Source organism: Staphylococcus sp. GDY8P120P (assembly GCF_017892065.1).
Lineage (GTDB): Bacteria > Bacillota > Bacilli > Staphylococcales > Staphylococcaceae > Staphylococcus > Staphylococcus nepalensis.
Genome location: NZ_JAESKI010000002.1, coordinates 57,672 through 288,357, shown reverse-complemented (window position 1 = coordinate 288,357; position 230,686 = coordinate 57,672). Strand labels below are relative to the sequence as shown.

At 32.1% G+C, this 230,686-nt stretch carries 233 protein-coding genes, 1 tRNA gene, 1 other RNA gene, 1 pseudogene and 1 riboswitch (2 of these 237 only partly in view); of the genes and pseudogenes, 69 read left to right on the top strand and 167 right to left on the bottom strand.

The window, feature by feature from the left end; translation table 11 throughout:
• The 5 genes from sufB to sufC all read right to left on the bottom strand — a co-directional run.
• Nucleotides 1-180, bottom strand: partial view of a Fe-S cluster assembly protein SufB gene (gene sufB / locus KA900_RS01785; RefSeq protein ID WP_096810600.1) — the beginning only. The gene continues 1,218 nt to the left of window position 1, outside the view; the window shows 180 of its 1,398 coding nt (coding positions 1-180); it begins with the start codon at nucleotides 178-180; its stop codon lies off the left edge, out of view.
• Nucleotides 181-318: 138 nt separating this feature from the next.
• Nucleotides 319-768 (bottom strand): Fe-S cluster assembly sulfur transfer protein SufU, encoded by a 450-nt coding sequence (gene sufU, locus KA900_RS01780; RefSeq protein WP_096810601.1) that lies wholly within the window; start codon nucleotides 766-768, stop codon nucleotides 319-321.
• Entirely contained in the window at nucleotides 758-1,996 is a 1,239-nt protein-coding gene (locus tag KA900_RS01775; RefSeq protein WP_242692894.1) for a cysteine desulfurase, read from the bottom strand. The genes sufU and KA900_RS01775 overlap by 11 nt, the downstream gene beginning before the upstream one ends.
• Nucleotides 1,997-2,169: 173 nt before the next feature.
• Nucleotides 2,170-3,477 (bottom strand): Fe-S cluster assembly protein SufD, encoded by a 1,308-nt coding sequence (sufD, locus tag KA900_RS01770; RefSeq protein WP_115342335.1) that lies wholly within the window; start codon nucleotides 3,475-3,477, stop codon nucleotides 2,170-2,172.
• Between the two features lie 98 nt (nucleotides 3,478-3,575).
• Nucleotides 3,576-4,337 carry a Fe-S cluster assembly ATPase SufC gene (gene sufC, locus KA900_RS01765; protein WP_096810604.1) on the bottom strand — a complete coding sequence of 254 codons (762 nt, stop codon included), beginning with the start codon at nucleotides 4,335-4,337 and terminating at the stop codon, nucleotides 3,576-3,578.
• A 366-nt stretch (nucleotides 4,338-4,703) separates the two neighbouring features.
• Here sufC and popT point away from each other — a divergent pair, with 366 nt between their 5' ends.
• Complete coding sequence (popT, locus tag KA900_RS01760) at nucleotides 4,704-5,555, top strand: polyprenyl-phosphate transporter PopT (RefSeq protein ID WP_107644244.1); 852 nt, start codon at nucleotides 4,704-4,706, stop codon at nucleotides 5,553-5,555.
• Between the two features lie 372 nt (nucleotides 5,556-5,927).
• Nucleotides 5,928-6,956, top strand: a complete 1,029-nt coding sequence (locus KA900_RS01755; RefSeq protein ID WP_096810606.1) for a hemolysin family protein — start codon at nucleotides 5,928-5,930, stop codon at nucleotides 6,954-6,956.
• A 704-nt stretch (nucleotides 6,957-7,660) separates the two neighbouring features.
• Here the strand turns inward: KA900_RS01755 and KA900_RS01750 are convergent.
• From KA900_RS01750 to KA900_RS01720, 7 genes are all read right to left on the bottom strand, one after another.
• On the bottom strand, nucleotides 7,661-8,476 hold the full coding sequence (locus KA900_RS01750) for a MetQ/NlpA family ABC transporter substrate-binding protein (RefSeq protein ID WP_096810607.1): 816 nt from the start codon (nucleotides 8,474-8,476) through the stop codon (nucleotides 7,661-7,663).
• A 19-nt stretch (nucleotides 8,477-8,495) separates the two neighbouring features.
• The gene (locus tag KA900_RS01745; protein ID WP_096810608.1) at nucleotides 8,496-9,191 is read right to left on the bottom strand and encodes a methionine ABC transporter permease; all 696 of its coding nucleotides are present in this window, start codon (nucleotides 9,189-9,191) and stop codon (nucleotides 8,496-8,498) included.
• Nucleotides 9,184-10,209: a methionine ABC transporter ATP-binding protein gene (locus KA900_RS01740; RefSeq protein ID WP_119488027.1), complete on the bottom strand. Its 1,026-nt coding sequence runs from the start codon at nucleotides 10,207-10,209 to the stop codon at nucleotides 9,184-9,186. Before KA900_RS01740 ends, KA900_RS01745 begins: the two co-directional genes overlap by 8 nt.
• Nucleotides 10,210-10,292: 83 nt before the next feature.
• A riboswitch (SAM riboswitch) is annotated at nucleotides 10,293-10,398 on the bottom strand.
• Between the two features lie 53 nt (nucleotides 10,399-10,451).
• The gene (locus tag KA900_RS01735) at nucleotides 10,452-10,751 is read right to left on the bottom strand and encodes a thioredoxin family protein (RefSeq protein WP_103373565.1); all 300 of its coding nucleotides are present in this window, start codon (nucleotides 10,749-10,751) and stop codon (nucleotides 10,452-10,454) included.
• Nucleotides 10,748-11,140 (bottom strand): toprim domain-containing protein, encoded by a 393-nt coding sequence (locus KA900_RS01730; RefSeq protein ID WP_096823905.1) that lies wholly within the window; start codon nucleotides 11,138-11,140, stop codon nucleotides 10,748-10,750. Before KA900_RS01730 ends, KA900_RS01735 begins: the two co-directional genes overlap by 4 nt.
• Before the next feature lie 280 nt (nucleotides 11,141-11,420).
• Nucleotides 11,421-11,801, bottom strand: a complete 381-nt coding sequence (gcvH, locus tag KA900_RS01725; protein ID WP_096810612.1) for a glycine cleavage system protein GcvH — start codon at nucleotides 11,799-11,801, stop codon at nucleotides 11,421-11,423.
• A 180-nt stretch (nucleotides 11,802-11,981) separates the two neighbouring features.
• The gene (locus tag KA900_RS01720) at nucleotides 11,982-12,335 is read right to left on the bottom strand and encodes an arsenate reductase family protein (RefSeq protein ID WP_119488026.1); all 354 of its coding nucleotides are present in this window, start codon (nucleotides 12,333-12,335) and stop codon (nucleotides 11,982-11,984) included.
• A 142-nt stretch (nucleotides 12,336-12,477) separates the two neighbouring features.
• Here KA900_RS01720 and KA900_RS01715 point away from each other — a divergent pair, with 142 nt between their 5' ends.
• Nucleotides 12,478-12,798 carry a thioredoxin family protein gene (locus KA900_RS01715; RefSeq protein ID WP_115342337.1) on the top strand — a complete coding sequence of 107 codons (321 nt, stop codon included), beginning with the start codon at nucleotides 12,478-12,480 and terminating at the stop codon, nucleotides 12,796-12,798.
• A 256-nt stretch (nucleotides 12,799-13,054) separates the two neighbouring features.
• Here the strand turns inward: KA900_RS01715 and KA900_RS01710 are convergent, their stop codons facing one another.
• A complete protein-coding gene (locus KA900_RS01710; protein WP_103373566.1) occupies nucleotides 13,055-13,600 on the bottom strand; it encodes a nitroreductase family protein in 546 nt (181 codons plus the stop codon).
• Between the two features lie 66 nt (nucleotides 13,601-13,666).
• A complete protein-coding gene (aroD, locus tag KA900_RS01705; RefSeq protein WP_119488025.1) occupies nucleotides 13,667-14,386 on the bottom strand; it encodes a type I 3-dehydroquinate dehydratase in 720 nt (239 codons plus the stop codon).
• Between the two features lie 175 nt (nucleotides 14,387-14,561).
• Here aroD and KA900_RS01700 point away from each other — a divergent pair, with 175 nt between their 5' ends.
• The 4 genes from KA900_RS01700 to KA900_RS01685 all read left to right on the top strand — a co-directional run bounded on the left by KA900_RS01700 (nucleotide 14,562) and on the right by KA900_RS01685 (nucleotide 17,019).
• Nucleotides 14,562-14,987, top strand: a complete 426-nt coding sequence (locus tag KA900_RS01700) for an organic hydroperoxide resistance protein (protein ID WP_096810617.1) — start codon at nucleotides 14,562-14,564, stop codon at nucleotides 14,985-14,987.
• Between the two features lie 475 nt (nucleotides 14,988-15,462).
• The gene (locus KA900_RS01695; RefSeq protein ID WP_210139211.1) at nucleotides 15,463-15,999 is read left to right on the top strand and encodes a GNAT family N-acetyltransferase; all 537 of its coding nucleotides are present in this window, start codon (nucleotides 15,463-15,465) and stop codon (nucleotides 15,997-15,999) included.
• Between the two features lie 196 nt (nucleotides 16,000-16,195).
• Nucleotides 16,196-16,462, top strand: coding sequence for a hypothetical protein (locus KA900_RS01690; RefSeq protein ID WP_096810619.1), 267 nt, complete (start codon nucleotides 16,196-16,198; stop codon nucleotides 16,460-16,462).
• Between the two features lie 323 nt (nucleotides 16,463-16,785).
• The gene (locus KA900_RS01685) at nucleotides 16,786-17,019 is read left to right on the top strand and encodes a hypothetical protein (protein WP_096810620.1); all 234 of its coding nucleotides are present in this window, start codon (nucleotides 16,786-16,788) and stop codon (nucleotides 17,017-17,019) included.
• Nucleotides 17,020-17,030: 11 nt separating this feature from the next.
• Here KA900_RS01685 and KA900_RS01680 read toward each other — a convergent pair whose 3' ends face one another.
• The 3 genes from KA900_RS01680 to KA900_RS01670 form a co-directional block, all read right to left on the bottom strand.
• Entirely contained in the window at nucleotides 17,031-17,246 is a 216-nt protein-coding gene (locus KA900_RS01680; protein ID WP_096810621.1) for a sterile alpha motif-like domain-containing protein, read from the bottom strand.
• Between the two features lie 585 nt (nucleotides 17,247-17,831).
• Complete coding sequence (locus tag KA900_RS01675; RefSeq protein ID WP_096810622.1) at nucleotides 17,832-18,038, bottom strand: TM2 domain-containing protein; 207 nt, start codon at nucleotides 18,036-18,038, stop codon at nucleotides 17,832-17,834.
• Nucleotides 18,039-18,204: 166 nt separating this feature from the next.
• Nucleotides 18,205-18,696, bottom strand: coding sequence for a hypothetical protein (locus KA900_RS01670; RefSeq protein ID WP_107644544.1), 492 nt, complete (start codon nucleotides 18,694-18,696; stop codon nucleotides 18,205-18,207).
• A gap of 227 nt (nucleotides 18,697-18,923) precedes the next feature.
• On the opposite strand from KA900_RS01670, the gene tsaT reads away from it, so the two are divergent.
• A complete protein-coding gene (gene tsaT, locus KA900_RS01665; protein ID WP_096810624.1) occupies nucleotides 18,924-19,106 on the top strand; it encodes a type II toxin-antitoxin system toxin TsaT in 183 nt (60 codons plus the stop codon).
• Nucleotides 19,107-19,316: 210 nt separating this feature from the next.
• On the opposite strand, the gene KA900_RS01660 is transcribed toward tsaT, so the two are convergent.
• Entirely contained in the window at nucleotides 19,317-19,526 is a 210-nt protein-coding gene (locus KA900_RS01660) for a hypothetical protein (protein WP_096810625.1), read from the bottom strand.
• A gap of 174 nt (nucleotides 19,527-19,700) precedes the next feature.
• Here KA900_RS01660 and KA900_RS01655 point away from each other — a divergent pair, with 174 nt between their 5' ends.
• From KA900_RS01655 to KA900_RS01645, 4 genes are all read left to right on the top strand, one after another.
• Nucleotides 19,701-19,949, top strand: a complete 249-nt coding sequence (locus KA900_RS01655; protein WP_103373759.1) for a hypothetical protein — start codon at nucleotides 19,701-19,703, stop codon at nucleotides 19,947-19,949.
• A 125-nt stretch (nucleotides 19,950-20,074) separates the two neighbouring features.
• Nucleotides 20,075-20,209 (top strand): hypothetical protein, encoded by a 135-nt coding sequence (locus KA900_RS14870; RefSeq protein ID WP_255201748.1) that lies wholly within the window; start codon nucleotides 20,075-20,077, stop codon nucleotides 20,207-20,209.
• Nucleotides 20,210-20,506: 297 nt separating this feature from the next.
• Nucleotides 20,507-21,469 carry an arsenic resistance protein gene (locus KA900_RS01650; RefSeq protein ID WP_210139210.1) on the top strand — a complete coding sequence of 321 codons (963 nt, stop codon included), beginning with the start codon at nucleotides 20,507-20,509 and terminating at the stop codon, nucleotides 21,467-21,469.
• 168 nt (nucleotides 21,470-21,637) lie between these two features.
• Complete coding sequence (locus tag KA900_RS01645; RefSeq protein WP_170006885.1) at nucleotides 21,638-21,814, top strand: hypothetical protein; 177 nt, start codon at nucleotides 21,638-21,640, stop codon at nucleotides 21,812-21,814.
• Nucleotides 21,815-21,927: 113 nt separating this feature from the next.
• Here the strand turns inward: KA900_RS01645 and KA900_RS01640 are convergent, their stop codons facing one another.
• A complete protein-coding gene (locus KA900_RS01640; protein WP_232164691.1) occupies nucleotides 21,928-22,167 on the bottom strand; it encodes a hypothetical protein in 240 nt (79 codons plus the stop codon).
• Between the two features lie 412 nt (nucleotides 22,168-22,579).
• On the opposite strand from KA900_RS01640, the gene vraX reads away from it, so the two are divergent.
• Nucleotides 22,580-22,744 carry a C1q-binding complement inhibitor VraX gene (gene vraX / locus KA900_RS01635; protein WP_158266109.1) on the top strand — a complete coding sequence of 55 codons (165 nt, stop codon included), beginning with the start codon at nucleotides 22,580-22,582 and terminating at the stop codon, nucleotides 22,742-22,744.
• A gap of 381 nt (nucleotides 22,745-23,125) precedes the next feature.
• Here the strand turns inward: vraX and KA900_RS01630 are convergent, their stop codons facing one another.
• On the bottom strand, nucleotides 23,126-23,560 hold the full coding sequence (locus KA900_RS01630; RefSeq protein WP_210139209.1) for a GNAT family N-acetyltransferase: 435 nt from the start codon (nucleotides 23,558-23,560) through the stop codon (nucleotides 23,126-23,128).
• A 318-nt stretch (nucleotides 23,561-23,878) separates the two neighbouring features.
• Nucleotides 23,879-24,265, bottom strand: coding sequence for a VOC family protein (locus KA900_RS01625; protein WP_210139208.1), 387 nt, complete (start codon nucleotides 24,263-24,265; stop codon nucleotides 23,879-23,881).
• A 234-nt stretch (nucleotides 24,266-24,499) separates the two neighbouring features.
• Between KA900_RS01625 and KA900_RS01620 the strand changes: the two genes are divergently transcribed.
• On the top strand, nucleotides 24,500-24,700 hold the full coding sequence (locus tag KA900_RS01620; RefSeq protein WP_096810631.1) for a helix-turn-helix domain-containing protein: 201 nt from the start codon (nucleotides 24,500-24,502) through the stop codon (nucleotides 24,698-24,700).
• 250 nt (nucleotides 24,701-24,950) lie between these two features.
• On the opposite strand, the gene KA900_RS01615 is transcribed toward KA900_RS01620, so the two are convergent.
• Together KA900_RS01615 and KA900_RS01610 are read right to left on the bottom strand one after the other, a co-directional pair.
• Nucleotides 24,951-25,133 carry a hypothetical protein gene (locus KA900_RS01615; RefSeq protein ID WP_096810632.1) on the bottom strand — a complete coding sequence of 61 codons (183 nt, stop codon included), beginning with the start codon at nucleotides 25,131-25,133 and terminating at the stop codon, nucleotides 24,951-24,953.
• A gap of 132 nt (nucleotides 25,134-25,265) precedes the next feature.
• On the bottom strand, nucleotides 25,266-26,081 hold the full coding sequence (locus KA900_RS01610) for an alpha/beta hydrolase (RefSeq protein ID WP_107644577.1): 816 nt from the start codon (nucleotides 26,079-26,081) through the stop codon (nucleotides 25,266-25,268).
• 337 nt (nucleotides 26,082-26,418) lie between these two features.
• On the opposite strand from KA900_RS01610, the gene KA900_RS01605 reads away from it, so the two are divergent.
• The 3 genes from KA900_RS01605 to KA900_RS01595 all read left to right on the top strand — a co-directional run bounded on the left by KA900_RS01605 (nucleotide 26,419) and on the right by KA900_RS01595 (nucleotide 28,742).
• On the top strand, nucleotides 26,419-26,691 hold the full coding sequence (locus KA900_RS01605; protein WP_096810635.1) for a hypothetical protein: 273 nt from the start codon (nucleotides 26,419-26,421) through the stop codon (nucleotides 26,689-26,691).
• A 177-nt stretch (nucleotides 26,692-26,868) separates the two neighbouring features.
• Nucleotides 26,869-27,060: a hypothetical protein gene (locus KA900_RS01600; protein ID WP_096810636.1), complete on the top strand. Its 192-nt coding sequence runs from the start codon at nucleotides 26,869-26,871 to the stop codon at nucleotides 27,058-27,060.
• A gap of 251 nt (nucleotides 27,061-27,311) precedes the next feature.
• Nucleotides 27,312-28,742 carry a YfcC family protein gene (locus tag KA900_RS01595; protein ID WP_245339140.1) on the top strand — a complete coding sequence of 477 codons (1,431 nt, stop codon included), beginning with the start codon at nucleotides 27,312-27,314 and terminating at the stop codon, nucleotides 28,740-28,742.
• Between the two features lie 391 nt (nucleotides 28,743-29,133).
• On the opposite strand, the gene KA900_RS01590 is transcribed toward KA900_RS01595, so the two are convergent.
• The 6 genes from KA900_RS01590 to KA900_RS01565 form a co-directional block, all read right to left on the bottom strand.
• Nucleotides 29,134-29,892, bottom strand: coding sequence for a GolD/DthD family dehydrogenase (locus tag KA900_RS01590; protein WP_115342343.1), 759 nt, complete (start codon nucleotides 29,890-29,892; stop codon nucleotides 29,134-29,136).
• 1,212 nt (nucleotides 29,893-31,104) lie between these two features.
• A complete protein-coding gene (locus KA900_RS01585) occupies nucleotides 31,105-31,575 on the bottom strand; it encodes a GNAT family N-acetyltransferase (RefSeq protein ID WP_096810638.1) in 471 nt (156 codons plus the stop codon).
• A gap of 231 nt (nucleotides 31,576-31,806) precedes the next feature.
• Nucleotides 31,807-33,879 (bottom strand): heavy metal translocating P-type ATPase, encoded by a 2,073-nt coding sequence (locus KA900_RS01580; protein ID WP_210139207.1) that lies wholly within the window; start codon nucleotides 33,877-33,879, stop codon nucleotides 31,807-31,809.
• Nucleotides 33,880-34,181: 302 nt separating this feature from the next.
• Complete coding sequence (locus KA900_RS01575; protein ID WP_210139206.1) at nucleotides 34,182-34,979, bottom strand: glycerophosphodiester phosphodiesterase family protein; 798 nt, start codon at nucleotides 34,977-34,979, stop codon at nucleotides 34,182-34,184.
• A gap of 289 nt (nucleotides 34,980-35,268) precedes the next feature.
• On the bottom strand, nucleotides 35,269-35,682 hold the full coding sequence (locus tag KA900_RS01570; protein ID WP_096810641.1) for a hypothetical protein: 414 nt from the start codon (nucleotides 35,680-35,682) through the stop codon (nucleotides 35,269-35,271).
• Nucleotides 35,683-36,156: 474 nt separating this feature from the next.
• A complete protein-coding gene (locus tag KA900_RS01565; protein WP_096810642.1) occupies nucleotides 36,157-36,837 on the bottom strand; it encodes an alpha/beta hydrolase family protein in 681 nt (226 codons plus the stop codon).
• Between the two features lie 554 nt (nucleotides 36,838-37,391).
• Between KA900_RS01565 and KA900_RS01560 the strand changes: the two genes are divergently transcribed.
• Both KA900_RS01560 and KA900_RS14735 read left to right on the top strand, forming a co-directional pair.
• A complete protein-coding gene (locus KA900_RS01560; protein WP_199194476.1) occupies nucleotides 37,392-37,985 on the top strand; it encodes an NUDIX hydrolase N-terminal domain-containing protein in 594 nt (197 codons plus the stop codon).
• 290 nt (nucleotides 37,986-38,275) lie between these two features.
• Complete coding sequence (locus KA900_RS14735) at nucleotides 38,276-38,713, top strand: LysE family translocator (RefSeq protein WP_315969031.1); 438 nt, start codon at nucleotides 38,276-38,278, stop codon at nucleotides 38,711-38,713.
• Nucleotides 38,714-38,949: 236 nt separating this feature from the next.
• On the opposite strand, the gene KA900_RS01550 is transcribed toward KA900_RS14735, so the two are convergent.
• Both KA900_RS01550 and KA900_RS01545 read right to left on the bottom strand, forming a co-directional pair.
• A complete protein-coding gene (locus KA900_RS01550; protein ID WP_103373740.1) occupies nucleotides 38,950-39,549 on the bottom strand; it encodes a short chain dehydrogenase in 600 nt (199 codons plus the stop codon).
• A 530-nt stretch (nucleotides 39,550-40,079) separates the two neighbouring features.
• The gene (locus KA900_RS01545; protein WP_096810646.1) at nucleotides 40,080-40,286 is read right to left on the bottom strand and encodes a hypothetical protein; all 207 of its coding nucleotides are present in this window, start codon (nucleotides 40,284-40,286) and stop codon (nucleotides 40,080-40,082) included.
• Nucleotides 40,287-40,868: 582 nt separating this feature from the next.
• On the opposite strand from KA900_RS01545, the gene KA900_RS01540 reads away from it, so the two are divergent.
• Entirely contained in the window at nucleotides 40,869-41,231 is a 363-nt protein-coding gene (locus KA900_RS01540) for a hypothetical protein (protein WP_210139205.1), read from the top strand.
• 546 nt (nucleotides 41,232-41,777) lie between these two features.
• Here the strand turns inward: KA900_RS01540 and KA900_RS01535 are convergent.
• Nucleotides 41,778-42,308: a hypothetical protein gene (locus KA900_RS01535; protein WP_096810648.1), complete on the bottom strand. Its 531-nt coding sequence runs from the start codon at nucleotides 42,306-42,308 to the stop codon at nucleotides 41,778-41,780.
• Between the two features lie 252 nt (nucleotides 42,309-42,560).
• Here KA900_RS01535 and KA900_RS01530 point away from each other — a divergent pair, with 252 nt between their 5' ends.
• A complete protein-coding gene (locus KA900_RS01530) occupies nucleotides 42,561-43,520 on the top strand; it encodes a thermonuclease family protein (protein WP_207572448.1) in 960 nt (319 codons plus the stop codon).
• A 361-nt stretch (nucleotides 43,521-43,881) separates the two neighbouring features.
• Here the strand turns inward: KA900_RS01530 and KA900_RS01525 are convergent, their stop codons facing one another.
• Nucleotides 43,882-44,352, bottom strand: a complete 471-nt coding sequence (locus KA900_RS01525; RefSeq protein WP_107643938.1) for a DinB family protein — start codon at nucleotides 44,350-44,352, stop codon at nucleotides 43,882-43,884.
• A gap of 677 nt (nucleotides 44,353-45,029) precedes the next feature.
• The gene (locus KA900_RS01520; RefSeq protein WP_210139204.1) at nucleotides 45,030-45,794 is read right to left on the bottom strand and encodes a hypothetical protein; all 765 of its coding nucleotides are present in this window, start codon (nucleotides 45,792-45,794) and stop codon (nucleotides 45,030-45,032) included.
• A 401-nt stretch (nucleotides 45,795-46,195) separates the two neighbouring features.
• Here KA900_RS01520 and KA900_RS01515 point away from each other — a divergent pair, with 401 nt between their 5' ends.
• Nucleotides 46,196-47,362 carry a hypothetical protein gene (locus tag KA900_RS01515; protein ID WP_204178013.1) on the top strand — a complete coding sequence of 389 codons (1,167 nt, stop codon included), beginning with the start codon at nucleotides 46,196-46,198 and terminating at the stop codon, nucleotides 47,360-47,362.
• 36 nt (nucleotides 47,363-47,398) lie between these two features.
• Nucleotides 47,399-47,926, top strand: a complete 528-nt coding sequence (locus KA900_RS01510; RefSeq protein WP_210122503.1) for a hypothetical protein — start codon at nucleotides 47,399-47,401, stop codon at nucleotides 47,924-47,926.
• Nucleotides 47,927-48,108: 182 nt separating this feature from the next.
• On the opposite strand, the gene KA900_RS01505 is transcribed toward KA900_RS01510, so the two are convergent.
• The 17 genes from KA900_RS01505 to KA900_RS01425 form a co-directional block, all read right to left on the bottom strand.
• Nucleotides 48,109-48,501, bottom strand: a complete 393-nt coding sequence (locus KA900_RS01505; protein WP_210139203.1) for a YolD-like family protein — start codon at nucleotides 48,499-48,501, stop codon at nucleotides 48,109-48,111.
• Nucleotides 48,502-48,643: 142 nt separating this feature from the next.
• Complete coding sequence (locus KA900_RS01500; RefSeq protein WP_210139202.1) at nucleotides 48,644-49,042, bottom strand: hypothetical protein; 399 nt, start codon at nucleotides 49,040-49,042, stop codon at nucleotides 48,644-48,646.
• Entirely contained in the window at nucleotides 49,023-49,280 is a 258-nt protein-coding gene (locus KA900_RS01495; protein WP_210139201.1) for a hypothetical protein, read from the bottom strand. Before KA900_RS01495 ends, KA900_RS01500 begins: the two co-directional genes overlap by 20 nt.
• Nucleotides 49,281-49,491: 211 nt before the next feature.
• Nucleotides 49,492-49,827 (bottom strand): sigma factor-like helix-turn-helix DNA-binding protein, encoded by a 336-nt coding sequence (locus KA900_RS01490; protein ID WP_210139200.1) that lies wholly within the window; start codon nucleotides 49,825-49,827, stop codon nucleotides 49,492-49,494.
• On the bottom strand, nucleotides 49,824-50,138 hold the full coding sequence (locus KA900_RS01485; protein WP_210139199.1) for a hypothetical protein: 315 nt from the start codon (nucleotides 50,136-50,138) through the stop codon (nucleotides 49,824-49,826). Before KA900_RS01485 ends, KA900_RS01490 begins: the two co-directional genes overlap by 4 nt.
• Nucleotides 50,135-50,671, bottom strand: coding sequence for a pathogenicity island protein (locus KA900_RS01480; protein WP_145373099.1), 537 nt, complete (start codon nucleotides 50,669-50,671; stop codon nucleotides 50,135-50,137). The genes KA900_RS01485 and KA900_RS01480 overlap by 4 nt, the downstream gene beginning before the upstream one ends.
• Before the next feature lie 26 nt (nucleotides 50,672-50,697).
• Nucleotides 50,698-51,207 (bottom strand): phage terminase small subunit P27 family, encoded by a 510-nt coding sequence (locus KA900_RS01475; RefSeq protein ID WP_069805117.1) that lies wholly within the window; start codon nucleotides 51,205-51,207, stop codon nucleotides 50,698-50,700.
• Between the two features lie 1,368 nt (nucleotides 51,208-52,575).
• The gene (locus KA900_RS01470; RefSeq protein WP_210139198.1) at nucleotides 52,576-53,031 is read right to left on the bottom strand and encodes a hypothetical protein; all 456 of its coding nucleotides are present in this window, start codon (nucleotides 53,029-53,031) and stop codon (nucleotides 52,576-52,578) included.
• A 12-nt stretch (nucleotides 53,032-53,043) separates the two neighbouring features.
• The gene (locus KA900_RS01465; protein ID WP_210139197.1) at nucleotides 53,044-53,682 is read right to left on the bottom strand and encodes a hypothetical protein; all 639 of its coding nucleotides are present in this window, start codon (nucleotides 53,680-53,682) and stop codon (nucleotides 53,044-53,046) included.
• A gap of 181 nt (nucleotides 53,683-53,863) precedes the next feature.
• Nucleotides 53,864-54,316: a hypothetical protein gene (locus tag KA900_RS01460; RefSeq protein ID WP_245339139.1), complete on the bottom strand. Its 453-nt coding sequence runs from the start codon at nucleotides 54,314-54,316 to the stop codon at nucleotides 53,864-53,866.
• 5 nt (nucleotides 54,317-54,321) lie between these two features.
• On the bottom strand, nucleotides 54,322-54,597 hold the full coding sequence (locus KA900_RS01455) for a pathogenicity island protein (RefSeq protein WP_210139195.1): 276 nt from the start codon (nucleotides 54,595-54,597) through the stop codon (nucleotides 54,322-54,324).
• A complete protein-coding gene (locus KA900_RS01450) occupies nucleotides 54,584-55,387 on the bottom strand; it encodes a bifunctional DNA primase/polymerase (RefSeq protein WP_210139194.1) in 804 nt (267 codons plus the stop codon). The genes KA900_RS01455 and KA900_RS01450 overlap by 14 nt, the downstream gene beginning before the upstream one ends.
• A gap of 165 nt (nucleotides 55,388-55,552) precedes the next feature.
• Nucleotides 55,553-57,169: a phage resistance protein gene (locus tag KA900_RS01445; protein ID WP_210139193.1), complete on the bottom strand. Its 1,617-nt coding sequence runs from the start codon at nucleotides 57,167-57,169 to the stop codon at nucleotides 55,553-55,555.
• A 58-nt stretch (nucleotides 57,170-57,227) separates the two neighbouring features.
• The gene (locus KA900_RS01440; protein ID WP_107636885.1) at nucleotides 57,228-57,542 is read right to left on the bottom strand and encodes a hypothetical protein; all 315 of its coding nucleotides are present in this window, start codon (nucleotides 57,540-57,542) and stop codon (nucleotides 57,228-57,230) included.
• 1 nt (nucleotide 57,543) lies between these two features.
• Nucleotides 57,544-57,723 carry a hypothetical protein gene (locus KA900_RS01435; protein ID WP_207573010.1) on the bottom strand — a complete coding sequence of 60 codons (180 nt, stop codon included), beginning with the start codon at nucleotides 57,721-57,723 and terminating at the stop codon, nucleotides 57,544-57,546.
• Nucleotides 57,724-57,737: 14 nt separating this feature from the next.
• Complete coding sequence (locus KA900_RS01430) at nucleotides 57,738-57,956, bottom strand: helix-turn-helix transcriptional regulator (protein WP_210139192.1); 219 nt, start codon at nucleotides 57,954-57,956, stop codon at nucleotides 57,738-57,740.
• The gene (locus tag KA900_RS01425; protein WP_186330654.1) at nucleotides 57,953-58,174 is read right to left on the bottom strand and encodes a helix-turn-helix domain-containing protein; all 222 of its coding nucleotides are present in this window, start codon (nucleotides 58,172-58,174) and stop codon (nucleotides 57,953-57,955) included. The genes KA900_RS01430 and KA900_RS01425 overlap by 4 nt, the downstream gene beginning before the upstream one ends.
• A 150-nt stretch (nucleotides 58,175-58,324) precedes the next feature.
• On the opposite strand from KA900_RS01425, the gene KA900_RS01420 reads away from it, so the two are divergent.
• From KA900_RS01420 to KA900_RS01410, 3 genes are read left to right on the top strand one after another with little or no spacing between them, the layout of a single operon-like run.
• Complete coding sequence (locus tag KA900_RS01420) at nucleotides 58,325-58,987, top strand: helix-turn-helix domain-containing protein (protein WP_210139191.1); 663 nt, start codon at nucleotides 58,325-58,327, stop codon at nucleotides 58,985-58,987.
• 15 nt (nucleotides 58,988-59,002) lie between these two features.
• On the top strand, nucleotides 59,003-60,109 hold the full coding sequence (locus KA900_RS01415; RefSeq protein ID WP_210139190.1) for a site-specific integrase: 1,107 nt from the start codon (nucleotides 59,003-59,005) through the stop codon (nucleotides 60,107-60,109).
• Nucleotides 60,110-60,117: 8 nt separating this feature from the next.
• Complete coding sequence (locus KA900_RS01410) at nucleotides 60,118-60,777, top strand: hypothetical protein (RefSeq protein ID WP_002476194.1); 660 nt, start codon at nucleotides 60,118-60,120, stop codon at nucleotides 60,775-60,777.
• A gap of 93 nt (nucleotides 60,778-60,870) precedes the next feature.
• Here KA900_RS01410 and ssrA read toward each other — a convergent pair.
• The 12 genes from ssrA to KA900_RS01350 all read right to left on the bottom strand — a co-directional run bounded on the left by ssrA (nucleotide 60,871) and on the right by KA900_RS01350 (nucleotide 73,760).
• Nucleotides 60,871-61,230: a transfer-messenger RNA gene (ssrA, locus tag KA900_RS01405) on the bottom strand.
• 101 nt (nucleotides 61,231-61,331) lie between these two features.
• Entirely contained in the window at nucleotides 61,332-61,796 is a 465-nt protein-coding gene (gene smpB, locus KA900_RS01400) for an SsrA-binding protein SmpB (RefSeq protein ID WP_096810651.1), read from the bottom strand.
• A gap of 22 nt (nucleotides 61,797-61,818) precedes the next feature.
• On the bottom strand, nucleotides 61,819-64,191 hold the full coding sequence (gene rnr / locus KA900_RS01395; protein ID WP_210139189.1) for a ribonuclease R: 2,373 nt from the start codon (nucleotides 64,189-64,191) through the stop codon (nucleotides 61,819-61,821).
• Nucleotides 64,192-64,226: 35 nt separating this feature from the next.
• Nucleotides 64,227-64,967 (bottom strand): alpha/beta hydrolase, encoded by a 741-nt coding sequence (locus KA900_RS01390; protein ID WP_096810653.1) that lies wholly within the window; start codon nucleotides 64,965-64,967, stop codon nucleotides 64,227-64,229.
• Nucleotides 64,968-65,102: 135 nt separating this feature from the next.
• Nucleotides 65,103-65,336, bottom strand: coding sequence for a preprotein translocase subunit SecG (gene secG / locus KA900_RS01385; RefSeq protein ID WP_019469442.1), 234 nt, complete (start codon nucleotides 65,334-65,336; stop codon nucleotides 65,103-65,105).
• 68 nt (nucleotides 65,337-65,404) lie between these two features.
• The gene (locus KA900_RS01380; protein ID WP_096810654.1) at nucleotides 65,405-65,866 is read right to left on the bottom strand and encodes a hypothetical protein; all 462 of its coding nucleotides are present in this window, start codon (nucleotides 65,864-65,866) and stop codon (nucleotides 65,405-65,407) included.
• A gap of 646 nt (nucleotides 65,867-66,512) precedes the next feature.
• Nucleotides 66,513-67,817: a surface-displayed alpha-enolase gene (gene eno, locus KA900_RS01375; protein WP_096810655.1), complete on the bottom strand. Its 1,305-nt coding sequence runs from the start codon at nucleotides 67,815-67,817 to the stop codon at nucleotides 66,513-66,515.
• A 194-nt stretch (nucleotides 67,818-68,011) separates the two neighbouring features.
• Entirely contained in the window at nucleotides 68,012-69,529 is a 1,518-nt protein-coding gene (gene gpmI, locus KA900_RS01370) for a 2,3-bisphosphoglycerate-independent phosphoglycerate mutase (protein ID WP_096810656.1), read from the bottom strand.
• 1 nt (nucleotide 69,530) lies between these two features.
• Complete coding sequence (tpiA, locus tag KA900_RS01365; protein WP_115342349.1) at nucleotides 69,531-70,292, bottom strand: triose-phosphate isomerase; 762 nt, start codon at nucleotides 70,290-70,292, stop codon at nucleotides 69,531-69,533.
• 70 nt (nucleotides 70,293-70,362) lie between these two features.
• Nucleotides 70,363-71,553 (bottom strand): phosphoglycerate kinase, encoded by a 1,191-nt coding sequence (locus KA900_RS01360; protein ID WP_103372936.1) that lies wholly within the window; start codon nucleotides 71,551-71,553, stop codon nucleotides 70,363-70,365.
• 131 nt (nucleotides 71,554-71,684) lie between these two features.
• Complete coding sequence (gene gap / locus KA900_RS01355) at nucleotides 71,685-72,692, bottom strand: type I glyceraldehyde-3-phosphate dehydrogenase (protein WP_096810659.1); 1,008 nt, start codon at nucleotides 72,690-72,692, stop codon at nucleotides 71,685-71,687.
• A 39-nt stretch (nucleotides 72,693-72,731) separates the two neighbouring features.
• Nucleotides 72,732-73,760: a sugar-binding transcriptional regulator gene (locus KA900_RS01350; RefSeq protein WP_096810660.1), complete on the bottom strand. Its 1,029-nt coding sequence runs from the start codon at nucleotides 73,758-73,760 to the stop codon at nucleotides 72,732-72,734.
• 365 nt (nucleotides 73,761-74,125) lie between these two features.
• Between KA900_RS01350 and KA900_RS01345 the strand changes: the two genes are divergently transcribed.
• Nucleotides 74,126-74,353 (top strand): hypothetical protein, encoded by a 228-nt coding sequence (locus KA900_RS01345; protein ID WP_096810661.1) that lies wholly within the window; start codon nucleotides 74,126-74,128, stop codon nucleotides 74,351-74,353.
• Nucleotides 74,354-74,601: 248 nt separating this feature from the next.
• On the opposite strand, the gene KA900_RS01340 is transcribed toward KA900_RS01345, so the two are convergent.
• Complete coding sequence (locus KA900_RS01340; protein WP_210139188.1) at nucleotides 74,602-75,279, bottom strand: DUF4887 domain-containing protein; 678 nt, start codon at nucleotides 75,277-75,279, stop codon at nucleotides 74,602-74,604.
• Nucleotides 75,280-75,555: 276 nt separating this feature from the next.
• Here KA900_RS01340 and KA900_RS01335 point away from each other — a divergent pair, with 276 nt between their 5' ends.
• Nucleotides 75,556-75,747, top strand: coding sequence for a hypothetical protein (locus tag KA900_RS01335; protein ID WP_096810663.1), 192 nt, complete (start codon nucleotides 75,556-75,558; stop codon nucleotides 75,745-75,747).
• A gap of 368 nt (nucleotides 75,748-76,115) precedes the next feature.
• Nucleotides 76,116-77,012: a TIGR01777 family oxidoreductase gene (locus KA900_RS01330; protein WP_210139187.1), complete on the top strand. Its 897-nt coding sequence runs from the start codon at nucleotides 76,116-76,118 to the stop codon at nucleotides 77,010-77,012.
• A 509-nt stretch (nucleotides 77,013-77,521) separates the two neighbouring features.
• Here KA900_RS01330 and clpP read toward each other — a convergent pair.
• On the bottom strand, nucleotides 77,522-78,106 hold the full coding sequence (gene clpP / locus KA900_RS01325) for an ATP-dependent Clp endopeptidase proteolytic subunit ClpP (protein WP_096810665.1): 585 nt from the start codon (nucleotides 78,104-78,106) through the stop codon (nucleotides 77,522-77,524).
• A 151-nt stretch (nucleotides 78,107-78,257) separates the two neighbouring features.
• Here clpP and KA900_RS01320 point away from each other — a divergent pair.
• Nucleotides 78,258-78,329 (top strand) — tRNA-Arg (locus KA900_RS01320).
• Nucleotides 78,330-78,614: 285 nt separating this feature from the next.
• Here KA900_RS01320 and KA900_RS01315 read toward each other — a convergent pair.
• From KA900_RS01315 to fakB1, 21 genes and pseudogenes are all read right to left on the bottom strand, one after another.
• On the bottom strand, nucleotides 78,615-78,833 hold the full coding sequence (locus KA900_RS01315; protein ID WP_096810666.1) for a hypothetical protein: 219 nt from the start codon (nucleotides 78,831-78,833) through the stop codon (nucleotides 78,615-78,617).
• 138 nt (nucleotides 78,834-78,971) lie between these two features.
• A complete protein-coding gene (locus tag KA900_RS01310; RefSeq protein WP_096810667.1) occupies nucleotides 78,972-79,817 on the bottom strand; it encodes a YitT family protein in 846 nt (281 codons plus the stop codon).
• Nucleotides 79,818-80,296: 479 nt separating this feature from the next.
• Nucleotides 80,297-81,241 carry a DNA-binding protein WhiA gene (gene whiA, locus KA900_RS01305; RefSeq protein ID WP_096810668.1) on the bottom strand — a complete coding sequence of 315 codons (945 nt, stop codon included), beginning with the start codon at nucleotides 81,239-81,241 and terminating at the stop codon, nucleotides 80,297-80,299.
• A gap of 47 nt (nucleotides 81,242-81,288) precedes the next feature.
• Entirely contained in the window at nucleotides 81,289-82,269 is a 981-nt protein-coding gene (locus KA900_RS01300; RefSeq protein ID WP_210139186.1) for a gluconeogenesis factor YvcK family protein, read from the bottom strand.
• Entirely contained in the window at nucleotides 82,256-83,182 is a 927-nt protein-coding gene (gene rapZ / locus KA900_RS01295) for an RNase adapter RapZ (protein ID WP_096810670.1), read from the bottom strand. The genes KA900_RS01300 and rapZ overlap by 14 nt, the downstream gene beginning before the upstream one ends.
• Nucleotides 83,183-83,556: 374 nt before the next feature.
• Entirely contained in the window at nucleotides 83,557-84,501 is a 945-nt protein-coding gene (gene trxB, locus KA900_RS01290) for a thioredoxin-disulfide reductase (protein ID WP_096810671.1), read from the bottom strand.
• A gap of 65 nt (nucleotides 84,502-84,566) precedes the next feature.
• Complete coding sequence (locus KA900_RS01285) at nucleotides 84,567-86,015, bottom strand: tetratricopeptide repeat protein (RefSeq protein WP_210139185.1); 1,449 nt, start codon at nucleotides 86,013-86,015, stop codon at nucleotides 84,567-84,569.
• Between the two features lie 25 nt (nucleotides 86,016-86,040).
• Nucleotides 86,041-86,514, bottom strand: coding sequence for an acyltransferase (locus KA900_RS01280; RefSeq protein ID WP_103373506.1), 474 nt, complete (start codon nucleotides 86,512-86,514; stop codon nucleotides 86,041-86,043).
• Between the two features lie 9 nt (nucleotides 86,515-86,523).
• Nucleotides 86,524-87,357 (bottom strand): prolipoprotein diacylglyceryl transferase, encoded by an 834-nt coding sequence (gene lgt / locus KA900_RS01275; RefSeq protein ID WP_174221771.1) that lies wholly within the window; start codon nucleotides 87,355-87,357, stop codon nucleotides 86,524-86,526.
• Nucleotides 87,357-88,295 carry an HPr(Ser) kinase/phosphatase gene (hprK, locus tag KA900_RS01270; protein ID WP_096810675.1) on the bottom strand — a complete coding sequence of 313 codons (939 nt, stop codon included), beginning with the start codon at nucleotides 88,293-88,295 and terminating at the stop codon, nucleotides 87,357-87,359. Before hprK ends, lgt begins: the two co-directional genes overlap by 1 nt.
• 291 nt (nucleotides 88,296-88,586) lie before the next feature.
• Nucleotides 88,587-91,424, bottom strand: coding sequence for an excinuclease ABC subunit UvrA (uvrA, locus tag KA900_RS01265; RefSeq protein WP_096810676.1), 2,838 nt, complete (start codon nucleotides 91,422-91,424; stop codon nucleotides 88,587-88,589).
• 5 nt (nucleotides 91,425-91,429) lie between these two features.
• A complete protein-coding gene (gene uvrB, locus KA900_RS01260) occupies nucleotides 91,430-93,415 on the bottom strand; it encodes an excinuclease ABC subunit UvrB (RefSeq protein WP_210139273.1) in 1,986 nt (661 codons plus the stop codon).
• 311 nt (nucleotides 93,416-93,726) lie between these two features.
• Nucleotides 93,727-93,957, bottom strand: a complete 231-nt coding sequence (locus KA900_RS01255; protein WP_096810678.1) for a CsbA family protein — start codon at nucleotides 93,955-93,957, stop codon at nucleotides 93,727-93,729.
• Nucleotides 93,958-93,962: 5 nt separating this feature from the next.
• A complete protein-coding gene (locus KA900_RS01250; RefSeq protein WP_096810679.1) occupies nucleotides 93,963-94,604 on the bottom strand; it encodes a YfbR-like 5'-deoxynucleotidase in 642 nt (213 codons plus the stop codon).
• 643 nt (nucleotides 94,605-95,247) lie between these two features.
• Complete coding sequence (locus tag KA900_RS01245) at nucleotides 95,248-96,183, bottom strand: COG3942 and LysM peptidoglycan-binding domain-containing protein (protein ID WP_210139184.1); 936 nt, start codon at nucleotides 96,181-96,183, stop codon at nucleotides 95,248-95,250.
• 588 nt (nucleotides 96,184-96,771) lie between these two features.
• Nucleotides 96,772-97,876 (bottom strand): peptide chain release factor 2 gene (prfB, locus tag KA900_RS01240; protein ID WP_119487895.1). Its coding sequence is split into 2 segments (ribosomal slippage): nucleotides 96,772-97,803 and nucleotides 97,805-97,876, totalling 1,104 coding nucleotides; the frame shifts between segments, so codons are not numbered across the junction.
• Between the two features lie 248 nt (nucleotides 97,877-98,124).
• Nucleotides 98,125-100,656, bottom strand: coding sequence for a preprotein translocase subunit SecA (secA, locus tag KA900_RS01235; protein ID WP_103373010.1), 2,532 nt, complete (start codon nucleotides 100,654-100,656; stop codon nucleotides 98,125-98,127).
• A gap of 280 nt (nucleotides 100,657-100,936) precedes the next feature.
• Nucleotides 100,937-101,503 carry a ribosome hibernation-promoting factor, HPF/YfiA family gene (gene hpf, locus KA900_RS01230; protein WP_096810683.1) on the bottom strand — a complete coding sequence of 189 codons (567 nt, stop codon included), beginning with the start codon at nucleotides 101,501-101,503 and terminating at the stop codon, nucleotides 100,937-100,939.
• 66 nt (nucleotides 101,504-101,569) lie between these two features.
• A pseudogene (locus tag KA900_RS01225) lies at nucleotides 101,570-102,228 on the bottom strand (ComF family protein).
• 11 nt (nucleotides 102,229-102,239) lie between these two features.
• Complete coding sequence (locus KA900_RS01220) at nucleotides 102,240-103,310, bottom strand: DEAD/DEAH box helicase family protein (RefSeq protein WP_229719079.1); 1,071 nt, start codon at nucleotides 103,308-103,310, stop codon at nucleotides 102,240-102,242.
• 316 nt (nucleotides 103,311-103,626) lie between these two features.
• Nucleotides 103,627-104,490 (bottom strand): fatty acid kinase binding subunit FakB1, encoded by an 864-nt coding sequence (gene fakB1 / locus KA900_RS01215; RefSeq protein ID WP_096810685.1) that lies wholly within the window; start codon nucleotides 104,488-104,490, stop codon nucleotides 103,627-103,629.
• Nucleotides 104,491-104,633: 143 nt separating this feature from the next.
• Between fakB1 and KA900_RS01210 the strand changes: the two genes are divergently transcribed.
• Nucleotides 104,634-105,275, top strand: coding sequence for a YigZ family protein (locus KA900_RS01210; RefSeq protein WP_096810686.1), 642 nt, complete (start codon nucleotides 104,634-104,636; stop codon nucleotides 105,273-105,275).
• A gap of 111 nt (nucleotides 105,276-105,386) precedes the next feature.
• Here the strand turns inward: KA900_RS01210 and KA900_RS01205 are convergent, their stop codons facing one another.
• Nucleotides 105,387-106,442: a glycosyltransferase family 4 protein gene (locus KA900_RS01205; RefSeq protein ID WP_096810687.1), complete on the bottom strand. Its 1,056-nt coding sequence runs from the start codon at nucleotides 106,440-106,442 to the stop codon at nucleotides 105,387-105,389.
• Nucleotides 106,443-106,838: 396 nt separating this feature from the next.
• On the opposite strand from KA900_RS01205, the gene gdpS reads away from it, so the two are divergent.
• The 4 genes from gdpS to pepT all read left to right on the top strand — a co-directional run bounded on the left by gdpS (nucleotide 106,839) and on the right by pepT (nucleotide 110,832).
• Nucleotides 106,839-107,909, top strand: a complete 1,071-nt coding sequence (gdpS, locus tag KA900_RS01200) for a GGDEF domain-containing protein GdpS (RefSeq protein WP_096810688.1) — start codon at nucleotides 106,839-106,841, stop codon at nucleotides 107,907-107,909.
• A gap of 402 nt (nucleotides 107,910-108,311) precedes the next feature.
• Nucleotides 108,312-109,073: a threonine/serine exporter family protein gene (locus KA900_RS01195; RefSeq protein WP_096810689.1), complete on the top strand. Its 762-nt coding sequence runs from the start codon at nucleotides 108,312-108,314 to the stop codon at nucleotides 109,071-109,073.
• Between the two features lie 13 nt (nucleotides 109,074-109,086).
• The gene (locus KA900_RS01190) at nucleotides 109,087-109,587 is read left to right on the top strand and encodes a threonine/serine exporter family protein (RefSeq protein ID WP_096810690.1); all 501 of its coding nucleotides are present in this window, start codon (nucleotides 109,087-109,089) and stop codon (nucleotides 109,585-109,587) included.
• Between the two features lie 12 nt (nucleotides 109,588-109,599).
• Nucleotides 109,600-110,832 (top strand): peptidase T, encoded by a 1,233-nt coding sequence (pepT, locus tag KA900_RS01185; protein ID WP_103373377.1) that lies wholly within the window; start codon nucleotides 109,600-109,602, stop codon nucleotides 110,830-110,832.
• Nucleotides 110,833-111,177: 345 nt separating this feature from the next.
• On the opposite strand, the gene KA900_RS01180 is transcribed toward pepT, so the two are convergent.
• From KA900_RS01180 to KA900_RS01165, 4 genes are all read right to left on the bottom strand, one after another.
• Complete coding sequence (locus tag KA900_RS01180) at nucleotides 111,178-111,318, bottom strand: hypothetical protein (RefSeq protein WP_157772556.1); 141 nt, start codon at nucleotides 111,316-111,318, stop codon at nucleotides 111,178-111,180.
• Nucleotides 111,319-111,937: 619 nt separating this feature from the next.
• A complete protein-coding gene (locus KA900_RS01175) occupies nucleotides 111,938-113,062 on the bottom strand; it encodes a glycerate kinase (RefSeq protein WP_119487896.1) in 1,125 nt (374 codons plus the stop codon).
• Nucleotides 113,063-113,679: 617 nt separating this feature from the next.
• Nucleotides 113,680-114,000 (bottom strand): bacillithiol system redox-active protein YtxJ, encoded by a 321-nt coding sequence (gene ytxJ, locus KA900_RS01170; RefSeq protein ID WP_096810693.1) that lies wholly within the window; start codon nucleotides 113,998-114,000, stop codon nucleotides 113,680-113,682.
• A 150-nt stretch (nucleotides 114,001-114,150) separates the two neighbouring features.
• Nucleotides 114,151-115,041, bottom strand: a complete 891-nt coding sequence (locus KA900_RS01165) for an EMYY motif lipoprotein (protein WP_103373376.1) — start codon at nucleotides 115,039-115,041, stop codon at nucleotides 114,151-114,153.
• Between the two features lie 127 nt (nucleotides 115,042-115,168).
• On the opposite strand from KA900_RS01165, the gene KA900_RS01160 reads away from it, so the two are divergent.
• The 3 genes from KA900_RS01160 (at nucleotide 115,169) to KA900_RS01150 (ending at nucleotide 117,101) form a co-directional block, all read left to right on the top strand.
• A complete protein-coding gene (locus tag KA900_RS01160) occupies nucleotides 115,169-115,558 on the top strand; it encodes a GrpB family protein (RefSeq protein ID WP_170006914.1) in 390 nt (129 codons plus the stop codon).
• 291 nt (nucleotides 115,559-115,849) lie between these two features.
• Nucleotides 115,850-116,770 (top strand): UDP-N-acetylmuramate dehydrogenase, encoded by a 921-nt coding sequence (murB, locus tag KA900_RS01155; RefSeq protein ID WP_103373375.1) that lies wholly within the window; start codon nucleotides 115,850-115,852, stop codon nucleotides 116,768-116,770.
• Between the two features lie 16 nt (nucleotides 116,771-116,786).
• Nucleotides 116,787-117,101, top strand: a complete 315-nt coding sequence (locus tag KA900_RS01150; protein ID WP_096811237.1) for a CHY zinc finger protein — start codon at nucleotides 116,787-116,789, stop codon at nucleotides 117,099-117,101.
• A 265-nt stretch (nucleotides 117,102-117,366) separates the two neighbouring features.
• On the opposite strand, the gene KA900_RS01145 is transcribed toward KA900_RS01150, so the two are convergent.
• The 8 genes from KA900_RS01145 to nrdI form a co-directional block, all read right to left on the bottom strand.
• On the bottom strand, nucleotides 117,367-117,690 hold the full coding sequence (locus tag KA900_RS01145) for a PH domain-containing protein (protein ID WP_096810696.1): 324 nt from the start codon (nucleotides 117,688-117,690) through the stop codon (nucleotides 117,367-117,369).
• 375 nt (nucleotides 117,691-118,065) lie between these two features.
• Entirely contained in the window at nucleotides 118,066-119,115 is a 1,050-nt protein-coding gene (locus KA900_RS01140) for a ferrated catecholamine ABC transporter substrate-binding lipoprotein SstD (protein ID WP_096810697.1), read from the bottom strand.
• Nucleotides 119,116-119,223: 108 nt separating this feature from the next.
• A complete protein-coding gene (locus KA900_RS01135) occupies nucleotides 119,224-120,024 on the bottom strand; it encodes an iron ABC transporter ATP-binding protein (RefSeq protein ID WP_096810698.1) in 801 nt (266 codons plus the stop codon).
• A complete protein-coding gene (locus tag KA900_RS01130; protein ID WP_096810699.1) occupies nucleotides 120,021-120,980 on the bottom strand; it encodes an iron chelate uptake ABC transporter family permease subunit in 960 nt (319 codons plus the stop codon). The genes KA900_RS01135 and KA900_RS01130 overlap by 4 nt, the downstream gene beginning before the upstream one ends.
• Nucleotides 120,970-121,938: an ABC transporter permease gene (locus KA900_RS01125; protein WP_096810700.1), complete on the bottom strand. Its 969-nt coding sequence runs from the start codon at nucleotides 121,936-121,938 to the stop codon at nucleotides 120,970-120,972. Before KA900_RS01125 ends, KA900_RS01130 begins: the two co-directional genes overlap by 11 nt.
• Before the next feature lie 237 nt (nucleotides 121,939-122,175).
• Nucleotides 122,176-123,144 carry a class 1b ribonucleoside-diphosphate reductase subunit beta gene (gene nrdF / locus KA900_RS01120; RefSeq protein WP_096810701.1) on the bottom strand — a complete coding sequence of 323 codons (969 nt, stop codon included), beginning with the start codon at nucleotides 123,142-123,144 and terminating at the stop codon, nucleotides 122,176-122,178.
• A gap of 237 nt (nucleotides 123,145-123,381) precedes the next feature.
• Nucleotides 123,382-125,487 (bottom strand): class 1b ribonucleoside-diphosphate reductase subunit alpha, encoded by a 2,106-nt coding sequence (gene nrdE / locus KA900_RS01115; RefSeq protein ID WP_103373371.1) that lies wholly within the window; start codon nucleotides 125,485-125,487, stop codon nucleotides 123,382-123,384.
• On the bottom strand, nucleotides 125,450-125,848 hold the full coding sequence (nrdI, locus tag KA900_RS01110) for a class Ib ribonucleoside-diphosphate reductase assembly flavoprotein NrdI (RefSeq protein WP_096810703.1): 399 nt from the start codon (nucleotides 125,846-125,848) through the stop codon (nucleotides 125,450-125,452). The genes nrdE and nrdI overlap by 38 nt, the downstream gene beginning before the upstream one ends.
• 704 nt (nucleotides 125,849-126,552) lie before the next feature.
• Here nrdI and KA900_RS01105 point away from each other — a divergent pair.
• The 5 genes from KA900_RS01105 (at nucleotide 126,553) to KA900_RS01085 (ending at nucleotide 132,773) form a co-directional block, all read left to right on the top strand.
• Complete coding sequence (locus KA900_RS01105) at nucleotides 126,553-127,440, top strand: DMT family transporter (protein ID WP_096810704.1); 888 nt, start codon at nucleotides 126,553-126,555, stop codon at nucleotides 127,438-127,440.
• Nucleotides 127,441-127,453: 13 nt separating this feature from the next.
• Nucleotides 127,454-127,954, top strand: a complete 501-nt coding sequence (gene queF, locus KA900_RS01100) for a preQ(1) synthase (protein ID WP_096810705.1) — start codon at nucleotides 127,454-127,456, stop codon at nucleotides 127,952-127,954.
• A gap of 416 nt (nucleotides 127,955-128,370) precedes the next feature.
• Complete coding sequence (locus KA900_RS01095; protein ID WP_096810706.1) at nucleotides 128,371-129,885, top strand: peptide MFS transporter; 1,515 nt, start codon at nucleotides 128,371-128,373, stop codon at nucleotides 129,883-129,885.
• 300 nt (nucleotides 129,886-130,185) lie between these two features.
• On the top strand, nucleotides 130,186-131,694 hold the full coding sequence (locus KA900_RS01090) for a peptide MFS transporter (RefSeq protein WP_096810707.1): 1,509 nt from the start codon (nucleotides 130,186-130,188) through the stop codon (nucleotides 131,692-131,694).
• A 137-nt stretch (nucleotides 131,695-131,831) separates the two neighbouring features.
• Nucleotides 131,832-132,773: a diacylglycerol/lipid kinase family protein gene (locus tag KA900_RS01085; RefSeq protein ID WP_096810708.1), complete on the top strand. Its 942-nt coding sequence runs from the start codon at nucleotides 131,832-131,834 to the stop codon at nucleotides 132,771-132,773.
• Between the two features lie 190 nt (nucleotides 132,774-132,963).
• Here the strand turns inward: KA900_RS01085 and KA900_RS01080 are convergent, their stop codons facing one another.
• The 6 genes from KA900_RS01080 to KA900_RS01055 form a co-directional block, all read right to left on the bottom strand.
• Nucleotides 132,964-133,512 carry a 5' nucleotidase, NT5C type gene (locus tag KA900_RS01080; protein WP_096810709.1) on the bottom strand — a complete coding sequence of 183 codons (549 nt, stop codon included), beginning with the start codon at nucleotides 133,510-133,512 and terminating at the stop codon, nucleotides 132,964-132,966.
• A 228-nt stretch (nucleotides 133,513-133,740) separates the two neighbouring features.
• Entirely contained in the window at nucleotides 133,741-134,796 is a 1,056-nt protein-coding gene (gene hisC, locus KA900_RS01075) for a histidinol-phosphate transaminase (protein WP_096810710.1), read from the bottom strand.
• A gap of 193 nt (nucleotides 134,797-134,989) precedes the next feature.
• Complete coding sequence (locus KA900_RS01070; RefSeq protein ID WP_096810711.1) at nucleotides 134,990-136,504, bottom strand: ABC transporter permease/substrate-binding protein; 1,515 nt, start codon at nucleotides 136,502-136,504, stop codon at nucleotides 134,990-134,992.
• Nucleotides 136,501-137,463: an ABC transporter ATP-binding protein gene (locus tag KA900_RS01065; RefSeq protein ID WP_096810712.1), complete on the bottom strand. Its 963-nt coding sequence runs from the start codon at nucleotides 137,461-137,463 to the stop codon at nucleotides 136,501-136,503. The genes KA900_RS01070 and KA900_RS01065 overlap by 4 nt, the downstream gene beginning before the upstream one ends.
• Nucleotides 137,464-137,753: 290 nt before the next feature.
• Nucleotides 137,754-139,532: a DNA helicase RecQ gene (gene recQ / locus KA900_RS01060; RefSeq protein WP_119488013.1), complete on the bottom strand. Its 1,779-nt coding sequence runs from the start codon at nucleotides 139,530-139,532 to the stop codon at nucleotides 137,754-137,756.
• Nucleotides 139,533-139,545: 13 nt separating this feature from the next.
• Nucleotides 139,546-141,426 (bottom strand): ABC-F family ATP-binding cassette domain-containing protein, encoded by a 1,881-nt coding sequence (locus KA900_RS01055; RefSeq protein ID WP_103372534.1) that lies wholly within the window; start codon nucleotides 141,424-141,426, stop codon nucleotides 139,546-139,548.
• Nucleotides 141,427-141,538: 112 nt separating this feature from the next.
• Here KA900_RS01055 and KA900_RS01050 point away from each other — a divergent pair, with 112 nt between their 5' ends.
• Nucleotides 141,539-142,357 carry a ZIP family metal transporter gene (locus KA900_RS01050; RefSeq protein ID WP_103372535.1) on the top strand — a complete coding sequence of 273 codons (819 nt, stop codon included), beginning with the start codon at nucleotides 141,539-141,541 and terminating at the stop codon, nucleotides 142,355-142,357.
• A gap of 462 nt (nucleotides 142,358-142,819) precedes the next feature.
• Here KA900_RS01050 and ltaS read toward each other — a convergent pair whose 3' ends face one another.
• The 7 genes from ltaS to KA900_RS01015 all read right to left on the bottom strand — a co-directional run bounded on the left by ltaS (nucleotide 142,820) and on the right by KA900_RS01015 (nucleotide 150,165).
• A complete protein-coding gene (ltaS, locus tag KA900_RS01045; protein ID WP_096810716.1) occupies nucleotides 142,820-144,760 on the bottom strand; it encodes a polyglycerol-phosphate lipoteichoic acid synthase LtaS in 1,941 nt (646 codons plus the stop codon).
• A 955-nt stretch (nucleotides 144,761-145,715) separates the two neighbouring features.
• Nucleotides 145,716-146,720: a 5-oxoprolinase subunit C family protein gene (locus tag KA900_RS01040; RefSeq protein ID WP_103373317.1), complete on the bottom strand. Its 1,005-nt coding sequence runs from the start codon at nucleotides 146,718-146,720 to the stop codon at nucleotides 145,716-145,718.
• Complete coding sequence (locus KA900_RS01035) at nucleotides 146,708-147,415, bottom strand: 5-oxoprolinase subunit B family protein (RefSeq protein WP_096810718.1); 708 nt, start codon at nucleotides 147,413-147,415, stop codon at nucleotides 146,708-146,710. Before KA900_RS01035 ends, KA900_RS01040 begins: the two co-directional genes overlap by 13 nt.
• Entirely contained in the window at nucleotides 147,412-147,591 is a 180-nt protein-coding gene (locus KA900_RS01030) for a hypothetical protein (RefSeq protein ID WP_157772557.1), read from the bottom strand. The genes KA900_RS01035 and KA900_RS01030 overlap by 4 nt, the downstream gene beginning before the upstream one ends.
• A 249-nt stretch (nucleotides 147,592-147,840) precedes the next feature.
• Nucleotides 147,841-148,449, bottom strand: coding sequence for an aminotransferase class IV (locus tag KA900_RS01025; protein WP_119488012.1), 609 nt, complete (start codon nucleotides 148,447-148,449; stop codon nucleotides 147,841-147,843).
• The gene (locus KA900_RS01020) at nucleotides 148,449-149,588 is read right to left on the bottom strand and encodes a chorismate-binding protein (protein WP_103373315.1); all 1,140 of its coding nucleotides are present in this window, start codon (nucleotides 149,586-149,588) and stop codon (nucleotides 148,449-148,451) included. The genes KA900_RS01025 and KA900_RS01020 overlap by 1 nt, the downstream gene beginning before the upstream one ends.
• Nucleotides 149,572-150,165: an anthranilate synthase component II gene (locus KA900_RS01015; protein ID WP_103373314.1), complete on the bottom strand. Its 594-nt coding sequence runs from the start codon at nucleotides 150,163-150,165 to the stop codon at nucleotides 149,572-149,574. Before KA900_RS01015 ends, KA900_RS01020 begins: the two co-directional genes overlap by 17 nt.
• Before the next feature lie 246 nt (nucleotides 150,166-150,411).
• On the opposite strand from KA900_RS01015, the gene queC reads away from it, so the two are divergent.
• The 5 genes from queC (at nucleotide 150,412) to KA900_RS00990 (ending at nucleotide 153,373) form a co-directional block, all read left to right on the top strand.
• Nucleotides 150,412-151,083 carry a 7-cyano-7-deazaguanine synthase QueC gene (gene queC / locus KA900_RS01010; protein ID WP_115342360.1) on the top strand — a complete coding sequence of 224 codons (672 nt, stop codon included), beginning with the start codon at nucleotides 150,412-150,414 and terminating at the stop codon, nucleotides 151,081-151,083.
• Between the two features lies 1 nt (nucleotide 151,084).
• A complete protein-coding gene (queD, locus tag KA900_RS01005; protein WP_096810724.1) occupies nucleotides 151,085-151,510 on the top strand; it encodes a 6-carboxytetrahydropterin synthase QueD in 426 nt (141 codons plus the stop codon).
• On the top strand, nucleotides 151,503-152,219 hold the full coding sequence (queE, locus tag KA900_RS01000) for a 7-carboxy-7-deazaguanine synthase QueE (RefSeq protein ID WP_210139183.1): 717 nt from the start codon (nucleotides 151,503-151,505) through the stop codon (nucleotides 152,217-152,219). The genes queD and queE overlap by 8 nt, the downstream gene beginning before the upstream one ends.
• Nucleotides 152,220-152,463: 244 nt before the next feature.
• Nucleotides 152,464-153,057 carry a hypothetical protein gene (locus KA900_RS00995; RefSeq protein ID WP_210139182.1) on the top strand — a complete coding sequence of 198 codons (594 nt, stop codon included), beginning with the start codon at nucleotides 152,464-152,466 and terminating at the stop codon, nucleotides 153,055-153,057.
• 61 nt (nucleotides 153,058-153,118) lie between these two features.
• Nucleotides 153,119-153,373: a GlsB/YeaQ/YmgE family stress response membrane protein gene (locus tag KA900_RS00990; RefSeq protein ID WP_096810727.1), complete on the top strand. Its 255-nt coding sequence runs from the start codon at nucleotides 153,119-153,121 to the stop codon at nucleotides 153,371-153,373.
• Nucleotides 153,374-153,431: 58 nt separating this feature from the next.
• On the opposite strand, the gene KA900_RS00985 is transcribed toward KA900_RS00990, so the two are convergent.
• From KA900_RS00985 to norA, 11 genes are all read right to left on the bottom strand, one after another.
• On the bottom strand, nucleotides 153,432-154,523 hold the full coding sequence (locus tag KA900_RS00985) for a glycosyltransferase family 2 protein (RefSeq protein ID WP_103373651.1): 1,092 nt from the start codon (nucleotides 154,521-154,523) through the stop codon (nucleotides 153,432-153,434).
• A 518-nt stretch (nucleotides 154,524-155,041) separates the two neighbouring features.
• Nucleotides 155,042-155,881 carry an aldo/keto reductase gene (locus KA900_RS00980; RefSeq protein ID WP_103373652.1) on the bottom strand — a complete coding sequence of 280 codons (840 nt, stop codon included), beginning with the start codon at nucleotides 155,879-155,881 and terminating at the stop codon, nucleotides 155,042-155,044.
• A gap of 362 nt (nucleotides 155,882-156,243) precedes the next feature.
• Entirely contained in the window at nucleotides 156,244-157,596 is a 1,353-nt protein-coding gene (locus tag KA900_RS00975; protein WP_103373439.1) for a hemolysin family protein, read from the bottom strand.
• 308 nt (nucleotides 157,597-157,904) lie between these two features.
• Entirely contained in the window at nucleotides 157,905-159,062 is a 1,158-nt protein-coding gene (gene nagA, locus KA900_RS00970) for an N-acetylglucosamine-6-phosphate deacetylase (protein ID WP_210139181.1), read from the bottom strand.
• A gap of 185 nt (nucleotides 159,063-159,247) precedes the next feature.
• Complete coding sequence (locus KA900_RS00965) at nucleotides 159,248-161,194, bottom strand: PTS fructose transporter subunit IIABC (RefSeq protein ID WP_107644059.1); 1,947 nt, start codon at nucleotides 161,192-161,194, stop codon at nucleotides 159,248-159,250.
• Nucleotide 161,195: 1 nt separating this feature from the next.
• Nucleotides 161,196-162,119 carry a 1-phosphofructokinase gene (gene pfkB / locus KA900_RS00960; RefSeq protein ID WP_096810733.1) on the bottom strand — a complete coding sequence of 308 codons (924 nt, stop codon included), beginning with the start codon at nucleotides 162,117-162,119 and terminating at the stop codon, nucleotides 161,196-161,198.
• Nucleotides 162,116-162,874 (bottom strand): DeoR/GlpR family DNA-binding transcription regulator, encoded by a 759-nt coding sequence (locus tag KA900_RS00955; RefSeq protein ID WP_096810734.1) that lies wholly within the window; start codon nucleotides 162,872-162,874, stop codon nucleotides 162,116-162,118. The genes pfkB and KA900_RS00955 overlap by 4 nt, the downstream gene beginning before the upstream one ends.
• Before the next feature lie 307 nt (nucleotides 162,875-163,181).
• Nucleotides 163,182-163,661, bottom strand: coding sequence for a Cys-tRNA(Pro) deacylase (ybaK, locus tag KA900_RS00950; RefSeq protein ID WP_103373443.1), 480 nt, complete (start codon nucleotides 163,659-163,661; stop codon nucleotides 163,182-163,184).
• A gap of 78 nt (nucleotides 163,662-163,739) precedes the next feature.
• Nucleotides 163,740-164,612, bottom strand: a complete 873-nt coding sequence (gene galU / locus KA900_RS00945) for a UTP--glucose-1-phosphate uridylyltransferase GalU (RefSeq protein ID WP_119488176.1) — start codon at nucleotides 164,610-164,612, stop codon at nucleotides 163,740-163,742.
• Nucleotides 164,613-164,782: 170 nt separating this feature from the next.
• Nucleotides 164,783-165,514: a hypothetical protein gene (locus KA900_RS00940; protein ID WP_096810736.1), complete on the bottom strand. Its 732-nt coding sequence runs from the start codon at nucleotides 165,512-165,514 to the stop codon at nucleotides 164,783-164,785.
• 427 nt (nucleotides 165,515-165,941) lie between these two features.
• Nucleotides 165,942-167,102: a multidrug efflux MFS transporter NorA gene (norA, locus tag KA900_RS00935; RefSeq protein ID WP_096810737.1), complete on the bottom strand. Its 1,161-nt coding sequence runs from the start codon at nucleotides 167,100-167,102 to the stop codon at nucleotides 165,942-165,944.
• A 206-nt stretch (nucleotides 167,103-167,308) separates the two neighbouring features.
• Here norA and KA900_RS00930 point away from each other — a divergent pair, with 206 nt between their 5' ends.
• From KA900_RS00930 to KA900_RS14730, 3 genes are all read left to right on the top strand, one after another.
• The gene (locus KA900_RS00930; RefSeq protein ID WP_096810738.1) at nucleotides 167,309-167,728 is read left to right on the top strand and encodes a PPC domain-containing DNA-binding protein; all 420 of its coding nucleotides are present in this window, start codon (nucleotides 167,309-167,311) and stop codon (nucleotides 167,726-167,728) included.
• Between the two features lie 484 nt (nucleotides 167,729-168,212).
• Complete coding sequence (locus KA900_RS00925) at nucleotides 168,213-168,830, top strand: DUF1361 domain-containing protein (protein WP_096810739.1); 618 nt, start codon at nucleotides 168,213-168,215, stop codon at nucleotides 168,828-168,830.
• Nucleotides 168,827-169,102 carry a hypothetical protein gene (locus KA900_RS14730; RefSeq protein WP_096810740.1) on the top strand — a complete coding sequence of 92 codons (276 nt, stop codon included), beginning with the start codon at nucleotides 168,827-168,829 and terminating at the stop codon, nucleotides 169,100-169,102. The genes KA900_RS00925 and KA900_RS14730 overlap by 4 nt, the downstream gene beginning before the upstream one ends.
• Before the next feature lie 138 nt (nucleotides 169,103-169,240).
• On the opposite strand, the gene mdh is transcribed toward KA900_RS14730, so the two are convergent.
• From mdh to KA900_RS00900, 5 genes are all read right to left on the bottom strand, one after another.
• The gene (gene mdh, locus KA900_RS00920; protein WP_096810741.1) at nucleotides 169,241-170,179 is read right to left on the bottom strand and encodes a malate dehydrogenase; all 939 of its coding nucleotides are present in this window, start codon (nucleotides 170,177-170,179) and stop codon (nucleotides 169,241-169,243) included.
• A 108-nt stretch (nucleotides 170,180-170,287) separates the two neighbouring features.
• Nucleotides 170,288-170,905, bottom strand: coding sequence for a DedA family protein (locus tag KA900_RS00915; protein ID WP_096810742.1), 618 nt, complete (start codon nucleotides 170,903-170,905; stop codon nucleotides 170,288-170,290).
• Between the two features lie 41 nt (nucleotides 170,906-170,946).
• Nucleotides 170,947-171,246: a hypothetical protein gene (locus tag KA900_RS00910; RefSeq protein ID WP_096810743.1), complete on the bottom strand. Its 300-nt coding sequence runs from the start codon at nucleotides 171,244-171,246 to the stop codon at nucleotides 170,947-170,949.
• Nucleotides 171,247-171,271: 25 nt separating this feature from the next.
• Complete coding sequence (locus KA900_RS00905) at nucleotides 171,272-172,180, bottom strand: aldo/keto reductase (protein WP_096810744.1); 909 nt, start codon at nucleotides 172,178-172,180, stop codon at nucleotides 171,272-171,274.
• 38 nt (nucleotides 172,181-172,218) lie between these two features.
• Nucleotides 172,219-173,145, bottom strand: a complete 927-nt coding sequence (locus tag KA900_RS00900) for a CobW family GTP-binding protein (protein ID WP_107644057.1) — start codon at nucleotides 173,143-173,145, stop codon at nucleotides 172,219-172,221.
• 225 nt (nucleotides 173,146-173,370) lie between these two features.
• Between KA900_RS00900 and mgrA the strand changes: the two genes are divergently transcribed.
• Nucleotides 173,371-173,814 carry a global transcriptional regulator MgrA gene (gene mgrA, locus KA900_RS00895; protein WP_096810746.1) on the top strand — a complete coding sequence of 148 codons (444 nt, stop codon included), beginning with the start codon at nucleotides 173,371-173,373 and terminating at the stop codon, nucleotides 173,812-173,814.
• A gap of 268 nt (nucleotides 173,815-174,082) precedes the next feature.
• Here mgrA and cydC read toward each other — a convergent pair whose 3' ends face one another.
• Together cydC and KA900_RS00885 are read right to left on the bottom strand one after the other, a co-directional pair.
• On the bottom strand, nucleotides 174,083-175,759 hold the full coding sequence (gene cydC / locus KA900_RS00890) for a thiol reductant ABC exporter subunit CydC (RefSeq protein ID WP_103372723.1): 1,677 nt from the start codon (nucleotides 175,757-175,759) through the stop codon (nucleotides 174,083-174,085).
• Nucleotides 175,759-177,384 carry an ABC transporter ATP-binding protein/permease gene (locus KA900_RS00885; RefSeq protein ID WP_096810748.1) on the bottom strand — a complete coding sequence of 542 codons (1,626 nt, stop codon included), beginning with the start codon at nucleotides 177,382-177,384 and terminating at the stop codon, nucleotides 175,759-175,761. Before KA900_RS00885 ends, cydC begins: the two co-directional genes overlap by 1 nt.
• A 380-nt stretch (nucleotides 177,385-177,764) precedes the next feature.
• Between KA900_RS00885 and KA900_RS00880 the strand changes: the two genes are divergently transcribed.
• The 4 genes from KA900_RS00880 to KA900_RS00865 all read left to right on the top strand — a co-directional run bounded on the left by KA900_RS00880 (nucleotide 177,765) and on the right by KA900_RS00865 (nucleotide 180,568).
• Nucleotides 177,765-178,640, top strand: coding sequence for an undecaprenyl-diphosphate phosphatase (locus KA900_RS00880; protein WP_096810749.1), 876 nt, complete (start codon nucleotides 177,765-177,767; stop codon nucleotides 178,638-178,640).
• A 186-nt stretch (nucleotides 178,641-178,826) separates the two neighbouring features.
• Nucleotides 178,827-179,528 (top strand): hypothetical protein, encoded by a 702-nt coding sequence (locus tag KA900_RS00875; protein WP_103373337.1) that lies wholly within the window; start codon nucleotides 178,827-178,829, stop codon nucleotides 179,526-179,528.
• Nucleotides 179,529-179,533: 5 nt separating this feature from the next.
• Nucleotides 179,534-179,998, top strand: a complete 465-nt coding sequence (locus KA900_RS00870) for a YaiI/YqxD family protein (RefSeq protein WP_096810751.1) — start codon at nucleotides 179,534-179,536, stop codon at nucleotides 179,996-179,998.
• Nucleotides 179,999-180,001: 3 nt separating this feature from the next.
• Nucleotides 180,002-180,568: an LOG family protein gene (locus KA900_RS00865; RefSeq protein ID WP_096810752.1), complete on the top strand. Its 567-nt coding sequence runs from the start codon at nucleotides 180,002-180,004 to the stop codon at nucleotides 180,566-180,568.
• 104 nt (nucleotides 180,569-180,672) lie between these two features.
• On the opposite strand, the gene KA900_RS00860 is transcribed toward KA900_RS00865, so the two are convergent.
• A complete protein-coding gene (locus KA900_RS00860; protein WP_119488127.1) occupies nucleotides 180,673-181,293 on the bottom strand; it encodes a LysE/ArgO family amino acid transporter in 621 nt (206 codons plus the stop codon).
• Between the two features lie 320 nt (nucleotides 181,294-181,613).
• On the opposite strand from KA900_RS00860, the gene KA900_RS00855 reads away from it, so the two are divergent.
• Nucleotides 181,614-183,044: an aminotransferase-like domain-containing protein gene (locus KA900_RS00855; protein ID WP_107644260.1), complete on the top strand. Its 1,431-nt coding sequence runs from the start codon at nucleotides 181,614-181,616 to the stop codon at nucleotides 183,042-183,044.
• 73 nt (nucleotides 183,045-183,117) lie between these two features.
• Here KA900_RS00855 and KA900_RS00850 read toward each other — a convergent pair whose 3' ends face one another.
• The 4 genes from KA900_RS00850 to KA900_RS00835 form a co-directional block, all read right to left on the bottom strand.
• Nucleotides 183,118-183,687 (bottom strand): GNAT family N-acetyltransferase, encoded by a 570-nt coding sequence (locus tag KA900_RS00850; RefSeq protein ID WP_096810755.1) that lies wholly within the window; start codon nucleotides 183,685-183,687, stop codon nucleotides 183,118-183,120.
• A 94-nt stretch (nucleotides 183,688-183,781) separates the two neighbouring features.
• Nucleotides 183,782-184,078 carry a hypothetical protein gene (locus KA900_RS00845; protein WP_096810756.1) on the bottom strand — a complete coding sequence of 99 codons (297 nt, stop codon included), beginning with the start codon at nucleotides 184,076-184,078 and terminating at the stop codon, nucleotides 183,782-183,784.
• A 245-nt stretch (nucleotides 184,079-184,323) separates the two neighbouring features.
• Nucleotides 184,324-184,536, bottom strand: a complete 213-nt coding sequence (locus KA900_RS00840) for an SA0632 family lipoprotein (protein WP_096810757.1) — start codon at nucleotides 184,534-184,536, stop codon at nucleotides 184,324-184,326.
• Between the two features lie 42 nt (nucleotides 184,537-184,578).
• Entirely contained in the window at nucleotides 184,579-185,049 is a 471-nt protein-coding gene (locus tag KA900_RS00835) for a GNAT family N-acetyltransferase (RefSeq protein ID WP_096810758.1), read from the bottom strand.
• A 97-nt stretch (nucleotides 185,050-185,146) separates the two neighbouring features.
• Here KA900_RS00835 and KA900_RS00830 point away from each other — a divergent pair, with 97 nt between their 5' ends.
• The gene (locus KA900_RS00830; RefSeq protein ID WP_115342529.1) at nucleotides 185,147-185,830 is read left to right on the top strand and encodes a DUF1129 family protein; all 684 of its coding nucleotides are present in this window, start codon (nucleotides 185,147-185,149) and stop codon (nucleotides 185,828-185,830) included.
• Nucleotides 185,831-185,969: 139 nt separating this feature from the next.
• Here KA900_RS00830 and KA900_RS00825 read toward each other — a convergent pair whose 3' ends face one another.
• The 5 genes from KA900_RS00825 to KA900_RS00805 form a co-directional block, all read right to left on the bottom strand.
• Nucleotides 185,970-187,133 carry an MFS transporter gene (locus KA900_RS00825; RefSeq protein WP_096810759.1) on the bottom strand — a complete coding sequence of 388 codons (1,164 nt, stop codon included), beginning with the start codon at nucleotides 187,131-187,133 and terminating at the stop codon, nucleotides 185,970-185,972.
• Between the two features lie 265 nt (nucleotides 187,134-187,398).
• Nucleotides 187,399-187,887: a DUF456 domain-containing protein gene (locus tag KA900_RS00820; RefSeq protein ID WP_096810760.1), complete on the bottom strand. Its 489-nt coding sequence runs from the start codon at nucleotides 187,885-187,887 to the stop codon at nucleotides 187,399-187,401.
• Between the two features lie 6 nt (nucleotides 187,888-187,893).
• The gene (locus tag KA900_RS00815) at nucleotides 187,894-189,102 is read right to left on the bottom strand and encodes a sugar efflux transporter (protein WP_096823929.1); all 1,209 of its coding nucleotides are present in this window, start codon (nucleotides 189,100-189,102) and stop codon (nucleotides 187,894-187,896) included.
• A gap of 88 nt (nucleotides 189,103-189,190) precedes the next feature.
• Nucleotides 189,191-190,045 carry a LysR family transcriptional regulator gene (locus KA900_RS00810; protein ID WP_096810762.1) on the bottom strand — a complete coding sequence of 285 codons (855 nt, stop codon included), beginning with the start codon at nucleotides 190,043-190,045 and terminating at the stop codon, nucleotides 189,191-189,193.
• Between the two features lie 176 nt (nucleotides 190,046-190,221).
• Entirely contained in the window at nucleotides 190,222-190,941 is a 720-nt protein-coding gene (locus tag KA900_RS00805; protein ID WP_119488124.1) for a ribonuclease FAU-1 family protein, read from the bottom strand.
• Nucleotides 190,942-191,150: 209 nt separating this feature from the next.
• Between KA900_RS00805 and KA900_RS00800 the strand changes: the two genes are divergently transcribed.
• Entirely contained in the window at nucleotides 191,151-192,263 is a 1,113-nt protein-coding gene (locus KA900_RS00800) for a 5-methyltetrahydropteroyltriglutamate--homocysteine S-methyltransferase (protein WP_103373332.1), read from the top strand.
• A 70-nt stretch (nucleotides 192,264-192,333) separates the two neighbouring features.
• Here the strand turns inward: KA900_RS00800 and KA900_RS00795 are convergent, their stop codons facing one another.
• The 3 genes from KA900_RS00795 to KA900_RS00785 all read right to left on the bottom strand — a co-directional run bounded on the left by KA900_RS00795 (nucleotide 192,334) and on the right by KA900_RS00785 (nucleotide 194,909).
• Complete coding sequence (locus KA900_RS00795) at nucleotides 192,334-192,837, bottom strand: cupin domain-containing protein (protein WP_096810765.1); 504 nt, start codon at nucleotides 192,835-192,837, stop codon at nucleotides 192,334-192,336.
• A gap of 1 nt (nucleotide 192,838) precedes the next feature.
• Complete coding sequence (locus KA900_RS00790) at nucleotides 192,839-193,555, bottom strand: YebC/PmpR family DNA-binding transcriptional regulator (RefSeq protein WP_103373331.1); 717 nt, start codon at nucleotides 193,553-193,555, stop codon at nucleotides 192,839-192,841.
• 691 nt (nucleotides 193,556-194,246) lie between these two features.
• Nucleotides 194,247-194,909: a Bax inhibitor-1/YccA family protein gene (locus KA900_RS00785; protein ID WP_096810767.1), complete on the bottom strand. Its 663-nt coding sequence runs from the start codon at nucleotides 194,907-194,909 to the stop codon at nucleotides 194,247-194,249.
• A gap of 453 nt (nucleotides 194,910-195,362) precedes the next feature.
• Between KA900_RS00785 and KA900_RS00780 the strand changes: the two genes are divergently transcribed.
• Entirely contained in the window at nucleotides 195,363-196,172 is an 810-nt protein-coding gene (locus tag KA900_RS00780; protein ID WP_096810768.1) for a CHAP domain-containing protein, read from the top strand.
• A gap of 274 nt (nucleotides 196,173-196,446) precedes the next feature.
• Here KA900_RS00780 and KA900_RS00775 read toward each other — a convergent pair whose 3' ends face one another.
• The 5 genes from KA900_RS00775 to KA900_RS00755 all read right to left on the bottom strand — a co-directional run bounded on the left by KA900_RS00775 (nucleotide 196,447) and on the right by KA900_RS00755 (nucleotide 201,427).
• Nucleotides 196,447-197,454, bottom strand: a complete 1,008-nt coding sequence (locus KA900_RS00775) for an inorganic phosphate transporter (protein ID WP_096810769.1) — start codon at nucleotides 197,452-197,454, stop codon at nucleotides 196,447-196,449.
• Between the two features lie 13 nt (nucleotides 197,455-197,467).
• Entirely contained in the window at nucleotides 197,468-198,085 is a 618-nt protein-coding gene (locus KA900_RS00770) for a DUF47 domain-containing protein (RefSeq protein ID WP_096810770.1), read from the bottom strand.
• Between the two features lie 718 nt (nucleotides 198,086-198,803).
• Nucleotides 198,804-199,829 carry a sensor histidine kinase gene (locus KA900_RS00765; protein ID WP_096810771.1) on the bottom strand — a complete coding sequence of 342 codons (1,026 nt, stop codon included), beginning with the start codon at nucleotides 199,827-199,829 and terminating at the stop codon, nucleotides 198,804-198,806.
• Complete coding sequence (locus KA900_RS00760) at nucleotides 199,822-200,496, bottom strand: response regulator transcription factor (RefSeq protein ID WP_096810772.1); 675 nt, start codon at nucleotides 200,494-200,496, stop codon at nucleotides 199,822-199,824. The genes KA900_RS00765 and KA900_RS00760 overlap by 8 nt, the downstream gene beginning before the upstream one ends.
• Nucleotides 200,497-200,509: 13 nt before the next feature.
• Nucleotides 200,510-201,427, bottom strand: a complete 918-nt coding sequence (locus KA900_RS00755; RefSeq protein ID WP_096810773.1) for a Rossmann-fold NAD(P)-binding domain-containing protein — start codon at nucleotides 201,425-201,427, stop codon at nucleotides 200,510-200,512.
• Nucleotides 201,428-201,546: 119 nt separating this feature from the next.
• Here KA900_RS00755 and KA900_RS00750 point away from each other — a divergent pair, with 119 nt between their 5' ends.
• The 3 genes from KA900_RS00750 to KA900_RS00740 all read left to right on the top strand — a co-directional run bounded on the left by KA900_RS00750 (nucleotide 201,547) and on the right by KA900_RS00740 (nucleotide 205,092).
• A complete protein-coding gene (locus KA900_RS00750; RefSeq protein ID WP_096810774.1) occupies nucleotides 201,547-202,053 on the top strand; it encodes a GNAT family N-acetyltransferase in 507 nt (168 codons plus the stop codon).
• Nucleotides 202,054-202,896: 843 nt separating this feature from the next.
• Nucleotides 202,897-203,133 carry a hypothetical protein gene (locus KA900_RS00745; protein ID WP_001159903.1) on the top strand — a complete coding sequence of 79 codons (237 nt, stop codon included), beginning with the start codon at nucleotides 202,897-202,899 and terminating at the stop codon, nucleotides 203,131-203,133.
• A gap of 6 nt (nucleotides 203,134-203,139) precedes the next feature.
• Nucleotides 203,140-205,092: a hypothetical protein gene (locus tag KA900_RS00740; protein WP_000163792.1), complete on the top strand. Its 1,953-nt coding sequence runs from the start codon at nucleotides 203,140-203,142 to the stop codon at nucleotides 205,090-205,092.
• Between the two features lie 71 nt (nucleotides 205,093-205,163).
• Here KA900_RS00740 and dfrG read toward each other — a convergent pair whose 3' ends face one another.
• The 13 genes from dfrG to KA900_RS00675 all read right to left on the bottom strand — a co-directional run bounded on the left by dfrG (nucleotide 205,164) and on the right by KA900_RS00675 (nucleotide 219,671).
• Nucleotides 205,164-205,661, bottom strand: coding sequence for a trimethoprim-resistant dihydrofolate reductase DfrG (gene dfrG, locus KA900_RS00735; protein ID WP_000868795.1), 498 nt, complete (start codon nucleotides 205,659-205,661; stop codon nucleotides 205,164-205,166).
• Nucleotides 205,662-205,994: 333 nt separating this feature from the next.
• Nucleotides 205,995-207,026: an alpha/beta hydrolase gene (locus KA900_RS00730; protein WP_103373388.1), complete on the bottom strand. Its 1,032-nt coding sequence runs from the start codon at nucleotides 207,024-207,026 to the stop codon at nucleotides 205,995-205,997.
• A 147-nt stretch (nucleotides 207,027-207,173) separates the two neighbouring features.
• Nucleotides 207,174-208,241: a YkvI family membrane protein gene (locus KA900_RS00725; protein ID WP_103373389.1), complete on the bottom strand. Its 1,068-nt coding sequence runs from the start codon at nucleotides 208,239-208,241 to the stop codon at nucleotides 207,174-207,176.
• A 464-nt stretch (nucleotides 208,242-208,705) separates the two neighbouring features.
• Complete coding sequence (locus KA900_RS00720) at nucleotides 208,706-209,206, bottom strand: hypothetical protein (RefSeq protein WP_096810781.1); 501 nt, start codon at nucleotides 209,204-209,206, stop codon at nucleotides 208,706-208,708.
• A 176-nt stretch (nucleotides 209,207-209,382) separates the two neighbouring features.
• A complete protein-coding gene (dhaM, locus tag KA900_RS00715) occupies nucleotides 209,383-209,748 on the bottom strand; it encodes a dihydroxyacetone kinase phosphoryl donor subunit DhaM (protein WP_096810782.1) in 366 nt (121 codons plus the stop codon).
• Nucleotides 209,749-209,750: 2 nt separating this feature from the next.
• On the bottom strand, nucleotides 209,751-210,326 hold the full coding sequence (gene dhaL / locus KA900_RS00710; protein ID WP_096810783.1) for a dihydroxyacetone kinase subunit DhaL: 576 nt from the start codon (nucleotides 210,324-210,326) through the stop codon (nucleotides 209,751-209,753).
• Nucleotides 210,327-210,359: 33 nt separating this feature from the next.
• Nucleotides 210,360-211,328, bottom strand: a complete 969-nt coding sequence (gene dhaK, locus KA900_RS00705; protein ID WP_107644425.1) for a dihydroxyacetone kinase subunit DhaK — start codon at nucleotides 211,326-211,328, stop codon at nucleotides 210,360-210,362.
• 223 nt (nucleotides 211,329-211,551) lie between these two features.
• Complete coding sequence (locus KA900_RS00700) at nucleotides 211,552-212,568, bottom strand: FecCD family ABC transporter permease (protein ID WP_096810785.1); 1,017 nt, start codon at nucleotides 212,566-212,568, stop codon at nucleotides 211,552-211,554.
• Nucleotides 212,565-213,566, bottom strand: a complete 1,002-nt coding sequence (locus tag KA900_RS00695; RefSeq protein WP_210139272.1) for a FecCD family ABC transporter permease — start codon at nucleotides 213,564-213,566, stop codon at nucleotides 212,565-212,567. The genes KA900_RS00700 and KA900_RS00695 overlap by 4 nt, the downstream gene beginning before the upstream one ends.
• 8 nt (nucleotides 213,567-213,574) lie before the next feature.
• Nucleotides 213,575-214,378: an ABC transporter ATP-binding protein gene (locus KA900_RS00690; protein ID WP_103373610.1), complete on the bottom strand. Its 804-nt coding sequence runs from the start codon at nucleotides 214,376-214,378 to the stop codon at nucleotides 213,575-213,577.
• 393 nt (nucleotides 214,379-214,771) lie between these two features.
• Entirely contained in the window at nucleotides 214,772-215,608 is an 837-nt protein-coding gene (locus tag KA900_RS00685; RefSeq protein ID WP_103372939.1) for a YitT family protein, read from the bottom strand.
• Between the two features lie 753 nt (nucleotides 215,609-216,361).
• Nucleotides 216,362-217,591 (bottom strand): NupC/NupG family nucleoside CNT transporter, encoded by a 1,230-nt coding sequence (locus KA900_RS00680; RefSeq protein ID WP_096810789.1) that lies wholly within the window; start codon nucleotides 217,589-217,591, stop codon nucleotides 216,362-216,364.
• 361 nt (nucleotides 217,592-217,952) lie between these two features.
• Nucleotides 217,953-219,671: an ABC transporter ATP-binding protein gene (locus tag KA900_RS00675; protein WP_103372940.1), complete on the bottom strand. Its 1,719-nt coding sequence runs from the start codon at nucleotides 219,669-219,671 to the stop codon at nucleotides 217,953-217,955.
• A gap of 241 nt (nucleotides 219,672-219,912) precedes the next feature.
• Between KA900_RS00675 and pbp4 the strand changes: the two genes are divergently transcribed.
• Complete coding sequence (gene pbp4, locus KA900_RS00670; protein ID WP_210139180.1) at nucleotides 219,913-221,205, top strand: penicillin-binding protein PBP4; 1,293 nt, start codon at nucleotides 219,913-219,915, stop codon at nucleotides 221,203-221,205.
• Between the two features lie 317 nt (nucleotides 221,206-221,522).
• Here pbp4 and tagD read toward each other — a convergent pair whose 3' ends face one another.
• The 4 genes from tagD to KA900_RS00650 all read right to left on the bottom strand — a co-directional run bounded on the left by tagD (nucleotide 221,523) and on the right by KA900_RS00650 (nucleotide 225,098).
• Nucleotides 221,523-221,921 (bottom strand): glycerol-3-phosphate cytidylyltransferase, encoded by a 399-nt coding sequence (gene tagD / locus KA900_RS00665; RefSeq protein WP_096810792.1) that lies wholly within the window; start codon nucleotides 221,919-221,921, stop codon nucleotides 221,523-221,525.
• Between the two features lie 90 nt (nucleotides 221,922-222,011).
• A complete protein-coding gene (locus KA900_RS00660; RefSeq protein ID WP_210139179.1) occupies nucleotides 222,012-223,070 on the bottom strand; it encodes a glycosyltransferase family 2 protein in 1,059 nt (352 codons plus the stop codon).
• Nucleotides 223,067-224,158 (bottom strand): teichoic acid glycerol-phosphate primase TarB, encoded by a 1,092-nt coding sequence (gene tarB, locus KA900_RS00655; RefSeq protein WP_210139178.1) that lies wholly within the window; start codon nucleotides 224,156-224,158, stop codon nucleotides 223,067-223,069. The genes KA900_RS00660 and tarB overlap by 4 nt, the downstream gene beginning before the upstream one ends.
• A gap of 139 nt (nucleotides 224,159-224,297) precedes the next feature.
• Nucleotides 224,298-225,098, bottom strand: coding sequence for an ABC transporter permease (locus KA900_RS00650; RefSeq protein ID WP_096810795.1), 801 nt, complete (start codon nucleotides 225,096-225,098; stop codon nucleotides 224,298-224,300).
• Nucleotides 225,099-225,459: 361 nt separating this feature from the next.
• Here KA900_RS00650 and tagH point away from each other — a divergent pair, with 361 nt between their 5' ends.
• On the top strand, nucleotides 225,460-226,254 hold the full coding sequence (gene tagH / locus KA900_RS00645) for a teichoic acids export ABC transporter ATP-binding subunit TagH (RefSeq protein WP_096810796.1): 795 nt from the start codon (nucleotides 225,460-225,462) through the stop codon (nucleotides 226,252-226,254).
• A gap of 417 nt (nucleotides 226,255-226,671) precedes the next feature.
• On the opposite strand, the gene tarA is transcribed toward tagH, so the two are convergent.
• Complete coding sequence (gene tarA, locus KA900_RS00640) at nucleotides 226,672-227,418, bottom strand: N-acetylglucosaminyldiphosphoundecaprenol N-acetyl-beta-D-mannosaminyltransferase TarA (protein ID WP_096810797.1); 747 nt, start codon at nucleotides 227,416-227,418, stop codon at nucleotides 226,672-226,674.
• A gap of 234 nt (nucleotides 227,419-227,652) precedes the next feature.
• On the opposite strand from tarA, the gene KA900_RS00635 reads away from it, so the two are divergent.
• Entirely contained in the window at nucleotides 227,653-228,402 is a 750-nt protein-coding gene (locus KA900_RS00635) for a M50 family metallopeptidase (protein WP_210139177.1), read from the top strand.
• A gap of 566 nt (nucleotides 228,403-228,968) precedes the next feature.
• On the opposite strand, the gene KA900_RS00630 is transcribed toward KA900_RS00635, so the two are convergent.
• The gene (locus KA900_RS00630) at nucleotides 228,969-229,613 is read right to left on the bottom strand and encodes a metal-dependent transcriptional regulator (protein WP_210139176.1); all 645 of its coding nucleotides are present in this window, start codon (nucleotides 229,611-229,613) and stop codon (nucleotides 228,969-228,971) included.
• 120 nt (nucleotides 229,614-229,733) lie between these two features.
• Between KA900_RS00630 and KA900_RS00625 the strand changes: the two genes are divergently transcribed.
• Together KA900_RS00625 and KA900_RS00620 are read left to right on the top strand one after the other, a co-directional pair.
• Complete coding sequence (locus KA900_RS00625; RefSeq protein WP_119487934.1) at nucleotides 229,734-230,465, top strand: metal ABC transporter ATP-binding protein; 732 nt, start codon at nucleotides 229,734-229,736, stop codon at nucleotides 230,463-230,465.
• A gap of 21 nt (nucleotides 230,466-230,486) precedes the next feature.
• Nucleotides 230,487-230,686, top strand: the 5' portion of a protein-coding gene (locus KA900_RS00620) for a metal ABC transporter permease (RefSeq protein WP_096810801.1). 631 nt of this gene lie beyond the right edge of the window; the window shows 200 of its 831 coding nt (coding positions 1-200); the start codon lies at nucleotides 230,487-230,489; the stop codon falls past the right edge of the window.

The following is a 230,686-nucleotide window of genomic DNA, read 5'->3' as shown; positions in this document are numbered from 1 at the left end:
TTTATAGAATTGTTTTAATGCTTTCAATCTATAGTTAAGCATCCATTCTGGCTCTTCTTTCATATTTGAAATCTCACGGACGATATTTTCTGTTAAACCGCGTTCTGATCTAAAAATGGAAACATCTTCGTCATGGAAACCATATTGATAATTTCCCACATCAGGTGCTTTTTTAGCCATTTAAATCACTCCTTTTATATATTAAAACGACTCACGTTCAAGGCAAACTCGTTTATACTTTAATCATGTTCAATCATAATCTTGTTGTTATATCTAGTGTGAATGGAAATTTACACAATGTCAACGTATCAAGATCGATTAATCTTCTGTGTTGCCTTCTTTTTCAACTGTGCCTTTTTCTAAAGCTTTCCATGCCAAAGTAGCACACTTAATTCTAGCTGGGAATTGAGAAACGCCTTGCAACGCCTCAATATCTCCCATTTCTTCGCTAATTTCATAATCTTCGCCGAGCATCATTTTAGTGAATTCTTGACTCATTTGCATTGCTTCAGCCAAGGAATGCCCTTTAACAGCTTCTGTCATCATTGAAGCACTAGACATTGAAATTGAACAACCTTCACCATCAAATTTCGCATCTTTAATGAAGCCATCTTCTATATCAAACGTAAGATGGATACGATCCCCACAAGTCGGATTGTTCATATCAACTGTCATAGCACCACTATCTAAATTTCCTTTGTTTCTCGGATTTTTATAATGATCCATAATTACTGAACGATACAACTGATTTAAATTATTAAAATTCATATGAGAAAAACTCCTTCGTTTGCTTCAAGGACTCAACTAACTGATCAATATCTTCTTTAGTATTATAAATGTAGAAACTAGCACGTGCAGTTGATGATTGATTTAACCATCTCATCAGTGGTTGCGCACAATGATGGCCTGCTCTAACTGCTACACCTTCAGTATCTACTGCAGTTGCAACATCATGCGCATGAACATCAGTCATGTTGAAAGTAATAACACCTGCGCGTCTATCTTTAGGCGGGCCGTATATTTCAACACCCTCAATTTCAGACATTTTATCGTAAGCATACGCCGTCAATTCATGTTCATGTGCTTGTATCGCATCAAAGCCTAAATTTTGAATATAGCGAATCGCTTCTGCTAAGCCTATTGCTTGAGCAATTAACGGTGTACCTGCCTCAAACTTAGTTGGCAAATCTGCCCATGAAGCATCATATTTTTCAACAAAATCTATCATATCTCCGCCAAATTCTACTGGTTCCATCTCATTCAGCAGTGCGCGTTTGCCATACAATACGCCAATGCCGGTAGGCCCTAACATTTTATGGCCACTAAAACTATAAAAATCAACATCTAGCGATTGCATATCTAAATCTATGTGTGGCGCACCTTGCGCACCATCCACGCTAATGATTGCTCCGTGTTCATGCGCTATTTCAGCGATTGCCTTAATATCGTTAATTGTACCAAGCACATTTGACACATGCGTAATTGCTACTATTTTAGTATTATCATTGATTGTCGCTTTTACATCTTCAATTGCTAGTTCACCATCTTCAGTCAATGGAATGAATTTCAAAGATGCCTGCTTACGTTTAGCTAATTGTTGCCATGGAACAATATTAGCATGGTGTTCCATTTCAGTGACTACAATTTCATCACCTTCATTAATATTTGCATCTCCATAGCTACGTGCGATCATATTAATTGAGGCGGTTGTACCGCGTGTGAAAATGATTTCTTCAAAATATTTAGCATTGATGAAACGTCTCACTGTTTCACGTGCATTTTCATAACCATCTGTTGCTAGTGATCCAAGCGTATGCACACCACGGTGGACATTAGAGTTGTAACGTTTATAGTAATCATCTATAACGTCAATCACTTGAATTGGTGTTTGACTGGTTGCAGTTGTATCTAAATAAGCAAGGCGATTATTATTAACTTCTTGGTTAAGGATAGGGAAGTCTTTTATAATTTCGTTAACATTTAGTGATTCGGTCAAATTATTCACAGACCTTTCTTATTTAAAAATCAATAATGAAACCATAGCAAATACTAAGAAAATAACAGTACGTCTCAAATTAAGTCAGTACATGTAACACGTCATTTGTATTAATGACCGACCATGTTCTCTTAATGTGCGTTTGCTGTGGTTTCGATCCTATTTAACATTCATTATTTATTAACTTTTAATTCAATTACTTCACGCAATTTACGTTGAACATCTTCAATTGGTAATTCTCTTACAACAGGGTCTAAGAAACCATGGATAACTAAACGTTCGGCTTCTTGACGTGAAATACCACGACTCATTAGGTAGTATAGTTGCTCTGGATCCACACGGCCTACTGAGGCAGCATGACCTGCTTCCACATCATCTTCATCGATTAGTAGAATTGGGTTAGCATCTCCGCGGGCTTTTTCAGATAACATAAGCACACGTGATTCTTGGTTAGCCATTGATTTAGTACCACCATGTTTGATGTAACCAATACCGTTAAATACCGTTTGTGCACCTTCCAACATGACACCATGTTTTAAGATATAACCATTTGTTTCTTTGCCGTACTGAACAATTTTAGAAGTTAAGTTAATTTTTTGTGAGCCAGTACCAATAACTACTGATTTTAATTCACTTTCAGAACGGTCACCAATTAAATTAGTTGTATTATCAATAACTTGGCTACCTTCATTCATTAAACCTAACGCCCAATTAATTGTTGCATCTGCTTCAGTAACGCCACGACGGATGATATGGCCAGTAAAGCCTTTATCTAAATAATCCACTGAACCATATGTGATTTTTGAATTAGCGCCAGCAGTAACTTCTGAAACAATATTAAGTTGGTTACCTTCTCCACTAGCAATTGATAAATAGTTTTCTACATAAGTCACTTCAGCACTTTCTTCTGCAGCAATGATAACATGGTTAAATAAACTTGTATTTTCATCATCGTGTAATACTACGTATTGTATTGGATGTTCAACTACTACATTTTTAGGTACATATACAAATACGCCACCATTTAAGAGTGCAGTGTGTAATGCAGTTAATCTATGTTCATCAACTGTCACAGTTTCATTCATAAAATATGCTTTTACTAAATCTGGATGATTTACTAAAGCTTCTGATAGCCCTTCGACAATAACACCGTCATTTTGAGCTGAATCCGAAACTTTTGTAAAAGCTAATGTATTATTATGTTGAATAATTAAATTCTCAGTGTTTTCAACATCAATAATCTCTCTAACTTCATGTGGTAATTCCTCTAATGATTCATAAATATTACCTGTTGTTTCATGTTTTTTAAACGAATCGAAATCCCATCTAGTAATTTTTGTTTTATCTGGTTTTGGCATTTCTAAAGTTTCAGTTAATTTCAACGCTTCTTTACGTAATTCAGTTAGCCAAGAAGGTTCGTTATGGGCTTGTGAATATTCAACAAGTTGCGCTTCAGAAATGTTTAAAGTTTCAGTCGTCATACTTTTTTCCTCCCATTTGATGATTGTATGATTTAATTCATTGGTATAAATCAAAACCTAACTATTCATCTATATTAATGTTTTATATGAATTTAGACTTATTCTGCCGCGTTAAACTCTTCTTTAACCCATTCATAACCTTCTTCTTCAAGACGTTTTGCTAATTCAGGGCCACCTGAAGTCACAATTTTACCGCCATACATAACGTGTACGTGATCTGGTGTAATGTAATTTAATAGACGTTGATAGTGAGTAATAATTAATGAACCAAATGTTTCTCCACGCATTTGGTTAATACCTTTTGATACAACTTTTAATGCATCAATATCAAGCCCAGAGTCAATTTCGTCTAAGATAGCAAATTTTGGTTCTAACATCATTAACTGAAGAATTTCATTACGTTTTTTCTCCCCGCCTGAGAAACCTTCATTTAAATAACGTTGCGCCATATCTTGATCAATATCTAAAAAGTCCATTTCTTTATCTAACTTTTTAATAAATTGCATTAAGTTAATTTCTTCGCCTTCTTCACGTTTTGCATTAATAGCAGAACGCATAAAGTCAGCATTCGTTACACCAGTAATTTCTGATGGATATTGCATAGCTAGGAAAAGGCCTGCTTTTGCACGATCGTCAACGTCTAATTCTAAAACGTTAACACCATCTAAAAGTACTTCGCCTTGTGTTACTTCAAAACTTGGATGTCCCATAATTGCAGATGAAAGCGTTGATTTACCTGTACCGTTAGGTCCCATTACTGCATGTATTTCTCCTGTGTTAATTGTTAAATTAACACCTTTAAGAATCTCTTTATCTTCAATAGACACATGTAGGTCTTTAATTTCTAATGTTGATGGCATACATATTCCCTCCGTATTATATGATATGTTTTTCCTATCTAGTTTATAATAATTTTAATCTACAGTCAAAAGACTGATCCCTTGTTACATCATCTAATTATAACGTAATTGTCTTGGAATATAAACCTTTTCAAGTGCTAAATTAAAATTGTTATCAAAACACAATTATTTTTGATAACGCTATTATATATCGATTAACTGATAATATAAGATATGATGTTCTCAACTCAATTTTACGTCAACAATGATATTTTTCTCAAAGTGTATTCTATAATCATTAATTCGTCTTTACTTTTGTTTTTAATATAGTTCTACGTAAAATTATGCTATTATTTTTATTATATTTTAGATAGAAAGGGTTTTGATATGTCACAGTTTAAATGGTCAAATCTTTGGAAAGGATTTGCGATGGGTACTACTGATTTAGTGCCTGGTGTTAGTGGCGGTACAATCGCTTTATTGCTAGGTATCTATGATGATTTTATACAATCTGTTAGTGGGATATTTTCAAAAAGAATTTGGAAAAGTTTACAATTTCTGATTCCAATCGGCCTTGGTATGGTAATCGCCATAGGTTTATTGAGTAAAGTAATTAACTATCTCTTAAGTGAACACACAGTACCGACGATGTTCTTTTTTGTAGGATTAATCGCAGGTATTATCCCCTATTTACTTAAAACCGCAAGAGTCAAAGAAACATTTAATATATCCCATTACTTAATTATGTTACTAGGCATTGTCATTATTGTAGTTATTACCTTATTAAATAATGGAGATAAACACGCAGGAGAAACGCTTGAATTATCAACTGGTCTTATTATTAAATATTTTATTGCAGGTGTTTGTGCTTCTAGTGCTATGTTACTCCCTGGGATTTCAGGTTCCTTTATGCTATTAGTGTTTGGCGTTTATGGTACCGTGATGTTTTCAATTTCAGAATTTATGTCTTTAAACTTCAACGCTATACCTATTCTATTAACAGTAGGCTTGGGTATTATTTTTGGTTTCTTATTTTCAAGTAAACTGATTCAATATCTCTTAAATTATTATACTTACTTAACTTATGCGCTTATTATTGGCTTTGTAGTCGGATCGCTTTATGCTGTTTTCCCTGGTTTGCCAAGCGGTGCCGTTACATGGGGTGTTTCTATTATTTTGGTTGTGTTAGGCTACCTCATAAGCTATAGGTTGGGACGTATTACAAGCGACGATTTTTAATCAACCTACGTTATTGATTGATTAAATTCTTTTGTAATAATCATGACAATTTGATTATTTCTATTTATATAAATACTTATAAAAAAGGATGGTTAAATTCAAAATGTTCAATACAAACATTTCTGAAAACGAGCTATCCTTTTTTGTATATTAAGTAATGACCGTTCATTTAAGTGTTATTATAGATTGTTTTAAGCGCGTGTAATAATTTAATCCCCCATTTTTAAATGTAACTATTTTATTAAATGGACAAAACATTATTAATCTTAAATTTCACACCTTTTTAGTGGCAATACCTTTACACTTTATATATAATTTTACTTCAACCCTTTTTTGGGTTAAATTCAAAATAACGGAGGAATTAATTAATTTTTGGGAACTTTTTTTAGTTTACTTACTTTTATTATTTTACTAGCACTAACAGCTTTCTTTGTGGCTACAGAATTTGCCATTGTTAAAGTGCGCACATCCCGGATTCATTCTTTAGCAAACAACAATAACAAAAATGCCATAGCTGCACAAAAAGTTGTTACACATTTAGATGAATACCTAGCAGCTTGTCAATTAGGGATTACAATTACGGCCTTAGGTATCGGGATGGTCGGTGAATCAACATTTGAATTTCTGCTGCACCCACTTTTTAGTAGTATTGGACTTTCTGAAACAATGATTCATATATTAACTTTAATAAGCGCTTTTGTGATAGCTACGTATTTACATGTGGTTATAGGAGAAATGGCTCCAAAAACGATAGCGCTACAAAAAGCAGAAAACATTACACTTATGATAGCCAAACCAATTATTATGTTTTATAAATTATTTTATCCTTTTATCTATATTCTTAACGGGTCAGCTAGGTTCGTATTAAAACTATTTGGCATGCAGCCTTCAAAAGAAAGCGAGTTATATCATTCAGAAGAAGAATTGAAAATGCTAATTAAAGAAAGTCATGAAGGTGGCGAAATTTCAGAAAATGAATTAACACATATTAATCGTGCTTTTGCATTTGATGAAATGCTTATCAAAGATGGTTATATCCCATGGGAAAAAATGGCTGTAATCAATGTTGAAAGTGACGTCAATGAAATTAAATCATATGTTCAATCAGCTTCCTATTCCAGATTCCCAGTTTATGAAAATACAAAAAATAATATTATCGGATATATTCATGCTAAAGATTTGTTAACTAACAATTTAGGCTCACTTTTAGAAATAACAAGCCATATTTTAAAATTTAACCACAATAGCAAATATCATGATGTATTAGAACAAATGAAAGCTAATCAAATCCACATAGCACTCATTTTAGATGATAAGCAACGTACTATAGGGATGATTACGATGGAAAACATTCTTGAAAATATTGTTGGTGATATTAAAGATGAATACGATAAAATTTAAATGTTTAAAGAACGTGCCCATTTTTTAATATCTAAAGTTTAAAGTAAAACCAACAAAAATAAAGCCCGGATTGGTAATGACTTGTCTCTATAATCACTTAAGTGATTTAAATTCAAATCCATACCCTATCCGAGCTTTTTTACATTCATATAAATACATCGATCGCGTAATGATGTATGAATGAATTTATATTGACATATCTCATACTGTTGTGAGATATGAGGATTTCAAAGTTCTCCCTATTGCTGTTTGGATGAATTTAATCACAATAAATAAGTGCAATTAATACTTTGTTGTATTTACACTTTAAAGCAACTCATTCAAACATGTAATTAATTTTACGTCATATAGTTGGACGTTTCAAATAAATACTTTCATTTTATATAGTGCATAACTATAAATCTCAAGACTATTTACATTATAGAAAAGAGTTTGTTTTAGCATTCTACCCAAGTTTCAATCTATCTCTTGTTTGTTTCCTATCATTTTGATTGCCGGAGACATTAACTTCTTAAAATATACTATTTTATAACTACCTACTTCAAATCAATATCAATTGATATCTAAACACATACATACTGCCTTACAATAATCAAAAATAGAGCCGTAGCTTTATATATAAATTGAAAATAAATACATCTTTTTTCGCAAACAAAGACCCCCCTTTAGCCATTACAGCTAAAGAGGGAATAAAACGCTTGATATTATTTTGCTGGTACAACAGCACCATCATATTTTTCATTAATGTAATCTTTGATTTCTTTAGATTGTAGTGCTTCCATTAAAGCTTTGATTTTTTTATCATCTTTATGACCTTCCTTAACACCAATCAAATTAGCGTAAGGATTATCTTTTGCTTTTTCTAACACAATTGAATCATCTTTAGGACTTAATTTTTGATCAATTGCAAAGTTTGAATTAATAATGACTGCATCAGCGTCTTCATTTTGATAAATTTTAGGTAAGTACTCTGCTGATTGTTTATTATTAAATTTGATATCTTTTTTATTTTCTACAATATCGTCAAATTTAGCATCTTCTGTTTTAACACCATCTTTAATTTTAATTAATCCGGCATCAGAGAAGAATTTTAAGAAACGGCCCTCTTCAGCTGGATTATTTGAAACGTACACAGTGGCACCTTTTGGCAAATCTTTTAAATCCTTATATTTCTTAGAATAAACAGCCATTGGCTCTAAATGAACGTTACCAGCAGATTCAATTTTATATCCTTTATCTTTCTTTTCAGTGTCCAAATAAGGTGTGTGCTGGAAGAAGTTAGCATCTAACTCACCTTTATCCAATAATTTATTTGGCGTCGTATAATCGTTAATTGTTTTGATTTTTAAGTCATAACCTTTATCTTCTAAGATGGGTTTAGCTTGTTCTAAAAGTTCAGCATGTGGTGCAGGAGAAGCACCAACCGTTATTGTTTTATCATCGCCTCCGCCTCCATTACCACAAGCTGCTAATACTAATGTGAGTGCTAATACTAATGCTAAACTAAATAATTTCTTCATATAAATGCCCCCTTTAAACTTAGCGTTTATCTATTTTGTTAGTCATTTTATCTCCAATAAATTGAATGATAAATACTATAATTAGAATTAAAATTGTCGAAACAAAAATGACATCATTTTGATTTCTTGTAAATCCGGTTAAGTAAGCTAAATTACCTAAACCACCAGCCCCAATGACGCCAGCTACTGCAGTAGAACCTACTAAAGCAATAGCAGTCACAGTAATACCAGAAATTAATGCTGGCATCGCTTCTGGTAAAAGTACTTTTCTAACTACTGTCCAAGTTGTGGCTCCCATTGACCAAGCTGCTTCAATAACACCTTTATCAATTTCTTTAAAAGCAATTTCTACTAATCTTGCATAGAAAGGTGCAGCACTGATAATTAATGCTGGTAAAGCACCTGTTGGGCCACTAATAGTTCCTAATAGTAAACTTGTAAATGGTATCAATAATAAAATTAAGATAATAAATGGTATCGCTCTGAATAAATTAACGATGAATGATACAACACTGTAAAAAATTCTAGCTACAGGTGATTTACTTTTAGCAGACAAGAATAAAAGAACGCCTAGTATCAAACCTAAAACAAATGCAAACACTGTAGCTATCAGTGTCATATAAATCGTTTCATATGTAGCTATCCAAACTTCATCCCAACTTACATTAGGCATTGTAATCATTTCCTGTAGAATCTCGCTAAATGAATTACCCATGCTTTAACACCTCCACAGAAACATGTTGCGCCTCTAAATCATTTTTGAACTTTTCAAATTTTTCAGAATCTACGTCTAATAAATGTAAGACTAAAAAGCCTAGTGAACCATCTTTGGTATGTTTAATATTTGCTTCAAGTATATTGACATCAATATTATGTGTCTTTGTTATGTATGACACGATAGGCTCAGTCGTATTATTTCCAGTAAAGTTCAAACGTACTACTGATGAACTTTCATCCATATCAACTAATTCAAACAGTGATTCATCAAATTCATCATTTAAGTCTTCTTTAACAAACCGTTTTGTTACTTCATGTTGAGGTTTTTCAAAGACAGTCGAAACTTGACCTTGCTCAATGACACGGCCGTTTTCCATCACTGCCACTTCATCACATATACGTCTTATCACTTGCATTTCATGGGTGATAATAACAATTGTTAAATTTCTTTCTTCTTTAATTTTTAATAATAATTCTAAAATCTCATCAGTTGTTTGAGGATCTAATGCACTTGTAGCTTCATCACAAAGTAAAACATTAGGTTCATTTGCTAAAGCGCGGGCGATACCTACACGTTGCTTCTGTCCCCCTGACAATTCTGAGGGATAGGCATTTTCTCTACCTTTTAGTCCTACAAGCTCTACTAACTCCAATGCACGTCGTTTCGCTTCACTACGCGATACGCCTGCGATTTCTAATGGAAAAGTAATATTATTCAAAACATTACGTGACCACAATAGATTAAAATGTTGAAAAATCATACTCACTTTTTGACGTTTTTTTCTTAATTCTGATTTCGATAATTTCCCAATTGTATCTCCACCAATTACAACGTCACCTGAAGTCGGTTGTTCAAGGTTGTTTAAAAGTCTAATCAAAGTACTTTTACCTGCACCCGAAAAGCCAACTACACCGAAAATTGAGCCTGATTGAATACTTAAATCAACATGATCTACAGCTAACACATCGTGTTTTTTCGTTTTATATCTTTTAACGATTTGATTTAATTCAATCATTGTTGTTGCCTCCTTGTATTGCTCATTCAATTAAAAAAATGCTTTCTCTTATTGTCGAAGAATAGAGAAAGCATAACCCGCTTCTCTCATCTTCTAAAGTTTGATAACTTTATGTGAATTGGCACCATTTCTATTAAAGACGGTTGCCGGGCTTCGTAGGGCACATCCCTCCACCTCTCGTGATAAGAGTTCATTATTTAATTATCCATAATCCTACCATTGCACTATAGTTTCGTCAATGATTATTTTAAATTTTCTAACAAATAAGGGACCGATTGAAACGCATAAATCCTTTTTTGTTCTTCCCCTTTAGACATAAGCATAAGAATAGGAACTGATTGTATTTCATATGCTTGACTAAAGTCAGGATGCAAATTTAAATCTAACTTAGTAATTGGTAATTCTAACATTTCATTAGCAATATCTAACATTCGTTCTGACACCTTACATGTGCCACATGTCGGTGTGTAACCAAATATAAGATATTTATCTTTATCTACGTGTTCTTGTACATCAACACGTGGTTCACGCTTTACATTCATGTTAATAAACTAACCCTTTCAGCAATATAATCTAACTTTGCTTTCGCAACTTTTTCTTCATCTTTAACTAAAAATCCATGTTTTGCTAACACTTTGGATAAATATGGCTTAGGACATCTCGCAACCTCACCGTATTGTTTATCTATGTGAATATGTTTACTTTCACTTAAATATTTTTTAAACCATTTACGTATCTTTTCACCTTCATTATCTGCGTCTGCAAGAATATAGACTTGCTTATCATATAATGATTCGATCATCTCATCTAACTTATCAACACTCATTGTGCCGTTAGTACAAATGATTTCGATTGGCTGATCAATAACTTGCTTTACCCGTTTTTTGTCTGATTTTCCTTCGACAATAATAACTTGGTTTAGTATCGTCATGACATCCACCCTCTAATGTGATAGTAAATTCATTTATATTTAGTTCTACACCCTATTTAGCTAGCATAAACATTCATAATCGTTTCTTACATTATCTTATTATTGAACCTTTCATTTGTCATCTTATACGTTCTATAGCAATCAAAATAACTTGTAGCCACTTTTTAAATAAATACATCAAAATAAATGGATTGTTTTGAATAATAAATAATAATTTTTTCTGAATTTGGGTAAAATAAAAACTCCATGATAAGAGATATCGTGGAGTTTAATCGCAATGTTATTCACCAATCATTTCTGAATATTGATCAGCTGACATTAATTCGTCTAATTGACTTTCATCATTTAATTCGACTTTAACCATCCATGCTTTTTCGTATGGTGATTCATTAACAAATTCAGGACTATCTTCTAATTCATCATTTGTTTCTACAACTTTACCTGAAACAGGTGCATAAAGTTCAGAAACTGTTTTAACTGATTCAACACTACCGAAAGATTCGCCCTCCTCGATATCATCATCAGTTTCAGGTAATTCAACGAATACGATATCTCCTAATTCACTTTGTGCATATTCAGTAATACCAATAGTTACTGTATTTCCTTCAATTTTTACCCATTCGTGTTCTTTAGAATATTTTAATTCACTTGGTACTGCCACGAGAATCCCCTCCTAAATGTTTTTACATATTAATGATGCCATATGAAAGGCTTACAATCAACTATTTAAGCGCTTTTATAAGGCAACTCGTATTTTTTATCGCAGTAAATAAAACAATCTCAATAAATGTTTATCTATTTTTTAAATAGCATAAAATTATATTTCAAGGATAATATGTGTTTATATCCAAGTTGTTTTATATTGATCTTCTTTAAAGCCTACAGTTGCTTTGTTCCCTAATACAGCTAAGGGTCTTTTTACTAACATACCGTTAGAAGATAATAAATCTAATTTTTCCTCATCAGATAGATCTTTAAGTTTATCTTTAAGACCTAATTCTCGATATTTGGCACCGTGTGTATTAAAAAGTTTGTTGATATCAATGCCGGTAGCATCAATAATTTCTTTAAACTCTTTTTTAGTAGGTGTATGCTGCACAATATCAATGGGTTCATAACTGACCCCATATTCTTGTAAAAATTTGGCAGCTTTTTTACAAGTCGTACAATTAGGATACTGGTAAAATTTTATCATTATTCTGTACCTCCTATGTATAGTTAACACTAATATAACAAAATTATGACAAAAACGCTCTAATTATTAAGCTGATTTTTTTAATAACAGGAAATTGTCCGTTATAATGTTATTATTAATATCTTTAAAAAGGAGCATAATTATGGAACCAATTAGTACTAACGACCAATTTAAAACTACGATACAAAGTGACAACCCAGTCATTGTTAAATTCGAAGCGGGATGGTGCCCGGATTGTAAAGCAATGGACATGTGGATTGATCCAATTGTAGAAAAATACAACAATTATAACTGGTATACAGTAAACCGTGATGAATTAGAAGATGCTGCTGCAGATAACGATGTTATGGGCATCCCTAGCCTTTTAGTTTTCAAAAATGGGGAAAAATTAGCGCACTTACATTCAGCTAATGCTAAATCGCCAGAACAAGTTGAATCATTCTTAGCTGAAACTTTTGAATAAGCAATGATTTAAGGCGATGTCAGATTTAGATTCCCATCAATTAATAGATTAAACTTATCATTTAAGATAAGTAACTAAATACTTAACGCTAGCACCGTAAACCCGATATTGTTTTAGTCATACTTAATAGGACAGCATAAATTAGCAACTTCTACTTTATGTTGTCTTATTTTTTGTATAAAAATAAAGGAGCAGAACAGAAACCAAGTTTTTCTGTCTGCCCCGTGGTAAACACATAGTTTATTGATTAGTCAGTTTAAAATGTTTCAATGGTTTGGCTCTGTTGACGTTCTCTATGTGGCATTTTTTCTAAATCTTTAAGATCAGTTAAATATAATAGACCTACCAATTGCTCATCATCTTGTACACCGAAAATGCTGCGTATTTCAGGATTGAATATATATGCTGGTGTCTTCCAGCAAGTGCCTATGCCAGCTTCATATAGTAATAACATTAGGTTTTGTGCAAATGCACCAAAAGCCATATGGTTCTCTAAATTTTCTTTTTGTCTTGGGTCTTCTTTCACGATTAAAGCAAGCATTCCACCGAGATTTGTTGCCACTTTATAATGGTCTTCTTGCTTTTTCTTTATATTGGGGAAAGCAATCTCAGTTAATTGTTTACTCATATCTCCCAATCTATTTTTAGCGATATGAACCACTCTCCATGGTGCTCTCAAACCATGATTTGGTGCATCTGTAGCACGTTGTATTGCTTCATATAGAGCATGATCATCTATATTCATATCTCTTCTAAATGCTTTTATACTTCTACGTTGTGCTATAGCATCTTGTAGTTCCATCTGATATCGTCCTTTCATTATTGATAACTATTTTCAATTATAATCTACGAACGATTCGTTTTCAAACTACTCGTACATTTTTAATTGACACTTCAACGTTTCAACATGAATTTGTCCAGGCGCTTTTGGTTGGTCTAAACAACCATATGACACCGCGCCACCAAATAAGCCTTGCGCTGTTCTTGATATCATACCTAATTTGGACATTGCAATGCCGATGACTTGTTGTGGCACTGAGTCTACTGTTTCCGATAAAGTTGACAACAGGTTCAACACATCTTGCTTGCCATGTGGCATAACCGCTACTTTTAAATAATCTGGATTCATTTGATGCATTTTATAATACAAATGTTTTAGTGATTCCAATGAAGGTGTTTTTTGAAAATCGTGATAAGACAATATACTTTCAACGTCATTTTTACGCGCCAAATCGATTAAGTTACGCATATATTGAAGTTTTTGATTTTTTTCAAATTCAACATCTATCATATCCACATGGTCTAAAATTATAATTTCTTTTAATAATGCTACATACGCATCTAATGATAAATCTCCTTTGCCTCCTTGTGATTGTTTACGATAAGTAACTAGGAATTTTTTATTTAAATTTAAATTATATAATTTATCTATAACTTTAGCTATCTGTTTTACGTTTGGTGTAAGCCATTGATCAATTCTCACTTCTATAATATCGAAAGATGCTTGATATTTAATTAAATCATTGATGATACATTGTGGTATATCATTTTCAGGTTCTATTGTTACCGCAATTTTGACTTCAGACATTTAAAAACTTCCTTTTTTAGTGATAATTAAAATTATTGTATAACAATACTCAGTAGTAACACAATCTTAAGCATGGTTCGCTTAAATAAATCACACAAATCATTTTGATTTATATATGATTTAAATTTTATTTTACGGGTATAACCTATATAGAAGTAATTTAGGAGGTAATATAATGGCAGTAAACTATGAAACAAAAGCAACTAATACAGGTGGCCGTAACGGTCACGTTCAAACAGATGATAAAGCAATTGATGTAGCAGTTATTCCTCCAGCACAAGCTGATGCTGAAAAAGGAACAAACCCTGAACAGTTATTCGCAGCAGGTTATGCGTCATGCTTTAATGGGGCATTTGATTTAATTCTCAAACAAAATAAGGTGAGAGATGCTGAACCTGAAGTCACTTTAACAGTTCGTTTAGAAGACGATCCAAATGCAGAAAGCCCTCAATTAAGCGTATCTATTGATGCGAAAGTCAAAAACGTATTATCTCAAGAAGATGCTGAAAAATACTTACAGGATGCACATGAATTCTGTCCATATTCAAAAGCAACTCGTGGCAACATTGACGTAGATTTAAACGTACAAGTTGTTGAATAAAAAATAATTATATCCCCCAAATTCTGTTTAGAATTTGGGGGTTTTATTTATTTAAGATTGCAAAATGCTTAAGTCATGATGTCTTTTGAATACTTCGCTTTCTAATTTACAAATCGTCTTCATCTTTACAATTAATACAAATATAGACCATCAATACAACAAAAGAAATCAGGATAAGCAATACTAGAGAAACAATAATAGTTATTAAAGCCCCCACTTACCATGCCTCCACTCAAAATGTATAACTCACTATATTATACCATATTTATCATATGCATTTCTTTTTATTAAAAATAAAATTAATTACAATTATATTCTTAATGATCATACATTTTTTAGTTTATAAATTAAAAATGAAGTAATATCTTAGAAAAATATTAAATATAGTGTTGCTCAATTATTCTTTTTCCCTTAATATTATATTTAATATAGCAGGAAAATTTATAAAAAAAGTATACTTTTTAGGAGGCTTTCAATGTCAAACATACGTTATTTATCAATCGATGACTTAGTAGACTATAAAAAATTATTATTACATGGCATTCATGAAGACCTCGATGTATTTGCTTGGAAATTGCAAAATGAGCGGTGCTTAGCTGAGCTAAATATAGAAAATTTACTTACTTCTGACCCAAACGATAAAGTGGTCATTGGTGCTTTCCAAGAAAGCATATTAATTGGCTCTGTCACACTTATATTTAACCAAACTTATAGTTTGGCACATAAAGCAGTTATTGAAAATATGTGTGTAATGGGTGATAGTCATACATTCAGAGAACAAATTGCTAATCAATTAATGAAATACGTTTTCCAAATTTGTAATGATAAAAATATTGAAATTTTAATGACTTCTCTTATTTCTAACAATATTAGTGGAAAAGTATTTTTAAGTAACTTGAATTTTGAAGTGCTTGCTCTTGAAAAGTATGCTAGAAAATATGGTGAAGATTACGTCGATGAGCATTGGTTAAGTTATTATTTCAACGGTGAAGAGATGAGATTGTTTGATTAAAACTATACTTAATTCTTCTGGTTGTTACAGTTATGATTGCCTCTCTTTTTGTATCATTTATTTAATTAGTAACAGTAAATATAAGTCTGTAGTTAAAAATCACTTGCAATTAAATTGCTAAGCAAATATTATTTTATTAAGTTATTTTTTATCACATTGTGTTTATAAAAGTTTATCTTAGAGAGGGCTGAACAATTTGAAATATACTACAACTTTATTATCTCTGTTCTTGTCATTAGTTACATTACTGACTCCATTATTAGCCGTTAATAAAGTTTTAGAAGGAGAATTACAATTATTAGCTGCTATCCTATTCATTTTAGGTGTGTTTTTAATTAATTTATACGCATGTTTACGTGGCGACCGTATTGCTAATATCTTTGCTATGTTGGTAACTTTATTTTCTTTTGTGCTATTAAGTTATCCATATTGGAAAGTATACGTATTCAATTTTTTCTCATGAAAAATCTAATGATACATAGCGACTTTAGACCAAAAAACAGTTAATTACTATATATTTTAGTAATTAGCTGTTTTTAGTTTTACAAAATTTTAAAATGTAAAAAGTAAGTTAATTACAAAAGGGGGTTAAAAATCAAAGATATAGAAAATGTTATATCTTATGCAATTACAATTTTTTTATGGGTTTATGCACTGGAATCATGATTGCTGTCAATTCCTTTGAGTCGCTTATTAATACGACAATATTTTTCAGATTTACCGTTTTATTTTATTTGGAGTTGGGTAAAACTTACCGTTGGATTTACAATGTTAAGGAGTGTTTTTATGAATCAGCTCAATGAGTGTAAATATATTAATCCTTCAAAAATTTCTCTTGATTGGGAGTGTTTTGTACTCAGTAAAAGTGATATGGAATTGGACGGATTGCCTACCGAATTGATTAATACATGGATGGCACAAAATATTATAAAGCCTTTTTCTATAAGGCATAATGAAGTCAACTTTCGCACTGAAGATATTAAATGGGCTTTAGAAATTCAAAATTGGTACTATGAATAACTGATATAAACTTAATTAACATCTAAATTATTATGATATAAACTTAATGCTCTTTTAGCAGACGTCATAACTTCATTATATGTGTAATTCATTTTGAAGTATGCATATATTTCATGGTAACTCGTTGCATGTTTTGGGAAGTGCTTATCTCTGTTTATAAAATGGGCAAGTTGACCGAGCGGCGTATCATCATTTACAAAGTCAATTATAAAATCATAGAATGTCATCAGCATAACCTCGATTACCTATATTTTAATCGTTACATGTTGTACCATTTTGTGTCTTTTTACCATCATATCAAATAATAATTATTTGTCTATTACATTACATTTTAAATTTTAAAATTAGTCAAATTAATTATTGTTCTCAGGGTATTTGATTTAAATTGTAAATATTGCAAAATTTATGAAATGTACTGTCGAAATAAAAATGGATTTAATAATTATAAGTTTTAACTTTATTAAGCACATTATACTTTCAAAGCTAAAAACAGGTTGAGATACATTAATATCTCAACCTGTTTTTAATTTGGTAATAGCCCACCAGCAAAAAGTAATTGCATTATATTTTCAAATAACTACTTTTTCATTCATCACCTTTTAAAGTATTGTCTCTCAATTTATCGCATTAGTGGCTACTTATAAATGAATGAGTGTTAACCCGTGTTATCTCATTCCCTATTCGCTATCACAAAAAAGAGAGCCTATTGGACCTCAAATTGTTGTAAAAAATAAGTTCTAAACACACTGGGACAGTATAACTTAACCAAAAACTAAGATTTTTATCCTGTTCCTATCTTTAGCTATTATTTTTTATACTAAAACGTTACCATTTTGATCTGCAGGTTTAAATAAAGTAATAACCGCACCAATAATTGCTAAAATTTGTGGGATGCCTGTCCAACAAAATACAAGGAATAAAAGACCCATTCCAGTTTTTCTCGCATAAAATTTGTGGATTCCAAAACTACCTAAAAACACTGCTAAAACAATATAAATCACTTTATTCACTTCATTCATAGCATGTATCTCCTTACATATTTGATTTTATTTCATTATACATCGATACAGTGATAAAAATCTAAAATTTTAATACATATTATTTTCATTATGTCTTAAAAAAGGCACTGCTTTTAAAAGTAATCACTTACTATATTTTAACATTTCTTATTTTATACCAAAATTGCTACAAATTACTATATTTCACTTCAAAAAAGGATTTTTCAACTTTCAATAATTCAGTATACTCTTCTGGCATAATTTCGTCACTTAGTTCAATTAATTTATTCAAAATAATTCCAATAAACTTGCCATTTTGTTCTTTATCGCTAAAATATGTTTTAGCTTTTTCAATCATTGGATTTTCTTCTAATAATATGAGTGCCCTTCCATATGCTTTATCTTTTTTCCCACGCTGGAACGCCGATTCCAAATAATTAATAATTTCATCTAATGTGTTAAATGATTCAAATGCTGTTTTGATATGCGCGTCTAATTTACTCGCAATTTCTTTTAATCTTTTATCTTCTTGTTCAATCTTGGGCATTAAGTCATTTCTTACTTCTTTTTTTAAATTTATTATCAATTGTTCTGTTTCTTGAAAATCTGTGCGCTTACTTGCTTTCAAATCTTTGACCGCTTTTTTGGCATTTTCAAAATCTTCTGTTATATTGCTCATAAAAATTCCCCCATTTGTATTCTATCTATAATGTAACTAATAGTCTTTTTCCTTAAATAAATATTTAAAACAAAAGCATAAAGAAAAATTACACTATGGCATATCATTAATAAATGATAAGATAAAATTAATATTAATCTAATTAACTCATCTGTTAATTTTCAAAATATTATTTGAACAACTTATATCCTAGCGTAAAATTAAAACGATAAAGGAGGTGCAGCACTTTGAGTCTACATTTCATGATAATATTTTGGCTCTCATTATTCTTTTTAATTGCTGGCATTATTTCTCTAGTTATTTATAAAGTAAGAGGGACTCAAGAAACAAAAGAATCCCTGCTTGGATTAACTGTTATCTTAATTATTTTTGGTGTTGTTGGTGTACTATTTTCTATTATTTTTAGTTAAAAATTATGCTACTAGCACATAAACTGGCAGCTTAACTTCAAATACGAGTCAAACAGTAGATGACTGAATTGAAAATGCAATCAAACAAGCCTTTTCCAATCCTAATCATCGTCACTTAAGTTTGTTAAATACGTTGAGTTTTTCAATTATCTTTTTAAATTTTTGCAAAAATTTAAAATAACGCTTAATTTTTTTAAAATAGCAGTATATTTAGTTTGTAATAAAATGGTAAATTGCCAACAAAATGATAATCAAAATAAAAAAGTAGATAAAACGTTTTACTGCTCTTATTTTTTCATGACGTACTTCATCTTTAGAATGATTGATATTTTCATGTAATCGCGTATTTATAAATAAAAATGGCATTGTTGCTAAAAAAGCAAAAATTAATGCTAAAATGATAGATAATATAATATTCATTTTCCCACCTCAAATTTTGAATATGCTTACAACACTTATTCCCTTTCATATGCAATTAATTCAAAAATTTAGTTTAGAAGTGTAGTTTCAAAATTTATAGACTTCACTAAAGTTTTAATGAATTGAGCCAGATCTGTACACTATTAATTTGACGCTAACAAAGGAGTGATTATTATGAAACTCACTTATTTACCGAAATGGCAACTAATAAATCAAAGTCAAAAACAATTTATGATTCAAGAAGATACAAAATCAATTTCCCTAGTAAGCCCTATTAATGAATATGCAATGGGTATTTTGAGCCAGGTTTTCTTCACTATAGAAAACGGTGTTGTTGTAAATATTAATATTGAAAATAATAGTAATGAGCTTAAAATAGAAGTTGATGAAGAAGCCTTAACTATTTATATCATTGATTTTTAATTCAATTTATTCACATTGATTATAGGTATTTAATTCATTTAGTTAAATTCCGGGTATTATCATTATATAATCAAAGTTCTGGTATTTTTTCATGAACTTTAAATTCATATAGGTGAGTGATTATTATGAAGTTTTTTAAAAATTTATTATTAATTGTATCTGGCGTTTTAGTCATTCGTGCATTGCTTTTAAGTATCGATAGTACAAACGAAGAGAAAATAGAGAATAAAGTGAGCGTTCAAGATAAAAAAAGAACATAGTTTTTTTAATCATTTTCTTATAATTCAAAATGATTCAAAGATAGTAGACATCTGATATGTAAACGTAAAATTCCACTTCTTAAGAACTATTTTTAAAAGTGTTACTTCTTAATTTATTGAGTTAGTAATACGTATAAACGAGCTTAAGCCTTTATATTTTCCCTAGCTACCCTTACCTGGGCAGAACAATGGAATCATTTGATAAAATATGATTTCAGTTCTGCTCTTTTTATATAATTTTTCAAATTTTATTATTATTAAATACTAATATAATACATAGTTTATAGAGAGGTCACTATGCAACACATCAAATCATTTATTGAAAATTATCAAATATATATATATTTTACAGCGGTTATAGGCGGTGTACTCACTGGTTTAATTTCATATTCCTTTGCTAACTTTTTAGAATCTATTGTTTCCGTGTGTATAGGCATACTCATGTTTAGTATGTTTTCTCAAATTCCATTTTTCAAAATTAAACAAAACTTTTTAAATGTAAGGTTTATAATTGCGTTATTAATTTCAAATTTCATTGTTATCCCGTTATTTGTTTTTTATTTAGTACAATTATTTAATATCTCAAATATTCCCGTCATTATCGGATTATATCTTGTACTTTTAACCCCCTGTATTGATTACGTTATCGTTTTTACTGCTTTAGGTAAAGGAAATGAGCACTTTATGCTATTTGCCACACCACTTCTGTTTATATTTCAAATTTTATTATTACCTATATATTTCACTTTATTTTTAGATATAGATATTTTTTCACATATGACCATTGTTCCATTTATAAAAGCATTTTCTATGTTTATCATATTGCCTTTGATATTCGCGCTGTTATTACAATTTTTTAGCAGCAAATCTAAAACTAGCAATCAAATATTACAATTAACAGCTTGGCTTCCTGAAATATTCATGTCATTCGTTCTATTTTCTGTAGTAGGATCACAAATAAATAAAATAATACACAACTTAAATATTGTATTAATAGTAGTACCGATTTATATTTGCTTTTTGACCATTTCTCCTTTTATAGGCGCTCTTTGTGGCAAACTATTTAAATTAGAAGCTGAAGCAAAAAGAACATTAGCATTTAGTTCAAGTACGAGGAACGCACTTGTCGTTCTACCTTTAGCTTTAGTTTTACCAAAAGACTGGGTAACAATTACTACAACAGTTGTTATTACACAAACATTATGTGAATTATTGGGAGAAATTATTTTCATAAAAGCGATACCTAAATTGATTAGATAATACTTTTAACTATTTAAAAGAAGCTAATTATTATTCATTTCACTTTAAATATATTAAAATAATGCTTAATTAACATTTTACACTTTAGTTAATTTGAATAACTTGCTTAATGCTATATAGCTATCTCAGGAACAGTTGTTAGGGTAATTTAATAATGAGGTGATTAAGATGCAAATTTTGAGAAGTGTATCTGAAAATAATCGAACAACATATCACATTAAAACAGATTTAGGTTTAATTATAAAAGTGACGGCTGGCAATGATTTAACACCAAAAGAAGTAAAAAAACTGTTGATAAATGTAGCAAAAGACATGGATAACAAGCTAAAAAGTAATATTGAGTAAGTTATTTCTTTATGATTTTTGAAAGGAAAACATTTTAAGTGCGTATAAAAAGGAGCGAAAACACGAAATCATTTAATTAATTGTGATTTCTTTTTCGCTCCTTTTTATATTTATTAATTTATAACTACGATAATAAAACCAATGAATAGTACTAGCATTGATAATCTTGGTCTACTTTTACCAAATAAACCACTTAATAATACAAATGCTAAACCAACAATTAATAATTGATTATTAAATGTTGTTATTCCCATTAAGTCACCAATCATCATGATAACACCGTATATGATAACGATGATTATTACTAAACTACATAAAATTGATAATACATTAAGCAATTTCACAATATACATCCTTTATAAAAAATTATTTACACTATATGCAGTATAAAACAAAAACGCCGCTTCGAAAAGCGGCGCCAATCTCAAAAATATATTCCACACTAAAGTTTGGAGGACTTTTTGTGCTTAGTATTTTATACCCCTCATTATAAATTAAAAACATAAAAAACTAAATTTTCTAAAAAAATCGCTAAATTAATGTTTAAGGTTTACAGTGTATTAATTTACATATGATTAAGCAAAATAATCAAATAAATTTAATCTTACCATTGGAAAAGAATTAAATAAAAAGTTATCCTATAGTTAAAGTATTAATAACTACAGTTATAAAATGCGACTTTATTCTTCTTTAAAAATAATATTTCTACGCATGTATTATTTTATATAATAGAAAACTTGTTTTTATAAAAAAAAGGGTGATGAGATGAAAATATTGCGTAAAGTTTATAAGGATGAAGAACCTATTTATCATGTCAAAACTGACAAGGGTTCTGTAATTAGAATTAAAGGGTCTGACGAGTTAACGGATGCTGAAACTCAAGAACTATTAACTCTAGTTGCTCAAGATATTGATAAAATGAAAAAATAAATAACCTTCCGTTTATATAATTAGGATGACTATTCAATAAGGGGTTAAATAGTATCAAATTCTTTTTAATTTATCGATTTTAGTAACACAGGCCAATATCATCCATAATATTGAAATATATAAATATTAAAAATATTAGCCAGTTGTTTTATAAAAGTTGAAGTGCAAACTGTCTCAATATGAAATATGTTGTTTGCATTCATCGATTAGACTCAAATTGTTTATATTCAATTTCACAGAACCAATTTTACATTTATAACGAAGTTGTTCTTATTTATGCAAGGGCTTAAGCTCTTGCATTTTTAATTAGGATTAATACTGGATAGCAAAAGATTATTTTAGAAAAAAGCATTTTTGCCCTCGCTTATACCATTGTTATTTCTAAATGTACATCATAAACTCAATATGCGGGATACCATCTTCCATATATGTTTTTGAATTTGCTTGAAACCCAAAGGATTCATAAAATGTTTTCAAATGAGCTTGTCCTGTTATTTTTAAAAATTTATGGTGGTATTGTTTTTTTATAATGTCAATCGTACATTGTACAATTTCGCGACCATAACCTTTTTTTCTATAATTTTGAGTTACTAGCACCCTACCAAAACTAATACCATTTTCAGAAGTGACAATGCGGGTATATGCTATAATATTGTTTTCATCATATAATATAACATGTTGAGCATTTCTATCTTTATCGTCTATTTCTTGATAAATACATTTTTGCTCTACAACAAAAATTTTCACTCTTTCTTTTAATATTTCTAATAATTCAATATTCGATAGTTCCTCAGTATACTTTACTTCTAACCTCACCTTACTCATTCCTTTGATTTAATATGTAAAAAGAGACCCAAAATATACTTAATATCTTGGGCATGGATATCATATTGACAGTAGATGACTGGGATATAAATTTTATTGAGTTAGCGGCATTTGTGTATGAGCCTTAACTCTTGTATTCCTTCTTTCTAGTTTGCAAAATTTATAAATAACCCAATGCATATATAGTACGCTTTACCTAGCCTCTTTTTCTAGTCATGTTTACCGCGTCAGATACCGAAATCATAAAAAATATAATCTCTTTCTCATTCTCTTATCTTACGTTTAGTAAAGTTGTAATTCACATTTAAGTTATTGCTCGATTAATTGAATTAAATTGCCACATGTATCTTCAATGACTGCCAGTTTAATCCCTTCAACTTCTTTTGGCTTTGTTTTAAATTTAACATTTAAATTGGATAATGATTGATAAGACTGATCTAAATTGGAAACGCCAAACATAGTCAATGGGATACCCGAATTAAACAAATCATTTTGATATGTTTTAGCTATCGGATTATCATTGGGTTCTAAGACAATTTCAACTGGATTGTCAGAATTATTTTCTTTTACTGTTAACCATCTAAACCCTCCACCTATATCCATATCATGCACAAGTTCAAATCCTAACTTCTCTGTATAAAATCGTTTCGCTTTTTCTTGATTATCTACAAAAATACTCATTGCAATAATTTTCAATTCGTTTTTCCTCCATTTATGTTTTAGTTTCTTCTAATATCTATACCCTCATATTATACTTTTCATTATAAATAATTAAATAACAGTTAGTGTTTTATTCAAAACACTAATATTGTCCAAAACTTTAATTATTATATATTAAAAATTAGTAATAACTTAATTTGAAGATATAGATTATCTGTACTAAAATATTAATTGTAAGTTATTTATAGAAATTTTAGGAGGGATTTGGGTTTGAAAACTTTAACTGAGCTTCGTGAAAAAAAACAGTTAAGTTTGTCTAAATTAGCAATTAATTTAAACAAAAACTATGAGAAAGACTACAGAATTTGCCAAATTTGGGATTGGGAACATGATTACAGAGTACCTTCAGAAAAAGATACGAAAATTTTAGCCGACTATTTCCAAGTACCTAAAAAAACCTTTAATTCATAATTATATGAATTNNAATTCATATAATTATGAATTAGATAAACTGAAATAGAAACGTATTTTTAAAATTAAAGAGAACGGGACAAAATCTATTTTTTTAAATCAGACACTGTAGTTCTGTATTATCAATAGTAACTGAAATCGAAAATTTTTAACGTAATCTAATTTTCAATTTACACAGCTATTGCTAACATTATATAAAAATAACCTGGGCCATTGAATTATGGTTCAGGTTATTTTTAAATGGTGGTTGTTATTTTTTAAAAACAATTGTTATAAAATAGTCTACGCCTTCAACGGTGTTTGTAACGGAAGGAGTAACTGATACAAGTTCCCAATGTTGCTTGTCATTAATTTCTTGCAAAAATACATTCACACGATCATCAAACGCTTCAAAACTCTCTTCATATTGCATATGCAATGTTTTAATCATCATACAAATTCCTCCTTCCGTTAATGTGACCTAATTAATCTTTTTTATTGTAAAACCTTAAAAAGCTCAAAACAAATATTTTTTAATTGAATATGACTTAATAAACAATATTATTGTAAATATACCTTAAAAATTTTAATACCTCTGTATTTCTCTATTTAACCAGTCTACAATTTCCCTAAAAATGCTCTCATTATAACTAGATTCATTAAAAATCTCGTGCTGCAAATCATCATATATGTGTATCGATTTATGTTCAGATCCGATTTCATCAAATAATTGAATTGAATCTTTATAACTCACTAAACCGTCTTCTTTACCATGTAAAATCAGTATAGGATCAACAAATTGTTGTGCGTTATTTTTTAAGTGTTCTACGCCTTCTATCAATGTGATTAATAACCCATTTGATATCTGTTTCGCATTTAAGTCATCTAAGGCATATTTTTTAACGATTGTCTCATCTGAACAAAGACCATCACTTAGAACATTCTCAATATAACTATGCATATCAGCACTTTTATCTATTTTGCCAAATGTTTCTTTATTATATCTTGTTAAAGCGCCAGAAGTTACGATACCATCAACTTTACCCGGATACTGTGTTCCAAATAAAGTGACTGTATAGCCTCCCATACTATGTCCAATCAAATATAACTCACCGTCAAATTGAGACTTAACTTTATTAATAATTGCTGTTAAATCATCAACTATTTCATTAGCAGTGCTATAAAAGGTTTGTTGCCCTTCTGAACGACCATGACCCCTTTGGTCATATCGAATGACATTAAAGCCATTATGATTTAAATAATTCGTCAACTCATCATAACGATCCAAATGCTCTGCCACCCCATGAACAATAATGATATTCCCCTTGGCACTGTTAACCTCATTTACTTTTGTATAAAGATTCGTACCATCTTTTGATGTTATATATTTTATATAGTTCAAATCTTTCACCTCATTTTTTATTGTTGATCTATTTTATTTACACAAATAACCATAACAAACAATTGATAAACATTTATTAAGGATGAAATCATGATTATAAAGACCCACCGTATATTTATATAAATAAACGTTTTATAAACACACATTTTGAGTTAATAACTTTCTCTTAAGTATATTAAACGTAATTTTTACATAAAGACAAATATATAGATGCTTTAACTTTGGACCATCTATAAACTAATAACGTAATGGATTTTATAATTTTCACTTTTCCTTCAACCTTTTATCAACTTTTAAATCTCAGTTAATGATATGCTTATATTGGAGCGTGATATTGATGGCAAAGTATATTTTGTCCTATAATTTAAATTCCATTTCGTATGGTTATGAAAAATTACCTGCAAAATTAAATAGTGTCGGTAAATCATTGTATATTTATAGAGGGCTTTGGCTCTTAAAAAGTGATTTAGATCAAGCCACTATTTACGAAAGTATTAAAAGTTCATTCAATTCAAATGATGATTTTTTAATATTTGAAATTGAGCAAAGCCCTTTAGGGACTTTAAGTGAACAAAAATATGATGAAATATTAAATTTACTTAATGATTAAACACATTCTATAATTTGAGTGTGTTTTTTATATATTATTTAAGTTAATTTTCAAAATGTGTTATACTCTTTAATACTTAAAAGATTTATGTATAGTACAATTATATAAATGGTCGGTTTTTCATTTTTATTTTCAATTTCATAATTTAAAACAATGACCATTGTTAAGGGGATATTTATGAAAATTATTAATTTGGAGATTAGCAACTATAATATAACTTATACTGTCGAAACTAAAAAAGGTAATGTTTTTACACATGCGCTACCTAAAGATGTCACTACGCATAACGTTCAGCGTTATTTAAATTTATTATGTAATAACGTAGATAAATCAAAATATAGTGCCAAAATACCAAGAGATTTTAACTGAATTTTTATTAGCCATACCAAATAACTATTATACTCCACACGCGTTCTAGCAAATGTTGATTCTATTTCATTCGCTAGAATTTTTATATACCTGCCTTTTCTTAAAATACTCAAATCAATTATACTTACGCGTATTATAAAATTATTACTAGAATACATCTTGTTCTGTAAATTTTCTGAAATCTTTCTTTCTACTTCTTATAAAATTATGATATATTAACATTATTTATATTATTTAAAAGGGGTGGGAATTTGAAATTTTCAAATAACAAAGGAAAAGAAACAAACAAAAACAGAAAAAAGCTTGGTATGCCGCATATTTACGTTATTTTATTTATATTTGGCGTATTAGCAACAATATCAACCTATCTTATTCCATCAGGCGAATTTGATCGAATTAAAGGACCTGAGGGTAGAGAAATGGTAGATGCTGATTCATTTCATTATATAACAGCTGCGCCAGTTAATATCGTGGATTTTATTTCAATTATTCCCAGAGGTTTGATTGAAGCTGGGGAAATTGTATTCTTTACATTAATTATTGGTGGTATGTTTATGGTATTAAGACGTACCGGTATTATTGAAATTGGTGTTGATAAACTGGCACGTCGATTTTTGAACCACAGTATTTTTATTATTCCAGTACTTACTACTGTATTTGCAATTATCGCTACTTTGATTGGAACGGCTGAGCTTTCACTCGTATACATACCAGTTATCATTCCTTTAATCATCGCGTTAGGTTATGACTCAATTACTGCTACTGCTATCGCATTATGTGGGACCGTTGTCGGTTTTACAGTAGGAGTATTAAATCCAATTAATACTGGACTAGCTCAAAAATTATCAGGTATTCCTGTTTTCTCAGGCATTGGACTACGTCTAATTATATTTATAATTGTACTGTTCGTTACGATTTTATTTATTATGCGTTATGCTAAAAAGGTAAAACAAACGCCCGATATGAGTTTAGTTTACCAAGAAGATACAGAAAAAAGAGAAACTTATAAAGACATTACTAAACAAAAACCATTAGTTGCTTCCAAACGTCAAAAAGTGGGCATCGCTGTCGTATTAGCCTTTTTTGTTATACTTGTGTATGGAGTGACAACGCAAGGTTGGTTTATGGTTGAAATGTCCGGATTATTTATCATTATGGGTATCGTCGTTGGTTTAATTACGGGGTTAAATACACGTGATATTTGCGAAGCATTCAATGATGGTTTCAAAGACGTTTTAATGGGCGCAATCATCGTTGGACTAGCGCGTTCGATCGCAGTGGTGCTTGAAGATGGCAAAATCATGGATAGTATTGTTCATGGATTAGGATCAGTTATTGATGGTGCAACGCCAACTGTTGCAGTAATCGGTATGTACATCGTTCAAGTGTTAATTAACTTCATCATATCTTCAGGAAGCGGACAAGCACTAGTCACTATGCCTATTATGGCTCCATTAGCAGATATGTTAGGTGTTACTAGACAAACAGCAGTCTTAGCTTTCCAACTGGGTGATGGTTTCACTCATGTATTCTACCCGACAAGTGGTTATTTCATGGCTGCATTAGCAATTGGCGGTGTTTCATACACTAAATGGATTAGATTCTTTTTCCCTCTTTTTATTATATGGGGGCTTATATCAATCATTTCACTAATCGTAGCACAGTTAATTGGCTGGTCATAAAAGTTAAATCCAAATATATCAAAAAAGCTATGAAAAACCTATCATGATAGGTTTTTCATAGCTTTTTTATCGTTATATAGAGCAACATTTTTTATAAGCAATTAGAGATTCATCTCGATTTTTGCATCGTAGTTTGATATAAATGTATTTTCATCTTAATTATTAAATGTTTGAGGACCTATTCAAAATGATAGTATTGATATACTTTCTTTATAGTAGTCACATAAAAAAGAAAATTTTAAAAGAAGACGTTTTATAGCTGAAAATTAGAAAACCATTATAAAGCCCATTAGATTTTTGTTTTCGCCCAACTTTTTATATAGCTTTTATTTAACGGATTTTGAACTAATATCGTTAGATAGTAACATATTCTTTACTTAAAAACAGCTCGTTATTTAATCGTGTTTCCGCCATCAATAACAATTGTTTCACCAGTAATAAAATCCGTTGCATCACTAGCTAAAAATAAAGCAATTGCAGCGACTTCTTCTGGCTCTCCAAAGCGTCCTAAAGGAATACCCGCTAAAGCATCTTCCCTTGCTTTACCTACCCATGCTTTATCTGATAGTTCAGTAGCAACTATCGTTGGAGCGATAGCATTTACATTTATATCGTATTTAGCCCATTCAAATGCTAAACTTTTTGTCATGTTTGTAATACCTGCTTTAGTGACACCGTAAGCAGTATGTCGATCTAACGCAATAATTGCATTTTGACTTGCCATATTTATAATTTTCCCGCCGTCTCCTTGTTTTATAAAAACATTTCCGACTTTTTGAGCCATTTTAAATGAAGCTGTTAAATTCAAATCTATTTGTTTTTGCCAAATATCATCTGGCATGTTTTCAGCATAATCTAACAATGCTACACCTGCAGAATTGACTAAAATATCTATTCTTTTAAATCTCTTAATAATTTGCGATATAGCACTATCAATATCTACTTCTTTTGTAATATCGCATTGTATACCTAAGATGTTATCGCTATTCAGTTTTTGGACATCTTTTTTGATATCTAAAACTGCTACTACTGCTCCTTTTTCTATGTAAAAATCAGTAATGGCTTTACCTATACCACTATTTCCACCAGTCACAACAGCGACTTTACCTGGGATATTAAAATTTTTATCAAACCCTTTAAATTTTTTCATATTTCTATTACCCCTTTCTTATCTAAATTATACGATTGTTATATAGCGCTTTCAAAATCATTGTATAATTTATTGTTTCAAGTTCAAAATAATATAACTGAAGTATATTGCATAATTTTAATATAATTAATGTATTACAATAATTATAGAATATAAATATTGAGTATTTTTTATGAAAAAGCTTTTTGCCTTCTTAGCCAATTTTCTTAGTATTAACAGTTTGCCGTAACGTTGTAGAGGAAGAAAGTAATATAACAGCGCCTTATCATCAGCTGAACTCTAGACTAAAAATGCCAGCGACGTAGGTTATTATGATGGGGACGATGCTGAAGAAGTTTATAATGAAACAAAACCACGAAAAGCAGATATTGAATCTAGTAAAAATAATCAATATAAAGGTAAGTTGATCTTACTTGTATTAAATATGGCTACTTGAAATTTAATATTTAGCAACAAAATATTACTTCTATCCTATATTTTAACAGATAATAATACAACTGAATTTGAGGCGCACTACTACTTTTTCAATTAACCAATATACTTTTCAAAAAAGACAGTCGTTTGATTGACTGTCTTTTTCATTAATTATTTATTCATGTTTATAATAAACCCTTTTTGCGTTTACGAAAATCTAGCTGTAAATAATCATACATTATTTTAAATAGCTTAATATATATATTAACCAAATTACAATTTTAAAAATAATGAAGATATATATAATGGTAATAATTAGAGATACTAAAAATTGTAAGATTATATTACTAACTTTAAATAGCATAATCGCTAAAAAGGCGAGAGTTATTATGATTGCAACACTCATTTTTCCACCTCTCAGAGCGATCAACTCTGATTTTCCAATAAAATATATCGATCAAAACCCACTCTATTTAATAGTTATCAAGTACATTTATAACTCTATACTATTCACTATTACAATTATTATAACACGAAACATACGTTCCGTTTCATTTATTAAATATATTATAATAATAAATTATTTCAAAATTACTTTTTATTGATAAAATTACTTCAACAAAAATAATTTGAGGTTTGATATCACTGAGTCCATCTATATAAGGTACCTTAAGTTATGTAATGATAAACAACGTAAAAATTTAATCTCTTAATACTCTCTGTTTATGATAACAGTGATGAAGCAAACAAATATGCTGGCAGTTATTCATATCATCTGTCTTACTTAGAATTTATCATCTATCCTTCATCCAATACCTTTTCCATTCGATAATTTGTAACTTGAAATCCCATTTTATTATATAAAGATACTGCTCTTTGGTTATGGCCAAACACATGTAGCCCAATACTTTGTACTTTTCTCTCTTTACAGTAATTTTCTATACCCAGCATCGCCGCTTCGCCTAGCCCCTCTCCTCTAAATTTTTCATCGATATGTATATCATAAATAAAACTTTTATTATTATCTCCAGAAAAATGCAACCAACAATACCCAATATTTTCATTTGAATTAAAAATGGAAAATAAATATTCGCCATCTGTTGCTAATCCATTTGGTAGTAGATTTTCAAAAGCCTTACGAGCTCTAGCAATTGCGCCTTCTTTTTTCCAATTACCACTTTTAATATGTTCGTTAGCATACTCATATATACTGTTTTCATAAAAGTTATCATAATCCAATTGAGTCATACGCTCTAAACTTATTGTCATTTAATAATTCCCCCTTTAAATTAGGAACAGTTTAGCACAAATTATTTTACAAATACTAATAAAAAAATGAGCGAGACAGAAATCTTTTGCTTAAAAACTTCATTGTCTCGCTCCCACAAATATGCATAGAGATAAATGGGTTTTGGCGATTATTTTCTGTTGTTCTACTTTAAAACGTGTTAATGGACTCAACGGGTTTAACATCTCATTTAATAATCAATAATTTATAAATCACTTTAATTTTAATGTGATAGCATTTATAGCCACAATAATGGTACTTAGTGACATCAATACTGCTCCGACAGCAGGTGACAATATTAGTCCAATAGATGCTAATACACCAGCTGCAAGCGGCACAGCAACAATATTATAACCTGCTCCCCACCATAAATTTTGAACCATTTTTCTCATGGTGTTTTTAGAAAGTGATAAGAAGTGAATAATATCTGAAGGTGAACTTTTAACAAGAATAACGTCACCTGATTCAACAGCTACATCTGTACCTGCACCTATTGCCATACCGATGTCTGCTCTAATTAAACTAGGTGCATCGTTGATACCGTCTCCAACCATCATTATCTTATTCCCTTTATTTTGATAATCTTGAATTATTTTTTCTTTGTCTTCAGGTAATAACTGCGCATGTACATCTTTTATACCTAGCTCATTTGCTACTGTCTTCGCTACTTCACTGTTATCCCCTGTCAACATCACAGGCGTTATATTTCTTGATAACAAATCTGAAACCATTTGTTTAGAACTTTCTTTAATTTTATCTCCTTGAGCTATAATGCCTATCACTTTATCATTATGAATTAAATAACTCACTGAGTTACCTTGTTGAGCAAGTTTTTGAAATTGGTTTTCATCATATTTAAAATTATTTTTCTCCAAGTAGCTAACATTAGTTATTTGATATTTCTGATTTTCTATAGTTCCTTCTAGACCCACGCCTGGTATATTATTAACCGCTTCAGGATTAATAATATCTATATTTTTACTTTTAGCAAACTCTGTAATACCTATAGCAAGTAGATGATTTGAATTGCTTTCTAATGATGCAAATAAAGATAATACTTGATTATCACTCTTTTGTTCTAAATAACTCTCATAGTGATTAACTGAAAAGTTACCTTCTGTTAATGTACCTGTTTTATCCATCAGAATATAGTCAATATATTGCGCTAATTCTACTGATTCTCTATTTTTAATTATTAATCCATTATGTGCAGCTATAGACGTTGAACGTGCTGTTACCAATGGTATAGCTAATCCTAAAGCATGCGGACATGCAATCACTAATACGGTTACTAATCTTTCTAGTGAAAAATCAATATTATTATATATTAGCATCCATATGATAAAAGATACTACCCCAATACTTACCGCAAAATAGAATAAATAACCCGCTACTTTATCCGATAATAACTCCGCATCGGATTTATCATTTTGGGCTTGATTTACAAGTTCCATCACTTGAGATAAGTAGCCATTTTGTCCCGTTGCAGTTACTTGAACTTGTATAGTTCCTGAACCATTAATAGAACCGCCTATAACCTCATCATTTTGAGCCTTAGTAACTTTTTTAGATTCCCCTGTTACTAATGATTCATCTATAGACGTACTACCTCGAACAATCGTGCCGTCTGCTGGTATACTCTCTCCAGCTTTCACTTCTACAATATCATTCATTGCTATTTCTGATAGTTGTACTTCTTCTTTATGATCAGAATCTATGATTTTAACTGCTGTGTTAGGTAATAATTCAGCCATTTTTTTCAGTGCATTGCCTGCATTGCCAACCGCATTCATTTCTATCCAATGACCTAATAACATAATTAAAATTAATGTAGCTAATTCCCAAAAGAAATCCATGGTATGGGCAGATGCATTGCTAAAATGATTCATATAAAATGCATACAAACTGTAAATATAAGCGACTGAAATACCTAATGCGACAAGCGTCATCATACCAGGTTTTTTAGAAACAAGTTCATCTTTCGCTCCTATTAAAAAAGGCTTACCTCCATAAAAGAATAAAAATGTGGCGAGAACTAATACAATCCAATCAGATCCATTAAATGAAAATTGAAATGGTAATTTTATTCCCATCATTGGTGATAAAATAATTATCGGTATTGCGAAGAACAGTGACACAAAAAATTTACGTTTAAAATTGCCATGGTGATGCGAATGAGCGTCATGGTTATGCGCTTCATGATTTTCGTGGCTGTGTGTGTGAGATGCTTCGTGCGTCTCATGATTATGAACGTTATGTGAGCCGTGATTTTTTAGGTTTGTCATTTTACAACCTCCTTGTCTTGTTTATATTGTTCTCTTAACATAAACAAGCATAACATATACCCCGTCTAGGTATAATAATTTTGCTTTGTTTTTATATAAGTAAAAAACGGAACTGAAATCAAATTAATGACTTGTCTTGATTTCAGTCCCGTTTTATGAAAGATAACTATTTGTTTAACATAATTAATATTAATTTGCTTAAAAATTTATTTTCACTATGGTTTCGCTATAAGGTAGCTTACTCTGTTGGTATAACACGACATATTTTGGAGGAACTTAAAAACATATCGTACTGTGTATTTCTATGGATTATTATTAAAACCACCGTCTACTCCCATTTTTTTCATTTTAAGTGCCTCATTTTTGTTGTTCAAAGTAAAAACATGTACCTTCAATCCATTGTTATGAGCGCGTTTAACAATATTTTTTGTAACAGCTTTTTGATTAACCCCAATACCATAAGCAAAATTTGCTAACCGTTCTAATTCTGCATTAGTTAAATTTGAAATGTCTTTATCATCTATAAGCTTTATTAATGGAATATCCTCGTTTAAATTATGTATATTTTGTAAACTCATTTCTGAAAATGATTGTATAATTACCTTTCCTTTTTTTAAATTTTTATCACTTAATAAATGTTCACTCTCTAAATCTTTCATTAAAATTTCATCCATAAATGGGTATATATCAGGATGTTTCGTTTCAATATAAAAATTAGTTTTATCCTTATACTCTTTTAGTATTTCAGATAATTCAGGTACTAACTCATGTTTAAATTTCGAATCAAAATGTGAACCAGCATCTAACGCTTTGATTTCTGATAGTGATAAATCATTTACCAAACCATTGCCATTCGTAGTCCTATTTACTTCTTTATCATGCATAGCAATTAATTTATTATCTTTTGTCATTTGTAAATCTAGCTCAATGTAATCCGCTTTTTGTGTAATAGCTTTATCATAAGCAGTAAACGTGTGCTCAGGAGCCGATCCACTTGCGCCTCTATGTGCAATGTTTAAATATTTTTTACTTAAAACATTATCAGAACAAGCAGATAATAATATGATACTTAATAAACTAACAAACATTAACTTTTTCAATTTTATACCTACCTAGATTTATTATATACACAATCTATTTTAGCACATTTGATTAAGTTAAATATTTTAGTTTTTTAATACAGTAATTTTTTTACTTAGATTCATGTTAAGCATTAAAAAGATAGAAAGCGAAGATTACTAAGCAACAAGTATGTGAAGTTTACATTCATATTTATACTATAAGGATCCCTCTTGAATTTAGCTAATTTAAAAAGACAACTTCTGAAATCTATATGTTTTTGTTTTAATCCTATCGATTTTATGGTTAACAGTTATTTTTGTTGAAATCTTATTGCATATAAAAACGCTTCTGAAAGGCTACAAGAGATTCTATAACAAAATTACAATCTTTATCCTTAAAATGTAAAGCTGCTTCGTGCTTTATAGGTAATCTGATTTTTAGTAAATTAACATTTTCTTTAAAATACGGTTCTATTCCACCAATTTTTTTAATATCGTAATTTAAACAATCTGGTATTGTTAAAATGTCACTTCCTATAATATATGCACAAAACAATTGGTAAAATGCATCTTCATCGATAGAATCTAAATAAAGTAACTCTTTTCTCTTATCTCTCGGGTGCTTAAATAAGTTATAAAAGAACTTAGAAATAATATTTCTATCTTTGTAATGTTTTAATGATTTTGAACTTTCATTTGACAATAGTTTTAAATATTCATTTATGTTTTGATTTAAATCCAAATATACCACCTCTTTAAAACACTTTCTTATACATACCCTATATTTAATGTTCTAATATATTAGTTTATGTAAGTCACTCTGTCTTTAATATGAGTTACATCACGTACGATATATCATTCGTTTTTTGCGATAAAATTTGTATTCTAAACATATATTTAATTCTGTTATTATAATATTTAATGCTGAGACATAAATGCCTCAGCATCATATAGCCAGATGATCTTGACAATGTTTAAATGATTACTATTCAGTAACCGAAAGCTGTTACCTTACATATCAACGTACAAATAATTTATATATATCATTAAAATGACGATTGGTTAACGCATCGCACATATTAAAATTCAGTCATGAAAAGCTAATTATAATATAATACTTCATAATGAAATGATTAATATAACAAATTAGATGTAAATACAAAAATTAATTCAATAATCTTTTCATAGTGATTAAAAATATATTGTTATGACCTCTTTAGTCCTGGTTCAGCCAACCCAATATATACTGAAAACAATAGTTTTTGGGATCAATACATGCTTTATGACTTAAAAATGGAAAAGAAAATAAATATATAGTACTTTGCTTGTATTTGTTTACAAAGTTTAAAGTCGTATCTATTAATACCGATTGATCATTTAACCCATGCACAATTAAAATTTTTGAATTGTAGCCATCTTTATGAATAGGAGAAGCTTTTTCTAAGTTAGCGTCATTTGTATTTCCAAAATATTCAACGACTGCATTATCTCCAAGCCCTTTTGATTTTGTAAATAACACATCTGTAACTGGCGCTAAAGCAATCACTCTATCTACACTGTTTTCGTTTAACAAGGCCAATTGCCCACCTACTGAATGACCTAATAAGATAATCTCATCTTTTGATTTATAATAATCCGTCTCTTTAAACGTTTTGATTGCTTGTTTAATATCTTCAAAGGGTATCGGCCATCTATGCTCGCCTCTACAATATTCAATATTAACCACATTAAACCCTTCATTTAAAAACGTTTCAACTAAAGGTTCCATTAGCTTTTTGCTAAATTTTTGTCTCCAATACCCTCCATGAATAAGTAATATCCATTGCCCATTACTATTTTCTTTTTGATATACTTCAAAAAAATTTTCTTCATGATCCGAATACATTATTTTTTCCATTTAAAAACCACCCCTATGTTCTAAATACAATACACAACATGTCTTTATTTAATTTTTTCATACCAAAACGCCTTGTAGTTTTTAATATCCATTTACCTATAACCAAATCACTGAACTTGTAAACAATTGATATAAGTGCTTTTTTAATTAAAACTTGTAGAATAATTACTATTATTTAAAAACCGCCTTATATGATTTTAATTATAAAAACTAAGCATTAATTTTTCATTTTTTAGTATCTACTTTAAAGGAAGCATATTCATTTATATCTTAAATTTTTAAATATCAGTCATGTGTTTTTTTAATGTCTAATGCAATTTGAATTTGGTTTTCTCTTTCTGTAACGGCTGAATCTATATCGCCTTCATTCACTAAATTAATTACTTTAATAGCATATCTGAGGATACTATAGCATGACCACGCATAGCTCTGTTGAAGTAGCACATAAAAAAACGCGAGATGCAAATTTACTTACCTCTGATTTTAAGTTCATGTCATTAGAAATGCTTGAGATTTTTTAGTAAAGTTGGAAGAAATATATTGGAGTGATTAATGTGGGCGAAAAAGAATTTTTCCAAAGATTATTAGCTATTTCTAACGAAGGTTTAAATTATTCTAAAGATCCATATGACATTGAGCGATACAATAACCTATTTGATATAACGCAAAAATTTATAAATACGCATTTAACACAAAAACCTATAAATTTTCACAAAGAGCAAGGTTATCCAACACCCAAAATCGACGTGAGAGCGTTGATCCTAGACCATAACGATCATATTTTATTAGTGGAAGACTCTAAAACTAAATTATGGGCACTACCAGGCGGATTTGCAGAAATAGGCATATCACCAGTTGAAAATATAATTAAAGAGGTTAAAGAAGAAACAGGATTAAATACTACTGTCAAAAATCTCATCGCTGTTTACGATACAAACAAATCGAATCCAGAGAACGCCTTAGCGCAATATTACAAACTAATATATTACTGTAAAAAATTAAGTGGCAATTTAACGACTAGTATTGAAACTAGTTCAGTAGCTTTCTTTGACTTAAAAAGGCTACCGGTGCTATCAACTAAAAGAAATACTGAACAACAAATCATTGATTGTTTTAATAACAAAAATGGAAAAACCATTATTGAATAATATGAACTTCCTCTACTAATTCGTGGTATTTTTGTTTATTTCTTTTATCCTATAATTAGTAGAGAAAACATCATTAATCTTTTAATATTCAAACAAGGGGTTATATATAGAAAATTGGATTAATTTTATAGTGATGTCTTTATTGATTCTCATCGCACCAGGCCAAAGCTTTTTGCTGTTATAAAAAACAGCATACACGTTGGAATCAAAAGTGGCATTTTCACAACTTTAAGGATAGCAAACGCCTATTTAATTTACGCAATTTTAGCCACTTTAGGCCTTATTTTTATATTAGTAAGTTCCCATACTGTTTTTTAGCAATCAAAGTATTAGGTGCTCTATATATTGTTTATTTAAGTCTTAACAATATAATTAATGCGCATAAATTCAACTATCAAAGGATTGATTCTGTAAATACGAAAAAAATAAATTTGTTTAACGCTTATAAAGAAGGATTTACTACTATGATTTTAAATCCAAAGGCTATTTTATTTTATATTAGTATCTTATCCCAATTTATAAACCATCAGAACAATGAAAGTGTACAAGGCGCAATACTTTCAGGATTGTTTATTGTAACTGTAATAACGTGGTTTAGTTTGTGTACTTTTATATTTAATTATGTAAAAGCAATTTTTCAAAAACCTAAATTTAAAATGGTTTTTGACTACATTATTAGTATTACCTTAATTGCGCTATCAGTTAAAATTTTGACCACAAAACAATGATATATTTGTAACGTAAATTTTTAATCCATTAAACTGAGATATAAACTAGTGTCTCAGTTTTTTGATCTTACTTCGAGATATTAATCAATATCTTTCATTCTGAACCATCACTAAATCTTATCAAATTCACAATTATTTTCTATGTTATGATTCATTTTAAATTATAGAATATCATATTAAAACAACCACCCTAGTGAGTGGTTGTGACAGTAAATTTTAAATTATATACAATAAAGTTAATAAATTTCATAACTTTGTCCCGTTTGAATGCCTTCGACGCTTTTTATATATTCTAATGCAACTCTTTTTAATGGCACTGGTTTAAAACCGGGAAAATACGCCTTCAATTGATCTGGAGACTCTTCAAAAACATTTGGACTAACTGTATTAATACGAATTCCTCTCGGTGCTTCTGCAGCTGCTGATTTAGCAAAGGCCTTTACACCACCATTTGCTAAAGCAGATGATGCGCCTTCAAAAATAGGGCAATCCATAATGACACCTGTTGTTAATGTAAAACTGCCACCATCATTAATATACTCCATCCCTAATAAAACCAAATTAACTTGTCCTTTCAACTTACTATCGATGCTTATATCATTTAATTCTGGTGTCATTTCATTTAATGGGCCAAAATGTGCAGCTCCTGTGGCACTTATAACAGCATCAACCTTGCCTACTTCTTTATACATTTGCTTAATGCTTTCAGTATCAGTAATATCTACTTCAACGTCCGCGTTATGTCTAGATGCACCAATGACTTTATGCTTTTTTTCTAACTCCTTTTTTAGAACAGAACCTAATAAACCTGTATATCCTATTAATAATATTTTCAAACCCACCACCCCTTTACTTAAAGTTAACAACCGGAAAAGAAAAAGTAAATTTATTTATTTCAGAATATTGGAATAATTTAAAACTCAAAAATTTATGCAATTTGTAACCAAAAGATATATATAGTCAATAAAATAAATAACCACTCCGAAGAGTGGTTGCACAAAATTTGTTTGGGTAAATGTCTGAAGTTTACCTGTATATAGATTATCATATCATTTGTATTTACTGTATAAGGGTATTCCCTAATATTAATATATCTTTGAGCCACTACCAATTGATATGTGGGACGCCTATGAGTTTAGCGCATTAAAGCTTTCTAATGGGATGGTAAAGATTAAAAAGGCTTTATAAACATTCAAATAATATTATTTAAAAAAAGCACTGTATTGCACATGAATAACGAGTTACATATTTAAGTAATTAAGGCTTATTACATTATGTGATTTATATTATCGAAGATGCTTTATAATTCGAAGATTTCATTTATTTAAAAACAATAATCAACACGTAATATTTCTAATCGTTTTAACTACTTAGTTATAATTTGCAAACAGCTCGGATGTATGAAATAAGTTATTTCTCCAATATTTATTTTTATACTACGTTGTTCGAAAATAGTATTTTTATTTTCAATCAACCATTCTATTGGTGAGTCATAAATATCATTTATAACTACGTCTTTCATATTTGTAAGATCAGTCCAAGTGCCAATTAAATTTGCATAAATATGAGTCATATCAACACTCCTTTTCTTCATACCTTATTATTAATTTCTAGAAATATAGTAAATTTTAACATATCGTATATTTCCTCTCCACTATGCGTGTATATTGGACGGTTAAAACAGTTTTCATCCATTACACAAAAATATACAAATTTCTTATAATAATAAGATGTTTGCACACATTTATTTTTAATATAGTGCAATTAAATTATAACAATAGTTTTTTAGGAGGAGCTAAATGAAGAAAGCCTTTTTTTATTAATATCAAATTTCTTAATTTTATCCGCATGTAGTAATAGTGAAGATAGTAAATCGAGTGATAATAAAGAAACTGAATCATCATCTAAAGACACGAAAAAAAATTATACTAAAGACGACGATACACAATCTGATATTGATAAAAATACTAGCGAAAATAAGACAGGTGCTAGCAATACTCAAGCAGCTGATACTGTAAACAAGCAAGATGAAACTTCTGAAGAACGTCCACACATACAAAATAAAGATAACATACAAGAAAAGAATCCTAATACAAATGCTGAAGACCAAACACAACAAGGCAATAGACCCTTCGGCGTTATCCCGCCAAAAGGTATGACAAGCGAAGAATATCAACTTCTAGAAAATAATATACCTAAAGCCAACAATGTCTCAAATGAAGAATATGAACAGCTATTAAATGAACAAGTACAAAAGATAGCAAATGAAAATAACCATTCAATAGAAACACCAATGGGCACATTTACGCCAAATAATCAAAATGAAAATCCAGGGCAAAATCAAAAAATAGATTTAAATTCAATGCCTGCCGGAGATTTTTCAACTGAAGGTATGTCTGAAGAAGCACAAAATGAAATAGATAAGCTTACAAGACAAAAAGATTTTGAAGGTTTATCACAAGAAAAACATAACGATAGCTTATCAGAAATTATGAATGATGAAATAAATAAAAATTAAACACCTTCAACTGTATCTTTTTTCGATAAAATGATCATGCTAAAATTTTATTTTTATTGTATCGAAGCAAATATAAACGTTTAATTAAATATCTATTTTGATATTTAAACAAATACAAAAGAGGTGTTTTATGAGATTTAAAAAGAGCTTGAAATATTCACTTGTCTTTTTTTAATTATTACTTTTTTAACAATTATTTTCAGACCAGCTGAAACAGAAATCAGCGAAATAATTCACGCGCCCTTTCTCAAAATATTTATTTTAATTAGTAACAAATTTATAAAAACATTAACTATCAGTTTACCTGCAACAATCGTAATATTTTTTGTATATTATTTTTATATTTTAAAATAACAATAATGTTACCCTTTTGTTTTATTTATTTTGTTATCATTAATCTTTTAGCTCATCTTAATTGATGGGCTTATTTTTTATGTAATATCCTCCAAATTATGTTTGCTTAATCCAGTTTCTTAAATATAAATGAATACTATTTCACACATTTTCACTTTATAAAAAACCCTACCTTAACAGGTAGAGTTAAAATTAATCTTCTATAAATTGAAGTTCATATATTGTCTTGTTTTTATACATATTAAATTCGTCCAACTTGCCATTCAATGTCAGTGTATGTTGTTTTCTACTGACATTATGACGGTAAGATATTCTAATATTTATATTAGACTCATATCCATTATTTTGGATTGTGCTTTCAAATTCTTCAAATACTTCTTTGTTTACAGGTAAAAGATAACTTTCTTTACTTGGTAACATATTTACATATTTTTCTTGTATAACTTTTTCACCATCTAATAAAATCTCAATTTTTATCTTTTTAGCAGCACCGCCGCCCAAGTTATATAATTTTAAATAATCTTCATGATCAGTAATGTCAGTTGACATATTTTTCATGGTAAGCTCGTCTTCTTCATTTAGTTCAAGCAATACTTGGTTAAAACCTAAAGCTGGAATAAAGCCGATTTTCATTTGGTACAGTTGCAAAGTGACTGAAACAAAATAGAATAATGCCATTATAAATGTGCCTATAGAACCTATTGCTGAAATTAAATTTATCATAGAATTTCCCCTTTTATATTTTCAGGAGACAGTAGTAGGACTGTAAATATAACACATATCTATAAAAATATCGCCTCTAAAAGTTAAAAACGATTGATTAATTGATGAACACTTTACAATAATAATATACATACCATAATTCTAATTGACTATAAATAATTAACATTTCAAATAATATTATAATTATTCTTACTAATTATTTTTTAGTATAGTACAATAATTTTATACAAATATAATTTAGAGGAGACACATATGAAAAAATTACTATTTTTATTATTAGCAAGTTTTTTGGTTTTATCTGCATGTGGTGATAACGAACAAAGTAAATCAGAAGATAAGAAGGAAAACCAATCATCATCAAAAGAAGCTGAAAAAGGAGAGAATAAAGAAGAAAACAAACAAAAAGAAATTACTAAAAAAGAAAACTCTAAAGAATCTGAAGATAAAACAACTTTAAAATCTTCAAATGATGAAGATCAATCTGAAACGAAAAATGATCAACAGAAAAGTGAAGACAAAAAAGAAAACAAACCTAAACCGGGCACTACGGATAAGATACCAGTTGAATTAGCCTCTACTGTTGATGGTGATACTGCTAAATTTATATATGAAGAAACCAAAGCATCTTTTAGATTTTTACTAATTGACACACCTGAAACTAAACACCCAAGCGTAGGCAAGCAACCATTTGGCCAAGAAGCCTCAGATAGAACCGCAGAGTTACTAAATAATGCTGAAAAAATAGAAGTAGAATTTGATGTTGGAGAAAAGCAAGATAAATACGGAAGAAATTTAGCTTACATATATGTAGATGGAGACATGTTAAATAATATATTAGTAAGAGAAGGTTTAGCAAAAGTAGCTTACGTTTACCCTCCAAATACTAGATATTTGACAGAGTTAGAAAATTCACAAGAACAAGCAAAATCAGAAAAAATAGGCATTTGGAGTTTAAATTCTGCATTTGAAGAACAAAACAATACTCAAAATCAAGCAAAGACAGAAAACAATTCTAATTCCGACCCTACTTCAAGTAATAATTTTAATGACGACACCGAAGATAATACCAATTCAACAACTGAAAATACTACAACTTTCCCAAATTGTACAGCGCTACGTCAGGTTTATCCAGAAGGCGTTCCACAAGATCATCCTGCATATGAGTCAAAACACGATAGAGATAAAGATGGCTATGCATGTGAAGTGAGTTAATTTTCAAAGGGCATCGTGATGATGTCCTATTTTTTATCTGTTTCAGAATTGCAAAAATTAGACTTTTTATTAAAAATGATAAATAGGTGTAATGAAAGTTAGGCGTTTAAATTTATTTTAGATTTGAGCAAGGCGTCTATAAGAACTGATGAGCATCGATGAAAAGATTGAATTTGATTTTATAAATAGCGTACGTGAAGATTGATTATAGAATTAACACCAAGCGTTAACCTTATCATAATCACGCACAGATTAGACCATTTTTATTGATGAAGTAAATTCACAATATAGTCATTTGTACCTGAATATGCAAAAAATTATAAAATGTTTATAGCCACTGCCTAATGTTGGGCAGTGGTTTTTAATTTAATTTATTAATCATAGATTTTAATAATACAATTTGACCAAAGTGTCGATTAGTATGAATAATAGCAAAATGTATAGATTGATTAAAATTTTCCATATAAACGTCTACATCTTTAAGTACAATTGGTTCATTTCTATCTTTCTTTAATTGTTTTTCTAAAGCATTAAGAATTCTATCAAGTTGTTCATCTAATAATTTTTTTAGTTCGGTAAAAGAAGGTTCATAACCATCAAAATCTTTTGGTGATGTTCCCCACAAAAAATATTTTGCAGGCGTTTGATCTAAAACATTTTCCCCATTAATAGTTTCAAATACTAAAAAATCATTCAATAAAATTAAATGACCTAATTGCCATTTGATATTATTATTAGCAACGTTTGGTTGATAAGTAGCTATTTCCTCATCTATGTCTCTTATATGCTTTTTTAATAAATTATATGAAGCTTGGATTTGCTCTTTAATCATTTTTTATAACTCCTCATTTGAAATATTTGATATTAAATCCATTCTAGGGTTAAAACAATATCATTTATGTTTATTTATCACAAAGTAATAACTACAAATTTGTAACGTACTTTTTTATAAGCAAGGCAAATCTGTGTTAATACCATGGCAATAAAAAAACTCTCAACCACTTGGGCTGAGAGCTCTGTAATGGAGACGGCGGGAGTTCATTAAAGCGTTTATGTATACATTTAAAATTCGCTATAAGCATTGTCGTATCAATGTTTACATTGCCTTACTAGGTTAGTGTAAAATGTTAAAATTGCAAAAACAACATATTTTTGGGGCAACATATACGCATTCATTCCGTATGCGTGAGATGCCTATTTTTTGTTAGGTTTGAAATGCAATTCACATGACTTACAGTATAATGAATGCCCAAATTTGATAAACAAAAATATGAAGAATAGTATAACAAGAGTTAGAATAATAAAAGCCATTATAGAACTAACTGGATCTTTTACAAACCCTCCCGAAGTTACCATTCCAAATGCACATATCATAGTAAATATAATGCCAATTAAAACCAAACACCCTTAACATCCACTAGTTCGTTCAACAACATCTCCTGAACCACACAAGAGCTATGTTCTTGATATGTTTTGTATTCTAACTCCCTTAATTAGTCCTCCAAAAATTTAATCCTCTAACTGATTTAACAAATCATTAATATCTTTATTTGATACTTCATCGTTCAATGTATAATGCAAATAAAAACAATGCATAATAACCTTTTTTGAATTAGTATTTATAATTAAATATTCCTCATTATTTTCTACACTTTTATATTCTTCTATCTTTTTCAGTAATTGCTTAAGCTTAAACAATAGGTTTATATAGTAAGTTTTATCTTTCACTTCATTCTTTTGAACCATTAAATTTGAAAAATAACTTGCCTGACTTTCTAATAAAATAATATAATTTTTCACACTTTCAAATTCTTCCTTAAATTCAATTTTATTTTTTAACTTCTCCGTTTCTAAATCATTAAATACTTTTTCGAATGTGCTAGTTGTTATTGATTTATTGTCGTATTCTTTTAATCTATTTTTGGCTTTTTGTGTATCAAATCCTTTATACTTGAATATTTTATAGAACATTTTTAAAAGGCTATCAGCATTAAATAATAAGTTAACTTGTAAATCTAATATTCTCTCTATTTTTTTATTATGACGATCTTTTTCAATGGATTTCAGTGTGAATAATCCTGCAATTAATGCACCTAATAAAGAACCACCAAATGTTGTCAGTAATCCAAATAGTGAAATAGACAAATTCAAACTATCTTTTGTTTCACTATTTAACGAAGCATTAAAAACTGTTGCCACACCAAATATAAAAAACAAGAAGAATACTATTCCTAAAATTGAACCTACCATAATAATAAATTTTTTATCTTTCATAATATCCTCCTAATGATTTCAATTAGTTTAATTATTATCTAAAAATCAATCTAATACAAGCTGAGTTTTATATTAAATTTACTACTTAAGGTTTACTTGCTATTAGTCATTTCAGACTAACAGCTGTTACTCAATTTTAAGTAATAGCTTTTATCACAAAATGTCAACCACTCAATATACATTTAATGACTTAATGTGAAATTCTGACATTCACTCTGTGCTGCATCGAGAAATGAATTAACGTATAGTTGTTCGTTTGATGTTCTATAATTGCTTTTGATTTCAAATGAACTATAAGTTTTTTATTACTAAATAATTTTAACCATAACTTTTTGTTATCACTATTTATTTTTAAGTGTATTACAATTAACTTATTAAATTATCTTTAAGGAGATGTATAAATGAAAAAAATTTTATTTTTATTATTATCAAGTTTCTTAGTATTAGCTGCATGTGGGAATGATAGTAATTCAGAATCAACTAGTAGCAAACAAGAAACTTCAAATTTATCCGCCGAAAAACAAGAAGAAAAGTACAAAAAAGAAACCAAGAAATTAGGTGAAATATTAGCTGAAGCAGGTAAAGGAATAAATGAAGGCATATCGGATGATATTAGTGACGATGACAGTGAGATTAATGAAAAGGATATTAAAGCACTTCAAAAAGAGATTAAAAAATATCGTGATAACACAAAGCATTTAGATAAAGTGAATAAAGAAATTGGAGATTATGCATATAAAACAGCAGATTCTATGATGATTTATGCAGAACGTACTTCTGAGCTAGAAAAATTCAAAAAAAATAACCCTGAATTAGAAGATGCTTATGATTTAGCGAATGCTGATGCTGTTTATTCATTATTAACTGTATTTGAAAGCATTCAAATGGATTATGAAGATTTCGATATAGATTACAAAAAAGAGTATTTAGGTGCTAAAGGTAATGAAGGTGTTACTGATATTCTATCTCTTCAACAAGAAGTAGACATAACTCAGTTAGCTGATGGTTTGGGTGTAGGTATTTCTGAATTCAAAGATAACTTAAATAGTAGCCAAACTAAAGAATTATCAAATAAGGATTATAGAAAAAAAGTTAATAAGAATCTAGTACATGAAGAACCTGATATGTCTAAAAGGCAATATAATGCTATAGTCAAAGATTTTAATGAAAAAGCTCCTAGATTTCTACATTATGATGAAGTGAACAAGATGGTATCAACTACTGAATACAATTATATGATTGATTTAAGAAACGGAGTAGTTGGTGCTGAGACAGATTCAGAAATAGATGATACTGATCTTTCTAGTGAATCTGATTCGATTGAAGAACCTAGTGATGATTCAAATAGTGAAGAAAAAGTTACTAGAAATAATGTAATAGATTATGTAGAAGAGTATGAAGGTGAACCTCTTGATACTGAAATCTATACTTATAAGGAACCCGAAAAAACTGAAGATGACGAATGGGGGTTCTCTTTTACAGATAAACATGGTGAATTAGCTGGCTCATATATTGTTGATGAAAATGGAAATGTTACAAAATATGATGAGAATGGAGAGCAAGAGTAACTATTAATGCAAAATTTATAATTTGGAGTGAAATAAATGAAAAAGGTTTTATTTTTATTATTAGCAAGCTTTTTAGTTTTGACTGCATGTGGAAATAAAGAGGAAAGTAAGTCGGAAGATAAGAAAGAATCTAAATCATCAAGTAAAGATAGTAAGAAAAATGATGAACAAAAAAATAAAAAAGACAAAAAGCCTTTAAGTGATACAGAGAAATTAAAAAAGAACATTGAAAAAGAGTCAGTTACACTTAAAGAATTAGATTTTGTTAATGAAAATGATGAAATACACATCACTATTGAAGTGCCATCTGCCATGTCCAAAAAATCTACAGTACAAGCCATGAAAGCAAATACAGCTGACACATTATATGCAGTTAAAAAAACAAAATTAGATTTTTCTACAGTTGATGTATATGTTTCTCCACCAGATGAAAAACAATATGCAATGACTTCCAGATGGACTTATGATGCTATAAAAGAAATTGATAAAGATAGCGTTTACACTTTACCAGATGAAATGGAAGAAAAGGCTGACGGATTTATGCTTAATTCATATTTCAGATAACTTTATAGAATCGTCCTACTCCCTATATATTTTATCTTTAAGGAACGAAAACAACTTATAAAATTTGTTAAAGTAATGTTTATGATGACACACTATGGTTATATAACAAATAGCCACTACTTAACTACCTTTATATTGATTTATGAGTATATCTCTGAGACCTGCACTAAGTACAGTGCAGGTTATTTTATGTCTACAATATTCATCAAGCTAATTTTTCTTAACTCATCTTCTACATGGATGTATAAGCATTCCTCTAAGTCACCCACCTTGTGAATGATACCCTCTACATTTTCAATGTAACCATCTTTATAATAGCTGACTGTAAGTGATGGATCATGAAACATCTTATATACTAATGTATCATTTAACTCGTTTAATTGATCTTCACTTAATATAGGTCTCTCAATTTTATTTTGGTCTAGTATGTATTGCTCTAACCTCTCATACTGTTCAGGCATAGTCTTGAATGGTTGCCATTTAACCATGCCACGTCCTTGTGGTATGCGTGGATTAAGATATTCACGTGGTATTTTACGATAGTCTGTTTCATTTTTATATTTATCTGGCATCATAGTATCACCTCAATAAATATAATAGAACATATGTTCGTGTATGTAAATAAAAAATAACCACACCATTTAAGATGTGGTTTAATCTCATCCACCAAGATGACTACTTTATTATAACATAAAAACACCCACCAGTTGGTGAGTGTTAGAAAAAGATAGCTAATATTATTGACACTATTATAGATATTCCACTTAAAATAGATGGGATAGCAATACCTTTTTTAAACCTAGAATCAGTAATTTTTTCTTTATTAATTTCATCTTTAAGTGCTAGAGTTGCATTTTTTATTTCTGTTGTTAAAACTTCTTTTGTATTTACTATACTCTGATCTACATTATTAAATCTTGTATCTATATGATTTTTAAATTCTTTGAATTCATTGCTAGTAACATAATCATTATTCATAATATCACCGCCATAATAGTCGCCAGATGCAACTTCTTTTCTACTTTGCCGCACAAACCTTTCTGTTGTAAATATTATACCATGTTTTGTTTTAGTATTGTTAGTAAAATCTATTACGTTAGTTTTTGCTGTTGTCATTGGCTAACTCATTATCAAAGTTTTCATTATAAAATTTTATTAAACCATCCATACCATCTCTTAACGCTAACATAGCTTTAGAATTTACAACAATAGTTTGACTAGCATCTTTCACACCTGGTATTCTTCTTTCAAAAGTTAAAACAAGTTCATCTTCGTTAATATTAAAACTCATTGAATTTGCGTAAAATACATCTTCCGAAATAATTTCATTTTGCTCAACTTCTCTGTATTCCATTTTCTTTTCTCCTTTTTTTAATATAATTAAGTATATATTACACAACTTATTTAAAAATGAATAGACAGAACATAAAAGCGAACATAAAAAATAACCACCCAGTGACATGTGTGGGTAGTGGATATAAAAAAATTTGAGAAAGGCCTTATACATGTAAATAAATTATAACATAAAAAAATAGGGCAAGCACCTAAGTGCCTACCCTTATTTATCATCCCAACTTATCTAATACATTATCCAATATTTGCCTAACTCTTTCTGCAGATACTTCAAATATACGGCCTATTTCTTGATAAGTCTTGCCTTCTGCTAAAAGCCAAAATATGCAAAACTCCTTATCTGTGGCCACTTGTTCCACTAACATTTCTAGCTCATTATAAAATATGCTATCTTCAATATGATTATCGTCTATAGGGACTGTTTCCACTTGATTATTCACACTAAAGAAGTCATCCAACGTTGTATCTTCATCACACTCATTATGATTATTCGTCGTCTTGTAGTAATTCAGTATAAACGCCTTAACTGTCTTTTTATCATACTTCATACATAATCTACTGCCTTTGCCACACGCTTTAATATAACTTCTTTCGTATGTCTTAACGTCAATTCACTTATACCTATCACATCAGCTATAACGTTGTCTGTATAGTTTTTATCGTCCCACCATGACAATTTAATAATCTGTTGCACTTTTACTTGGCTATTGTTGTATACCTCTGTAATACCCTTCACAATCGATTCTAGGTTCATATATTGAAGTTCGTCCATATTGTGAGATTCATTCTTATAAGTGTCTACCATTATGTGATAATTGCGCATGTAACGTTCTAATATAGGATAGTCTACATCAGTCATATTACTAACTCCTCATGTTCTTGATTTAATGAAGCTTTTGTTTCAGTTAAAAAGTTTTGATATATGACTTCACTTTCTTTTTGACGCTGTTTATTGCGTTCTACACGCTTATGATGATGGACTTTATACAAATCTTCCTGTAGCTTATCAATCGTCTTGTGTGGCTTCTCACTGCCATTTGATTGGAAATATCTCATGACTTCTTTTTGCTCTCTAGGTGTGTATCTATGAATGATTTTCTTTAACAGATTCAGTTTCTTAGTGCTATTACGTTTAAAGCGATCGAGTTCATCTTTTTGTTCTATGATCCACAATACTAATTTCTCTAAAGGATAAGACACAGTGGTCACACCCTCTACTTCATCGCAGCACATATGGCTCATATTTAAGTCATACATGGTATTAATCTGTTCTTGTATGGTACGAATCTTACTGTTAATCATCATTGGGGAGTATTGTGTTAAAAGCTCGTATTCGGTAATCTTAGGTTCTTCATAATACCAAAGCACATTTTTACTTCTTTTTAAAATCATTGCAGGCCTCCCTAGCACTTTATTATTTAATCGTTATTATCCATACCAAACTCTTCATATACCGATTGTGGTTTTTTACCATCTTCAAAAAATTCACTGAATGGATCATATTGTTGCTTAGGTTTCGGTTCCATGATTTTAAGCCGAGATTCAACTGTAAGTCCTAACTTAGGCGCAATACTATTTAACTGTGATAATGCATCACGTTTGATTGTATGATTAGGATTAAGTTTTGACCCTCTTTCAGTCACAACTACCGAATCTTCATTTTCTAATCGTTTATTGGCGTTGATGTAATCAGAATAGGCTTGACAATACGTTGATACTAACGCCAAATCTAAGCTCGCTACAGGCAACTCATTAAGTAGTGGATAAATTCTGTACCATTCCTTTGTAGCTTCTGAATCAAGCCAATCAGGTGCTTCTGGTGCTAATTTAGTAAGATTATTCATTGCTTCTTCAGTAGCTTTTCTTTGGTCTTGTACATCTTTTGTACGGTATGCTTTCTGTTGTGATAATAATTTTCTTTGTGACATCCATATCATCTCCTATTAGTATTATATGTATTGAAACAATAATTCATATTAAGCTCTGACAAACGTCTTATAGTGCATTGAAAGGCTTAATAGTCGGATATTAGGCCATAAACGGCTTAAATTAGGCTATTTTATCTATTGATATTGTGAATTTTTACACAATTTTAGCTTTTCATTTCAAGATTCGGTTACGGATAAGGCGGGCTCGTTTAATTCGTTTTCAAAAAGGCTGGGCGCAAATTCAACGCCCCCCTTTAAAATTAGAAATTATTTTTTTCAAATTTCATTTTCTTTTTTATAATCTCCAGTATTATTTTCACTGCCCGATTAAATTATCTATCCCATTAAATTTATTCATAGTATTTAATTCACACTTACTTTATTCAATTATATTTATCGCTAAAAACTTCGCTCTTAATCTATCTATTTAAGCAGCTTTCACGCACTATATATCAGCTTGTAATACTTAATATATAATCATCTATACATGCCCTCTATCGCTCTCTAAATGGCTACAAACACCATTGTATATAAGCAAACCATTCACGCTTAGTCATAACGATTAGTAACTCGTTTGTGCTTCTCATATTGTTGTTACTTATCATCTAATCTAATAACAATAATTAATATTTATTTTTATTATTTGAAATCAGAATATTAATTTAGTTTTCGATTTGCTTTTTAAATTTATTCTCACAAACATTTTTGTAATTCAAATCTCAATTTACTTTTGTCTTTAACATTTACTTTTTGATTTGATGAATGAACTTCACAAATGAATTGAATCAACATATAGAAATCATTAATCTTCTGAAGTTAATCAACAATGAAACTAAACAGAAGAACATCAACAAACAATTAATGTTAATTAAATAAGAACAAATGATTTAAGTTAATTGATTGAATCAATTTAAATTACATTTTGTTTCTTCTCTTTTATTATCAATGAACAATCACAACAAACAAATGAAACTCTTTACACAATGAGTTTGATCACTTAATGTAATGACCTTATAAACTCTGTGTTCAATAGTCTGACCTTTAACATAGGTTGCTTATTCAATGTATCCTTTATTGTGTAGTCCCTCTGCAACTATACCTTTAATATATTGGCATCTCCTTATATATCAGCCACATTCATTCTACCCATACTTTCATCACACCCACTACTTATAAGAAAAGACCACCACCAATTAATAGTGATGGCCTAAACCAACGTACAGAAGAACTAGGAACAAATGAAAATAACAAGGAGTTAAATGCCCAATGGCTAATTTAGACTTTAATACTGAGCGCTCAACATTAAAGATTTAGTATATCTTTAATATCTATATTATACCATGAACGCTGTCATAATACCACTTTACATTACCTAGTATTAATAGAAATTGCTTTTATTTTACCAATCTTTTCAATGAGCTTATTCATCGATGTAACTTCATCTGTATAGATTTGTACACTCTTAACTTTGTTATGCTGCACTAACTTTATAAATTCTTGCATAATTGGTTTGTCATCCACTTCTATAGACAGTCCATACAGTCCTTTATTAACTACCACTGTTAAATTGCCACGATGTATCGATGCTAGGATATTACTATCCTTATTGTTGTCTAACATCACACATAGCTTGTCATTGTCTTTTAATGCTTGAAATACATTGTTATCTAACTCATATGGTTTAAATGTCTGATAGTTAGGATCTACTGTTTTGGTCGTTCCCATTTCTACAGGTTTATCAGTTATAAGTGCTTGTACTGTAATTCGATTCTTTTGCTTATTATATTTAACGTTATTATCTGATTGTTTGATTGTTGTTAGCATATACTCACATCCTTACCATTGTTTCTTGCCATAATGATATTGTTGGAACTCATCACGAGAAACGGCATCTAATGCTTGTTCGACTTTCCATGCATAACCACGTGGCGTTGTTTGTTCATTGTATTTATCACCATCACCTAAATTAATTTCGTGGGCTAACATTTGGCCTTTATACTGGTTGTGAATGTTACCAGGATTATTTTTCTCTTGCTTAACATAACGTTCACGAGATATACGACGACCAGCCTCATTTTTATTCTCAATCATTTTACGATACACTTTCACAACATCTTGCAGTTTATCCTGCATCTCTTTCGCTAGTTTTTGATGTTCATCCTTAAATCCTGTCATTTCTTTGTTGTATGCCTTGTAGAACTGGTCAAATTCTTCTTCAGTTACTTTATAATCTGATGAGTTAAGTTGTTCGTCGACTTCGATTAATTCTTGTTCTAAATCTGATTGTAGAATTTTTAATTTTGTTGCTTCTGCAAATTCATCATTATTTTGATAATGTGTAATTTTACTATTAAGCTGTTTAATACGATTTGTTAGCTGTTGGTACTTCTGCTTAACCTCTTTTGCCTTAACACCCTTATCATAAATTTGATTATCAAAGATATTGATTGTATTGTCTTGTACTGTTTTTACCATAATTAAATGCCTTCTTTCTTTTTTGATTTATTATTCGCTTTATTGTACTAAAGTCTTTCTTATTTCTAGCATATTGCCTTACCAGTGAATCAATATACCTAACAGATACATTGTTCACATGGGTAGGTAAACGCGCTAGAATCTGATGTGCTATCCGTTTGTGATTCATGGAAACACTCCCTTAAATTATTTTCTGTGTATTACCTTTAATATGGTGTGTCGGCATAACATAGTGACTATTTCTATCAATTTCTAACATACGTTTACCATCTCTGTATTTCTGCCAATATTTAGCATCTGCAGTGAGTTTATTAATTTCATCTAGTAAATAATTAATCGCTAAATGATCACCACGTAAATATATTGTCATATGCCCTACACTGTTATAGTTGAGTTTCAAATTGTACCCTCTTAACCACAAGAAAATTGATTCAGTATTTAACCTTGATTGCAGCGTTGCCTGTCCTAAACTCGACAAACACCAATCACATGTTATAAAGTCTATTTCTAAATAGTGATACTTGCCCTGTGTTTTATAAATGTGACAAATGGGTTTGTTAGCAATTTCTAAATTCTTAATGTCATTAAAGTGGAGTTTCTTATTATTTAATTTGAATGATTTCTTATAGCTCATTTTCTTCATCCTCTATTCTTTTTAATATATCCCAAGTAATCTTTAGTACGTGCCATTACTAATTCAAAACCACCATGAGCAATCAATTTATAACTGGTACGTCTATTAGTATTAGGTACATAACTTTCACGCCATACCACCCATTTTTTATCAATGTATTCAACATAGACTGCCGATATTTTACTTATTGAACAAAAATACATTTCTTCTGGTATGCCAACAATTAACCCTATTTTTTCAGCTTGTTTATCATAATTTATTTCAATATTAGTAGCCTGCACTTCTTACAGTAGCCTCCCAACTTCTCTCATCGAAAACGTCACCATTTTTATTATCCCCAATCAATATACGCAACGGTTCAATGTCGATGTTACATTGCTTCGCATAACTTGCTGCTTTATATAAATCATCATTCCTATATTCGCTTTCACCATTTACAATACGTTGATATGCTTGTTTACCTAATCCACCTTTGCCAGCACCTAAATGGTCAAAACTGTGGTCTGATAGCACTTGTTTCATAGAATATGGCTCTAACACTTGTTGGGTATAATTACCACGTTTAGAAAAAATGCGATTTTCAAATTCTCCATTATATTCTGTTACATCTTTTTTATTGTGTTTATAAATTCCTTTTTTTGTTTGACTATTTGCTAACACAAAATAGTTGTTATCATGTGCCTTTATATCTACTGATGGTAAGTAGTCTATTTTTTGACCGTATTCAACGTCATCACGTTTCTTGAATATTATGTGCTTTCCATCACTAGGCGTTGTTTGTACCAATGTATTTTGTGCATTGGCAACAATCTCTTTATAAAAAGGAATCATCTTTAAACTTTCAAAACCGTTTTTATCTTTACTATGATCTACATCAATATCGATACACCACACGCCACGTGTAAGCACACCCAGTACATGCGTTTGATGATACAAACTTGAATGATATTCAATGAAATCATCGGTAACATCTATATCTGCAAAAGTAACACTAGGTTTTTTATGCTGATTCAAAGGTATAACTTGAATATTCTTTTTTAATAAATATTTTGCTACATGATAACCTGTCATTGAATGCCTCCTTTACTAACCCTTGTAACGCTTATTTTTTCTATAGTAGTAAACCATATTTGTATTTATAAAAAACGCTATAGAAATTAGAGTTAAAAGAGTTAGTGGCTGTTATTACAACGTTTCAAGAGTTATGATAAGAGTTAGCAAGAGTTATACTAACTCTTAATCTTCGGAAATTAATTCTAGTGCCATATTAAATAATTCTGCATTCCCAACATTATGCACTCTAGTATTAACACCATCTATCCATTTTTGATTATTTATACTAACCCCAATCTTTTTCATATCACCCTTAGCTTGCTTGTATCGTAAACTGTTATAATCTTGTTCAATTAGCTTTTGTAACGTTTCATCCCCAGCAAATATAAAATTTTGCCTAGATAATGCTTTCAATAAAGAAACTTGAGTTTCCGTCAATTCATCTTCGCTAAAATAATGTTTAAGTGTTACATCATTAAAATTAAATTCTCGACCAATTACTTTCAGATACTCTAAGCTTGTAATCAAGAATGAAACTGCGGCTGCTACTGATTTTTTACCATTCGGTTGCACAAAATCCCAATAAGGCTTAAATATTTGATAACGTTCTTCGTCTGTTTCGTTAAGGGGTCTATCTTTAAGTGAAATCTTAATTGTACGTGTCGTATTCGCTGTAATCTCCCCTGTGTCCACACTTTCATTTGTATCAAGAATTAATACTGCGTTATTTTTAAATGTGAATGCATTTCTGCCTATCCCACGACCAGAAATAACTTCACCAGTAGCAATTTTTCTCAATATGCGCATCATTACTTTTGTGATTTCACCAGTTTCATTCGCATGTGCAATATCTGCACCGTAAAAATTCATCCATTCATTAGATGCTTCAAATCCACCTGAAATTAAACTGTCAAAATTCACTTTATTAACTTGTAAAAGTGCATCAAATGTAGTCATTATCAACCCTTTACCAGAACGGCCAAAATCTTTCATAAGGAACCATTTTTCAGCTTGTATAAGATTCATCTTGCGATACATTGTGTAAGCGTGCATTAACATTAAATTATTTTTACTTTTATCATTTTCTGTAACTAGATCATAGAATTTTTTAGGTGTATTTGTATCAATCGCTGATGCATTAACATCATATTTTTTAGCGTATAATTCATCTGAATTGAGTGATTTTTTCTTAAACTCTAAGTTTCTGCAATCGTATATCCAATCATTACCAGCAATGGTATATGGAAGGATATTGTAACCATGTTCTACATTTAAGTGTTCACGGTACATTTCAAGCATCACTTCCAAAAAGTCGTTTATCTGATGCTTATTATCGACCGGATAATTTAGTGCAAAATTCGTATCGTCTATCACTTCATACGTGTTACTTTTTACTATTAAAAATGCATCTAATTCATCTGAATAAATCACTTTATCTGATATGAGATCAGCTATAAATCTTGCGTAATTGTTGAATACATCTGCTTTAAATGTAGATTTCTTTTCTTCTTCACCGTTATCATTTTCAGTAGTTTTTGTGTAAATCGTTCCATAAATAACTCCAATTTCTTTAGGAATTATGATATAATCTAAAGTAAGATTATTAATGTAATCGCCTATATCACTTTTTTCACGATGATATAAATTCCCTTTATTATTAAAGATTTGTTTATCACTAGAGATAGAAGCGAAATTGATTCGCTTACTAATCTCCTTGATTCTGGATAAACTCGTTGTATTGATATAATCTAAATTTGAATGAAACTCAAAATGTTTTTTATATAGTGTTGTTTCGTCCATACAACCATCCTTTCATTTATGTTATATTCTTGTTAGGTATTTAACTAAATATCTGTGTTTAAGCGTTATCTGTTGAGTTTGCCGACTGTACAGATGCGCTTTTTTCTTGCTCATTTTTAACAATCATTACTATTTCATCATTCATACGTTCATTATCTTCTCTAACACTTTTTAAAATTGATAACGCAACATAATGTGACTTCCAAGCATTATTAATTTCTTGTTGTAACCTAAATTCATTGTTTTTGATTGCCCATTCTCTAGTTTGTTCTACTGCTTCAATCTCTGTTGCAAGATAATCCATACACGATTGAATCTTATTTCCTAAATCTGCATATTCTACTGTTTCTTCTAATTTTTTTGAATAATTCATTTTATTTTTCCTCCAATAATTGTTTTCTAATTTTTCTATCGTTAAACCATTCTGTTATTGCCCACGATGTAATAGCTAGTGGACTATATATAGCTAGGCTATTAAAAATATCTTCCGTCACATAACCTACTGCAAATGATGTCAATGAGCTTGCTGTAATAAGTGTTCCGAATAATTTCATATTGTATTCACCTCCTATTGTCCTACTGAAATTGAATTACTGAATAAATCATCGATTGGCATTTCATATAATTCAGATAAAATTTTCGCTTCTGGTAGTGTGAACGGACTTTTGCCAATCTCTTTTATTTGATAGCGCTGTGGTGAAATACTAAGTTTCTTCGCAATTGCTTTCTGCGTGTGACCATGTTCCTTACGTGTGATGTACAAAATGGGATATGCTAAATTTGTCATTTTGTTTCCTCCTTAATTTCAAAATCAAACAAATATTCCATACTTACACTTAGATTTTCCGATATTTTTTTTGCCATCTTAGGACTTGGAGTAGCTTTGTTATTAACGATCAAACTTAGATATGAAAGTGAAATGCCACTAATTTTAGAAAAACTTCTTAAACTGTGCCCCCTTTTTGCAATTAAATATCTCAATTCAGGTATATTAGTTTTTGTCATAATTTCCCCTCACTTTTTGTTACTTATTTAAGTAACATTTATTTGGTATACATTTAATATAAACTAATTTAAGTTACATTACAAGCACAAATTTCAAAATGTTATCTATTTTTGTTACATTTATGATAAAATCATTTTGAGGTGATTTATATGAATCAAGATGGAACATTAGGTAAAGCAATAAGGAATGCTAGAAAAAGTTATCCACTTACACTTGAAGAATTAGGTGAAAAGGTAGGTGTGACTCATGCATTCTTGTCACGTGTAGAAAACAACAAAGTTATCCCAAATGATGAGTTGCTCATAAAAATAGCTAATGTATTAGATTTCAATGATAGTCAAGATTTTTTAAATGAATTCAGAATATTAGCAGGTAGTTATGAAAATATAGAAGAAAATACATCATTTTTTAATGATTTGAAATCTAGTGGTAGATTAGAAATTAATACATTTAATAACAAAAAGAAAATTGTTGATAAACCATTTTACAAATTAAATTATCTGTTTGAAACTGAAAACAAAATTTTTTATGATATTAAAACTTCTATTTTTGGTGAGAAAGTTGCAACTGTAGAATTACCACATGATGTATTACATCAAATATATAAAATGATAAATTTAGAAATTATCAAAACAATTAAAAACAACCCTAGTCTTTTAAAAAGTATTCAAAATCCAGAAGTTATTGAAGAGTATCAAAGTGAAAGAATAGAAAAAAAATCTCAATTCATTGAATATATGAAGTACCTAAATAAAACAGATTCTATAGAAAATTTTATTCGTGAAATATATGATGACGAATATTTAACCTAATCGAGGTGAAACATCATGCAACATGACTTAAAACTATCACACAACATCTATAAAGATGCTAAACGTGGTACATATTACTTCCGTATCAAATACTATGAAAAAACTGGTGAGCGAAAAGAAATTAAGCGTACTGGTTATAAGCAACGTAAGGAAGCTGTGAAGGCTTGTAATGCTTATATGGATGAATTAGAGGGTATTGGCAAAATTAATCAATTGCCTTTTGATAAGCTAGTGGAAGAATATATTGAATGGTATTCTGCACGTCGTAAGGCATCAAGTTTGAAATCACTTAAAACACATGCAAATAATCATTTAGTACCTTATTTTAAATCAATGGACGTATTCAACATGACTACACAAGATGTGATGAAGTTTCAGAATAAGAAAATGAAGGAAGCACATTCAGGGGAATATTTGAAGAAAATGCATGTATTCTTGGTGTCTATATTGAACCATGCTATGAAGTATCATGATCTAAAACAAAATGTTGCATCATTAGTAGGTAATTTTGAAATTGAGACGCAAAAACGCTTAAATTACTGGACGTTAGAACAATTCAATCAATTTCACAATATGCTGCCTAATTTGCAACAAAAAGTATTTTTCAAGCTATTATTCATGAGTGGCGCACGTAAGGGAGAGATTAGAGCGCTCACATGGGACGATGTAAACTTTGAGGATGATTATATCCATATAAACAAAACGGACTATCACGGTGAAGTGACAGCCCCTAAAACGAAAGCGTCCACACGTGATATATACTTACCTGCTCACATGATGGACGACTTACAAGAATATTTAATTTGGTATAAAGATAATAATATTTATAAATCTAATTATGTACTATTTGGCACATTTTTTAAAGCATTTAGTGAAAGTGCTATTGATAGATGGTTTACTGGTACACTTAAAAAACTTGATGAAACATTGCCTGACGGTGAAACGTTCCCACGTATTGTTATTCATGAATTAAGGCATTCTCACGCATCTATGTTAGTCAATCATGGTGCTAGTCCTATGATAATTGCACAGCGATTAGGCCATTCATCTACAGAAGAAGTTACATCACGTTATGGGCATTTGTACCCGTCCACTCAAAAAGAAATTATAAAATATTTATGAGGTGATTTATGAAAAAAATTCCGTATAAATACTGGATAATAATTGTAGTATTCTTTGGTTCACTTGCATTTTCTAAAAACTTCAGATCATATATTGTCAGTCATCATATTGATTTGTTAAAAATTATAACACCTATGTTAATTGCTTATTTAGTGTATAAATACACAACAGATAATCATAAGAGAACCTTATTAAATGAATTAGATTCCAAATCAGAATGGAGAAAGACCTTATTTACTATTGCAGGTAAAAAGAAAATAAAAATCAAAGACGTTTATCAATTAAGAGCAAGTTTAAGGTTTACACATAAAAATGAAAGCGAATATCTAAATAATGACTATTTTGATAATATGAATATACTTATTATAAAATATTGCGAGAAAATAATTAATAAAGATTTAATATTAAAAGATGACTTAATATTAAATAATAATTCACAAGAAACTATTAGACTATTTTGCAGATACATGTTAGCTGATCATTGGGAAAAAAATCAAAATAAAGATTTTAAATTTAATAATCCTGAAAAAGAAATTGAACTATGTAACTACACACTTAATAAATTTTTATTAATAAATTCCATATCGTTTAATGATAAAAATACTAAAAATAACTTCTTCAATTTATTTAATGATGTCAAAATATATATTAAGACAATGACACCCTAAATAAGGGTGTCTTTTTATGTGCTGGGGCATATCTGGGGCAATATTGGGGCAACAAAAATAAAAAGCCCACAACCACATGGGTTGCAGGCTTAATAATGGAGACGGCGGGATTCGAACCCGCGTCCAGAGGTCCTGATACTAATCTTTCTACGTGTGTAGTCTATCAAGGCATTTCGCACAATGTTAGGTGATAGACAGCCGACATTGTGCTAGCTTGGTTAATCTCTTCTAGGCAGACTTCAAGCGGCAGTGCCTAGCGTATCCTATTAAAGTTGAATCGCGTTAACTGCACATAGGAAATGCAGTTAGGCGATGCAGAGTGCTATTACGCAGCTACTGCGAAATTATTGTTTGATTTGTCAGTTAATTTTTAACTGTGTGTGTTGGTGCGGAGACAACCCTCCGACACGCTTAACCAGCTCGGGGACCCCTGTCGAATCCAAAAACGTCCCCCTAATAATATAATGTACTTTCTGCAGACTTTAAACTATACATCTTTTTCAGAAAGCACATATTATATTACCAAAGATCGGTGTCTTTGGCAATATTTTCGCTTAATAACGCGCTTTAAGTGCTCTATCTACATCACGTTTCATTGCTTTTTCTTTCAATGCTTGACGTTTATCATGTCTTTTCTTACCTCTTGCAACGCCAAGTAAGACTTTACATTGACCGTGTTTTAAATAGAGTTTTAAAGGGATAATTGAGTAACCAATTTCTCTTGTACGTTCGCCTAATTTCAATATTTCACGTTTGTGTAATAGGAGTTTACGTGAACGACGAGGGTCATGGTTAAATCGATTACCTTCTTCATATGGAGCAATGTGCATATTGTTTAAAAATATTTCGCCACGATTTACTTGCGCATAGCTATCTTTAAGGTTTGCACTGCCACGACGAATGGACTTGATTTCCGTCCCTTTTAACACAATGCCCGCTTCAACCGTATCTTCAATATTAAAATCATGTCTTGCTTTACGATTTTCAGCTAACGTTCCTGGTGATTTTTTCTTTGGCATTGAGTTTCACCTCTTTGTTGAATTATTTTTTCTTCTTACGAGCTTTATTTTTAACCTTTTTATCTTTATAAAATGGTTTATGTTTTGTATTGCCACTAGCTTGTTTGTTTTTATTTCGCTGATTTTTACCTTTACGTTGTTTTTTCTTACCTTTTTTATCGTCATTGGATTTATCTAGTGACTTACCAAGTGGTTTAGCTTGGATTGTCTTACCACGTGAAGGTCGTTGGCTACGTTCTTTTCTAGGTAACGGCATACCGACGATTTGAAAATCAATCATGCGTTCATCTACATCGACATTAACTACTTTAATATTAACGGGATCGCCAATGCGGAATACTTTAGCTTGTCGTTCACCTATCATTGCCATTTGACGTTCATCGAAGTTATAGTAGTCATCCGTCATGTCTGATACGTGTACCATGCCCTCAATGGTGTTTGGCAATTCAATAAACATACCAAAATTAGCTACAGAACTAATGATACCTTCATATTCTTCTCCAATATGTTGAACCATGTATTCTGCTTTCTTCAATTCATCTGTGTCACGTTCCGCTTCAATCGCTCTACGTTCTCTTTGAGATGTGTGGTCTGCGATTTCTGGTAGCAGTTCTTCCCATTTATTAAGTTCTTTATCATCCATCGTTTTATCAACAAGATATTTACGGATGAGTCTATGAACTATTAAATCTGGGTATCTACGTATAGGCGATGTAAAGTGTGTATAGTGCTCGGCAGATAAGCCAAAATGCCCTAAATTGACATCATCATAACGTGCTTGTTGCATTGACCGTAACATCATAGTAGAAATGACCATTTGTTCCGGTTGACCTTCTACTTCTTGTTGGATTTTTTGTAAAGTAGATGGGTGAATTTCTTCGCCAGTACCTTTGATCATTATTCCAAAATTAGTAATAAAATCAAAGAATTGACGTAGACGTTCTGATTTAGGTTGTTCGTGTACACGGTATATGAACGGTACATCTAAACGATCAAAATGTTCTGCTATTGTTTCATTGGCAGCTAACATAAATGATTCAATAAGACGTTCGCCTTCGCCACGTTCTCTTAATTCAACATCAGTAGGTATACCTTCTTCATTTACAAGTACTTTTGCTTCACTGATATCGAAATCTATTTCACCGCGGCGTTTTCTCATATTGATTAAGCGTTCAGATAAATCTTTTGCTAAATCAAGCATTGGTGTCACTTCGTTATATTTATCGCGCGTCTCTTTATTTTGATCTGTAATAATTTCGTTTACTTCATCGTAAGTCATACGATAATTTGAGTGAATGACACTATCAAAGATTTCATGATTAACGACATCGCCACGTTCATCTAACTCCATCTGGCAACTTAATGTTAATCTATCTACATTTGGATTTAATGAACAGATGCCGTTACTGAGTCGATGTGGAATCATAGGGATTACGCGATCCACTAAATAAACACTCGTTGCACGATCGTATGCTTCTTCATTTAGCGCTGAGCCTTCTGTTACATAGTAACTGACATCTGCAATGCTGACTGTTAATTGTGTATGACCGTTCTCTAGTTTTTTCACACTAATTGCATCGTCCAAGTCTTTAGCATCTGCACCGTCAATCGTAATCGTTAGTTCATCTCTTAAATCACGACGGCCTTCTATTTCAGATGGTTTAATCTCATCTGGTACTGCTTCAGCTTCTTCTAACACTTTATCTGGAAATTCAATTTCGATACCATGTTGATAGATGATAGATAAAATATCTACGCCTGGATCGTTTTTATGGCCTAAAATAGCTGAAACTTGTCCTTCTGGATTATCTGTGCCATCTGCATATTTAGTAATCTGTACTAATACTTTATGTCCATCTACAGCGCCTAGGTTATGACCTTTCGGAATAAATACATCTTGCATGATACGTTTATCGTCGGGTAGTACAAAACCAAAGTGTCTTGCTTCACTATACGTACCTACGACTTGAGTGACGGAGTGTTTCTCAATTGATTTAACTTCTCCTTCAAGTTTACCTTTATATTCACCCTTAGAGTGTTGTAATTCGACAAGTACAGTGTCACCATCCATTGCACGATTAATCTTAGTTGGTGGGATAAAGATATCATCTGTATCACCATCTTCTGGACGTAAAAACGCAAAGCCCTTTTTATTTTGGCTTAATGTTCCTCTAATTAATTCGGATTGTTTTGATTTTTTAGATCCCTTACGTTGGTACCTATCTGTCTTTGTACGTTGAATTAACCCGGTTTGTTCTAATTCAACGAGCACCTTGATTAAGTCTCTAAATGAGTCGGCACTGTTTAAACCTAATGCATCTTGAAAATCAGATACAGACATGGGTTCATAATCTGGTTGTTTGATAATTTCTTCAATGGATTGCTTTAAATTCATTATGCCCCTCCTTTCTATAATTAAATACTATAAATTTATTTTGACCAATCTAATGATTCTAAATATTGGTATATATCTTCAAAAACTGTTTCTTTTTCTTTATCTATTGTGATGACATGTCCTGAATTCGCATACCATTTAATATCTTTCTCATCTGATTCGCTCTCATTGTATATAATGTTTGCAGAATCGGTATTAATCATTTGATCTTGTTCACCTTGTATAACGAGTAAAGGATCCATCACTTCGTCTACTTGGTCTCTTACACTTTGAATTTGTTCTTGTAAATCTTTTAAAGTGTCTGTGGGGTGAAATACATCCATTTCTTTTTCAATTGTAGCTTCATCTTTTCCCTCGTATTTTTTAAAATTACGGGCATACTCTAAAACACCATCAAACATTGCGCCTTCTGTCTTGATATGCATAGGCGTACACATTGTTATAATACCCTTTACATCTCTGTCTAAGCTTATTTTTAACGCATAGCAACCGCCTAGAGATAAACCTGCTACAACGATTTCATCATATCCTTTATCCACAAGAAATTGGTACCCGTCTATCGCATCTTTATACCACGCAAATGGACTTGATTGCAATATTTCTTCGGGTGGTGCAGCATGACCATCATATTGTGGTGCGTAAGATGTATAACCTTTTTTCTGTAAGAATCTACCTAATTGTCTTACATCTGAAGAATTTCCTGTAAAACCGTGTAAAAGTAATACAGCACGATTGCCTTCTTCAAAAAAGAATGGCTCTGGTAATTTAATTTGCATCGTGGTTCAACCCTTTCGTCCTAGCAATTGATTTAATATGAATCATACTCAAAATATATTCCCTAAATTTAATCATTTAAAAAGTCGGATAATACTATTATAAATAAAAAAGCCCGACTTTAACATTGTCGGACCTTATAAACCAAAATAACTTATGCCTAACATTAACAAGAAGAAAATGACAGACAATACAATTGTTAATCTATGCAAGAATAAATCAACGCCACGTTGTTTTTGTTTACCAAATAACTGTTCGGCGCCACCGCTTATCGCACCTGATAGTCCATTACTTTTACCTTCTTGGAGTAATACAACAGTCACTAATGCAATACAATCTAATATTAAAATGATCATGAAAAATGTATGCATAAAAATTGTCCTCCATTCATTATATACGCACCGCATTATATCACACGTTTAACTTGTTTAGCAAACTTCTATCTATTAAAAGTACTTTTACGCTTGATAGACACGACTAACATGTAAACTGCTAAGACGAATGACATAATCAATACTATTGTTAACGGTAAGATATTCACCATTGATTTGACATCTAATATTGCTTCGAAAACTGCGTTGATATTAACTAAGTTATATAGAATTTGTGAAGCGAATACTGCAAACATAAACCACCACAAGTATGTATGCCTGTTCCAAATTGCAATAACCCCCGTTAAATTGGCTATTACATACATAACACCTGTAAATTGAAAACTGTTTTTTATAACACCAATAGCATTTTCGGAAGGTTTTTGTTTACTATTTATTAACAGTTGCTTCACTACACTATCGTCTAAAATGAGAAATAAATGTATTGCATAAAGAATCGCAATGATTAATGAACTGTAAGCAATCAAATGACCAGTTCTAACTTCTTTTGTTTCAGGTTTTGCATTCATAATCAGTCCATGCTCCTTCTATAATTTACACTACTAATTATATCAGTTTCACTAACAAAGATGAACAAATTAAGTAAATAAGTAAACTAAAATCATATGCACTCGTAATATTTTTTACTTTGGATACCACATAAAACTGAGGATACAAACATTCATCCACTTATATCTATAAACTGTATGCACAAAAGGGAACGGGACTTTAAATTACTGCCACATTAATGATTATTGGCAGGGACAATTAATTTCCTCCCTACTCAAACTTTTCTCTTATGCAATAACTTGACTATTGCGTAAGCTCTACTACGAAGGGGACAGAAATCTAATTTATTAAAAAAGATTTCGTCTCCCATCCCGGCAAAGATGACTAGATTGAAAGGGATAAAGGATTTATTTGAGCTAAAACTCATACATAAATATCATTAACTCAATAAATTGAGCAAGTTCTTTCATTGGTTACAATAGCCTTGCTATTGCATAAGTCCTACTAAGCTCAATTTTCAATTGAGCAAGTTCTTTCGCTGTTTACAATAGCTTTGCCATTGCATAAGCCCCACTAACTCAATAATTTGAGAAGTGAGGCTTTTAAAAAACACGCAAGTCAAATGACTTGCGTGTTAGCGCGTGAACTCTTTATTTAAGATAAATATTATTTATCTAAGTTGTAAAATGATTTGATACCGTCAAATTTGCCTGTTTCGAATAATTCATCTTCAATACGTAATAATTGATTGTATTTAGCAATACGATCTGTTCTTGATAATGAACCAGTTTTGATTTGACCAGCATTTGTAGCCACTGCAATATCAGAGATTGTAGTATCTTCAGTTTCACCAGAACGGTGGGATACAACTGCTGTATAACCAGCTTTTTGAGCCATTTCAATAGCATCAAATGTCTCAGTTAATGTACCAATTTGGTTAACTTTGATTAAGATAGAGTTACCGATACCTTTTTCAATACCTTCTGATAATTTAACAGTGTTTGTAACGAATAAATCGTCACCGACTAATTGAACTTTATCACCGATACGATCAGTTAATACTTTCCAACCATCCCAGTCATTTTCATCCATACCATCTTCAATTGAGATGATTGGATATTTGTTAACTAATTCTTCTAAGTAGTCAACTTGTTGTTCTGCAGTAAGTTTAGAACCATTTTCACCTTCAAATTTAGCGTAGTTGTAAACGCCGTCTTCAAAGAATTCTGATGAAGCACAGTCAAAACCTAAGAATACATCTTTACCAGGCTCTAAGCCAACTGCTTTAATCGCTTCTAAAATAGTTTCTACAGCATCTTCAGTGCCTTCAAATTTAGGAGCGAAACCACCTTCGTCGCCTACTGCTGTTTCTAAACCACGGTTTTTAAGGATTGATTTTAAGTTGTGGAAGATTTCTGCTCCCCAACGCAATGATTCTTTAAATGTTTCAGCACCAACTGGCAAGATCATAAACTCTTGGAATGCGATTGGCGCATCAGAGTGAGAACCACCATTTACAATGTTCATCATTGGAACTGGTAATTGTTTACCGTTGAATCCACCTAAATATTTATAAAGTGGTTGGCCTAATAAATCAGCTGCTGCACGAGCTACTGCAATAGAAACACCAAGAATAGCGTTCGCACCTAATTTACCTTTGTTTTCAGTGCCATCTAATTGAATCATCATTTTATCAATAGAAACTTGTTCTAATACTGAAAACTCACCTTCAACTAATTCTGGTGCAATAATTTCGTTAACATTTTCAACTGCTTTAGTTACACCTTTACCTAAATAACGTGATTTGTCTCCGTCACGTAATTCTACCGCTTCGTGTTCACCAGTAGACGCACCTGATGGTACAAGTGTACGACCAAATGCGCCACTTTCAGTTAATACTTCTACTTCAACTGTTGGGTTACCACGTGAGTCAAGGACTTCGCGAGCGTAAACATCTGTAATAATTGGCATGTTTGTAATCTCCTTTTTAATAAGTAGTTTAGAAATATTAAATTTCATCTTCATTATAGCCATAAATGCTATAAATACAAATAATTTAATTATTTTCCTTTAATTTTGCGTGCCATACGTTTTACAAACATTTTATAACATATGACACGTTGTTATACTTTTTACTAAGCAATCATTTAAATTTTCGCATTGTATTAATGTTTAATTAATGATTCACCAGTCATGTCTTCGGGCTGTTTTACGTTTAACAAATCTAATAATGTTGGTGCTAAATCACCAAGACGTCCTGTTTCGCGTAAATCCGCGCCTTCTTTAGTAACAATAACTGGTACTGGGTTCGTTGTATGTGTTGTCATTGGTTGTTCATCGTCAGTCAACACCATATCTGAGTTGCCATGGTCAGCTGTAACAATCGCATGACCGCCCATATCAATGATTTTGTCTACAACTTCACCTAGACATTCATCAACTGCTTCAATCGCTTTAATTGTTGGTTCAAGCATACCGCTATGACCAACCATATCAGGATTAGCAAAGTTTAATAGGATTAAATCTAAATCACCTTTATCTAACTCTTCAATAAGTGCGTCTTTGACTTCATAAGCACTCATTTCTGGTTTAAGGTCATAAGTTGCAACTTTAGGTGAATCAATTAAACGACGACGTTCACCTTCAAATTCATCATTGCGACCCCCGCTCATGAAATAAGTTACATGTGGGAATTTTTCTGTCTCAGCAATACGTAATTGTTTGAGACCATTATCTTGTGCAACTTCACCAATTGTATTAGTTAAATCGACTTTTTCAAATACAATTTCTGCGTCAACATTATCGTTGTATTTTGTAAACGTTGCATAGAATAAGTCATTTACTTGCTCGACTTTAAAGCCTTCAAATGCTTTATCTGTAAAGATTTCAGACAATTGTCCAGCTCTGTCAGGACGGAAATTATAAAAGATAACTGCGTCTCCATCGTTTACACCGTTATTTTGGTCTTTAACAATGAATGGTTCAACAAATTCATCAGTTAAGTCTTTAGCATAGTTTGCTTCCACGCCAGCTTTAGCTGAATCAAATGTTTCTCCGCCAAAGTTACGAATTGCATTATAAGCTTTTTCTTCTCTATCCCAACGTTTATCACGGTCCATTGCATAATAGCGTCCAGATACAGAAGCGAATTGACCGATGCCTAGTTCATTAAATTTAGTTTCTGTTTCTTCGATATATTTTAATGCTGATTTTTGATCTACATCGCGTCCATCTAAGAATGCGTGAACATAAACTTTTTCGACACCTTGCTTTTTAGCTAATTCAAGTAAAGCGAATAAATGTTTATAATGACTGTGTACGCCACCATCTGATAATAAACCAAAGATATGGAGCGCTGAATCATTACTTTTTGTGTGTTGAATGGCATTGTTTAATACATCGTTTTCAAAGAAGTCGCCATCTTCAATAGATTTATTGATGCGTGTTAAACTTTGATAAACAATTCGTCCAGCGCCGATATTCATATGTCCAACTTCTGAATTACCCATTTGACCTTCAGGGAGTCCAACATCCAAACCACTTGCTTCAATTTGTGTTGTTGGATACTTACTATAATAACGGTCAAAGTTAGGTTTATTAGCTAGTTTTACAGCATTACCGTGTTCGCTTGCTCTGTTTGCAAAACCATCTAAAATAATTAATGCAGTTGGTTGTTTAGCCATATTATTTTGCACCTTCTAACAATTGTACAAAATCATCCACTTTAAGTGACGCGCCGCCTACTAATGCGCCATCAATGTCTGATTCTGCCATGTATTCTTTAATGTTGTTAGGTTTTACGCTACCGCCATATTGAATACGTGTTGCATCGGCAACTGCTTGGCCTGATAAGTCAGCAATTGTTTCTCTTACAAATGCACACATTTCGTTTGCGTCTGTTGCAGTAGAAGATTTACCAGTACCGATTGCCCAAATCGGTTCATAAGCAATTACAACTTGTTTTAATTGTTCATCTGATAAGCCTTCAACTGCTTTTTTCACTTGATTGCTGACAATTTCGTTAGCTTTTCCACTTTCGCGTTCTTCATCAGTTTCACCAACACAAATAATTGGTGTCATACCATGATTGAATACAGCATGTGCTTTTTTATTAATATCTTCGTCAGTTTCGTGGAAAATTTCACGACGTTCTGAGTGTCCAATGACCACATATTTTACACCTAAGTCAGCTAATGCTACTGGTGATGTTTCACCAGTGAAAGCACCATTTTCTTCATAGAATGCGTTTTGCGCACCAATTTGTAAACCTTGTGCTTTTCCTTCATTAACCAATGTAACTAAAGCGTCTAATTGAATTGTTGGAGCACAAATTACTGATTCTACCTCTTTTGTATCTGGTAATGCTGGTAATTCGTTAATAAAATCTTTAGCTTCTTGAACTGTTTTATTCATTTTCCAGTTACCCGCAATAATTGGTTTTCTCATTATATACACTCCTATTAGTAAATTATGATTAATTTCTGTTTAACCATGTCTAGCTTTTTTAATCAAACGATTATTTATTAGCAATCGCAACGACACCTGGTAATTCTTTACCTTCAAGATATTCTAATGATGCGCCACCGCCTGTTGAAATGTGACTGAAATCATCAGCGTATCCTAGCGAAATAGCTGCTGCAGCTGAGTCGCCACCACCGATGATTGTGTTCGCATCTTTCATTTCAGCGATTGCTTCACAAACACCAATTGTACCTTTAGCAAAGTTACTAAATTCAAATACACCCATAGGTCCATTCCACACCACTGTATGCGCACCTTGTAATTGTTCTTTGAATAGTTCCACTGTTTTTGGACCTACATCCATTGCTTCTTGATCTGCAGGGATATCATCTACAGAAACTTCTGTAATTACCGCGTCATTTGAAAATTCTTTCGCCACTTTACAATCAACAGGTAAAACAATTTGATCACCAGATTTTTCTAGTAATTCTTTAGCAAAGTCAACTTTATCTTCTTCTAATAATGATAAACCAATTTCTTTACCTTGTGCTTTAAAGAATGTGTATGACATACCGCCACCGATAAGTACTTTGTCTGCAATTTTCAATAAGTTAGTAATGACGCCAATTTTATCTGAAACTTTAGCGCCACCAAGAATTGCAACTACAGGTTTATCAGGGTTTTCTACGACGCCACCTATATATCTAATTTCTTTCTCCATTAAGTAACCTGCAACAGTTTCTAAGTGAGCTGCAATGCCTACGTTAGAAGCATGTTCACGATGTGCAGTTCCAAATGCATCATTTACGAACACATCGCCAAGTGATGCCCAATATTTACCTAATTCAGGGTCATTTTTAGATTCTTTTTTACCATCTAAATCTTCAAAACGTGTATTTTCTACTAAAAGTACGTCACCTTCATTTAAACCTTTAATAGATTGTTCTAGTTGCTCGCCGCGTGTTTCAGGAACAAATACAACGTCTTTATTTAGTTTTTCAGATAATGCATTAGCTACTGGTTTTAAAGTCAATTCTGCTTTATCACTTTCTTCTTTAACTTTACCTAAATGAGAGAATAATACGACTTTCCCACCTTGTTCAACAATATATTTAATTGTTGGTAAAGCTTGGACAATGCGATTGTCGTCAGTAATTTCTCCATCTTTCATCGGTACGTTAAAATCCGCACGGACAAGTACAGTTTTACCTTTTAACTCTAAGTCAGATACAATTTTTTTTGCCATAAAATCTTCCTCCTTTAAATGAATGAATAAAGTAAAAATAAGCGGAGAAGCGTTGAGCTCCCCGCTTACTCCTAAGCTTATTAATTCAATTTAACAATGCTAATGCTTGCTAAATTTAAGTTAACGTCACCTTATTTAGCGTGGCTAGCTAAATAGTCTAGTGTACGAACTAATTGTGAAGTGTATGACATTTCGTTATCGTACCAAGCTGCTACTTTAACTAATTGGCGGTCGCCAACTGTCATAACACGAGTTTGTGTCGCATCGAATAATGAGCCATAAGTCATGCCGATTACATCAGAAGAAACGATTTCGTCTTCAGTGTAGCCGAATGATTCGTTTGATGCATTTTTCATTGCCTTATTTACGTCTTCGATGTTTACATTTTGTTCTAATACAACTGTTAATTCAGTTAATGAACCAGTTGCAACTGGAACACGTTGCGCTCCACCGTCTAATTTACCATCAATTTCAGGGATTACTAGGCCGATAGCTTTAGCAGCACCTGTTGAGTTAGGGATGATGTTTTCAGCAGCTGCACGTGCACGACGTTTGTCACCTTTTCTATGAGGCGCATCTTGTGTACTTTGGTCACCAGTGTATGCGTGGATTGTAGTCATGAAGCCTTCGATTAAACCGAATTCATCATTTAACACTTTAGCAACTGGAGCTAATGAGTTAGTAGTACATGAAGCACCTGAAACAACTTCTTCAGAACCATCTAAAGTATCGTGGTTAGTGTTGTATACGATTGTTTTCAAGTCACCTTTAGCTGGTGCAGAGATTAATACTTTTTTAGCACCTGCGTTGATGTGCGCTTCTGCTTTTTCTTTTTCTGTGAATAAACCAGTACATTCTAATACTACATCGATATCTAAGTCTCCCCAAGGTAGTTTACTTGGATCTGGTTCTGAGAATGATTTAACTTCTAATCCGTTAACGCGGAAACCGTCTTCTTCAACTTCAACTTCTCCTGTGAAGCGACCTTGTGTAGTGTCATATTTTAATAAATGAGCTAACATTTCATCATCTGTTAAGTCGTTTACTGCTACAACATCGATTCCTTCTACGTCTTGAATTCTTCTGAATGCTAGACGACCAATTCTACCAAAACCATTAATTGCTACTTTAACTGCCATTATAATGGCCTCCTTTAAAATGATATTTAAAAAGTGGAATCACTTTTTATTACTATTGTTAACGATAACGCTTGCCGCACCCTCATCTGTAATTAACACAGTATTTTTAGGCGCAATCGAGAGGTAAGCTTTAATAGCTTCTCCTTTTGATTTACCCCCAGCTACGGCAAAGATAAACTTTTTCGAAACAAGATCTTCTAATTGAAGTCCAATCGTTTTAACTTTGTGAACGATTTGCCCTTGTTCGTCGAAATAATATCCAAATGCTTCTCCCGAGGCATTGTGATGTTGAAGTTTTTCAATAACTTCACTAGGTGATTGACGTCTTCGCGCCATCTTCAGCGCATCACCAATGCCGTGGATTGTAATATTAGCTTCTCTAATTTTCTCTAAGGTGTGTATGACTGATGGTTCTAACATAAGTGTGTTATAAGTGGTTTCACTTACATTATCTGGAACGTATAGCGTTGTATAATCGCCATCAGTCTGCTGCGCCATACTTGCTGCAATAGTATTCGCTTGGTATACAACATTTTCACCAAGGCCACCTCGTGCAGGTACAAAAAATACATCATAAGGTTGATGATGCATGGCTTCACTTACGTACGCCATTGTAGAACCGCCTGTTACTGCAACAGTTGCGTGGTCATACAATACGTCTTCAACGAGTTGTCCAGCCTGTTTCGACAGTTCAATTTTAACTGCTTTGTCAGTATCTGAATCACCTGGAATAACATAGACATCTTTGATGCCGTATTTTTCCTTGATAACTTGTGCAAGTTGATGATCGTCTGAGTAAACATTAAAATAACTGTTTAATTGACGGATGGTCGCTTCGCCAGCATCCGTTATTTCCATACCTGTAGGTTTGACTTTAATTAGTTCCTGTTTCTTCAATACATCAGTCTCAGAACGAAGTACCCTCTCAGTTAAGTTCATATATTCGCTTAAACTACGTCTACCTACGGGTTGATATTGAGCAATAGTAGTGAGAATCGAAAAACGACGATACATTTTTTCAACAAGTTCTGGCACTAATTTTTGTTGAATCTTTATCAAGTCTTTCACTACTATCCTCCTCCGTTTCTATATTCAAGGGTCAGGTTCTAACCATAGATTGACTTTTTACGTCCCTGGTGGGACAAAAAAATATAACCTCTTATATTTGCAATAATACTACTATATATTTAAAAAAGCAAGAGAAATACTTATCCATTAATAGAAGCTAATCTAAGTTGTCTTATTTCTCTTTATATACTATAAATTACCCTTTAAGGTTTTCATTAATCATTTTCTCATTATTATTTTAAATATAATATAAAAGCTATCAGATTAAGTAATTTCATTTACGATGTGGGTTTCATTGAATCAGTCCCTTAATACGATTAAAATAAATATAAAAATAGTTCATATTTTAGAAGGGAGGGATGCACGTGGCTAATGATAAACATCCGGAAGTGATAGATCCAGACGATAAGCGCTATAAAGATGACGACTATTTTAAACAAAACAAAAACCCATCCCATAAAAATCGTTATCAATCATTTAACTATAATAGACAAGTAGGCTGTCACCTAGGACCATTTGGTTGCCTTGGGGGTTGTGTTTCACTCATACTTTTATTTTCATTAATTTCATATTTAGTTAGTTTATTATTCTAAAACATGAAGTTGTACATATAAATTCAATACGTTTTCATTTCTAAAATATGAACTGATTACATCAACCAACTGTGTGCTTAAATACTGCTAACTCAATCATTTGAGAGGTGTTGGTGCTTTGCATTTATTACCCAAGTCGCATAAAAAAGGCTGAAACATCATTATGTTACAGCCTTGAATATTGTATTAACAGTAGTGGACTGGAATAAAAATATAAAGCACTTCTTTCAAAGTAACATGCTTCAATTTTAATCATCCTCTGATGATTGTGAACTATCTTCTGAATTTGAATTATTATTTTCGGTAGAGCGTTGTTCTGTATTTTCTTGAGCACTTCGTTGTTGTGTAGAAGGTTCGCTTGTTTTTTCTTCTATTGACGGTTGAGAGGTTTGTTCCTCTGTTGATGGCTCAGATGTTCGTTCTTCTGTTGTTTTCTCTTCTGTTGACGGTTCATTTGTTTTCTCTTCTGTTGATCGTTCTTCTGTTGTTTTTTCTTCAGTAGATTGTTCTTCCGTCGTACTTGGTTCTTTTGTTTTTTCAGGTGAGTTGTCCTCTTCAGTCGTTCTTCTTTCTTGTGTTTGGTATTGTTGCGTCTGTTGGGTTTGAGGAACTTGCTGTGTTTGTTGTGTTTGTTGTGTTTGTTGTGTTTGTTGGGATTGCTGTGTCTGTTGTGTTTCTTCAGTTGATTCTTCTGTTTGCTTATCCTTTTGTTCTTTCGTTTTCTCTTTTTTCTTGTCTTTTTCTTCTTGCTTTTGATCTGCTAAACGTTCATTGGCTTTATTCGAATGGTCTACAAAGGCAAAAATTGCGAAAATCAAACCGCCTATGAGTAATAGGACAATGACGCCGCTTATAATTTTTGCAAGACCACTCATTTTTTTCTTGTCTTTTTCATCAAAATCATTATTTTGATTATGTTTAGGCATATGCTCCCCTCACTTCAGCTTATATCAACTCATTATTTTATAATGGCTTTTAATTTTATATCAGAACTATATTTTACACCATTTCTTTTATTAAACAACCATATTAACTCCATTTTAATACGGTTGTTACTTTGTCGGCATAACTATAGTAAACTATATATAATGTGCTTTATATTATGTGCTTTAATTTAATAGTAATCTAATTTGAACTGGTGGTTCAACACTTTTATTAAATTATTTTACTATACCCTAATCATAACAGGATGTGACTAGATTATGAATAAACAAGACTTATTTAATAATATTAACCAAGACCACCAGTCGAAACCCAAAGGCTTACGTCATATGATGACCGAAAATGATTATGACGATTCTAAATTGCAAATAAGGGCACGTTACAAATTTTTCATATTAACTGTTTTCTTACTTTTTATTGCTTTTGGCATTATTAAACTATTTATTTTATAATATGAAGTGATTCACTTGTATGTGAATACTTCCAATAAGATGATTCATTATCCATCTGATTATTTAATTTTACAAGTATAAATTAAATAGGCCTACACGCTACGCGCATAGGCCTCTACTAAAGGGAGTCAAAATTTTACCTTCGCTAGTATATTATGGGGTATACTCGAAATAATTAAGAGATGATTAATTAATATCGAAGGTACCTTTATTATAACGACATATCATTTGATTTTAAATACATCTATAAGGAAGTAAATGAAATATTCTTGAACAAAATTCGAATAAATTTTGTCTTTCAAATCTAAAAGATTGATCTACTTTTAATGTTAGCAATGCTTAACATTACAATTCTATGAGGTGATAAAATGAAACACTATCTAATAACAGGCGGTACAGGTCTAGTAGGCACTCAACTCGTTAACGCTATTAAACAAAGCAACTCACATATAACCATTTTAACAAGACAATCACTTTCAACATCACATCCTAAAATCACATATGTAAATTGGTCGGAACCGAATTGGGAAGATAAAATTCCAGATATTGATATTGTAATCAATTTAGCTGGTGCGAGTTTAAATAAACGATGGACTGCTTCACACAAACAAAACATTATGTTAAGCCGCTTACAAGCTACTCAAGCATTGTTCGACCTCTTTAAAAACAGACAACAAAAACCATCTATATTCTTTAACGCGAGTGCGGTTGGTTATTATAGACCTGACTTAACACGTACTTACACTGAATTATATCAAACACTCCCATTTGATTTCTTATCAGAAGTCGTTTATCAATGGGAACGACTTGCATGTCAATTCGAAACATTAGGTACACGCGTGATTATTGGCAGATTTGGTATGGTTCTATCAAGTGAAGGGGGTGCTTTGCCACTAATGAAGTTACCCTATGACTTAAATGTAGGTGGAAAAATTGGGACAGGCAGACAATGGTATTCTTGGATTCACATAGAAGATTTAACAAGAGGTATATTATATACGATAAACAACGATAAAGCGTCTGGTGTATATAATTTTACATCACCTATGGCAGAGCATCAGAACATGTTCGGTTACACGTTAGCAAGAGAAGTACATCGACCACATTATACTTGGGTGCCGTCGTTAGCTCTTAGATTAGTCTTAGGAGAAATGTCTACGGTTATTCTCGATACTCAAAAAGTACTACCTAATAAATTACAAGCGATAGACTTTAAATTTAAATATCCAAACCTAAAACTTGCACTTGAAAACTTAGTCCAGTAGGAAGGTAAAAAGTAACTATGAAACATGATCGTTTTTCGCAAATTTTATTATTTATTGCAGGTCTATTACTCATATTGAATAGTGTCTTTGCATTGGAACAATCATTAATAATAATTATAATTTCAATTACTTTGTTCATTTTAGGTTTGTTAACACTGGTTATTGCTTTAATATTATTTTGTAAAAACAAACTGTGTCACCCGAAACAATGTTAGGAAGTGGGATAGAAAGAACACGTGTCGGAAATAATTTTTGTCACTTCCTCCTTGGTTAAGAAGATTAAGTAAAAAACATAAAAATTGAAATGCTTTTGATTCTATACTGTTACTGTCTAAATAATATTCAAAGCCGAGATATTGTTCATGCCCAATCTCTTCCAAAATTGATTATGTTTTAAAAAAGACGAGTCACGTATGGCTAATCCACTACTATTGTTAAACATACATAGGAAAGGATTAGCGCAACAATGTGACTCGTCTTTTTCACTCATTTATTTATAAAATAAATTATTATGATTCTGGTATCATTACTTGATCAATTAAGCCATATTCTTTAGCTTCTTCAGCTGATAAGAAATTATCACGGTCAGTATCTTTTTCAATTTGTTCAATTGATTGACCAGTACGTTCAGCTAAAATTTTATTTAATTTAGCACGTGTTTTTAAAATATGGTTAGCGGCAATTTCAATTTCAGTTGCTTGACCTTGGGCACCGCCTAGTGGTTGGTGAATCATTACTTCAGCATTCGGTAACGCGAAACGTTTACCTTTCGCGCCTGCGGAAAGTAAGAATGAACCCATTGACGCTGCCATACCAATACAAATCGTTTGTACATCTGGTTTAATGTGTTGGATTGTATCATAAATCGCAAATCCGGCAGTTACACTACCACCTGGAGAATTGATATAAAGATAAATATCTTTTTCAGCATCTTGCGCTTGTAAGAATAATAATTGTGATACGATAGAGTTAGCTACATTATCGTCGATTTGTGAACCTAACATAATAATACGGTCTTTTAATAAACGTGAGTAAATGTCATAAGCACGTTCCCCACGGTTTGTAGTTTCAATTACTGTAGGTATTAAATTCATTAATATTGCCTCCTTATTTCTAACTGATAAATTTATTTTAACCTAAAAGTCAAATATGGTCAAAAAATAACGCTTGGATTTTCAACAAACCTAAAATATTATTGTTGACCATTCCTCATTTGATTTGTACACTAATATTATTGTTATTTATCCCCTCGTAGTGTAATGGATAACACATAAGATTCCGGTTCTTAGGATAGGGGTTCGATTCCCTTCGAGGGGACTTAAGTATAGGCTATTTAATATTACCGATATCACAATGGATTATAATACTGTGATACCGGTAATATTATGCTTTTCATTATCATACGTTTTAGCTGCGCATCTTCGTAAAATTCTTAACTTATTATACAAATAAACGATTCTTTTAACTCCACAGCCACTCCTATTGCTTAGCAGATAATATATTTTATAGCTTTAGAAAACTTGGAAATAGTGGATAGAATCATATTTTATGGTATGAATTATTTTAAATTACATCATTCTTTTTTATTTTGGTTTGGCCAATTTAATCAGCTTTCCTCACAATTTCTACTTTTATTGACATGATATTATTAACATTAATATATCTATCACTATCTTTTAAATAAAAATAATGATGTCTTTTAATTGCTGTTTCAAATCTTTTTAAAGCTAGTGCCGGGTCTATTTCCCATACATTCTCTACATATTCACAGAAGGCATTACCATCGTTAGCTTCGATTATAAATTTAAAAATATCATTCATCCATAGTCATCCTATATAATCATTATAAATATAATTATCCAACTAATTACGCCTTGATGCAATACAGACGCTCTTGTCAAATAGAAAAATCACTTTATGTTGCATTGCTGAACAAATGAATACAAAAATTTCACCTTTTTATTTCACGTTAATAAATGTACTACCTAAAACATCTCGCACATCGTGGATAACGAGAAAGGCGTTTTCGTCTTCTTCGTGTACGAGTTTTTTCACTCTCGTTACTTGAGACTGGGGTACAACTACATATAGCATGGTTGTATCTGTCTTAGCATAGCCACCTTTCCCGGTTAAGAGCGTTGATCCTCGACCAGTAAAGGTATTAATTTTATCACTGATTACTTCATTCTTACTAGAAATAATTGTCACGCCTTTTTTAGGGTTGAAACCTTCAATTATAAATGACGTTGCGCGCTCAGTGATGAACAGCATAATAATTGTAAATAACACGTGTTTCAATGGCAACACCATTAAAAATGATAAAACAACGATGGCATCTAATATAAAAATACCTTGTGATGTTTTCATTTCTGTGTATTTACTAATGATTTTAGCAATTACAGATGTGCCTCCAAGTGTACTACCTGTTGAGATAACTAAACCAGCACCAATACCGATGATGGCACCACCAAAGACCGAGTTAATAACAAAATTATCGATACCGAGATTAATATTTTCAGTTAAATGTAAAAAGAAAGACAATGCAGTATTTGAAACCACTGTATAAATAGCAACCATTTTACTTAAAAATTTCCAACCAATAAAAACGACAATAGTATTTATTATTAATGACGTCCACGCAGGGGATAAACCAAAGGCATACAGTAAGGAAAGTGATATACCTACCGTACCACCATCACCTAAATCTGATCCAAGTAGGAAGCAGTTTACACCTATCGCATTAATAAATGTCCCCAGCAAGCATAAGATAATATTTTTGTAGTGTTTTTTGATAAATGCTGACATTCATTCACCCCTAATCTCTTCGAAAATAAATTACTATTTAAATATAGTATGGATTATATTAAAAAGAGAGCGGAATAGAAATCTTTTATCCAAAAAAGATAACATTATCCCGCCCCTGGCACTATTAGCTAGAAAAACACACAAATTAAAACGCTTGCCTAAGAACTGCTCATTTTCTTATGCATCTTATATGAGATGGGCGCATGCATAAGTATCACTAACTCAATAAAATGGCAAAGTGGTACTTTATAGAACCAATCGTTTTTTAAGTTAAATATGCGTGTATCGTCATTCCAGATAATTACTACCAAAGTGTATATGAAGCTTACATATTAATCTACATGAAAGCTTTATTCACACAAAAACTAATTCAATTATTATAATATTAATGTGTTATATTTATCAATGCTATTTTTGCAATTTCTAAAATTGATGTATTCCACTCATGGTAAATTCTGTCGTCACGCATAGTCAAAATGTTATAATTCTATCGTTTCACCACTACGTATTTTATCGGCAATTTCATTTAGTTTTCTTAAACGATGATTTACACCAGATTTTGAAATGGCGCCTGACGACATCATTTCACCTAATTCTTTAAGCGAAATTTCTTGATGCTCTATTCTTAACTTAGCTATTTCACGTAGTCTATCAGGTAGGTTATCTAAACCGATTTCTTGATCTATTAATTGAATACTTTCTACTTGTTTCATTGCCGCACTAACTGTTTTATTTAGGTTAGCAGTCTCACAGTTGACCAACCTATTAACAGAATTTCTCATATCTCTAACAATGCGTACATCTTCAAATTTCAGTAAGGCTTGATAACCGCCAATGAGACTTAAGAAATCTGAAATTTTTTCAGCTTCTTTTAAATAAGCTATACTACCTTTTTTACGTTCTAAGTGTTTCGCGTTGAGTTCATATGCATTCATTAGATTCGTAATACCTTCTGAATGATCCTCATATAATGAAAATATTTCCAAATGATAAGAAGAAGTCTCGGGGTTATTAACGGAACCACCAGCCAAAAACGCCCCGCGCAGATAGCTTCTTTTCATTTCATCCTCGCGAATCATAGAAGCGTCGATTTCATGTGTAAAAACTCCATTTTTCAGGATACCTAGCTCATCTAATATTTCTTTAGCACGCGCTTTAATTCTACAAATATAAATATTATTCTTTTTTAATTTCATTTTCTTTCTTACAAGTAGCTCCACTTCAACATTAAACACTTTTTTTATTAACGAGTATATACGTCTTGCTGTTGTAGCATTTTCAGTTTGCACATTAATAACAAATTGTTGGTTGGAAAGACTGAGTGCACCATTCATACGTATGAGCGCACTGAGCTCTGCTTTTGCATTTGTTTCATCTACTTCGATTCTAGTGAGTTCATTTTTCATTTCCGATGCAAAGCTCATACTGCTTCAGTCCCTTCTTATCTAAGTTTAACGCTTAGGTTATCTTTTTATCGCTTAAATTCTATTGTATCCGTCTCTCTCATTGCAATCTCATAAATCATTTTAGACAAGACTTCGGTATTATGTCTAACATAGTTTTCTTGGGATACTTCTACTAAATTAGGATGTGTAAAAACTTTTATATTGTGTGCTTCCATATCACTCATATTACATTTAACTGGTTCAGCACCATCTTCTTTATATCGTTTTAGGACATCAGCAGTAAAATTCTGTGTACTACATATGGCATAATTAATACAATTACGCCCCATGTGATTATGTATTGCATTAACATGATCTACCGCAGTGTAACGGTTAGTCTCACCTGGTTGGGTCATGACGTTAGATACATATAATTGAGGTGCATTACATTTTAATAACGATTCGGCGATACCTTTTACGCATAAATTAGAAATCACGCTTGTATATAATGAACCAGGTCCTAGTACGATTAAATCTGCTTCTTCGATTGCTTCAACAGCTTCTTCCATAGGTTCTACATCTTCTGGTTCTAAGAATACACGCTTAATTTTCTTATTCATTTTAGGTATATTGGATTCGCCGTAAACCATTTCACCATCTTCCATCACAGCATTTAAACTTACACTCGAATTTGTAGATGGTATAACACGGCCTCTAATATTTAAAATTTTACTTAATTCTTTTACTGCATGTCCAAAATCGTCATTCATATTCGTTAGTGCAGCAATTAACAAATTGCCTAATGAATGTCCTTCAACTTGATTTTCTTTAAAACGATATTGGAACAATCTTTCAATTGTTGTTTCAGAGTCACTTAATGCTGAAATTACGTTTCGTATATCTCCTGGCGCAGGTATATCCATTTCACTTCTGATTTTCCCGGTACTACCACCATCATCAGCAACAGTGACAATAGCCGTAATATCAATTGGAAAATCTTTTAATCCACGTGCTAAAACAGATAAACCTGTACCGCCACCAATAAGTACAAGTTTAATTCTCTTCATTTTTTTGCTTCACGCCACTTTCAATATGAGCATCTCGATGACGCACATATACATTATAGTCAAAATTTTCATTTAGTTCTGTGCTAATCCGTTTAGCTAAAGCTACAGAACGGTGTTGGCCACCAGTACAACCAATAGCAATCACAAGTTGTGATTTACCTTCTTTTTTATAACCTGGTATCATAAATTTCAATAAATCCATTAATTTTTCATAAAAAATATTTGTCGTTTTCCACTTCATAACATAATTATACACCGCTTCATCGTCACCTGTTAATGGTCTTAATTCATCCACATAATGCGGATTGGGTAAAAACCTTACGTCAAACAATAAGTCTGCATCCATTGGGATACCGTGTTTAAAGCCAAAACTCGTCACATTGATATTAAACGTTTGGTAGTTACTTTGATTAAAATAGTCTCCAATACGCTTTCGAAGCTCTTTGGGTTTCATTGATGACGTATCAATTGTGTAATTGGCTAGGCTTTGAATCTCAGTTAATAAATTACGTTCTTCCTCAATTGCTTCAAGCAACGATCGCTGTCCTTGTTCATTTAATGGATGTGCACGTCTTGTTTCTTTATAACGAGAAATTAATTTTTCATTGGATGCTTCTAAAAACATCATATCAACAATAATATCTGAATTGCTTTTTATTTGATCTATTTCTTTAATTAGGGATTTAAAAAGTTCCTTTCCTCTTAAATCAATGGCAATAGCTACCTTTTGCAACGAAGGATTTCCTTGCCCCATCAATTCTACAAATTTCGGTAATAATATCGGTGGCAAATTATCTACACAAAAATAACCAATATCTTCTAAACTTTGAATTACTACAGACTTACCCGCACCTGACAAACCAGTTACCACTAATAATTCACTTTTAGTTACTTCCTTTTCTTCTCGTTGCATTGCTTTACACCATCCAAAAATTATTTTTAAATATTCCAATTTGTCGTTTATTTGCTTTAAATCAAAAAGTTAACTTTTTATTATGGTCATTTATGATCACTATGCTATCATATTATATTTTACATGAAAAAGGACTTCGGTAGTAGTTTTATCACTTAGCAAACAAATTTTACTATTAATCGTTGATTTAATCACGAATTGATAACAAAAAATAATGTGAATTAAATAAGCTTATAGCATTTTATTATCATTTTTCTATGTAAAAAAGCTAGAACGCCTCAACTTACATGAATAATGTAAGTCAGGCATTCTAGCTATGTCAGTACCTATAGATAAAGTAATCTCTCATCACTCTAAAAGCGTGTGCTTTAAAGTTATGCTTCTATAGCGTCTTTAAGTTCTTCAATATATGAAATTGCACTTTGTGCAGCAATACTTCCATCGCCTGTTGCAGTTACGATTTGACGTAAGCCTTTCGCACGCACATCGCCTGCAGCATAAACACCAGGTATTTTAGTACTCATATCTTCATTTGTTACAATATAGCCTACTTCATTTGTAATACCTAAATTTTCAAACGGAGTTGTTAATGGTTTCATACCGATATATACGAATACCCCGTCAGCATCGAATGTTTGCTCAGCGCCATCTTTAGTTGATTCCAATGTTACTGAGCCTACTTTACCATCTTTTTCATTAATTGTTTTAAGTGTATGACTCCAAATAAAATCGATTTTATCATTTTTAAAAGCGCGATCTTGTAATATTTTTTGAGCACGTAATTCATCTCTACGGTGAACAATCGTTACACTGTCAGCGAATTTTGTAAGGAATGTACCTTCTTCAACTGCAGAGTCTCCGCCTCCGATAACAAATAATTTTTTGTTTTTGAAGAATGCACCATCACATACAGCACAATAACTCACGCCACGGCCACCTAGTTCTTGTTCACCAGGTACACCGATTTTTTTATATTCTGCACCAGTTGAAATAATTACTGCGCGCGCCGTAACTTCACTGTTACCAAGGTTAATAACTTTATATGAACCTTTATCTTCGATTGATTTGATATCGCCATATTGATATTTTGCGCCAAATTTTTTCGCATGTTCGAACATTTTAGTTGATAAATCAGGCCCAGTTATCATTTCAAAACCAGGAAAGTTCTCAACTTCTTCTGTATTTGCCATTTGTCCACCTGGCATACCGCGTTCGATCATTACTGTACTTAAATTTGCACGCGATGCATAAACGGCAGCAGTCATGCCAGCTGGCCCTGCACCTACAATTGCAACATCAAAATCCACTGTTTCAGCCATTTAAATTGCCTCCTATTTATTAATTCATTATATGCATTATATACGTTTTCTTGCATTTTATAAAATTATATGCTTATCAAATAATCAATCGTCTTATTCAAACGATATGTTGTTATGTCAAACCACTCAACGACTTGTTGTTTCGTAATTTTCATATCCATACTCCGATAATACATATACACGAAAGCAGCAACATAATCATCTACGTGCGTTAAATCTGCTTTTTCAGCAATAATTGCTTCTGCTTTATCAATCCATACAATAAATAATTCTGAGTTGTTTTTCAAATAATCGATATTATATAACATTAACATGCCTCTATGAATAAAATCTAACTTATTGAGTTGTAATCCTTGGATTAGATAAGTTAAATATAATTTCTCATAATCATTCATACCTTCTAGCACAGCCCATATGTCTTGCGTTAATAAAACTTCTCGACCTTTTAATTGATTTAATAAGAAAATGCCATATAACCTATGGTGGCTATCATCACTTAACAGTAACGGTAATACTTGGTGATTAAAATAATCTTTACTTTCCTCAATTACCCATGGGGCGTAACCTACATCAACTTGCGAAATTTCTTGTAATCTAGACCAAAAATATTTGCTATCTTCAATATGATTTAAATGGAAATGATTATGGCTTAGGGCATTATACATTTGGATTGAAAGAAACTTACCTTTTCTATATAGAGGTTGTAATAAATTTTGCGAAGCTTCATATTGCTTTAAATAACAAAGTACAATACCTAGTTTAAAGGATTCGTCGTCATTCATCGGTATGACTTTACTTAAGATATTTAAATAGCGCTGATATTTTTCTTTATCATTTGTGTTATATAATAATAATGTATAATGACAAAGTGCATGTACATCTGTATTGTCTTCATTAAGCAGGCGTTCGAACATGACTTTGGCAGTATCATATTCGTTTAAATATAGGTAACACATTGCAAGCAGATTTCTGACAACACGATGATCTTGAATCTCTCCATTTTGGTTCAGAATAAAATTGCGTGCTTCAGGTAATCTACCTTGTGAAAATAAATATTGAAAAATGAGCTGAATAGCGAATAGTTGACACTCGGTCTCAATCTTTTCCTCAGAATTATAAGAGACCTCAAACATGTCTTCTAATTCTTCTCTATAGTCTTCATCTTCTGCTAAAATCACGTAATTCATCCCAAATAAAAACGCTTTGTTTGCTTCGTTTAATGTGATGTTTAATTGACTAAGTTGATAATAACTATCGATTACAGATGTTTGTTTAGCAATCATTTCATAAAAAATATGTTCTGCTCTGTTATGATAACCAAGATGTGCTAAGCATTCTGAAAATTTCACTTTAATTTCAAAATTATCAAATTCTTGGGGTGACATTTCAAGCACTTTTTCATAATATTCTGCAGCCTTTTTATAATCTTGTTGTTGAAATTTTTGATCAGCTAATTTTTTATAAAAAGGACTGTCTAGTTTCATTGATATAACTTTATTGTTTTTTTGCGCCATCCATGCTCACCTCCTGTATCACTAATTATTTAAATTGCATCGGATTGCCAAATGCTAATGTATCATTTGGAACGTCTTTAGACACCACTGTACCCGCTCCAACTTTTACATTATCTCCTATTTTAACGCCAGGTAATATTGTAACATTCGCACCAATTAACGTGTTATTTCCTATATAGACACGCCCTGTTCTAAATTCATCTACTAAAAATTCATGTGTCAAAATTGTCGTATTATATCCTATCACACAATTTTCACCAATTGTTATATATTCAGGGTGTAGTAAATCTGGCACCACTTTAAAAGCAAATGACGTATGACTACCTATATTCATATTTAATAGTTTATGGTAAATCCAATGTTTTAATTTAACATTTGGTAAATAGCGACAAACCTCTATAATGCATGTTTGTTTAAACATTTTAAAACCGTTTATATAACGATACATATACCATAGAGGATTTTTACCGTTTACCTTCGTCTTTTTTAAGTCACGCATTATATTCTATCACTTCACCTTTTGATTTGGCCATGTTAAAGGCCCCACATCTTTATATCTTGGTGCGTTATATTTCACTCTTCTTATAATCATAAGTATGACACCTGCAATAATAAGTACGATAGACATCACTTGCGCTACACGGATATCACTCGTAAGCATTAAACTATCTGTACGCATACCTTCTACGAAAAATCTGCCAATAGAATACCAAATAAGGTATAGTGCAAATGTATCACCTATACGTAAATGTTTTCTCAGCAAGATCAATACGACAAATCCTAAAATATCCCATACAGATTCATATAAAAAGGTTGGTTGATAATATTGGCCTTCTATATACATATTATTAATAATGAAATCTGGAATGTGAAGATTTTCTAAAACTGTTTTAGAAACTGGGCCACCATGGGCTTCATGATTCATAAAGTTACCCCATCTTCCGATACCCTGTCCTAAAATTAAACTCGGTGCGACTACATCACCAATCTGGAATGGGTTGATATTTTTTTGCTTACAGACGATGATGCCGGTAATAAAACCGCCGATAAGACCGCCATGTATTGCAATACCCCCATACCAAATCATTGGTATTTCTATTAGGTTTTGTGCATAGTATGGCCATTGAAAAATGACGAAATAAATTCTAGCCACGATAAAGCCAAATATGGCACTCCAGAAGATAATGTCTACTAAAGTATCTTTATCAAATCCTATGCGTTTAATGCTTTCTTGTGCAATAAAATAACCCATTAATATGCCAACAGCAATAATAATGCCATACCAATGTACCGATATAGGCCCTAGTTCAAATGCAATTGGGTCGATGTAATTCAGTACCATTATTCATTCTCCTTGTTATTACTACCGTTACGTAATATTTCAGCATTTAAGCGATCATTGAATTCTTCAGCGGTATTAATGCCCATAATATTAAGACGATAATTCATCGCCGCAACTTCTATGATGACTGCTACGTTACGCCCAGGTCTTACTGGAATTGTTTTTTTAGTAATTTCAGTATCTAAAATACGTAAAGTTTCTTCGTTTAACCCTACACGATCATATAGTTTATCTTTATGCCAATTTTCTAAATGAATATTTAGGCGTAAACGTTTTTCAGTTAAAATAGAACCCGCTCCAAATAATGTCATCACGTTAATAATACCTAAACCTCTAATTTCTAGTAAATGCTCAATGAGTTTAGGTGGTCGACCTATTAATTCATCCTTACTAATTTCTCTAATTTCTACATTATCATCTGCTACAAGTCGATGCCCGCGCTTTATTAATTCAAGCGCTGTTTCACTTTTCCCTATGCCTGAATCACCAGTAATGAGTACACCAACGCCGTATACGTCTACAAGTACACCATGTAGAGATGTTGTGCGTGCTAATTCATGTTCTAAAAATGTAGTTAAACGACTCATCAATTGAGTCGTTGCAACTGTTGATGTAATCAATGGTGTATCAAACTCTTTCGCTGATGCCACCAATTCTTCAGGCGGTTCTAAATCTCTTGTCACGATAATCGCTGGTGTTTCTGGGCGACATAATTTTCTCATTCTACCTTTGCGTTCTTCGTCTGGAAGTAAATTATAAAATGATAATTCTGTTGTTCCTAGTAATTGAATACGGTCAGAGGCATAATGCGAAAAATAACCCGCCATTTCTAATCCTGGTCTTGAAATATCTGTATTTTTTATTTGTTTATTTAAACCCGGTTCCCCTGCAATAAGTTCAAGGTCAAAGCGTTCAATTAAACTCTTGGTTGTTAACATAAGTTCACCTCTATTAATATTTCTCCTGAATTTTCATATGTCATTATCATATCAAAAAGGAATGATAATCTATATAAAAAAGGATAAAAGTATAAAATTAAATTCCCATCCTTAATATCATACCTTATATTATTTATTAACGATATTACTAACTTTTATTTTATTTACGATACACTTAGCATTTGACATAGATTATTCAATTTTACGGATAAAAAAACTACTCTGTACATCCGGTTATGCCAGTTGTATAGAGTAGTTCCATCTCATTTATGAGAAATGATTATTTATTTCTTATTGATGCACTGTATCTCGCTCTAAGATTGGTTTTAAATATTGACCAGTATAACTTTCTTTCACTTCTGCAATAGCTTCTGGTGTACCAGTTGCCACAATAGTACCGCCGCCATCGCCGCCTTCTGGCCCTAAATCAATAATGTGATCTGCCATCTTAATAACATCTAAATTGTGTTCAATCACAACGACAGTATCCCCATTTTCTACTAATTTATTTAACACTTTTAATAAACGACTAATATCATCCGCATGTAAACCAGTGGTTGGTTCATCCAAAATATATATCGAACGACCTGTAGAGCGTTTGTGCAACTCTGAAGCAAGTTTAACACGTTGCGCTTCTCCGCCAGATAAAGTAGTCGCTGGTTGACCTAAAGTAATATAGCCTAAACCAACATCTACTAATGTTTTCAATTTACGGTAAATTTTCGGAACATTTTCAAAAAAGTTTGTCGCTTCTTCCGCAGTCATTGCTAAAACGTCTGCAATATTTTTACCTTTATAAGTCACTTCAAGCGTTTCTCGGTTGTATCTTGAACCGCCACAAACTTCACAAGGTACATACACATCTGGTAAAAAGTGCATTTCTATTTTAATAATGCCATCACCTTTACACGCTTCACAACGTCCGCCCTTAACATTAAAGCTAAAGCGGCCTTTAGAATAACCTCTTACTTTTGCTTCGTTCGTTTGGGCAAAAATATCTCTGATGTTATCAAATACACCTGTATAGGTCGCTGGATTTGAACGTGGCGTTCTTCCAATAGGTGATTGGTCTATATCAATAATTCTATCAAGTTGATCGATACCTTGAATTTCATCATAATCACCAGGTTTAACTTTAGATTTATTAATTTGTTTAGCCAAAGATTTATATAGTATTTCATTGACTAAAGTACTCTTACCAGATCCAGAAACCCCTGTAACAAGCGTCATAGTTGAAAGTGGGAAGTCCACATCGACACTTTTTAAGTTATTACTACGCGCTCCTTTAATGCTGACCGCTCTATCTGTAACTTCACGGCGTGATTCCGGGACTTCTATTTTCTTTTTACCACTTAAATATTGACCCGTTAATGACTTAGCATTTTTCATAACTTGTTTAGGTGTTCCACTAGCAACAATTTCTCCACCATGGTCTCCAGCGCCTGGACCAACATCCACTAAATAATCTGCAGCACGCATGGTATCATCATCATGTTCGACTACGATTAACGTGTTACCTAAATCACGCATTTCTTTCAATGTATTGATTAAACGATCGTTATCGCGCTGATGTAAACCAATAGATGGTTCGTCCAACACATAAAGAACACCAGAGAGCCTCGAACCAATCTGTGTTGCTAAACGAATACGTTGTGCTTCCCCACCTGATAAAGAGCCTGAAGCACGGTTTAATGTTAAATACTCTAACCCTACATTATATAAAAATTCTAGCCTAGAATTAATTTCTTTCAATATTTGATTGGCAATTTTTCTATCTTGTTCTGATAATGAAATATGTTCATAATTATATAATGCATCCTTAATAGAACGTTCTACAACCTCGCCAATGTTTTTACCATCTACGTATACAGATAATGCCTCGCGGCTTAACCTTTTACCATGACAAGTTTCACATGTAAGTTCTGTCATATATTTACTCATCATTTCTCTTACTAGTTCTGAAGGGGAATCATGATAGCGTCTATTAATGTTATTTATAACGCCTTCAAAAACCATTGTACGTTTTCTGGTTTGACCGTTACGTTGTTTAAAAGTGAATTCAATTTCTTTATCTTTTGAACCATAAAGTATAATGTCCTTTTGACGCTCTGTTAGTTTTTCAAAAGGTTTATCCATGTTAATTTTATATACTTCGCATACACGATTCAACAATGTTGGATAAAAATCTGAACTCGATGACTCCCAAGCGACAATTGCGCCTTCATTCAACGTCTTATGGTTATCAGGTATGACTAAATCTAAATCCACCATAAGTTTTTGTCCTAACCCATCACAAGTCGGACAAGCACCGAACGGGCTATTAAAACTAAACATACGTGGTTCTAGCTCTCCTATTGAGAATCCACAGATAGGGCAAGCATGATTTTCGGAAAATTTTAATGCTTCTCCACCAATGATATCTACAATTAAGTTACCTTCTGCTAGTTGCAAAGCAGTTTCGATAGAGTCAGCTAAGCGTGTTTCAATGCCTTCTTTTATAACAAGACGGTCTACCACAACTTCTATCGTATGATTTTTATTTTTATCGAGGTTTGGCACCTCATTAACATCTGTAATTTCACCATCAACGCGTACACGAACATAACCTTTTTTACTAATATCATCAATTAATTTCTCATGAGCGCCTTTTCGATGTGACACTATTGGTGCAAGTAACTGTATCTTAGTACGTGCTTCCAGTTGCAATACTTGGTCTACCATTTGTTGTACTGTTTGTGATTCTATTTCAATACCATGATTAGGACAAAATGGTTTCCCAATACGTGCATATAATAAGCGAATATAATCATAAATCTCTGTAACTGTCGCAACAGTAGATCTCGGATTCTTGCTCGTTGTCTTTTGGTCAATTGAAATAGCAGGCGATAAACCTTCTATCGTATCAACATCTGGTTTATCCATTTGTCCTAAAAATTGTCTTGCATATGCACTTAAGGATTCAACATATCTGCGTTGCCCTTCTGCATATATTGTATCGAAAGCAAGCGATGATTTACCTGAGCCTGATAAACCTGTCATTACAATAAGTTTATCCTTAGGTATTTCTATATCTACATCTTTTAAATTATGGGCACGTGCCCCTTTAACTACAATGGATGGTTGTTTCATATTTGTCACCCTTCTGCTTTTAATTCAAATAACATATCTCTGAGTTCAGTTGCTTTTTCAAAGTCTAGATCTTTAGCTGCTTGTTTCATTTCTTTTTCTATATTAGCAATTGTTTTTTCACGTTCTTTTTTCGTCATTTTCTTAGGTACTTCTGTACGTTGTTGTTCATTGGTTTCATCAGTTTCAACTGTAGCACTAATCACGTCATGTATTTTCTTGTTAATTGTAGTAGGCGTAATGTTATATTTCTCGTTATATTCTTTTTGGATGGAACGACGCCGTTCTGTCTCATCTAGCGCATAACGCATAGAATCAGTAATTTTATCACCGTACATAATAACTTCCCCACCACTATTACGCGCGGCACGCCCTATCGTTTGGACGAGTGATCGTTGTGAACGCAAGAAACCTTCCTTATCCGCGTCTAATATCACAACAAGAGATACTTCTGGTATATCAATACCCTCTCTTAATAAGTTAATACCCACAATAACATCATATGTGCCTACACGTAGGTCGCGAATAATTTCAATACGCTCTAATGTCTTGATTTCTGAATGTAAGTAATTGACTTTGATACCAGCTTCTTTCATATAAGTGGTCAAGTCTTCACTCATTTTCTTAGTCAGTGTTGTAACTAAAACACGTTCATTGCGATCGATACGTTCTTGAATTTCTCCAAGCAAGTCATCAATTTGATTCTCCGTTGGTCTTACTTCTATCTGAGGATCTAATAACCCGGTAGGACGTATGATTTGTTCGACCATTTCATCGGTATGTTCTAATTCATATGGCCCTGGCGTCGCAGAAACGTATACAAGTTGTTTTGTTTTATCTTCAAACTCTTCAAACTTTAATGGTCTATTGTCTAAAGCGCTAGGAAGCCTGAAACCATGATCAACTAAAACTTGCTTACGCGCACGGTCACCGTTATACATACCTCTAATTTGTGGCAACGTTACGTGTGATTCGTCTATCATAACAAGCCAATCGTCGTCAAAGTAATCTAGTAACGTATATGGTGTAGACCCCATCGGCCTTAAAGTCAAGTGTACTGAATAATTTTCAATACCTGAACAAAATCCCATTTCTCTCATCATTTCTAAATCATAGTTTGTTCTTTGTTCAAGACGCTGCGCTTCTAACAACTTATTTTCTGCACGAAGCTCTGCCAAACGTGCCTCGAGTTCATTTTCAATGCGCTGAATAGCTGATTTCATTTTCTCTTCACGTGTAACGAAGTGGGAGGCTGGGAAGATTGCAAAGTGTTCTCGGTCTCTCAATACTTCACCTGTTAAATAATTCACTTCGCGTATACGATCAATTTCATCACCGAAAAATTCAACGCGAATACACATTTCTTCACGAGAAGCTGGGAAGATTTCTACAACGTCACCTCTAACACGAAATGTACCACGTCTAAAATCAATGTCGTTTCTAGTATATTGTACATCTACAAGTTTTTTCAGCAATTCACTTCTATCCATTTCCATACCTACGCGTACACTTACTACTAAGTCACGGTATTCTTCCGGGTTCCCCAAGCCATAAATACAACTGACACTAGCAATAATGATTACATCATCTCTTTCAAACAATGCACTCGTAGCAGAATGGCGCAATTGGTCAATTTCATCATTGATTGACGCATCTTTTTCTATGAAAGTATCTGTCGATGGGACATAAGCTTCTGGTTGGTAATAATCATAATAACTGACAAAATATTCCACTCTATTTTCAGGAAAAAATTCTTTAAATTCACTATATAATTGACCAGCTAAAGTTTTATTATGGGCAATGATTAAGGTTGGTTTGCCAACTTGTTGAATCACATTACTCATCGTAAATGTTTTACCTGTACCTGTAGCACCAAGTAATGTCTGATGCCTTTTTCCTTCATTCACGCCATCTACGATTTTTTGTATTGCTGCTGGTTGATCCCCTTTAGGATCAAAATCTGATTTCAATTTAAATGGGTAGTGTTCCATAATAACACATGCCTCCTATTGTATTTCTATCGTACGAACATAACTTAACTAGCTAATTAATCACTCGACTAATTTATTTTTGGCGTATCTAGATTTTATTAAAATATACTCTTAACATTTTATATTTTAACAGATGCACAGATTCAAATACAAACATTTGTTCGTAGTTTCATATTACTTTATTCCTAAATAAAAACAAACATAGTAAACCACCATGTTTGTCTAAGTTACTATTTTTAATTCTAGAAAATGAAGTTAAATCATTATATACCGTTCCTAATATCGTATCAATTAAGTTGCTTAATACCTATTATTCAATCATCATCTTTTTTATGTAGCTCGAGTTGATCAATAATCAAGTAACCAGTTAATAATGAAGCTACATCTATAAAAATTATCCATTCATCATGGAAAAAGCCCTTTTCAATTGAAGTCCCTATTAAAATTAAAGTTAAAATAGTTCCTACCCATTTACTTCTTGTCAATACGCTAAAAAGCACTACAAGTATACAGGGAAAAAAGGATGCAAGTATATACCAAATCATTTATGTCACCCATTCCTATTATTTAAAATAGACATCGTCGTTTCTCGTAGTTCAGATTTAGGTATAAATTTCTCTGTTAGCATTTCTGGGATAATATTTTCTATAAAATCTTGTACTGAGTTTAAATGGTCAAACTGCATGATTGTTTCGAGAGACATTTCATATATCTCAAAAAATAAAGGTTCAGGATTACGTTTTTGTATTTCACCAAATGTTTCATATAATAAATCAATTTTATCAGCAACAGATAGAATTTGACCTTCTAGCGAATCATCTTTGCCTTCTTGAAGACGTTTACGATATATCGCTTGATATTGCTCTGGTATTTCTTCACTGATAAAATGATCAACCATTTCTTCTTCTACTTGAGAGAATAATTTTTTCAATTCACCACTAGCATATTTGACAGGCGTTTTAATATCTCCTGTGAAAATCTCAGCGAAATCATGGTTTAAGGCTTTTTCGTATAAACTTTTCCAATCTACTTCATTGCCGTGGTATTCTTCGACTGTACCTAAATATTGAGCAATTTTAGTTACCTTAAAGGAATGGGCAGCAACATTATGCTCAAAATATTTAAACTTTCCTGGCAATCTAATTAATTTTTCTAAATCTGATAAGCGTTTAAAATATTGATGTATTCCCATGATAGCGCCTCCTCATTTATTTAATGATTGATTATACTTGGTTTTATAATATCATTCAACAAGTAAAATGTCTTTTTAATATGGTTGATTGTCAATAATTAATACTAATTTAAAGATATAATCAAGTATACGCTTGTTTCAAGTTTTATCTGTTTTGATATTTTCAAAATACCACAAAAGTAGTTTAGAGATGTTATACGTTAAAAGTGGCATTATCTTACTATATAATAAATGATTTTATACAACATGTTTAATATAAATACATTTTCGCATCCATTTATTTAAGGACGTCATCATAACTAAGAGGCCGTGACATAAATAATGTCTCGACCTCAAATATGGTATCGTCAGCATATGGCTAAAATGAAAATAACTTAAGTTTAATTTCTAAAGCATTATTGCTTATAAAGCGTTGCTTCTAAAGTACTACTTTTAAAGACATACTTATGCATGAGCTGAGCTCATGTAATACACTGAAACTAGCTAGTAGGAAAACTATAGCCCATGTATCACACTTGTTTCTAGTCATCTTTGCTAGGATGGGTAGCAACGTGATTTTAGAAAATACGTTTTCTGGGCCATATCATCGTTTCATATATAAATGCTTATTGTTCCTACTGAAATGGAATCTATTTTATGGTAGTTAATGAATGTAATTATATTGTCCTGTATTATGAATCGTTCTATAAGATTTTTGGCCAAAGCCGTTCCAATTCATTTCTGACACTAAAATGGATCCGTCCGTATTTTGACGTTCAACATCGCCTACGTGACCATAATTTCCGGCACTGCTTTGAATGATAGCACCTACTTCTGGTGTGGAATTAACCACGTAACCATTTTGACGTGCTGCTGACGCCCAGTTATTTGCATTGCCCCATAGGCTACCCACTGATTTGCCAAGTTGTTGGCGTCTATCAAATGCATAATACGTACACTGACCCCAATCATAGTAATTCTGTCCATTGGCTACAGTTTGAGACGGTTGATAATAACTATCATGATGACCAACGTCGTTTACTTCATTATTTGAAGCCACGGCATTTGAATATGACCAAGTCTGTTGATATACAGGCGTTGAATGATTGGATAACGATGTAAAATGATGTGTATTTGAAGCTGTTGATTCATTTATACTCGCAATACCAGACTCATTATTTTCATTGTTCGCACGTTGTGCATACATACTTGTTATTTGATTATTTAAATGCGATGAGCCCTTTTGCGACACAGCAATTAATTGTCCAGGATAAATGATTTCATTTAAATATGGATTTAATTGGTAAATTTCATCCAAAGTTAATTTATACTTATTCGCAATATCTTGTAGCGTGTCTCCTTCTTTAACTTCTACAATATCTGTATCTGGAAGTACTAATGTTTGGCCAACTTGAACTATTTGTACGTTCTCCAAGTGATTTAATGATTGTATTGTGTTTGTCGTTGTTGCAAACGCGCGCGCAATATCTGACAAGTTAGCCTCTTCTTTTACTGTATGAGTTTGATCAGCCGATGCTAATCCATTTATTCCTAAAAACAAAGCTGCTGATGTTACAGAAAATGTTAAGCCTTTCTTCATTATAAGTTTCAATCCTTTGCTGTCTAAATTTAATCAATCATAATATAGCATAAGCACTTAAGATTTAGGTGAATGTTATAGTTTTGTAATACAATAGATAATTATTAAAATATCTTTTAAAGTATAACGAATAAAAATCTTTCTATCTCTTGATACTGCCCCCCTTATGTAAGAGGGCTGTTTTATATAAAAAAACGACTGTAACATTTTAGTTTGCGTTTTACATATAACTTAAAATATTTTAAATTTTTGATAAAAATAACACTAAACGCTATATACTTACTTAAAATGATTGATTACATCAACAACAACTTTAGGTGAATATTTAAAAAGAAAGATAATGAAATAGTAGCTTATTAAAAACAGGAGTGAGTTAGAAATCAAATAAACTAAATTGGTTTCTTATACTCGCTCCCGTCATAAAAATATAATGCGGTTAAGGTAACAACAAGCAAACTTAACTTCAAAAAATATATTGGTAGATAACTGAGGTAGTACATGCATTTATAGTTAACTGTTTTCTGGTCAGTCGTCAGAAAGTTTCCAACCTACTCAAGCTTTACTATTTTCAGTATAATACTCTTCTAATTAATCCATTTGGCTTCGTAAATACGCTTCAATAAATGGACCTAAATCACCGTCCATGACTGCGTCTACTTTTCCTGTTTCTTCATTCGTTCTATGGTCTTTAACCATTGCATAAGGATGGAATACATACGATCTAATTTGACTGCCCCATCCGATTTCTTTTTGTTCACCACGAATTGCAGCCATCTCTTGTTCTTGCTCTTCTATTTTTAATTGATACAATTTCGCCTTCAATGTTTTCATTGCTGCTTCTCTATTTTTGATTTGTGAACGTTCGTTTTGGTTATTCACAACGATACCTGTTGGATGGTGTGTAATTCTAATCGCTGATTCCGTTTTGTTGATATGTTGGCCACCTGCACCTGAAGCTCTAAATGTATCAACCGTAATATCGTCAGCATTGATTTCCACTTCTATTTCAGTGTTATTAAATTGAGGTATTACATCACATGATGCAAAGGAGGTATGTCTACGCCCAGATGAATCAAATGGTGAAATACGAACGAGTCTGTGCACGCCTTTTTCCGCTTTTAGATAACCATACGCATTATGACCTTTCACAATCATAGTCACACTTTTAACACCCGCTTCATCGCCTGGTAAATAATCTGCAATTTCAACTTTAAATCCTTTTTGTTCGCAATAACGTTGATACATTCTTAAAAGCATATTCGTCCAATCTTGTGATTCTGTGCCACCTGCACCTGGATGTAATTCAATGATTGCATCATTTGTATCATAAGGACCATCTAATAATAATTGCAATTCAAATTGATTTAGTTCTTTTTCAAAGTTGTTGACGTTTTCTTCTAACTCATTTTTCATAGAAGCGTCATCTTCTTCTAATAATAATTCTCTTGTTGTTTCCATATCTTCAATACTCGCTTCTAAACTTCTATAAGCATTGACAACTTGTTTTAAGGTATTATTTTTATCAATGATTTCTTGTGCTTTGTCTTGATTGTCCCAAAATGTAGGATCCGTCATCATTTCTTCGTATTCTTGTATATTCGTCTCTTTTTCTTCTAAGTCAAAGAGACCCCCTAAGCTGTTCTAATTTTTCCTTGTAAGCATCTAAGTTACGCTTCATTTCAGATAATTCCATTATGCATCTCTCCCGTTTTGTACGAATGAATATTTTCATTTCTATATTTATCACTATACTATCATACTTATTTTACAAAATTTAGAATAGTCATTTCAAATCAAGCATAGAAACAATACACTTGAACCTCACAAAAAAGCACCCTTTACAGATAGGCTAAAGCGTCTAATTGTAAAAGGTGCGTAGTATTCATGGTTTTATTAGTATCTATTCAACTGTCACAACAATATGCTGATTTTAAAGTATGACTAAGCACCATGACAGTTTTTGTATTTCTTACCACTGCCACAAGGACATGGGTCATTTCTGCCTATATGTTCATCTTTGACATATGGTTCCGCTTTGGCTTTTTCTTTTCCATCTTCTGCTGAAACATGTTCAGCTTTACCAAAATCAGTTGTCTTATCACGTTCTACATCATCTTCCACGGAAATAACTGATTTTAAGATATACTTGCTTACATCTTCCTCGATGTTCTGCATCATTGTATCAAATAGTTGGTGACCTTCATTTTGATAGTCACGTAATGGGTTTTGTTGGCCATAAGAACGCAAATGAATACCTTGACGCAATTGATCCATTGTATCTATATGATCTGTCCAATGTGTATCAATAGAACGAAGTAAAATCATACGTTCAAACTCATCAAATTGAGAGCCGATTTTCTCTTTTTGGTTTTTTAACGCAACCTCTATTTTAGACCATACAATATCAAAAATATCTTCATTATCTTTACCTTTAATCTCTTCTTCTTTTAATTCGCCTTCATTTAAGAACACGTCACCAATATAATTGATAAATGGCTCATAATCAGGCTCATCTTCTTCTTCACTTACATAATATTGAACGCTTCTTTCTAAAGTTGAACGAAGCATCGTATTAATTAATTCCCCGCTCTCATCACTATCAATGATATTATTACGCTCACTGTATATAATTTCACGTTGTTTGCGTAAGACATCGTCATATTCAAGCACACGTTTACGGGCGTCGAAGTTATTACCTTCAACACGTTTTTGTGCTGATTCAACGGCACGTGATACCATTTTAGATTCAATCGGTGTCGAATCATCCATACCTAAACGGTTCATCATATTTTGTAATCGTTCAGAACCAAAGCGCACCATTAATTCATCTTGTAGCGATAAATAGAAGCGGCTGTCACCTCTGTCACCTTGACGTCCTGAACGACCACGCAATTGATCATCAATACGACGTGATTCATGACGTTCTGTACCAATAACTGCTAATCCGCCAATTTCTTCTACGCCTTCACCTAGTTTAATATCTGTACCACGGCCTGCCATGTTTGTAGCAATCGTTACAGCACCGCGCTGCCCTGCACTCGCAATAATATCGGCTTCACGTTCGTGATTTTTCGCATTTAACACATCATGACGTACGCCATGCTTTTTCAATAAATTAGAAATATATTCACTTGTTTCAACTGCTACTGTACCTAGTAAGACAGGTTGACCTTGTTTATGTTTTTGAATCACATCTTCAACTACTGCGTCAAATTTACCTTTTTGGCTAATATAAATTAAATCTGGTTTGTCTATACGTTGAACAGGTCTATTGGTAGGAATTTGGGTTACTGTCATATTATAAATATTTCTAAACTCTTCTTCCTCTGTTTTAGCAGTACCTGTCATACCAGACAATTTATTGTACATTCTAAAGTAATTTTGGAAGGTAATAGATGCCATTGTTTTTGATTCATTTTGAATCTTTACGCCCTCTTTAGCTTCAATTGCTTGGTGCAAGCCTTCTGAAAAACGACGCCCTGGCATCGTACGACCTGTAAATTGGTCAACAATTAACACTTCACCGTTATTTACCATATAGTCTACGTCTCTTTGTAATGTCACATGAGCACGTAATGCTGTATTGATATGACTAATAATATCAACATTTTTCACATCGTACAGATTATCTATTTTAAACATACGTTCTGCTTTATCAATACCTTGTTCTGTTAATTGAACTGCTTTTGTTTTTTCATCATAATTATAGTCATCTTCATTTTTAAGCATTTTGGCAAAAACATTTGCTTGTGTATAAAGTGAAGTTGATTTTTCTGCTTCCCCTGAAATGATCAGCGGCGTACGCGCTTCGTCAATTAAAATAGAGTCAACCTCATCAATAATCGCAAAATTAAGTGGTCGCATTACGCGTTCTTCTGCGTAGTTCACCATATTATCACGTAAATAATCAAAGCCTAATTCGTTATTTGTACTATACGTAATATCGCAAGCGTAGGCTTCTCTTTTTTCAGCAGTTGTCTTGCTATTTAAATTCAAACCGACACTTAATCCAAGGAACTCGTATAGTTCTGCCATTTCTTCACTTTGTACACTAGATAAATATTCATTGACCGTGATTACATGTACACCACGTCCAGTCAGAGCATTTAAATACACAGGCATGGTTGCTGTTAATGTTTTACCTTCACCAGTTCTCATTTCAGAAATGTCGCCACCGTGAATAGCGATACCGCCCATAACCTGTACTCTATATGGCGTCATATTGAACACACGTTTCGAACCTTCTCTAACTAATGCAAATGCTTCTGGTAAAATATCATCTAACATTTTATTTTGTTTTTTAATATCTTCTTCTTCTTGCAATTGTTCTTGGAATGATTTTGTTTTTGCTTTAATTTCTTCATCAGTTAATATCGACATATCCTCTTCTAATGCAAGGACTTTGTCGGCTAATTTACCAAGGCGTTTTATTTCTCTTTTATTGCCATCTGCAATTTTTGATAAAAAACCCATTTTGTTCGCTCCTTTAGCTTTATAACTCTTTGTTTACAACAATTTATAATATCATTTATTAGCTTAAATTTACACTTATTACATTTATTGTTTTACTATTTCCGCTGCTACTTTACTTACAGTAGATTGAATATTTTACAATTCATTAGATAGAATATACATAAACCTACTGTCTTACTTTCAAATTATTACATAATAACACAGCAAAAAATGAGCGTCCATGATTTCACTCAATCATGAACGCTACAGTTTTACATATTATGGCGCTAATGCAACTGAATTATTCAGTTGTTTCAATCAGTCCATACTTTCCATCTTTTCTTTTATATACGATACTAGTACCATCTGTTTCACGGTCCGTGAATATGAAGAAATCATGGCCTAATAAATCCATTTGTAACACTGCTTCTTCTGAATCCATGGGTTTTAAACTGAAATTTTTTGAACGAATAATTTCGATTTCACTATCATTGTCATCGTTTTGAAGATTTTCTGCTTCTTTTTCTTCGGGCAATGATGCAAATGCTTCTTGTTCGTCATTTTTTCTATTTTTACGATTTACGCGTGTTTTGTATTTTCTAACTTGTCTTTCTAATTTGCTGTTAATTAAGTCAATACCCGCATATAAATCATCATGACGCTCTTCCGCTCTTAGTGTAACATTCTTCAATGGAATAGTTACTTCTATTTTAGTAGTTGAGTTTTGGTATGTTTTCACTTTAACGTGTGCGGTTGCATTGGGCACATTGTTAAAATAACGTTCTAATTTACCAATTTTTTCCTCAATATAGTTGCGAATCGCATCAGTAATAGTGAGGTTCTCTCCGTGAATTTCAAATCTGATCATAGTAATCGACTCCTTTAAAACCTCTATATTGGTAATAGTGCTTATCTATATAATACCACGAATCACCTAACGTGCAAACGTAAACACATCGAATTTTCTGATTTTTCTATCAAATAATAGTTGTGCGGCATGATGAGCCGTTAAACCCGTGGTATAGATATCATCTACCAACAAAATATTTTTTTCTTTTAAATCAACCATTGAGATAATTTCAAATGGATTCGCTAATTGTGCACGCATTGGCTTACTTAACTTTGATTGTTTAGGACGTGATTGCATACGAAGCAAGCAATGATAGTTAACTTGTTTTAAATCTAAAACAAATCGGACGGGGTTAAATGTTCTTTCTTGATCTTTATAAACGGAAGAAGGTATAGGCACTACATAGTCATACTTTTGATGAGGTAATCTTATTTTTTCTACTAATATCTCAGCAATTGCAACGTCTTTCATAAATTTGTATTGATGTATCATTTCTTTTACAATGCCATCATATTGGTATGCGCAGTACAATTTATCCATTAAATTAAATTTTCGGACAAGAATGCACAATCTAGACATATTGTTTCTGCGACGTTTAATTGCTTCAAACACTTTTGACAACGACCATCTATCTCTAATTTCATTTCGTCCCACTGTTCGTTACATACAGTACATAGTTTTGATGCTTTCTTATAAAATGTGGTAGCGTTCAAGGATTCAAACAAACGTGTTTGGCATTGCATGCATGTCTTTTTCAATCAATCCACCCTCTTTTTTGTGCGAGTTTGTTCATTTTCTTTATACTATGCCTGGCTTGTAACATCGGTAGTGTAATACCTTCATGCATACACAATACAAGACCTGTGGGTGCTTCGGCTTTTCTCCCTACTCTACCAGCAATTTGGACGATAGCATTGGCTTCGAACAAATGACTATTTAAAATCAAGACATCTAAATAGGCCATGGTAAATCCTCTTTCTAAAATAGTCGTCGTAAATACAATTTGGTGGTCGCCTCGTCTCAAACGCTCTATTTTATCAAATCGTAACGCGTCATCACTATATACATAAGTTAATGAAGGCACCTCATTTTTATATAGATGAAATAAACGTTTCATCACATCAATATTATTAAAAAAGACTAAAGTGTAGCGCTGTTGTTCGATTTGTTGTTGCAAGTACTTTAATAATTTATATTGCTTTTTATGGGGATTTATTTTTAAAAATTGGAAGCGAGGTACTGGTAAAGGATATCTGTGGAAACGGGCAGGTAATGCTATAACTTCTAAGTGTTTAATTTGTCTCATTAAAACACGTGGAGGCGTAGCCGTCATCAATATATGACAGTGTTTAAACTTTGAGGCATGTACTAATGTCTGCATTAAGGTAGGATCTACAGATAAAGGAAACGCGTCGACTTCATCGACTATAATTAAATCGAAATGTTGTTTAAAGCGGTAAAGTTGATGTACTGTAGCAATAACAAAATGACCGTCAAATTGTTGTTGTGAAGATTGATGTAAAACGTCGATATCTTCATCAACAAAAGCTTTCTTAATTCTCATACTTACTTCTATCACTACATCGACCCGTGGAGATACAATAGCAATATTAAGCCCTTCATTTCTCGCATATTTAATGCCTTCAAATATCATTTCTGTCTTACCCGCGCCTGTGACTGCATGGAGTAATAATGAACGTAAATGCGCAATGGCTGTTACTATTTTTTTAGAAGCAAACTGTTGTTGTTCAGATAATTCAAAGGGCAATTGGTAATGACATGAGGATTTAACATTGTGGGTTTCAATTAGAAACACATCATTCATATTATCCACCCTGCCGATATTCACACAATTACGACAATAAACTATCTTTTTATCCAAAATTACAGACCTATATTGATAAAAATGGGATTGCCGAGTTGAATGACATTGTGAACAAATCCATCTTCCATGCTTAAGCGTCACCCCCTTAGAAATTTGTTTCACATGTTCTCCAGTTAATAATGCTCGATTATGAATCACTCTTCCATAGTATTTAATCTCTTATAACCTCCAAACAAAAAAGCGGATTAGAAATTAAGTATTCACTTTTAATTTCATCCTCCGCTCTATAAAATATCTAACCATTTTTTAATATATATTAATCTAAACGAATTGCTCTACCAGTGTACCCTAAACCCATACCGCCAGAACCTAGATGCGCTGCTATAACAGGCCCTAAATGAGAGTAGTGAACTTTATATTGCGGGTATTTTTCTTGTAATTCGTTATACATCCAGTCTGCATCTTCTTTAATATCGCCACCAATTACAAATAAAGTCACGTCTTCATAATCTTTAACTAAATGTATCACTTTATTTATGATTTCTTGTAATGCACGTTTTTTGGTACGTACTTTTTCATCCGGTAAAATAAGTCCATCTTCAAATCTTAAGACAGGTTTCATTTTTAACATTGTACCAATCCACGCTTGAGCACCAGTAATACGACCACTTTTTTGCAAATTTTTCAAATCATCGACCATCAATATCGCACCTGTCTCTGCACGCATCGCTTTTAAATCGTCGATAATTTCTATTGGTTCATAACCTTGTTCTATCATTTCAATTGCGCGAAGTACATAGCTTCCTTGTACCATTGCTGAAATTTTCGAGTCGAATGTATGAACATCGATACCTTCTACCATTTCCCCTGCTTGTGTAGCAGTTTGGTAACTACCACTAATACCTGCAGAAAGAAAGACACAAATAACATCTGTATAGCCTTCATCACGTAACTTTTCAAAATTCGTTATAAATTCGCCAATCGCTGGTTGACTTGTCGTAGGAATTGTTTTAGATGATTTCATTCTTTCATAGAATTCATCTGCTGAAATCGATGCATTTTCCACAAAATTTTCACCATTGTCAAAAGTTACACTTAACGGAGCAATTTTTATATTATATTTATCAATTAATGTTTGAGACAGATAACTCGTTGAATCTGATAACACAGCAATTTTCATCATAATCCTCCTCAATTATACTCACAACTATGATACATTATTTTATATTAAAAGAAAATTTATTTTTACATTAAACTCCAATTCATAACAGTGTATAATACGATATAATGAATTGATGTATACTATGACTGGAGTGATTAGACATGGACGAAGCAATCATTACAATAAAAGAAGCACATACAATAGAGAATGTAATTAGCAAATCGCGATTTATCGCCCATATTCAACCTGTTGAAACTGAAGCAGAAGCCAAAAATTTTATAAAATCTATAAAATCACAACATCACGAAGCAACACATAATTGCTCAGCTTATACTGTTGGTGATCAAATGAACATTCAAAAAGCAAATGATGATGGTGAACCAAGTGGAACTGCTGGCATACCGATGCTAGAAGTATTAAAAAAACTTGAAGTACATAACGTTTGTGTCGTTGTAACACGTTATTTTGGAGGAATCAAACTAGGGGGTGGCGGTTTAATTCGGGCTTACAGTGGCGCGGTGAGAGATGTCATTTATGATATAGGTCGCGTTGCACTCCGTTCAGCTATACCTACGACTGTAACGATAGATTACGACCTTACTGGTAAGTTTGAATATGAGTTAGAACGGACATCTTTTTTCTTAAGGGAAACGCAGTATACTGATAAGGTCAGCTATCAAATAGATGTAGTTGAAGCAGAGTATGAATCATTTATCTCATTTTTAAATAGCATTACTTCAGGTAAGTATGGCCTGATTAAACAAGATATGGTTCAATTACCATTTGATATACCAACAAACTAACCGGTATAAAAAAGATGTTTTATCATATAGTTAGTTCAATTAACATTTAAAATAACCGGTAATTTCAAATTCTGTTGAAATTGCCGGTTACTTTTTATGGTATGTCATTATTTATTTTTCTTTATGCCTATCTTTATTTTCAATTAATTTCAATAGTGGTTTGTAATCATCATCTATTAATCCTGTAAACTCTACGATAAGTTCGATTGTAATTAGTATTAGAATGAGCATCATAAGTACGCCCCACGGTTGTGATAAGTATAAGATGATACTCGAAAGACTAAATAACAATGCGATAGAATAAATAAGGATAACCGTTTGACGATGAGAATACCCCAATTCTAGCAATTTATGATGCAAATGTGATTTGTCTGCTTGCATAATATGTTGACCTTTTTTCACGCGTCGAATCATAGCAAACAGCGTATCAATAAATGGAACAGCTAAAATAACAATTGGGAAAAATAAAGACACAAACGTAATATTTTTAAAACCTAAGAGTGAAAGGAAGCCCACTATAAATCCGATTAGCAATGCACCACTATCACCTAAAAATATTTTAGCAGGATGAAAATTAAAGAATAAGAACCCTAATAGTGCACCAATTAGCACACTACAAATCATCATGATAAATATATTTGCTTGTAATATAGCTATAAACCCAATAGTCATTAAAGCGATAGTTGCTACACCAGAAGCTAACCCATCTAACCCATCGATTAAGTTAATCGCATTGGTAATCGCTACAATCCAAACGACAGTAATAGGAATACCTAATATACCAAAATGTATGGTTGGCCCAATTGGTAAAGATATGAAATCAATGGTTACACCATAGTATACTACAACTAATGCTGCAATCACTTGCCCTAATAATTTAATTATTGGCGTCAGATCATAGATATCATCTATTAATCCTACTAAGTAGATTAATACTGCCCCAATGACAAGTGGTTTCACTTCTGTTTCGATTGGATGTCCCAACCAAATACCTAGTAAAAAAGAAAGAAGTATAACGGTACCTCCAAGCACAGAGGTTGGGTTTTTATGTACTTTTCTAAAATTAGGCTGATCTACAACCCCTAATTTATGTGAAACTTTGATAACAATGGGTGTAAGTATTAAACTGACAATCATTGAAAAAATGATTAATAATAATGTATACATCAGTTCACCTTCATTAATTTAAGTCTTTAAAAATTGAATTTAAATATCAATTATCTATATATTTCAAATACGAAATTTTATTTATAATGAATACACATAGTGTGTTTTATGCCATAATAAAATTTATTTTTATTGAGTGATGCTATGAACAATCTCATTAATTCTATAATACATGATGTACTTTTGCTAATACAAATAGTAATGTGGTGGTTAGAGCAAAATAACTCGTAACTTAGTATTTTTATAGAATAATCAAATTATTTATTTTATAATCACTCAAATTAACATTTTAACATGAATTTTAAACAAATGTTATTAATATCTATATATCAATGATGACAAAATGTAACTTTTCACTTACAATAACTAAGTGTTTATTTAAAGGAGCGTAAGGAAATGTTTGAAGCTATTATTTACAATATTGCGGTTACTGTCGCAGGCATCTATTTATTCCATCGTTTACAGTACTCAGAAAATAAAAACATGGTATTTTCAAAAGAATATGTCACAATTTTAATGACAATTGTAGCGTTGTTATTAACCATAAAACCAATACCTATTTTCCATGAATATGTACTTTACTTATCTTTTGTTCCTATTCTATTTTTAGGTAGATATACAAACATGGTTTATACAGTGCTAGCAGCATTTATAGTTTCTCTCGTCAACGTATTAATTGGTGATTATACCATCATTAGCGCAATGATACTCATTGTTATTGCTATAATTGTAGGCGCAGTCGGACCATTTTTAAAACAAAATGATATTATCTCGTTACAGATTCTCAACTTAATTACGTTAGTTATCTTTATCATCTTGTCATTTATCAGTCCTTATTATGAATTTAAAGAAGTATTATATTTAATTCCATTATCTTTCATCTTAACTATCACTTCTTCGATTACGTTCGTGGACATTTGGCATTTCTTCTCATTAGTAAATCGATACGAAAACGAAGATAGATTTGATTATCTAACGGGGTTAGGCAACGTCAAAGAATTCGATAGACATTTAAACGAAACGACGCGTATTGCTGAGAAAAATGGTGAAAGTTTAGGTTTATTACTTATTGACATAGATGGATTTAAAGACGTGAACGACACGTACTCACATGATTCTGGCGACGCAGTGTTAAGACAAATCGCCCAATTGTTAAAAAATTACGTCCCACAACAGTTTAGTATCTATCGTAACGGGGGCGAAGAGTTTTCTGTAGTTTTATATGACTATACATTAGATCAATGTGTAAAATTGAGCGAAAGCATCCGTAAAGGGGTTGAACAATCAACGTTCCACTTGCCAAATAAAGAAGTTATTAAATTATCTGTTTCTATCGGTGTCGGTTATCTAACCAAAGATGATTATAAATCTCAACGTACAGTCTTTAAAGTCGCGGATGATATGTTACACATGGCTAAAAATGAAGGCCGCAACCAAGTTATGTTCAACCCTATTGTTAAGCTATAACGCTCGAATAATATAATGATAAAAGGCATTGAATTTTGTTGGATTATTAAAATGAACGATTTGTTTTAAATTGATCGTGCTAGGAATAAGACAGAAATTACATTTTCATTCCAGCCATCCCTATCCCTTACTTGTACTATATCTGGCCGAAACATCTTTATGTTTCGGCCCTTTTTGTGTTATATAATGAAAATATCAATGAATGCTATTTAAAACAATAGTCTTCTTGGGCACATATGCTTTTAAAATCAAATGTAAAACATATCATTTCTAAATTTAAGTTTGTTACAATATAGAAGGTAATTATAAAAACCATCTATACAGATGAAACACGAATGAAAGTTGCATGCGTATATTGTAAACTTTTTATTCATTTATGAACTACTTAGGAGGTGCAAAGCTATGACCGATTCAATCACTATCATCGATGAAGATAAAGTAATTGATGTTGTACTCATTGCAGGCAGAATTTTGCTTGAAAGTGGTGCAGAAACTTATCGTGTAGAAGATACGATGACACGAATTGCCGCTAGTTTCGGTTTGGATGATACATATAGTTTCGTGACATCTACTGCGATTATATTTTCACTTAATAATCGCACGAACACTAGATTAATACGTATACGTGAGCGGACTACTGATTTAGAAAAAATTGCATTAACTAATAGCTTATCTCGAAAAATTTCAAGTAATCAATTGAGTATAGATGAAGCAAAATCAGAACTTATTCACCTACACCACGCGTCATTACAATTTTCATCTGTCACTAAATTCTTTGCAGCTGCTATTGCATGTGGATTTTTCTTATTTATGTTCGGTGGCGTTATAAATGATTTCTTTTTTGCTATACTTGCAGGAGCTGGCGCATTTTTAACATTTGATTTTGTGCAGCGCTATATTCAAATAAAATTCTTTTCAGAATTTATCAGTGCTGCCGTTGTTATTATGATAGCGGCCACATTTTCAAAATTTGGCCTAACAGAAAACCAAGATATTATCACCATAGCCGGCGTTATGCCTCTTGTACCTGGTATTTTAATTACAAACGCAATTCGAGATCTCATGGCGGGGGAATTACTTGCTGGCATGTCACGTGGTGTAGAAGCAGCACTAACATCATTTGCTATTGGTGCTGGCGTTGCAATCGTTTTATTAATATTTTAAAAGGGGTGCTTGTATGGTCATTGGCTACTATGTTTTACAATTTATAATTAGTTATCTAGCAACGATGCTATTTTCTGTTATTTTTAATGCACCCCGACGTCTCCTTTTAGCTTGTGGTTTCGTTGGCGCTATGGGGTGGATTATTTATAAAGTGACATTTGATTTAGAATTAGGTAAAGTAATGGCCTCATTTTTAGGTAGTTTTATTTTAGCTATTATGAGTCACACGATGAGTAGACGTTATAAACGGCCCGTCATTATTTTTATCGTGCCTGGGATTATTCCACTTGTTCCTGGTGGACTTGCATATGAAGCTACACGTTTCTTAGTGAGTAACCAATATACCCATGCTGTAAATACTTTTCTTGAGGTAACACTGATTTCAGGCGCCATTGCTTTTGGTATTTTATGCGCCGAGATTATATACTACATCTATACGCGTATTAAACAGCATTACGGTAAAATGCATGGTAAAATATATAAGAAGTCGTATAATATGAATAACAGAGCATAAGGGGTGTTTTTAATGAAAAACGATATTATAGATAGGCTTACAAGATATGTAAAAATTGATACACAATCTGATCCACAATCTAATTCAACACCTTCCACTCAAAAACAGTGGGATTTATTGAATTTATTAAATGATGAAATCACAGACTTAGGGTTAGAAACAGATATGGATGAAAATGGTTATTTATTTGCAACATTAGAAAGTAATGTTGACCAAGAACTTCCTACTGTAGGATTTTTAGCACATGTTGATACTTCTCCAGATTTCAACGCTACAAACGTTAATCCACAAATTATTGAAAGTTACGACGGGCAACCCATAAAACTTGGAGAAACAAATCGTACTTTAAGTCAGGATGTATTCCCTGCTATGAAAGAAGTAGAGGGACACACATTAATGGTTACTGATGGTACATCATTGTTAGGTGCAGATGATAAAGCTGGCGTAGTTGAAATTATGGAGGCTTTAAAATACTTAACGATGCATCCAGAAATCAAACATGGTCGAATTAGAGTAGCTTTTACACCTGATGAAGAGATTGGTAAAGGTCCACATGCCTTTGATGTCGAACGTTTCAATGCTGATTTTGCCTATACAATGGATGGCAGCCAATTTGGAGAATTACAATACGAAAGCTTCAATGCTGCAGAAGCGATTGTCACTTGTCATGGTGTCAACGTTCATCCAGGTTCTGCCAAAGATGCAATGGTTAACGCTGTGCTTTTAGGTCAACAATTCAATACGCTATTACCACAAAATGAAGTTCCTGAGCGTACCGAAGGCTATGAAGGTTTCTATCACTTAATGAAGTTTGATGGTGATGTTGAACAAGCAAAACTTTACTACATTATTCGTGACCATGATAGCGTTAAATTTGATTTACGTAAAAAACGTTTAGTGGAAATTCAAAATGATATCAACAGTCACTTTGAAGATGAACCAATTGAAATTGAAATGAACGATCAATATTACAATATGGGCGAAAAAATTAAGCCAAATCCACACGTCATAGATATTCCTAAACGTGTCTTTAGTAAATTAGGCATTCCAGCTAATACCGAGCCTATTCGTGGAGGTACAGACGGATCCCAATTATCATTTATGGGACTTCCAACACCAAATATCTTCACTGGCTGTGATAATTTCCATGGTCCTTTCGAATATGCTTCAATCGACGTCATGGAAAAAGCAGTTCGCGTTATTATTGGTATAGCACAAGAAGTCGTACAAACTTATGAGAAATAACGAGTGGGATAAAATCTATATTTCTATGGTATGATTTTATTGGTCCCTTTCAGTAAGAATGAATAGAAAAAAGAGTACAATTAAATAATTAAAGTTGTTAACTAGGCTGACTTCCTACCATTCGGTACGTAGTCAGCCATTTTTAATGAAATTAAATAAAAAGTGATGTTAACCAAATGTCAGTTTATGAATTCAATCTAAAACTGGTTGATTTATATGAAGTGTTTGATTTTGAAAGCGCCCCACCATTCTAATACTCTCATTGAGTAACTTTTTTACTTTATGACTAGAAAACACAGTTCGTGTATAAGCGTATAGCATAATTTTCAGCATGATTTTTGAATGTTAAACAGATGCCTCACGATGATGTTGCAATTTGTCGAATTCGTTTTCAAGTGTTGCTTCAATAATGTTATTTACATAGCGTGGTATATCTTTAGTAGAAGTTAAAATTGAAGTTTCCAGTGTTAATGTAAATTGAGTCATGTTATGACTATTATACGTACCGCGCTTCGCTAATTTAGTTTAGTGATGTTTATTAAATTATACAAAGTATCTTATTTTTGTAATAAAAAATCTGTGATAATGATATGTAGTTTAAAAAATCGTTTCGGTTGTGAAGCACCTGCAGGAAGGCCGTGTCCTAAAGGAGCAAAATAATATGAAGGGACATAAAACAAGCCCCAAAAATTCCTTGTGTTAGAAATATTTTGGGGCTGAATGATGAGATTGATGTCTCAACTTCTAGCATATCTATACTACATTATTTATTAAACACGCTATAAAAGCGTGGCGCGCAGTTGTACAAAATAAATAAGGTGTTATAGATTATAACTTTATCATCGTGTGTAACTTATGATTTTTCAAAATTTGAATGTTATAACGCTTCTACTAAATAATATTTAAGCCAAAACTAATTTAAAACATAATCCTTTTCTGACCATATGAACCCTTTTTCAATAGGTTTGAAAGCAACTTGACGAGTAATCCTAATAGTTCTTCTAACCATTCAAAAAATTGGTTGACTTATCATTTTAAATTTTTAATCATACTTGTTCGTCTCACTCATCTATATGGCTATTATCAGTGATAGCCTCTTAAGCTATTATTGGTTTACATCAAATTGCGTTTTTAATAGCTTAATCGCTTGAATCGTATAATGTCTAATTTGAATACCCATTTTAAAATCTGTAAATGTTTCTGGCATTTCAATAAACGTGTTAAACATTGCTGTCACGCCCATTGATTCAAATAAATCGAATTTATCATCTGTTGCACAAATTGCTATTGAAGGTTTTTCATGTTTCGTAGCCAGTTCTGCTAAACGCACTGTTGTCGTTTCTAAAATTTGATCAGCTTCATTCACACCTTCACCAAATATAATTAAATCCGCTTGTTGTATTAAAGTGTCCAAATGCGTTATTTGGTCTACTAATTCATGACTTGTCATAATTTCAGCACCATATAGTCCATTGAATACTGCAGCGATACCGCCGCCAGCTCCACCTCTTTGAACGGGACCTAACGCGATTTTCAGCTCTGCTTTAAATATCTCGCTTAAATACCAAACTAAATTATCAATTTCAGCAGCTTCTTGATGTGTAACATGATATGTTTCATACGTTTGCATAATTTCACTGTTTTTACCATATAATTTACTATCAAAATCTGACATTAGTTGAATGCGCATATCTTTCAACTTAGGGTTGATTTGAGACATATCAACACGACGAATATATTTTAAAACTTGACTACCTTGCGTAACATCAACCACTTCAGCTTCATCATCAAAGAACCTAACACCTAGTGCTTGTAGCATACCAGCTCCACCATCAAAGCTACCAATACCTCCAAGAGAAATGATTAAATGCTCAGCGCCGTTATCAATAGCATCTTCGATTACTTCACCCAGACCAAAACTTGTTCGTTCTTTTATAGGTTTTTGTCCTTTTAAAAACAAATTGCCTTCAATAATCGTCATTCCATTATCTGTAATGCCATAGACAGCTTCTACTTCATTCATATCTGCATCATGTGCAGCCACTCTATATTTCCTCCCAGATTGCCATAAAAAAACTGAATCCATAAGCTCATGTCGACCATTAAATAAAGGTACTTGTACAATGTCAGCTTTCTCTATTTGACTAGCTACTGCTTCCTCCACATAACGATTAGCTTGATAGCTAGATATAATACCATTAAATTCATCCATTGCCACTAATACTTTCATTTTGTCACCTCTAATATTAATATACATCGTTAACTGTATTTTATTTTAATATAATGTATTTAGACTTTATGTAGTATAATTAACTAAATCTTACTTTTATCATTATATTGTTGAATTTCAAATACTTGGTACATTTTAATCCAATTTTTATTATTTTACGCTTCAAAGTTAGATAGATTTTCAATCAGGCTAGACTATAGCCTTTTTTTGAAAACACTCTCTTTCATCCATGTGCATTTTTTATAAAAAATACGCACCTCATTATTCTAATCGTAGGGATTCGAGATAACATCTAAACCACACCATATCAGTAGTTGATATGATGAAAATTACTCAAAACATGCAATTGATTTTATCAAACTATTCTCCACACAACTTATAAACCATCACGATTTCTAGTATGGTTTTAGGCATAGCGAGTGTATATGATATATTACATGTTTATTTAGTAAAATAATCATATATAAAATTGAACGCACTGTTCCTAAACTTTTTTACTAATTCAACTACTTATTATACATGTCCTAAGACTTTTTTTCACATTATAAGAAACGCTTGTTAAACTTCTCAATGTTAATTAGAGTCCAACAAGCGTTTCATTTTAACGTATTTATTTTTTATTCTTCAGCATCTGCTAAAGATTTGACATTAATATGATCGTGATCAGCATTCCAAATCGCTTGTCCCTTCACAAAATAAAATGCTTGTGGCGATTCATGCTTCACTTTTGTTTTTTCTTCAATGTAATCTGATAAATCTCTTTCTTGTTGTACAATTAAATAATAGCCATCCATATCTCTTTCATATAAAAATTTGTTGAATTGATCCATCGCGTTTGCTGAAATCGGGCATGTTTCACTATGTTTCAACACAAACACATAATTATTTTCTTTTAAAACTTGCTCAAACTGGTCAATCGAACTCAGCTTTATAGCCATTCTATTCACCTCTAAAAATATTTAACACACCATATCGTTTCTAAAAGTGTGAAATTCCAACGATATTCACATATCATTGTTTCCAATTATACACAAATACCTTTTTATTGTTAACAGTTTATTCTAAATCTTATGACTTAACTAGATCATTTATTTTTGATATTTATCTTTTATATCGGCATATTTCTCATTAAACTTCTTATCATATGGCTCCAAATCTTTGCTTTCTTGAGGTAATTTATTGATGTCGATTTTAGCCAATGATTCACCAATTTCAATTGTCTCTTCTCTAGTTTCATAATAATTTTGTAGACTATAGTACATTTCAATCGTATTTTTACGTGCATCGTTGACATAGCCATCTGTAATCTCTGCCTTGTTTAAATCTTTAATTTGTTTATTTATGAGCGGCATAATTTGTGTCTCTATTGTTTTCTTTTCTGCTTTAGCATCCATCATATTGGATTGTTTTTCTGCAGTAAGTTTCAAATCTCTATTATTCTGTTCTAATTTATGTTTAAAATCTTTTACATTTTCACCAGCATTATTAGCTTTTTCCATATTATCTTCTACTTGTGATCTGTTTTTCTCAAAGAGTTTTGTATAATCTAATATATCTTCATTCGCTTTAACTGATTGATTATATAAATCTACAAAGTTTTTAACTTCATTAATTGCGTCTTTTTTCTTTTTAACCGCTTCTAAGTATTCAGCTTTTAATTCTTTAGTTTCTTCTGATTCTGCTGGTAACTTTTTAGCAGCTTTATCATAAGCCTCAAGTTTAGGCATTAACTTGCTATTTAACTTGTTTTGTAATTGATTGAATTCTTTTTTGTTTTTATCCGTCATATCTGTTTTACTTAAATCATCGATATAGCTCAAATCAATTGAATCCATTGTTTTATTGAACGCTTTTTCTTTGTTATTCACATCGCTTAGCGTGCTATCAAAATCTTTAAATTCATTTGCACCTTCGCGTCCGCAAGCTACAAGTACTACAGAAACACACACTAATAAAATAAAGCATATTATTTTTTTCATTTCTGCACTCCTTATCATTTTGTATTATACAGAAACTTATTTGACTTGAAAATAATATATGATATATTATTTCAGAATTTACAGTTTAACAATTAAATATTCATATTTAAAGGAGTGTTTTAATTCAATGCATTCTGACGTTCAACCTTTTATCAAAGACGATGTTCAGCAAAATTTTATAAAACAATATGAGGCGCTAAGCCATAAGTTATTTAATCTGTTAGATACGCCAATCCGATCAACGCATCACATAGGTGAGACGAGCCATTTCAATTATCCAACAGAGCCTATTTTAGATATTTTAGCCGGTGTCAATCATTTACATGACATTACTTCTTTAGGTGAAAAACGCTTGATTTATGAAGGGTTTTATAGGCTACATCATCCATATAATAAAAAAGTAATCATGGCTAAATTTAATAATTTAATTGACTTAAAACAAACCGTACGGTTACATATTATTCAAAAACACTCAAATCTTTATGATGATTATTTAAAAACAAATGATTTTCTATAAGCCAACCCATCTTTAGCAACACATTTTGGTGAACAAAAATATTCTTTAGCCAATGATGTATTACAAATACGTATTTATAAAAATCAAAACAAGCGCTTTTTAACCAATTGTTACGGCAGCTAAACAATGAATGACCTAGAAACCAAAAATAATTATTTATAACTTAAATCGTAAGTCAGCTTATTAACTTTCAAAATAAATATTTCAAATTATCCTTTATACTATTTAACAAATATGGTAAATCATTGGTATAATATATAAATGAATTCAACAGGAAAGGATGTTCTATAATTGCATAAAGATGACATCTTAAAAGAATTAGAATCGATTGTCCCAAAAGAAATTATAAAAGTAGATGAACCTCTAAAACGTTATACATATACAGAAACAGGAGGACAAGCTGACTATTATTTATCTCCAACTCAAAATGAACATGTTCAAGCCATAGTTCACTTTGCATACACAAATGATATTCCTATTACTTATTTAGGCAATGGATCAAATATCATTATACGTGAAGGTGGCATCAGAGGTATTGTAATTAGTTTGCTTCAGCTAGATTATATCGATGTATCTGACGATGCGATTATCTCAGGTAGTGGCGCTGCGATTATTGACGTATCCCGTACTGCACGCGATTATGCGCTCACTGGTTTAGAGTTTGCATGTGGTATTCCAGGCTCTATAGGCGGCGCTGTATTTATGAACGCAGGCGCATATGGCGGCGAAGTCAAGGATTGTATTGATTATGCACTATGTGTTAATAACAAAGGTGATTTAATTACACTTACCAATAAGGAACTTGAATTAGATTACCGAAATAGTATCGTTCAGAAAGCGCACTTAGTGGTATTAGAAGCTGCATTTACGTTAGCGCCTGGCGTTAAAAAAGAGATTCAAGCAAAAATGGACGATTTAACGGAAAGAAGAGAATCTAAACAACCTTTAGAATACCCATCTTGTGGCAGTGTCTTCCAACGACCACCAGGTCACTTTGCTGGGAAATTGATACAAGATTCAAATTTACAAGGCTATCGTATAGGTGGCGTTGAAGTATCAAAGAAACATGCTGGCTTTATGGTAAATGTGGGTAAGGGCACAGCAACTGACTATGAAGATTTAATTCACTACGTGCAAAAGACAGTTAAAGAAAAATTTGATGTTGAACTTCACCCTGAAGTAAGAATTATTGGTGAACATCCAACAGATTGATAGGAGCAGGTCAATGATACCCAAAATTTACGGTGCGACTATAGATAATGAAACTCGTTGTACACACTATCACACGCCTTTAGATATTATTGCTATCAAATTCAAGTGCTGTGATAAGTATTATCCATGCTACAAATGTCATAATGAAGATGTATCTCACGCGATAAAAAGATGGTCTGCTGATGAATTTGATACGAAGGCTATTTTATGTGGTGTATGCAAATACGAGATGACAATCAATGAATATATGCTTATTGAAGCGTGCCCAAACTGCGATGCGCATTTCAATAATCGATGTAAATACCATTACAGTACTTATTTTGAAATATAAATAATGACAAAATAAAAAATCTGGAACACAAATGAATGCCCCAGGTGTGCCCATGCTATCGTCAGATACAATTAGTAATTTGTATACAATCAAGCACTTGGGCTTTTGTATTCTGTTACTCGTTACCTTTTAATAATAGCGCAACAAGACCCAATTTAAAAATTAGGTTTCTGTCTGCGCTTTTTTATTTATTTTAAACTTTAAACATTTGGCTTTAAATGTTGCATAAACGATTTAATTTGCCTCAGATATTCTAGTCAAATATCTATTCTATTTTATCATTAACATATTGTACGAACGCCTCAGCATCGCCCTTTTGTATCGCTTTCATTGGCATAAGACCGATATTAAATGTGAAATGAATTTGGCCATCTTCATATGTAATATTTTCTACTTCATCATATCCAATATTTCTATAATAAAATTCTCCATTCATATCCACATTTAGAATAATTCGCTCATTGGTAGCTATAAATGCCCCTTCAAATTCAGAAGTACCTTGTACTGAGTATTCAATTGTACCTAACACGCTTGGCCCTTTCTTCTCTGTTGGAAACAAATCATTTGGGTTTACATTATCTAAAATCATTGACATCCTACCTTTCTCGTATTTTAATTCATTATACAAGTTTTCACATTATTTTATTATCGAACTGCTCAACTAGAAAGTTAGTAAAGCTATCAAATTTTCCAATAAGTATTTATGCTCTTAATTATTGAGAACGAATAATGAAACATTTAATATAAATGCTTTTTCTGACTTGGTTAACGCATACGCATATTATATGCAACTTAGAAGCTAATTTTGAGCCCATTTTGAATTTTTATGAACATATGCCAGCTATAACTTCATCCTCCCCCTTGTTAATGCGTAAAAAAGCAGCAGTGAAAAATCATATTTATCGATTCTTCACTGCTGCTTTTAAAAAGTCATACTTTAGACAGTCCCCACTTAATGTCTATTTTATTTTTTATCTAATGCTTTTTCTACTTCGTCAATTTGTTTGATTGCTGTAGTCGTTGAACCACTTGCAAAGTACCAAAGTTTTGGATCTAATTCATAAACTTTGTCATTTTTAATTGCATCAACGTTTTGAATAACATCGTTACTTAACGCTTGTTTAGCAGTTGACTTACCACCAATGGCTTGTCCACGGTCCATAGCAAAGATAATATTTGGATTTTTCTCTGAAATATATTCGTTTGTCACGTTTTGTCCATGTTTACTATTTTTGATATTGTCATCAGCTGCTGTGAAGCCCATTGTATCAAAAATCATTGCACCAAAACGTTCACCAGATCCAAATGTAGATAGTTCACCTTCATTAACTAATAAGAACATTGCTTTTTCGTCTTTTAAGTCTTTAGTTTTATCTTTGATGCTTGAAATTTTGTCATCTAATTTTTTATTTATAGATTTAACTTTATCTTCTTTTTGATAAATTTTACCTAATTTTTCAGCATTGTCTTTTAATGATTTCACTTCATCTTTATCGTCAGCGCCCATGTATACTACTTTTGCATCAGGAGCTGCTTTTTTAAATTCATCAAGATTTTTTTGATTTGCTGTACGTCCAGATATGAAGATAACTTCTGGTTTAGCTTCTGCAACTTTATCAAAATTAACTTCTTTCAGGCTACCAGTGTTTAAGTATTTTTCGTCTTTAAAATCACTTAAGAAATCAGGTAGTGATTTATTTCCTTCACCTTTAGGAACTGCTTTAACTTTATCTTCGACACCCAATTCTTTTAATGTATCTAATGTACCATAGTCAAATACAACTGCATTTTTAGGGTTTGTAGGTACTTCAACTGTTTCTTTAACTTCTTTAGCGTCACTACCGTCACGCTTTTCCCCACTCGCTTGATATTTATTTTCAATTTTTACAGTTTTATTTGAATCTTCATTATCTGATTTAGTATCTGATGATTTTTTATCATCTGATCCACCATTACTACATGCTACTAATAAAAACATTAATCCTACTACTAACAATAAAGCAAATTTTTTCATGTGCTTACTCCTCCTGAAATCCTAATGGTTTGTCCCTTTTATACACCTAAAAAGTTAAACAACGTTACAGGTGCATCACTCCTTTCAATGAATATATCTATTTGTACATCATACAGATTCTACTAACGATAATTCTTGGTCTGTTGTTAATTCATCGAAATAAATACAAATACGTTGGCCTCGAATTTGTTCGATTTGGACTTCCATTTCATATAATTCTCTCAATGTGTCGCATTGAATCACATCATCCTTAGTACTCGCTTTAATGACTTCGCCATCTTTGAGCGCAATGATATCGTCTGAATAACATGAGGCAAAGTTAATGTCATGTATTACTACAACAATAGTTTTATTCAGTGACTTCGCAAGTTGACGTAGCGTCTGCATAATTTGAACTGAATGTTTCATATCTAAATTGTTTAGCGGTTCGTCTAACAATATATAATCAGTATCTTGGGCTATGGTCATCGCAACATATGCACGTTGGCGTTGGCCTCCAGAAAGTGTTTTTAAATAGCGATGTCTGATTTCTTTAAGCTGTAACAATTCTAACGCGTATTCAACTTGTTCTTTATCCTCTTGTTTTAAATGTCCTTTTGAGTATGGAAAACGCCCAAAATTAACTAATTGTTCGACCGTAATATTCAATTCTGTATGGTTAGATTGTTTTAAAATAGATAGTTTTTTAGCTAATTCATTACTTTTATAATCTGAAATAGATTTATTCTCTATTTCTATACCACCATCTTCAAAATCTATAAGTCGCGTAATAGCTGAGAGCAGTGTACTCTTACCAGCCCCATTAGGCCCAATTATAGAGGTCAATCGACCTTTATTTATATCAACATTTATCTCTTTTAAAATCGCTTTATCTTGAATCGTTTTATTAAGACCTTGTACACTAATCAATTTGCATGTCTCCTTTTTATCAATAAATAGATAAAGTAAGAACCACCTACTAAATCAATAATAATACTTACTTGCGTTGTTGCTTCGAATAAATTTTCTACGACACCTTGTGCAATAAATAAACTTAACCAACTAATACAAATTGTTGCAGGCAGTATATATTTATGTTCATACGTTTTCATCAATTCATGTGCTAAGTTTACTGTTAATAAACCTAAAAATGTAATTGGCCCTACAAGCGCAGTAGAAATTGATACTAATATTGCCACAAGAATGAGCAATAGCCGTGTTAACCGCTTATAAGAAATGCCCAAATTAATAGCCTGGTCTTTACCTAATAAAAGCACATCTAGGTAAGGTATGGCTATCACTGTAATGAACACCAATATAATTAATATGATGCCGCATAATGTTACTAATTTACTATTAGAAGCATCAAAGTTTGCAAACATAGCACTTTGGACTGCTAGAAAATCTTCTGGGTTAATGATAAGCTCTAAAAATCCAGTAATGCTTCTAAAGAAAGTACCTAGAATGACACCGACTAGCAAAATAAAATAAACTGATACGTTTCCTATTCTAAAAATGCCTTGGAATAATAATAATGAAAAAGCAACCATAACAATTAATGTAATCGCAAAGCTCAAATACAAGTTAGTTACTAAAGCTGATTGAACACCAAATACAAAAACAATTAGAACTTTAACAAACATATATACTGCATCCAGCCCCATAATTGAAGGCGTTAACAGTCGGTTATTGGTAATTGCTTGAAAGATAACTACTGATGCAGCTATTGCCCCTCCAACTAACACCATAAGAATAAGTTTTCTTAATCGACTAGAAAATTGATATTGGAAAATATCAAAATCAATACCTATAACAAGATAGAGTCCAGCTGCTAACAGCGTTATTGCTATTAAAATAAATAATTTTGTCTTAGCGCTAATTTGCATAATCATGTCGTCCTTTCATCAGCAAAATCAAGAAAATAATAGTGCCAAATACACCTATCGTTAATCCGATGTTAATTTCGTACGGATATACTATAATTCTGCCGATTATATCTGAAAACATAACAAAAACAGCGCCTAACATGGCCGTATGAGGCAATGCGTTTTTCAAGTGGTCTCCTCTAAAAATTGACACAATATTCGGAACTATTAATCCTAAGAAAGGTAAAGTTCCAACAGTAACAACTACTAACGCAGTAATCGTTGCTGTGATAAATAAACCAATATTAATTATTTTTTCATAATTAACCCCTAAATTATTGCTAAAATCTTTCCCCATGCCAGCAATTGTAAAATGATTGGCAAATATGTATGTAAGAATTAGTAATGGGATGCTTAAGTATAATATTTCATATCTTCCACTGGTGATGATTGCAAAATTGCCATTTAACCAGTTTCCAATACTTTGAACTGTATTGGTTTTTAACGCTGTAAATGTTGAAAAACTAGACACAATACCACCGAGCATAATACCTAATAACGGAATAAAAATAACATCTGTAAAACGTATATATTGAACTAATTTCACAAATATAAATGTTCCACCAATACTTAAGATCACAGCGAATATTAATTTAATGATAATATTTTCTTGTGGAAAAAAAATCATTGATATCAATATGCCTAACTTAGCCCATTCGGTCGTTCCTGCAGTCGTAGGACTTACAAATTTATTTTGCATCATCTGTTGCATAATGAGACCCGAAAGTGCCAAAGTGCTTCCTGAAATTAATATACTAACTGTTCTAGGTATTCTACTAGATACAATGATATTAATTTGCTCTTGGGATAAATGAAAAATATCAGTAATCGACACCTTACTTACACCGATAAATAAAGAAAGGATAGTTAAGATGAATAAAATAATAGATAAGACCACACCATTTAATAAAAATTTCATAGTGAGTATATAATCCTTTCATAAACTTTTATATTTCATTGGCGATGATAATCATTATCAACGTTTATAATTAAATTTTATCATCTTTATATGTAAATTCAATAGCTACTACTGAGTTTGTACAAATAATTAGCTTAATAAATGAATAATCTGCAATAAAAACCCATCCAATCTATTAATAGCCAATAGAAAGGATGGGTTTTTTAATTATTATAATTATATTTATGTGACTTTCACTTAATCTTCAAATATGAAATCTTCGTCTTGTAGTGCTTCAACATTTAGCGCTAAAGTATATCCATCGCCTTTAACAGAGAAAAAATCATGGTTTTTTGTGGATGTATCTAAAGCATTTTCGATAATTGGGTTAAATTCTTTTTCTTCAAAATACGGATCAAATCCAAGGTTAGATAGTGCTTTATTACCATTATATCTCACATAATTCAGCACATCTTCAGTTAAACCAATATCATCATATAACGACTGAGTATAAGAAACTTCGTTTTTATATAATTCATCTAGTAGTTTGTACATTTCTTGATCAGCTTGTTGTTTTTCACTTTCAGATAATTCATTACGTAAACTTTGTGCATCCATACCAGTAAACACACCATGAATAGATTCATCTAATAAAATTTTACGAATGATTTCTCCTGACGTCGTCATTTTTCCTTGTCCAGCTAAATATAATGGATAATAGAAACCAGAATAGAATAAAAATGTTTCTAGAAAAACACTTGATACACGAGCGATGTATTGATCATAAATTGAGGCTTCTTTGCCCCAAAGTTTATGATAGTTATTTACAATTTTATCTGATTTAAATTTCAAGTGTGGTTCTTCTAACACCCATTTATCTAATAAATAATTAGTTTCGCTAGATGGTAATAATGTAGTAAAAATATGAGAATAACTTTTAGCATGAATTTGTTCCATCATTGCCATAAAAGAATACACAGCCTTTTTACGTAAATCTGTTGTATGTAACATGATTAAAGGCATACCATCATCTGCTTGATGTGTGTCTAAACCAGTTAAACCAGCTAATGCTTTTTTGAATGCATTTTTTTCTTCATCAGATAATGTCTTCCAACTTGCAATATCCTTTGATACTTTAAACTCAGTTTCTACCCACATTTGTGAAATATTTTGTCGCCAAAACATATTTGTCATATCTTCTTGAGTATTCCAATTGACTGCTTTCATTTAGATAATTCCCCTATCTAGTAAATATTTAATTAATAAGTGACTTACAGAAAACGGGGCAGAAATCTAGATTTAAATCTAGATTTCCTCCCCTTTGCAAAAAGAATAAATTTCGAAAAACTCGGTATATATTACTTTGAAATTCATTCTCTTAATACACTTTAACTTTACCTACTTAAAGCATATGCTATTTCCATTCTTATCAACGCTCGTTATCATTAATACAAAAGTTACATTTTATATTGAACAGCTCGTACATTCTTCAACACTTAATAATTTATTTCTAGTGTAATATAAAGATTTCAATCCTTTATGATGCGCATAAACGTATAATCTAGATAATTCACGTGTAGATATTTCTGAATTAACATAAAGAATTGTAGAAATGCCTTGATCCACATGTGTTTGAATCGTTGCAATTAAATCAATTAGCTTCATTTGATCAGTGTTAAATGCTGATTTATAGTACCACATTGTTTCTGGTGATAGGAATGGCATCGGATAAAATGTTTCCGCATTGCCATAAGTACGACGTTCAATTTGGTCTACAATAGGCATAACAGAGCTTGTAGCATTTTGCACATATGAAATACTTTGAGTCGGTGCAATCGCTAAACGATAAGCATGGAATAAACCGTGAGTTTCAACTTCTTTTTGCAATGCTTTCCAATCTTCAGGCGTTGGGATTTCTAAACCATCAAATAATTTACGTACTTTTTCGTATTTCGGTTCAAATGATTGCGAAGTATAAAATTCGAAATATTTTCCATTTGCATAATCTGACTTATCAAAGTCTTTAAACGTTTCCTGTCTTTCTTTTGCTATTTGCATTGATCTTTCAAGTGAATAGTAATTCATCATCATAAAGAATATATTAGCAAAATCTTTAGCTTCTTCCGACTCATAGCCAATTTTGTTTTTAGCAAGATAGCCATGTAAGTTCATAACACCTAAGCCGACTGAATGAAGCTCACTATTGGCTTTTCTAACGCCCGGCGCATTTTGTATATCAGCTTCGTCACTCACTACAGTCAACGCGTCCATGCCTGTATGCACTGAGTCTTTAAACTTCCCTGATTCCATAACGTTAACAATATTTAAAGAACCTAAGTTACATGAAATATCACGTTTAATTTCATCTTCCATACCATAGTCATTAATGATAGAAGTTTCTTGTAATTGGAAAATTTCAGTACATAAGTTGCTCATTTTAATTTGACCAATATTAGAGTTTGGGTGCACTTTATTAGCATTGTCTTTAAACATTAAATATGGATACCCAGATTGTAGTTGTGTTTGAGCAATCATATTTAACATTTCACGAGCATCTTTTTTCTTTTTATCAACATTTGGATTAGCAACTAAATCATCATAATATTCATCTAAATTAATATCATCTAGTGTAACACCGTACTCATTGTAAACTGTATGCGGCGCGAACATATGAAAATCTTTACCTTCTTTAGCTAAGTCAAAGAATTTTGAAGGTACGATTAATCCAGTAGAAATCGTTGATAAACGTAAGTCTTCATCTGCGTTCACTTTTTTAGTATCTAAAAATTCTTCAACATCGTAGTGGAAGATATTTAAATATACAGCACCCGCGCCGGGACGTTGGCCTAATTGATCTGCATAACTAAAGCCGCCTTCAAGAGATTTTGCAACTGGTAAGACACCTTTGGCTACGCCTTTAATGCCTTTAATCGCTTCACCTCTTGCACGTAATTTAGATAAGTTAATCGCAACGCCGCCACCAATTTTACTCAATTGTTTAGCTGTGGAATCGATAAAGTTAATTGAATTTAAACTATCATCTACTTCCAATAAGAAACATGATACGAGTTCACCACGACGCGCACGACCAGCATTTAAAAATGTAGGTGTTGCTGGTTGATAACGTTGTTCAATCATAGCTGAAATAAGTTGTCTAGCTGTAGGTTTATGTCCATTTGCTAAATAAAGCGCGACAATGACAACATGTTGCTTGTAATCTTCTAAGAATTGAGATTTGTCATTTGTTCTTAATGCATAATCTTTAAAGAATTTACTAGCTGACATATAGCTTGCAAAACGAAACGGAATACTTTTAGCATAATCTGTAATTTCCACCAAATCTGCTTCAGCGTATTTTTCGAAAACATCAAAATAAAAGTCATTATCTACAAGATAACGAAGGCGTTCAATTTCACTATCAAAATAAATCGTTTTATCTTGAATTTCTTCTAAATAAACTGCTAACGCTTCTTGATCTTTTTCTAAATTAAAGAAACCATTCTCTTTACGCTTTGTAACCTCATTATTTAATTCAATATGATTGTATTTCTTCTCGTCCATAATCTTCATTGAAATTACCCACCTTCTCTTTAAATTCATTTACATCATTTGCTGTACCTTGTACTTCAAACTTCAATAGCAATGGAACTTGATAGCGTTCCGAAATAGATCGTCCAGCTTTCGCGAAATTTTGTCCCCAGTTACGATTTCCGCTTGCTGCAACAGCTTTTAATAAATCTTCATTTACATCTAAAAATGATTGAACTGGTTGGGGCACTTCACCAAATCCTATTGTTCCAGTGACCAAAACGAATGGCTCCTCTATTCTCTCAGAACAATTATTCTGCGTGAGTTCCATAACGTCAGTTAGTTCAGTTCGTTTAATAAATCTACGCACGTTGCCGGAAAATGAAAAATATACCACTTTCATTGGATCACCTTCTTTCTAAATAGACATATGTAAAATGGAAAATCGAAAGGCTTTCGAGGTATAATATTAATATGTTTTAAATGATTGAAGTAACCACTATATATAGTAACTTTTAATTCTATTAAGTAGGTATGTAAAAACTCAACATTTAAGTATTAATGCCTTATTTGTCATTATTCAAAGCCTAAAACTGTGTGATTTTACTTTAAATTTGATTTATTATAAATAAATTGACTGTCTATTGAAACACAATATATAGTGTTTCGTCTCTAACAGTAATACTATATTATGTGTTTCATTATACATAACTCATCGACTGATTAAAAGCCTTTAATTTATGACAAAATGATGAAAAGAGAATGAAAATGGCACCAATTCAACCTTAAAATCATTTTTTCATTGTTCAAAAAATTTTTTATCATTTTTAGAGTCACAATGCTTGCTTTTTTCAATTCTTCTGTAGCCCTTGATGTACGCACGTTGATCCATTCAATGTGGTATATTGCGTTTTATATATTTTATTTTTTAATTGATGATACTTTTAAATAGCTTCGAGCTTTTTTCTCATTTCAACCTCAACAAAAAGAACGTTTGTTCGTATTAGTAGCGTATTATATTTTTTCTCTCGTTTCAAGCATATATACATAATCTAATTAACTATGCTAATATAGATACGTTAAATTATTAAAATTGAGGCGATATATGTGAATCCAAAAATGAAAGGTATTATTGCTATTCTAATTTCTGCAATTGGCTTTAGCTTTATGTCTGTTTTTTTTAGATTAGCTGGAGATCTCCCTGTCTTTCAGAAGTCATTGGCTAGAAATTTAGTTGCAATGTTTATACCTTTATATTTTATTTTTAAATACAAACAACCGCTTTTTGGTAAATTAAGTAGCCAACCATTATTAATTTCTCGTTCTGCACTAGGATTAATTGGCGTACTATTAAATATATATGCAATTGACCATATGATTTTAAGTGATGCAGATACTTTAATGAAATTAAATCCTTTTTGGACTATTCTACTTAGTTTAATTTTCTTAAATGAAAAAGTTCGAAACTATCAATTTATTGCAATGATTGTAGCCATTTTTGGTATGTTATTCGTTGTAAAACCAGAATTTTCTTCATCAATGATACCAGCTATTGGTGGGTTATTCTCAGGTATTTTTGCTGCAAGTGCTTATACGTGTGTTCGCGCATTAAGTAATAGAGAAGCACCTTATACAATTGTATTTTACTTTTCATTCTTTTCTATTATAGTGCTCATTCCATTTACAATGTTCACATTCGAACCAATGTCTACTATGCAAGTCATTTATTTGATAGGCGCTGGACTAGCGGCGGCAGCTGGCCAAATTGGTATTACCTTAGCATATAGTTTCGCGCCAGCTAAAGATATTTCAATATTTACGTATGCGTCTATTATCTTCACAGCATTATTTGGCTTTATTTTATTCGGAGAATCTCCAGATTTCTATGCCATTCTAGGTTACGCTATTATCATAGGTGCAAGTTATTACATGTTTGAAAAAGCAAGACGTCAACCATTAACAATTCAAAAAAAAGAACAAAAATCTAAATATTAAAGGAGCGCGTATTATGTCTGAAGGACGCAATCAAGAAGATTTAACTGATATTACTTTACTAGGAAACCAAAACAATAAATATGATTTCGATTATCGCCCAGATGTTTTAGAGTCTTTCGATAACAAGCATCAAGGCCGTGATTATTTTGTTAAATTTAATTGCCCTGAATTTACATCTTTATGCCCTATTACAGGTCAACCCGATTTTGCTACAATTTATATTTCTTATATACCAAACGTTAAAATGGTAGAATCTAAATCTTTAAAATTATATTTATTTAGCTTCAGAAATCATGGTGACTTTCATGAAGATTGTATGAATATTATTATGAATGACCTTATCGAGTTAATGGATCCGCATTATATTGAAGTTTGGGGTAAATTCACCCCTCGCGGTGGCATCTCTATTGATCCTTATACAAACTATGGTCGTCCTGACTCTAAATACGAAAAAATGGCTGAACATCGTTTGATGAATCACGATCTTTACCCAGAGAAAATAGATAACCGTTAAAATAATATGAATAAGTAAACAAAATTGAACTCATATTTTAAATTAGTTTCGAGAGATTATCGCGGCAGAGGTGGCTAAAAACAAAAAGTTAAGTTATGCCCTTACACACGCTTAGGCTCATGCATAAACACTACTAGCTCAGGAATCAGGAATCCAAGAACCAAGACTCTTGAGTAAAAAATAGTACGTTAAAAATAGTTTTTAGAAAAGATAGTTTACATTTTAATTTTAGTCATCTACTGACTATACAATATTTATGGCCGAGACATTATGATTTACGTCTCGGCTTATTTTTTTCATCTCAGTTCATTTAACTATCGAATTCCTTGAATATATTTTAATTTATTTCATATTATACTTGTTATTTGAATAAATACAGTATAGAATGTATCCAATCGTTAAAGGGGAGGGAAATTATGAAGAAAACTAATTATACGCACGAAGAAATTATGAAAGATATTCCAAACAAAGGTTTCTTCGGGCATCCAAAAGGGCTAAGCACTTTATTCTTCACTGAATTTTGGGAGAGATTCAGTTACTATGGTATGAAGGCCATTTTAATTTACTACTTATATTACACAGTAGCAGATGGCGGTTTTGCGTTACCACAAAGCGTTGCCATGCAAATTGTTGCAATATACGGTACGTTAATTTATATGTCAGGCATTATCGGGGGTTGGATTGCAGACCGAATTACTGGTACCCAAAATGCGGTCTTCTACGGTGGATTCCTCATCATGATTGGCCATATTTTACTGTCATTACCGAATAATTTAACAGTTGTACTTATCGCTTTAGGCGTAATTATTGCCGGCACCGGATTACTAAAACCAAATATTTCAACAACTGTCGGAGAATTGTATGAACGAAATGATGTTAGAAGAGACGCAGCGTTCACTTTATTTTATATGGGGATCAACTTTGGTAGTCTATTTGCGCCATTAATCACAGGCTATTTACAAACTAGAATCAGTTTCCATGCTGGTTTTTTAGCAGCAGCCATTGGTATGTTCTGTGGGTTAGTAGTTTACGCATTAAAACGTAAAAAATATCTAGGTCTTGCAGGTCGTAATGTACCAAAACCGTTAACTAAACCAGAAATCAAAAAATTCACCTTAATTACTACTGTGGTCATCGTATTGTTTTTAATCTATTTATTTATACTACATTTAAACGACGCACTTACATTAGGTAACTTTAGCTTCTTAATCACAATTTTAGGGATTGTGTTACCGATATACATATTTATCAATATGATTGTGAGTAAAGATGTTACGAAAGATGAACGTTCTCGTGTATACAGCTATGTACCATTATATATTACATCTGTTGCATTTTGGATGATTCAAGAACAAGGAGCGACGATACTTGCAACATTTGCTGATAAAAAAACACAATTAGAAATGTCAGTGTTAACCAATGGATTAATTGATTTTTCAATACCAGCTTCATGGGCGCAATCATTAAACCCAATTTTTATTGTGCTATTAGCACCAGTGTTTGCAACATTATGGATGAAGTTAGGTAAACGTAACCCACCTACAGTTCATAAATTTGCTTACGGTGCTATTATCGCTGGTTTTTCATATTTAATCATGATAATCCCGTTGGCAACGGGTAACGAGTTAGTCAATCCATTATGGCTCGTATTAAGTTTCTTATTAATTACCATCGGCGAATTATGCATATCACCTGTCGGTTTATCAACTACTACGAAACTTGCACCACTCACTTTTACTGCACGTATGATGAGCTTATGGATGTTAAGTAATGCCACAGCTCAAGGCCTTAACGCTCAACTTGTTGTTGTATACACAAAAATAAATCAAAGTGATTACTTTATGTACTCAGGTTTAGTTGCCGTAGTCATTGGTGTTATTCTGTTGTTCATTTCTCCAATAGTAAAACGCGCAATGAAAGGTGTTTACTAATTATTGGTATATAAAGTGTGGCGTCAAATTGAATATAGCGTTATATCATAAATTTCAATTCAAGCTTCAATAATAGGCAAAGCAAAAAAATCATTTTTGCTTTGCCTATTTTTTTGTAACTATACTATTTAATAACTTTAATTTATATGAATATAAATTTATTATTATATTCCCTACATAAATAACTGAATATTTTGAATATTGTTGTTTTGAGAATATTATTGCAATTTAATTTGATTAAGCGTAAAATCATTTTTATACATTCTTATTGGGAGCAAGAAAGGACGGGGAATGTTGCTTATGCAAAATCAAGATAAAGCCCATGAACAAGCTGTTCAATCTATTCCACAGAAAGGATTTTTTGGACACCCTAAAGGGCTAGGCGTTTTATTCTTTGTTGAATTTTGGGAGAGGTTCAGCTACTACGGTATGCGTGCCCTACTTATTTTCTATATGTATTTCGCTATTAAAGATGGCGGATTAGGTATGGACAAAGGCACTGCTCAGTCTATTATGGCTGTATATGGTGCGTTAATTTATATGACATCTGTGCTTGGCGGATGGATTTCCGATAGGATTACTGGTACACGTGCTGCAACGTTTTATGGTGGTGTGCTCATTATTATCGGTCATATTTTCTTAAGCTTACCTTTAGATATTGCTGGATTATTTATTTCTATGTTCTTCATTATCGTAGGTTCTGGTTTAATGAAACCAAGTATTTCCAATATTGTTGGCAGATTGTATCCAGATAGAGATACACGTATCGATGCTGGATTTGTTATATTCTATATGTCAGTGAACTTAGGTGCATTAATTTCACCAATTATCTTAGATCAATTCGTGCAAACTGGTAATTTCCATGGTGGTTTCTTAATCGCTGCAATTGGTATGGCACTTGGACTTGTTTGGTATATGTTTTTTAACAAAAAAAATATTGGGCCAATCGGTACAAAACCATCAAATCCATTAAGCAAAAGTGAGAAAAAGAAATATGGACTTTTATTTGCCGCTATCATCGTTATTATAGCAGTGGTGGTATTAATTACTGGATTAACAGGTACACTGTCATTTAGCTTAGTCAGTACAACTGTACTTATACTAGGTGTAGCGTTACCTATCATTTATTTCACAATTATGATTCGAAGCAAAGAAGTAACTGATGACGAGCGTTCAAGAGTTATTGCGTTTATACCTTTATTTATTCTTGGTGTTGTATTCTGGTCAATTCAAGAACAAGGCGCTAACGTACTTAACTTATTTGCTTTTGAAAGCAGTGATATGAAATTAAATATATTTGGATGGACAGCAGACTTTGGTCCTGCACTTTTCCAATCCATTAACCCATTATTTATCGTGTTGCTCGCGCCAGTTGTTTCACTCATATGGGCTAAAATGGCTCGACGCCAACCAAGTCTTGCAACAAAATTTGTTTTAGGTGCACTGTTAGCCGGCGCTTCTTACATAATGATTGGCTCTATCGGTCATGCTTCAGGCGGTGCATCGATCAGCGTTAACTGGGTTATTTTATCTTATATCATTTGTGTCATTGGTGAGCTATGTTTATCACCAACTGGTAACAGTGCAGCAGTAAAACTTGCACCAAAAGCTTTCAACACACAAATGATGAGCTTATGGTTATTAACTAATGCTTGTGCTCAAGCAATTAACGGAACTTTAGTTAAATTAATTGATCCCCTTGGTTACAAAAACTATTTCTTACTCTTAGGTTGCATCGCAATCGTAGTCAGCTTAATTATTTTAGCTTTTGTACCAAAAATTGTAAAAGGCATGCGTGGCATTAAATAATAAGTTCGAGGGAGCGGTACAAAAATCACTTTTTCCTAAAATGATTTTTGACCTGCTCCTTCTTTTTATATTTACATCTAGTAAATTTGGGGTAAAGTTTAGGAGAAAACAAAATTCAAAGGAATATGGTGACTCAATTGGAAAGTAATAAATTCAAACACGGTGTCTTATTTTATCATGAACAAAGCGGTATTAAAGATATTTATAGAGGATTAGGAGATGTTGCAACGTCGTTAACTACATTTTGCAAACATCTTTCTATACAATTAAGTGAAAATGAAGGAGATATTATTCAATATTGTCAAAAGATTAAAAACCAAAGTTACAGTGATGATGTTGATATTATCTTTATTCTAGGTGGAGACGGGACAATAAATGAATTAGTAAACGGCATCATGCAACATGAATTGGATGTCCCTATCGGTATTATCCCTGGTGGTACATTTAATGACTTTGTTAAAACGTTAAACATAAGCCCACGTCATAAAACCGCTAGCCAACAACTTATCCAATCAGAGTTGCAATCCTACGATGTTATGAAAATTAATGACCAATACGCATTAAACTTTGCGGGATTGGGACTCATTGTGCAAAATGCTGAAAATGTTCAAAACGGTAACAAAGATCTCTTTGGTAAATTGAGTTATGTAAGTTCTACTGTTAAAACATTGCTTAACCCAGAACACTTTGACTACAAATTGACAGTAGATGATACAGTCATTGATGGTAATACAGCGATGCTTGTCGTTGCAAATGGCTTATTCATAGGTGGCAGTCGCATACCTTTAACAGACCTTTCTCCTAATGATGGGTATTTAAATTTATTTATTTTTGAAGAACATAGTTCAAGCGTCCTAAGTGATATATTTAAACAAAGAGACAGCATGAATTGGAATCATATGACAGACGGTATTCAACATCTCTTATCTAAAAAGATATCCATAGAAACTGAACCTCAAATAAAGGTCGATATCGATGGAGAAATTGCATTGAAAACGCCCATTAATATTGAAATAATACCTAACGCAATTAAAATTTTAACCTTGCCTGCTAATAAAAAAGAACAATATGATGATTAAACTTATTATCACATTAACAAGAGCGATAAAAACATCTACATTACAGATTGTTTCATCGCTCTTTGTTTGAGTTAGATAATAAATATCTTATAAAAAGTTAAATTTCTGTTTAACTGATATCTATTTGACTGGTTATAAAAAACTTCTATTTCTAGATAATGATTTATAACTACTTTTTATCTTGTCTATCTTAAATGTTATATTCGCTATCGCCTAAGAAATATTGCTCCACATCATACCAATTATTCACCCGTGTAAACCTGTCATCATTCACGTTATGTGAAGCTGTGTACATGATTGATTTACCAGTAAATATCGCGAGTTGGCGCGGATTGTCATCGATTAAATAATCTGCATTAACGATATCTTTGCGACCGCAAAATACAAAATGCTGTGGGTCTAAAAACGGAAAATATTCTCTTAACCATGCATACTTGTCATGAAATGAAGTCGGGACATCCATCGCAGCAGTAGCAATAAATACATCGTAATGTTCAGTAAGTTTTTTAACTACTTTTTGCGAATGTGCCATTACTTTTAATTTTTTGAAAAAACCTGGCTCGCGTAAAATTTCATGTAGTAAGCCATCATGTTCTGGCATTGCGTGTCTTAATTTCTTGCCATCTAACATGTCATACGTAATTCCCAAATCTGTACGTTTATTTACATCTTCAATAAGTGCGCCTACTGTATCAGCAAGCACTTCATCCATATCAATAGCAATTGATTTTCTTGTCATCTAATACTCTACTCCCTTTTAAAATCTCATTCCTCAATTATTCTAATGTGCTAATCTTGTATCCTATCACATTATTGCGCTATGAATCACTAACAGTATAGCAAAAAACGCTCAACTAAACCAAATTTATATATAGCTTTCTCATATAATCTTACAGCAATTATATATCTATACTATGGTGTTAATATATTTGAGTTCGTTGAGCGTTTTATTTTTATATTTAAAGTTTTATAGATTAAAGTTATTTAAAACTTCAATCATTTTATCATTTTGTTCTGGGAATCCTATTGTAATTCTAACACCGTTAGGAAATTCTCTTGTAATACATCCTACTTTTAATAATGCTTCATATAATTCGTGTGGCTTAGATGTATGCACAAAAATGAAATTCGTTTGACTTGGGTTTAATCGATCACTTTTCACTAAATTAAAAAATTTAGTTCTTTCTCGTGCATTTTTTTCACGAATAGAAGTTAAATAATCTTGGTCTGCCAATGCTGCTAGTGCAGCATGTTCTGATAGACGCCCTACGTTAAATGGTGGACGAATGATATTCCATTTCTCAATAGCTTCTTGGGCAGCAACAACATAACCGATACGCATACCTGCTAAGCCATATGCTTTAGAGAAAGTTCTAAGTAAGAAGGCATTCGAGAATGCTTCTTGTAATGCTAATGAATTAGGAAAATCTTCAGCCGTTACGAATTCGACATAAGCCTCATCAATAATTACTGGAATATGACTTGGCACACGTTCTAAGAAACTTTTTAATTCATTATGTGTAAAATATGTACCAGTAGGGTTGTTCGGATTACATAGCCATACTAATTTGGTATTATCGTCAACTTCGGATAAGATACCTTCTAAATCAAATCCGCCTTCTTTTAAAGGTACTTGCACAACGTCTGCCGATTCTACAATTGCATTATGATAATATTGGCCAAAAGTCATCTCACTTGTGACGATTTTATCCCCTGCTGTTAGCACAGCACGCGAAATCATCAATATAACTTCATCTAGCCCTGCGCCAAATAAAATACGTGCAGGATCAACGTTTAAATGCTTACTTATTGCTTCTTTAATTAACGGAGAACCCGTTTCAGGGTAAAATTGCAATTCATCTAAATGATTTTTAATTGCTTCTTTTACTTTTGGAGATGGTCCATACAAGTTTTCGTTAGAGGCTAATTTATACAACTCACCTTCAATCCCGTATTGTTCTTTTAATGCTCTAGGTGATAAGCCTGGTTGGTATGCTGATAATTGTTCAATTTGTTTTTTCATTGTTAGTTCGGGCCTCCTTAAATTTACAGAAATTTCAAAACTTAGTAACTATTATAAACCTTATGCCTATTGAAAATCAATGCGCCTTTATTTATAAAACCAGAGTTGTACACCAAAAATAAATACAAGTTCAAATGAACCCGCTTATTTTCTAGCTAATAAAGGTTTCATTGAACTTGTATATATCTATGAGTTAATCCACTAAATCATGTTTTTCTAGATAATTTTTCGCTACCTGATATGGATCTTGTTTTTTTACTGTAACTTCATAATTCATTTGTTGCATATCTTCATCAGAAATTTTATCTTCCAGTTTATTCAGTGGTGCTTTTATTTCAGGATGAGATTCTAAATACGACGTTTTAAACATTGGAGCGCCTTGATATGGAGGGAATACTTTTTTATCATCCTCTAGTATAACCATATCATATTGCTTTAACTCAGCATCAGTTGAATATGCGTCTATTAAATTAATATCGCCGCTTTCAACTGCTTGATATCTTAATTTTGGTTCCATTGTCTTCGCTTTACCAACATTTAAATCATATGCTTTTTTAACTGCTGGATAGCCATCACTACGGTCGTTAAACTCTAACGTAAAACCAGGTTTAATCTGATCGCTCACTTTATTCAAATCACCTATTGTTTTGAGGTCATGTTTTTCTGCAAAATCTTTTTTTACCGCTAATGAATAAGTATTATTGTATTTCATTGGCTTCAACATTGTTATATCATATTTATCTTCTAAACTCGATTTAGCTTGATTATATACTTTATCTTCTTGCTTAGATTTTAAATCTTCTTTCGTTAATTCTCCAAGCACAGTTCCTGTAAATTCTAGATAACCATCGATATCATCAGATTTCAATGCGTTGAAAAGGAATGTGGTTTTCCCCATACCATCTTTAACTTCAACTGTGTTATCTGTTTCATCTTCAATTAAAATCTTATACATATTTGTAATTACGGATGGTTCTGAACCAAGTTTACCTGCTAATGTAATCTTATCACCTTTTTGTGCAAGCATTGGTCCAACAATAACTAATAGCAATATGACGACCATTGAACCGAGAGAAATAAGTAATTTTTTGTAAGAAATTTTTTGCATATAACGCAGAACTAAATCAAATAGGATCGCTAATAAAGCGGCAGGAATAGCACCAATGATTATAAGTGATGTATCATTTCTATCAATACCTAAAAGAATTAAATCACCTAAACCCCCAGCACCTATTAAAGCTGCCAACGTAGCAGTTCCTATTATAAGCACCATAGCCGTTCTAATACCTGCCATAATTACTGGGGTCGCTAATGGTAATTCTACTTTCGTTAGTCTTCGCCCTGGTTTCATACCGATACCTTTTGCAGCTTCTATTAGTGAGCTATCTACCTCACTAATGCCTGTATATGTATTTCTTAATATCGGCAATAATGCATAAACAACTAATGCAATGACTGCGGGAACCTTCCCAATGCCAAACAATGGTATCATCAACCCTAATAATGCTAATGATGGTATTGTTTGCAATACTGCTGCAATATTCATCACAATTTCAGAGATCTTATCTGTTTTTGTTAGCAAAATACCAAGTGGAACACCAATTACTGCAGCGATAAGTAGCGCGATAAAAGATATCTGTATATGTTCTAATATCGTAGTTAATAATTGTCCCTTACGGTCTAAAAGCGTATTGATCAATTCATTCATTTATCACTACCCCCCGTACGTTTCGACAGATATTGGAACATATCTTCTCGTTTAAGCACATGTTGTGTAGCAGTCGCTTCATCGTCAATAATAATAGCTTCATGGTTTGCCAAATCACTATAAATATTTTTAACTGATTGATTACTACTAACAATTGGATACCCTTGTGTTGCCTCTGATTCACTAATCGTTAAATCACCGATAAGTTCTGATAATTTGATATCTTTTTCTATTTTTGGCACTTTATCCCCAATAAACTGTTTTACAAAATCACTTTTAGGATGGTTAACCATATTTTCTGGAGTATCTATTTGTTCGACATGTCCTTTGTCTAACAAACAAATTCTGTCACCCAGTTTCATGGCTTCTTGTATATCATGCGTTACGAAAACAATTGTTTTTTTAATTTTTTGTTGTAATTCAATTAAGTCATCTTGCAGCTTCTCTCTACTGATTGGGTCTAGGGCACTATACGGTTCATCCATTAAAATAACTGGAGGATCAGCCGCTAAAGCACGCACTACACCAACACGTTGTTGTTGGCCTCCTGACAACTCATCCGGTTTTCTATCTTTGTATACTTCTGGTTCTAATCCGACCATATCCATTAATTCATCTATACGTTTATCAATATCTGCTTCTTTCCATTTTTTCATTTGCGGTACTTGTGCAATATTTTCTTTGATGGTTAAATGGGGGAACAATGCGATTTGTTGTAACACATAACCTATGTCCCAGCGCATTTCATAAACAGGGTAATCACTTATCGGTTTATCTTTGAAATAAATATACCCTTCTGTTAATGAAATTAAGCGATTGATCATTTTTAGCGTGGTCGTTTTTCCACAACCTGAAGGACCAATTAAAACAAAAAATTCACCCTCGTCTATATTAAAACTGAGATTATCTACAGCTGTTTTATCCCCATAACGTTTTACTACGTTTTTAAATTCTATCACTTTGTCACCCTCACTCTATTCATAGCACTTCACTATCTCTTTAAAATAAATACATATATTAATCACATAACCTATTTGCTAACAAGTTAATCTTATTATTTCTATAATCTAGTATAAAAAAAGAAGTTAATTCTCAACTAACCAATATAACTATTGTATTTGTATTCGCATAGTATACCTATAGTTGTCAAATTAACTTCGCTTTTTCAATAATTCCAAAATAATAAATTTTAATATCATTAAAAGTAAGTATATACGTTTATATATTCGAAAAACAATTATCTGCTCAATTAGATTTGAGCTTTATATGATTGGATGGTATCTAAAAATATGGGGCAATAGTGTTTTAATTTATAACTTCCAACGCCATCAATCAATATCATTTCTTGTTTGGATTCTGGTTTTCTTTTTGCAAACTCTTCTAAAGTAAAATCTGAAAATATACTCACAGGTGGAATGTCTAATTTTTCACTTAATTGTTTACGAACATCAATCAATTCATCAAATAACGCACGGTCAACACCTTCAACTGTATTAATATTTACTTTTTCTTTTGATTTACGTTTAAACGGCGTCGTGTAAATCGCAACCTCATTATTCAATAATTCTTTAACAGAAACATCACAAATTAATATTTCATCATGTTCATTTAAAAACCCTTTAAATCGTAATTCGTCAATAAGATGGCTGAGTTCTGACGTTGTATAGTTTTTCATAATACCATGCGTTGACAATTGATTGTAATCACAGTAGCGAATGTAATCAGAATCTTCACCTCTTAAGACTTGTATGATAACACTATAACTTTCTTGTTGCTTCATACGCGCAATACAACTCACAATCATCTTAGCCTCATTAGTCATATCGTACGTTTTATTTTCCCTAACGCAGTTACTACATTGGCCACATTCTTCAAGTTTTTCATTTGGCTCAAAATAATGAACCAAGGTTGCTTCTAAACATTTTTTAGTCTTTGTATAGAGAAGCATTTTACTCAATTTTTCACCCATTTTTTCTTTATAGTCATCGTCTGCCTTCGATGATGAAATAAAGTACTGGTGCAAACCGATATCTCTATCACTGAATAAAAGAATACAATCACTTTTTAGACCGTCACGACCTGCACGGCCTGCTTCTTGATAATACGACTCTAAATCCCCAGGCATATTATAATGAATAACAAACCGCACATTGGATTTGTCAATCCCCATACCAAAAGCATTAGTCGCCACGACCACGCGAACACGGTCGTATACAAAGTCATTTTGTGCCGCTTCGCGTTCTTTATTTGATAAACCGGCGTGATAAATAGTGCTATTAACCTTATGATTCTCAAGCGCTTCGTGCAATTCTTCCACTTGTTTTCGTGTTGAACAATAAATAATACCTGCTTCTTTACTATGATCTGCAACGTATTCTAAAACAAATTTTTGTCGTTGATATGTAGGATTAACTTGAAACACTAAATTACGACGTTTCGTGCTTGTTTTAATTTCATCTTGTTTGTCGATATTCAAGCGATCCATAATATCTTTTTGCACTTCAATCGTGGCTGTTGCTGTCAGCGCTACAATTGTAAAATCTTGTGGTAAAGTAAAAACTTTGTGAATGACTTCTTGGTAACTTGGTCTAAAATCATGGCCCCATTTTGAAATACAGTGTGCTTCATCAAATGCGACCAGGTATATTTCTAACTGCTGTAACAAACGCATAAAGTAAGCATTGTCGAAGCGTTCCGGTGCGACATATAGGAATTGGATTTCTCCATTTTTTAATTGCGCTTCAATTTGTTTTTGTTGCTTTTGCGTCAAACTACTATTTAAATATGCTGCGTTAATACCCATGGCCTTTAATTGATCAACTTGGTCTTTCATCAACGAGATTAAAGGGCTGATTACGATTGTTGTGCCGCCTAACATTAATCCTGGTACTTGATAACAAATTGATTTTCCCCCACCAGTTGGTAAAACGCCAAGTACATTATGATGATCCATTACTTTAGTTATTATTTCTTTTTGACCTGGACGAAAGGTGTCATAGCCAAAATAATGTGATAACGTTGCTTCCATGTTATAAAATCCCTCATTGTTCTTTTAGTTCTTCAAGTTCGCTCCATCTTGTTATATCTGCTTCGTATAAAGCATTGAGTCTTTGTTGTTCTTCATTTAATTCTTTTACTTTAGCATAATCAGAACTTGCTTCTACCATTTCTTGCTCAATTGCTTCTAATCTATGCTCAGTTGTTTCAATACGTTCTATAATTGTTTCATATTCCTTTTTCTCTTTATAAGATAAACCTTTTTTCTGTTTCTTTTCATGCGTTGATTTGGCTTTCGTTTGTTGTTTTTCTTGCGCTTGTTGTTTTTCTAAATCTTTTTGGTACGCTTCATAATCTTCAAAACTGCCTATGATACGATCCATCTTTCCATCATGGATATACCAAAATTCTTGAGCAACTTTATTTAAAAAGTATCTGTCGTGGCTCACGGTGATTACAGTGCCACCAAAAGTAGCAATATAATCTTCTAAAATCGTTAAAGTTTCAGTATCTAAATCATTAGTTGGTTCATCTAATAATAAAACATTCGGTTGATGTACGAGTAATTTTAATAAATATAACCTCTTTTGTTCTCCACCAGATAGTTTATACACTTTCTTTCCATGTGTAGTACTTGGAAATAGGAAACGCTCTAATAGTTGTGTAACAGAAACTGCCGTGCCATCTTTTTCTTTAGCCACTTCACTCTCTTCTCTTAAGTAATCAATCATTCTAATATCTCTATCCATGCGCTCTTCGGTTTGTTTAAAATAAGCAATTTTGACAGTTTGACCAACTTTTAATACCCCTTCAAATGATTGGTCATCACCGTTTAAAATATTCAGCAATGTCGTTTTACCTGCACCATTGGGACCGACAATACCAATTTGTTGTCCATTTTTAATAATTTCAGTGATATGTTCAAATAACGTTTTATTGCCTATACATTTTGATATATCTTCAAGTTCGAATACCTGTTTTCCTAATCTTGAATATGCGAGATTTAAGGAAGCTTTATCTTGTTGGTGTTGATTTTTGACGTCTTCCTCTAAATCTTTAAAACGATTTTTTCGTGCTTGCTGTTTGGTAGAACGTGCCTTTACACCTGCACGCATCCATGCTAATTCTTGTTTATATAAAGCACGTTGTTTAGCTTGTTGTTTTTGTTCAATGACTTCATTTTCAGCACGTTGCGCAATGTAATCCTCATAATTACCAGGGTATGTTGTTAATTTACCACGATCTAATTCAATAATGCGGGATGATACTTCATTTAAGAAAAAACGATCATGTGTAACAAACAATACAGTGTGAGGGTATTGTTTTACATAATTAATTAACCAATTAATTGACTCAAAATCTAAATGGTTTGTAGGCTCATCTAATAATAATAAGTCAGGTTGTTCTATAAGTGTCTTCGCAAGCCCGACACGTTTTTGTTGTCCACCTGATAATGCTTTCACTTTTTTAGCTGTGTCATTGATGCCTAATTTTGATAGAATCGTTTTGATTTCAGCACTATAATCCCAAGCTTGATAATTATCCATCGCTTCCTGTGCTTGCATCATTTTTTGGAAATCTGTTTCACTCTGTGTCTCACTATAGCGTACTACGGCAGCTTCATAAGCGCGTATCACTTGAAGCGTCTTGGTTTCAGAAGTTAATACTGCTTCAAAAACGGTTAAATCATCTTGAAATTCTTGCTTTTGAGATGAATAACGTATGCGGTAAGCATTAGGGTGTGAGATTTCTGCTTCAAAATCTTCATCCAAACCCGCGATGACTTTCAATAACGTACTCTTTCCTGTACCATTTATGCCCACGAGTCCTATTTTCTCACCTTCAGAAATAGACAGATGTAAATCATCAAAAATGATTTTATCGGCATATGATTTATGTAAATGTTCAATTTTGTAGGCTTCCATCGTCCAACATCCTTTTTAATATCGAAAATTATAATGAATTCTGTTAAACTTAATTTCAGTTCTATATATTATACACCTTTTTGAACTCAAATGATACAAGGGAGCGTAGCTTATGTCGGATTTTTTCCAAGATTTACCTCCTTTTATCCAAGCATTAATTGCAGGTATCATCACTTGGTTACTTACTGCATTAGGTGCTGCAGCCGTTTTTATTTTCAAAAGAGTTAACGATAAAATACTTAATTCAATGCAAGGTTTTGCTGCAGGCATTATGATTGCTGCAAGTTTCTGGTCTCTACTACAACCCGCCATCAATTATGGTGCAGGATCAGCTTTTGCATGGGCACCAGCAGCTATCGGTTTTTTATTGGGCGGTTTTTTCATTCGCGCTTTAGATTTAGTTATTCCACACATACACCCAAACACCCAAGATACGAACCAATACCAAGAAGGTGTAGGAACTAAAAAACTCAATAAGAATACTTTGCTCGTATTAGCAATAACGTTACATAATATACCAGAAGGTCTCTCTATTGGTGTAGCTTTTGGAGGCGTAGTAGCTGGTAATGGGCAAGCAACGTTGTTAGGTGCACTTGGTTTAGCTATCGGTATCGGTATTCAAAACATTCCGGAAGGTGCTGCACTCTCTATGCCTATTAGAGCAGCTGGCGCTTCAAGATGGAAAGCTTTCAACTATGGACAGGCTTCTGCTATTGTTGAACCGATATTCGCTACTATAGGTGCTGCAGCCGTTCTATTCATTACGCCAATGTTACCATATGCACTTGCGTTTGCAGCTGGTGCTATGATATTTGTTGTTGTAGAAGAGCTTATCCCAGATTCTCAAGCTAGTAATAACACTGATTTAGCTACATTAAGCTTAATGTTAGGCTTTACAATTATGATGATTTTAGATGTTGCACTTGGATAAAGGAGTATTATGACAATACTTGAACAAAAGAACCGGGCTCAATTAGAGGGTTTTATTACACGCTTTGTTAGCCTGCTATGATATTGATAATTAATTTATTAACGTATGCAATAAATATCATTCTAGGTTTAATCACCTGCTTTCAATATCAAAGAAAGAAGAACTAGACAGAAATGACACTTTCTAAATAGGTTTCATTGTCCTCTTTGGCAAGAACGACTAGGATAAACGTTTAGATTAAGTGAATCGCATGAATGATTCATTTTTATAAGCGCATTTTCAGACCAGTCCACTTGCCCCAATAATACAAATGAGCCGGAGACATTGCACCTTATGTCTCCGGCTCATCTTTGTTTGTAAGATAGTTATGTAAACACACGTTTCAGTCAACCTGAGGAAAATGCCAGATAAAATATTAAGCCCCCATCCATTATTTAAATGGAATGAGGGCTTATCATTTAACTATTTTTTCTCTTGTCCTTTTGGTCCTGGTTCGTATTTATATTGGGATGGTTTGACTTTATCGAAATCGGGATTATCATAAAATCTCAATAAATCACCGTTAATCACGTCGTCACTCATTTCCAAGTCTTTTTCAGCTTGTTGTTTTCGTGCATCAAAATCGCTTGGTTTTTCAGTAACCGGTTCGTTATTCTTATTATCGTATATTCTACCATTTACATATTTATAGTCTTTGGTAACAAAATCACCATTTCTAAATGGTACTGTATCATTATGATCTTTTGATAATAAGTCCGTTCCCATCATTAAATAGTTTTTAGTGTCAATACCCATCAAATGGAGCAATGTAGGCATAACATCTGCTTGCCCAGCATATGTCTTATCTACAGTGCCTTCTTTACCAGGTATTTTCAACCAGAAGCCTGTGCGGTTTAAATCAGTGAACTTAGCTGGTGTAATCTCTTCACCTAATAATTTTTCCATTGCTTTGTTATGGTTTTCTGAAATACCATAATGGTCACCATAAATCATAATAACAGAATCATCATAGATGCCTTTCTCTTTCAATTCATTGACAAACTCTTCTAATGATTCATCTAAATATCTAGCCGTTTGTACATAACCATCTACAGTTGAATCTCCAGTATTTGGCTTATCAATTGACGCGTCTTCTGGCGATAACGTAAATGGATAGTGGTTCGTTAATGTGATTAAATGGCTATAGAAAGGTTCTTTTTCTTTCGCTAGGTAATTCGCTGACTCTTTAAAGAACTCTTTATCTTTTAGACCTAAATTTTCAAGATTTTCTTCAGACATGTCATAATAGGTCGCATCATAAAATTTATCGATACCAAAATGTCTGTATACTTGGTCACGATTCCAGAACGTTTTATAATCTCCGTGCATTACGCTTGATGTATAACCTTGTTGTTGATGTAAAATAGCTGGCAATGCTTGGTACGTATTATCACCTTTAAGTGAGAATGCTGAACCTTGAGGCAGTCCATATAAACTATTATCCATCGTGAACTCTGAGTCAGAAGTTTTACCTTGTCCTGTTTGATGGAAGAAGTTTGGATAATATCTATATCCTTCATTACCAGTTGAAAGTTTATTCAAGAATGGCGTTACTTCTTCTCCATTTACTTTTTTATTAATTAAGAACGTTTGGAAACTTTCTAAATGTATTTTAATCACATTTTTCTTTTTAGCCGCGCCAAAATATTCTTTGTTTGGCTCGGTTCTTTTTTGTTTTGTGTAATTCAATACTTTAGTTAAATCATCTTCATTGGCCAACGCTTTTTGTTGATTATTTTGAATTGTTTTCACACCATCATAAACTGTGAAATTATACGGGCCTAAGTATTTTACTAAGTATTTATGGTCAAATGTACGTGTTAATAATTCTGGACGATCTGATTCTGCAAAAGCAAGGTTCAGGAAGAACAATGCAACAGATGCTGCCATGATTACCGGGACAAACTTTTTACTAAACACCCGTTTATCTAACCATTTTTGTTTGAAAATTAATATAAATAAATAAATGATTGTATCAATAAAGTAAGCAAAGTCATACCATTTAAATGAAGCAGAAACAGCGCCTCCCATTGATTCAACATTCCCTACTTGGTTTAATGTACTAAATGTTAAGAAATCAGAGAAAAATCTAAAATACACTACATTTGCGTATAATAGGAAAGTTAAAAGAAAACCACCTATAAATATAAACCAAAAGGCTTTCTTACCTTTGAAAAATAAGAAAATACTCAATACTAAAGCGATTAAACTATATGGATTCATTAATAAGATTAAGTTTTGAACTAACCCTTTAACACCTAAAGAAAAATCAACATAGTATGAAAAATACGTTTTAGCAGTAACTGTTAAGACAGTTATGATAAAAAACGCAAAAAGAGTTAATTTCTTTTTGTGTAGACTCATGTTTGTTCCCCCGATATAAATTAATAAAAGTTGGTCCTAGTACCTAGTCCAATAAAATATATTTGTAATCATTGTTAGTTCGTAGTTAACATCTTCTAACTATACTTTTATCGTTATTTGCGAAAGTTAAAATTTATAAAAATATGGTTTACAATTTATATAGCTAAATTCAACCAAATCTCACTTATGAGTACTTGTTTCATCAATGATCAATTAATTCTATTAATTAAAAATATTTTCTAAAAATTTGTGAATTATAGGTGTTTTATTGTAAATTACGTTATTGTTCAGAATTATGATTGTTATTTACATCGCTTTTACTACTACTTTACCATGTAATATTTTTGTAATAAAACGATTATAGTTCAATTAATAAATATAAAGCAATTCTTAAGTAATATCAAGTAAAAACACACTTTTTTTCATAAAAAACCCCTATCAAAACCTTTTATGAAGGCATTGTTAAACGCGTATGAAAACAAGATTAAATTAAAGTAAAAAATTAAATTTCCTATATAATTATACGTGTTTCATGCGACGAATTAATCAGACTATGGACCTATTTAAATCAAAGAGGGATTATACCTATTGAGTTAAACAACCATTTAACATGAGTATACGTATAAAACGCTAGTTACACTTTAAATAAAAAGCCTGGAACATAAGCAATATCCCAGGCAATTTTTGGTATTGGCTCTCAAGCAATGAAGTGCTAATGTATTTATATAAGACTTTTAAAGCAAAACTTATATGTGAGCCCTAGCGCTTATATTCTTTTTTCTAGTTATGGTTGCTCAAATACCACAGCAAAACCATTCTATAAAATTTGATTTAGACTTGTCTCATTAGTATCAGCTATCGTAATATGATTTTAATTTCAATTTTGATGTGAGTTAAAATGTGATTGTAGTATTGCATTCGTGCGCAACTATATTCTATAAAGACACTACGTTAACTATTTTAACATCTCTAGTTGCATTCTATACTCAATTCCATGAAATAGTTGGTTTAACCAATTCGTATATTTTATTAGATTTTTTTCTGCAGTTTCGATATCTATAAATTGGAATTTCAATTTAGTTCCGGGATGTTTCTGCCCTAATTTTGTTAAATGATAACTTGCAACAGTTCCAATTTGGGGGTAACTCCCTAGTGTGTAGTGATCGTTTAATAAAATGATTGGGGTGCCATCTCTTTTCACTTGGATTGTTCCGATTTGAACAGATTGATGCGCCGGCATGTCTTCATAAAATGCTTTAACAGGCTGTCCCTCTACATACATCCCTACTCTATTCGCTTTACTTGTTACTTTATATTCTCCATAAGTGAATCGATTTAATGCATCTTGATCAAAATCTTCTGTACCTTTATTTTTAATGACATGGAACACATCTGACATATAGTTAAAAGAAAGCGCATAACCGTCTATACCCCAATTCGTTTGGTGCGTATGTTCAAGATTTTCAAAAAGTTTATAATGACGTTCTGTATAGTTACGTTTCATGTTGATTTCATCGCCTTTTTCTAATCTACGACCATGAAATCCTCCTATTTTAGACATAAAGTCTGTAGATGCAGACCCTAACCACTCGTCTAACTCGAAGCCCCCACCTACGGCTAAATAAACTCTTGAAGTACGTGTAGTTTCTGTAAATTCAAGCACGTCTCCTTTTTCCATTAAATAAAGTTTATTTGGTAAAACTTTTAATTGTTCTGTTTTAGCTTTAAAATTCCCACCGCTTAGTGCAATTAAAGTTGACTCAGTAAAACGAATACTAGCCATTCTGTTTGTCATTTCCAAAGTAGCTTCATTTTTATCATTAGCTACTAAACGATTAGCAATTTCGTGTGAGAGTGGATCTAAAGCACCTCCAGGAATCACGCCGTTATGTTCATAGCCTTTACGACCAAAATCTTGGAAACTAGAGAATAATCCTTCACTTTCTATTATGATTGACATGGTTCAAAGCCTCCTAAATCCAGTGCTTCCTCAGTAATTGCGTTAAACTGTACATTATCACCTAATTTTAGAGTAGTGAAATCTGATTGATGCGGGTTAAATAATTCAACTGGAGTATAACCGATGACTAGCCAATCTCCATACGTATCAATTGTAGTAATGCCTGTTTTTTTTCCTTCAATGATTACTGATCCTGCCGGGATAAAGACTTTTTTGCCCCCTGTATGATTTACAAATAAACGTTTATCCATACCAGTTAAATAGGGAAAACCAGGAGAATATCCCATCATTGACACAAAGTAGTTTGGAGCTGTATGCAATTTTACAAATTTATCAAAATCCATTTCATAATATTTTAATAAAGATGCTAAATCAGGCCCAAAATCACTCCCGTATACTACAGGTATTTGTATTGGGTCCGCCGTTTTTTCTACATGTTTAATTTCTAACTTTACAGATTGCAACAATGCTTTCATGTATAGAAATGGTGATTTTATGTTGTGATGTTTAATCATATCTCGCGCATCATAGCAAATCATCATATCAGACTCTGTCGGTACAATTTCTGTAATAAATGGATAGTTTTTATTAACAAGATATGTTTTTAATGCTAGTAGGTCTTCAGTTAAATCCTTAGAAACCTCTTTTTCTATAGAAACCACAATGGCTTGATCACCTTGACTGTATATCTTCATAAATTCACCTCATCTATTGTTTCTATCGATAAAATACATTCAATATCTGCGTTAAATATCTTATTATTTCTTTGACTAAAGCGTAAATAAATATCAACTGAATCGCGCATGATATAGTGACTATTAATTTTGTAATATAATATTTTTGCTGTTTCATTAAATAATTCGCGTGCCATTTAGTAAGCACACTTAGAATAATAATTAATAAAAACCATAGCACTATCATTATTTTGCCTCACTCGCCGACATTAAATTTTTTAAGATTTATCTTACTTCATTTATATTGTTTTAATTATAATTTTAGAATACGTCATCTCATTTTATTTATTAAATGTTGATAGCGGAGTTATAGTAAACTGCTTTTTCAACACCTTAACTACAATCATTAGAATGGAAAAATATATATTTCTTATACTTTCTATATTCTATAGATTTATTTCAACATCGGCAACCTCTCTCAAACTATTTATTAGAAAAACCTTTATTTGATGGCGGCTTAATTTTTCTCTAAATTCTTGTATATCATAATTTTTTTCAATTAATCTACCTTCATCTATAAGTGCTTGCCTTTTGCAACCTTTTAAAAAATCGTTATCAAAAACAGGCGTATACAATTCATTTCTCTCTTTAATCATAATATTACCTATATCAAATTCTAATATTTTACCTTCTTTATCATATAATAATATGAGATCTGTCTCATGATTGTGCATTAAATGTGCCCTGTTTGTTGTTTTATTTGTGAGTATACGGTTATCTTGAATAGGCTGTAACTGAACAAGTTTAGCTGTAAAGCTATCTTTTGGTGGTAAACTTGCTAACTCGCAATCAAATACGCCATTTGGATTAAGTAATATTTTTACTCTATAGGTGTCATTCGAGCACAACGCTTTAATTTCTCTAATGATTGCATGCCATCTTTCATCTTGAAATGTAATGTGAAAGTGTTCTGCAGACCGCTTCATTCTGTCATGATGATAAGATAACCTTAAAAAATCTCCTGCTTCTAATTTCAACGTTTCAAATAATTGCATTATAATCTCTCCAATATTTTAGTCTTATCTTTAAATTCTTGTACTTCTGCTTCAGGATTGGAATCTATTGTAATACCTGCTCCCACACCATATACTGCTTCTCCGTTTATATATTGTATTGTACGAATTGGTACATTAAATATAGATTTCCCACTAGGTAACAACAAACCAATTGTGCCACAGTAGCCATTTCTAGATGTTTGTTCTAATTGTTTAATATAGGTCATTGTGTTGAGTTTCGGCGCACCAGTAATAGAACCGCATGGGAATATTGCTTTTAATATACTTTCTAAAGACAAATGGCGTCCCAACTGTCCAGTTACCATGGAGGTCATTTGATAGACTGTCTGGTATGTTTCAATATGAAATGGTTTGTAGACTTTCACCGTTCCAGTATTAGCAATTCTACTAATATCATTGCGTAATAAATCAACAATCATTACATTTTCAGCTCTGTCTTTCGTGGAACATATTAACTGATTTAAATTATCTCGATCTTCTAATTCTGTTTTACCCCTAGCAATTGTACCTTTCATAGGTTTGCTTAAAATGGTGTTAGATTGTTTTTTAAAAGGTCCGTATTGAAAGAAAAGCTCTGGAGACAATGATGCAATTTGCACTTCATCTGTGTCGATTAATGCAGAATAATAACCATGGTTGTCTCTTTGCAATACATGGTACAATTCAGAGATTGGCCCTCGTATATCGTCTTTTAGCCTTGTCGTATAATTGACTTGATATGTATTGCCTTCAGTTATAGCATGTTGTACCCATTTGATGTGTTTAATCATTTGTTCATGTGCATATTGGAAGGTAAAATGATGTTTCTTTTGATATCCATTACACACTTTTTTCCCTTCATTTTTTGCTTGTTTAAATACATAAGCGGCTGCATATATAAATGAAGATTCTGATTCGATAGTTGCCATTTGACTGTTGAAGTAAGTAGCTGCTTCATAAGGCAAATATAAAGCGACATAATCGCCATTATTTTGATGCGTCTCAGCAAAACGTACAACTTCTCCTACCTCTTCAATGTGGTATGCAATTTTTTTACGCAAATATTTTGTGAGTTGCAATTGATATGTTTCATTTTGTTCTTCATCTATGTAATAACGATAATTAAACTTTATTTGCATGATATGCCTCCACAATTTCAATAAATAATTTAATTTGTTCTATACCGTACTCACTTAAAATTGATTCAGGATGATATTGCACACCGTAAACAGCATCATCTTGATGTGCACATGCCATAATAACACCTTCATCATTGATAGCTGTAGCGCGTAGTATTGAAGGAAATGTATGTATGTTAGCCATTAAGGAATGATAACGCATGACCGAAAACGTCGTAGGTAAGCCTTTAAAAATGTCTGTACCTTTATGCGTAATGAAAGTTGTATGACCGTGAATTGGTTTTTTGTTTTTTATAATGTCACCGCCGAAATGTGTAACTATGAGTTGAAATCCTAAACAAACACCTAAAATCGGGACATGTTTGGCAAATCGGTCTATCACTTTGTTCAGTATAGGATAATCTATTGGCTTGCCTGGCCCTGGCGATATGACAATCGCTTCTGGTTTCATACCGAAAATCTCATCTATAACAACTTCATCAACATCAATAACAAACACTTCTCTTGCATAGCATTGTTTAAGATAATCTACAATATTATATGTGAATGAATCTTTATTATCGATTACAAGTAGCATTAAATCACCTCAATAGTATTTATATAAACATTTATTATGTTCATTATCCCAAATCCTAACTTGATTTTACAGCTTAAATGTATTATTCTAGTCACGGTATAAATGAAACAGAGGTTTCTAGCTGACACCCTCTATAAAAAACTAGACACCGGAACGACGTCTATCTTTTTTATAGAGATAGACGTTTTTTTATGGCGTCATAACATTTATATGAAAGCTAATATATTTTAAGGAGTGTAAATTAGAATGACGCAACGCACATTAAACAATAATAAAGCCATCGTCGTATTTAGCGGCGGTCAAGATAGTACGACATGTTTATTTTGGGCTAAAGCACATTTTGAAGAAGTCGCTTTGGTCACTTTCGAATATGGTCAACGACATGATACAGAAATCCAAGTTGCTAAACAAATTGCTAAGGAACAACAAGTTGAACACCATGTACTCGATATGTCACTATTATCTCAACTCACTCCGAACGCATTAACACAACATGATATGGATATCGAAGAAGGAGAAGATGGCGTACCAAATACTTTTGTACCAGCACGTAACCTATTATTTTTATCTTTTGCTGGGGCTTTGGCATACCAAACTAATGCAAAACATATTATTACTGGCGTTTGTGAAACTGACTTTTCTGGCTACCCTGATTGTCGTGATAGTTTTATTAAATCAATGAACGTCACACTTTCGCTCTCTATGGATAAATATTTTGTCATCCATACACCACTTATGTGGCTTGATAAGAAACAAACATGGGCATTGAGTGATGAGCTGGGTGTACTCGACTATATTAGATATCAAACTTTAACTTGTTATAACGGTATTGTCGGCGAAGGCTGTGGCGAGTGTCCTGCGTGTAAACTACGTGCTCGAGGATTAAACGCTTATTTAGAAGAAAAAGGAGCGAAATAATATGTTCCAACAACATTACCCTAGCATTAACCATAACTACCAGTTTGAACTTAATAAAGATTTTAATTTTTCAGCCGCGCACTATATTCCGAGTGATGACGCTGGAAAATGTATGCGTACTCACGGCCATACTTACTTTGTAAATTTAACTATTGGTGGGGACGTCTTAGATCATAATGGTTTCTTAGTGAATTTTAGTGAATTGAAAAAGTTAGTGCATGATCAATTTGATCACCATTTATTAAATGAATTACCACAATTTAAAGATAAAAGCCCTTCCACAGAAATAGTTGCGCAAACCATTTACGAAATGGTGCAAACCTCTTTAAACGAAAGAGCCAATCAACCACAATGCTTACAAGTTTATGTAAGAGAAACACCAACGAGTTATGTCATATTTAGACCAAAGGAGTTAAATCATGAGTAAAATTCCTGTTCTTGAAATTTTTGGCCCAACCATTCAGGGCGAAGGTCGTGTCATTGGTCGTAAGACGATGTTTGTACGTACAGCTGGGTGCGATTACCGATGTAGCTGGTGTGATTCTAGTTTTACATGGGATGACAGTGCAAAAGAAGATATACGTATGATGAATGCTGAAGAAATTTATGCGGCATTATATGACCTTGCTGGTGAGTCGTTTAATCACGTGACCATTTCTGGTGGCAACCCTGCTTTAATCAGAGGAATTCAGGGCTTAGTGGATTTGTTTGAAGAAAAAGGTATACAAAGCGCCTTAGAAACACAAGGTAGTAAATTCCAACCATGGATGACACAAATTGATGATTTAACGATTAGCCCTAAACCACCTAGTTCAATGATGAAGCCAAACTTACCTATCTTAGATGACGTTATTGCAAAATGTGTCCCAGAAACACTAAATCTAAAAGTTGTTATTTTTGATGATGATGATTATGAGTTTGCTAAAATGATTCATCACCGGTATCCCGATACCCCTTTTTATCTACAAGTTGGTAACCCCTACTTAGATGGCGAGTATGTCGAAGCACATACAGAAAAATTACTATCATTATACGAAACGCTTGTAGATCGAGTAATGGTAAGTAATGATATGAATAATGTATATGTATTGCCTCAATTACACACTTTACTCTGGAGTAACAAAAAAGGTGTTTAAATTGTGTCGAATAACCGGTTCATTGTATAATGCCTTTTGTCTATACAATGAACCGTTTTTTCATTTGAATCAATAGACTTAGGAACAATAGTCACTGTATATGTATAATGATTTAAATTAATAACCTTTTACAGGTTGACTCGTTTTTATTTCATAAATTATAAAATATCAACTGTTATTAAATGATTAAATTAAACTTACTTGATATAATGTTGCAGTGAAGTATCTAGGTTAGGAGAGCAACATGCTAATAAATATAATCATAAATATAGCTACGGTATTAATCATTCTAGGTATTGATTTATATCGTCAGAATTTCAAACAACTTAAGTTCAGCTCTATACTTTTAGCAATAACTATAAATGCTATGATCAATTTAGTTATTGTGGGCAAATATGATTACATAACATTTTATACTTGTGTTCAATTGATTATTTGGACAATGCTACAATTGTATTTAAATAAAAAGATCAAAGTATATGTGATTACTGATCAAAAATTGATTGGTTTCATTTTATCAATTATCATGAGTACATCTTTAATCCTTTCATACGATACAAGTAACGATTCTTACTATATGTCTATTCCATATTTAGCACCGGCCATTTTTATTATAGGCGCAACTTTGTTGTTCTATAGTACTTTCCAAACACAAGAAAAAGAACAAATTAAAGTATTAAATCGTATTCGCCGGCCTATCACGATTGGACAAATATGTATTATATTATCTTTTACTATCATGACTTTATTAACACCGTATTGGTATGCCTTTATTATTGTACATTTGTTATTTATACTTTTTTTATTATGGCAGAATATATTTTTTTCACAAAAATGATTAACAAATTATATTTTGTGGTATGTAATAATAGTTAAATAAATTATAGAGGAGGTATATCATGTTTGGATTTATCCTTATGTTAATCGTCGGTGGTTTAATCGGTTGGATTGCTGGTGGCATCTTAGGTAAAGATATCCCCGGTGGCATTATCGGTAATATCATTGCTGGTGTTGTAGGCTCTGCACTGGGTTCTTGGATTTTAGGCGATTGGGGTTGGCACTTAGGTGGCATTGCGATATTCCCTGCGCTTATCGGAACGATTATCCTTGTAGCGCTCTTATCATTTATATTAGGTAAATTGCGCAAAAAATAATATATCATATTTAAATAACCCCAGATTAAGCGAAACCAAGCTTAATCTGAGGTTATTTTTATCTGTGTTTTACAAGTGGTTTATCTTTATCAGAAGTTGCTTTACGCGACGGTGTATATAAAGATGCTGCGCTGTTCACATTATTTTGGTTATCTTTAATTGTATAATCTGACATTTGCAATTTAGATTCAGATTGCTTTGTTTTATTTTTAGGATCCAAATTAGAAACTTGCACAATATATTTTGGACGTTGTTTGACTTCGTAATAAATTCTACCAATATACTCTCCAACAATACCTATTGAAATGAGTTGGATACCGCCGAGTAATAAAATCGCTGCAATCGTTGAAAAGTAACCTGGTGTTTTAACACCATTAATCATAATGCTTCCAAAACTAAAGACAATATAGAGTAAGCTCACAAAGAAAACAACAAGCCCTAAATAAATCATGGCACGTAATGGTTTATTGTTAAATGAAATGAGACCATCAATACCATAATTCAATAATTTACCAAATGACCATTTCGATTTTCCGTCTTCTCTTTCAACATTTTCATAAGTGAATACCTTAGTGTTATAACCAATCCATTCGAACAATCCTTTTGAAAAACGATTGTATTCATTTAACTCTGTCAATGAATGAATTGCACGTTGGCTGAGCAACCTAAAATCACCAATGCCGTCTTCTAATTTTATGTCTTCAACAAGATGATTAATCACTTTGTAATACACTTTAGTTAGCCATTTTCTTGAACGTTTTTCACCTGTTCTATCACGTTTAGCCACAACTTGATCGTAACCATCTAAATAACTGTCAACCATTTGGGGGATCAACTCAGGGGGGTGTTGTAAATCAGCGTCAATCATCACTACAGCATCACAATTGACACTGTGTTGAAAACCAGCAATCATTGCGGATTCCTTACCAAAATTTCTACTGAATGAAATATATTTCACATGATTGTCATGTGTCGCCATTTCTTGAATATAATTGATTGTTTTATCGTGACTACCGTCATCTATAAATAATAATTCGTAGTTATACTGACGGTTGAGACTGTCTTCCGTTAAGATTTCTGTTAATCTGTCATACGTTTTTAATATTACTTCACCTTCATTATAACATGGCACTATTATTCTTATATCCATATTAAACACCTTCATTTCAATGACTTCAATTTCACTTTATCAATATTCACAGTTATTTTGCCATTCTTATTATTTAGATTTACGCAATCTTTATATTACCTTAATATTCATTAATGAAACTTAATTGTTTAACAAATATTGCAAATTGTTGTTAACTAAACTGCTTTTATAATTAGGAATTGTCACTGTTTGAATTACAAATTTTCTTAATACAGTAATAAATCATTAAACTTAAATATTGTTCTATATATTTTTTGTAAAAAGTTGTAACTTTGTCCATTAAGTTTATCAACTATTGCAAACGATTGAAAATAAAACCCTTTATAACTTTAATCTAAAAAACAGGAAAGAAATCAAAAGTTACTAAATTGATTTTCTCCCCTGTCCTTTAACAAGAATATAATAAGTTTTCAACATATTTAATATGAATAGATATAGCTATACTTAATTACTGTAATGAGACGCTTATAACCTGTAATAAGTGGCCTATCCGCCCAAAGTGATACTGCATGAAGGTATTATTTTAAGTCACCAATACGTACCTTATCTGGGTCTTTACCTTGACGGTCATTTCGATTTAAATTATCTATCTCAGCAATATCCCTTAATTCTAAAGTGAAATCAAAAATATCATAATTTTCCTTAATACGTTCTGGTGTTTTTGATTTAGGAATTATCAAGCGATTATGTGCTAAATGCCAACGTAAAACAACTTGTGCAGGTGTCTTACCGTATCGATTTGCGATGTCAGTTATCACTGGATGATCCAACAATCCTTGATTTCTCATTAATGGCATCCAAGCTGTTACAGCAATATCGTTATCGTCACAATAAGCTTGCAACTCGTGTTGGCTAAAGTAAGGGTGTACCTCGATTTGGTTTACAGCTGGTGTGATTTCAGTTTCAGCCATTAATGTCTCTAAATGATGTTGTTTAAAATTACAAACACCAATTGCACGAATACGTCCTTCTTTATATAGTTTTTCCATTGCTTTATAGGTTTCTATAAACAAATTATCTGCTTCACATGGCCAATGTATTAAGAATAAATCTAAATAATCCGTGCCTAAATTTTCTATTGATTTAGTGAAAAACTCTATTGTTTTATCATATCCTTGGTAATCATTCCAGATTTTAGATGTAATGAATAAATCAGAACGAGGTATATCTGCTTTTTTTAAAGCATTTCCTAATGCTATTTCATTTTTATAAAAGTAGGCTGTATCAAACGCACGATAACCTGATTCTAATGCAGCATTGACCGCTTTTTCCATTTCTTCTTCAGTGATTTTATAAACACCCAAACCAACTTTCGGCATTGGATAACCATTATTTAAATAATATGTATCGGCTAACATAGAAACAATCCCTCTCTTTATTAATTTAAGTATCATTATTATTTTAATATTTAAATTAATAAATGTATACTTTCTAAATTTTAGATATAAAAAAGCGGGATAGAAATCTATGATGCTTTAAAGATTTCATTATCCCGTTATAATTAGAATGATTATAGCGATAAAAGCTTGCTTTTATTTTAGTTATCTAGTGACAATACCATAGGTGGATTTGAATATTGATTTTATGCCAACTACTGTTAAGGTAACTAAACATCTATTTTTTAGCTCACACAAAAATGCGTCATCAACCTACCAAATCTCATTTATGCTCAATAAACTAAATTTTAGTAAGAAAATGGCTTGGGATCATATATCACGCCTTAGTTATCGTCATCTTCTTCGTCTTCTTCATCTTCCAATGTTGGACGTGTTTCATGATATTCAAATTCTAAAATCACGTTGATAATTTGATGATTATCTACTTCTGATATGACCCAGCGATCATATTGTGTATCTACGTAATCATTAGGCTGTAAATTCGTATTATGCGCTTGTAGCCAGCCACCGATAGTGTCGATATCTTCAGAATCTTCAAATTCAATACCAAATTGGTCATTCAAGTCATCTAATAAGACCCTACCATTAATTTGATACTTATTGTCGCTTAATCTTAAAACGTCGTTCACTTCGTCATCATCAAATTCGTCACGAATTTCACCAACAATTTCTTCTAGTATGTCTTCCATTGTTAGAATACCAGCTGTTCCCCCATATTCATCTATAATTAAACTAATATGGACGTGTTCACGCTGCATTCTTATAAGTGCATCGCTTATCCTTGTTGTTTCAGAAATCATTGGTAGATCATGAATATAATTACTTGCTTTCATCGGTTTCCCAGAAGCATACTCTGTTAAAAATTCTTTTACATTAATAAACCCTTTGACGTGGTCTTTATCCCCATCTTCAGTAATCGGGTAACGTGTAAATTGATGTTCTTTAATCGTTTCTAATAATTCATCAACGTTAAATGGTTCATTCAATGTAACCATTTGCGTACGAGGAACCATGATATCTTTAGCATGTCTTTCGTCAAACGAAAAAATATTTTGCATATATGCTAATTCTGTTTGGTTAATTTCGCCGCCGTTATAACTATTGTTTATAATAATTTTTATTTCTTCTTCTGACATAGCATCATTATTAGCATCTGGATCTACGCCAAACATGCGAATAATCATTCTTGCTGAACCGTTCATTAACCAAATTAATGGTTTCATGATAAGTCCAAAATAATATAGCGGTCTTGCATACACAAGCGCCAACTTTTCAGTATATTGAATTGCAAGTGTTTTCGGTGCTAATTCACCAAGAACCACATGTAAATAAGTCACAATAATAAATGCTACAATAAATGATATCGTCGTCGTTAATGCATCAGGTAAATGGATTACTTCAAATAGTGGATGCAATAACTTATTAAATGTTGGTTCTCCTAACCAACCTAAACCTAAAGATGTCACGGTAATCCCCAATTGACATGCGGATAAATAATAGTCTAGGTTTTTAATCATTTTTTTTACAATGCGTGCATTACCATTGCCCTCTGTAGCAAGTTGTTCAATCCTTGTGGTACGTACTTTCACTAAAGCAAATTCCGACCCTACAAAGACAGTAGTTAATGCTATTAAGAAAAAGAATATTACTAAATTCATTATGGTCACTGTTTCCAATTAGTTCCCTATTTCTAGGGATTCACCTCCAAATTTTGTGTCACAATAGGTGACTGCTTATCAAATCTTACATGATTGTTGATTATTGTTTTATAGGCTAAATCCTTCCCATTGTAACACCTCCCTAAAAACACGCATTACTTTTATTTTATCATAATATTTGTATTGAAAGTCATTTATAATAATTAAAATTTTATATTCACCTAATTTACCATTTAAACGCAAATTCACTTTTAAGTCAACTTTCTGATTTATATTTCAGACGTACTAAATAGGCTTCATTCTTTTTAATCGTTTGGTTATTATAACTAATTAAATTTATGAATCTCACCTTGTTTAATTGTTGTTAGCACTTCAATATCATCGTTAACTATGACAATATCTGCATCTTTGCCAACCTTCAGACTGCCTTTTTCGTTGTCTATTTTTAAAGCTACTGCTTGGTTTAAACTGGTAACAGGCCATAGGTTATCCAACGTATCTCCTGTAAATTGCATAAGATTGTAGAGACCGTTGTTCATTTTCAAAATACTCCCTGCTAATGCCCCTGAGGCTAAACGAGCTTCTGAACCTTTTACAATGACATTTTGACCGCCTAAATCATACTCGCCATCAGGCATACCTTTCGCTCGCATAGCGTCTGTAATCAAGTAAAATTGTTTATTACCTTTTTGCTTATAAGCAATTTTTACAGCTACTGGGTGGGAGTGGATGCCATCCACGATAACTTCAGTGCTTAATTTATCATTAAGCCAAGCTGCGCCAAATAATCCCGGTTCCCTATGTTCAAATGGCGTTCCTGCATTATATAAGTGCGTTACATGTTTTGCTCCATTTTCAGCCGCTTCATTACTCTCATCAAATGTTGCTACCGTGTGTCCGATTGAAAAGATAATGTCATCATGAAAAGCTGCTAGCGTCTCTTGTGCGCCAGCAACTTCAGGTGCAAATGTCATCACCTTAATTTGATGATTCGCTACATTTTGAAAATAATTTATTTTTTCTACTGAAGGTCTTTGTACATAGCCTGGATTTTGTGCACCCACTTTATGTTCAGAAATAAATGGCCCTTCCAGATGTATACCCACAATATCTGCCGCATTTAACGCATCGTGTTGTGCTTGGTATGCAACAATATTTTCAAGTGCACGCGTAATATTATCATCTGATTGCGTCATAGTCGTTGCTAAGAAACTGGTAGTTCCTTCAGACAATAATGATTCAGATAAATGTTTCAAGCCCTCCAACGAAGCATCCATCGCATCTTCTCCATAACCCCCATGCATATGAATGTCAATAAAGCCAGGTAAGATGTGATGTCCTTGTGCATCGATAGTTTGTAACTCACCTTCATAATCCCCTATACCTACACCAGCGATTTTACCGGATTTAATAATAATATATCCACGTTCGATGATTTCTTCTTCCGTATATATTCGCCCATTTTCAATTACATATTCAGTCATTTGTTCTACCTTCTTTTCAATGATTTTACGCTCAAATATGATTGTATAACTTTTATTTTATTTTACCAAATTCATCACTTTTATTATATTCAAAAGTTTTTAATTCATAAAATGACGGCGCAAAAAGCCAGAAGATCACTCAATAATGAGTCTCTTCTGGCTTTATAACATACATCAATCTATTTTTAATCATTCATAGCTTCTGATGCTTGAATTTCTTCTTCAGTTAACTTTGGTTTTAATAAACCATAAATAATTGCACTTATAATCGCGCCTATCACAATAGCGATGAGTGATTGTAGCACATGGCTAAAGTCTGTTCCGATGATGACAAAAATACCACCATGTGGTGCTTGAATCGCTGAACCTAACCCTAAAGCAATCGCTCCGCCAATACCTGAGCCAACCATCATTGATGGAATCACTCTGATAGGGTCTGCTGCTGCAAATGGGATAGCACCTTCAGTAATAAATGATAGCCCCATAACGTAGTTTGGTACAACAGAACCTCTCTGTTCTCTTGTGAATTTCTTACGGAAGATAACCATTGCAGTAGCGATGGCAATTGGCGGAACCATTCCACCTATCATTGCAGCAGTTATTGGCGCTGCGTTGCCTTCAGTCAATGCAGCTGTTGCAAATACATATGCTGCTTTGTTGAATGGACCACCCATATCAATTGCCATCATGGCACCAATGACTAAGCCTAATAACATAATGTTCGTTCCTGATAAACTTTGTAAACCATTTAGTAATAAATTATTTAACCATGATGCCGGCGGATTTAATACATAAATCATGAGTAAACCAGTGATTGAAACTGAGAATACCGGGAAAATCAATGTCGGTTTCAAACCTTCTAATGATTGAGGTAACCCACTGGCTACTTTCTTAATACCTTGTGTTAAGTAACCTGCTAAGAAACCTGCAAGGATACCACCAATAAACCCTGAATCGCCCGAAACAGCAATCATACCACCAACAAGACCAGCTGCGAAGCCTGGTTTGTCCGCAATACTACGTGCAATATATCCAGCTAATATTGGTATAATTAACGCAAAGGCACTCTTATTCCCTATATTCCACAATTGTTCCGCAAAGGCATTATATTCTGAACTTTTTGGATCAAATGCATTTGCACCAAACAAGAACACAATAGCCATTAAAATACCACCAGCAATAACAAGTGGTAACATATTAGAAACACCATTCATTAAGTGTTTATATATTGTTTTACCGATACCTTGTTTTTCATTACTTTCTGACTGTTTACTACTTGACTCACTGCTCGCAACAAATGGTTTACGAGAAGTATCTTGCGCCATGTTAATTAGCTCTTCTGGTCGCTTAATGCCATCAGCAACTGGTACTTCTACTACATTTTTACCATTAAATCGAGCTGTTTCGACGTGTACGTCTGCCGCTACAATCACGCCGTTAGCGCGTTCGATATCTTCATTCGTAAGATGGTTCTTTATTCCTCCAGAACCGTTCGTTTCTACTTTAATTTTAACACCCATTTTATCAGCTTGTTTTTTCAAAGCATCGCGTGCCATGTATGTGTGGGCAATCCCTGTTGGACAAGCTGTAACTGCTAATATATATGGTTCATTTGTATCAGCTGCACTTTCAGCGTCTGTATTATTTACTTCTTCTGCTTCCTCTTCTTCTGTTGCTTCATCATCAGCTTTATCAATAATTTGTAATACCGATTCAGGAGACGTTGCATGAAGTAAATCTTCACGTACTTTATCATCCATTAAAATACCTGATAATTTGGCTAATGCGTCTAAATGTGTTTGTGCGCCACCTTCTGGTGCTGCAATCATAAAGAATAGATGTGCTGGTTGCATGTCTAAACTTTGATAATCTACTCCTTCTTTAGATTTACCAAAGGCAATAGCAGGCGTATCTACTGCAGCAACTTTAGCGTGAGGGATGGCAATGCCCTCTCCGATACCAGTCGTACTTTGAGATTCGCGGTTATATATCGCTTCTTTAAAAGTTGAAACATCATTTAATTTATCCGCTTTATCTAGTTGATTAACTAATTCGTCTATTACGCCATTTTTGTCTGTTGAAGAAAGATCCATAGCTATCGTATCTTTTGTTAATAACTCAGTAATTCTCATCTTATTCACTCCCATTTAGTGTCGTAATTGTCACTTGATTTTTAATAGCTTCAATTGCCTTATTTGTTGCTAAATCATCATTAAATGCAGTTGCTGTTCCCGCAGACACTGCTTGTTTAAACGATGCTTCAATAGAAAGACCTGCTTCAAGGCCAGCAACCATACCTGCTACTGTACTATCACCAGAGCCAACCGTGTTCACAACTTTGCCATTTGGGACTGTCGCTTTTAAGTTATGCGTATGGTCTACGTACACAGCGCCTTCACCACCAAGTGAAACAATGACTGATGCAGCGCCCATTTTTAAAATTTCTCGTGCGTAAATGATGACATCTTCATCTGATTTTATCGTTGTGTCAAACATGACTTCTAATTCATCTTTATTTGGTTTAATAAATAATGGATTATATTTTAATACAGGTTCTACTAAATCTTTTTCAGCATCTACAACTAATTGCGCACCTGTTTGTTTGGTGATTTTTGCAATTTGTTCATATGCATCTGTTGGTACGCTCTTTGGTATACTACCTGCTACTATCACTGTGTCTTCCTTAGCAGTATTTCGAAGTTGTGTAAGTAATGCTGTAAATTGTGTTTCTGAAATACTTGGTCCCGGTGCATTTATTTCAGTTTCGCTACCAGTTTTTAGTTTCACATTAATGCGTGTATCTTCATCAACTTGAATAAAATCAGTATAGATTCCCGCTTTTTTCATTGTTTCTATAATGAATTGACCTGGAAAACCACCTGCGAAGCCAAGCGCTGTCGATGACACATTTAATGTTTGTAACACCCTTGAAACGTTGATGCCCTTGCCTCCTGCAAATTTATATGTTTCTGTCGCTCTATTTAATCCATCTAACTCAAAATCATTAGTAAACATAATGTAATCAATAGAAGGATTAAAAGTTACTGTGTAGATCATCGTGTGCCTCCAATAAATTTATAGTTGTCCGCAAATTTTTCAAAAATCCCACTCTCTCTTACTTTTTTAGAAGTAACGATTGTAATTTCATCTTCGATTGGGACATGCGCAAAATATACCTTGTCGTATTTATCATGATCAGCTAATAAGTAGGCTTCTGCGCCTAACTGTATCGCATATTTTTTAATAATTGCTTCTTGTTCGTCTGGTGTTGTTAAACCATACTTCGTATCTATGCCATTCATTCCAATAAAGACTTTATCAAATCGGTATCGTTTCAATGTTTCTAGAGCACTTGCGCCTACTGTCGCAAACGTCGTCGCTTTAATTTCTCCACCTAAAATAAATGTTCTAATACCATACTTAATTAACTCTTCAACATGAGTTAAGCCGCTTGTAACAACCACAATATTTTGCGCCTTTATATAAGGAATCATCTCTAGTGTCGTCGAGCCAGCATCTAAAAAGATGCACTCGTTATCTTCTATTTCCAGAGCAGCTAATCGTCCTATTTCTTGTTTTTCTTTTAAATTTGTAGCACGCTTATCAGCTAAATTGGGTTCTAAAAGAGATGATTGATTAAGTGTTGCGCCTCCATGTACTCTTTTTAATTTCCCGATTTTTTGTAATTTCGATAAATCTCGACGAATCGTTGAAGCACTACAACCTGTACGCTCTATTAATTCTTGCAACGTTAAAAAATCCTTTTTTGACAATTCAGTCAATATGAGTTCATGACGTTTTTCCGTAATCATCTCTTCACCTCATTCCATCATCATTATAATGGTTACGCTTTCTTATTTCAATCATTTTTTATCAAAAACAGTCAAAAACAGTCAAAAAAAGGGTGCATATTTCATCATTTATATCTTTTTACATAAACCGTCCCTTTTTTTATTAAATGAAATGTAAATCATATACAAAATTGGTAATAAAACGCATTAAGCTTTAGCGATTAACATATGAGGCAAAATATGAGGTTAAGTATTTTATTTGTGCGCATAAAAAATCACGAAATGGCAAGTTTACCGTTTCGTGATGATACATTTTATACTACTTTTTTTAATTATGAATAACTTCTGTTACTTTAGCATGAGTGGTATCAATTAAATCATCTACTGCCATTTCAATTTGCACACCGCGTTCCCCACCGCTAACATAAATTGAATTTAAGAACGTTGCTTGTTGGTCAATCACTGTTAGGAATTGTCTTTTCATGCCTATTGGTGAACAACCGCCTCTAATATATCCTGTCACTTTCTTCAAGTCATCTAGCGGCATTAAATGTAATTTCTTTTCGTTTACAGCATAAGCTGCTGCTTTCATATCTAACGTAGCATTTACAGGAATAACAAAAACAAAGTGATCATGGTTACTATTTTCTAAAACAAGCGTCTTATATACAAACTTATCTTCGATGCCTACTTTATTTGCTACCTCAGTACCGTCCATATGTTGATCTGTAACTTCATAAGTATTCACATTATAATTGGTTTTTTGACGATCTAATATGCGCATTGCGTTGGTCTTCTTTTGCTTCATTTCTACACCTCGTAACACTTCAAGATGTGCGATGTTTAACAAATAAATTATTATCTCCACCGCTTAAATGTTTATAACTTAATCATCCAAATTCAGTTGTTTAATAAAACGTGTTAATGCTTCGTTCATTTCTTTATCTTTTAAAGCAAATTCTATTGTTGTTTTAACAAAACCTAGCTTCTCTCCCACATCATAACGATTACCTTCAAAATCATACGCGTATACTTGGCTATCTTTATTTAGTCTTTCAATTGCATCAGTGAGTTGAATTTCACCACCGGCGCCCTTGTCTTGGTTCGCCAAATAATCAAAAATATCAGGTGTTAATACGTAACGTCCCATAATCGCTAAATTAGAAGGTGCAGTGCCTTGTTTGGGCTTTTCAACAAATTGATTTACTTCGTATCTTCGACCTGTTTTTTCTAACGGATCAATAATACCATATCGATGCGTTTCATTTTCATCTACCTCTTGAACTCCGATGACAGACTTACCAGTTTCTTCATAGGTATTCATTAATTGTTTAATAGCCGGATTTTCAGACTCTACAATATCGTCACCTAATAGTACCGCAAAAGGATCGTTTCCAATAAATTGGCGAGCTGAATAAATAGCATGCCCTAGTCCTTTTTGCTCTTTTTGTCTAACATAAAAAATATTAGCTAACTCTGTAGAATAATTCACTTTTTCTAATAAATCTGTTTTTTCTTTTTCTTGTAATATCATTTCCAATTCTTTTTGATTATCAAAATGATCTTCAATTGCACGTTTATGTTTTCCAGTTACGATAATAATATCTTCAATGCCAGCACGAGCGGCTTCTTCAACTATGTATTGAATCGTTGGCTTATCTAAGATTGGTAACATTTCTTTTGGCATAGCTTTAGTTGCTGGAAGAAATCTTGTACCTAACCCAGCTGCAGGTATAATTGCTTTTTTTATTTTTTTCAAAACATTCATCCTTTTCAATTCAAATTAGTTATTGTTATATATTTTTTTAGAATATAAAATGTCTCTAATGTTAATATAATCATACCATTGATACATTTAACTTTATACATTTTTCCAAAAATAAAAACATTCAACTTCAATAAAGTCAGGAAGCTGAATGTTTTTATTTATCACTTATTCAAAGCAGGTTGACGTATGACATCGCCTACTTTATTTACAGTAACTTTATACTCTTTGTTAGCAGTCGAATTATAAAATGTATAAGACATACCTTGTTTAGACGCTTGGACTTGTTTCAAAGTAGCATAGTTACCTAGTGCATCTTTTGCATATTTTTGTGCTATGACTTCTGATTCATGTGGTGAAATACGTGGTTTATTTAAATCCGGGTTATCTTGAACGCGATAGCTGTTATCAAATATTCTTGCATGGTTATTTTGGTCTACAGTAACTCTATAATATGTATTTGGTTTTTTCTGATTTTTAAATGTAAATACATAGTAAAATGCTCCTTGACATGTACGATCTATCCCGTAATCATTATATTTATTTTCAGAATGGTTATCATCATTCACAATAGTTTGAGCTTTACTTAAAGCTGCTGTAAACTGAGGCAAATTAGTTTCCCCAGAGGTTTTATCTTTCAAATGATGTGTCGCTGATGATGCAATTGGTACATGATTTTTTGCATTATATGGCTTTTCTTTTTTCTTTTCTCCCTTTGCATCTGAGTGAGCGTTGTTATCTTTCGTTTTGGATTGAATCGCTTTATTTGTTTCAGAGTAACTCGAGATTGTCTCATGTACTTTAGCAAGTGCTTGCTGGTTAGTAACTAATACCAATAAAAATATGAAACAACACGAAAGCAGAAAAGCCAATATCGCCAATAGTAAATTTTTCAAGTTTATCCCCTTAATTCATTCTCTCTTTATTAATAACAATTTCATATTAGCACATATATTTAACAAAAAACTTATATAGACCGCAATTTAAAACAATTGTAACTTCTGTAACATAAATATTATATGTGCAATTAATCTTAAACATACGTGTCATATTTAGTGCTGTTTTCTAACAAGGGAATTTGTATTAATTAAAGAGACAAACACGTCAATCATATTTGTCTATCACATATAAGAAGAAGCGGATAGCCATCTTTTTTTAAAGACTGCTGCCCGCTCCCTCTTTACGTTATCAATACCACACAATTTCAAATAAATTGTAATTATCATTTTAAAAGATATTTCCAACTCTTATTTAAATACTTTTAGACTGACCCATACATTTTATTCGTTATCAAAAACTTTCACAATGTTAAGTTATATCCAGTTAAGACTTTTTTGTCCTCTTTTGAATTATTTTTTCAACAAATATTACTATCATACCTATAAACATTACTAATATTGCCATATATAATGGAAATTCAAAGTTCACATCATATAAACTACCCGCGACTAAAGGACCGATGAAATTTCCCATACTTGTAAATGTAGAGTTTAGCCCACCAGCAAATCCTTGTCGGTTGCCAGCTATATTAGAAAAATAATTTGTAATAGCTGGTCGAATCATATCAAAACCTATAAATACAACAAAGCTAATGACCATAATTGACCAGTAACTATGCATCAATGTCAATGCGAGTAATATTATAGCAGAATAAAGCAAAGCATACGTAATAAATGTAAGCTCTTCAAAATATTTCATAAACTTATCAAAGAAAAACACTTGGAAGAGTGCCCCAAAGATACCTCCACCTGTAATTGCAAGTGAAATATCTATAGGTGAATAATGTGCCTTGTCCGCTGTATATAATGGGAATAACGTTTCAAACGCTGACAAACCAAACGCTAATACGAGCGTCAAAATGACCGGAGTAAGAAACACTTTCCAATTTATTTTAGAAAGTAATTCCGGTTGATATTGAGTAAAGCCATCTTGTGTCTCATGTTTAGGATTTTTAATTAATGTAACTGATAATATGAGTGCAATCACACCACTTGTACCTGCTACATAGAATGGTAATCTATGTGAAAATTCAGCTAGTAAACCACCTAGACCAGGACCTAAAATGAAACCAGAATTAATAATGGCTGACATATAACCAAAATTCTTTGCTTTGTCTTTTCCTAAAGAAATATCTGCAATCATACCAGTAACCCCTGGCATAACCATACCAGCACTGAAACCACCTAAAATTCTGGAAACGATTAATAGTGGAAATGTGTAACTCGCTGCAAATAAAAATTCTGAAATAGCAAAAAGTGCGAGACCGATACAAATAATTAATTTTTTCCCTAATTTATCTGCAAGCGTACCACCAAAAGGCGAAATAATCATTTGCGCTAGTGCGAAAACCGCAACAAGAATACCTAAGTCACTACCTTTTAAACCTAAATCCTTTAAATATACTGGTAGTACTGGTACAACCAAACCTATACCTAAAAAGACTAAAAATATATTAAAATATAAAATATAAAATTGTTTGTTCACGCTTTTCACTCCATTCTTTCGTAGATTTTAAATTGTTTTTGTTTTACGTTATCTTATTCGAGGAATGCATAATATTAGAACATTCTATAACATTTTCTAATAGAAACACAATAGAAAAATTCAACTTCATAAACAATATTATACATCTTATAAATAATTATTTGTATAATGTAATTAAAGTTAATCATTTGAATGGAGGTTTCAAAATGGTATATCAAGTTGATGGCAAAACAATTGTATTAGTGTTAGAACAAGGGGAAGATATTGTCGACGCAGTGACGGATATTGCGCGTGAACAAAATGGTAAGTTTGGCACAGTGAGTGGCGTAGGTGCCTGTGATGATGTAGAATTAAATTTCTATAATTTAGAAACTAAGTCATATGAGAAAAAAGAAATTAAAGCGCCTTTAGAGTTAATTAGCTTGTTAGGTAATATTTCTCATATAGACGAAAAGCCATTCGCGCATTTACATGCAACATTTGGCACCGATAAATATGAAACTTTAAGTGGTCATTTAACAAAAGCAGTCGTTTCTGCCACGGCAGAAATTGTTATTACAATGACAAATCTCGATATCAATCGTAAACACGATGAACATATCGGTTTGAATTTACTAGATTTATAGCTGTTTGTGCATTAAGAGGTAAAAAAACTATTCTCGTTTATACAAACATCACTATATAAATATTTATGACAAATTAGCACTTCATAAGGCTTCAAAAATACATCTATTTAGTAGTTTTAGCAATATAGTCATCCTATGCAAAGGGAGTAATCATAAGAAACCAAACTAAATGCTTTGCTTTCTGATTCACTCCTTTTCATTATAACCGTTTTCATTACATATAGACTATGTTTATAATTGAAATTTATCAGGTGAACTTGTATTATAAATATCCATATTCAAAATTTTGTGTTCATATTCCCTTGAGCAATGCGCTTTTATGGGAATTTTTGTTTTCATATGGTTTGTAACATTGACTATAAAAGGCTTAAACGCTCATATGGTATAAGTGGTGAATATCTGAACAAACAACAAATTCTGGTTATAAAACTAGATTATTACCCTATTCCACTTATATAAATTTAAAAAGAAAGTAGGTGTAAGTATGGCCCCCCGTTACATTGCTAGGACAGTATTCCTAATATTAATGATTATTTCTATTTTCTTTAATCATTTTTATCAATTTATGACATTGAATCTTTTTCTAGCATATATACCGTTTGAACTGTGCTTACTTTTAAATTTATTTAAACCTAAATATAAATATGAATGGCCATTATTCATTGTCTTTATACTCATATTTTTATTCATGGTTCCTAATACGTTGTACATGGTGACAGATTTAATACATTTAAATCAATTTACTTTCAATTTTTACCAAGGTTTAGTCATCGTTGAATGGATGTATTTTACATTTCTAATTTCAGGCGTGTTGCTTGCATTATATTTATTAATTTTAATGTTTATAGAAATAGAGCACTTTACTAGTGCTCATTGGTTTAACAGAATATTAATATTAATCATGATGATGCTCAATGGTTTTGGTATATACATCGGACGTTTTTTACGTTTACACTCTGTTTACCTTATCAACGAACCTCTTAGGATATTTAGAGAAGTAACAAATAACTTAAACCTCGATGCTTTACTTTTTATAACATTACTCGTATTACTACAAATATTGATTTATGCGTTTGCGAAAGGAGTACGAAGTGCAAAATGACCATCAATCTTTTAATATTAATTATTGTACTCATCGTATTTCAGTTAATCATTGGGCATTTACTTCATGACATAGGGTTTTCCTATACTAAAAGTATTTTGCTCATGTGTTTGCCATTGGGCGTAGGTTTATTTTATCTACAATTGTTTTACTACGAACGCCGTCACCCTAATTGGCATGTCTCTATTCAAGAAAAACTGAAGTTAAAATATATGTATATCTTCACTTTCTTTGAATATGTTGCTGTATATATATGTATTTTCAGAATGTAATTAGAGACAATTGAAAAAATAATATAAACTAAACCCCGCAGAAATGTTTATTCATCATTCTGTGGGGTTTTATATGAACGGAATATCAATCTTTTTAATGCTTCACTAACCCATTAACCATTGATCCGATTGCTAAACTTATACATTTTTAAGAGACTGTTTTACTTCTTGTACAGCATTTGCAGAAGTTTGTAACTGGTTTTGTTCTTCATCTGAAAGTGTCAGCTCTAGTACATGCTCTATACCATTTTTTCCTAATATTGCAGGGACACCCAAACAAATATCTGAAAAACCATATTCACCATTTAAAAGTGCAATGGTTGGTAGTAAACGCTGTTGGTCTTTTAAAATAGCTTCCAACATGCTATATACCGCTGAGGCAGGTGCATAATATGCTGAACCTGTGCCTAGTAATTCGACAATTTCAGCACCACCTTTTCGAGTGCGTTCGACAATCTCATTAATCACACTTTCATCTAAAAGGTCAGTCAATGGAACGCCATTAACATTTGTAGCTTTTACAAGTGGAACCATCGTGTCTCCATGCCCACCCAATACTAAACCTTTAATATCTTTAACGGACACACTTAAAGCTTGTGCAATAAATGTTTGATATCTTGCAGTATCTAGAACGCCAGACTGCCCTATTACACGATTTTTAGAAAACCCTGATGTTTTCAAAACTGTATACGTCATCGCATCAACTGGGTTTGTAAGAACCACAATTTTACAGTCAGGCGCATATTTAATAATTTCTGTTGTGACTTCTTCCATTACTTTTTCATTAATTTTGACTAAATCATCTCTACTCATCCCGGGTTTACGTGGTACCCCCGCAGTAATAACAACGATGTCAGAATCTTTTATATCCGAATAAGCTACTGATCCAAATACATTTACATCAAAACCATAAATAGGACTACTTTCTAGTATATCTAAAGCTTTACCTTTGACTTGCCCTTCATTCTTAGGCTGATCAATCAATACTACATCTGCTAATTCACGTTCGGCAATAAGAAACGCTAACGTTGAGCCCGTATTGCCGGCGCCTATAATTGAAATTTTTCGCTTTGTCATAATGTCATCCCTTTCAGCATTCGATTTATACATCATTATAACATCTAGCATGTGGAATAATTACACAATAAGAGTCAAAAGGTGCATTCAATTTCTTTGAGCTTATCATTACTTTTTCTTATATTTTCTTTGACGCTTTACCCATTTCCAAATAATAAAAATAATCAAAATAATAAGTACAATATAAATAATTTTAGAATAAATATCCATGTAATGCACGATTGCTTTCCAGTTACTGCCAACAGTTTGTCCTAAATAGATTAATACTACATTCCAAATCAACGTACCAATAGTAGTAAATAATAAAAATAATGGCATATTCATACGCGTTAAGCCTGCTGGTATTGAAATCAAACTTCTTAAAAGGGGGACGAAACGACAGAAAAATATAGTCCAATAACCGTATTGTTCAAACCACTGAATTGTTTTATCCAAGTCACTTTCTTTTACGCGTATTACTTTGCCATAACGGGCTACAATTTTATATAAATTGCGTTCACCTATCCAAGCACCGATACCATAGAGTGCAATAGCCCCAACAACGGATCCCACTGTAGATGTTAACGCGACACCAACAAAACCTAAGTTAGCTTGTGTGGTCATAAAACCACCAAAGGTTAATATAACTTCTGATGGTATAGGCGGAAAGATATTCTCCAAAAATATCAGAAATGCAATCCCCCAATAGCCATATTGCTCCATAAAATGTGTAATCCATTGCTCCATGTATTGCCTCCTGATTATTTAGTTCATGTACTTTTTTGGTACTACAGTAAATTGTTTGCTTTAGCGTATAAATACATTGTCATTCCAAATAATGCTAGAGATAGTAGCGTTAATATGACAGCTAAAACCATTACGCGTTTATAATGTTTAATAAATGCAACAAATAATATCCCTCCATTATATAGGAAAAACAAACCAAATAATGTCATCATTACATTAATATCGGGGTAGATAATGTTTAATAAAGCAATTATCAACGCGAATCCTAAAAATGGGAAATTAATAAAATTGCGTTGAAATTTAAACTGATTTCTATAATGTTGTTCGTTTTGATTGTTCATCATTTACGCTCCTTCTATTTTAAAACTAAGGAATATCATGACCTAAAGAAGCTGTATAAATATCAAACCATTCTTGATCAGTCAACGATAATTCCATACCTTGTAATGCTTCATCGACACGGTGAATTTTTTGCGTTCCAAACACAGGCATAATAGATGCTGGATGCTTATTTAACCAGGCCATAATAATTGCCGTTGTTGTAACTTGGTATTTTTGTGCTAACGGAGAAATCACCGCTGTGATTCTTGCCGTTTTTTCATCTTCTAAATCAAATAACTTTCCTCCAGCTAATGGACTCCATGACATCATTTTAACATCATCTTTATACATGTGATTAATTGTTCCATCTTCAATTGCGTCTAATGTATAAGGTGAAACTTCTAATTGATTTAAAGTAATATGCAATTTGTCACAAACTAAACATTTACTCAATAAATCATATTGTGATTTATTGAAATTAGATACACCAAATGATTTAATTTTCCCTTCTTTCACTAAAATTTTAACGGCTTCTGTTATTTCATGAGGATCCATTAATGGGGAAGGTCTATGAATAAGCACAGCATCTAATTGTTCTATTTGTAATTGCTTAAGCGAGCGCTCGACAGATTGTATGATATGCTTTTTGCTGTGGTCATATCGATGACCATCTGCTTGTTCTATTTTATTTGAAGGCAATATAATGCCACATTTAGATACGATCTCAAGATGATTTCGTAAATTGGGTGATAATTTGAGCGCTTCTCCAAAAATTCCTTCACAAGTATAATTGCCATATATATCTGCATGGTCCATCGTCGTTATACCACGTTCGACCAATTCATTAATATAGCGATTTAACTGTTGTGGCGTCCACTGCCAATCTTTCGCTCTCCAAAAACCTTGTATTACATTTGAAAATGATACATGCTGGTTAATCTTTACTCTATCCATAATAAATCAAACCCCTTTCTTTATTTCATTGATGTAAATTATGTGAATTGAAGCATATCCAATTGATTCCGTAACTTATTCTCGTCTAATTGCTCACCAATAATAACTAGCGTGAGTGGCAATGCTTCATCTACAATTTGATAATCAGGCAAACCAAATGCATATTGAAACTCATAAATATCATTAGGCATATCTCTAAACTTTACATATCCCTTTAATCTTAGAACATTATCTGGTAAGCGTAAAATAAATTGATAAAACAGCTGCCTATTAATCGGACCAGAAAAATGATAATTTACACTATTTATACCATGATGATGTGCATGAGTGCTAGCTTTAACACCACTATTGTCTGAAGTTATATGAATATTATCCATACTTAAATTCGCGTATGTGGTAAAGTACTTAGAAGCGGTAGGGTTAATTTCATTTACTGCCATATCCATTACCTGTTTATTATGGTCAATAAGATCCATTTTATTCATAACAATCGCATGACACACAGCTAATTGCTCTTCCATTAACTGTATTGTATGCTTTGTATATTGGCCACGATTTAAGAATCTAGGCCCGTCTACTAAGCCTATCACCGTTGGTGGACTGACTTGTTCAACAATTTCTGGGTCTTGGCATGCTGCAATAATATCAATCGGATGTGCCAAACCTGTAGCTTCAATTATTATATGGCGCGTTGCACTTTTGCTAAGAAAATGTTTTAATTGTTTTATTAAATCTAGTTGCAAATCACAGCATACGCAACCATTTAATATGGACACAACCTCAATATCATTGCTTATTGCATGGCTATCAATATCTAAATTACCGTATTCATTTACGATAACTGCTGGGTTTTCATTGTTTTTTTGTAAATATTTTATATATTTGCTTAAGAACGTGGTTTTGCCACTTCCTAAAAACCCTGTGATGACTGTAATTGATGTTTTTTGATTTTTAATATTTTTCATATACTCACTCATTTCGTAATTAAAAATGTTTGCGTAAAACCTTAATTATTCTTATAATTAATCTTTCACTTGATAAAATATTGATTTTCTTCTAAACTTTATACATACTTTATTTTAGCATGGCAAAGTGCGAAAGTATGTTTGAGGAAGTGTTACACAACATTAGACGGATTCAAATCCGAAACAGAAGGAAGAAAACGGATAGAATGTCTGGAGGAGAACTTTATGTCTGAACCACTTAATTTAAAGGATCAACTATGTTTTAGTTTGTATAACGCTCAAAGACAAGTAAATCGCTACTACTCAAATAATGTCTTTAAAAAATACAAGCTAACATATCCACAGTTTTTAGTTTTAACAATCTTATGGGCTGAATCACCTGTTAACGTGAAAAAAGTCGTTACTGAATTAGCGCTTGATACAGGCACTGTATCACCATTACTGAAAAGAATGGAGCAAGTTGATTTAATCAAACGTGAACGTTCTGAAGTCGATCAACGTGAAGTATTTATTCACTTAACAGATAAAAGTGAAGCAATCCGTCCTGAATTGGATACTGCATGTCAAGATGTAGCAATTGCATCTTCACTAAGCTCAGAAGAAAACAAAGAACTAAACCGATTACTTTCTAAAGTAATTAACGCCTTTACAGAAGAAAAAGCAAAATAACGCTAAGTATTAAATGTTTAGGTTGAACTACCTCAAATTGGATAATCTAAATATATTTGATTGATGATAAGGTGTACAGGACAGCAATGCATTTTGAAAAAGAAGCATTGCTTACTGTCTCGCCAAGACATTGGTGGATTGCATTAGAACTACTTGGTATAAGTTAGTTTATTTTTAGACTGATTCACCAAATACCAATATCAGATTAAGAGGCTGAGACGTTTAATAATGTCTCAGCCTCTTCTTTAGTATCTATTAAAGTTTAAATTTACAATTGATTTATCGTTACCATTTGATATAAATAACCTTTGTTTGCTAATAGTGATTGATAATCACCATATTCAATGATTTCACCATCGACCATAACTGCTATTTTATCAAATTTTGGTAATAATCTTAAGTCATGAGTTGCAACAATTAAGGTTTGTGCTTGTTTATGAATTTCTTCCATTACAAGGTTCGTATGATAAATATCTAAAGCTGTCGTTGGCTCATCAAGGATCCATATAGGCGCTTCCTTCAACAGTAATCTTGCAATACCTAGCCGTTGAATTTCTCCACCTGATAATGTATTACCAGAAAGCGTAATATTTCTATCTAAGTCTATATGCGTCAATCCTAATATATCGAAAACTTCTTTTATTACCTCATCCTCTTCATCTGTAAATAAGTTATCACGTACTTTACCATCAAATAATTGTTGTGTCTGTAATAATGCGTTAATGGCATCATATTTATTTGAATCTAAAATGTTTGTGACATCTTGTTGATTTATTAAAATAGCTCCATTATCACTTTGATAAAGACCTAACATCAATTGTAACAATGTACTCTTTCCTGAACCTGAAGGTCCAATAACTGCGACATGTTCACCTTCATGAATATTTAATTGAACTGCTTGCAAAGTATATGTGGATTGGTTCCAATATTTAAAGTTAACATTTTGAACTTCTAATAAAGGTTTATTGCTAGTAGCAGTTAACTCTAATTGCTCGTCCCCTTGTTTCATTGGATGTGCGATAACTTCATTTATATTACTTAAAGCTTCATCTGTGTCTGCCTTGTAATATGCAACATTGCTCATAGGTATAGCTTGTTCAAATAGTGTCAGCATCATTAGCACAATGCTTGTCAAATAGACAACATCTAATTGGTGATTTTGCACTTGTATTACACCCAAAGATAAAGTAGCAAATAAAGCAATCATTGATACTACATTCAAACTAAATTCATACAAAGATAAAAACCGTTGCTCTTTTGCTTGAGCTTGTTCATATTTACCTAATTGGTTTAAAACCCTTTGTTCATACAAAGCCGTTTGTTGGAAACGCTCTAATTCTTCATATCCTTCTTTATAGTCATAAAATTGATTTAAAAACTGACCTTGTACGTGGTTAACCCGTTTTTTTAGTGTTTGCGCTTTTTTAGCACTTAGCCAAGGTATCAATACCAACGTTATTAACATACTTAAAAATATGATTATTGCATGAACATAAGAAAAATAAAATGTTACAATCATTGCAATCAACGCAGTTAAACCTATAACGACCGGCGGGTAATAGACTCTTAGATAAATGTTTTGCAGTGATTCTACACTACCTACCATACGACCAAGAAGATCGCTTGAATTAAACTTTCTATAAACATCTGGTACAACAGGTATAATCCGTTTAAAAAATTGTACTCTGACATTTCTAAGCATAGTAAATGTTGTTTTATGCGATAATAGACGTTCAATATATCTTGCAACAGCTCTTAAAAATCCAAAGAATTTGACAGTTACGATTAATATCATTAATGCAAATAGTGGTGCACCGAGCGCACTTTGGGTTACCATATAACCGCTTAAGAAAAACATACCGAGTGCAGTTAAACTACCTAATACGCCAACAATAATAGATAATATTAAATCTTTATCTAGCTTAAATTGAATACGTGGTCTCATCACATGTCACCACCTTTATATTCATTTTCGTTTGTTACTTTGTTAGATTCAACCGTACCTTGATTAATTACAATACGTCTATCTGCATTTTTAATTGTATTCTCTCTATGAGCTATCGTAATAATAGTAGTATTTTTAAATTTTCTACTGATTGCTGATTGTATGATTTGTTCTGTTTGCACGTCTAACCCTGTTGCTGGCTCATCAAAAATCAATACATCAGGTCGCATTAATAACAGTCTTGAGAGTTCGATTCTTCTCATTTGTCCGCCTGATAGCATTTCTCCTCCCTCGCCAATCCAGGTATCTATACCGTCTTTTAAAATATTAACTTGTTGTTTTAAGTCAACATCTTCAAGGACTGCAAATATCTGATTATCATCTATCTCTTGAAACATCGTCATATTATCACGAATGGACGCATTAAAAATATATGGGCTCTGACTTAAAAATCCAATTTTCAATTGTTTTTTCTGATAAGTAACAGACCCAGTTTGCTGTATAAAATGTTGCGCGATTACTTGGGCTAAAGTAGACTTGCCTGCACCACTTTGACCAATTAATGCAATATGCTCTCCATTATAAATATTTAAATTGATATGCTTCAATGCCCGATGTTTCGCACCTTCATATTGATAGTCCACATTCTCAAGTTGAATTAAAGGCGTTTGCTGTATATTGGTCGGCACTTCGCGTTTGTTAATTGTTTCTTGTCGATCTAATAAATCAAACACAACGTCGCTTGAGCCTTCACTCTGCTTTCCTGTATGAAAAGATTGACCTAAATCTTTGATTGCATTATAAAATTCTGGAGCTAGAATAATGGCGATAGCTGCAGTTTTAAAGTCTATATTGTGAAATAAAATTAACCCTAACCCTGCTTCTAACGCGACAAGACCAATACCTAACATACTAATAAATTCCAACATTAAACCCGATAAAAATGCACTTTTTAAAATACGCATTGTTAAATCTCGAAATGTTGTACTTTCTTCGTATAAAGCTTGTTCGGTAGTCTTTGTTTTATTAAATAGTTTTAATGTGATAAGTCCTTTTATTTTATTTAAAAATTGTTGACTAAATTGATTTAAATAAGTCATTTTGTCTTTCGACTCATCGCGTGTTTTTAGTCCAAAAATGATATAAAATAATGGGATAAATGGCGCTGTTACAATCATAATTAACGCTGTATTCAAATGAATAAAACACATGGCGATAATGATAAATAAAGGAATCATCATTGATTTGAATACTTGTGGAAAATAACTATTAAAAAATGGTACGATGCCATCGATATTTTCTGTCAGTGTATTAATTTGAACACCGATTGGATCTGAAGATTTATTTAAAATCAATTGACGGCGCAAATCATATTTTACTCGTGTAGACATACGATCGCCTATCATTTGATTCATTGTATTAAATGTCGCTCTTGCTAATAAAATAATTAATGTTATCAGTAGTAAAATTAACAAATCTTGATGCGTATTACTTAACATTGCATTTAAAATTTCTGCTATAGCAATATTTTGAATAACTACAGTAATAGCTAATAATGCACTGATTACAAACATTAAAATAGGATAAGTTTTATATTTTACCGCTAAATTTGTTAATCTTTTCACAATTATCACCTAGTTCATATTATATAGGGATTATACAAAAATTAAATCAATTCGCTCATTGATTTATGTATTTTTATGAATGTAATTCATACTTTTGTCATAATTATAATTTTATTATTAAAACCTAAATTACATTCATGTAAACCATTCTTTTTTGACAATCCTATTTAGTTTTTGGATTATAGTAGATAATTCTATGTTTTTCTTGCTTTATTAAGACATTTAAACGCATAAACATTAAGCTAATCTAAAAATTTTTATTTTCTCTCGGCCTTTAGTCCAAATTCATATATATCTGTAGCACATTACATTTTTAATGTGCTATTATTATAAAATGAAAATAAATAAATTATAATCCATAATACGAAAGTAGGTTAATTATGATATTGATTGAATTAATAAAAGGTATCATTTTAGGGATTGTTGAAGGCTTAACTGAGTTTGCACCGGTGTCTTCGACTGGTCACATGATTCTTATAGATGATATGTGGCTCAAATCAACTCAATTTTTAGGTTCAGAATCCGCATTCACCTTTAAAATTGTCATTCAACTAGGATCCGTTTTCGCAGGAGCTTGGGTATTCCGTGAACGTTACTTTGAAATGTTACATATAGGAAAATATAGAGGTGAGCCTATCGACGGTATAGGCCAAAAACCAAAACGTCTAAACTTGTTACATATTATCGTTGGTATGATTCCAGCAGGCATTTTAGGTTTATTGTTCGATGATGTTATTGAAAAATATTTATTTAGCGTCCCAACAGTTATGGTTGGACTATTTGTTGGAGCAATTTATATGATTATTGCCGATGTGTATAGTAAAAGAGTAGCTCACCCTAAAACGGTTGACCAAATAAACTATTTCCAAGCTTTTGTGATAGGTTTATCTCAAGCCATTGCTATGTGGCCAGGTTTTAGTAGATCAGGATCTACAATTTCTACAGGCGTTTTAATGAAAATGAATCATAAATCAGCTTCCGATTTTACGTTTATTATGGCAGTACCTGTGATGTTAGCCGCTAGTGGATTATCTTTATTCAAAAACTTTGAATATATACAATTAGATCACTTTGGTTTTTACTTATTAGGCTTTATTACAGCCTTTATTGTTGGTTTAATTGCAATCAAAACGTTCTTATTCTTGATTAGTAAAATAAAACTCATTCCATTTGCTATCTATAGAATTATTTTGGTTATTATTATTGCTATTCTATACTTTGGCTTTGGTATAGGACAAGGTATTTCTGGTCAATAAAATGAGATTAAATACCAATTAATACTTGAAAAACTATTGAAATTCACCAAAAATTTCAATAGTTTTTTTAATATTTCCCTTTAATAATCCAAGCAATAAATCCTTGAAAGACCGTATATTTACCGTTTATTTTCATGTATCATAGGGTAATAAATAGATAGTATAAAATTATTGGAGGCAACGAGTATGGACAAAAAGCAATTAATCAGAACAATCATCACAGTAGCACCTGTGTTTTTAGTACCGTTAATCGTTGAACGTAAACGTATTAAGGATCACCCTGATGTTAAAAAAGCAAGTGATGCAACTGCTAAAGCTTCAAAAACAGTAGCAAACAAATCTGTTCAAATTAAAGATACAGTGGTAGACAAATCTGCTAATGCTAAAGATTACGTAATTGATAAAAAACACAATATTGAACAAAAACGTGAATTAAAACGTATTGCTAAAGAACATGATCCTGCCTATATTGAGAAAAAAGGCGAAAAACTTGAAAAAGAAAACCGCAAAGAAGCAGATAAAATGAATAAGACGCTTCAAAAAAATATAGATAAACGTCATAAAGAAGAAGATAAATCACGTCAAGAAAACGAAAAACAACGCATCCATTCAATGAAAAAATCTAACAAACATATGGAAAAAGTTGGCATGACACCAGGAAAACTTGACGAAGAAACTGAGAAAAAAGGCGAAAAATTAGAAAAAGAAAATCGCAAAGAAGCAGACAAAATGAATAAAAAGCTCCAAAAAAATATAGACAAACGTCATAAAGAAGAAGACAAAGCTCGTGAAAAAAATAAAAAAGCGCGTTTAGCTGAATTCAAAAAATATAAAGATTATGTTGCTAAAAGTATTGTTAAACAGAACGATGAAGAAAAAGGTAAATAAACATTATGGCTCAAATCATAATTGACGGAGATGCTTGTCCTGTTACCAATTCAGTAATTGAATTGACTAAAGGGACAAGCATCTTTGTTACCGTCGTTCGTAGCTTTAGTCACTTTTCTACCACTATACAACCTGACCATGTCAATATTATTTACGTTGATGATGGACCAGATGCTGTCGATTATAAGATTGTTAAGCTGGTCCAACCAAATGATATTGTAATTACACAAGATTATGGTCTTGCAAGTTTATTACTAAATAAAGCCAAATTAGTAATGCATCATAAAGGTTTTATTTATAATCAACATAATATCAATACATTACTTGAACAACGACATGCGAGTGCACAATTTCGAAAAAGTGGCGGTCGTACTAAAGGACCGTCTGCTTTCACATCAGAAGATGTCGCTTTATTTGAACAAAGATTTTTGTCTATTATAAATGAATCATCATTATTTACGGAGGAATGACATATGAAAAAAATTGCTGTTTATTGCGGTGCAAGCAAAGGTAAAGATGCTTCTTATATGAAAGAAGCATATCATTTAGGTCGTTATATGGCTGAGAATGGTTATGAACTCATATTTGGCGCAGGTTCAGTGGGAATCATGGGTGCTATTCAAGACGGTGTATTAGACTATGGCGGTTCAGCCATTGGTGTCATGCCGAATATGTTAAATGAACGTGAAATCACCAGTACAAGATTAAGTGAACTTATTTTAGTTGATTCTATGCATGAAAGAAAAAATAAAATGGCTGAATTAGCAGATGCATTTGTTATGGCACCAGGTGGCGCAGGGTCTTTAGAAGAGTTTTTTGAAATGTATAGTTGGGCACAAATAGGTATTCATCAAAAACCGATTGCTGTATTTAATATCAATGGTTTTTTCGAACCTTTACAATCGTTAATTAATCATATGATTCAAGAAGGCTTTATAGACGAAAAATACAAAACACTTGCCCCACTTTGTGACAGCCCGAAAGAATTGTTTGACTCCATTCATAACTATAAACCATTAGGTGTTAGAACATATGATTAAAAGTATAAAAATATGAATAAATCATAAATAGCACAAGATTCAAGATAATAGAGCGGGGTGACGAATTCTTTAAAATGTAGTCCTTCCCCGCTCTCTTTTTATAATTATCTAAATAATATATTCAACAATTGTTTTAATATGAGACATGCAACAATGATGATAATAATGGCTGAAATTTTATTTAATACTATGATGTATTTACCTGTTCTATCAACATGCCCTACAAATTTACCTGCAATTGCCAAAAATATAAACCAAATCCATGAAATAGTTACCGTTGCCACAGTAAACAACACTTTATCCGAACCTTCATATAACGCAGCATTGGTGCCAATAACGCCAATCGTATCCATTATCGCATGTGGATTTAATAATGATACAGATATTGCGAACCCTATTTGTTTTCGGGCTGTCATAGAGTAATAATGTTCAAGTGTTTGTGGCTGTTCTTTCCACAATGACCAAGCCATATAAATAAGAAATACAAAACCTATGCAATAAATGATAATTTGTAATACCGGTAAAGATAATAATATAACGGAGACGCCTAAAACAGCTAACACAATTAAAAATGTATCACATAGCCTCGCAGTTATAATGACTGGCATTGCCTTGATTAATCTTTTATGATTTGCTCCTTGATTAAATACAAATACATTTTGCGCACCTAAAGGTAAAATCAAACCAAAGGCTAAAATCAAACCATGAATTAATGGTTGAATCATCCTATCTTCCTTTCTCTTTGTAATAACACAACTTTCCAATATAAAATCATACCATCATCTTCAAAACACATTATTTAACCAACCAATTTATTTACATCTTTAAATCATATGTTGATATAATCTGTTCTCCCTTAACTCATGCTTAATGTTAGTATATTGCCTATAAGAAGTTATTTGTATACTACAAATTAGAATTAAATATTTGAGGTATATCTTCTAATCTATTCCTCTATATTAAGTATGATACAATAATTTCAAATTGATTTTATCAACCAGCTACAAACTAAAAAACCCACCAATCATTCAAAGGAGAAGTTTTAATGTTCATGCCAAAATACAAGCGAATTATTGATGATATATTATTAAAAATACATGACGGCGATTTAGAAGTAGGGATGAAACTCCCCTCTCAAAGAAATTTAGCTAATCACTACGGCGTCAATCGTTCAACTGTTATTCAATCATTAGAAATATTGCAAAGTTATGGTGTTTTAGAAAGTAAAGAACGTGATGGTTTATATGTGTCGAATAGTAAATGGAATACTTACATTAATCACAATATGAATTGGCATGAATATATTCACAATAGCAGCTCAAAGAACAATCAATACTTTATACAAAGAATCAATGAATTAGAGTTTGATGAAAGTTTATTACGTTTAAGTACAGGAGAACTTAGTCCAGATTTAATTCCAAACGAAAAATTTCGAAATATCTTTTCCAAGAATCTGACAACGCCTCTCAATACAAATTATGAACACCCTTTAGGGAATTTAAATTTAAGAAGCGCTATTGTAGATTACGTAAAAAAAAGAGGTATTCAATGCAGTGAGGATAATATTTGTGTTATTTCTGGAGCATTGCAAGGGTTAAAACTTATTGCTGATGGACTGCTAATACCGCATTCAAAGATTATTATAGAAACGCCTTCATATATAAATTCAGTGCACACGTGGCATAATATTCGAGCAGACCTTAAATTTCTACCAATTTCTAAGATTAAACAACAAATTAATAATATTTTTAATGTTAACACTCAAAATCAAAATAATATCTTCTATTGTATACCAACTTTACATAACCCTACGCAAAATTCATATACACAGGCAGAAAAGTATAAGCTAATTCAACAATGTAAACAGGCACATATACCAATTGTCGAAGATGATGTATATGGTGATTTGTGGTTTGAGCATCAACGCCCTCAACCTTTAAAATCTTTAGAAGATAGCGATAATATATTATACATCAGTAGTCTATCTAAAACAGTTAGCCCGGGCCTAAGAGTAGGATGGATTATAGGCAAGCCATCTGTTGTGATGCATTTAGCAGATTTAAAAATGCAAAATGATTATGGCGCAAGCTCATTATCACAATTTGTCGCTACTGAATGGTTAAAAAACCCTGCATACCATGAGCAACATTTAACACATCTAAATCGAGCGCTTTCAATACGACGTGATAAATTTTTAGACGCTTTAAATAAACATTTTCAAGCACTTGGTACCTGGACTGTCCCCCAAGGATCTTATTATATTTGGTTCAAATTAAATGTACCGTTGAACATGAAATTACTGTTTGATTCAGCTATTCGTCACCATATTTTAATCAACCCTGGTGAAATATACGATAAAAACGCGCGAGATTATATTCGTTTTTCTTATTCTTATATAAATATTGAAGACATTGATTTTGCATTAGGCACCTTGAGTAAACTAATCAAAAACCAAATTTGTAATAAAACAAATTAAATATCTAACAAAATTTGCATAATAATTAAAAAGAGGGTTAACTGATTATAACCACCAATCAGTTAACCCTTTTTTAAAGGTCTTGTTCTTTATTTTGCTTTTTTGTTAAATCTTTAAAATATCTCACGTGCCTTTTAAGTGGATGATATTTACTTAGTTCTGGGTATTCAAAATAGTCATATCGTTCCATACCTATTTTTTCCATTACTTTACGCGAAGCAGCATTGCTTTCAGAAGTAAATGCATAAACTTCGTTAATGCCCTGTTGTTTGGCGTATGTTAGCACTGATTCTGCACCTTCAGTAGCCAAACCATTTCCCCATACTTCAGGTATCAAACGCCAACCAATTTCATAAAATGGTAATTCATCAAATGAATATTTACTTTCTTTAGGTACATAATTCAATCCGATAAAACCTAACCATCCATTTGTTTCTTTTAATTCAACAGCAAAAAGTCCAATACCATAATTTTTTATGATTTCATTCATTTTTTTCATATCATGTTCTGAACGTCTATAACTCAATAAACTTGGGAAATATCTACGCACTTGGTGGTTCGCATTCATCTGTTGAAACGGGAGTAAATCCTCCGCCTGCCAATCCCGTAATCTTAAACGCTCAGTTTCTATATAAACGGTCATATGTTACACCTCTAAACTGAAAAATAAATTTCTATAGAAAAGTAACGCGTTATGATTATCCTCATATCGCGCTACTACATGTATCAAGCGTTGCTTATGCTCTTGAAATATAACTAATTAACTCAACGTTCACAGCCACTTCTTTTAAACGACCACGTTCGCTTTTTGGCGCAGTGAATGTTGCGTCTATAAAATCATTTCTATGATTTAATTTGTAAGTAGCAACAAACGTATCAGTATCCGACTCAAAGTTAGGTAAATGTGCTATAACACGTTTAATCTCACCAGTTGAGTCTTTAATTTCTCTGCCTGTTATATGCTCAATTTCTCTACCTAATTCTGGTAGTGTAATAGAACGACCTTCCAATAAAATAAAATCTTTTTCATGCATTGTTATTCCCTCTCTCCTTATGAAAAATGCTTCTTTATAAACTTCGAATCATAAAGTCAAAATCAATAAATTAAAAATTGTCCCATTCATTAATCAGACTTTTAATTTTAAATGTACTTTTACAATTTTATTTATGCTCATTATGTTAATGATACCCATTATAACAATTAGTAAAACGATAATACAATCATTTCCTGGGAAATACAGTATTATTATTTTATAAACTGATTTAATTTAATTACAAATTATGTTTCAGCACTGATGTCTTTTTCTAAATTTTTAGATTTATCTTGAAGTTTGTCTTTTTCTTTTTCCAAATCTTTTTTCTGTTTTTCCAAATCTTTATTTTGTTTTTCTAATTTATCAATATCTTTCTCTAGCGATGCTTTTTCGTCATTTTGCCCGCACGCTGTAAATAATACAGTTGATGCAAGTATGAGTGCTAAACACTTTTTCATGTAAGAACTCCTTTTTAATGTCTTAATATTAATATAATTTTATCATTTTTCACTTTTATCTTCATTATTTATTGTTAATCTTTTACTCATTATCACCTTTTTTATATGATAACCTTGTTCTATATTGAGCCCTTGCATGATGCTATTATCGTTTGCTACTGTACTTTCAATCTCAACTGCACCTTTAGCATAAGCCCATAATTCAATCTCTTTTTTTAATGATTGGGCTATACCTTGATGACGATACGGTTTAGCAACATAAAGTATTTCTACAACGACTTTTTCTTGTTGTTTCAAATATCTGGCACAAATAAATGCAATTAATTGTGAATGCTCCCTTTCAATTAATACAATATCCGTTTCAGCTTTTAATCCACGTTCAATCATTTCTTTACGTAAAGCAACAGTGATCGTTGTCTTTTTATAATTTTCATATTGTTGCTCGAGTTCTTGTTCATGAATTTCAGCAATTTCACTTAGATATCGTTGTTCTGATAATTTTAATTGTTCCATAATGCCTCCTTTAAATCTGTTATTGATTTATATTACTATATTAGTCATAATTAGCTTTATCAATCTATTTCATATTAAGAAGGAATGTGAAGTGACAATGAAATCTACTGATAAATTAATGCGTGAAAATAATGTGAAAGCATTACGTTTAAATAATACTGATCGTGATACATTTGAAAATTATATGACATACGTAAGAGCCGATTTAAGTGTAAATCCACATGACTCTGAAAAAATGTTAAATCGTGTATTAAACCAATTGCTAGAAGCTGAAAAAGATGGTGCGCTAGCAATGGAATTTTTTGATCATGACCCTAAAACCCATGCTAAGAAAGAACTTAGACGTTTACCTAATGAAACAATAAGAAATATTTTCAAATATATTATAAGACATATTATGCTTTTTGTTGGTATCTTTTGTTTCCTTAAAGGTTTTGCAGGTTTTTTTATTGGTGCTAAACGGTTATATCTATATACCTTTCCAATCACATTATTTGTCGGTATTGCGATTATCTTTTTCTTTATTTGGATGTTGTTCAAAACTGTTCAAATACGTTGTTTTAGCACTTCACATTGGGCATGGTTTTTAACTTATCTAGTTCTTTTGCTATCTGTATGCGGGATATTTTACGTATTTTTCATACCCCAAACTTTTTTGGCCATAGGTCCTTATATACTCATTAATAATTGGACATTTATCATTATTTCGTTCATTTTCATTCCAACTTCACTTTATATCGATCATCACTTCACTAATAAAGATACGAATGCTTGTTTATAATCTAAATATTATAAACAAGCTATCATAAATTACCATATAACAAAAACACCCCCTTCAAAGTTCTCACTTTTTAAGTGTCTACATTGAAGGGAGTGTTTAACATTAAATAATGCATGCACAATTTTTATAAATGTTTTAATTAAGACATTGTCATGCTTTCTTTCTTTTCTACTGCAACATTTATAAATAAGAATATAAGGCCTATAGCCGTTAAAATTGGCGCAACTAAGCTTAGTGATGCGACTGGTAAATTCGTTACTACGACGCCTCCAATAAATGCACCTAATGCGTTACCTAAATTAAATGCTGATTGATTGAGTGTGCTGGCAAGTGTCGGCGCGTCTTGAGAAATTAATGTACTCTTATATTGAAGTGAAGGACTCATACTGAAACCTATGAGGCCAAAGAAGAAAATACCTGCTACCATCAACAATCCATTCATTTGGACAAAGTATAGTAAGATGAAATATAAGATAAACACACTAAATATAATTTTTAGTGCTTTATTCAAATTCCAATCCGCAAGTTTCCCACCTACAATATTACCTAATGTGACGCCCACACCGAATATAATCAATAGATAAGAAATTAAGTTTTCTTGTACATGTGAAACATCAATTAATACAGTTGATATATAAGTAAAGTATGCAAATACACTACTAAATCCAAAAAGTGTAACTGCTAAAGTGAGCCACAAACGTTTTTCTTTTAATATTTTCAATTCATTTAAAACAGAGGATTTCACAGTTTCTTTTTGCATTGGCACAAATATAATAATACCAATTAATGCTAATGCACCTATGATAGAAATAATAATAAATGTCATTGGCCAACCGAAGTTTTGCCCTATTAATGTTCCAAATGGCACACCTAATATGTTACTCATACTTAACCCCATAAACATTAATGCCATCGCACTAGCGCGTTTTTCAGGCTTAACCATGCTTGCGGCTAATATTGAGCCTATACCAAAGAATGAACCATGAGCTAATGAAGTGATAATTCTACTTGTCATCATAAAACCATAACTTGGACTGAATGACGCTGCAAAATTACCGATAATAAATATGGTCATTAACGCTAATAATAAGTACTTTCTGTTCCATTTAATGGTTAACATCACAATGATAGGACCACCAATTGCAACGCCTAAAGCATAACCAGTGATCAGCTGCCCTGCTTGGCTAACACTAACGTCAAAGTCTCGAGCGATATTAGGCAACAACCCCATTATTACAAACTCTGTCATACCGATTGCAAAAGCACCGATTGCAAGCATCCATATGGCAATTGGATATTTCATTTAAGACACCCTTCCTATTTCCGTTTTTTACACATGTTTGTGATTATACTAAAGTAACCACAGCGAAAACAAGCGTATTGCTTAAAATTTTTCCAATACATTATATTAATGCGCTTACATAAATTACCTTTTTTATTTATTGCTATATAGCCACCTCTGAAGCTTCAAAAAAGCAATACAAAATAAAAAAACTAGTAATTATTTAAAAATCAAACCATAAACTTTATACATGTTTATGATTGAATATAACTACTAGCTTTTGGGTTTAATTGATTAATAAAGCATCGATAAAAAACCATATAACCATAATAACCATAATGATTGCTTGCGCAATAGAACTTGCTAAAAACGCTATAACTGAACCAAAACTTGCTTTTAACGCTTTCGACAAATTCGGCTCTTGTATTAACTCTACCGCTAATACGGCCACAAACGGAATAATAATTATTCCAAAAGGTGGAAAGACAAAACACCCTATTACCACACCGATTAATGCTGCATATTCACTTAATTTAGAACCGCCAAATTTGTTTACAAAATACTTATTCATAACAAAGTCCGCTATAATAATAAATACTGTAAACAAAATCATCGATACATAAAATACCCAAGATAAGTTTTGATTATCAAAACCAAATTGATAAATCAAAAAACCTATCCATAATATAAGTACTGAAGGAATAATCGGTTTAATAAGCCCGATGAACGCCAAAACAAATGACGCTATAATGAATAACCATAAAATAAATGTCATCAAAACCTACTCCAAACTTTCTTCCGTAAATTTTTGTTCTTTTGTGAAGTATATTAATATCATACCTAAAAAGATAGAACACGCAGAAACAAAAAACACATTGCCTAAACCTACCCAATGGCTCATAATTCCCCCTAAAAGGTTACCACATAGTTGTCCTATTACCATTGCATTCGCAAACAGCGTAGATGCGTAACCTGGGAAATCAGGTAAAATATCTTGGAAGTAACTAATACCTAAACCTAACAAAATAGCTAGGAAAATAGCTAGAAATACTTGTCCTACAATCATCATTACAATACTGTTAAACACACCAATACTAAAGTAGAACAACCCTCCAAATAGTCCACCTAGTAGGAGTAAAGTTCGTGTAGTAAGTTTAGCTGATAAAATGCCTAATATGACCATAAATGGTACTTCTAAACCTGCACAAATACTTGCTAAAACGCCCACGCGGCTCTCTGGTTCTTTTAAATAATTGGTAACATACAATGGCATATTCAAGGTATACATCCATTGACCAATATGCAATAAAATGAAAGCTAAAAACGGTACAAATAGTACTTTATCACGTAACATATTCGGTGCAGCCGCTTCTACATGCGTACTGTCAGCAACTGGACGCTTCGTTTTAATGTCTTTAAAGAAAAATACTTGTAATAAAAGTGTAATTAAAATGATTGTTATCGTTCCGCTAAATAATCCTGCATATCCTTTAAACTCTAGTAACAATGCCCCAATTAGTGGACCAAATAAGAAGCCAAATGAAAACATCGAACGTAAAACCGCATTGGCAAATTTAGCTCTATCTTTTGAAGTAGAAGTATTTATGGATTCTCTTGCCGATGCATACATTTGAGGCATAGCCGGAGCAAAACATCCTTGAAAGATGGCATACATTGCTATAAATATCCATATCTCATGAATATAAAAATAAATTGAAAAACTGATTGCTCCCATAAAAAGTGCAGTAATGATAATGACTTTCCTGTTGATACTATGTGTATCAGAAAAACGCGCTACAATTGTATTCATAGTAAATTGACTAATTGCGGCTAACGCTAACAATAAACCGTACTGAGTAGATGTCATACCTAAATCATTTGTAGCGAATAAAACAAGATATGGCACTGTAATAGCAATCCCCATACCTAACAACATCATATTAACTACAAATAATTTATAATTTTTTATATGTAATAGTTCTCTAAACATTTAGCAGCCTCTATTCCTATTAATTTCAATTAGCTTCTGGCTAAGTTAAATTTATAATCGAATAATGATAAGCACTTTCCATGTACGATTACTCTACATATTCCATCATTAAATTAATAAATGAATCTACTTGGGGCAACTGTAACATGCTCGGGTCATAACTCAAATAAGTCGAACGAATTAATGGTTTATCATCGATGTCTACACGTTGAAATTCGAACTGTTCCCGATCTAAGTGTTTCATCATAATCTCAGGTAAAATCGTAACGCCAACACCATTTAATAACATTTCTTTACATGTTGCAACTTGGTCAACTGTAATCATCGCATGGTAATCTTGTCCTATTTGATTACCGTACCATTCTTTAATTTGATTAATGTATATCGGGTCAGCTTGAAACTCGATAAATGGCATTTTCTCAACTTCATCGTTTCGATTTTTAGGATGTATGAAAAAATGTTCGTCATTAAATAAATGTGTATTACTCAAATTCATCATTTTATTACCACGTATAATCATTACATGGTAATCTCTATGGTTTGCTTTAATCTGCTCGCTTGAACCTACTTGAACTTGGATTTCTACATTTGGAAATTGTCGTGTATATAAATTCAAAACAACTGGTAACAATGTTTGGCCAATTAAAGATGAACAACCAATCGAAATCGTACCGTTTACTTCACCGATATGTGCTTGCATTTTATCTAAAAACAACCGTTCTCTGTTTAACATATCACGTGCATGTTCAATTATCATCATGCCTTCTGTTGTAGTTATCAGCTGTTTTTTAGTACGTATAAATACATCTACACCAAATGCATTTTCTATCGCTTTCAACCGCTGTGTTACTGCCGGTTGCGAAATATATAAAATTTCCGCTGCTTTTCTAAGCGTTTTTGTCTCATCTAATGTAGTTAACAAGCGATAATCGTCAATCTTCATAATTATCCCCCTATTTTTGGCAAATACTTCAATATTTTTATTTCCTTTTGTGGCGACTTTCCGGTTACGCTTCAACAATCTATTTAAATGCGATTTTTTCAAAACTTGCAGTGTTTACTATAACATGGTTATACCATAACTCATATAGCTAATTTCTATATCTCATAACCTAAAAATCATCGTGAAGTATAAGTGTTTTTGGAGTCTATATTGTTATTGGCTTTATTTTTATTTTGGCTAGTATCACAATGATGGTTATTATCATTTCCAGACTTCTTATACTGCGTATCTTTATGTGTGAAATCTTTACGTTTTTTGCTTTTAGCTTTATTTTTATACACAGACGATTGCTTTTGGTTTTTAGCTTTTTGCTTTATTTTATGATAACAATACATCATTTTATCTTGCATCGTTGTAAAGTCTGTATCAATTTTAATCATCAATTGATGGGCTATAATATACGCTTCATGGTATTGCTTGTTTGTTATTTGCCCTTGATTTAATGCACGTATCAAGTCATCTTCATCAACAAGTTCGTATTCACCATTAGGCAAAACTAATACATCTAGACATAAATCAATAGTCCGTGCATTGCCCTTTTGTGTAACATTTTTTATATTTATATCGAAGTAATACTCTAATGGATTGCCCTTGTCGTCTAACATCACCGTGATACTATAACGTTTTTTTTCAGGTAATATTTGTAACCACTGATAATTATCATCAGCGACAATAATATTTTGTCCTACAACCGAGACTTCTAGCGGTTCCCGTACTTTTTTCATAGTTACTAACCCAATAATACCTTTGAATTTGTTATTATTCACTTTGACTTCGGTATATTCTCGGTCAACGATGCGACGCCAGTGACGTTTATCAATATATTTTACTTTCACTGCCACCATCTCCTTGTCATTATTATATAAAACTGAATCCTACATGTCATCTTATGTTTGTTGCATTTAGTTTTAAAATTGGTATCGAAAAGATAATTATTTTTATTGTACTATATTTCATAGTGTAAAAGCGAAATTGACAATCATTGATAATTTTGTTAAATTTTATACATATTTTTCAGAAAATTCTTTAAAAGGGAGATAGTATTATGCCAACGACTCAAAGACCATTTAGAGCAGATCATGTAGGAAGTTTATTGCGCCCGCAACGTTTAAAAGACGCGCGTAAAGATTTCCAGAACAATGCCATTGACGCACAGACATTAAAAAGTATTGAAGATGAAGAAATTGAACGCATCATAGAAAAACAGCTAGAAATTGGATTACATAGTATTACTGATGGCGAATTTCGCAGAAGTTGGTGGCATTTCGATTTCTTAGAAAATTTAGACGGTGTAGAAGGCTATACATCTGACCGCGGATTATCATTTGAAGGTGTTGAAACTCGTAATCACAATGTCAAAGTAGTTGATAAAGTGAAATTCAACCCAAACCATCCTCATTTTGAGCACTTTAAATTTTTATTCGATAAAGTGAATGGTCGAGCAACAGCTAAAGTTTCTATTCCAAGCCCAAATCAGTTGTTCCATCCTAATATTTTAAATGAAGCTATCTATCCAGACATCAATGACTTTGCACGTGACGTATCAAAAGCTTATCATGATAGTTTACTTAAATTTTATGAATTAGGCGCGCGTTATATCCAACTAGACGATGTCTATTGGGCAAATCTAACGTCTGGAACACAAAATACACGTGGTAGAGACAGAAGTGAAGAAGAAAAAGAAATTGCACGTCAACTTGCTTATAAAGTCGTTAATGATGCAGTAGAAGGATTGCCGGAAGACCTATTAATTACAACACATATTTGTCGTGGTAATTATCAATCTACTTGGGCAATCTCAGGAGGGTACGAACCAATTGCACCTTATTTATTTAAAGAACAATTAGACGGTTTTTTCTTGGAATATGATGATAACCGATCAGGTGATTTTGAACCTTTAAGATTCTTCCCTAAATCGCGTTCCTATGCAGTATTAGGATTATTCACTTCAAAAACAGGTGAGTTAGAAGATAAAAGTACTATTTTAAAACGGGTGAAAGAAGCACAGAACTATATAGATTTAGATCAAATCTGCTTAAGCCCACAATGTGGCTTTGCCTCTACAGAAGAAGGAAATAAATTAACTGAAGACGCCCAATGGAAAAAATTAGCATATATTGTTGAAATAGCAAATGAAATTTTTGGCACTTCAAAATAACTTAAACTAAAAGAGCGTATGACTTTTTCACATCAAAACGATTGTGAGAGTCATACGCTCTTTCAAGTATTTAACGTTTTATATCTTTTTGTGATAAAGCATAACGATTGTTAATTGTTTTTAAATTTGGATAAGTTTTATTCAACCATTCTTTACTGTATAATTCAAAATGATTAAATTCAAATGCAGGATGGCACATACATCCCACGAGCGCATAACCAGAACCACCTTCAATAGACGAAGCAAAAATCGTCCCCTTTGGGACTACAAATTGTAAAACATCGCCATTCTCAATATGAGGCCCTACCGTGACTTGTTGATAATTACCTTCTGGATGTATCATATGCACAGTAAGCGAATCGCCTGCATGATAATACCAAATTTCATCAGCATCTATACGATGAAAATGTGAAATATTATCATGTGTTAAAAGAAAGTAAATACTTGAGTAAGCTGGTCTTAAACTTTCCTCATTCCATACTTCTTTAATCACTTCTTTATAATATCCACCTTCTGGGTGCGGGTGTAATTGTAATTGATTAAGCCATTGTTCTACAGCGTTATTTTTGTTCATATTATTTCAAATCCACGTTATGGAATACGTTTTGAACATCCTCTAGATCTTCTAGCGCATCTACTAATTGTTCAAATGTTTCTTGATCTTCTGGTGATAATTCAATATCTGTCTGTGGTAACATTTCAAACTCAGCTACTTTAAATGTTTCAACACCTGTTTCACGTAAAGCGTCTTGTACTTGAGCAAATTGATCTGGTTCAGCGTATACAATGGTTAGACCGTCTTCATCAAAAACATCTTTAACATCGATATCTTGTTCCATCAAACCTTCTAAAATATCGTCAGCTGGTTTACCCTCAATGCCAAATACCGCAGTATGTTCAAACATATAAGCAACAGAGCCAGAAACACCCATGTTACCGCCATTCTTACCAAACGCAGCGCGGACATCTGAAGCTGTTCTATTAACATTTTCTGTAAGTGCGTCAACGATTAACATTGAACCATTAGGACCAAAACCTTCATATCTCAGTTCATCGTAATTTTCTTCCCCGCCACCTTTGGCCTTTTCGATTGCTCTATCGATAATATGATTTGGCACGGAGTACGTTTTTGCTCTTTCCAATGTTAAGCGTAATGCTTGATTAGATGTAGGATCTGGTTCCCCAGATTTAGCTGCTACGTAAATCTCTTTACCAAATTTAGCATATATTCTACTAGTATTTTTATCTTTCTGGGCTTTTTTCTCTTTAATGTTATTCCATTTACGTCCCATGATTTCATCTCACTTTCTAAATAAATACCTTTATCAATATGATATATTATACAATATTTTCATTATATTACATAGATTAAGCGATGTTTTTTTTGAATTAACACTTAAACAGACTATATTTATTAATAAAATAGAGTCTTGTATCATTATACTTTCGATAACGGTATGATTGGTTCAAAGCCAAAACACTTGTTTGTTAAGAAAAAGCAAGATAGAAATTCAATTTTTAAATTGGATTACTATCTCGTCCTTACTATAAATATTTTAATCCTAAACATCGTATATATAACTTTAGAATTAAGATAGTTAATTTTTTGTCGTTTATACAAACATATGACATTTAATATATTTTTTAAAGTTTCAATATAAGTATGCATTCAATTTTTATTATATTTAACAAAGCAGATCGTTTTAAATAGTGAATTGTCAGGCCATACATAGATAAAAATGATTTTAAAAATCCAACACAATCAAAATTAGACTACTAACTTCTCTTAGAACATAAGAAATCAGCAGCCTACCTTATCTTTGTCTAAACCTATTTTAGTTATTCAATCTAAACCATTTCTTATAAACCTTAAAAACACTTTTTAAGCGCCGCTTCTTTAAAGGTTTAGCGCTTGCATGTCTTATTTCTAAATTAGTAACACTTATATATGAGGCTTAGCTTATATCATTTCATGCAATATTACTATTTTCTAAATTTATTTGCTAATCTTAGTACGTATTTTATAATGTGTAATAAATTAATGAATAAATTAAAGCCCATTTCACGCGGCGAATATTGCCCTCGTTTCATACGGTTGAAATCATATAATGTATATAATAGAAATAGTAACAAACCAACTATGGTAATGATCGTATGAAAAATTGGATTATTTACAAACATACCAATAATGCCCGCAACAATTAATGCGACTAATGTTACAAATAAGTATTTACCCATACTCGATGCATTACCCACAAAAAAGTAACCTATAATGCCAAACGCAATAAATGCTCCTATAGCTAACAACACATTTTTATAGAATACTTCTGTCCCTAAATTTTGCAGATAAGCTGTAAATGTCGCATACGACAGCAAACCAACAACAATAGCATATATGTGAGAAATGACTAGCCCATATTTACGCGCACGATTAGTTAAAACTGTAAACAATACTAATACTAGCAGTACAATAGAGAGCGGTTTTCTCCATTCCATAGGTAAAAATTGTCCAAAATAACAACCGATACCAAATATAATCCAATAATAAACAAAGAACAGCCATACTTTGCCATAAGCACGTGCTTTAGATTTATCTTGTTTTGGTTTATGTTGCTTGTGGTTTACGTGTTGTGCTGAGTCAGCCAATGCATTCACTCCTTAGATGTTTTTATGTTTTACACGTTGATTATTTTACTCATTCAGACAGCATAATTAACGCATATCAGCTTTAATAAATTTCACTTCTTATTTAAATGTGTTATTATCATTTTCACTAATCCACCAAAAATCAAACATTTCTGATATATTTTTTTGGACATTTTATAATTTAATTGAAATGACTGTCTTTTCAAATGTTACAAAGTAATAAAATTCGAAATCATTTTTTTATAATTAAAGTCTCCTCAATTCCCTAACAAAGGTATTTAGTGGTTTTTATAATCTATTTTTTTAAATGTTAATAATATTACATCTCTATAACAATAAACACAAGCCTCTTATTTTTTGTTAATATGTAACGTGAATCCAGTTAAAGAAAAGATTAAACTCATATATTTAATTTAAACAAAGTTATGTATATAGGTGTGAGGAGGAGTTCTTTTGAAAAAGTTTGCATTTGCAGTAACCGCTGCTTCGGGTGCAGCAGCAGTGATTGCTAACCATGAAGCTGAAGCGTCAACGCAACATACAGTACAATCAGGTGATTCACTTTGGTCAATCTCAGAACAATATGGTGTTTCCGTAGATGAGATTAAACAAAACAATAATCTCGATAACAATATGGTATTTCCGGGACAGGTTATCGAAATTGGTGGAAGTGATCAAGATTCAAGTTCAAACAATTCTTCACAAACATCAGGCGGTTCAACACATACAGTTCAATCTGGTGAATCACTTAATGTAATTGCTAGCAATTACGGCGTGTCAGTAGATGAATTAATGTCAGCTAATAATTTAAATGGTTATTTAATCCATCCTGGACAGTCGCTTACAATCCCAAATGGAACAGGTACTGGTGGTTCTGGTGGTTCTGGTAACGGAGCAACACAAACACCAAATACTGGTAGTTCATCAGCTAGTGACGCTAACTTATATGATTGGGGACAATGTACTTGGCACGTATTTAATCGTAGAGCAGAAACTGGCAAACCAATTAGCACATATTGGTGGAACGCTGATCATTGGGCAAGCAATGCAGCGGCAGATGGCTATACAGTAAATAATACACCAACTGCCGGTTCTATTATGCAAAATTACGAAGGCCCAATTGGTCATGTCGCGTATGTAGAGCAAGTAAATCCTGATGGCAGCATCTTAATTTCAGAAATGAATTATAATACGCCGCCAGGTACAGTGGATTACCGTACAATTCCTGCTTCACAAGCTTCAAGCTATAACTATATTCACTAAAATATAGTTAAAATTTAGAAAATGAATAATGAAAGTAAACCACTAAATCTTATATAAAGTATTTAGTGGTTTTTATTTTTCATCTTGACTGTAAAAAATGAAAACAAACCATTTTCTTTTCATTTTTTACAAAGGGTTTTATTGTCTACGCTCGTAAAAACGTTTAAAAAGGAGACAATCCTGCTTATATACTAATCGAGGCCGAGACGTTATTGATGTCCCGACCTCGATTCAAATTTAAGATTAATAATATAAACATAACCTTTTAAATGTTTTATAAGAAAATATCAATAGCATAGTAAATAATTGCTGCTACTAACGCAGAAATTGGTAATGTAATTACCCAAGTTACAATCATGCGTTGTGCTGTATTCCACTTAACACCTTTGATACGATTAGATGAACCGACACCTAGAATAGATGAAGATACAACATGCGTAGTTGATAACGGGAAGTGTAATGATGAAGCAACAAATATTGTTAATGCAGACGATAAATCTGCAGCTGCGCCATTCGCTGGACGTATTTTCATGATATTTCCCCCAACAGTTTTGATGATTTTCCAACCACCAACAGCTGTACCTAAGCCCATTGCAGTAGCACAGGCTATTTTTACCCATAATTGTGGTTCGGTACTTGTCCCTGTTTGGATATTTGCTACTATTAGGGCCAAAGTAATAATCCCCATTGATTTTTGTGCATCGTTTGTACCGTGTGAAAATGATTGTAGCGATGCAGTGAAAATTTGGAAAAATCTAAAGTTACGATTCGTTTTGGTAAGATTAGCATTTTTGAATACCACTTTTACAATTGAATACATAATAAAACCAACACAAAAAGCAATAATCGGCGATAAAAGTAATACAACAATAATTTTTGTAAAACCTTGATAGTGCAGTACAGCAAACGAGCCTTGTGAAGCAATTGCTGCACCGGCGATTGATCCGATTAAAGCATGGGAAGATGAGCTAGGTATACCAAAGAACCAAGTCACTAAATTCCATATAATTGCTGCCAAAATTGCAGCTAAAACAACGATAAGCCCATTTTCTAATTTAAATGGGTCTACAATGTCTTTTGTTATCGTACTTGCAACTCCAGTAAATGTTAACGCACCAATAAAGTTCATAACAGACGCTAAAATAATTGCAGTTCTAGGAGTTAAGGCACGTGTTGAAACAGCAGTAGCGACGGCATTGGCTGTATCATGGAAACCATTGATAAAGTCAAATATCAAAGAAAAAATAACGATAGCTACTGTGATAATCAAAATATATTCCATAAGTTAGGACTCCTTAGCTATTTTTCATTATTATTGTTTCAAAGTTATTCGCTACAGCCTGACATTTATCGGCAACTTCTTCTAAACTTTCGTAAATTTCTTTGATTTTAATCAGTGTGATCGGATCTGTCTCACTATTAAAAATATGTTTAATAGACTGACGTAATATACCGTCACAATTAGTTTCAAATTCTTTAATATTAATAGAATGAATACGCATGTGAGAGAGTTTCTTATCAACCAATAAACCTACTGCCAATTTCATTTCAGCAATAGCTTTTTGGATATTATCAACAAATTCAGCCATATATTCATCCGTATATTCAATAGAGTACATTTCAAACATTGCGGAAGTTTCTTCTATTGCATCTAAAACATCGTCAATGGCGTTACATAAAGAGAGGATATCCTCACGTTCAATAGGTGTAATGAATGTTTGGTTCAAATCTGAAATCACTTGATGCATTAATTCATCACCATGTGATTCGTATGTTTTAATATTGTCTGAGTATGCTTTAAGATCTAAATGTGTATTAAAATCCATTTTGCCAAATTCAATTGCTGCACGGTCTAAGTTGAATACCATTTCCTCAAGTTTCACCATGAACTTATCTTTTTTCTTGTTAAACATTCAAAAAATCCTCCATTTACAGTGACCATTACAATCACCTTCAATAAATTTAAAAAAATTAGATTCCTTTAGAGACAAATTAAGATTGGCAAGATTTACAATGCGCTCATTATTTTGACAATTATTAAAATTATGTAAATGAACTTTTGCTTTCTAGGTTTAAAAAATCTTACAAATGTTGATTTGCTCTTATTTGAAAATAGCACAAATTTAACAAACTCACAATTAAATTTACAAATTCTTAACATTACATTTTAGTTAAATTAATAAAAATGTGCTTATTTCTACTATTACATTTTGCTTTTCCATAAAAAGTTTCAATTGCATATTACACATCGTTAATCAAAACTCACAATAGCAATAATTGCATAATTTCCATCTATAATCAACAACTATTTTGATTCATTTTTTAAAACTTTAAATGGTACGAACCTCTCAATTTCTATTCAATTATAAATATCAAAATAAAAAAATAAAAGAAGCAACAAAATCATACTTTCTTAAAAGATTTTGTTACCTCACTCACTATGAATATTACATTTTAATTCAAACTTATTTTAAATACACTTTCTAATTCAGGCAATCATTACCAATTACATAGAAAAGCTTAACATCTAATAGCCTAGACTCTCTATTTGTTTTCTAAGTTAGTTATAACTTAAGGGTAAAAATACACAGTTTAGATATTTGGAAGTGGTTATTTTAAAAATTGAAATAATTAATGCTCAGATAATCTGGATACTAATTCATTTTGGTTAGGGAAAATAAATTGGACTGATGTTCCTTTTTGCATTTCTGAATTAATATGGACTGTGATACCTAATTTTTCTTTTACATTTTGGACAAGATACAAACCTATACCAGAAGACGTTGTTTCATTACGATTCGAGGTGGAAGTAAAACCTTTATCAAATATTCTTGGCAAATCTTTTTGGCTAATGCCTCTCCCCTCATCTTTTATATTCAACGCTACATGATTTTTAATTAACGTTCCATTAATATGGATTGTACTATGTTCACTATATTTGACTGCATTAGATATAATTTGCCTTATCATCATTCGACACCATTTAGTATCTGTATACACCTTGTAGGATGTTTCGAAATTGAGTTCAAAGTCTATACCTTTTGCTTGGCTGATATATCTAGAAATCTGAATTTCATCAATAACTAAACGTTTTAAATCAACATGTTCATAATACATATCTTTATTTTGTGATTCTAATCTAGTTAAAAATAAATGTCTATCTAACATATCGTTGATACGTGTCCATTCGAATAATAAAGCTCTTTTTCTTGTACCGTCATTTTCTTTTTCAATTAATAACTTTAAAGCAGTAACAGGTGTTTTAATATCATGCACAAAATCAGTTAGTGAAGCTTCAGTAGACTTAATTTGCTTTTTTTGCTTTGTTACTAACATTTTTTGAGTTGTAATTTGATTATACAAATATTCAACCATTTGTTGTTGAAACGGCGTATCTGCAAGTGATTTATGCTTTAAAGCTTCAGGTTCAATATTTTCATCTAAATGTTTTAAAAATTTAACTTCTTTTATATAGGTATACAGTAAAAATATAAAACTTAACCCTATATTTAAAATGATAATATATAAAATGCTATCTACACTTAAATCGTAATCTAAGTACGCAATACCCAAAAAAATAAATTGTAAAAACAGTAGCCATAATATCCAATGCTTACGTGAACGTATAAACATCCATACCCATTTAATACTATCCATGGGCCATATACCCTTTTCCTATTTTAGTTTCAATTGCATCCTTCATATCAATATCAGATAATTTTTTTCTTAAACGATTTACATTGACCGTCAGCGTATTATCACTCACAAATGCTTCATCATCCCATAACGCAGTAATCAAAGTATCTCTAGTGACAATTGTATCTTGTTTTTTCACTAGCATTTCTAAAATAATCATTTCTGTTTTAGATAAATAAATCACCTTATCTTCTCTGCTAATGCTATCTTTTGTAAGATCAAGTGTCGCTTCTTGCCAAGTTATTACTCTTTTTTCATCTAAGCTAAATTGATAAACACGTCTATAGATAGCTTGTAATTTTGCAATTAATACATTTGTATTAAATGGCTTTTGAACATAATCATCTGCCCCTAATTCCATACTCATAACTTGGTCCATTGGGTTATCTCTAGAAGATAAAAAGAGAATTGGTGTATTTGATATTTCTCGGATTTTACGTGTCCAATAGAAACCATCATATTTAGGTAGTTTTATATCCATGATCACAATTGCTGGATCTACTTCATTAAATTTATCCATCACTAGATTAAAGTCCTCAACACCATTAACATTAAAATCCCATTGTTCTAGTTCTTCACTCAGTTCTTTAAATAATGTCATATCATCTTCCACTAACAAAATCTCCATATACTCACCTCAATTATTTTGTATATTTTATTTTTTCACCCGAATTGATACGTACTTGATAATGTTTAATTCGGCAATCGATTTCAAATCCTCTCATCATTAAACCTTGAAATGGGGATTGAAATAGATAATAAACTGGCCAAGTTAACTTAGGAATATAATCATATAAATGCACTAAGACTTGTTGTGTGCCTTTTAATTTACGGAATTCTAACTTTCCTTGCTTTTTGAAATTAGATTTTACAATTTTACCACCTACGAGCAATAAAGTAATCATGTCTGTATCAGTTTCAATCCTCTGAAGTACCAATAAAGGGTCATGCTTATTTTTTATATAAATAATAAAATAATCTTCTTTTTGAACTGTATGTAAAAAAGTACCTTTCGTTTCATCTAACCATTTAAAATAATATTCTACCATTTGATTTAAAGTCCAATTCATCGGTAATTGTATACTCAATGCACTTCTCACATCATCATATTTCGATGATTGGAGTTCTACAGCTACGTGTGGGCGCGCTACTTCCGCTTTCGTCTGTGTTACTTCAGTACCATAAGCTGATAAACGCTGTATTGTTTCGGTATCAAAACGGCTACCACTAATATAAATTATTTTGCCTACACCTTGTTTAGCTGCAGCTCTACCAAAATTATCTGCCGCTATTAAATTCATGTCTCTAGCAGCTGCCTGCGTCAATTTAGCCGAATGTTTCGTTGGATCTAAATAAAATATCGCTATATTCATGCCATTCATAGCTGATAACACATCATTATAGTTATAAATATCTTTTTCTAGCCAAATAATTTCTTTAAAATCTTTTTCCTTAGGGTACTTCGACAAAGTATATAATACCGCATCGTCTTTAATAGAGGGAATTAAATTTTTCCCTATATAGCCTGTAACACCTGCAAGTAGTATATTAGGTTTCATAATACTCCATCCTTTAACGTATATTTTCTTATTTTAAATATTCCCTAGTAAATTCAAGTTAATGATGTTAAGTTATACTATAACTGAGTTTAAAAATTAGGAATAAGGAGTGGACATATATGGTTCATCAAATTCGAGAAATTGGTATCAATGATATAGAACCTTTCGTTAAACTATTAAGCACGATCTATGATGAATCTGATTATTTGATATACAATCCGGGCGAATATGCGCCGTCTAATACAGACGCGGTTGCAACTTTAGAACATTACATTACTTCCCCTTCTAATGCCATTTATATCGCAGAAAATAATGGCGAACTCGTTGGCTTTGCAATCGTCGCTACAGAAAATTTCGAACGCACACGTCATGAAGCACATTTTTCTATGGGTGTTATAAGACACTATCGCGAAAAAGGATTAGGACAATCATTAATCAATTCTATCGAAGCGTGGTGTTTAAATCATGATATTCATCGCATCGAAGTCGAAGTAGTTCCTGAAAATACGACCGCTGTTGATTTATTTAAAAGTGCTAATTATCAAATCGAAGGAGAACTTAAAGATAAACTATTTATTGATCATCGTTACTACAATAAATATATCATGGCTAAATTACTAATTTAACGATTTAAATGTAAAAAAACATAAATAACTTTCTTATTTATAGTTTAATCTTTTTTTTATAAATATCCAAATGACAATGACATGTTTTGAATTAAGATATAAAACACTGCTTTTATTTAATTACTAAACTTTGTAAGTTGAAATTCGATGCTTTGAAAAGTGTGAAATACAACTCTAACATTTCCAAGTGCTGTCTGACTAATATGGCTAAAATCAAATAATATATCATGAATCAACTAAACCTTACCCTGTATTCCAAATGAAGTATATGCTTATGATTATGCTACACTCCTAAACTTGAACGCTAAAATTCAACTTCAGGAGTGTTTATTTATGTGTAGTAAAGTGCACTATAGATTTCAATTAAAGTTAATTCAAGTGTACAACTTTAAAACATGAAGTTATAGAATATGAGGCAAAGCATACAATATTAAATAATTTTAAATAAAATACTATTACAATCAGTGTAACGCTTTAGTTACCAAAATTTCTAATCTCATATAGTTAAAAATACAAAAAACAAGTAAATTAAAAGCAAGATATCTGTGAAAACCAGAAATCTTGCCTTGGTTAGTTAGTTTAAACAAAAATGACCACAATCAATATTAAGTAGTTCAGTTTTGGAGTACAAAAAGTGAAAATGTAAACCTAAATGAGTATCAAATTGCAACTGAATTTGATACTCGTTTTTTATTGTTAAATCAACGTTTGTTGTTAATTTACACCACAAAATGTAAGTTAAAATGTATATAAAAATGCGAACGTGAAATAATTATTGTAGGAATGCAAATTGGTGTGTTAAAATGGTTACAATTTACTAAGCAAAAAGGGGTGCATTTTCCTATGCAATTTCTTGAGCCAAAAAATAAGAACGCTAAGTCTGTGGATTGGGAAATATCAGAGCAAGTAAGGGTGATAGTTAAGCAATACGCTGAATATGCAGAGCGTACTGAAAGCGAAGCAGTGGATGAATTCTTATTGAACATTTTAGACGATAAGAAGTTTATTGAATGGATTGCCAACAAGCGAAGTAATAAGCGGATTGTTGAAAAAATGGGTATCAAAGATAGAGTGGGTTGATAGACAATGACCAAGCTTAAAAGATTAGCCACGAAGGAAGATGAAATTGTAGATGTTAAAATTCCGATTTCAAACGAAGAATTAAAAGATAGGGCTAAACAATATGATTTATTAACTCCAAAACGATTTGCAACAAGGTATAACAAAATGTTGTTCTTGCCAACGTCTTTTAAATGGAACGGTTCTGAATATCCCATTCAATATAATTACTGCATCAATCCGTTTTGTTGTAATTTTGGGAAAGAACAGCACAAATTCAAAGATGTAAAAGGGAAACCAAGTCGATATAAAATGACTGGTAGTTCCAAAGATAAAGGTCATAAAGGTATGTACTGCAATGACAATCCTATTGGCAGAGGTGTATCGCAAAACTGTACAGTAACCCCTTTATCTAATTGGTCTGTTGTTGAAGAAATTAAACGCCTTATAGAAATCAATAGCATCCAAGATGTTGAGCCAGATTATCAATTTCATAAAGAAGGCTGCTCGGAAGAAGAATCAACCCCATTCAATGAGCCGAAGCAATTTTACAAAAGGGGGAAAAGTAGGGGCAAATCTCAACGCTATCAATGTAAGGCGTGTAAGAAGTTCACTAATGTTCTACCAAAAAGAGAAGAAACCACTACTTATCACCAACAAAAGAACACCATTCTTCCAATGTTCGCTAAGATGGTTGTTGGAAGGGTTTCAGTCAGTCGTACTTGTGATATTTTAGGAATTGGAGTTGGAACCTACTATCATAAGCTGGAGTGGCTGTATAGGCGTTGTTTGGAGTTTTTAGAACGATATGAGACACAACCCCTTCAAACAAAGAAATTTAACGAGATGTGGCTTAATACGGACAAGATGCACTACTACCTAAATAACGTCCGTAAGAAAGGACAAGGTTCAAAGAAATATACGGGGTTTGAAGACCTTAATATGCAAACGTATATAGTTGTATCTGCTGAGGTCTTATCAAGATATGTGTTCCGTTCTGATGTTGCCTATGATTGGAATATTTCAATGGATGAATTAAATGAAGATACAAGAAAATTCAAAGAAGACCATCTCAATACTTTTAGTCGTAAAAATGATAGGTTAGATTGGTCTTATTATCCACAAGAACCATCCGCTAACGATAGCGAAAATAGGAATGCTTATCTTCACGAATTAGGGAAAATTACTAATAGGAGTAGATTTGTCGATGGTTTAAATGTTGATGCTCCTTATACTACAACTGCTCACTATTGGTTAATTAAACAAATGGTTAATGCCGACGAATGGCGAATGATTAGTGATGATGACTTCTCTATTAGAAACGCCTTTTATAGAGTATTCACGAAAGAATTAAGGTTGAGCGATGCACATCATTTTATTTGCCAAGTTAACAAGACGAAAAGCAGAAAACAATGCTTAAAAGAATTCGGACAAGCAAAAGCAGAACTGCTCGATTGGGGAGATATCAGAGGATTCAAAACAAAGTTTCTACGGACTTTGGCATCTCATTATCTAACTGAATTACTAACAAGTCATCAATTCCACGAAGAGGCTATTAGTAAAGATGGAGAAAGATATCGCAAATATGCCGATAACCCTATCAAACATCCATTAGCCACTAAGGATAAAGGATTTTATTCAGTTGATTGTAGAACGGATTTATCTGCTCTGGAACCAAACGAAATCGCAAAGATGCTATTAAATGTTAATGACCATTCGACCAATAGCTTTATTCAACAGATAAGACGTTATATATCATCTCTTGAAAGACCATTAACAACAGCTCGTGGTGATAAGAAGAGCTATATTTACGCTAACTTCAATCCGAAGTATGCTCAATTTGCGATTACAATTCTAAGAACTTACTACAACTTTTGTCGCCCTTTTAAATCAGCGGATAAAAAGGTTTTGACACCTGCTCAAAGATTAGGGATTACAGATAAACAATTTGATTGGAAAGATATAATTTATTTCAAATGACAAAAAGAGCTTGGAGTAATCCCAAGCTCTTGTGCTTTATCTTTACTGTTCTTCTTCAATTAACGCACCCGTTAACTCAATAAGTTTTTTCTTTCATATACATGAAAATAGTAGTTATACGGATTTTTATCATTCTTTATCCCTTTTTGGGCAAATACCTCATTCCATTCCTCATAATTCACTTCTGGAAAAAAAGTATCTCCTTCGAATTCATGATGTATTTTTGTGATGTACATTTTCTCAACATAAGGGAAAAACAAATTATAAATCTGTTCTCCTCCGAAAATAAAAATTTCTTCTTCGTTTTTACATAACTCAAAAACATCTTCTATTGAATGAACAATTTCACAACCATTAAAGGTAAACCCCTTATCTCTCGTCAGAATAATATTTCTTCTGTCAGGTAAGGCTCTTCCGATTGATTCAAGGTTCTTCCTACCTAATATTATCGGATGTCCCTTTGTAGTATTTTTAACATATTCCCAGTCCTTGGGAATCCTCCAAGGAATGTCATTCTCTTTGCCAATCACTCTATTCTTATCCATCGCAGCAATCAAAGAAACTTTCATTTATAACACAGCCTTTTTAACTAATTTACCATCTAATTTCTTATTTCTATCAAAAAACCTTTTCTCATTATCCTGCCCGTTAGTTGAATAAGCAATTTTTTCTATAAGTTATATTATCATAATACCACAAAATCACAAATTTTCATTCAATTATCATTTTCAATTGCATTTTATAAATCATTTTGTATGTAATTTGGTATGTAAGTTAAAATGAAAAAAGTAGTCCATTTTGAAGTACATTTTGTCATTTTGTACTCCAAAACTGAACTACTTAATTAAAATGGGGTGCTTTTTTGGTAAATGTATATAGGCATGATGTTATACTACATTACTTTAGTATGGATTTAGTTCAACGCCATTAGGGTTAGTCTGTTCTGCGTTAAATTCAGTTTCGACACCTGATGATGTTGTGTTTCTACTTAGAAATGCTAACACGTCTTTCATATTTTGTTGTGACTCTGGCAATTCCATATGAAATTGATATTGATGTCTTAATTTATGTGTACCATCATAAAACAATTTGTCGACCGGTACGTCTGTTGCTTTTAATTTTTTATAAAAATTAATATTTTGACTATAAAACGGATCGGCATCACCAACAGATAAAAATGTGGGCGGATAATCTTCAGTAACTTGGTTTATGGTAGACATTTCACTAATATATTTAAATTGTTGTTCCCAATTTCGTTTACCAGTATAACTTTCCATAAACAATTGAATTCTCGGAAACTCTGTTGCCCTAACTGTTTTCATATCAAAGAATCCACCAAAAAAGATTGCTGCTTTAAGTTGGTCAGGCTCAAATTGTTGTTTAAATTCCATATCTTCTCTTAATGATTCATTTGTTTGGATCGCGGCATATTGACTCGACAATTGTGCACCAGCAGAATCTCCACCAAAAATAACTTGATCAAAATCAATCGGTAATTCATGTTTATTTCTTTTAATAAAACTTACTGCTTGATCAATTTGTTGTAGTTGCATAGGATATTTAAAATCCGGCGCAAGTGCATAATTGATATTCACGACAATATACCCTTGCTCAGCAATTTTAGCTAACAAAGGATTTTTGTACTGTTTGTCTCCAGCGATGAAACCGCCCCCATGCATCCAAAAAATCACCGGGAGTTTATTATCTTGGTCTAATTCATTTGGGGTTAATATATCCAGTCGGCTATTCGGCAAGCCGGTGCCATAAGTGATATTTGTAAATGCGTTCACATTTTTATTATTGATTTGTACTTTTTCATCTATTTCTCTTGTATTTTGTCTGTCATATTGGAATTTTAAAAGTAATGCCATAATTACTGCAACAATAATAATAATGACCGTCGTGATAAGGGTCCACTTACGTTTATTTTTCATAGATTACCTTTCCTTTCGGAAGCATTGTACCATAATAAATAATTTCACAATAGTATTATTAAGAATTGACACACTAGAAAACTCAGCTTGCAGTTATTAGCAAGCTGAGCTACATTATATTTTTATTTATATTGTTTCTTTAACATTTTATGCAATGAATTTTTTGTTTTGTCGTTTTCTACTGTAGTACTTAATAAGTACGCCAATAACAACGATAAGACCAACATAACCCATAATTGGATATAAATAGTTTATTAAGCCTGCGAAACCAACAAAGCTTAAACCATAAGCTATAATTACCATAGCTACAATAAAAATATGATACTTTTTACTATATGGTTCTGTGAACCGCGCTGCGAACGAATACATTAAACCAAGGATTGTATTATACATTACAGCTAACATAATGATTGATAAGACAAGCGCTATCCATGGACTTATATCATTCGCTAGCGTCAACATTGGTATGTCTGCATCTTTAATTTTAGGAAATTCAGACTGTAACGCAAAGTTAATTAAAGCTAATAATACCGTATAAACAATACCACCAAATAAAGCGCCTGCGCCTGAAACTCTACGTCTTGAAGCGTCGCCACCGATTGCTACTATTGTACTAAACCCTACGGCAAAAGCCAGTCCACCATAGTTTATACCATATATAATTCCTTTCCATAAAGTAGCTTCTGGTACAGTCTCATTGACCTCACCAAATGAGATACTACCGTTAAATAAATAATACCCAGCAATAATAACTACTAACACAATTAGAAACGGCGTAACAATGCCTAATGCTCTAACAATTTTATTAAAATCCATCAATAGTGTGATATATATTGCAATAACCATTATCAATGCACCTAACCACGTCGGTACACCGAAACTTTCTTGAAATGTTGATCCTGCTCCAGCAATCATTGTAACTGAAATACCGAATAAGAAAAAGATAAGTAAATAGTCCACAATTTTACTGAATGCACTTCCGAATAAATAATCTAAAGTTGATTCATGGTTTTGTGCGTCAAACGCCGTACCAATCTTTGCAACTTGTCTACCTATAAATCCTAAAATGAGACCAGAAAGTATAACACCAATATATGACCACAAGCCATATGGTGAGAAGAATTGCATAACTTCCTGTCCTGTTGAAAAGCCAGCACCTACAACGATACCGACATAAGCGAAACCAATTTTTATAGCTTCTTTATTCAACCCCATGTGATAAATAACCTCCTCATAGTTAACACATTTTGTAATTATAACGTACTGACTATAATTTGCAACATGACAAAATTAAAGTTTACACAATCCATTAAAAAATAAAGATTATATACAGACTATTTATTCCTTTTTAATCATTCACTTTTACTTTTAAAAATAAATAATTGCATATCACATATACTATTATAATAAATAATATCAATTAACATTTTGCAACTTTATACATTTTCTCTTTATAAAGACACACCAAAAATACAAGTAAATTTTTTTGAAAAAATTTTTATTTTTTTAAATAAACGTCTATTTCATCCTAATCATGATTAAACAATAGTCCTATTTTTGAACATAAAAAAACCGAAAACAATCAATATAGAATCGAATTGTTTTCGGCTGAAACCATTTTCATATTCAATTGTTACCACATCAGAATTCAATCATATCCAACATTTAACTATTGCTTATTAATGTGCATTTTTAAAATGATTAAGTTCATTGAAATCGACTACTACATTATCTAAACGTTTAGCAGTTTCTTTTAATACATTACGTGCAACACTATTTGAAGGATCTATTTTCAGTATTTGGCGAGAAATCTCTAATGCTTTTTTATCAGAAATGACTGGTTCGGGAACTGCGTGTAATAATAACATTTGCAATAAGCTTTTTACTTCTTTGCCGTCAGTAAGTTTTATGGATGATTCCGCATGGTAATAAGCAGAATCTAAAGCTCCTTGTAGTTCACTTAATGGATAGACAAGTAATAGAAAAGCTAAGTCGTGCATTTCTGCAGTTTCTTCATTTTTCATCATATCTAAAATACATGTATAGAACATGATACTTTCCACTTCATGAGCACTTGAGATATAAGCTTCTTCAAATTCCATAAAATCTGTCTGGGACATAAGACGTTTTACTGACTCAAATTCGCCGTTTAAGACATGCTTCTGTATCAATGCTTTCATGGCAATGTCCTCCTAGATATCCAGATTTCTATAACAGTTATACATTATTTTACCACATCTCAATTATATATTCATTTAAAAAGAATATTTTTATCAAGTTAATTGAAGGCCTTTTAATTATAACTGTTCAATTCACACCATTGCTGAAATTTTATACATGTATCCTTGAATTTGCACTAATTGAATTGGTTGTTCAATTCATCTACTACTTCATCAATTGAGTTCCCTACAGAGATTTTTACAGCTGCATTAAAAGCACCCTCCACTATCGGTGCATTCATTTTTTCTACACGGTAATTTCCTTCATACATCTCAATGGCTAAATCAAGGTTCATCTCAGCAGAACCTATATCATAAAAACATAAAGCATCATTATCCAATTGGTTGATCATTTCTTGAATATCATCATAAGAAGTGCCAATATTACCATTTGCGCCACCTTGAGCTACAACTCCAACATCTTCTCCTACCATTTGATTAATAAGCGCTTTTGTTCCTTCAGCGATCTCCTTGCTATGGCTTACAATGATAATTTGTGTCATGGTTAATCAACTCCAATCAATGCGTTTAAGATATACACACTACTTTGGGCGCCAGGGTCAACATGACCTTTTGATGCTTCTTTGAAATAAGCTGCTCGGCCTTTTGTAGCTTCTATATTTTCGGTCAAATCTGCATAAGATTGCAGGTCCTCAAACGCTAGTGTGTCTCCATTACTCACCGCTTCGCTTGCACGTTCAATCACGTCATACATTGTTTTTTCATTCAATTCAACTTTGCCACGTTGAGCAACTGCTTCTGAAAATGTTTTGAGCACTTCTTTCAAGTTATCATTATCTAATTCATCTTTGACGACTTGTGACATTTTTACAAAACTAAAGCCATACAATGGACCAGAGGCCCCGCCAATATTTGACATTAATGCCATTCCAGTAGACTTGAATAATGCTGCCATTGAGTTATCATCTAGTTGTTCAGGCAAGGATTTAAATCCTCTTAACATATTCACGCCATGGTCGCCATCGCCAATCGCTCTATCTAACTCTGTTAATAACGGCTCTTTTTCCTCAAAAACATCAACTAAATTAAGTAGTCTCTCTTTTAACTCTGCTACATTCATATATCTTCACTCCCTCTTATATCTATCACCGTATTAAATATTAAAATACGGACTACTTGTAGATGTAGTCAGAGCTTCATATACGGCTTCAGAGTATGGCACAAATGTTAATGAAACACCTTCCATATCTAATGAAGTCATATAATCTCCGACTAACCACAGTTTAACGTCTTTTTGTTTATCATCTAATTGTTGTGACACATATTTTGTTACAATATTTAGTTCAGACAATGGCGTTGCCCCCATGCCATTGACCATGACAATCAGTTGTTTAGCTTTTACTTCTTTTAATAACTCAGCTATTAGTCGTTCTACAATCAAATCAACACTTTCAATTTTCTTACGTGCTAATCCCTTTTCACCATGTATACCAATTCCAATCTCCATTGATTCATCATCAATATCAAAGCCATATTGTCCGGTTGTAGGCACTAACGGGGGCGTTAGTGCCATACCTATAGATTTTATAGTTGGTAATAATTGTTCTAGTTTTTCTTTAATTGTAGCGAGTGACTCTCCTTTATCTGCTAGATAACCAGCAACTTTATGCACAAATACAGTACCAGCTACGCCTCTACGTTGGGTTTCATCACTTACAGCTACATCATCTTTGACTACCACTGTTTCAACTTGTATATCTTCCATCTCCGCCATTTCTTGTGCCATTTCAAAATTCATAACATCTCCGGCATAATTTTTGACAACAAGTAACACGCCATCGCCATTATCTACGGCTTTGATCGCACTTAAAATCTTGTCCGGCGTTGGAGATGTAAAGACCTCACCACACACTGCAGCATCTAACATACCTTCTGCAACGTAACCAGCGTGAGCTGGTTCGTGACCACTGCCCCCGCCAGAAACAATCGCTACACCTTTTTCTTTTTTATTTTTTCGTACCACAACTGTATCGGAAATAACTTCAATCTGTTTATTTGAAATCGTAAGACCATCTAACATATCTGATAAAAATTGTGTTTTATCTTTGATTAATTTTTTCATAACGACGACCTCCTATTTTTAGCTATTCATATATAGTATACATTATCTATAAATGTAAACGCTAACAACTCCTCGTGTACTTTTAAAAAGAGTGGGTTACTAATCAATGTGTACTGGATTGATTATAGATACCCACTCTTGTTGAATAATTATGGTTTTTTAATATTTTTTAATTTATTAGGTTTAATGTGATACTTTCATATAATTCCCCAAAATATCCCTCTTAAACTGATTTTGTTTTATACATTAAGTATAAGAAATAAGGGGCACCAATAATTGATACTACAATACCTGCTGGGATACCAGAAGGTTGTAATATGATTTGCCCTACCGTATCTGCTAACACAAGTAAAAACGCACCGATAAATATAGATATTGGTAAGAATAATTGATGTCTTGGGCCAACTATAGATTTAGCAATATGTGGGCCCAATAATCCAATAAAACCAATAGCACCAGCAACTGACACCGCTGCTGAAGAGAGTACGACTGCGATTAATAATAGCACTATGCGTTCTTTTCCAATTTTCACACCAACGCCTTGAGCAATATATTGATGCGTATTTAACAGATTTAAAACATTCGATTTTAATAATAAAAATGGGATAAGTACAATGACCCAAGGCAAGAATGCAATTACAAAAGCCCATTCGTCACCCCAAATGTTACCCGCAAGCCATGAAGCAATAAATTCCGATTGGTCTTCATCAAATGTAGACATGAGCGTGAGCGAACCACCGCTTAACGCTGTAGCCATACCCACACCTACTAATACCATACTTGCCGGCGTGATACCTTCACCCCTATTGTAACTAAATGAAAATATAATTAATGCAGTAATTATACCGCCTAACATACTGATAAACGGTAGTACATAAACAAAGTTATCTGCGCTTACTTGTCCTACCACGATAAATAATGCGATAGCGAACCCGCTGCCAGCATTTATACCTAAAATACCAGGCTCAGCTAACGGGTTTTTAGTTACACTTTGTATAATAGCTCCACTCATTGCTAAAGCAGCGCCAGCTAAAATAGTAATAATCATTCTTGGAAGCCTAAATTCCATTAAGATAAGTGTATCAGTGTATTCACCTTGTCCTATTAATGTCTTAAAGAACGTACCTACTGACATCTTGTATTCACCCGATGTCATACTCCAAGCACACGCCAATAGTACCAATATGATAAGTATCGCCATTGTTAATAACTGCTTATGTCTTAACTTTGGATCTATCATGAAAAGCGCCCTCCTCTTTTAACTAAATATAAAAAGTAAGGTACGCCAATAAATGAAATGATTGCCCCAACTGGAGCTTCACCTAACATACGAGCTACCGTATCTGCAACCAACAATAACAAACCACCTATAATAGCTGTTAATGGAAGTACACGTGCATAATCTGTACCGACTAAATAACGCACTATGTGAGGTACCATAAGTCCTACAAATACAATTTGACCAACCATGGCTACTGCAATACCAGCCATAACCATTGAAATAATCAAAGCAATTGCGCGTGTTAATGCTACGTTTTGACCCAAACCTATGGCTAGAGTTTCGCCTAAATTTAAAATAGTTAGTTGCTTACTCATCGCAACAATGATGACAAGTGCAACTATTATAAATGGAGCTGCCCATATTAATTGACCCCATGTTGTGCCAGATACGCCGCCTGCGCTCCAGAACGTCAAACTTTGATTTAATCTAAACAATAGTGCAACACCTTGACTTAAAGCTGTCAATAAAGCACTTACTGCAGCACCGGCAAGGATAATTCTCATAGGGTTAAAACCATCACTTCTTGATCTACCTATCATGAGGACTATAAAACCACCCATAATGGCGCCGATAAACCCCGCTATCATTAATACTATAAATGGGGCTGTTGGATAAAATGCAAAAGTGAGTGCTAACATGAAAGAGGCTCCTGAATTTAACCCAATCAAACTTGGATCTGCTAAGCCATTTTTAGTCACACCTTGAATAACTGCTCCTGAAGTCGCCAAAGCAACCCCGACTAACATAGCTCCTATATCTCTTGGTATGCGTATTTCACTTATTATATTATGTTGTTGATTTTTACTGTCATAATTGAAAACAGCGTCAAATATAGTTGAGATATGGATTTTAGCATCCCCAATTACAATTGATACAATCAAAGCAACAATGAGTAATACTACGCTAATGATAAATGTTGTTGTAAAATTTAGCTTCCCTTTTTTCTGTGTGGTCATCATTACACCTAAACTTCTGAATAGCTTTTTCTACATAAATCATAGGTAACTAGCATAGGTTTCCCAGTTCTGGGATCAGTACTAATTTCTACGTCTATATTGAATACTTTTTCTAAAATTTCTTTTGTTAATACTTCTTCAGTGTCACCATCTGCAACGATATCTCCTTGCTTCATCGTAATTAAATGGTCTGAGAAACGCACTGCTTGATTAATATCATGTAATACCATAATGATAGTACAACCTTGCTCTTCATTAAGTTGGGTAATTAATTCTAATATTTCTAATTGATGTGAAATATCTAAATAGGTTGTAGGTTCATCTAAAAAGATAATATCTGTACGTTGCGCTAATGCCATTGCAATCCATACTCTTTGACGTTGACCGCCACTTAAATCATTGATAGGACGCAGACGGAATTCATAAGTTCCCGTCACTGTCATAGCCCAATCAATCTCTTTTTTATCTTCTGCAGATAGTCTGCCAAACCCTTTTTGATGTGGAAAACGTCCATAAGATACAAGTTCTCCAACTGTTAATCCATCTGCTACTTCTGGTGATTGAGGTAAAATAGCAATTTTTTTAGCTACTTCCTTGGTTGATTGCGCATGCAAATCTTCGCCGTCTAGTTTAATTTCGCCACCTTTAATTGGCAATAATCGTGAAAGCGCTTTTAATAAGGTTGATTTTCCGCAACCATTAGGTCCAATAATAGATGTTATTTTACCTGTAGGAATGTGTACATCTAACTGGTCCACAATCACATTATCCCCGTAGCCTATCGTAACTTGTTCTCCTTCTAAGCGAGTCATAGTTTCCCTTCTTCCTAATACATAATAAGCATAAAATAATCTATATCGTTTATATTTGTTTATCGTATTGTTCTTCCAAATGATAATCATTATCACAGATGATATTATATCATTTTTTAGGTATGATGACTAATAAATATGATAGATTATCACTGATTATCTTAAGAATTTATACATTTATGTTTGCTATGTAAGTTAAAAAAAAAACGATTTGAAGTGCCTATAACAATCGCGTCTTATTCTTGAATATGTTATCAACAGTAATTGGTGAAATAAGACAATTCATGCTGATAAAAACTGCTCCTACATTTGATAATTTAAACTTTATAAAAAATTAAAACCTTGATACACGATTTAAATCCTGTAACAAGGTTTTAATTTACAATTTTTCAATTAATGTTCATCAATTAAAAAACCATTACCATAGACATCACGTACATCATGAATAACGAGAAATGCCTCACTGTCTATTTTTTTGATTAAACGTTTGGCTTTGGTCACTTGCGTTTTTGTAATGACAACATATAATATATCTTTTTCTTGTTTAGAGAAATATCCTCTACCATTTAAAATAGTAAGTCCGCGTCCAACTTGTTCATCAATCACCTTAGCAATTTCATCTGGTTTGCTAGAAATAATCGTCATTGCTTTTTTCGTATTTAAGCCTTCAATAACATAATCCATAACTTTTGTACCGATATACAGTGATATCACTGTAACTAATGCACTAGGAATTGGTATCACTGTTAATGAAATTGCCACAACAATTAAATCGAAGAACAATAAGGCATAGGGCGTACTGACGTCTAAGTATTTATTAGCGATTCTAGCTAAAATAGTTGTACCAGCTGTCGTTCCTCCTGCAAGCACAATCACACCAATACCCAAACCTACACACATGCCCCCAAAAACAGCATTAACGAGTATATTACCAGTTTCTATTTCCCAGCTTACAGTTAATTCTAAAAATAATGATATCAAAATGGTTGCCACTATTGTTAAATACATACTTCTTTTACTCAAGAATTTATAGCCTATGGCAATAAGAACCGCATTAAATACAAAGTTAGTTATACCAGGGGATACGTGAAAGGCATAATAAAGTACGATAGCTATACCGGTCACGCCTCCCTCACCTAAATCAGCAGATATGATAAAAGTGTTAACGCCTGCTGAAAATATAAATGACCCGATTACTACCAAAATTAAATCTCGTACTGTTTTATTCACTCACATGACCCCCTTATATAACTCCAATCACTTGAATATTAGCAAACTATGGAAGATACCACAATATCATTCATAAAATACAGCTTATAAATACATGTGAAAAACCTTGATATTATCATATTTATTGCATTATCTTCTTTTAGAAGTTTAAAAATTCTGAATTTTCGGTTTACTTATACACTTTCCTTTGCTATAATAAAACCTATCTTCTTATTGATTAGCAATAAGAAGCCATCTCCTTTGTGTTGTTTATAGTAACATACAAAACAATTTTTGCTCGAGTATATTGGTAGTACCTAGTCCTTACTATTAATATACAATTAATTCATTTCCCGTGAAAGCCAAGTAATATTGAATGTGTATCGTCACTTCAATTACTTGGCTTTATTTTTTGATTTAATAATCGTTTAAAACAGAAACGGGTAGAAGCTGCTTCCTTCTAAATTTACTTTCTTCTCTCTGAACTTTAATGATTAGATAAAATAATACAAGCGCGGCCTTCTTCTTTTTTCCAATTAAATGCGCTTTATATAATAATGAGAGAAACATGATTATTTATGTTTCAGACCTTTTTATATCCATTTAATGCACAAAAAAGCGCGAGATGAAAACCAAGTGAATGCATTGGTTTTCTATTTCGCGCTATCTTCATACGCCATGCTAAAAATATATTTTCTATAACACTTCATCATATTTTTCTATTGTTTGAGAAATAATTCACTCAGTTTATACAACCACTTCACGCATGGTGTATTACCAAGCAAATAATCCAACAAAGCCAGCAGTCATGAGTGACACTAAAATACCTGCAAGTAACATCATAGGTACATATTGTGACACGAAATCTGAAGTTTTTTTATCTACGATACCTTTCAACGTACCAATAATCATTCCTATCGTTGAGAAGTTAGCAAAAGATACTAAAAACGTAGTAATCACTGCACGTCTATGTGGAGAATAAGCATCTACTACATCTTTAATTTGTCCCATTACCACAAACTCATTTGTTACGATTTTCTTAGCCATTTGTTGCGCAACAATCCAAGCTTCGTCAAATGGTAAGCCAAGTAATAAAGCAAATGGATACATGAAAGTGCCTAAAATTTGGTCAAGACCAAAGCTGCCTTTGAGACCAGCCCAACCACCAATAATACCTGTAATTAAATTGATAAAGCGATCAATTAAATCAGATAATGCAACAAAGCTAATAACGAAAGCGATAATAATCAAAATTAATTTACCAGCATTTAATACTGAATCTCCTAAAAATGAGAAAAATGGTTGTTTTTCAATTTCTTCATTGCGGATACTGTAAATAACATCTTCTTTCTCTTCTACTGAAACAGGATTTAAGATAGAAGATACGATAATTGCGTTAATGATATTTAATGGAATAGCAGTCAAAACTAAATCGCCCGGTATCATAGAAACATATGCACCAACGATTGCACCAGAGATTGAACTCATAGCCATCATAGCAACTGTTAACACACGTGTTTCTTTCATTCTTTTCAACTGTTCGTTAGATACGGCTAAAGCTTCTGTATTACCTAAAAACATCATTTCAATACCGAAGAAAGATTCGAATTTTGGCTGGCGTGTGACTTTAGCTAAAAACCAACCGATACCACCAATAACTTTAGGTAAAATATTAAAATACATTAAAATATCGAAAAGCGGTACTACCAATAAAATTGGGAATAGCGCACTTACAGCCATATCCATCGTTTCAGTATTTACCCAACTTGCAAAAGCAAACCCTGTACCTGCATGTGCAGAGTCAATCACCCAAGCAATTCCGTTCGCTAAGTATTGGACGCCTGCTTTCCCCCAAGGAAAATACATAAAGAACCATGCTAAGAACAAGTTAATAACGACTAATATACCAATAGATTTCCACTGTATGTCTGATTTTTTTCTAGAAAAAAGTACAGCGATACCTAAGAATACAATTAACCCAATAATGTTAATCAATAAAAACATCATACACCCACCATTTCTTAATTAAATAAATAATTAGCTGAATATATAAAAGCAACACTCGATTATGTATAAGAATTATTAAGATGAGCACATTGTCTACTGCTTGTTTTAAGCTACATGTATTAGTCCAGCTATCGTTCAATGCACTCATCTTTTAATTTTATTTCCTATTTATTTAATACTATGCTTGATGATAAAACCATCATTCCCTCAATGATTGTCACTTAATAATTCACAATAATTATATCATGTATGTACATTATATAAAATAACAATTTTATAGTTCGCATATATTTAAGAAACATAATTGATTCACGCAATATTATACGTGTTTTCATGTTGTTTTCATTAATTGTTCAAACTATCTTGTTAAGTTTTGTGTATGGACAAATTGCTGATATTTTTCGTGACTAGCCATTAGCGCTTGGTGCGTTCCTATACCTGTTACATTACCATTATCAATAAAAATAATCTGTTCAGCTTTCTTAATTGTGGATAACCTATGGGCAATCACAATTGTTGTTCGATTTTCCATTAATTCTTCTAAAGCATCTTGGATTTTTCTTTCACTTTCACTATCTAAATTGGCAGTAGCCTCATCTAATAATAAAATATCTGGATTTTTAACAAAACTTCGCGCAATATCTATACGTTGACGCTGGCCTCCTGATAATTTTAACCCTCTTTCACCAACAATAGTGTCATAGCCTTCTTCAAACGCTACAATAAACTCGTGACAATTTGCCAATTGTGCGTAATAAATCAATTCTTCATCAGAGACTTCCCGGTTAATACCATATAAAATGTTATCTCTAATCGTACCATTCATCATAGAATTAGACTGCATCACATACCCAATTTTCTCTCGCCATGCTCCTAATGCTATATCATAGATGGATTGATTGCCATATTTAATATCACCATGCTCAATATCATACATACGTTCAATGATATTGAATATGGTACTCTTACCTGAGCCCGAAGGCCCTACGAATGCAGTTACACTGCTAGATGGTATATCAAATGATATATTGGAAAGTATTGGTTTACTACCATATTGAAAATCCACGTTTTCAAAGGTTAAGCTCCCATCAATAATTGGCTGTAGTTGTCCTGTAACAAATACTTCAGTAGGTTCTTCCATAATTTCGTATATACGGCTACTTGCACCAACAGCTTTTTTATAGTCTGTGACTAATGTAGATAAATTTATAAGAGGCTGTGTTAATTGAATAACATAAAAAATCATTGCAATGAGTGTCCCTGCTGTGATTGCGCCAGTTGAAATACGTATCGCACCAAATCCTAAAATAACTGCAATCGTTAATAACATAATAACACCTGATATCGGTTGTATAACTGCTGTAATCTTCGCTTGTTTCAAACCTAAAAAGTATATCTCTTTTAAATTTTTATGCGCGTTATCTAATTCAATCTTTTCTGTTCGTGATACTTTAACTAATCGCATTTCTGTTAATACACGGCCTAATAATCCGCTAAAATTAGCTATTTCTGCTTGCGTTTTTTTTGATATATTTTGCATAATTTTACCCAATGGAATCATTATTAATACAAATATAGGTATTGTAATAAATGTTAATAAAGTCATTTGCCAATCCATCACAAATAACATTATTAAAGATCCTACAATAGTTAATACAGAAGGCAGTAAATTGGGCAGTTTTTGCGAAATAAATTCATTAATCACTTTTGTGTCATCCGTTAAACGGCTCATTAATTGACCACTTTCATTTTTATCAAAAAATGGCATTTTTAAATGGATAATATGTTTCCATAAAACGGAACGAATAGCATAAATGATTTTCTCCCCAATTTTACTCAATAAATACAAACCTATACCACTGAGTAAAGCGTTTATAATAAATATGGATATAAAAGCAGCGATAAACATCCAATTAATATTTTCAAAAGAAAATTTATCTACAAGTTTACCTGTAAAAAAAGGAACTACTAGTCCAGTAATACTGCCTAATGAAGAAATTAAAACAGCAATGATAATCAGACCAACAGGCCACGATAATTTTTTAAATAAGTAGAATAACGGATTCTCTTGTTTCATGTGTATTTACCTCTTCTAAAAATTTTTTAATTGTTTCATAACTTATGTTAAATGTGAGCAGTTTAACTTTAAAGTAATAAGCTAATTCAATTTTAACTCAATTATTTCGTGTTTTGCACAACAGTTTTCGATAATTTAATTATTTCAAATTTTCATTGGTGTAACATTTTATAATCTTCATACAATATGCTAAAATACTTCTGTTGTAGTCAAACAGAATATATTAAGAGGGAATGTAATTATGAGAAAGTTAATTATGGTAATTGTAACTGCGCTCTTCGTCGGTTCAATTATAACACCTTTTGCCGAAGCAGAAACAATAACACCCACGCAAGCGGCAAACCAATATGGTTATAATGTTACCGATGATTATCAGCCTGAAAGTGCAGTAAACATTGCTCAAACTGGTCAAATTCTTTATCAATATAATATTGATCAAAAATGGTACCCTGCTTCAATGACCAAACTAATGACAATGTATTTAACACTCGAAGCAGTAAAAAAAGGTGATTTAGCTTTAGATGACAAGGTGAAAATCACTGATAAACATTATCGAATGTCTACCTTGCCTGAATTAAGTAACACTAAGCTCTATCCTGGAGAAACTTATACTATAAAAGAGTTGCTTCAGATTACAGTTTCAAATTCAAGTAACGCTGCAGCGCTTATACTTGGACAAGAAGTTTCTGACAACCTTTCAGATTTTACTGATTTAATGAATAAAAAAGCAAAATCTATCGGTATGAAAGATACACATTTTGTAAATCCAACAGGCGCTGAAAATAACCAATTAAAAGATTTTGCACCAAAAAAATACAAAAATGAAGATAATAATACTTCAACTGCTAGAGACTTTGCTATTTTAGCACAACGTACAGTTCAAGACATACCGAATATCCTACACTTTACTAAACAACTAGCACCAACACAACACGGTGTTACATACTATACATTTAACCATTCATTAGAAGGTGCAGATATGAGTTTAGAGGGTACGGATGGTTTAAAAACTGGGTCAAGCGATATTGCGGATTATAATCATACCATCACTACCAAAAGAGATAAGTTGAGAATTAACCAGACGATTATGGGTGCAGGTGATTACAACAATTTAGGTGGTGAAAAACAACGCAATATGATTGGTAATGCCTTAATGAATATGTCTTTCGATCAATATAAATACCAAAAAATTATTTCAAAAGGTACACATAAAATTAATGGCAAAACATATTATGTAGAGAAAGATTTATATGATGTACTTCCAAGTGATTTCGATAAAGATGATTATAAATATGTTATAAACGACGGCAAACTGCATATTGAATATGACCGTAAATTTATTTCTGATAAATACGGACCACCAACAGTTAAGGTAAGTAAGCCAATTATGCATCAAACTACTACAATCGTTAAAACAACTTGGGATGAACATCCTGTCTTAACTTTACTGGGTACTGTTTTAATTATTGCTGCTATTGCTATTATTATTTATCTTATTATCGAAGCTTTCAAAAAAAGAAAAAACCGTAAATAAGCTATAAATAACTGCTTATTAAAAAATGTTTTTCCAATAAAAAGGATCGTTCACATTTTGTGAACGATCCTTTTTACATAGTTACTTAAAATTAATTTAGAGACGAAATCTCTTTTTCAAAAAGATTGCTTTCTTCCAATTCTGTAAAAATCGCTAGACACCTAAAATTAAGTTAATCAAAAATTTAACCTAACCATCTGCGACCAATATCATAGTCAGGGCTGAGACATTGCTTTATGCCCCAGCCCTAATACATATATGTGACTAACGTATGATTTACGGTTAACTAAACAACCTAAAAATAATTGCTTGTCAGTTTATTTTTCAGCGTCGCCATATAGTTCTTTTTTAATTTGAGTCGTAGAAATGCCTTCAGTACGGTTAAGGTAAATGACTTCACATTTATCTTTCAAGAAATCAAATTCACCTTCCCAATCATGTCCCATTACGAAAGTATCAATTTCATAGCGATCAACATCAATTTCTTTTTGACCCCATCCACTTTCAGGGATTACTAAATCAACATAACGGATAGATTCTAACATCATTTTTCGTTGTTCATAGTTATAGTAAGATTTTTTGTTTTTAACACGATTAAATTCATCTGTAGATAAAGCTACTACTAAATAATCGCCCATTTCTCTAGCTCTCCTCAATAATTCAATATGACCATAATGTAATAAATCATACGTTCCATAAGTAATAACACGTTTCATGCGCTCATACTCCTTAACAAAATTTAATTAAAATTAACATTTTTTAAAAGTATAGCATAATGATCAAAAGTTTACGAATGATACTAAGTTTTACTTTTTAAGTATTTGCTTTAATTTTAATTTCCCTCTAAATTTAAAACGTTTCGGAATTGTTTCAAATTTAAAACGATAATAATTAGGTCGACCAATGCCGACACTTAGTAATGTCTCTTGCCATTTTTTGTATAACGTTTTATCCCAGTACTTGTTCGCTTGTTCAACAACTTTGATGATTCTAAACATTGCTTCCCCAGAATAATCTGTATTCTGCATGCTTTTCATATAAGACGTTACAATATCTAAAAGTTGATGTGTTAATTTTTTGTTATGTTCTAAATACGCTTGTAATAAATAACTCACAATGAGTTCGTCCATACGGTAACTATAATAAATACGTTCTTCCCTCAACAATAGTGTGTTCATAACTCTATTTCTAACTTTAATAGCGTCGCTCATATAACTTACAAATCGACCTGCTCTTTGATCTGTCACTGAACCTTTTTCTTCATGATAACCATATACAATAAAGGGTAATAGTTGAATATCGCGCGCTTTTTTGTACGCCTTAATCATAAAGGTATGTTCTTCGCAAAAAACAACATCTGCATCAAATTGTAAATCTTTAAATTTGGCACTAAACAATTTCCCACCAGGTCCAATAGACTGCATCATTTCAGGGCATTGCGCTAAGTTTACTTTATCAAATTTCTGTATCGGTTTGTGCGTGTAAACGCCTTTCCACTCGCCCTTATTTAATCTACCTATTTGCCCTAGGACGATATCTACATGTTCATCTTGTTGATAGTAATCTGCCATTGCATCTATACTGTTTGGTAAAAATTCGTCATCTGCATCTAGAAATATAAAAGCATCACCTGAAACATGAGCTAAAGCGTTATTTCTACTCATCGCTGCACCTTGATTATTTTGGTTTATGATATAAATATTTTTAGATGATTTTTGCAACTGTTCCAAAATTTGCTGACTTTCATCAGTAGAACCATCATTGATACAAATAATTTCATAATCTTGTTTAGTATCGATAGAACTGATTGCTCTTTGTATTGTGTTAGCTGCATTATAAACTGGTATGATAATTGATAATTTCATTCTTTCACCATTTTCTCTATATGATTTATAACTTGGGTTAAACTATCTTGCACATTATACTCATGCCAAGGTTCAAATAATGGTTTTAAACCATCTCGTTGTTCTTTTAATTTACATATTAATTCCTTTTCACTATACGCTTTATAATATTCTGGAATATTATAATAAAAAGCGTTTAGCCCTCGTTCTTTTTCATAGTCAGCTTCATCATACACATAGAAGAAAGTTGGTTTATTTAGCAAACTTGCTTCTATTGCTAATGAACTATAATCTGTAATAACGATATCTGCCATAATCATCAATGTCTGTAAGTTAATCTTAGATTGTTTGTCTTGAGATAGGGACGGATGCAATTTACTAAACAATGTATATGACGGTAATGCCGATTCAAATTGTGCTTTATCAATACTACGATTGGATTGATTATGTTCACGGTACGTAGGTACATAAAGCGCTACTTTATCTTTGATGCCGTATTGCAATTTTAATTCTTGTTGTCTTTGGGTTATATCTAACCTTGTGTACGGCACTAAACGTGGTAAACCTGTTCTTAAAAATTGATGGTCTTGTGCACCAAATGAGTCCTTAAAGCATTTAACCATTGGCTCGCCACCGACTAAATATTTGTCAGTAGCTTGATAAACACTTTGATATTGCTTAACCATTTTCTTATTATTTAAATCAACTTGATGGTCTGTAAGTCCAAATTTTTTCAACGCTCCTACAGCATGCCATGTCTGAATAATTGTCTGTTGCGGTTTCTTTTTGAGCCCTCCAAGCATTAAATAATATGTATCAATGACTATGATTTTTGCTGTACTTATTATCTTAATGTGTTGAAACACTTGTTTATTACCTGCAGGAATAAATAGTACATTTTCAAAGTTTTTAACATATTTTCTATTTATTTCCTTGGAAATAACTGTAACATGGTATGACTTACGATTTAATGTTTCAATAATCGGAAGTACATCCTCAACAAATGTCATCATGATTACAATGTGGTTGTTTTTTATTTTTTTCTTTTTATAAATTAAATTCAAAAAGCTAATAATTGTCATATAGAGCTTTTTTATTAACTGTCTCAAAAAATCCACCGCCGATTTATAGTTTGTTTTCTTCTATTATAGCCATCTTATATTTAAAATTATAGAAAAATCCTTTAACGACGTTTAAGCCATTAAAGGATTTTATTTTATATATTAAGAATCAATTATCAAATTGGTATTACATAAAGTCTGCAAAATGGTCTCTATAACGCATATGCATGATTGATCCTATGATAAATAAGAACACAATAATGAAAAAGTTGTAGAATGTTAATTCCCAGTGTGTAATAAAGTACCATTCATTATGTAGAACTGCGGCACGATATGCTTCCGCAAGATAATAAATCGGGTTAAGTTGCATAACGTCTTTAACGATACCTTCTGGAGGTACAATTAAAATAGATGAAGCAAAGAACACCATTCTCATCAATGCTTGAATTGCCGGTTGTGTATCTTTGACGAGCACTCCTAATGTTGACGTAAATAACGCTACTGTTGTAGTAAATATGAGTGCAAATGGCACATATAAGAATAATTGAATTGTGTAAATAGACGGGTAAAAACCACCTAGCATACACAACAAAACAACAACTACTAATAATGCAATATGTCCATAGAACCTACTCATAACAATATAAGAAGGTATAATAGATAACGGGAAATTCATCTTAGCCACATGGTTATATTTACTCGCTATTGATTTTGTGCCTTCTAATATACCTTGGTTCACAAAGAACCACATACTAATACCTACAAGTAACCAATAAATAAATGGTATACCATCAATTGGCCCATTATTTCTGATTCCTAGACCAAACACAAACCAATAAACCATGATTTGCATTGCTGGATTAATTAATTCCCAAGCCATGCCTAGGTAATTATTTGTATTTGTAATTTTGACTTGGAACTGTGCTAATCTTTGAATTAGATAGAAATTTTTGAAATGCTCTTTTAAAACTACCCACACTGCACTCATTTAAATAAACCCACTTTCAATCGATTTACTAATCATAATTATGTTATAACAAGACTATATTCAAATCTAATATACGCTTTATAAATTATCTTAACAACTGCCATTTACTTTAGTAAACTAAATGCATAGAATAATAGCAAAAACACATGAATATTAAACTCATTTATAACAAAAAGTTATTACAATTTGTCAACTTCACTATAGTTGATTTTATAACTCAAATTCAGTAAAATTTAACAATTGTATAAGAACATCGTTTTTAAATTTTGTACTCACTTACTTTACAATAGGTTAATAAATTTAACAACTAATATAATATATAATATACTATACATTATCTGCAAATAAGGAAGGTAAAATTATGAATGTATCGGTTAGCATTGAACATGTAACTAAAGAATACCGCATCTATCGCAATAATAAAGAGCGTTTAAAAGATGCCTTAGTCCCTTTTCATAAAAACAAAACATTTTATGCCCTAAATGATTTATCACTAACTGCATATGAAGGTGATGTCATCGGCCTTGTAGGTATTAACGGGTCAGGAAAGTCTACACTAAGCAACATTATTGGTGGATCACTTTCCGCTACTTCTGGAAATATCGATCGACACGGTGAAGTGAGCGTGATTGCAATTAATGCCGGTTTAAACGGACAATTATCTGGTATTGAAAACATTGAATTTAAAATGTTATGCATGGGATTCACTAGAAAACAAATTAAAGAATTAACACCTGATATTATCGAATTCAGTGAACTTGGGGAATTCATTTATCAACCTGTTAAAAAATATTCAAGTGGTATGCGTGCCAAATTAGGTTTTTCCATTAACATTACAACAAACCCAGATATTCTCGTTATCGATGAAGCATTATCTGTCGGTGATCAAACTTTCGCTCAAAAATGTTTAGATAAGATTTATGAATATAAAGAACAAGGCAAAACAATATTCTTTGTTAGTCATAATATGAGACAAGTTCGAGAATTTTGCACTAAAATTGCATGGATTGAAGCAGGTAAACTGAAAAAATTTGGCGAATTAGAAGAAGTTTTACCTGAGTATGAAAAATTCTTAAATGAGTTTAAAAAGTATTCCAAAGATGAACAAAAAGCATTCAGAAACGAATTAGATAACTCAAGATTCGAAGTAAAATAAAATCCATTAACTCTGAAATAGAATTAAATGAATTTATTTTCGCTACAATGAATCACACTTCAGTATATGATTATAGATTGGTTTAAAATCATTTTTATTATAGTAGTCTTACTAGAAAACTTAATGTTCGTACTTAAATTAAAAGCCTAGGCATAAACCATACTTGGGCTACAAATATGATATAGACCGTAGATCATCGGTTAAAATGCTTTTTATATTAAGCTTTAGAAAAAGTATCTCTTTACATCTACTTATTACTAAATAAATATTTATATTTTCAACAATAAACCTATATAGAAATTTATAGTTCTAATTAAATGCCACATGTCACTATGTCGTAGATGACTGAAAATCCATAAAGAAACTACTGCCAATCATAAGTAATGAGGCTGGTATATTTAGTTTATACCAGCCTCATTACTTAGTTATTTTTTGTTTAATTACTTTAAACACAAATCTAGGTATTGCTTTCATTCTTCCAAGACGTTTCCAATCTATAATAAAGCGATATACCCATTCTATATTTAATTTTTGAAATACATTCGGAGCTCTTTTTTTCGTACCACTGAACACTTCAATAGAACCACCTACACCCATAAGTAAGGTTTGATTAAATTGATTTTCATGACGAACAATCCATTGCTCTTGCTTGGGATAACCCATCCCGGCAAATACATAATCAGGTTTAAACGAAGTGACTTGTTTTAACACCATTTCATCTTCTATATCAAAGTAACCATGATGTGAACCAAAATAAATATTAGGATATTTTTCGCTTAGTTTTTGTACTGCCTGCGTTACGATTTCATCTTTGGCCCCTAATAAAAATACGTTTTGATAATTAGCATTTGCGATTTTCAAACATTCTTCCATTACTTCTATGCCTGGCACGCGTTCCTTTAAAGGTGTTTTAAGTAATTTTGAAGCCATAACAATACCTGTACCATCTGGCACCACATAGTTGGCGCCATTGATTAAATTACGGTAGATTTCATTGTTAGTAGTATAATCTACAATTTCAGGATTAGCTGTAACAATGAATAAATTGTTTTGAGTTTCTGATTCAAAAAATTGTTTGATATGATTTCGCATTTCTATTAGTGTCACATTATCAAATAAAACAGATAGTACATTTACTTTTTCTAATTTGTCAATTTTCGTCATGATTAGTAATCTCCTAACTCCATCTCTCAATATACATTCATTTTTATTGTAATTTTAACATACACTTTCACTCACATATATTACAATATTAATAAAACGATAGCTAAACTATCTCAATATACATCAAAAGTCTAAATGCTTTATGAATGATATTACTCTATACTATTAAGTAAGCAATCGCACTTGATGATTTTCTAAAACATAAACAATTGAAATATTAAAACGAGGTTTTCTATGACTAAAGTTAACGCATTTTTTAGCTCATCCATACAATTACATCTTTATTGGATTATTTTTATCGCCATCCTTTATATCGTGATACATACTTATCGAAATAAATCTATCAACCCAATTTTAGATATATATTTTAACTATATTCCAGTATTAACCCACGAGTTTGGCCATATACTATTCAATAAATTAAGCGGTGGCAAACCTAGAGACCTAGTCATTGTAGCGACACCATCAGAACGACTTGCTACATCGCAACAAGGCTTTGCAATTACACAATCAAAAACAAGTTTAGGTCAATCCATCACTACTTTCGGTGGTTACGTTATGCCTGCACTTATGCTATTTTTAGGTTTTTTATCTATTAAATATCAATATCCAAGTCTATTTATCACTGCGTACCTATTAATGTTTATCTATTTCTTATATTTAACTTCCAGAAAATTACTTCCTATCATCATTGTGATACTATTAGTTGCGCTTTTATATTGCTTATTTCAAAGTGACAATCAACGAATGATACTTTACATTGTCACTGTTACCCAACACTTTATATTAGGTGTTTTACTCGGCGAAGTTCTTCAATCATCTTGGACTATATTTAAATTAACATTTTCGGAAAACAGGGTGAGTTGGGATGGTAGCACTTTAAAAGAATTAACGCATATACCAACTTTTGTTTATAGTGTCATTTGGATAGCGATTAACTTATTTACAGTTTATCAACTATTCAAAACATACTTCCTTCCATAAAATTATTTTTGAATGTAAAGGAATAAGTGACAGAACAAGCATTACATTTCAAAAAATGATTATAACGTGAAATCACTGGTAACTAGATTTTAAATACTTATTGTAGGATCTAGTTATTTTTTCCGTTTTGTTAATTGTTGATTTATCTTAAAAATGATTTTTAACCATAAGTATTCATACTCAAAATAAAAGGCGCCTTCATTTTTGAAATGGAGGTGCCTTTTAGTATTTAAAACCTTGCAATTTTGAATGTTCATACTTACTTATAGCTGCTGTGCCATTTTATGGTCTCTTGTCCTTACCTCCCAATAGCATCAGTGCATTAAAATATCGTACCTTTATAAAAAAGTGGGCAAAAACAGACGACTTTGACACGATGAAATTACTTCTATACGTTTGTTTCTATCATCAAGTTAAATCAGCTTTAACAGCTATTAATATATAAACCTTATTTAACTAAATTGTAACTCCTACTTATGCTTAAACAAGGATCATTCTCTTTCTAAACACAATTATATACAATATTCATAAGAAAATGTAAATCAATTCTCTATAATTGAACTCTACTATTTTTCAGCATAAATATGCATTGCATTATCATGACTAAGCACTGTTATTTTATCTTCTTTCTGGACCATAATGACTTTATTTGTATCATCTTTATTCACTATCTTTATTTGTTCATCAATTAATATATCTTTACTTGTTAAATAAACTAACAATTCTGTTCTGTCCCGAACCCGCTTAATTGTCACTTCATCTCCAGCTTCAAATGACAATAAATTGGTTGTATATATCTCTTTATATTGGTTGTCTCTTGGTATAATACCACCATGAGGGCAAGTAATTGGATAATCTAATAATTTATCTAAGCGTTCTACGAATAAATGAGAAACTTTATGCTCTAGTACCTCTGCTTCTTGATGTACCTCTTCCCAATTATATTCTAATATTTTTATTAAAAATAACTCTAATAAACGATGTCTTTTAATAATGTCTAAAGTGTATGTCAATCCTTCTTCTGAAAGTTGCACACCTTTATACGGTTTCGTTTTTACAAATCCAGATTTTTCTAAACGATTTACCATTTCACTTACAGATGGCGGTTTAATATTTAAATACTGGGACAATGTCTTATTTGAAACGAAAGAATGATCGCCATTATGCGTTAAAATTGCTTTCAAATAATCTTCTTTTTCTTCAGTTAGCATGGTCTCACCTCTCAAGTCATTCACTTTATTGTACCACGAATCTACTTGACACGCTAAAAGTTCATGTTATATTATGAATTAAATTAGGTTAGCCTAAAATTTAAATTAAGGATGTCTAAAATGTTAAAAATTAATAACTTAAATCTCACTTTAGGGAACAAACATGTTTTAGATGATATCAATCTTGAAATTCCTGTCAAAGGTGAAATTATTGGAATTATGGGACCCAATGGTGCAGGAAAATCCTCACTACTTAAATCTCTCATCGGAGAATTTAAATCAACTGGAAGTGCTAATTTACATAATATTGCTATGCAGCAAACGCTAAAAACAATAACATATATACCCCAAAAAGCACATATTGATTTAGATTTTCCAATTAAAGTTGAGGACGTTGTACTTTCAGGGGCTTATAAAGATATTGGATGGTTTAAATTTATTACTCCTAAGACGAGGTCTAGACTTAATCAGCTCTTACAAACATTAGAATTAGAAGATTTAAGAAGCAGACAAATATCTGCTTTAAGTGGAGGTCAGTTACAAAGGGTTTTAGTAGCTAGAGCGCTCATGACAGAAAGTACGCTTTACCTTTTAGATGAACCATTTGTTGGCATTGATTTCCATAGCGAACAAATCATTATGTCTCAATTACGCGCACTTAAAAAAGCGGGCAAGTTACTATTGATTGTTCATCATGATTTATCAAAAGCAGAAGAATATTTTGACCGTGTCATTCTTTTAAATAAAACGATTCGTTTCTTTGGAGAAAGTCACGTTGCTATGCAACCAGAATATCTAAACAGAACATTCTTAAATCCTACAAACCAACAACAAAGTTCAGAATCGGCTTAAATAGAAAGGAAGTAGCATTATATGGAATTTTTCCAACATCTATTTGAATACAAGTTTTTAAGTAATGCATTAATTATTTCAATTATTGTAGGAATCGTTTGTGGAACAGTTGGTTGCCTCATCGTGCTTAGAGGCTTATCTCTTATGGGGGATGCAATGAGCCATGCGGTATTACCCGGCGTTGCCCTGTCCTTTTTATTCGGTGTTCCTATGTTTATTGG

Coding starts and splice junctions, on each gene's coding strand:
- eno (WP_096810655.1), bottom strand. CDS start 67,817: ATGCCAATTATTACAGATGTTTACGCTCGCGAAGTCCTTGACTCACGT.
- tpiA (WP_115342349.1), bottom strand. CDS start 70,292: ATGAGAAAACCAATTATTGCGGGTAACTGGAAAATGAATAAAACAGTT.
- KA900_RS01495 (WP_210139201.1), bottom strand. CDS start 49,280: ATGGAATACAGAGAAGTTGAGCAAAATGAAATTATTTCGGAAGATGTA.
- KA900_RS01050 (WP_103372535.1), top strand. CDS start 141,539: ATGTCGGATTTTTTCCAAGATTTACCTCCTTTTATCCAAGCATTAATT.
- KA900_RS01545 (WP_096810646.1), bottom strand. CDS start 40,286: ATGACTCATATTTATGCAAATTTAATTGGCACTTGGACTGATCTTACA.
- KA900_RS01680 (WP_096810621.1), bottom strand. CDS start 17,246: ATGACATTCTATGATTTTATAATTGACTTTGTAAATGATGATACGCCG.
- KA900_RS01025 (WP_119488012.1), bottom strand. CDS start 148,449: ATGCAATTATTTGAAACGTTGAAATTAGAAGCAGGAGATTTTTTAAGG.
- KA900_RS00875 (WP_103373337.1), top strand. CDS start 178,827: ATGGACAAAAAGCAATTAATCAGAACAATCATCACAGTAGCACCTGTG.
- KA900_RS00985 (WP_103373651.1), bottom strand. CDS start 154,523: ATGGATATAAGAATAATAGTGCCATGTTATAATGAAGGTGAAGTAATA.
- KA900_RS00745 (WP_001159903.1), top strand. CDS start 202,897: ATGCAATTTCTTGAGCCAAAAAATAAGAACGCTAAGTCTGTGGATTGG.
- KA900_RS00630 (WP_210139176.1), bottom strand. CDS start 229,613: ATGCTAACTGAAGAAAAAGAAGATTATTTGAAAGCAATTTTAACGCAT.
- KA900_RS01710 (WP_103373566.1), bottom strand. CDS start 13,600: ATGGAACTACAAGATGCTATAGCACAACGTAGAAGTATAAAAGCATTT.
- KA900_RS01535 (WP_096810648.1), bottom strand. CDS start 42,308: ATGATAAATTTAATTTCAGCAATAGGTTCTATAGGCACATTTATAATG.
- KA900_RS00720 (WP_096810781.1), bottom strand. CDS start 209,206: ATGAAAGCATTGATACAGAAGCATGTCTTAAACGGCGAATTTGAGTCA.
- KA900_RS00755 (WP_096810773.1), bottom strand. CDS start 201,427: ATGAAACCTAATATACTACTTGCAGGTGTTACAGGCTATATAGGGAAA.
- KA900_RS00810 (WP_096810762.1), bottom strand. CDS start 190,045: ATGAAGATTGACGATTATCGCTTGTTAACTACATTAGATGAGACAAAA.
- KA900_RS01250 (WP_096810679.1), bottom strand. CDS start 94,604: ATGGGAATACATCAATATTTTAAACGCTTATCAGATTTAGAAAAATTA.
- KA900_RS01490 (WP_210139200.1), bottom strand. CDS start 49,827: ATGAAGTATGATAAAAAGACAGTTAAGGCGTTTATACTGAATTACTAC.
- rnr (WP_210139189.1), bottom strand. CDS start 64,191: ATGAATTTAAAGCAATCCATTGAAGAAATTATCAAACAACCAGATTAT.
- pbp4 (WP_210139180.1), top strand. CDS start 219,913: ATGAGAAAGTTAATTATGGTAATTGTAACTGCGCTCTTCGTCGGTTCA.
- nrdI (WP_096810703.1), bottom strand. CDS start 125,848: ATGAAAGTGGTATATTTTTCATTTTCCGGCAACGTGCGTAGATTTATT.
- KA900_RS00905 (WP_096810744.1), bottom strand. CDS start 172,180: ATGGATAGAGTAAAGATTAACCAGCATGTATCATTTTCAAATGTAATA.
- KA900_RS00865 (WP_096810752.1), top strand. CDS start 180,002: ATGAAAAAAATTGCTGTTTATTGCGGTGCAAGCAAAGGTAAAGATGCT.
- gap (WP_096810659.1), bottom strand. CDS start 72,692: ATGGCAGTTAAAGTAGCAATTAATGGTTTTGGTAGAATTGGTCGTCTA.
- KA900_RS01655 (WP_103373759.1), top strand. CDS start 19,701: ATGAAACTCACTTATTTACCGAAATGGCAACTAATAAATCAAAGTCAA.
- KA900_RS00775 (WP_096810769.1), bottom strand. CDS start 197,454: ATGGAATATATTTTGATTATCACAGTAGCTATCGTTATTTTTTCTTTG.
- dhaK (WP_107644425.1), bottom strand. CDS start 211,328: ATGAAAAAATTAATCAAAGATAAAACACAATTTTTATCAGATATGTTA.
- KA900_RS01445 (WP_210139193.1), bottom strand. CDS start 57,169: ATGGACGAAACAACACTATATAAAAAACATTTTGAGTTTCATTCAAAT.
- KA900_RS01420 (WP_210139191.1), top strand. CDS start 58,325: ATGAATCAAGATGGAACATTAGGTAAAGCAATAAGGAATGCTAGAAAA.
- tagH (WP_096810796.1), top strand. CDS start 225,460: ATGAATGTATCGGTTAGCATTGAACATGTAACTAAAGAATACCGCATC.
- tagD (WP_096810792.1), bottom strand. CDS start 221,921: ATGAAACGTGTTATTACTTATGGAACGTATGATTTATTACATTATGGT.
- KA900_RS01300 (WP_210139186.1), bottom strand. CDS start 82,269: ATGAAGAGAATTAAACTTGTACTTATTGGTGGCGGTACAGGTTTATCT.
- KA900_RS00955 (WP_096810734.1), bottom strand. CDS start 162,874: ATGATTACGGAAAAACGTCATGAACTCATATTGACTGAATTGTCAAAA.
- KA900_RS00750 (WP_096810774.1), top strand. CDS start 201,547: ATGGTTCATCAAATTCGAGAAATTGGTATCAATGATATAGAACCTTTC.
- KA900_RS01750 (WP_096810607.1), bottom strand. CDS start 8,476: ATGAAGAAATTATTTAGTTTAGCATTAGTATTAGCACTCACATTAGTA.
- KA900_RS01605 (WP_096810635.1), top strand. CDS start 26,419: ATGGCAAAGTATATTTTGTCCTATAATTTAAATTCCATTTCGTATGGT.
- KA900_RS01130 (WP_096810699.1), bottom strand. CDS start 120,980: ATGCAAATTAGCGCTAAGACAAAATTATTTATTTTAATAGCAATAACG.
- KA900_RS01340 (WP_210139188.1), bottom strand. CDS start 75,279: ATGCCTAAACATAATCAAAATAATGATTTTGATGAAAAAGACAAGAAA.
- KA900_RS01140 (WP_096810697.1), bottom strand. CDS start 119,115: ATGAAAAAATTTGCTTTATTGTTAGTAGTAGGATTAATGTTTTTATTA.
- KA900_RS01335 (WP_096810663.1), top strand. CDS start 75,556: ATGAATAAACAAGACTTATTTAATAATATTAACCAAGACCACCAGTCG.
- KA900_RS01685 (WP_096810620.1), top strand. CDS start 16,786: ATGAATCAGCTCAATGAGTGTAAATATATTAATCCTTCAAAAATTTCT.
- KA900_RS01145 (WP_096810696.1), bottom strand. CDS start 117,690: ATGATTTTAGATAATGTAAACCCAAATGATTTGTTTCCAACAGAGAAG.
- KA900_RS01515 (WP_204178013.1), top strand. CDS start 46,196: ATGAAAAAAATTTTATTTTTATTATTATCAAGTTTCTTAGTATTAGCT.
- KA900_RS01205 (WP_096810687.1), bottom strand. CDS start 106,442: ATGTATACATTATTATTAATCATTTTTTCAATGATTGTCAGTTTAATA.
- KA900_RS01055 (WP_103372534.1), bottom strand. CDS start 141,426: ATGGAAGCCTACAAAATTGAACATTTACATAAATCATATGCCGATAAA.
- KA900_RS01745 (WP_096810608.1), bottom strand. CDS start 9,191: ATGGGTAATTCATTTAGCGAGATTCTACAGGAAATGATTACAATGCCT.
- ytxJ (WP_096810693.1), bottom strand. CDS start 114,000: ATGGCTATAAAGCTGAGTTCGATTGACCAGTTTGAGCAAGTTTTAAAA.
- KA900_RS01280 (WP_103373506.1), bottom strand. CDS start 86,514: ATGCGTGACTTAAAAAAGACGAAGGTAAACGGTAAAAATCCTCTATGG.
- gdpS (WP_096810688.1), top strand. CDS start 106,839: ATGTTTGAAGCTATTATTTACAATATTGCGGTTACTGTCGCAGGCATC.
- KA900_RS01650 (WP_210139210.1), top strand. CDS start 20,507: ATGCAACACATCAAATCATTTATTGAAAATTATCAAATATATATATAT.
- tarA (WP_096810797.1), bottom strand. CDS start 227,418: ATGACGAAAATTGACAAATTAGAAAAAGTAAATGTACTATCTGTTTTA.
- nrdE (WP_103373371.1), bottom strand. CDS start 125,487: ATGAAGATTATGGACGAGAAGAAATACAATCATATTGAATTAAATAAT.
- aroD (WP_119488025.1), bottom strand. CDS start 14,386: ATGTCTGAAGTCAAAATTGCGGTAACAATAGAACCTGAAAATGATATA.
- KA900_RS01450 (WP_210139194.1), bottom strand. CDS start 55,387: ATGACAGGTTATCATGTAGCAAAATATTTATTAAAAAAGAATATTCAA.
- KA900_RS01580 (WP_210139207.1), bottom strand. CDS start 33,879: ATGACAAACCTAAAAAATCACGGCTCACATAACGTTCATAATCATGAG.
- KA900_RS01040 (WP_103373317.1), bottom strand. CDS start 146,720: ATGTCAATCATAATAGAAAGTGAAGGATTATTCTCTAGTTTCCAAGAT.
- KA900_RS01315 (WP_096810666.1), bottom strand. CDS start 78,833: ATGAATGATATTTTTAAATTTATAATCGAAGCTAACGATGGTAATGCC.
- trxB (WP_096810671.1), bottom strand. CDS start 84,501: ATGGCTGAAACAGTGGATTTTGATGTTGCAATTGTAGGTGCAGGGCCA.
- KA900_RS00675 (WP_103372940.1), bottom strand. CDS start 219,671: ATGAAACAAGAGAATCCGTTATTCTACTTATTTAAAAAATTATCGTGG.
- KA900_RS00790 (WP_103373331.1), bottom strand. CDS start 193,555: ATGGGACGTAAATGGAATAACATTAAAGAGAAAAAAGCCCAGAAAGAT.
- KA900_RS01590 (WP_115342343.1), bottom strand. CDS start 29,892: ATGAAAAAATTTAAAGGGTTTGATAAAAATTTTAATATCCCAGGTAAA.
- KA900_RS01500 (WP_210139202.1), bottom strand. CDS start 49,042: ATGACAACAGCAAAAACTAACGTAATAGATTTTACTAACAATACTAAA.
- KA900_RS00840 (WP_096810757.1), bottom strand. CDS start 184,536: ATGAAAAAGTGTTTAGCACTCATACTTGCATCAACTGTATTATTTACA.
- KA900_RS00915 (WP_096810742.1), bottom strand. CDS start 170,905: ATGGAGCAATGGATTACACATTTTATGGAGCAATATGGCTATTGGGGG.
- KA900_RS00650 (WP_096810795.1), bottom strand. CDS start 225,098: ATGAGTGCAGTGTGGGTAGTTTTAAAAGAGCATTTCAAAAATTTCTAT.
- nagA (WP_210139181.1), bottom strand. CDS start 159,062: ATGACTGAATATGTAATTGAAAATGGGCGAATATATACGGAAGAAGAA.
- KA900_RS00765 (WP_096810771.1), bottom strand. CDS start 199,829: ATGGATAGTATTAAATGGGTATGGATGTTTATACGTTCACGTAAGCAT.
- KA900_RS01410 (WP_002476194.1), top strand. CDS start 60,118: ATGAAAAAAATTCCGTATAAATACTGGATAATAATTGTAGTATTCTTT.
- KA900_RS01695 (WP_210139211.1), top strand. CDS start 15,463: ATGTCAAACATACGTTATTTATCAATCGATGACTTAGTAGACTATAAA.
- KA900_RS01530 (WP_207572448.1), top strand. CDS start 42,561: ATGAAAAAATTACTATTTTTATTATTAGCAAGTTTTTTGGTTTTATCT.
- KA900_RS00815 (WP_096823929.1), bottom strand. CDS start 189,102: ATGTTTAGAGAACTATTACATATAAAAAATTATAAATTATTTGTAGTT.
- KA900_RS01220 (WP_229719079.1), bottom strand. CDS start 103,310: ATGAATGATGTGTTTCTAATTGAAACCCACAATGTTAAATCCTCATGT.
- KA900_RS01735 (WP_103373565.1), bottom strand. CDS start 10,751: ATGAATGTAAAGCGTGAACCACGTGTTGATGTACAAGAACACGTAGAT.
- uvrA (WP_096810676.1), bottom strand. CDS start 91,424: ATGAAACAACCATCCATTGTAGTTAAAGGGGCACGTGCCCATAATTTA.
- sufC (WP_096810604.1), bottom strand. CDS start 4,337: ATGCCATCAACATTAGAAATTAAAGACCTACATGTGTCTATTGAAGAT.
- KA900_RS01285 (WP_210139185.1), bottom strand. CDS start 86,015: ATGGCGCAAAAAAACAATAAAGTTATATCAATGAAACTAGACAGTCCT.
- KA900_RS01720 (WP_119488026.1), bottom strand. CDS start 12,335: ATGATAAAATTTTACCAGTATCCTAATTGTACGACTTGTAAAAAAGCT.
- secA (WP_103373010.1), bottom strand. CDS start 100,656: ATGGGTTTTTTATCAAAAATTGCAGATGGCAATAAAAGAGAAATAAAA.
- KA900_RS00700 (WP_096810785.1), bottom strand. CDS start 212,568: ATGATAGATCCAAAGTTAAGACATAAGCAGTTATTAACAATGGCGATA.
- KA900_RS01440 (WP_107636885.1), bottom strand. CDS start 57,542: ATGAATTATTCAAAAAAATTAGAAGAAACAGTAGAATATGCAGATTTA.
- mdh (WP_096810741.1), bottom strand. CDS start 170,179: ATGACAAAGCGAAAAATTTCAATTATAGGCGCCGGCAATACGGGCTCA.
- queD (WP_096810724.1), top strand. CDS start 151,085: ATGTTCCAACAACATTACCCTAGCATTAACCATAACTACCAGTTTGAA.
- KA900_RS01700 (WP_096810617.1), top strand. CDS start 14,562: ATGGCAGTAAACTATGAAACAAAAGCAACTAATACAGGTGGCCGTAAC.
- KA900_RS01480 (WP_145373099.1), bottom strand. CDS start 50,671: ATGATTTTAAAAAGAAGTAAAAATGTGCTTTGGTATTATGAAGAACCT.
- KA900_RS00795 (WP_096810765.1), bottom strand. CDS start 192,837: ATGAACAAAAATAACGCTGTAGAACAATGGCTTAATCAATTACAATTA.
- KA900_RS00995 (WP_210139182.1), top strand. CDS start 152,464: ATGCTAATAAATATAATCATAAATATAGCTACGGTATTAATCATTCTA.
- KA900_RS01015 (WP_103373314.1), bottom strand. CDS start 150,165: ATGCTACTTGTAATCGATAATAAAGATTCATTCACATATAATATTGTA.
- lgt (WP_174221771.1), bottom strand. CDS start 87,357: ATGGTACTGAATTACATCGACCCAATTGCATTTGAACTAGGGCCTATA.
- KA900_RS01525 (WP_107643938.1), bottom strand. CDS start 44,352: ATGATTAAAGAGCAAATCCAAGCTTCATATAATTTATTAAAAAAGCAT.
- KA900_RS01640 (WP_232164691.1), bottom strand. CDS start 22,167: ATGTATATTGTGAAATTGCTTAATGTATTATCAATTTTATGTAGTTTA.
- KA900_RS01390 (WP_096810653.1), bottom strand. CDS start 64,967: ATGCAAATTAAATTACCAGAGCCATTCTTTTTTGAAGAAGGCAATCGT.
- KA900_RS00910 (WP_096810743.1), bottom strand. CDS start 171,246: ATGAACAATCAAAACGAACAACATTATAGAAATCAGTTTAAATTTCAA.
- KA900_RS00850 (WP_096810755.1), bottom strand. CDS start 183,687: ATGACCGTTTATATAGAAACTGAGCGTTTAAGATTACGGGATTGGCAG.
- KA900_RS01645 (WP_170006885.1), top strand. CDS start 21,638: ATGCAAATTTTGAGAAGTGTATCTGAAAATAATCGAACAACATATCAC.
- KA900_RS00825 (WP_096810759.1), bottom strand. CDS start 187,133: ATGAAATATCCAATTGCCATATGGATGCTTGCAATCGGTGCTTTTGCA.
- hisC (WP_096810710.1), bottom strand. CDS start 134,796: ATGAAAAAACAAATTGAACAATTATCAGCATACCAACCAGGCTTATCA.
- KA900_RS00830 (WP_115342529.1), top strand. CDS start 185,147: ATGAAATCTACTGATAAATTAATGCGTGAAAATAATGTGAAAGCATTA.
- clpP (WP_096810665.1), bottom strand. CDS start 78,106: ATGAATTTAATACCTACAGTAATTGAAACTACAAACCGTGGGGAACGT.
- whiA (WP_096810668.1), bottom strand. CDS start 81,241: ATGAGCTTTGCATCGGAAATGAAAAATGAACTCACTAGAATCGAAGTA.
- KA900_RS00660 (WP_210139179.1), bottom strand. CDS start 223,070: ATGAAATTATCAATTATCATACCAGTTTATAATGCAGCTAACACAATA.
- KA900_RS00855 (WP_107644260.1), top strand. CDS start 181,614: ATGTTCATGCCAAAATACAAGCGAATTATTGATGATATATTATTAAAA.
- KA900_RS00800 (WP_103373332.1), top strand. CDS start 191,151: ATGCCAACGACTCAAAGACCATTTAGAGCAGATCATGTAGGAAGTTTA.
- KA900_RS01020 (WP_103373315.1), bottom strand. CDS start 149,588: ATGCAAATAAAGTTTAATTATCGTTATTACATAGATGAAGAACAAAAT.
- recQ (WP_119488013.1), bottom strand. CDS start 139,532: ATGGAAGCAACGTTATCACATTATTTTGGCTATGACACCTTTCGTCCA.
- KA900_RS00990 (WP_096810727.1), top strand. CDS start 153,119: ATGTTTGGATTTATCCTTATGTTAATCGTCGGTGGTTTAATCGGTTGG.
- sufU (WP_096810601.1), bottom strand. CDS start 768: ATGAATTTTAATAATTTAAATCAGTTGTATCGTTCAGTAATTATGGAT.
- KA900_RS00820 (WP_096810760.1), bottom strand. CDS start 187,887: ATGACATTTATTTTATGGTTATTCATTATAGCGTCATTTGTTTTGGCG.
- KA900_RS01540 (WP_210139205.1), top strand. CDS start 40,869: ATGACAAGCGAAGAATATCAACTTCTAGAAAATAATATACCTAAAGCC.
- KA900_RS00860 (WP_119488127.1), bottom strand. CDS start 181,293: ATGATTCAACCATTAATTCATGGTTTGATTTTAGCCTTTGGTTTGATT.
- KA900_RS01035 (WP_096810718.1), bottom strand. CDS start 147,415: ATGAAGATATACAGTCAAGGTGATCAAGCCATTGTGGTTTCTATAGAA.
- KA900_RS01095 (WP_096810706.1), top strand. CDS start 128,371: ATGAAGAAAACTAATTATACGCACGAAGAAATTATGAAAGATATTCCA.
- fakB1 (WP_096810685.1), bottom strand. CDS start 104,490: ATGAAAATTGCTGTGTTATCAGATTCAACGAGTTATCTGTCTCAAACA.
- KA900_RS01165 (WP_103373376.1), bottom strand. CDS start 115,041: ATGAAAAAAATAATATGCTTTATTTTATTAGTGTGTGTTTCTGTAGTA.
- KA900_RS01125 (WP_096810700.1), bottom strand. CDS start 121,938: ATGAAATTTTTATTAAATGGTGTGGTCTTATCTATTATTTTATTCATC.
- hpf (WP_096810683.1), bottom strand. CDS start 101,503: ATGATCAGATTTGAAATTCACGGAGAGAACCTCACTATTACTGATGCG.
- KA900_RS01715 (WP_115342337.1), top strand. CDS start 12,478: ATGGAACCAATTAGTACTAACGACCAATTTAAAACTACGATACAAAGT.
- KA900_RS00695 (WP_210139272.1), bottom strand. CDS start 213,566: ATGACCACACAGAAAAAAGGGAAGCTAAATTTTACAACAACATTTATC.
- KA900_RS00760 (WP_096810772.1), bottom strand. CDS start 200,496: ATGGAGATTTTGTTAGTGGAAGATGATATGACATTATTTAAAGAACTG.
- KA900_RS01080 (WP_096810709.1), bottom strand. CDS start 133,512: ATGACAAGAAAATCAATTGCTATTGATATGGATGAAGTGCTTGCTGAT.
- KA900_RS01505 (WP_210139203.1), bottom strand. CDS start 48,501: ATGATGCCAGATAAATATAAAAATGAAACAGACTATCGTAAAATACCA.
- KA900_RS01520 (WP_210139204.1), bottom strand. CDS start 45,794: ATGAAAGATAAAAAATTTATTATTATGGTAGGTTCAATTTTAGGAATA.
- KA900_RS01585 (WP_096810638.1), bottom strand. CDS start 31,575: ATGACAATAAGTTTAGAGCGTATGACTCAATTGGATTATGATAACTTT.
- KA900_RS00635 (WP_210139177.1), top strand. CDS start 227,653: ATGACTAAAGTTAACGCATTTTTTAGCTCATCCATACAATTACATCTT.
- KA900_RS01475 (WP_069805117.1), bottom strand. CDS start 51,207: ATGTCACAAAGAAAATTATTATCACAACAGAAAGCATACCGTACAAAA.
- KA900_RS00625 (WP_119487934.1), top strand. CDS start 229,734: ATGTTAAAAATTAATAACTTAAATCTCACTTTAGGGAACAAACATGTT.
- KA900_RS01380 (WP_096810654.1), bottom strand. CDS start 65,866: ATGAATGCAAAACCTGAAACAAAAGAAGTTAGAACTGGTCATTTGATT.
- KA900_RS01675 (WP_096810622.1), bottom strand. CDS start 18,038: ATGAATGAAGTGAATAAAGTGATTTATATTGTTTTAGCAGTGTTTTTA.
- KA900_RS00980 (WP_103373652.1), bottom strand. CDS start 155,881: ATGTTAGCCGATACATATTATTTAAATAATGGTTATCCAATGCCGAAA.
- queC (WP_115342360.1), top strand. CDS start 150,412: ATGACGCAACGCACATTAAACAATAATAAAGCCATCGTCGTATTTAGC.
- vraX (WP_158266109.1), top strand. CDS start 22,580: ATGAAAATATTGCGTAAAGTTTATAAGGATGAAGAACCTATTTATCAT.
- popT (WP_107644244.1), top strand. CDS start 4,704: ATGTCACAGTTTAAATGGTCAAATCTTTGGAAAGGATTTGCGATGGGT.
- queE (WP_210139183.1), top strand. CDS start 151,503: ATGAGTAAAATTCCTGTTCTTGAAATTTTTGGCCCAACCATTCAGGGC.
- nrdF (WP_096810701.1), bottom strand. CDS start 123,144: ATGAAAGCAGTCAATTGGAATACTCAAGAAGATATGACAAATATGTTT.
- KA900_RS01670 (WP_107644544.1), bottom strand. CDS start 18,696: ATGAGCAATATAACAGAAGATTTTGAAAATGCCAAAAAAGCGGTCAAA.
- KA900_RS01210 (WP_096810686.1), top strand. CDS start 104,634: ATGGACGAAGCAATCATTACAATAAAAGAAGCACATACAATAGAGAAT.
- KA900_RS01465 (WP_210139197.1), bottom strand. CDS start 53,682: ATGGTAAAAACAGTACAAGACAATACAATCAATATCTTTGATAATCAA.
- KA900_RS01615 (WP_096810632.1), bottom strand. CDS start 25,133: ATGATGATTAAAACATTGCATATGCAATATGAAGAGAGTTTTGAAGCG.
- KA900_RS01600 (WP_096810636.1), top strand. CDS start 26,869: ATGAAAATTATTAATTTGGAGATTAGCAACTATAATATAACTTATACT.
- KA900_RS00740 (WP_000163792.1), top strand. CDS start 203,140: ATGACCAAGCTTAAAAGATTAGCCACGAAGGAAGATGAAATTGTAGAT.
- KA900_RS00725 (WP_103373389.1), bottom strand. CDS start 208,241: ATGGGGTTGAATAAAGAAGCTATAAAAATTGGTTTCGCTTATGTCGGT.
- KA900_RS01180 (WP_157772556.1), bottom strand. CDS start 111,318: ATGACTCAATTTACATTAACACTGGAAACTTCAATTTTAACTTCTACT.
- KA900_RS00770 (WP_096810770.1), bottom strand. CDS start 198,085: ATGTTTAACAAGAAAAAAGATAAGTTCATGGTGAAACTTGAGGAAATG.
- KA900_RS14730 (WP_096810740.1), top strand. CDS start 168,827: ATGACCATCAATCTTTTAATATTAATTATTGTACTCATCGTATTTCAG.
- KA900_RS01415 (WP_210139190.1), top strand. CDS start 59,003: ATGCAACATGACTTAAAACTATCACACAACATCTATAAAGATGCTAAA.
- KA900_RS00900 (WP_107644057.1), bottom strand. CDS start 173,145: ATGAAAAATATTAAAAATCAAAAAACATCAATTACAGTCATCACAGGG.
- KA900_RS01190 (WP_096810690.1), top strand. CDS start 109,087: ATGGTCATTGGCTACTATGTTTTACAATTTATAATTAGTTATCTAGCA.
- cydC (WP_103372723.1), bottom strand. CDS start 175,759: ATGAGACCACGTATTCAATTTAAGCTAGATAAAGATTTAATATTATCT.
- KA900_RS01485 (WP_210139199.1), bottom strand. CDS start 50,138: ATGACTGATGTAGACTATCCTATATTAGAACGTTACATGCGCAATTAT.
- KA900_RS00835 (WP_096810758.1), bottom strand. CDS start 185,049: ATGGAACAATTAAAATTATCAGAACAACGATATCTAAGTGAAATTGCT.
- KA900_RS01360 (WP_103372936.1), bottom strand. CDS start 71,553: ATGGCAAAAAAAATTGTATCTGACTTAGAGTTAAAAGGTAAAACTGTA.
- KA900_RS01435 (WP_207573010.1), bottom strand. CDS start 57,723: ATGAAATTATTCGGAACACTTATTACAGCAAGCTCATTGACATCATTT.
- queF (WP_096810705.1), top strand. CDS start 127,454: ATGTCTGAAGGACGCAATCAAGAAGATTTAACTGATATTACTTTACTA.
- smpB (WP_096810651.1), bottom strand. CDS start 61,796: ATGCCAAAGAAAAAATCACCAGGAACGTTAGCTGAAAATCGTAAAGCA.
- KA900_RS14870 (WP_255201748.1), top strand. CDS start 20,075: ATGAAGTTTTTTAAAAATTTATTATTAATTGTATCTGGCGTTTTAGTC.
- secG (WP_019469442.1), bottom strand. CDS start 65,336: ATGCATACATTTTTCATGATCATTTTAATATTAGATTGTATTGCATTA.
- ltaS (WP_096810716.1), bottom strand. CDS start 144,760: ATGAGTCTACACAAAAAGAAATTAACTCTTTTTGCGTTTTTTATCATA.
- KA900_RS01330 (WP_210139187.1), top strand. CDS start 76,116: ATGAAACACTATCTAATAACAGGCGGTACAGGTCTAGTAGGCACTCAA.
- KA900_RS01660 (WP_096810625.1), bottom strand. CDS start 19,526: ATGAATATTATATTATCTATCATTTTAGCATTAATTTTTGCTTTTTTA.
- KA900_RS00965 (WP_107644059.1), bottom strand. CDS start 161,194: ATGAGAATTACTGAGTTATTAACAAAAGATACGATAGCTATGGATCTT.
- KA900_RS01070 (WP_096810711.1), bottom strand. CDS start 136,504: ATGAATGAATTGATCAATACGCTTTTAGACCGTAAGGGACAATTATTA.
- KA900_RS01175 (WP_119487896.1), bottom strand. CDS start 113,062: ATGAAAGTATTAGTGGCAATGGATGAATTTAATGGTATTATATCTAGC.
- KA900_RS01460 (WP_245339139.1), bottom strand. CDS start 54,316: ATGAGCTATAAGAAATCATTCAAATTAAATAATAAGAAACTCCACTTT.
- KA900_RS00925 (WP_096810739.1), top strand. CDS start 168,213: ATGGCCCCCCGTTACATTGCTAGGACAGTATTCCTAATATTAATGATT.
- KA900_RS01470 (WP_210139198.1), bottom strand. CDS start 53,031: ATGCTAACAACAATCAAACAATCAGATAATAACGTTAAATATAATAAG.
- KA900_RS01565 (WP_096810642.1), bottom strand. CDS start 36,837: ATGGAAAAAATAATGTATTCGGATCATGAAGAAAATTTTTTTGAAGTA.
- KA900_RS01510 (WP_210122503.1), top strand. CDS start 47,399: ATGAAAAAGGTTTTATTTTTATTATTAGCAAGCTTTTTAGTTTTGACT.
- KA900_RS01425 (WP_186330654.1), bottom strand. CDS start 58,174: ATGACAAAAACTAATATACCTGAATTGAGATATTTAATTGCAAAAAGG.
- hprK (WP_096810675.1), bottom strand. CDS start 88,295: ATGTTAACAACCAAGAGTTTAATTGAACGCTTTGACCTTGAACTTATT.
- KA900_RS00690 (WP_103373610.1), bottom strand. CDS start 214,378: ATGACTCGCTTAGAAGGAGAACAAGTTACGATAGGCTACGGGGATAAT.
- KA900_RS01430 (WP_210139192.1), bottom strand. CDS start 57,956: ATGACAAATTTAGCATATCCCATTTTGTACATCACACGTAAGGAACAT.
- KA900_RS01195 (WP_096810689.1), top strand. CDS start 108,312: ATGACCGATTCAATCACTATCATCGATGAAGATAAAGTAATTGATGTT.
- KA900_RS01090 (WP_096810707.1), top strand. CDS start 130,186: ATGCAAAATCAAGATAAAGCCCATGAACAAGCTGTTCAATCTATTCCA.
- rapZ (WP_096810670.1), bottom strand. CDS start 83,182: ATGCAACGAGAAGAAAAGGAAGTAACTAAAAGTGAATTATTAGTGGTA.
- pfkB (WP_096810733.1), bottom strand. CDS start 162,119: ATGATCTACACAGTAACTTTTAATCCTTCTATTGATTACATTATGTTT.
- KA900_RS01030 (WP_157772557.1), bottom strand. CDS start 147,591: ATGGCACGCGAATTATTTAATGAAACAGCAAAAATATTATATTACAAA.
- dfrG (WP_000868795.1), bottom strand. CDS start 205,661: ATGAAAGTTTCTTTGATTGCTGCGATGGATAAGAATAGAGTGATTGGC.
- dhaL (WP_096810783.1), bottom strand. CDS start 210,326: ATGAATGTAGCAGAGTTAAAAGAGAGACTACTTAATTTAGTTGATGTT.
- pepT (WP_103373377.1), top strand. CDS start 109,600: ATGAAAAACGATATTATAGATAGGCTTACAAGATATGTAAAAATTGAT.
- KA900_RS00845 (WP_096810756.1), bottom strand. CDS start 184,078: ATGCATGAAAAAGATTTTATTTTATTGGAAGGTCGTTCTATTACACTA.
- KA900_RS01730 (WP_096823905.1), bottom strand. CDS start 11,140: ATGACGATACTAAACCAAGTTATTATTGTCGAAGGAAAATCAGACAAA.
- gpmI (WP_096810656.1), bottom strand. CDS start 69,529: ATGGCTAAACAACCAACTGCATTAATTATTTTAGATGGTTTTGCAAAC.
- KA900_RS00930 (WP_096810738.1), top strand. CDS start 167,309: ATGGTATATCAAGTTGATGGCAAAACAATTGTATTAGTGTTAGAACAA.
- dhaM (WP_096810782.1), bottom strand. CDS start 209,748: ATGACACAAATTATCATTGTAAGCCATAGCAAGGAGATCGCTGAAGGA.
- KA900_RS00680 (WP_096810789.1), bottom strand. CDS start 217,591: ATGTTTTTATTGATTAACATTATTGGGTTAATTGTATTCTTAGGTATC.
- KA900_RS01310 (WP_096810667.1), bottom strand. CDS start 79,817: ATGTCAGCATTTATCAAAAAACACTACAAAAATATTATCTTATGCTTG.
- KA900_RS00880 (WP_096810749.1), top strand. CDS start 177,765: ATGATATTGATTGAATTAATAAAAGGTATCATTTTAGGGATTGTTGAA.
- KA900_RS01245 (WP_210139184.1), bottom strand. CDS start 96,183: ATGAAGAAAGGCTTAACATTTTCTGTAACATCAGCAGCTTTGTTTTTA.
- sufD (WP_115342335.1), bottom strand. CDS start 3,477: ATGACGACTGAAACTTTAAACATTTCTGAAGCGCAACTTGTTGAATAT.
- mgrA (WP_096810746.1), top strand. CDS start 173,371: ATGTCTGAACCACTTAATTTAAAGGATCAACTATGTTTTAGTTTGTAT.
- KA900_RS01160 (WP_170006914.1), top strand. CDS start 115,169: ATGCATTCTGACGTTCAACCTTTTATCAAAGACGATGTTCAGCAAAAT.
- ybaK (WP_103373443.1), bottom strand. CDS start 163,661: ATGAAGCAAAAGAAGACCAACGCAATGCGCATATTAGATCGTCAAAAA.
- KA900_RS01255 (WP_096810678.1), bottom strand. CDS start 93,957: ATGATTTGGTATATACTTGCATCCTTTTTTCCCTGTATACTTGTAGTG.
- KA900_RS01740 (WP_119488027.1), bottom strand. CDS start 10,209: ATGATTGAATTAAATCAAATCGTTAAAAGATATAAAACGAAAAAACAC.
- KA900_RS00730 (WP_103373388.1), bottom strand. CDS start 207,026: ATGAAAAATAAACGTAAGTGGACCCTTATCACGACGGTCATTATTATT.
- KA900_RS00870 (WP_096810751.1), top strand. CDS start 179,534: ATGGCTCAAATCATAATTGACGGAGATGCTTGTCCTGTTACCAATTCA.